Origin of the sequence: Citrobacter sp. Cpo065, from assembly GCF_030332805.1 — a bacterium.
In the GTDB taxonomy this organism is placed as follows: domain Bacteria; phylum Pseudomonadota; class Gammaproteobacteria; order Enterobacterales; family Enterobacteriaceae; genus Citrobacter; species Citrobacter portucalensis.
The window spans coordinates 300,375-531,060 of record NZ_JAOWHC010000031.1 but is presented as its reverse complement, the minus strand read 5'-3'; the positions used below and the strand labels follow the sequence as shown (position 1 = coordinate 531,060).

Annotated in this window: 221 protein-coding genes, 3 tRNA genes, 1 other RNA gene, 2 pseudogenes and 1 riboswitch (2 of these 228 only partly in view); of the genes and pseudogenes, 107 read left to right on the top strand and 120 right to left on the bottom strand. The window is 52.5% G+C overall.

What is annotated here, in order from left to right; genetic code table 11:
• Positions 1-168, bottom strand: the start of a protein-coding gene (locus OGY68_RS13680) for an oxamate carbamoyltransferase subunit AllH family protein (RefSeq protein ID WP_074439552.1). It extends 732 nt beyond the left edge of the window; 168 of the gene's 900 nt are visible here — the first part of the coding sequence; its start codon is at positions 166-168; its stop codon lies off the left edge, out of view.
• A gap of 15 nt (positions 169-183) precedes the next feature.
• Positions 184-789, bottom strand: coding sequence for an ankyrin repeat domain-containing protein (locus tag OGY68_RS13675; protein WP_008785731.1), 606 nt, complete (start codon positions 787-789; stop codon positions 184-186).
• A 390-nt stretch (positions 790-1,179) separates the two neighbouring features.
• Here OGY68_RS13675 and OGY68_RS13670 point away from each other — a divergent pair, with 390 nt between their 5' ends.
• The gene (locus OGY68_RS13670) at positions 1,180-2,109 is read left to right on the top strand and encodes a LysR substrate-binding domain-containing protein (protein WP_003825551.1); all 930 of its coding nucleotides are present in this window, start codon (positions 1,180-1,182) and stop codon (positions 2,107-2,109) included.
• A gap of 42 nt (positions 2,110-2,151) precedes the next feature.
• Here OGY68_RS13670 and OGY68_RS13665 read toward each other — a convergent pair whose 3' ends face one another.
• From OGY68_RS13665 to pgaA, 6 genes are all read right to left on the bottom strand, one after another.
• Positions 2,152-2,424: a GNAT family N-acetyltransferase gene (locus tag OGY68_RS13665; protein ID WP_003033869.1), complete on the bottom strand. Its 273-nt coding sequence runs from the start codon at positions 2,422-2,424 to the stop codon at positions 2,152-2,154.
• 11 nt (positions 2,425-2,435) lie between these two features.
• Positions 2,436-2,666: a 4Fe-4S mono-cluster protein YjdI gene (yjdI, locus tag OGY68_RS13660; RefSeq protein ID WP_003825544.1), complete on the bottom strand. Its 231-nt coding sequence runs from the start codon at positions 2,664-2,666 to the stop codon at positions 2,436-2,438.
• A gap of 82 nt (positions 2,667-2,748) precedes the next feature.
• A complete protein-coding gene (pgaD, locus tag OGY68_RS13655) occupies positions 2,749-3,255 on the bottom strand; it encodes a poly-beta-1,6-N-acetyl-D-glucosamine biosynthesis protein PgaD (RefSeq protein WP_003825542.1) in 507 nt (168 codons plus the stop codon).
• The gene (pgaC, locus tag OGY68_RS13650; protein WP_003033859.1) at positions 3,252-4,586 is read right to left on the bottom strand and encodes a poly-beta-1,6-N-acetyl-D-glucosamine synthase; all 1,335 of its coding nucleotides are present in this window, start codon (positions 4,584-4,586) and stop codon (positions 3,252-3,254) included. Before pgaC ends, pgaD begins: the two co-directional genes overlap by 4 nt.
• Positions 4,583-6,604, bottom strand: a complete 2,022-nt coding sequence (gene pgaB, locus OGY68_RS13645; RefSeq protein WP_048215612.1) for a poly-beta-1,6-N-acetyl-D-glucosamine N-deacetylase PgaB — start codon at positions 6,602-6,604, stop codon at positions 4,583-4,585. The genes pgaC and pgaB overlap by 4 nt, the downstream gene beginning before the upstream one ends.
• 9 nt (positions 6,605-6,613) lie before the next feature.
• Positions 6,614-9,076: a poly-beta-1,6 N-acetyl-D-glucosamine export porin PgaA gene (pgaA, locus tag OGY68_RS13640; protein WP_057067439.1), complete on the bottom strand. Its 2,463-nt coding sequence runs from the start codon at positions 9,074-9,076 to the stop codon at positions 6,614-6,616.
• A gap of 816 nt (positions 9,077-9,892) precedes the next feature.
• Here pgaA and OGY68_RS13635 point away from each other — a divergent pair.
• Positions 9,893-10,429 carry a GNAT family N-acetyltransferase gene (locus OGY68_RS13635; RefSeq protein WP_057067440.1) on the top strand — a complete coding sequence of 179 codons (537 nt, stop codon included), beginning with the start codon at positions 9,893-9,895 and terminating at the stop codon, positions 10,427-10,429.
• Positions 10,430-10,671: 242 nt separating this feature from the next.
• Here OGY68_RS13635 and OGY68_RS13630 read toward each other — a convergent pair whose 3' ends face one another.
• From OGY68_RS13630 to OGY68_RS13570, 13 genes and pseudogenes are all read right to left on the bottom strand, one after another.
• Complete coding sequence (locus tag OGY68_RS13630; RefSeq protein ID WP_057067441.1) at positions 10,672-10,995, bottom strand: TA system toxin CbtA family protein; 324 nt, start codon at positions 10,993-10,995, stop codon at positions 10,672-10,674.
• Between the two features lie 20 nt (positions 10,996-11,015).
• Positions 11,016-11,333: a type IV toxin-antitoxin system YeeU family antitoxin gene (locus tag OGY68_RS13625; protein WP_057067442.1), complete on the bottom strand. Its 318-nt coding sequence runs from the start codon at positions 11,331-11,333 to the stop codon at positions 11,016-11,018.
• Between the two features lie 18 nt (positions 11,334-11,351).
• Complete coding sequence (locus tag OGY68_RS13620) at positions 11,352-11,573, bottom strand: DUF987 domain-containing protein (RefSeq protein WP_071941310.1); 222 nt, start codon at positions 11,571-11,573, stop codon at positions 11,352-11,354.
• Between the two features lie 8 nt (positions 11,574-11,581).
• The gene (gene radC / locus OGY68_RS13615) at positions 11,582-12,058 is read right to left on the bottom strand and encodes a RadC family protein (RefSeq protein ID WP_057067443.1); all 477 of its coding nucleotides are present in this window, start codon (positions 12,056-12,058) and stop codon (positions 11,582-11,584) included.
• A 15-nt stretch (positions 12,059-12,073) separates the two neighbouring features.
• Positions 12,074-12,532, bottom strand: coding sequence for an antirestriction protein (locus OGY68_RS13610; RefSeq protein ID WP_057067444.1), 459 nt, complete (start codon positions 12,530-12,532; stop codon positions 12,074-12,076).
• An 85-nt stretch (positions 12,533-12,617) separates the two neighbouring features.
• Positions 12,618-12,854: pseudogene (locus OGY68_RS13605) on the bottom strand (DUF905 domain-containing protein).
• A gap of 78 nt (positions 12,855-12,932) precedes the next feature.
• Positions 12,933-13,343 (bottom strand): hypothetical protein, encoded by a 411-nt coding sequence (locus OGY68_RS13600; RefSeq protein ID WP_057067445.1) that lies wholly within the window; start codon positions 13,341-13,343, stop codon positions 12,933-12,935.
• A 66-nt stretch (positions 13,344-13,409) separates the two neighbouring features.
• On the bottom strand, positions 13,410-13,847 hold the full coding sequence (locus OGY68_RS13595) for a hypothetical protein (protein ID WP_047028252.1): 438 nt from the start codon (positions 13,845-13,847) through the stop codon (positions 13,410-13,412).
• A gap of 41 nt (positions 13,848-13,888) precedes the next feature.
• A complete protein-coding gene (locus OGY68_RS13590) occupies positions 13,889-14,425 on the bottom strand; it encodes a DUF4339 domain-containing protein (RefSeq protein ID WP_057067446.1) in 537 nt (178 codons plus the stop codon).
• Positions 14,426-14,450: 25 nt separating this feature from the next.
• Positions 14,451-15,158 (bottom strand): DeoR family transcriptional regulator, encoded by a 708-nt coding sequence (locus OGY68_RS13585; protein ID WP_057067447.1) that lies wholly within the window; start codon positions 15,156-15,158, stop codon positions 14,451-14,453.
• A gap of 208 nt (positions 15,159-15,366) precedes the next feature.
• Positions 15,367-16,191, bottom strand: a complete 825-nt coding sequence (locus OGY68_RS13580; protein WP_057067448.1) for a DUF932 domain-containing protein — start codon at positions 16,189-16,191, stop codon at positions 15,367-15,369.
• Between the two features lie 94 nt (positions 16,192-16,285).
• Positions 16,286-17,149, bottom strand: a complete 864-nt coding sequence (locus OGY68_RS13575; protein ID WP_057067449.1) for a GTPase family protein — start codon at positions 17,147-17,149, stop codon at positions 16,286-16,288.
• Between the two features lie 98 nt (positions 17,150-17,247).
• The gene (locus OGY68_RS13570; RefSeq protein ID WP_239693034.1) at positions 17,248-18,159 is read right to left on the bottom strand and encodes a hypothetical protein; all 912 of its coding nucleotides are present in this window, start codon (positions 18,157-18,159) and stop codon (positions 17,248-17,250) included.
• A gap of 436 nt (positions 18,160-18,595) precedes the next feature.
• Here OGY68_RS13570 and OGY68_RS13565 point away from each other — a divergent pair, with 436 nt between their 5' ends.
• The 8 genes from OGY68_RS13565 (at position 18,596) to arsA (OGY68_RS13530) (ending at position 24,143) form a co-directional block, all read left to right on the top strand.
• Positions 18,596-19,177 (top strand): YagK/YfjJ domain-containing protein, encoded by a 582-nt coding sequence (locus OGY68_RS13565; protein WP_057067451.1) that lies wholly within the window; start codon positions 18,596-18,598, stop codon positions 19,175-19,177.
• 87 nt (positions 19,178-19,264) lie between these two features.
• Entirely contained in the window at positions 19,265-19,471 is a 207-nt protein-coding gene (locus OGY68_RS13560) for a helix-turn-helix transcriptional regulator (RefSeq protein ID WP_057067452.1), read from the top strand.
• Positions 19,472-19,573: 102 nt separating this feature from the next.
• On the top strand, positions 19,574-20,149 hold the full coding sequence (locus OGY68_RS13555) for a hypothetical protein (RefSeq protein ID WP_057067453.1): 576 nt from the start codon (positions 19,574-19,576) through the stop codon (positions 20,147-20,149).
• Positions 20,150-20,334: 185 nt separating this feature from the next.
• A complete protein-coding gene (locus OGY68_RS13550; protein ID WP_000423544.1) occupies positions 20,335-20,658 on the top strand; it encodes an ArsR/SmtB family transcription factor in 324 nt (107 codons plus the stop codon).
• Between the two features lies 1 nt (position 20,659).
• On the top strand, positions 20,660-21,373 hold the full coding sequence (gene arsH / locus OGY68_RS13545) for an arsenical resistance protein ArsH (protein ID WP_000145398.1): 714 nt from the start codon (positions 20,660-20,662) through the stop codon (positions 21,371-21,373).
• Between the two features lie 8 nt (positions 21,374-21,381).
• The gene (locus OGY68_RS13540) at positions 21,382-21,927 is read left to right on the top strand and encodes a sigma-70 family RNA polymerase sigma factor (protein WP_057067454.1); all 546 of its coding nucleotides are present in this window, start codon (positions 21,382-21,384) and stop codon (positions 21,925-21,927) included.
• Positions 21,928-22,002: 75 nt separating this feature from the next.
• Positions 22,003-22,365: an arsenic metallochaperone ArsD family protein gene (locus tag OGY68_RS13535; protein WP_032620707.1), complete on the top strand. Its 363-nt coding sequence runs from the start codon at positions 22,003-22,005 to the stop codon at positions 22,363-22,365.
• 20 nt (positions 22,366-22,385) lie between these two features.
• Positions 22,386-24,143 (top strand): arsenical pump-driving ATPase, encoded by a 1,758-nt coding sequence (gene arsA / locus OGY68_RS13530; protein WP_001057013.1) that lies wholly within the window; start codon positions 22,386-22,388, stop codon positions 24,141-24,143.
• A gap of 30 nt (positions 24,144-24,173) precedes the next feature.
• Here arsA (OGY68_RS13530) and arsC read toward each other — a convergent pair whose 3' ends face one another.
• Genes arsC through arsR form a run of 5 tightly spaced genes read right to left on the bottom strand, consistent with a single transcriptional unit; the run spans position 24,174 to position 28,483 of the window.
• Entirely contained in the window at positions 24,174-24,599 is a 426-nt protein-coding gene (gene arsC / locus OGY68_RS13525) for a glutaredoxin-dependent arsenate reductase (RefSeq protein WP_000065761.1), read from the bottom strand.
• A gap of 12 nt (positions 24,600-24,611) precedes the next feature.
• Positions 24,612-25,901, bottom strand: a complete 1,290-nt coding sequence (arsB, locus tag OGY68_RS13520) for an arsenite efflux transporter membrane subunit ArsB (protein WP_057067455.1) — start codon at positions 25,899-25,901, stop codon at positions 24,612-24,614.
• A 47-nt stretch (positions 25,902-25,948) separates the two neighbouring features.
• Entirely contained in the window at positions 25,949-27,706 is a 1,758-nt protein-coding gene (arsA, locus tag OGY68_RS13515) for an arsenical pump-driving ATPase (protein WP_057067456.1), read from the bottom strand.
• A 16-nt stretch (positions 27,707-27,722) separates the two neighbouring features.
• Positions 27,723-28,085 carry an arsenite efflux transporter metallochaperone ArsD gene (gene arsD / locus OGY68_RS13510; protein WP_057067457.1) on the bottom strand — a complete coding sequence of 121 codons (363 nt, stop codon included), beginning with the start codon at positions 28,083-28,085 and terminating at the stop codon, positions 27,723-27,725.
• A 47-nt stretch (positions 28,086-28,132) separates the two neighbouring features.
• Positions 28,133-28,483: an As(III)-sensing metalloregulatory transcriptional repressor ArsR gene (arsR, locus tag OGY68_RS13505; RefSeq protein WP_039272869.1), complete on the bottom strand. Its 351-nt coding sequence runs from the start codon at positions 28,481-28,483 to the stop codon at positions 28,133-28,135.
• Between the two features lie 205 nt (positions 28,484-28,688).
• Here arsR and OGY68_RS13500 point away from each other — a divergent pair, with 205 nt between their 5' ends.
• The 3 genes from OGY68_RS13500 (at position 28,689) to OGY68_RS13490 (ending at position 32,015) form a co-directional block, all read left to right on the top strand.
• Entirely contained in the window at positions 28,689-30,389 is a 1,701-nt protein-coding gene (locus OGY68_RS13500) for an ATP-dependent nuclease (RefSeq protein WP_286617104.1), read from the top strand.
• A 1-nt stretch (position 30,390) separates the two neighbouring features.
• On the top strand, positions 30,391-30,654 hold the full coding sequence (locus OGY68_RS13495) for a UvrD-helicase domain-containing protein (protein WP_286617102.1): 264 nt from the start codon (positions 30,391-30,393) through the stop codon (positions 30,652-30,654).
• Between the two features lie 185 nt (positions 30,655-30,839).
• Positions 30,840-32,015 (top strand): UvrD-helicase domain-containing protein, encoded by a 1,176-nt coding sequence (locus OGY68_RS13490; RefSeq protein ID WP_286617100.1) that lies wholly within the window; start codon positions 30,840-30,842, stop codon positions 32,013-32,015.
• Between the two features lie 111 nt (positions 32,016-32,126).
• Here OGY68_RS13490 and OGY68_RS13485 read toward each other — a convergent pair whose 3' ends face one another.
• From OGY68_RS13485 to actS, 3 genes are all read right to left on the bottom strand, one after another.
• Positions 32,127-33,335 (bottom strand): tyrosine-type recombinase/integrase, encoded by a 1,209-nt coding sequence (locus tag OGY68_RS13485; protein WP_057068488.1) that lies wholly within the window; start codon positions 33,333-33,335, stop codon positions 32,127-32,129.
• Between the two features lie 164 nt (positions 33,336-33,499).
• A tRNA-Gly gene (locus tag OGY68_RS13480) sits at positions 33,500-33,573 on the bottom strand.
• A gap of 79 nt (positions 33,574-33,652) precedes the next feature.
• Positions 33,653-34,411, bottom strand: coding sequence for an amidase activator ActS (gene actS / locus OGY68_RS13475; protein ID WP_032945492.1), 759 nt, complete (start codon positions 34,409-34,411; stop codon positions 33,653-33,655).
• 166 nt (positions 34,412-34,577) lie between these two features.
• Here actS and idi point away from each other — a divergent pair, with 166 nt between their 5' ends.
• A complete protein-coding gene (idi, locus tag OGY68_RS13470) occupies positions 34,578-35,132 on the top strand; it encodes an isopentenyl-diphosphate Delta-isomerase (RefSeq protein WP_057068486.1) in 555 nt (184 codons plus the stop codon).
• Between the two features lie 77 nt (positions 35,133-35,209).
• Here the strand turns inward: idi and lysS are convergent, their stop codons facing one another.
• The 5 genes from lysS to xerD all read right to left on the bottom strand — a co-directional run bounded on the left by lysS (position 35,210) and on the right by xerD (position 41,299).
• Positions 35,210-36,727 (bottom strand): lysine--tRNA ligase, encoded by a 1,518-nt coding sequence (lysS, locus tag OGY68_RS13465; protein WP_003026911.1) that lies wholly within the window; start codon positions 36,725-36,727, stop codon positions 35,210-35,212.
• Between the two features lie 9 nt (positions 36,728-36,736).
• A protein-coding gene (gene prfB / locus OGY68_RS13460) for a peptide chain release factor 2 (RefSeq protein ID WP_100194817.1) occupies positions 36,737-37,835 on the bottom strand; the annotation gives its coding sequence in 2 pieces (ribosomal slippage) (positions 36,737-37,759 and positions 37,761-37,835; 1,098 coding nt in all).
• A 91-nt stretch (positions 37,836-37,926) separates the two neighbouring features.
• On the bottom strand, positions 37,927-39,660 hold the full coding sequence (gene recJ, locus OGY68_RS13455; protein WP_057068484.1) for a single-stranded-DNA-specific exonuclease RecJ: 1,734 nt from the start codon (positions 39,658-39,660) through the stop codon (positions 37,927-37,929).
• Positions 39,661-39,665: 5 nt separating this feature from the next.
• Positions 39,666-40,379: a bifunctional protein-disulfide isomerase/oxidoreductase DsbC gene (gene dsbC, locus OGY68_RS13450; protein WP_003825520.1), complete on the bottom strand. Its 714-nt coding sequence runs from the start codon at positions 40,377-40,379 to the stop codon at positions 39,666-39,668.
• Positions 40,380-40,402: 23 nt separating this feature from the next.
• Positions 40,403-41,299 carry a site-specific tyrosine recombinase XerD gene (xerD, locus tag OGY68_RS13445; RefSeq protein WP_003825519.1) on the bottom strand — a complete coding sequence of 299 codons (897 nt, stop codon included), beginning with the start codon at positions 41,297-41,299 and terminating at the stop codon, positions 40,403-40,405.
• Between the two features lie 113 nt (positions 41,300-41,412).
• Between xerD and fldB the strand changes: the two genes are divergently transcribed.
• Positions 41,413-41,934, top strand: coding sequence for a flavodoxin FldB (gene fldB / locus OGY68_RS13440; RefSeq protein WP_003026933.1), 522 nt, complete (start codon positions 41,413-41,415; stop codon positions 41,932-41,934).
• 101 nt (positions 41,935-42,035) lie between these two features.
• Here the strand turns inward: fldB and OGY68_RS13435 are convergent, their stop codons facing one another.
• On the bottom strand, positions 42,036-42,443 hold the full coding sequence (locus tag OGY68_RS13435; protein ID WP_003825515.1) for a protein YgfX: 408 nt from the start codon (positions 42,441-42,443) through the stop codon (positions 42,036-42,038).
• Positions 42,424-42,690: an FAD assembly factor SdhE gene (gene sdhE, locus OGY68_RS13430; protein WP_003825514.1), complete on the bottom strand. Its 267-nt coding sequence runs from the start codon at positions 42,688-42,690 to the stop codon at positions 42,424-42,426. Before sdhE ends, OGY68_RS13435 begins: the two co-directional genes overlap by 20 nt.
• Before the next feature lie 257 nt (positions 42,691-42,947).
• On the opposite strand from sdhE, the gene ygfZ reads away from it, so the two are divergent.
• A complete protein-coding gene (gene ygfZ / locus OGY68_RS13425) occupies positions 42,948-43,931 on the top strand; it encodes a tRNA-modifying protein YgfZ (protein ID WP_048236721.1) in 984 nt (327 codons plus the stop codon).
• 131 nt (positions 43,932-44,062) lie between these two features.
• Here ygfZ and trhA read toward each other — a convergent pair whose 3' ends face one another.
• A complete protein-coding gene (gene trhA / locus OGY68_RS13420) occupies positions 44,063-44,725 on the bottom strand; it encodes a PAQR family membrane homeostasis protein TrhA (protein WP_006686898.1) in 663 nt (220 codons plus the stop codon).
• Positions 44,726-44,888: 163 nt separating this feature from the next.
• Positions 44,889-45,200 (bottom strand): N(4)-acetylcytidine aminohydrolase, encoded by a 312-nt coding sequence (yqfB, locus tag OGY68_RS13415; protein ID WP_057067554.1) that lies wholly within the window; start codon positions 45,198-45,200, stop codon positions 44,889-44,891.
• Positions 45,201-45,252: 52 nt separating this feature from the next.
• Between yqfB and OGY68_RS13410 the strand changes: the two genes are divergently transcribed.
• Positions 45,253-45,981 (top strand): MurR/RpiR family transcriptional regulator, encoded by a 729-nt coding sequence (locus OGY68_RS13410; protein ID WP_057067569.1) that lies wholly within the window; start codon positions 45,253-45,255, stop codon positions 45,979-45,981.
• A gap of 120 nt (positions 45,982-46,101) precedes the next feature.
• Complete coding sequence (gene bglA / locus OGY68_RS13405) at positions 46,102-47,535, top strand: 6-phospho-beta-glucosidase BglA (protein ID WP_057067555.1); 1,434 nt, start codon at positions 46,102-46,104, stop codon at positions 47,533-47,535.
• Between the two features lie 93 nt (positions 47,536-47,628).
• On the opposite strand, the gene OGY68_RS13400 is transcribed toward bglA, so the two are convergent.
• The 8 genes from OGY68_RS13400 to OGY68_RS13365 form a co-directional block, all read right to left on the bottom strand.
• Complete coding sequence (locus tag OGY68_RS13400; protein ID WP_003825501.1) at positions 47,629-48,372, bottom strand: SDR family oxidoreductase; 744 nt, start codon at positions 48,370-48,372, stop codon at positions 47,629-47,631.
• Positions 48,373-48,449: 77 nt separating this feature from the next.
• Positions 48,450-51,323 carry an aminomethyl-transferring glycine dehydrogenase gene (gcvP, locus tag OGY68_RS13395; RefSeq protein ID WP_003825499.1) on the bottom strand — a complete coding sequence of 958 codons (2,874 nt, stop codon included), beginning with the start codon at positions 51,321-51,323 and terminating at the stop codon, positions 48,450-48,452.
• A 127-nt stretch (positions 51,324-51,450) separates the two neighbouring features.
• Positions 51,451-51,840 carry a glycine cleavage system protein GcvH gene (gene gcvH / locus OGY68_RS13390; protein ID WP_003026965.1) on the bottom strand — a complete coding sequence of 130 codons (390 nt, stop codon included), beginning with the start codon at positions 51,838-51,840 and terminating at the stop codon, positions 51,451-51,453.
• Positions 51,841-51,865: 25 nt separating this feature from the next.
• Entirely contained in the window at positions 51,866-52,960 is a 1,095-nt protein-coding gene (gene gcvT, locus OGY68_RS13385) for a glycine cleavage system aminomethyltransferase GcvT (RefSeq protein ID WP_057067556.1), read from the bottom strand.
• 452 nt (positions 52,961-53,412) lie between these two features.
• Positions 53,413-54,615, bottom strand: a complete 1,203-nt coding sequence (ubiI, locus tag OGY68_RS13380) for an FAD-dependent 2-octaprenylphenol hydroxylase (RefSeq protein WP_008785748.1) — start codon at positions 54,613-54,615, stop codon at positions 53,413-53,415.
• Between the two features lie 115 nt (positions 54,616-54,730).
• Positions 54,731-55,909: a 2-octaprenyl-6-methoxyphenyl hydroxylase gene (gene ubiH, locus OGY68_RS13375; RefSeq protein WP_032944902.1), complete on the bottom strand. Its 1,179-nt coding sequence runs from the start codon at positions 55,907-55,909 to the stop codon at positions 54,731-54,733.
• Positions 55,906-57,231, bottom strand: coding sequence for a Xaa-Pro aminopeptidase (gene pepP, locus OGY68_RS13370; protein WP_286617098.1), 1,326 nt, complete (start codon positions 57,229-57,231; stop codon positions 55,906-55,908). Before pepP ends, ubiH begins: the two co-directional genes overlap by 4 nt.
• A 24-nt stretch (positions 57,232-57,255) precedes the next feature.
• On the bottom strand, positions 57,256-57,834 hold the full coding sequence (locus tag OGY68_RS13365; RefSeq protein ID WP_003026978.1) for a YecA/YgfB family protein: 579 nt from the start codon (positions 57,832-57,834) through the stop codon (positions 57,256-57,258).
• Between the two features lie 167 nt (positions 57,835-58,001).
• Between OGY68_RS13365 and zapA the strand changes: the two genes are divergently transcribed.
• The 3 genes from zapA (at position 58,002) to OGY68_RS13350 (ending at position 59,172) form a co-directional block, all read left to right on the top strand.
• Positions 58,002-58,331: a cell division protein ZapA gene (gene zapA / locus OGY68_RS13360; protein ID WP_003026980.1), complete on the top strand. Its 330-nt coding sequence runs from the start codon at positions 58,002-58,004 to the stop codon at positions 58,329-58,331.
• Positions 58,332-58,372: 41 nt separating this feature from the next.
• Positions 58,373-58,556, top strand: a non-coding RNA gene (ssrS, locus tag OGY68_RS13355) — 6S RNA.
• A gap of 19 nt (positions 58,557-58,575) precedes the next feature.
• Complete coding sequence (locus tag OGY68_RS13350; RefSeq protein ID WP_008785752.1) at positions 58,576-59,172, top strand: 5-formyltetrahydrofolate cyclo-ligase; 597 nt, start codon at positions 58,576-58,578, stop codon at positions 59,170-59,172.
• 118 nt (positions 59,173-59,290) lie between these two features.
• Here the strand turns inward: OGY68_RS13350 and serA are convergent, their stop codons facing one another.
• Together serA and rpiA are read right to left on the bottom strand one after the other, a co-directional pair.
• Positions 59,291-60,523, bottom strand: a complete 1,233-nt coding sequence (serA, locus tag OGY68_RS13345) for a phosphoglycerate dehydrogenase (RefSeq protein ID WP_003825480.1) — start codon at positions 60,521-60,523, stop codon at positions 59,291-59,293.
• 271 nt (positions 60,524-60,794) lie between these two features.
• Positions 60,795-61,454, bottom strand: a complete 660-nt coding sequence (rpiA, locus tag OGY68_RS13340; protein ID WP_003825479.1) for a ribose-5-phosphate isomerase RpiA — start codon at positions 61,452-61,454, stop codon at positions 60,795-60,797.
• A gap of 170 nt (positions 61,455-61,624) precedes the next feature.
• Between rpiA and argP the strand changes: the two genes are divergently transcribed.
• The 5 genes from argP to scpC all read left to right on the top strand — a co-directional run bounded on the left by argP (position 61,625) and on the right by scpC (position 68,171).
• Positions 61,625-62,518 carry a DNA-binding transcriptional regulator ArgP gene (argP, locus tag OGY68_RS13335; protein WP_003825477.1) on the top strand — a complete coding sequence of 298 codons (894 nt, stop codon included), beginning with the start codon at positions 61,625-61,627 and terminating at the stop codon, positions 62,516-62,518.
• A gap of 233 nt (positions 62,519-62,751) precedes the next feature.
• Positions 62,752-64,896 carry a methylmalonyl-CoA mutase gene (gene scpA / locus OGY68_RS13330; RefSeq protein ID WP_057067557.1) on the top strand — a complete coding sequence of 715 codons (2,145 nt, stop codon included), beginning with the start codon at positions 62,752-62,754 and terminating at the stop codon, positions 64,894-64,896.
• A complete protein-coding gene (gene meaB, locus OGY68_RS13325) occupies positions 64,889-65,884 on the top strand; it encodes a methylmalonyl Co-A mutase-associated GTPase MeaB (protein ID WP_057067558.1) in 996 nt (331 codons plus the stop codon). The genes scpA and meaB overlap by 8 nt, the downstream gene beginning before the upstream one ends.
• A 10-nt stretch (positions 65,885-65,894) precedes the next feature.
• On the top strand, positions 65,895-66,680 hold the full coding sequence (scpB, locus tag OGY68_RS13320) for a methylmalonyl-CoA decarboxylase (protein WP_008785757.1): 786 nt from the start codon (positions 65,895-65,897) through the stop codon (positions 66,678-66,680).
• A 24-nt stretch (positions 66,681-66,704) separates the two neighbouring features.
• Complete coding sequence (scpC, locus tag OGY68_RS13315) at positions 66,705-68,171, top strand: succinyl-CoA:acetate CoA-transferase ScpC (protein WP_057067559.1); 1,467 nt, start codon at positions 66,705-66,707, stop codon at positions 68,169-68,171.
• On the opposite strand, the gene srsR is transcribed toward scpC, so the two are convergent.
• From srsR to tkt, 8 genes are all read right to left on the bottom strand, one after another.
• Positions 68,168-69,064, bottom strand: a complete 897-nt coding sequence (gene srsR / locus OGY68_RS13310; RefSeq protein ID WP_003026999.1) for a LysR family transcriptional regulator SrsR — start codon at positions 69,062-69,064, stop codon at positions 68,168-68,170. The genes scpC and srsR overlap by 4 nt on opposite strands.
• A gap of 123 nt (positions 69,065-69,187) precedes the next feature.
• Entirely contained in the window at positions 69,188-69,934 is a 747-nt protein-coding gene (locus OGY68_RS13305) for an oxidative stress defense protein (protein WP_003825465.1), read from the bottom strand.
• Positions 69,935-70,027: 93 nt separating this feature from the next.
• The gene (gene argO / locus OGY68_RS13300; protein WP_003027005.1) at positions 70,028-70,663 is read right to left on the bottom strand and encodes an arginine exporter ArgO; all 636 of its coding nucleotides are present in this window, start codon (positions 70,661-70,663) and stop codon (positions 70,028-70,030) included.
• A 192-nt stretch (positions 70,664-70,855) separates the two neighbouring features.
• Positions 70,856-71,716: a small-conductance mechanosensitive channel MscS gene (locus OGY68_RS13295; RefSeq protein ID WP_003825461.1), complete on the bottom strand. Its 861-nt coding sequence runs from the start codon at positions 71,714-71,716 to the stop codon at positions 70,856-70,858.
• Between the two features lie 191 nt (positions 71,717-71,907).
• Positions 71,908-72,987 (bottom strand): class II fructose-bisphosphate aldolase, encoded by a 1,080-nt coding sequence (gene fbaA, locus OGY68_RS13290; RefSeq protein ID WP_003027029.1) that lies wholly within the window; start codon positions 72,985-72,987, stop codon positions 71,908-71,910.
• A gap of 88 nt (positions 72,988-73,075) precedes the next feature.
• A complete protein-coding gene (gene pgk / locus OGY68_RS13285) occupies positions 73,076-74,239 on the bottom strand; it encodes a phosphoglycerate kinase (RefSeq protein ID WP_003027032.1) in 1,164 nt (387 codons plus the stop codon).
• A 39-nt stretch (positions 74,240-74,278) separates the two neighbouring features.
• Positions 74,279-75,307: an erythrose-4-phosphate dehydrogenase gene (gene epd / locus OGY68_RS13280; protein ID WP_057067560.1), complete on the bottom strand. Its 1,029-nt coding sequence runs from the start codon at positions 75,305-75,307 to the stop codon at positions 74,279-74,281.
• 491 nt (positions 75,308-75,798) lie between these two features.
• On the bottom strand, positions 75,799-77,790 hold the full coding sequence (gene tkt / locus OGY68_RS13275; protein WP_048215577.1) for a transketolase: 1,992 nt from the start codon (positions 77,788-77,790) through the stop codon (positions 75,799-75,801).
• 279 nt (positions 77,791-78,069) lie between these two features.
• On the opposite strand from tkt, the gene loiP reads away from it, so the two are divergent.
• On the top strand, positions 78,070-78,828 hold the full coding sequence (gene loiP, locus OGY68_RS13270) for a metalloprotease LoiP (protein ID WP_032944921.1): 759 nt from the start codon (positions 78,070-78,072) through the stop codon (positions 78,826-78,828).
• 101 nt (positions 78,829-78,929) lie between these two features.
• Here loiP and speB read toward each other — a convergent pair whose 3' ends face one another.
• From speB to yqgG, 4 genes and pseudogenes are all read right to left on the bottom strand, one after another.
• Positions 78,930-79,850, bottom strand: coding sequence for an agmatinase (gene speB, locus OGY68_RS13265; protein WP_005123314.1), 921 nt, complete (start codon positions 79,848-79,850; stop codon positions 78,930-78,932).
• Positions 79,851-80,057: 207 nt separating this feature from the next.
• A complete protein-coding gene (speA, locus tag OGY68_RS13260) occupies positions 80,058-82,034 on the bottom strand; it encodes a biosynthetic arginine decarboxylase (RefSeq protein ID WP_071692619.1) in 1,977 nt (658 codons plus the stop codon).
• A complete protein-coding gene (gene yqgB, locus OGY68_RS13255) occupies positions 82,027-82,173 on the bottom strand; it encodes an acid stress response protein YqgB (RefSeq protein WP_071692618.1) in 147 nt (48 codons plus the stop codon). The genes speA and yqgB overlap by 8 nt, the downstream gene beginning before the upstream one ends.
• A gap of 258 nt (positions 82,174-82,431) precedes the next feature.
• Positions 82,432-82,533: pseudogene (gene yqgG / locus OGY68_RS13250) on the bottom strand (small protein YqgG); the annotation flags it as partial.
• A gap of 540 nt (positions 82,534-83,073) precedes the next feature.
• Here yqgG and metK point away from each other — a divergent pair.
• The 8 genes from metK to ruvX all read left to right on the top strand — a co-directional run bounded on the left by metK (position 83,074) and on the right by ruvX (position 90,326).
• The gene (metK, locus tag OGY68_RS13245; protein ID WP_020996311.1) at positions 83,074-84,228 is read left to right on the top strand and encodes a methionine adenosyltransferase; all 1,155 of its coding nucleotides are present in this window, start codon (positions 83,074-83,076) and stop codon (positions 84,226-84,228) included.
• Positions 84,229-84,626: 398 nt separating this feature from the next.
• Positions 84,627-86,021, top strand: a complete 1,395-nt coding sequence (gene galP / locus OGY68_RS13240; RefSeq protein ID WP_008785766.1) for a galactose/proton symporter — start codon at positions 84,627-84,629, stop codon at positions 86,019-86,021.
• Between the two features lie 76 nt (positions 86,022-86,097).
• Positions 86,098-86,595 (top strand): SprT family zinc-dependent metalloprotease, encoded by a 498-nt coding sequence (locus OGY68_RS13235; protein WP_003825440.1) that lies wholly within the window; start codon positions 86,098-86,100, stop codon positions 86,593-86,595.
• Between the two features lie 94 nt (positions 86,596-86,689).
• Positions 86,690-87,397: a deoxyribonuclease I gene (gene endA, locus OGY68_RS13230; protein WP_008785767.1), complete on the top strand. Its 708-nt coding sequence runs from the start codon at positions 86,690-86,692 to the stop codon at positions 87,395-87,397.
• A gap of 74 nt (positions 87,398-87,471) precedes the next feature.
• Complete coding sequence (rsmE, locus tag OGY68_RS13225) at positions 87,472-88,203, top strand: 16S rRNA (uracil(1498)-N(3))-methyltransferase (RefSeq protein WP_008785768.1); 732 nt, start codon at positions 87,472-87,474, stop codon at positions 88,201-88,203.
• 19 nt (positions 88,204-88,222) lie between these two features.
• Positions 88,223-89,170, top strand: coding sequence for a glutathione synthase (gene gshB / locus OGY68_RS13220; protein WP_003027083.1), 948 nt, complete (start codon positions 88,223-88,225; stop codon positions 89,168-89,170).
• 176 nt (positions 89,171-89,346) lie between these two features.
• Positions 89,347-89,910, top strand: a complete 564-nt coding sequence (locus OGY68_RS13215; RefSeq protein WP_003027086.1) for a YqgE/AlgH family protein — start codon at positions 89,347-89,349, stop codon at positions 89,908-89,910.
• Entirely contained in the window at positions 89,910-90,326 is a 417-nt protein-coding gene (ruvX, locus tag OGY68_RS13210; protein ID WP_008785771.1) for a Holliday junction resolvase RuvX, read from the top strand. Before OGY68_RS13215 ends, ruvX begins: the two co-directional genes overlap by 1 nt.
• Here ruvX and OGY68_RS13205 read toward each other — a convergent pair.
• The gene (locus tag OGY68_RS13205; RefSeq protein WP_057067561.1) at positions 90,323-91,303 is read right to left on the bottom strand and encodes a type IV pilus twitching motility protein PilT; all 981 of its coding nucleotides are present in this window, start codon (positions 91,301-91,303) and stop codon (positions 90,323-90,325) included. The two genes, ruvX and OGY68_RS13205, sit on opposite strands and share 4 nt — an antisense overlap.
• A gap of 17 nt (positions 91,304-91,320) precedes the next feature.
• On the opposite strand from OGY68_RS13205, the gene OGY68_RS13200 reads away from it, so the two are divergent.
• The 5 genes from OGY68_RS13200 to hemW are packed head-to-tail and all read left to right on the top strand — an operon-like array spanning position 91,321 to position 94,627.
• The gene (locus OGY68_RS13200; RefSeq protein ID WP_057067562.1) at positions 91,321-92,025 is read left to right on the top strand and encodes a YggS family pyridoxal phosphate-dependent enzyme; all 705 of its coding nucleotides are present in this window, start codon (positions 91,321-91,323) and stop codon (positions 92,023-92,025) included.
• Between the two features lie 18 nt (positions 92,026-92,043).
• Positions 92,044-92,610 carry a YggT family protein gene (locus OGY68_RS13195; protein WP_286617096.1) on the top strand — a complete coding sequence of 189 codons (567 nt, stop codon included), beginning with the start codon at positions 92,044-92,046 and terminating at the stop codon, positions 92,608-92,610.
• Positions 92,607-92,897 (top strand): DUF167 family protein YggU, encoded by a 291-nt coding sequence (yggU, locus tag OGY68_RS13190; protein ID WP_003027101.1) that lies wholly within the window; start codon positions 92,607-92,609, stop codon positions 92,895-92,897. Before OGY68_RS13195 ends, yggU begins: the two co-directional genes overlap by 4 nt.
• A gap of 7 nt (positions 92,898-92,904) precedes the next feature.
• The gene (locus OGY68_RS13185; protein ID WP_057067563.1) at positions 92,905-93,498 is read left to right on the top strand and encodes an XTP/dITP diphosphatase; all 594 of its coding nucleotides are present in this window, start codon (positions 92,905-92,907) and stop codon (positions 93,496-93,498) included.
• A complete protein-coding gene (hemW, locus tag OGY68_RS13180) occupies positions 93,491-94,627 on the top strand; it encodes a radical SAM family heme chaperone HemW (RefSeq protein ID WP_003825412.1) in 1,137 nt (378 codons plus the stop codon). The genes OGY68_RS13185 and hemW overlap by 8 nt, the downstream gene beginning before the upstream one ends.
• Positions 94,628-94,741: 114 nt before the next feature.
• Here the strand turns inward: hemW and ansB are convergent, their stop codons facing one another.
• From ansB to trmB, 4 genes are all read right to left on the bottom strand, one after another.
• Positions 94,742-95,788, bottom strand: coding sequence for an L-asparaginase 2 (gene ansB / locus OGY68_RS13175; protein ID WP_003027108.1), 1,047 nt, complete (start codon positions 95,786-95,788; stop codon positions 94,742-94,744).
• A 188-nt stretch (positions 95,789-95,976) separates the two neighbouring features.
• Entirely contained in the window at positions 95,977-96,696 is a 720-nt protein-coding gene (locus OGY68_RS13170; protein WP_003825409.1) for a YggN family protein, read from the bottom strand.
• 49 nt (positions 96,697-96,745) lie between these two features.
• Positions 96,746-97,072 carry a YggL family protein gene (locus OGY68_RS13165; RefSeq protein WP_003027115.1) on the bottom strand — a complete coding sequence of 109 codons (327 nt, stop codon included), beginning with the start codon at positions 97,070-97,072 and terminating at the stop codon, positions 96,746-96,748.
• Complete coding sequence (gene trmB / locus OGY68_RS13160; RefSeq protein WP_003825406.1) at positions 97,072-97,791, bottom strand: tRNA (guanosine(46)-N7)-methyltransferase TrmB; 720 nt, start codon at positions 97,789-97,791, stop codon at positions 97,072-97,074. Before trmB ends, OGY68_RS13165 begins: the two co-directional genes overlap by 1 nt.
• A 160-nt stretch (positions 97,792-97,951) precedes the next feature.
• Between trmB and mutY the strand changes: the two genes are divergently transcribed.
• From mutY to OGY68_RS13140, 4 genes are all read left to right on the top strand, one after another.
• The gene (mutY, locus tag OGY68_RS13155) at positions 97,952-99,004 is read left to right on the top strand and encodes an A/G-specific adenine glycosylase (protein WP_032941749.1); all 1,053 of its coding nucleotides are present in this window, start codon (positions 97,952-97,954) and stop codon (positions 99,002-99,004) included.
• Positions 99,005-99,031: 27 nt separating this feature from the next.
• Entirely contained in the window at positions 99,032-99,301 is a 270-nt protein-coding gene (locus OGY68_RS13150; protein WP_003027126.1) for an oxidative damage protection protein, read from the top strand.
• 86 nt (positions 99,302-99,387) lie between these two features.
• Positions 99,388-100,473 (top strand): membrane-bound lytic murein transglycosylase MltC, encoded by a 1,086-nt coding sequence (gene mltC / locus OGY68_RS13145; RefSeq protein WP_008785777.1) that lies wholly within the window; start codon positions 99,388-99,390, stop codon positions 100,471-100,473.
• Between the two features lie 210 nt (positions 100,474-100,683).
• Positions 100,684-101,940: a nucleoside permease gene (locus tag OGY68_RS13140; RefSeq protein WP_008785778.1), complete on the top strand. Its 1,257-nt coding sequence runs from the start codon at positions 100,684-100,686 to the stop codon at positions 101,938-101,940.
• Positions 101,941-101,992: 52 nt separating this feature from the next.
• Here OGY68_RS13140 and OGY68_RS13135 read toward each other — a convergent pair whose 3' ends face one another.
• Positions 101,993-104,128, bottom strand: a complete 2,136-nt coding sequence (locus OGY68_RS13135) for an ornithine decarboxylase (RefSeq protein WP_057067564.1) — start codon at positions 104,126-104,128, stop codon at positions 101,993-101,995.
• A gap of 468 nt (positions 104,129-104,596) precedes the next feature.
• On the opposite strand from OGY68_RS13135, the gene OGY68_RS13130 reads away from it, so the two are divergent.
• Positions 104,597-105,304 (top strand): DUF554 domain-containing protein, encoded by a 708-nt coding sequence (locus tag OGY68_RS13130; RefSeq protein ID WP_153752282.1) that lies wholly within the window; start codon positions 104,597-104,599, stop codon positions 105,302-105,304.
• A gap of 105 nt (positions 105,305-105,409) precedes the next feature.
• Positions 105,410-105,485: transfer RNA gene (locus OGY68_RS13125), tRNA-Phe, on the top strand.
• Between the two features lie 282 nt (positions 105,486-105,767).
• On the opposite strand, the gene gss is transcribed toward OGY68_RS13125, so the two are convergent.
• Both gss and OGY68_RS13115 read right to left on the bottom strand, forming a co-directional pair.
• Entirely contained in the window at positions 105,768-107,627 is a 1,860-nt protein-coding gene (gss, locus tag OGY68_RS13120) for a bifunctional glutathionylspermidine amidase/synthase (RefSeq protein WP_057068496.1), read from the bottom strand.
• Between the two features lie 153 nt (positions 107,628-107,780).
• Positions 107,781-110,069: an FdhF/YdeP family oxidoreductase gene (locus OGY68_RS13115; RefSeq protein WP_057068494.1), complete on the bottom strand. Its 2,289-nt coding sequence runs from the start codon at positions 110,067-110,069 to the stop codon at positions 107,781-107,783.
• 218 nt (positions 110,070-110,287) lie between these two features.
• On the opposite strand from OGY68_RS13115, the gene yghU reads away from it, so the two are divergent.
• The gene (gene yghU, locus OGY68_RS13110; protein WP_008785803.1) at positions 110,288-111,154 is read left to right on the top strand and encodes a glutathione-dependent disulfide-bond oxidoreductase; all 867 of its coding nucleotides are present in this window, start codon (positions 110,288-110,290) and stop codon (positions 111,152-111,154) included.
• 94 nt (positions 111,155-111,248) lie between these two features.
• Here yghU and hybG read toward each other — a convergent pair whose 3' ends face one another.
• The 11 genes from hybG to yghX all read right to left on the bottom strand — a co-directional run bounded on the left by hybG (position 111,249) and on the right by yghX (position 121,116).
• The gene (hybG, locus tag OGY68_RS13105) at positions 111,249-111,497 is read right to left on the bottom strand and encodes a hydrogenase maturation factor HybG (RefSeq protein WP_003024459.1); all 249 of its coding nucleotides are present in this window, start codon (positions 111,495-111,497) and stop codon (positions 111,249-111,251) included.
• A gap of 30 nt (positions 111,498-111,527) precedes the next feature.
• Positions 111,528-111,869: a hydrogenase maturation nickel metallochaperone HypA gene (hypA, locus tag OGY68_RS13100; RefSeq protein ID WP_057068492.1), complete on the bottom strand. Its 342-nt coding sequence runs from the start codon at positions 111,867-111,869 to the stop codon at positions 111,528-111,530.
• Positions 111,862-112,350, bottom strand: coding sequence for a hydrogenase-2 assembly chaperone (hybE, locus tag OGY68_RS13095; RefSeq protein WP_008785804.1), 489 nt, complete (start codon positions 112,348-112,350; stop codon positions 111,862-111,864). The genes hypA and hybE overlap by 8 nt, the downstream gene beginning before the upstream one ends.
• A complete protein-coding gene (locus OGY68_RS13090) occupies positions 112,343-112,837 on the bottom strand; it encodes a HyaD/HybD family hydrogenase maturation endopeptidase (RefSeq protein WP_032944999.1) in 495 nt (164 codons plus the stop codon). The genes hybE and OGY68_RS13090 overlap by 8 nt, the downstream gene beginning before the upstream one ends.
• The gene (hybC, locus tag OGY68_RS13085; RefSeq protein ID WP_003828353.1) at positions 112,837-114,540 is read right to left on the bottom strand and encodes a hydrogenase 2 large subunit; all 1,704 of its coding nucleotides are present in this window, start codon (positions 114,538-114,540) and stop codon (positions 112,837-112,839) included. Before hybC ends, OGY68_RS13090 begins: the two co-directional genes overlap by 1 nt.
• Entirely contained in the window at positions 114,537-115,715 is a 1,179-nt protein-coding gene (gene hybB, locus OGY68_RS13080) for a Ni/Fe-hydrogenase cytochrome b subunit (RefSeq protein ID WP_003828354.1), read from the bottom strand. The genes hybC and hybB overlap by 4 nt, the downstream gene beginning before the upstream one ends.
• The gene (gene hybA, locus OGY68_RS13075; protein WP_003828357.1) at positions 115,705-116,691 is read right to left on the bottom strand and encodes a hydrogenase 2 operon protein HybA; all 987 of its coding nucleotides are present in this window, start codon (positions 116,689-116,691) and stop codon (positions 115,705-115,707) included. The genes hybB and hybA overlap by 11 nt, the downstream gene beginning before the upstream one ends.
• 2 nt (positions 116,692-116,693) lie before the next feature.
• Positions 116,694-117,812 (bottom strand): hydrogenase 2 small subunit, encoded by a 1,119-nt coding sequence (hybO, locus tag OGY68_RS13070; protein WP_057068275.1) that lies wholly within the window; start codon positions 117,810-117,812, stop codon positions 116,694-116,696.
• A gap of 188 nt (positions 117,813-118,000) precedes the next feature.
• On the bottom strand, positions 118,001-118,288 hold the full coding sequence (locus OGY68_RS13065; RefSeq protein WP_003024490.1) for a DUF2623 family protein: 288 nt from the start codon (positions 118,286-118,288) through the stop codon (positions 118,001-118,003).
• 84 nt (positions 118,289-118,372) lie between these two features.
• Positions 118,373-120,013 carry a methyl-accepting chemotaxis protein gene (locus OGY68_RS13060; RefSeq protein ID WP_057068274.1) on the bottom strand — a complete coding sequence of 547 codons (1,641 nt, stop codon included), beginning with the start codon at positions 120,011-120,013 and terminating at the stop codon, positions 118,373-118,375.
• A gap of 215 nt (positions 120,014-120,228) precedes the next feature.
• A complete protein-coding gene (gene yghX, locus OGY68_RS13055) occupies positions 120,229-121,116 on the bottom strand; it encodes a YghX family hydrolase (RefSeq protein WP_057068272.1) in 888 nt (295 codons plus the stop codon).
• Between the two features lie 155 nt (positions 121,117-121,271).
• On the opposite strand from yghX, the gene OGY68_RS13050 reads away from it, so the two are divergent.
• Positions 121,272-122,312 carry an aldo/keto reductase gene (locus OGY68_RS13050; RefSeq protein WP_057068270.1) on the top strand — a complete coding sequence of 347 codons (1,041 nt, stop codon included), beginning with the start codon at positions 121,272-121,274 and terminating at the stop codon, positions 122,310-122,312.
• Between the two features lie 68 nt (positions 122,313-122,380).
• On the opposite strand, the gene OGY68_RS13045 is transcribed toward OGY68_RS13050, so the two are convergent.
• Positions 122,381-122,884, bottom strand: coding sequence for an ESA_00282 family adhesion-associated protein (locus tag OGY68_RS13045; protein WP_008785809.1), 504 nt, complete (start codon positions 122,882-122,884; stop codon positions 122,381-122,383).
• 104 nt (positions 122,885-122,988) lie between these two features.
• Here OGY68_RS13045 and OGY68_RS13040 point away from each other — a divergent pair, with 104 nt between their 5' ends.
• The gene (locus tag OGY68_RS13040; protein ID WP_008785810.1) at positions 122,989-123,393 is read left to right on the top strand and encodes a hypothetical protein; all 405 of its coding nucleotides are present in this window, start codon (positions 122,989-122,991) and stop codon (positions 123,391-123,393) included.
• 1 nt (position 123,394) lies between these two features.
• The gene (locus OGY68_RS13035) at positions 123,395-123,802 is read left to right on the top strand and encodes a hypothetical protein (RefSeq protein WP_057068268.1); all 408 of its coding nucleotides are present in this window, start codon (positions 123,395-123,397) and stop codon (positions 123,800-123,802) included.
• A 77-nt stretch (positions 123,803-123,879) separates the two neighbouring features.
• On the opposite strand, the gene exbD is transcribed toward OGY68_RS13035, so the two are convergent.
• Together exbD and exbB are read right to left on the bottom strand one after the other, a co-directional pair.
• The gene (gene exbD, locus OGY68_RS13030) at positions 123,880-124,305 is read right to left on the bottom strand and encodes a TonB system transport protein ExbD (RefSeq protein WP_008785812.1); all 426 of its coding nucleotides are present in this window, start codon (positions 124,303-124,305) and stop codon (positions 123,880-123,882) included.
• A gap of 6 nt (positions 124,306-124,311) precedes the next feature.
• Complete coding sequence (gene exbB / locus OGY68_RS13025; RefSeq protein ID WP_032945006.1) at positions 124,312-125,046, bottom strand: tol-pal system-associated acyl-CoA thioesterase; 735 nt, start codon at positions 125,044-125,046, stop codon at positions 124,312-124,314.
• Between the two features lie 250 nt (positions 125,047-125,296).
• Between exbB and metC the strand changes: the two genes are divergently transcribed.
• Complete coding sequence (gene metC / locus OGY68_RS13020) at positions 125,297-126,484, top strand: cystathionine beta-lyase (protein WP_032945009.1); 1,188 nt, start codon at positions 125,297-125,299, stop codon at positions 126,482-126,484.
• A gap of 131 nt (positions 126,485-126,615) precedes the next feature.
• Positions 126,616-127,275 carry a DedA family general envelope maintenance protein YghB gene (gene yghB / locus OGY68_RS13015; protein WP_003024510.1) on the top strand — a complete coding sequence of 220 codons (660 nt, stop codon included), beginning with the start codon at positions 126,616-126,618 and terminating at the stop codon, positions 127,273-127,275.
• 70 nt (positions 127,276-127,345) lie between these two features.
• Here the strand turns inward: yghB and OGY68_RS13010 are convergent, their stop codons facing one another.
• Positions 127,346-128,245, bottom strand: coding sequence for an AraC family transcriptional regulator (locus OGY68_RS13010; RefSeq protein WP_032941737.1), 900 nt, complete (start codon positions 128,243-128,245; stop codon positions 127,346-127,348).
• Between the two features lie 194 nt (positions 128,246-128,439).
• On the opposite strand from OGY68_RS13010, the gene yqhD reads away from it, so the two are divergent.
• The 4 genes from yqhD to OGY68_RS12990 all read left to right on the top strand — a co-directional run bounded on the left by yqhD (position 128,440) and on the right by OGY68_RS12990 (position 132,798).
• Entirely contained in the window at positions 128,440-129,603 is a 1,164-nt protein-coding gene (gene yqhD, locus OGY68_RS13005; protein ID WP_286617112.1) for an alcohol dehydrogenase, read from the top strand.
• Positions 129,604-129,827: 224 nt separating this feature from the next.
• Positions 129,828-130,655, top strand: a complete 828-nt coding sequence (gene dkgA / locus OGY68_RS13000) for a 2,5-didehydrogluconate reductase DkgA (protein WP_008785816.1) — start codon at positions 129,828-129,830, stop codon at positions 130,653-130,655.
• A gap of 188 nt (positions 130,656-130,843) precedes the next feature.
• Positions 130,844-132,298 (top strand): DASS family sodium-coupled anion symporter, encoded by a 1,455-nt coding sequence (locus tag OGY68_RS12995; RefSeq protein WP_057068265.1) that lies wholly within the window; start codon positions 130,844-130,846, stop codon positions 132,296-132,298.
• Positions 132,299-132,342: 44 nt separating this feature from the next.
• Positions 132,343-132,798, top strand: coding sequence for an HIT family protein (locus tag OGY68_RS12990; protein WP_008785817.1), 456 nt, complete (start codon positions 132,343-132,345; stop codon positions 132,796-132,798).
• Between the two features lie 103 nt (positions 132,799-132,901).
• On the opposite strand, the gene OGY68_RS12985 is transcribed toward OGY68_RS12990, so the two are convergent.
• Entirely contained in the window at positions 132,902-135,073 is a 2,172-nt protein-coding gene (locus tag OGY68_RS12985; RefSeq protein WP_003024532.1) for a YgiQ family radical SAM protein, read from the bottom strand.
• A gap of 199 nt (positions 135,074-135,272) precedes the next feature.
• On the opposite strand from OGY68_RS12985, the gene OGY68_RS12980 reads away from it, so the two are divergent.
• Positions 135,273-136,748, top strand: a complete 1,476-nt coding sequence (locus tag OGY68_RS12980; RefSeq protein ID WP_048236773.1) for a TrkH family potassium uptake protein — start codon at positions 135,273-135,275, stop codon at positions 136,746-136,748.
• Positions 136,749-136,764: 16 nt separating this feature from the next.
• Here OGY68_RS12980 and ftsP read toward each other — a convergent pair whose 3' ends face one another.
• The 4 genes from ftsP to OGY68_RS12960 form a co-directional block, all read right to left on the bottom strand.
• A complete protein-coding gene (gene ftsP, locus OGY68_RS12975; RefSeq protein WP_008785819.1) occupies positions 136,765-138,177 on the bottom strand; it encodes a cell division protein FtsP in 1,413 nt (470 codons plus the stop codon).
• Positions 138,178-138,248: 71 nt separating this feature from the next.
• Positions 138,249-138,986: a 1-acylglycerol-3-phosphate O-acyltransferase gene (gene plsC / locus OGY68_RS12970; protein ID WP_003024540.1), complete on the bottom strand. Its 738-nt coding sequence runs from the start codon at positions 138,984-138,986 to the stop codon at positions 138,249-138,251.
• A 195-nt stretch (positions 138,987-139,181) separates the two neighbouring features.
• Positions 139,182-141,440, bottom strand: coding sequence for a DNA topoisomerase IV subunit A (gene parC / locus OGY68_RS12965; RefSeq protein WP_003828391.1), 2,259 nt, complete (start codon positions 141,438-141,440; stop codon positions 139,182-139,184).
• 118 nt (positions 141,441-141,558) lie between these two features.
• Complete coding sequence (locus OGY68_RS12960; protein WP_003024544.1) at positions 141,559-141,957, bottom strand: YgiW/YdeI family stress tolerance OB fold protein; 399 nt, start codon at positions 141,955-141,957, stop codon at positions 141,559-141,561.
• Positions 141,958-142,105: 148 nt separating this feature from the next.
• On the opposite strand from OGY68_RS12960, the gene qseB reads away from it, so the two are divergent.
• The 4 genes from qseB to OGY68_RS12940 all read left to right on the top strand — a co-directional run bounded on the left by qseB (position 142,106) and on the right by OGY68_RS12940 (position 145,147).
• On the top strand, positions 142,106-142,765 hold the full coding sequence (gene qseB, locus OGY68_RS12955; protein WP_057068259.1) for a quorum sensing response regulator transcription factor QseB: 660 nt from the start codon (positions 142,106-142,108) through the stop codon (positions 142,763-142,765).
• A complete protein-coding gene (gene qseC, locus OGY68_RS12950; RefSeq protein WP_032945028.1) occupies positions 142,762-144,111 on the top strand; it encodes a quorum sensing histidine kinase QseC in 1,350 nt (449 codons plus the stop codon). The genes qseB and qseC overlap by 4 nt, the downstream gene beginning before the upstream one ends.
• Before the next feature lie 109 nt (positions 144,112-144,220).
• A complete protein-coding gene (locus OGY68_RS12945; RefSeq protein ID WP_032945029.1) occupies positions 144,221-144,802 on the top strand; it encodes an NAD(P)H-dependent oxidoreductase in 582 nt (193 codons plus the stop codon).
• Positions 144,803-144,832: 30 nt separating this feature from the next.
• Positions 144,833-145,147, top strand: a complete 315-nt coding sequence (locus OGY68_RS12940) for a putative quinol monooxygenase (RefSeq protein ID WP_003024557.1) — start codon at positions 144,833-144,835, stop codon at positions 145,145-145,147.
• 106 nt (positions 145,148-145,253) lie between these two features.
• Here OGY68_RS12940 and parE read toward each other — a convergent pair whose 3' ends face one another.
• From parE to nudF, 5 genes are read right to left on the bottom strand one after another with little or no spacing between them, the layout of a single operon-like run.
• Positions 145,254-147,146, bottom strand: a complete 1,893-nt coding sequence (gene parE / locus OGY68_RS12935; protein ID WP_003024571.1) for a DNA topoisomerase IV subunit B — start codon at positions 147,144-147,146, stop codon at positions 145,254-145,256.
• Positions 147,147-147,174: 28 nt separating this feature from the next.
• Positions 147,175-147,756 (bottom strand): esterase YqiA, encoded by a 582-nt coding sequence (gene yqiA, locus OGY68_RS12930; RefSeq protein ID WP_003024575.1) that lies wholly within the window; start codon positions 147,754-147,756, stop codon positions 147,175-147,177.
• Positions 147,756-148,583 (bottom strand): 3',5'-cyclic-AMP phosphodiesterase, encoded by an 828-nt coding sequence (gene cpdA / locus OGY68_RS12925; RefSeq protein ID WP_008785825.1) that lies wholly within the window; start codon positions 148,581-148,583, stop codon positions 147,756-147,758. Before cpdA ends, yqiA begins: the two co-directional genes overlap by 1 nt.
• A 24-nt stretch (positions 148,584-148,607) precedes the next feature.
• Entirely contained in the window at positions 148,608-149,030 is a 423-nt protein-coding gene (locus tag OGY68_RS12920) for a DUF1249 family protein (protein WP_003024582.1), read from the bottom strand.
• On the bottom strand, positions 149,027-149,659 hold the full coding sequence (gene nudF / locus OGY68_RS12915; RefSeq protein ID WP_032945031.1) for an ADP-ribose diphosphatase: 633 nt from the start codon (positions 149,657-149,659) through the stop codon (positions 149,027-149,029). The genes OGY68_RS12920 and nudF overlap by 4 nt, the downstream gene beginning before the upstream one ends.
• Positions 149,660-149,858: 199 nt before the next feature.
• On the opposite strand from nudF, the gene tolC reads away from it, so the two are divergent.
• From tolC to OGY68_RS12900, 3 genes are all read left to right on the top strand, one after another.
• Positions 149,859-151,337 (top strand): outer membrane channel protein TolC, encoded by a 1,479-nt coding sequence (gene tolC / locus OGY68_RS12910; RefSeq protein WP_100247260.1) that lies wholly within the window; start codon positions 149,859-149,861, stop codon positions 151,335-151,337.
• Between the two features lie 147 nt (positions 151,338-151,484).
• The gene (locus OGY68_RS12905; protein ID WP_003024591.1) at positions 151,485-152,162 is read left to right on the top strand and encodes a DUF1190 family protein; all 678 of its coding nucleotides are present in this window, start codon (positions 151,485-151,487) and stop codon (positions 152,160-152,162) included.
• Positions 152,163-152,167: 5 nt separating this feature from the next.
• Positions 152,168-153,328, top strand: a complete 1,161-nt coding sequence (locus OGY68_RS12900; RefSeq protein ID WP_008785828.1) for a glutathionylspermidine synthase family protein — start codon at positions 152,168-152,170, stop codon at positions 153,326-153,328.
• A gap of 85 nt (positions 153,329-153,413) precedes the next feature.
• On the opposite strand, the gene ygiD is transcribed toward OGY68_RS12900, so the two are convergent.
• On the bottom strand, positions 153,414-154,202 hold the full coding sequence (gene ygiD, locus OGY68_RS12895; protein ID WP_032945034.1) for a 4,5-DOPA-extradiol-dioxygenase: 789 nt from the start codon (positions 154,200-154,202) through the stop codon (positions 153,414-153,416).
• A gap of 147 nt (positions 154,203-154,349) precedes the next feature.
• Between ygiD and zupT the strand changes: the two genes are divergently transcribed.
• On the top strand, positions 154,350-155,123 hold the full coding sequence (zupT, locus tag OGY68_RS12890) for a zinc transporter ZupT (RefSeq protein WP_003024600.1): 774 nt from the start codon (positions 154,350-154,352) through the stop codon (positions 155,121-155,123).
• Between the two features lie 65 nt (positions 155,124-155,188).
• On the opposite strand, the gene OGY68_RS12885 is transcribed toward zupT, so the two are convergent.
• Positions 155,189-155,365, bottom strand: a complete 177-nt coding sequence (locus tag OGY68_RS12885) for a hypothetical protein (protein ID WP_020996336.1) — start codon at positions 155,363-155,365, stop codon at positions 155,189-155,191.
• Between the two features lie 397 nt (positions 155,366-155,762).
• Here OGY68_RS12885 and assT point away from each other — a divergent pair, with 397 nt between their 5' ends.
• From assT to dsbI, 3 genes are read left to right on the top strand one after another with little or no spacing between them, the layout of a single operon-like run.
• On the top strand, positions 155,763-157,559 hold the full coding sequence (assT, locus tag OGY68_RS12880; protein WP_275382826.1) for an arylsulfate sulfotransferase AssT: 1,797 nt from the start codon (positions 155,763-155,765) through the stop codon (positions 157,557-157,559).
• 23 nt (positions 157,560-157,582) lie between these two features.
• Entirely contained in the window at positions 157,583-158,251 is a 669-nt protein-coding gene (locus OGY68_RS12875; RefSeq protein WP_286617093.1) for a thiol:disulfide interchange protein DsbA/DsbL, read from the top strand.
• A gap of 14 nt (positions 158,252-158,265) precedes the next feature.
• The gene (dsbI, locus tag OGY68_RS12870; RefSeq protein ID WP_057067205.1) at positions 158,266-158,943 is read left to right on the top strand and encodes a protein-disulfide oxidoreductase DsbI; all 678 of its coding nucleotides are present in this window, start codon (positions 158,266-158,268) and stop codon (positions 158,941-158,943) included.
• A gap of 84 nt (positions 158,944-159,027) precedes the next feature.
• Here the strand turns inward: dsbI and ribB are convergent, their stop codons facing one another.
• On the bottom strand, positions 159,028-159,681 hold the full coding sequence (gene ribB, locus OGY68_RS12865; RefSeq protein ID WP_003828424.1) for a 3,4-dihydroxy-2-butanone-4-phosphate synthase: 654 nt from the start codon (positions 159,679-159,681) through the stop codon (positions 159,028-159,030).
• A gap of 106 nt (positions 159,682-159,787) precedes the next feature.
• Positions 159,788-159,937: riboswitch (FMN riboswitch) on the bottom strand.
• A 132-nt stretch (positions 159,938-160,069) separates the two neighbouring features.
• Between ribB and ubiK the strand changes: the two genes are divergently transcribed.
• Positions 160,070-160,366: a ubiquinone biosynthesis accessory factor UbiK gene (ubiK, locus tag OGY68_RS12860; protein WP_020996337.1), complete on the top strand. Its 297-nt coding sequence runs from the start codon at positions 160,070-160,072 to the stop codon at positions 160,364-160,366.
• A gap of 33 nt (positions 160,367-160,399) precedes the next feature.
• Here ubiK and glgS read toward each other — a convergent pair whose 3' ends face one another.
• On the bottom strand, positions 160,400-160,606 hold the full coding sequence (gene glgS / locus OGY68_RS12855) for a cell surface composition regulator GlgS (RefSeq protein WP_008785836.1): 207 nt from the start codon (positions 160,604-160,606) through the stop codon (positions 160,400-160,402).
• A 261-nt stretch (positions 160,607-160,867) separates the two neighbouring features.
• On the opposite strand from glgS, the gene OGY68_RS12850 reads away from it, so the two are divergent.
• A complete protein-coding gene (locus OGY68_RS12850) occupies positions 160,868-161,497 on the top strand; it encodes an OB-fold-containig protein (protein WP_057067204.1) in 630 nt (209 codons plus the stop codon).
• A gap of 23 nt (positions 161,498-161,520) precedes the next feature.
• The gene (locus tag OGY68_RS12845; RefSeq protein ID WP_057067203.1) at positions 161,521-163,188 is read left to right on the top strand and encodes a flotillin family protein; all 1,668 of its coding nucleotides are present in this window, start codon (positions 161,521-161,523) and stop codon (positions 163,186-163,188) included.
• Between the two features lie 103 nt (positions 163,189-163,291).
• On the opposite strand, the gene hldE is transcribed toward OGY68_RS12845, so the two are convergent.
• The 3 genes from hldE to OGY68_RS12830 all read right to left on the bottom strand — a co-directional run bounded on the left by hldE (position 163,292) and on the right by OGY68_RS12830 (position 169,053).
• Positions 163,292-164,725, bottom strand: coding sequence for a bifunctional D-glycero-beta-D-manno-heptose-7-phosphate kinase/D-glycero-beta-D-manno-heptose 1-phosphate adenylyltransferase HldE (hldE, locus tag OGY68_RS12840; protein WP_003828429.1), 1,434 nt, complete (start codon positions 164,723-164,725; stop codon positions 163,292-163,294).
• 59 nt (positions 164,726-164,784) lie between these two features.
• Positions 164,785-167,625, bottom strand: a complete 2,841-nt coding sequence (gene glnE / locus OGY68_RS12835) for a bifunctional [glutamate--ammonia ligase]-adenylyl-L-tyrosine phosphorylase/[glutamate--ammonia-ligase] adenylyltransferase (RefSeq protein WP_057067202.1) — start codon at positions 167,623-167,625, stop codon at positions 164,785-164,787.
• A 126-nt stretch (positions 167,626-167,751) separates the two neighbouring features.
• Complete coding sequence (locus OGY68_RS12830; RefSeq protein WP_057067201.1) at positions 167,752-169,053, bottom strand: CYTH domain-containing protein; 1,302 nt, start codon at positions 169,051-169,053, stop codon at positions 167,752-167,754.
• Between the two features lie 241 nt (positions 169,054-169,294).
• Here OGY68_RS12830 and OGY68_RS12825 point away from each other — a divergent pair, with 241 nt between their 5' ends.
• Together OGY68_RS12825 and OGY68_RS12820 are read left to right on the top strand one after the other, a co-directional pair.
• Positions 169,295-169,915 carry a TIGR04211 family SH3 domain-containing protein gene (locus OGY68_RS12825; RefSeq protein WP_003828434.1) on the top strand — a complete coding sequence of 207 codons (621 nt, stop codon included), beginning with the start codon at positions 169,295-169,297 and terminating at the stop codon, positions 169,913-169,915.
• 62 nt (positions 169,916-169,977) lie between these two features.
• On the top strand, positions 169,978-171,213 hold the full coding sequence (locus OGY68_RS12820) for a multifunctional CCA addition/repair protein (RefSeq protein ID WP_048215522.1): 1,236 nt from the start codon (positions 169,978-169,980) through the stop codon (positions 171,211-171,213).
• 109 nt (positions 171,214-171,322) lie between these two features.
• Here OGY68_RS12820 and bacA read toward each other — a convergent pair whose 3' ends face one another.
• Together bacA and folB are read right to left on the bottom strand one after the other, a co-directional pair.
• A complete protein-coding gene (bacA, locus tag OGY68_RS12815) occupies positions 171,323-172,141 on the bottom strand; it encodes an undecaprenyl-diphosphate phosphatase (RefSeq protein WP_003828439.1) in 819 nt (272 codons plus the stop codon).
• Positions 172,142-172,227: 86 nt separating this feature from the next.
• A complete protein-coding gene (gene folB / locus OGY68_RS12810) occupies positions 172,228-172,596 on the bottom strand; it encodes a bifunctional dihydroneopterin aldolase/7,8-dihydroneopterin epimerase (protein ID WP_003024659.1) in 369 nt (122 codons plus the stop codon).
• A gap of 106 nt (positions 172,597-172,702) precedes the next feature.
• Here folB and plsY point away from each other — a divergent pair, with 106 nt between their 5' ends.
• On the top strand, positions 172,703-173,320 hold the full coding sequence (gene plsY / locus OGY68_RS12805) for a glycerol-3-phosphate 1-O-acyltransferase PlsY (protein WP_003828443.1): 618 nt from the start codon (positions 172,703-172,705) through the stop codon (positions 173,318-173,320).
• 31 nt (positions 173,321-173,351) lie between these two features.
• Here plsY and ttdR read toward each other — a convergent pair whose 3' ends face one another.
• On the bottom strand, positions 173,352-174,293 hold the full coding sequence (ttdR, locus tag OGY68_RS12800; protein WP_032945042.1) for an L-tartrate utilization transcriptional activator TtdR: 942 nt from the start codon (positions 174,291-174,293) through the stop codon (positions 173,352-173,354).
• Positions 174,294-174,506: 213 nt separating this feature from the next.
• Between ttdR and ttdA the strand changes: the two genes are divergently transcribed.
• The 10 genes from ttdA to ureG all read left to right on the top strand — a co-directional run bounded on the left by ttdA (position 174,507) and on the right by ureG (position 182,582).
• On the top strand, positions 174,507-175,415 hold the full coding sequence (gene ttdA / locus OGY68_RS12795) for a L(+)-tartrate dehydratase subunit alpha (RefSeq protein ID WP_003828445.1): 909 nt from the start codon (positions 174,507-174,509) through the stop codon (positions 175,413-175,415).
• On the top strand, positions 175,412-176,017 hold the full coding sequence (ttdB, locus tag OGY68_RS12790; protein WP_057067200.1) for a L(+)-tartrate dehydratase subunit beta: 606 nt from the start codon (positions 175,412-175,414) through the stop codon (positions 176,015-176,017). Before ttdA ends, ttdB begins: the two co-directional genes overlap by 4 nt.
• A 48-nt stretch (positions 176,018-176,065) precedes the next feature.
• Positions 176,066-177,529 (top strand): anion permease, encoded by a 1,464-nt coding sequence (locus OGY68_RS12785; protein WP_048225566.1) that lies wholly within the window; start codon positions 176,066-176,068, stop codon positions 177,527-177,529.
• A 123-nt stretch (positions 177,530-177,652) separates the two neighbouring features.
• Positions 177,653-178,477, top strand: coding sequence for an urease accessory protein UreD (locus OGY68_RS12780; protein ID WP_204378145.1), 825 nt, complete (start codon positions 177,653-177,655; stop codon positions 178,475-178,477).
• Between the two features lie 10 nt (positions 178,478-178,487).
• Positions 178,488-178,790, top strand: coding sequence for an urease subunit gamma (locus OGY68_RS12775; protein ID WP_057067198.1), 303 nt, complete (start codon positions 178,488-178,490; stop codon positions 178,788-178,790).
• A gap of 9 nt (positions 178,791-178,799) precedes the next feature.
• Positions 178,800-179,120, top strand: a complete 321-nt coding sequence (locus OGY68_RS12770; RefSeq protein WP_057067197.1) for an urease subunit beta — start codon at positions 178,800-178,802, stop codon at positions 179,118-179,120.
• Positions 179,113-180,816, top strand: a complete 1,704-nt coding sequence (gene ureC / locus OGY68_RS12765) for an urease subunit alpha (protein WP_057067196.1) — start codon at positions 179,113-179,115, stop codon at positions 180,814-180,816. Before OGY68_RS12770 ends, ureC begins: the two co-directional genes overlap by 8 nt.
• Positions 180,817-180,825: 9 nt before the next feature.
• Positions 180,826-181,284 carry an urease accessory protein UreE gene (gene ureE / locus OGY68_RS12760; RefSeq protein ID WP_057067195.1) on the top strand — a complete coding sequence of 153 codons (459 nt, stop codon included), beginning with the start codon at positions 180,826-180,828 and terminating at the stop codon, positions 181,282-181,284.
• Positions 181,284-181,955, top strand: coding sequence for an urease accessory protein UreF (locus OGY68_RS12755; protein ID WP_057067194.1), 672 nt, complete (start codon positions 181,284-181,286; stop codon positions 181,953-181,955). The genes ureE and OGY68_RS12755 overlap by 1 nt, the downstream gene beginning before the upstream one ends.
• 9 nt (positions 181,956-181,964) lie before the next feature.
• On the top strand, positions 181,965-182,582 hold the full coding sequence (gene ureG / locus OGY68_RS12750; RefSeq protein WP_003828463.1) for an urease accessory protein UreG: 618 nt from the start codon (positions 181,965-181,967) through the stop codon (positions 182,580-182,582).
• A gap of 86 nt (positions 182,583-182,668) precedes the next feature.
• On the opposite strand, the gene tsaD is transcribed toward ureG, so the two are convergent.
• Positions 182,669-183,682, bottom strand: coding sequence for a tRNA (adenosine(37)-N6)-threonylcarbamoyltransferase complex transferase subunit TsaD (gene tsaD / locus OGY68_RS12745; protein WP_003024694.1), 1,014 nt, complete (start codon positions 183,680-183,682; stop codon positions 182,669-182,671).
• A 236-nt stretch (positions 183,683-183,918) separates the two neighbouring features.
• On the opposite strand from tsaD, the gene rpsU reads away from it, so the two are divergent.
• From rpsU to rpoD, 3 genes are all read left to right on the top strand, one after another.
• The gene (gene rpsU, locus OGY68_RS12740; RefSeq protein WP_001144069.1) at positions 183,919-184,134 is read left to right on the top strand and encodes a 30S ribosomal protein S21; all 216 of its coding nucleotides are present in this window, start codon (positions 183,919-183,921) and stop codon (positions 184,132-184,134) included.
• Between the two features lie 237 nt (positions 184,135-184,371).
• A complete protein-coding gene (gene dnaG, locus OGY68_RS12735; protein ID WP_003828467.1) occupies positions 184,372-186,117 on the top strand; it encodes a DNA primase in 1,746 nt (581 codons plus the stop codon).
• A gap of 164 nt (positions 186,118-186,281) precedes the next feature.
• Positions 186,282-188,129 carry an RNA polymerase sigma factor RpoD gene (gene rpoD / locus OGY68_RS12730; protein WP_003024699.1) on the top strand — a complete coding sequence of 616 codons (1,848 nt, stop codon included), beginning with the start codon at positions 186,282-186,284 and terminating at the stop codon, positions 188,127-188,129.
• 45 nt (positions 188,130-188,174) lie between these two features.
• Here rpoD and mug read toward each other — a convergent pair whose 3' ends face one another.
• Positions 188,175-188,681 (bottom strand): G/U mismatch-specific DNA glycosylase, encoded by a 507-nt coding sequence (gene mug / locus OGY68_RS12725; protein WP_008785849.1) that lies wholly within the window; start codon positions 188,679-188,681, stop codon positions 188,175-188,177.
• 125 nt (positions 188,682-188,806) lie between these two features.
• On the opposite strand from mug, the gene OGY68_RS12720 reads away from it, so the two are divergent.
• Positions 188,807-188,882, top strand: a tRNA-Ile gene (locus OGY68_RS12720).
• A 268-nt stretch (positions 188,883-189,150) separates the two neighbouring features.
• Here the strand turns inward: OGY68_RS12720 and OGY68_RS12715 are convergent.
• The 5 genes from OGY68_RS12715 to OGY68_RS12695 all read right to left on the bottom strand — a co-directional run bounded on the left by OGY68_RS12715 (position 189,151) and on the right by OGY68_RS12695 (position 194,103).
• Positions 189,151-189,474, bottom strand: coding sequence for a DUF1889 family protein (locus OGY68_RS12715; RefSeq protein ID WP_001573898.1), 324 nt, complete (start codon positions 189,472-189,474; stop codon positions 189,151-189,153).
• A 109-nt stretch (positions 189,475-189,583) separates the two neighbouring features.
• Entirely contained in the window at positions 189,584-191,398 is a 1,815-nt protein-coding gene (locus tag OGY68_RS12710) for a diol dehydratase reactivase subunit alpha (RefSeq protein ID WP_057067398.1), read from the bottom strand.
• Between the two features lie 10 nt (positions 191,399-191,408).
• Positions 191,409-191,837 (bottom strand): diol dehydratase small subunit, encoded by a 429-nt coding sequence (locus OGY68_RS12705; protein WP_007372193.1) that lies wholly within the window; start codon positions 191,835-191,837, stop codon positions 191,409-191,411.
• 2 nt (positions 191,838-191,839) lie between these two features.
• A complete protein-coding gene (locus tag OGY68_RS12700; RefSeq protein ID WP_057067397.1) occupies positions 191,840-192,424 on the bottom strand; it encodes a propanediol/glycerol family dehydratase medium subunit in 585 nt (194 codons plus the stop codon).
• Between the two features lie 11 nt (positions 192,425-192,435).
• On the bottom strand, positions 192,436-194,103 hold the full coding sequence (locus OGY68_RS12695) for a propanediol/glycerol family dehydratase large subunit (protein WP_057067396.1): 1,668 nt from the start codon (positions 194,101-194,103) through the stop codon (positions 192,436-192,438).
• Between the two features lie 392 nt (positions 194,104-194,495).
• Here OGY68_RS12695 and OGY68_RS12690 point away from each other — a divergent pair, with 392 nt between their 5' ends.
• Genes OGY68_RS12690 through OGY68_RS12675 form a run of 4 tightly spaced genes read left to right on the top strand, consistent with a single transcriptional unit; the run spans position 194,496 to position 197,011 of the window.
• Positions 194,496-194,924 (top strand): GlcG/HbpS family heme-binding protein, encoded by a 429-nt coding sequence (locus tag OGY68_RS12690; protein ID WP_003828504.1) that lies wholly within the window; start codon positions 194,496-194,498, stop codon positions 194,922-194,924.
• Positions 194,925-194,946: 22 nt separating this feature from the next.
• Positions 194,947-196,110 (top strand): 1,3-propanediol dehydrogenase, encoded by a 1,164-nt coding sequence (gene dhaT / locus OGY68_RS12685; protein WP_057067395.1) that lies wholly within the window; start codon positions 194,947-194,949, stop codon positions 196,108-196,110.
• A 16-nt stretch (positions 196,111-196,126) separates the two neighbouring features.
• Positions 196,127-196,480, top strand: coding sequence for a glycerol dehydratase reactivase beta/small subunit family protein (locus OGY68_RS12680; protein ID WP_057067394.1), 354 nt, complete (start codon positions 196,127-196,129; stop codon positions 196,478-196,480).
• Entirely contained in the window at positions 196,481-197,011 is a 531-nt protein-coding gene (locus OGY68_RS12675; RefSeq protein ID WP_286617090.1) for a cob(I)yrinic acid a,c-diamide adenosyltransferase, read from the top strand.
• Here the strand turns inward: OGY68_RS12675 and dhaR are convergent.
• Together dhaR and OGY68_RS12665 are read right to left on the bottom strand one after the other, a co-directional pair.
• Positions 196,989-198,914: a dihydroxyacetone kinase operon transcriptional regulator DhaR gene (gene dhaR, locus OGY68_RS12670; protein ID WP_003828512.1), complete on the bottom strand. Its 1,926-nt coding sequence runs from the start codon at positions 198,912-198,914 to the stop codon at positions 196,989-196,991. The two genes, OGY68_RS12675 and dhaR, sit on opposite strands and share 23 nt — an antisense overlap.
• Positions 198,915-199,005: 91 nt before the next feature.
• On the bottom strand, positions 199,006-200,103 hold the full coding sequence (locus OGY68_RS12665) for a glycerol dehydrogenase (RefSeq protein ID WP_003024745.1): 1,098 nt from the start codon (positions 200,101-200,103) through the stop codon (positions 199,006-199,008).
• Between the two features lie 562 nt (positions 200,104-200,665).
• Between OGY68_RS12665 and OGY68_RS12660 the strand changes: the two genes are divergently transcribed.
• Positions 200,666-202,324: a glycerone kinase gene (locus OGY68_RS12660; RefSeq protein WP_057067393.1), complete on the top strand. Its 1,659-nt coding sequence runs from the start codon at positions 200,666-200,668 to the stop codon at positions 202,322-202,324.
• Positions 202,325-202,509: 185 nt separating this feature from the next.
• Here the strand turns inward: OGY68_RS12660 and cfa are convergent, their stop codons facing one another.
• Complete coding sequence (cfa, locus tag OGY68_RS12655) at positions 202,510-203,664, bottom strand: cyclopropane fatty acyl phospholipid synthase (RefSeq protein WP_048215499.1); 1,155 nt, start codon at positions 203,662-203,664, stop codon at positions 202,510-202,512.
• A 67-nt stretch (positions 203,665-203,731) separates the two neighbouring features.
• Here cfa and OGY68_RS12650 point away from each other — a divergent pair, with 67 nt between their 5' ends.
• Entirely contained in the window at positions 203,732-204,580 is an 849-nt protein-coding gene (locus OGY68_RS12650) for a helix-turn-helix domain-containing protein (protein ID WP_003828520.1), read from the top strand.
• On the opposite strand, the gene OGY68_RS12645 is transcribed toward OGY68_RS12650, so the two are convergent.
• Positions 204,581-205,354, bottom strand: a complete 774-nt coding sequence (locus OGY68_RS12645; protein ID WP_057067405.1) for a siderophore-interacting protein — start codon at positions 205,352-205,354, stop codon at positions 204,581-204,583. It abuts the gene before it with no gap.
• 235 nt (positions 205,355-205,589) lie between these two features.
• Here OGY68_RS12645 and OGY68_RS12640 point away from each other — a divergent pair, with 235 nt between their 5' ends.
• Entirely contained in the window at positions 205,590-206,273 is a 684-nt protein-coding gene (locus tag OGY68_RS12640; RefSeq protein ID WP_165755485.1) for a PadR family transcriptional regulator, read from the top strand.
• Positions 206,274-206,326: 53 nt separating this feature from the next.
• Here the strand turns inward: OGY68_RS12640 and OGY68_RS12635 are convergent, their stop codons facing one another.
• A complete protein-coding gene (locus tag OGY68_RS12635; RefSeq protein WP_100271883.1) occupies positions 206,327-207,847 on the bottom strand; it encodes a methyl-accepting chemotaxis protein in 1,521 nt (506 codons plus the stop codon).
• 430 nt (positions 207,848-208,277) lie between these two features.
• Here OGY68_RS12635 and ygjG point away from each other — a divergent pair, with 430 nt between their 5' ends.
• On the top strand, positions 208,278-209,657 hold the full coding sequence (ygjG, locus tag OGY68_RS12630; RefSeq protein ID WP_057067552.1) for a putrescine aminotransferase: 1,380 nt from the start codon (positions 208,278-208,280) through the stop codon (positions 209,655-209,657).
• Between the two features lie 77 nt (positions 209,658-209,734).
• On the opposite strand, the gene OGY68_RS12625 is transcribed toward ygjG, so the two are convergent.
• Positions 209,735-210,067, bottom strand: a complete 333-nt coding sequence (locus OGY68_RS12625) for a tRNA-binding protein (protein ID WP_016157522.1) — start codon at positions 210,065-210,067, stop codon at positions 209,735-209,737.
• Positions 210,068-210,276: 209 nt separating this feature from the next.
• On the opposite strand from OGY68_RS12625, the gene ebgR reads away from it, so the two are divergent.
• The 7 genes from ebgR to OGY68_RS12590 all read left to right on the top strand — a co-directional run bounded on the left by ebgR (position 210,277) and on the right by OGY68_RS12590 (position 222,265).
• Positions 210,277-211,260 carry a transcriptional regulator EbgR gene (gene ebgR, locus OGY68_RS12620; protein WP_032945068.1) on the top strand — a complete coding sequence of 328 codons (984 nt, stop codon included), beginning with the start codon at positions 210,277-210,279 and terminating at the stop codon, positions 211,258-211,260.
• 207 nt (positions 211,261-211,467) lie between these two features.
• Positions 211,468-214,560, top strand: a complete 3,093-nt coding sequence (ebgA, locus tag OGY68_RS12615) for a beta-galactosidase subunit alpha (RefSeq protein WP_286617086.1) — start codon at positions 211,468-211,470, stop codon at positions 214,558-214,560.
• On the top strand, positions 214,557-215,006 hold the full coding sequence (locus OGY68_RS12610; protein ID WP_057067541.1) for a beta-galactosidase subunit beta: 450 nt from the start codon (positions 214,557-214,559) through the stop codon (positions 215,004-215,006). Before ebgA ends, OGY68_RS12610 begins: the two co-directional genes overlap by 4 nt.
• Positions 215,007-215,071: 65 nt before the next feature.
• Positions 215,072-216,505 (top strand): amino acid permease, encoded by a 1,434-nt coding sequence (locus tag OGY68_RS12605; protein ID WP_057067542.1) that lies wholly within the window; start codon positions 215,072-215,074, stop codon positions 216,503-216,505.
• Positions 216,506-216,587: 82 nt separating this feature from the next.
• Positions 216,588-217,649 carry a protein YgjJ gene (gene ygjJ, locus OGY68_RS12600; RefSeq protein ID WP_057067543.1) on the top strand — a complete coding sequence of 354 codons (1,062 nt, stop codon included), beginning with the start codon at positions 216,588-216,590 and terminating at the stop codon, positions 217,647-217,649.
• Between the two features lie 16 nt (positions 217,650-217,665).
• Positions 217,666-220,017 (top strand): alpha-glucosidase, encoded by a 2,352-nt coding sequence (ygjK, locus tag OGY68_RS12595; RefSeq protein ID WP_286579568.1) that lies wholly within the window; start codon positions 217,666-217,668, stop codon positions 220,015-220,017.
• Between the two features lie 229 nt (positions 220,018-220,246).
• A complete protein-coding gene (locus tag OGY68_RS12590) occupies positions 220,247-222,265 on the top strand; it encodes an oxidoreductase (RefSeq protein ID WP_167820716.1) in 2,019 nt (672 codons plus the stop codon).
• Between the two features lie 53 nt (positions 222,266-222,318).
• On the opposite strand, the gene rlmG is transcribed toward OGY68_RS12590, so the two are convergent.
• Positions 222,319-223,455 carry a 23S rRNA (guanine(1835)-N(2))-methyltransferase RlmG gene (gene rlmG / locus OGY68_RS12585; RefSeq protein WP_008785866.1) on the bottom strand — a complete coding sequence of 379 codons (1,137 nt, stop codon included), beginning with the start codon at positions 223,453-223,455 and terminating at the stop codon, positions 222,319-222,321.
• A gap of 82 nt (positions 223,456-223,537) precedes the next feature.
• Between rlmG and OGY68_RS12580 the strand changes: the two genes are divergently transcribed.
• From OGY68_RS12580 to sstT, 4 genes are all read left to right on the top strand, one after another.
• The gene (locus OGY68_RS12580) at positions 223,538-224,038 is read left to right on the top strand and encodes a M48 metallopeptidase family protein (RefSeq protein WP_286617084.1); all 501 of its coding nucleotides are present in this window, start codon (positions 223,538-223,540) and stop codon (positions 224,036-224,038) included.
• Between the two features lie 72 nt (positions 224,039-224,110).
• A complete protein-coding gene (locus OGY68_RS12575) occupies positions 224,111-225,109 on the top strand; it encodes a Gfo/Idh/MocA family protein (RefSeq protein ID WP_057067546.1) in 999 nt (332 codons plus the stop codon).
• 271 nt (positions 225,110-225,380) lie between these two features.
• Entirely contained in the window at positions 225,381-226,349 is a 969-nt protein-coding gene (locus OGY68_RS12570; RefSeq protein WP_003828551.1) for a TerC family protein, read from the top strand.
• Between the two features lie 242 nt (positions 226,350-226,591).
• Entirely contained in the window at positions 226,592-227,836 is a 1,245-nt protein-coding gene (gene sstT, locus OGY68_RS12565) for a serine/threonine transporter SstT (protein ID WP_032945076.1), read from the top strand.
• Between the two features lie 16 nt (positions 227,837-227,852).
• Here sstT and OGY68_RS12560 read toward each other — a convergent pair whose 3' ends face one another.
• The 3 genes from OGY68_RS12560 to uxaC form a co-directional block, all read right to left on the bottom strand.
• On the bottom strand, positions 227,853-228,407 hold the full coding sequence (locus OGY68_RS12560) for a YgjV family protein (protein WP_057067553.1): 555 nt from the start codon (positions 228,405-228,407) through the stop codon (positions 227,853-227,855).
• 138 nt (positions 228,408-228,545) lie between these two features.
• Entirely contained in the window at positions 228,546-230,033 is a 1,488-nt protein-coding gene (locus OGY68_RS12555; RefSeq protein ID WP_032945078.1) for a UxaA family hydrolase, read from the bottom strand.
• Positions 230,034-230,048: 15 nt separating this feature from the next.
• On the bottom strand, positions 230,049-230,686 hold the final stretch of the coding sequence (gene uxaC, locus OGY68_RS12550) for a glucuronate isomerase (protein ID WP_003024811.1). 775 nt of this gene lie beyond the right edge of the window; 638 of the gene's 1,413 nt are visible here — the last part of the coding sequence; its start codon lies beyond the right edge, outside the window — the gene reads right to left on this strand; its stop codon occupies positions 230,049-230,051.

Below are 230,686 nucleotides of genomic sequence, written 5' to 3'. Positions count from 1 at the left end.
TGCGTTATCACAATCTTCACTCAGTAACGTCAGCAGCCGCTGCTGTTCGGGTATCAACAGGTTTACCGCGTGAGAAAAAACCTGTTCAACCCGTCCCGTTCCTCGGAAAGTGAGAAACGCGCTGTCTGCGGTTAGCGCCCGTACGCATCGCCGTGATGGCGTAGCGATAATGGCGCTCCTGTGTCAGGCTCCGGCCGCAATCAGCAGCTCGGCAATTTCGTGGTACCCTTTCTCTCGCGCCAGTTCCAGCGGGGTTTTACCGTATTTATCCGTCATGTGCGGGTTTGCGCCATGGTCGAGCAGCAGCTTAACGATCTCCTGCTGCTTCGCACCGCCGTCATTTAGCACGATGGCTTCCAGGAGCGGCGTCCAGCCAACAAAATTAGTATGGTTGACATTGATATCGGTACGCAGCAGTAGTTCGCGCACGATCTCGACATGACCTTTTTCGCTGGCAGGTGTAATACCAACGCCGCCAAAACGGCTCAGGCAATTGAGGTCGGGGTCAGCCGGTAATACCGTACGCAACAGCGTTAAATCATTAGTCAGGCAGCTAATCAGGAAGGGGTTAAAACAAGTTTGATCTTGTTTATTAATATCGGCACCCGCAGCAATCAATAAAGAAACACAGTCATAATGTTTATTCAGGCTGGCAATAATAATGGCAGTACGCCCCTGGCGGTTGGTGGCGTTAATATCCACATTTTTTGCCAGACAGGATTTTAATCCATCGGCATTGCCCTGCTCTGCCGCCAGCAGAAATTCAGTAATGAGTTCTTTCTCTGACATAATCGCTCTCCTGCAGTTTTTTAGACTTTTTAAATATCCGATAACCTGAGAATAGCAATAGAGTGCAGAGAATAACATCCGCTTAAATTTCATTCATCGTTAGCGCATCGATTATTGAATCAATTTTAACAATGAGAGCAAAACGTGCTGTAGTGCAATCTTTCCCTTATGGCTGGGGCCCTTATAGCCACTAATCAGTAGTCCGGAAAATCAGGCGGTATGCTGCACGGATAGCGGCCTGCAATTAAAATACAGAAGTGTGATTGCCTTCAAATCAAATGTAAAACTAGTGTTAAATTCTGTTCAAAACTGATTGCTCTGTATAAGGATTACAAATACATTCAACAATCATCGTGTTGCGGATGCGCATTGTCGCCGGAGGGGAGAAAGATGAATTCAATATTTACCGAGGAAAACCTACTGGCATTTACGATGGCTGCCCGCTATAGCAGTTTCAGCAAGGCAGCGGAGGAGCTTGGCTTAACCACATCGGCAATTAGTTACACCATTAAGCGCATGGAAATGGGTCTCGACGTGGTGCTGTTTACCCGCAGTACTCGCAGCATTGAGCTGACCGAGTCCGGGCGTTACCTGTTTCGCAAGGCGACCGACCTGCTCAACGATTTCCACGCCATCAAGCGCAGCATTGATACCATCGCTCAGGGAATTGAGGCTCGGGTGCGCATCTGCATTAACCAGCTGTTGTATACCCCTCAACATACGGCGAGGCTGCTGCAGGTACTCAAGAAACAGTTTCCAACCTGCCAGATAACCGTCACTACAGAGGTGTATAACGGCGTCTGGGATTCGATCATCAATAACCTGGCCAATATCGCCATTGGCGCGCCCGATACATTACTGGACGGCGGCGGAATTGATTACACCGAGATCGGCGCGATCCGTTGGTCGTTCGCTATTGCCCCGGATCATCCGCTGGCGTTTATGCCTGAACCCATTTCTGAGAGCCAACTGCGCCTGTACCCGAACATCATGGTGGAAGACACCGCACATACCATCAATAAGAAGGTCGGCTGGCTGTTACACGGACAGGAGTCGATTCTGGTTCCCGATTTTAATACCAAGTGCCAGTGCCAGATCCTGGGGGAGGGTATCGGTTTTCTGCCAGACTATATGGTGCGCGAGGCGATGGAAAAGTCATTGCTGGTGACACGGCAGATCCACAACCCACGTCAGGATTCACGAATGCTATTGGCAACCCAGCACTCGGCAACCGGTCGTGTCACTCAGTGGATTAAAAAAGAGTTTGGCCCACAAGGGATACTGACGGGGATTTATCAGGATTTACTGCATCGGGCGTGATGCACCGGATGGCTGTTATACCTTCCGGTGCATATAAGATAATCAGGCGCGGATATCGTCGTACTCGCGGGTTTTATCAAATTCATGTTTGGCAAACGGGCACAGCGGAATCACTTTGCGGTTTTCAGCGCGCATCTTCTCTACCACTTTCGCCACCAGCTGTTTGCCGACGCCCTGACCTTTCAGGCTGGGATCGACATCGGTATGTTCAATGATGCTCAGATGCTCGCCCGTCGGCACGAAAACAATCTCGGCAACCTGGTTGCCCTCAGCATCATTGACATAAAACTTGTTATGGCCTGCAAGAATTTCCATGCTTCCCTCACTCATTTTTGGCGATATTTCAGCGCACCGCTCGGACAGGTATCGATGACCTTGATGACCGTGGCAACGTCCACTTCATCCGGAATAATCCACGGTTTACGTTTCAGGTTAAACAGCTTCGCGCTTCCCCGCACGCAATTGCCCGAATGCTGACACATCGCCGTGTTGAAGTAGACGTCAATCTTCTCGCCGGTATAGGCCCGGTAACCTGCATCCAGTAGTTCCTTATCCACGACATTGCCTCGCATTTTTTTATTGTCTGGGTCTAATCATAGACCTATGCGAGGCTGAAGGAAGCGGCTGAAAGCAGAAATATCATTCAGGCTTTTTCTGTATCGACGGCTGCGGCTCTGGCGGCAAATACTCCAGCATCGCAGGCGTCGGCGGCGGGAGGCGGTTATCGGCAATATCCCTGTCCACATCGATATGACTGATTTCGCCATTCTCATGATGGTGGACCGTCAGCACCCTCGCCTTGTTCAGTTCCGTAACCAGCTCCCGGGTAATACGCAAACTTTCTGCCAGCTCATGGTCTTCAAGCCCGGGTCTGCGACTGCGGCGTTCGACCCGAAAACGAAACTGGTTGTACTTCGCCCAGCCAATCAGCACCAGGCCGTTGACCAGGGCGACAAGGATATAAAACGTGACCGTATCCAGCGTGGTGAAAAAGGGTCGCACACCCATATACGGTGAATGCGCCAGGGCTGTGATCAGCCCTTTATAGATCAAATAGATAAATCCAACCCATGCGATGGCCGTCAACAACACATCGATGATGCGCGGCAGCAAACGCCGCTCCGTGAAGATCAGTGGCTGGTTCATGATTCAATCCTCCCAATACCGCGGTCAGGACTCACCCAACGCGCTCTGCCACGTTTGCGTTTGAGCATCACTTTCGGGAACGCGACCAGCGTGGTGAACAGGCTTAGCATCCAGTACACCACCGGGAACCAGATAATCCAGAACAACGAGGCGCCAATGCCTTTTTCATAGCGTCGTTCAATCATCAGGCTCACCGCAAACTGCAACAAGCACACCACGCCGAGGATAAGCCCGGTAAAGGCTGGCGGGAACAGATGCTGTACATACAGCGAGTCCGGCATCGGGATCATCAGCCCTAACAGGAACAGCACGATACTGATCGCATAGGCAAACGACCAGGCGGTAGAAAAACAGAACTCAAGAAACAGCGGCCACATGCGACGGAACTCCCACGACCACAGACGACGCATGTTAACGATAAACACCTCTGCACCACCCTGCGCCCAGCGCAAACGCTGCTTCCATAGCCCTTTTAATGTTTCAGGCATCAGGATCCAGCACAGTGCGCGCGGCTCAAAGAATACCGACCAGTGGCGCAATTGCAGCTTCCAGCTGATATCGATATCTTCGGTGATCATGTCCGGGCTCCAGTAACCGACCTCGGCCAACGCGCGACGACGAAACGCCGCAACTACGCCGGAAACGGTAAAGATCTGCCCATAGACTCGCTGAGTACGCTTAATTAAGCCGATAATGGAAGAGAACTCACCGACCTGAACACGACCAATTAACGTAGAGCGGGTTCGAATACGCGGGTTCCCCGTCACTGCACCAACGCGCGGGAACTGGATCAGCGGAGCCACAATATAGGCAACGGCATCACGATCCAGTAACGCATCGCCATCAATGCACACCAGGTAATCACTGCGCGCAGCGGCTGCACCGGTCTTGAGCGCCAGCGCTTTACCCTGGTTTTCAGCAAGATGAATAACCCGCAGGCTGGGGTATTCCACTGCCAGTTGTTCCAGCACGTCGTGAGTGTCATCCGTCGAACCATCGTTGATGGCGATCACTTCGATATTCTTATATCGCTGTGCCAGTGCTGCCTCAATGGTTTCACGCGCATTGATCCCTTCGTTAAAACAGGGGATCAGAATGGACACCAGTGGATTCCCCGGCAGGGTCGGTGGTGGCGTGTCATCTCCCCATTTCCAGTGACGTTCACGGTAAAACCAGAAATAGACCCCGCCGCTTATCCACAAAGCAGACATGAACAAAGGCCAGAAGAAGACGAAGTTCAACATCACTTCACCTGTAAAGATGACAGCCACGCCAAACGGCAGGCTGAACATCAGGCAAAGTATCAGGAAAGCAATAATGCGATCGGTCATTTTTGCGGATACCAGTATGAGGAGAACGTCGAGCGAATCTCTGACATCTCAGGTTTGTCGCTGATGAAATCATCCGGGTAATAGCCGTAGTTACCTGCACCGCTTAATTTCAGCTGGCGCATCCATTCGGCTATTTGTTTTCCGCTGATTTCAGCCTGATCCCCGGATTTACGCCAGTCTCGTGCCTGCAGTTCAAACACGGTTTTATCCAGCGCCCCAGGGGTTTGTGCAACGGCATTCACCAGTCGGTCAAGCCATGCGTTGGCATCATTGGCCGGGATCTGTTCCATGAATGGCATCGCCATCGGCGCCGTCCAGTCATAGGTATTGAGGAAATCATTCAGGTTTTGTGCAAACCAGGCTTCACTTTCAGGCTCCAGTACCGGCATGGCGTAAATATTGCGCGCAGTTTGCACCTGTGGACCGCGAATATTACGCACCGTCCGGGTCAGCTGTTTGGTGAAGTCAATCAGCATCTTACTTTTCAGGCGAGTCCAGCGCTCGAACGCCTGAGGATTATTACGTATTTGCTCGATACTGCCCGGAAGCCCTGCGGCACGGTAGGCGGCTAACGCCTCCGGTGACGCATCTTCAAAATCCGTCAGGAAAGCATCGTCATGGAACAAAATACCTTTGAAGCTGGCGTGCTTCGCCAGGTCTTCATAGATTTCAGTGATGCGTTTGCGCGCTTCGCTGTCCCAGGGCGAGAGACGAACATAGTTCTCGTGATTGATAGCAGTGCGTCCCGTTTTCGGATCCCATGCGGTTACGCGTGGAATGGACGCGTCGAGATCGAAAGCCAGAACCGGCATCCAGGCATACACCGTCACCCCTGCCCGCGTTTGTAACTGCCAGGAGATATAGTTAAAGAGATCGGCACGCATCGGCAGCCAGCGGTTGGGGAAATAGAGTTCGCGAATATTCCCGTCGCCCTGCGGATCGGCGTACGCCTGCAGGAAGACATGAGAAATACGCATGTCATAAACGCGCTGGATCAGCTTATCGATATTTCGCTTCTGCTGAGCAGGGTCTTTGTCATACACGTAATCCAGATCGACATGCATCACGCGCATCGTCTGTGGTTCACGGACCTGAGCGACCTGACTGGCAAAGCGCTTAAGGGATGGGTTATCAGAAATCAGCACGCGCGGAATATCATCGAGAAACGCGGCATTTGCCAACCCTTCATTAAGCGTAAAGGCCATCTTATAGCCATGCTCTTTGGCCAGGTTTAACGTTGTACCGTTGGCTGCGCCGTAAGGCCATACCCACGCGCGCGGCGATTTGCCGGTCACCGCTTTGATCTTGTTAGTGATCAGAGAGATATCCGTGTTTATACGTCGCGTGTACTGTTCGTCCGTTTCGTAAGTGCCGGTTTTCTTATCATACAGGCGGTTCGCCACAGCGGGCTCTTTACTCCCCTGCGGGTTGGCCTCAGCGCCAAAGTGCGAGTTCCAGGTGTGCGCACCGACTTCTACCAACGGCGACTTGCCCATTTCTTCGACCATTTTCCAGGTGGCGAATTTGTCTCGCGCGGTCATTAAGCCGCCAAAATCGACTTTTTTGTTGGCTGGCGCATCAACCCAACTGCCTACTGGTGCCCAGAGTGCAGGCCAGTTGTAGGCTTTCAGCAATGGCCAGACGCGGGTATAAAAACTGCTATATCCGTCGTCAAAGGTGAGTAATACCGCTTTTTCCGGCAGTACAATTTTACCGTCATGGGCGTCCAGAATTTGCTGCACGCTGATCGGCTGATAGCCATTATCACGCAGCCAGGCCATTTGGTCGCTCAACGCGCTGGTACGCACAGAGAGGTAGCGCTGGTCGGCTGCACCATCCTCCACATCATGGTAGCCGAGCACCAGAAAGCTATTTTTCGGCCACGGATGATCCGCCGTCAGCGGTGTTCTCTCTGCGGGAGGAACATAGCGAGGCGTTGTATTGTGCGCGCTGCTGCACGCGGTAATCATCAACCAGCCAGCGATTAATGCGCTAAGCCACAGGCATCTTTTCAGCATGAACAATCCTTAAAACCTGACATTTAAATCGAAAGCGAGGGAGATATTCCGCTCACGTTTACCGTCATAGGGGCGTTTATCCCAAATCAGCATCACCCCGCCATCTACGACGTTGTTCCATTTAAGCCGTTGGCCGTATCCCACCTGGACGATAGCACCTGCATCTTCACCTTGCTGCCAGTAGCCACCTACGCCTGCCAGGCCTTGCTGCGTCCAGACGGTATCATAGTGGCGGTAAAGAACCTGCTCCGCGCTCAAGCCAGGGACAACGGAAAAATCACTCTTCGGGTTGTAATACGGCACATTCTCTTTGGTGTTGGTGCTCCCGCCGATACCCGGCGTAAAGTCCAGCGTGAAGCGCGGCGTGGTCCACATGCGCTCTTTTCCGCTGAGTCCATATTCGATGCGATCGTTACCGTCCGAGAAATGTGATGCGGCAAACGACAGTTGATATTCACGTCGTTCGTTTTGATACCAGCGAACAAACATATCGCCGCCGTTGGCATACACGCCACTACGCAGCGCGCGCAACGGGGTATTGCGAGAGAGGCGTTCGGCCGACCCACCAACGCGCCAGTTGTCATTAAAGTCATGCCAGCCGGATAGACGCCCGCCAATCTTCTGACCATCGCCATAATTTCGGCCTGACACTTCCATTTCCGCCCAGTAATCACGGGAAGTCCATTCTGCCCCCGCCGCCAGATCGCGGCTGATGCCCTTCCCTTCCTCAAATTCACCGGTAGCAAAGTTGAATCCGGTAAACAGTCGCCAGTTGTCATTAATCGGCGGACTGTAAATAGCCGTGTTGATGTTGAAGTCATTCTTACCGCTGACCGGGCTATCGGACGAGATCCCCTGCGTTCCGCTAATGCGCACTTCCGACATTTTGTGGACATCACGAATACGCGCGAGGCGTAGCGTCGCTTCATCATCCGGGCTACGGGCAATAACGTCATCCGTCAGTTCATCTGCCTGTTTCCACTCCTGAAGATCCAGTGCAACGTAAGCCTGCTGACGTTCCAGCTCTAGGTTGCTTGGTTCAATGACTTCCGCCAGCTTAAGCTCTTTCTCCGCCGCATGCGGCAATCCACGCGCTTCAAGCACAGAGGCATAGGAAATGCGCAATCCCTGGTTACCAGAGCCTGTTCGTGCCAGATGCTCTGCGAGCTTTTCTGCCTCTGGCAGTTCATTGGCAGCGATATGATATTGCGTCAGTAGAGACTGTCCGAGCAGCCAGTTATCGTTAGGCTGCGGCGTTGGCGAGCCATAGATACGCCGCAGATACGGACTCTCTTTGATCAAATCATCGACTTGTTTTTTGGCAGCATCGAAGTTTTCATTATCAATGTGCGCGTAGAACAGATCTTGTTGATCCTCAGGACTGAGCGGCGTCACCGGGATAGGTCCATTCGGGTAGTAGATGCTCGCCAGCATCGCTTCGGTTTTTTCCGGCTGACGTTCGCTTAACCATGCTGATGCCACCCAGCGTTTTGCATAGTTTGGTACTTCGCCGCTTGCAGAAAGGGACTCATACTCATCAATCACTTCGGCAGTACGCTTACGCACCAACAAGGCACCCATACGGTCAATTCTCGCCCGACGGACATCATTCTGCGCAGACGGCTCATCTTTCCAGGCCGCCAGCAACTGGTCATAACGGGCCAGCGCTTTATCGGCCACGATAAACCGTTCTTCTTCATTACGTGCGGACGTATAGGAGGAGCGTACCATTTCAGCCGCCGCATCAAGCTCAAGACGGCGCTTCACTGGATCAGCCGTGGGAACGACCTCAGCCATATTTAAAGCGGGTCCGGAAACGCGGTTCGCCGACAGCGCAGATAGCAGCGTGGATTTTGCATTTTTGTTGCCTGGATCAACATCATCCGCCTGGCTGGCAACCAACAGTGCATCCCAGTTTTTCCCCTGAGAATGATATACGTAGGCAAGCAGTGCGTCGGAGTCTGCGCCCGGATGCGCCTGCGCCCATTTATTCGCTTCAGTAAGGGCTTGTTGGTTGTAGCGCGCATCCGCCAACGTCATTATCCAGCCGGTGCGTACATCCACGTTATCAGGCTCTTCCTGTAAAACGCTTTCCCACACCGCCAATGAATCATTCCAGTTTTTCTGGTTACGGTACGCACGTGCAGCGGCGACTTTGCCGCGCGCAGGCACATCCATCTGCCCACGATACCGCTGCCAGATTTGAATGGTTGTTTTATCGTTGTTCTCAACCCAACCAGAAACTTGCAGCCAGTCGGCAACCTGATTTGGCGTTAGCGCACTTTTCTTTCCCTGATCCTCAAGGTAGCGCAATAGTGGCGCACTATTCCCCCCCCGCGCTTCAATAACCAAAGCATCATAATCTGATACCGCAGCAGAGATTTGCATAGGGAAAAGAATGCTTGCCGTAAATAAACAGCTTACAGACTTAAAACGTTTAATGAAGTTGGCATGTCGACGCATACTGAACATATCTGCCCTTATATCTTACATCAGAGTAAAAATAAGCGTTTTCAATAAGTTACGGTCAATCCATGACAGTTGCCGACCATGTAAGATGCACTGCCGCTTATTTCGTAATAGGGTTATGAAGCAATTAATTCTTTCGTCTTATTGACTACCCGCACCGCGTCCTCTAATCGTTGGACAGGAGGCATAAACTCGGGAATTTTATCACTCCATGTAGTTCGTGGCTACGCAATAAGAAAAGTCTTAGGCAAAAAAGTATTTTAGACTAAATAATCCTAATACTCTTGGGATTGAATTCTGGATTTAAACAAAGTATGCCCGGTGACATCATGTGACGATGCTTACTATTGCTGGTTAGCATAGCTACACCGCGCAACTGTTTGCATGGTAACTATTTTGAGAGGTGAATAGAGAAAAATCTGATAATAGGCTCTCTGCTAACAACAAAATATAACTTAATTTTTAGGGCTCAAACAGGACCAATGAAATGAAAATAAGGGTACAGGCGCAAGAAGAATTAGATACAGTAACAATGCGTTGAAATCAAACAACTTTATTTATCATTTTTCGAAACCTACCATAATTGGTATTTGGAAACTCAATCAAATACATGCGTGAATAATTGTGTATTACTCTACCTGTTAATATATTTACCAACCTTGCGTACTATTGACAATATCAACCACAATCAATTATTTCCCCTTACAATATGCAAGCCTATTTGCATTACAAGCAACTGATAGAAGCATAATTTTTTGCACTTACCTTCCCCTCAGTCTTTCAGGTAATCTGGGCAAAGACGCCAATGGGAGCCGGTCAATGAAAATCGTTAACGCAGAAGAAAAGCACATCCCCGCCATACGCGATATCTATGCACATCATGTTCTTCACGGTACCGGCAGCTTTGAAACCGACCCGCCGGATGCACACGAGATGCTTGCTCGTCTGGAAAAAATCCGCAGCCTCGGGCTGCCGTGGGTCGTCGCTCTGCAGGAAGATAAGGTCATCGGGTATTGCTACCTCACCCGCTACCGCGAGCGTTATGCCTACCGCTATACCCTTGAGGATTCGATTTATATTGCTCCAACGGCTCAGCGTCAGGGTGTAGGAAAAGCCTTACTGCGTCATGTGATTGGCTGGGCTGAAGCACAGGGTTATCGGCAACTGATTGCCATCGTCGGCGACAGCAATAATCAGGGATCGTTAAAAGTCCATCAGCAGGCCGGATTTACGCAAATCGGCACACTGAAAAACATTGGCTTCAAACATGGGCTATGGCTCGACACGGTATTGCTACAACGTAATCTGGGTGAAGGTAACAGCACGCTACCACCGGATTCCGGTGTCGCTATCTAACGTTTTTAAGGATTAACTACAGGGAGAGAATTTTGGAGCGGGGCGAAGGGATTAGAACAAACCAATCAATGACTTGAAAAATATAGAATTTCCAAGTTATATCTTAACTTATACCCCCAAAGATACCCCCAAAGCACAGAGGCTTTGAATTCAAGTAATTACCTTTGTCGATAAATCAGCAGGAAGCGAGATGATAGCAAATGGCAGGCATACTCGAAAGCAGCGACACCAGTAGCATCAGACTAATTACGATTTAATAAACCCAGATCGCGGCGGGCCCTCATGATATCAATATTCGTGAGATATGGCGTTTGTTCTTGCCAGCTAAACCCTCTGCGATCGATACGAACCAGTTCGTACTTTTCCACTAGAAAGTTAATGGCATTAGCGAGAGTGATACCGGCATCGATATGTTCCTTTATAACGGTTTCATCACTGAACGGCGTATCGTTCAGGGTCAGACCATAGTGTTTTTCCAGCAGGCGTGTCAGTAACATTTGCCAGACAGCCACTGGCGACAGACATAGCTTCGCCGCCTGCGGAGTTGTTGCAGGTAGAGTTTTCATATTTGCTCTCGTGAAATTAGTTAGCGGTGAGTGGGATAAACAGCGATGTATACGTAGCCGCAACTGCCAAGGGTGTCGGCTTTGCAGGTAAAACCGTTGTGGTAAAGGGTGACGCAGTGGGCATGGCGAGGATTCATTTCACCCGTGGTCAGCATGGATTCCATCCGGCTGATAAAATGCGGGAAAGTTTCATCCAGCTTCCGGCATTCGGCGTCACTGAATTTACCGGTGATGCTGGCCCGGTCAGCTAAATAATGCAGCCGGCTCCCCTCCTGCACCAAACGTGCTCCCAGGCGCGGCGTGATATCCCGCTGCAGGCCCCATGTAATGTTGCTCATTTATAACCTACTTTATTGTCAGCTCAGGGTAATACTCATCAGGCAGGCATAAGGCCCGTTGCGATCCTGGCAGCGTTCGGCGTACACAGCCAGGACTCCAGTGATATCCGGAACGTCCCTGCCAGTGTAATGACAAACGCTACCGTGCCACTGATATTTTCCGGTGCAGTAACGAAAGATTCGGGACTCAGGATGCTGACGGTATATCGTCATTGCCCGGCGTTTACTGATAATTTTCATGTAATACCTCACAGCAGACCGTGTTCTGCGAACGAGTAGACTTGCCTGCCACCAACAATCAGATGGTCAGGTACGCGGATATCCACCAATTGAAGTGTCTGTACCAGCCGCTGCGTGAGGGCTTTATCAGCATGGCTGGGCGTTGTCTCGCCGGAAGGATGGTTATGCGCCAGTATCACCGCCGCCGCATTGAAATACAGGGCACGTTTGACCACTTCCCGGGGATGGACCTCGGTGCGGTTAATCGTGCCGCTAAAGAGCGTCTCATGGGCAATAAGCTGATTCTGGTTGTCCAGATACAACACCCGGAACTCTTCCCGCTCAAGCGCGGCCATATGCAGTCGCAGCCATTCACGTACGGCGTGGGTGGAGGTGAAGGCTACCCCGGGCTCATGCAGATGCCGGTCCAGAATCCTGAGGGCGCGCTGGATGAGACGCCGGTCCTGTGGCGTTATCTCGCCGGGTAAAAAGGAAAGCTGTTTCATTCGTTGTACCTCCGGTCAGTCGATGATGCGCAGAATGGCGTAAGCTTCAGGATGCTGCAGGGCATAGTCCCGCAGGCGATAATAGTGTGCGTTCATTGCGTCACATTCTGTACGACAGGCGTGATGGCTGTATTCAATCAGGCAAACAGCGATACCTGCGGCTTCTGCGCTCATTTCCGCACCATTGCCGTTCATGCCGTTGAGCAGATGCCATTTATCGTCACTGTCAGCATCAGGAGCCATAAACGCGCCGCCATTACTGAGCGTGTAAAAGGACCAGATACCGCCGTTGTACTCATCACAGAAGCGGTCCATCCAGGCGAAAATACGGGGTTCCAGCGTTATCCACTGCGGGATAGCGCCAAAGTGCAGTGGCCAGAAATCGAGACGCTGTTCGTCAAGTACTGGTGTTGCAGTAAGGGCAAATTGAGGTTCATTAGCGGGTACCAATTCGCATTGAGTTTGTGTCGTCATGGATACTCTCCGTCAATAAAAACGCCAGCAACGATGGCTGGCGTATGGGAAATAAAGGACATACAGGGATGATGAATGGGTGTGGTCAGGAGGAGGATGCTCTGAGGATGCCTGACTTGCGGATATAACGGTTAAGCCCTTCACCGGCATCCGGTTCAAAGCATCACGCCCGCCAGATCATTCGACCTTCAGAGTCACGAACCACCAGGCGGAAGTGTGTGCCCTGGTCGTCTTCAATGCTGATGTTGCGATACCTGCGGGTAACCGCTTCGGCCTGCTGTCGGGTAAAAGGTCCCGGTGGCAGCATGTGAGATTCAGGCATTCGATGTACCTTAAAAGCAAAAACCCCTGACGCTGCCGCGTCAGGGGTTGTGGGTGTATGCAGGTGTGGGGGTGATAATCAGTAACCGGTTTGTACCTTATACAGCCGCAGGGTTTTGCTGCCCCGGACAATTTTCACATACAGGGCATTATCTTTCGTGCCGCGTAGAAAACTGGCCTGCACATCGCCCATACAGTCACCACCGTCGTAAGGAATGTTGACACCTGTCTGGCGCACCAGATCGATAACCCCGAAGCTTAGGTCCTCACAGGCCGGGCCCGGCAGGTCCTGAATCAGGGCAAATTTATGGTCGTCGCTGACACCGGTCAGTGAGCACATGGAGGTGTTAATATCGTTACCCTGGCACCAGTACTCCTGGCCGGGATTGTCTTTATCCATCAGACTTGCCGGAAGTTGAGCGGCACCGGCACTGAATGCAGCAAGTGACAGAATGAGGGCGGGTACAGCAGAGGTCATTATTTTCAGCATGGTTTTCTTCCTGAATTAATCCAGCCCGCTGTCGGGCAAAATGAAGGAGGTTGATATCGGGGGTTATCAGAAGCGCCGGTAGCGAAACAGCTCTTTGCCCTGGTAAAGTGCTACCAGGTCGTCATATTCAGGCTTCTTCTGGTTGGGCTTAAAGGTCACTACCGTACCCGGACGGCACAGGTCTTTTACGGTGAGACCGAATTTCTTGTCCGGAGTAATGGTGAATCCCTTCGACACATCGTTGTGCATGATAGTTATCCAGCCCCACAGGCCGCCTTCGCAGTCTTTAAAGGGTGCGGAACGCACCGTGACCATCCCGCCCAGGCGGTCAACAGACATGGCTTCGCATTTTCCAGTAACCTGACGATGCGCATCGCACCAGAAAATGTTCCCGTTGTTGTCATTAACTACAGCAGGTAGGGTCCGGTTATAAGGCTGAGCCTGAGCGCCCGCACAGAGCAGAAGGCTGCCGGTAATACCCAGTACTTTAATCAGTGTTTTCATTATGTTGGTCCTTAACAGAGAAAGAATCAGGTAGCGGTCATTCAGGCCCAGACGGTCAGGCCCAGCATCAAAAGCCATACCCAGAAGTAAGCCGGTTTCTGACCGAGAGTTTTCGCCCGCCGCCACAGATAGAACGGCACCAGCCAGGCCAGTTTGCCGAACGTGGTGGTGTCCACTCCGGCCTTACGCAGGCGTCGTTCATCGAGATACCCCAGAGCAATATTGAGCAGCAGCGTGATAAACCAGTACTGCCCACCCGAGACGGCATCATATGCCTCGTCAAATGACATCCCGTTCAGCCCTGCAGTCCACAACTCCAGCGCGTAGCCAATGAAGGGAGCAAATGCCAGCGTCCACACAACGCCACCCGGAATGCGGTTCCCCGGCAGCGCTGGTGGTATGGTGCTCCGGAGCAGCGCCGAAGCCAGCGGAGTAGCGGAGACCGGCTGCCACTCTGCCATTCCCTGTCGCCACACCAGAGTGGATGCAGTCAGCTCACCGCGCATAATCAGGCTGGTGATGTCGTCTTCGGTCACATTGTCGTGACGTATGCCATTTTTCTCGTAATGCCAGGTCATTGTTTTTCCTTCTTAACAGAGGTAATTAAATCAGTGTGTTGCCCGGCTCCTCATAGGGCCCAGGAGACAGGACTTCACGGATACAGCTGAAGTGCGGAAGGGCCCGGATAAAGCCCGCCTGTGTGGTTAACTGGCTGAGACGTTTTAGCGGGGTGAACGTTGTATTGAGGACTGTCACCGCATGGATGGTCGCCAGTGGATGCACGGTGATATACCCGTTAAGTTCACCAGTGAGGTACCAGCAGCCGTCGAGTGATATCAGGCGGTACGGGGCCAGCCCGTCACAGCGCTCTCCCTCGGCCAGCAGCAGTACCCGCTGGCAGGCGGTAATGGCACTGACAAGACGGTAGAAGACCAGTGAGCTGGCCGGTGACACAGACTGTGGCGGCTGCCATACCAGACACGGCATCCCTCCTGCAGTGAGCAGCATGCCCGCCAGACGCCGGTCCAACCCCGGAAAAATATCGGCCAGTCCGGCCCGGTGCGCGAATGTCAGCGCATCGAGCTCCCCCTGTACGCCCCCACCGGTGCTGCGCAGGCGGCATTGCCCCCGTCGATACTCGAGGTCAAGGTACATCAGCCGTTCACGAAAATCCCGTCGCAGAGTACGGACTGACACTCCAAACTCTGCAGCAAGCCGCGTCATGTTCAGCGTTTCACCGGCAACCAGGCGGCTGATTATCAGTGACAGCCTGACAGCCAGCCGGTCATGACGGCGCTCTGCCTGTGTCATCTTGAATCTCCGTAATAGTTAACTGACTGAATATGAAATGATTCTAAAGAAGGGGACGGACAGGGTATGGACATGGAATGAACTATTTTTTATCTGCCTCCGGAAGCAGGCCCGACGCGGCACACCGTGAAATGCGGTGATAAAACACTCAATCCAATGAGGGGGAAACGGACAGGGAGTGTCCTTTGTTAACATGGCGATAACACTCTCAGGACTGAAACCCACTCAGCATAGCTTCCGCCATCACCCAGAGAGCCCGGTTGAGCTTCACATCTCCGTCGATACCACGCACGGCGCGGGTATGTGTTCGCCCGCCTTTTGCACTCCGTCCACTGAGCCCGCCCTTAATCAGGTTCTCCTGAATACGCTGGTATGTGGTCCACAGATCATTGCTCTCATCCTGCCAACGGCGTGAGGAGAGTATCTGAGGTGCTGTCACCGGCTGGTGGTCCTCACCAAAACGGTACGTCAGTGCAGCCTGTGCCAGAGCCTGTTGTGCAGGTGGCGGTAGCATCAGCGACTGCATGGCATCCCGCTTCTCTTCCACACGGTCAAAAATACCCAGCACTTCATACGCCCCCTCAATCACCTGACTCACGACATCTCCTTTGTGCGGCACCCGCACCTCGCCAAACGACTCACCGCAGACGAGTCCGTTCTGGCACACCGCACGAAATAATCCCGGCAGCATCTGATACGAGCTGGTGCCATCATGGGAGTTGAGCAGAATAATTTCCGGGACCTGCTTGCCGGTAATTTGCCCCTCCCTACGCAGGCGCAGCATGTGCTTTGTATGCTCACGACGCCCAGGGTCACGAACACGGGTCTGGCAGGCAAAGAAAGGCTGAAAGCCTTCACGCTGTAGATTTTCAAGAACGGTAATGGTTGGTATCCAGGTATACCGTGCGCTGCGTGACGCATGCTTCTCCTCGCTGAAGACACTGGGCACCACACGAAACAGCTCTTCGTGGGTTAACGGACGGTCACGACGGATAAGATTTGCTGCGCCAAAGCGCGAAGCCAGACGGGTCATAAGCAGACTCCTCATGATGGAAAATTAAATACAAAAAGCCCCGCCGCAAAATCGCGGCAGGGCTCAGGAAACTACGGGTTAGAAGGGTTAATGTTCAGAAGAAGAAATTCCAGACTGCACGGGCGACTGATACGACGATGTCGCGCACAGACTGGATGACTGCCCGAACCTGGGCCGGTATCAGGGGCAGGGAACTTACTGTATCCAGTACCGAGCCGACCGTTTCACCAAAATCGTCACGGGCTTTTTTATTAACGGCATCGGTACGAAGTGGCGCACTGAGCTGTACCGCCACCGGACTACTGGCCTCCCGTGGCAGGCAACGGATCATCCGCTCAGCCATCATCCGCAGCCCCCACTGCAAACGTATCGACACCGCACAGACAGGGTTTACAGGTTGGAACAACTCATGCAGCAGACAGATTTTGCGGCTGATATTTCGTTTCTGCTCTGTAGACAGCTTTTCACCACCGCAGGCGGGTTCAACCTTGTCGGACTGGCTGATAACAAACAACACCTTATGCCGGTATGCTTCACCAATCACCTGCCGGTAAAAATGTTCATCTACGGCCAGCGCCCGATCATCACCCTTAATCAACCACAGAACCAGATCCAGTTGGGGGAGTTGTTTACGGTAAAGCGCGACATATTCAGCATCCCGCAGTTTGGACTCCCCAACACCAGGCAGGTCCATAATTGTCATAAAGCGTTTGCCTAACTGCAGGCGAAACCGCAATGGTTTTCGAGTACAGGAAGCTACATCACTGACCGGCGAAACCTCACCGGAAAATAGGGCATTGCACAGAGATGACTTACCTGCCCCTGTTTTGCCCATAATGCCTATCACAGGCTCATAGTGAGTAAGCTGGTTTATTTGTTGCAGAATACGCTCTGATGCCCACTGCGGCAGAACGGAAAGCGACTGCTGAAACGGCTGCAAACCTTCAGATTTGTTCATCACTAATCCTCTGAAATGAAAAACAAAAACGGCATAACCATGGGTTTCTGCCGTTAATGGGGTATGTTCAGAGTAATGATATATATCTGTGATCTTTTTTAATTTTCCCAACTTTTCAGTTTAGCTTTTGCGTATGCATCATTGATCAGCATCTCAATCAATTCATTGATTTTCATTTCATTTTTACTGGCCAAATAATCAAGCTGTCGCTTACTGCCTTTGCTAATATAGGTATTGAGAACCTTTTTGTTTGCAACACCATCTCTGAACTTTTTCTGACTCCATGCTTTTTTTATTTTTATAATAAACAACTCAACTTCAGGATCGGACTTATTTCCAACCCATTGATCAAAGATTGAATGAATTTTCAGATTCATATTCTTTTCAAACCAAAAATCCACGTTACCATTAATCATTTTATTCTTATCGAAGTAAGACATCACCCACTGGTAATCTGCCAGGCATTTAGCATCATGTCTAGTTGATGAGAACCAGAACGGATTGCTAAATTTTTCCTGGATACGGAGCCATGACCTTTTCAAACGTTCCAGGTTGGAACGGATATGGTTAAAGCTTGATACACGACATTGATAGTCGATCAAAAGAATTAACCCCTCATAATTTACGCCCCCCTTATCAGAACCAAGGCTCCATTCAGGCAAATCGATATCAAGAAGAGAGGGATTGTTATTGTTGGCATATAGTTTATATTCAGCATGAATATAATTAGCAACAAATGACAATGAACGTTCACAATCAATCCACTCAAGTTCACTAAAAGGTATTAACTTACCCTCAACCTCTCGCTTACTCTTTTCAAAGAAATCCTCCGCATCCCAATATTTAACCATTTCTTTTTTATTAATATAGTTAACGCAAGACTCTTTGAAAAGAGTGGCATTATCTACTCTTTCCACTAATTCACGAGACTCATCAACATGCATTAGTGCAGAGTGAAAAATATCCCGAAAAAGCCATAAATTTACTCTTTTTGTCCAGAGTCGGGTCACTAGTTTTTCTGTACTCATCAGAACCTCAAACGTAACAACAATCGTAAAAAAAGACGTAGCACTCTACGTAGTATACTACGTTCTTATTTTGATTGTCATAAGCCTCTCCACCTGCATTTCTTGCCTTGATTTCAAGGCATATCTGAGAAATTTTGACGTAAGTCATATAGAGCGTTTCACGGAAATACTGAAAATTGGCTCTGCTCTCACCTAAGACAGTCAAGGATAGCAGGCTATATGAATGTGAAAACTGTAGAAAAATGGAGGCGTCTATCAGGTTAAAACATAATTAAGGTTAATTGGTATTATAGAAAGCAGATCTCAATCTAACATCCCAACCTAGGGATGATAGATATCCGTCATAAGTGATTGAACCCTGCTTGACAGAAAAAACAGATGCACTAGTTCCTTTGAATGCATCCAAAGGAACAGAGCAATGCAAAGACATTACCCACATTTAAAGAAAATCATCCCTAACGACTTCCTGCTGAATTTGATTAATCACCATCTCAATCAGATCCTGGCATGTCACGCCAAGATACTGGCGTTTCGAATGGATTTTGATTATCAGCGGGGTAGTAATCGATTCATTCGTAACTCCTCGATAGAAATACAGGATGACCTCAGAGAGCTTACTCAGACAATGATTAGCCTTCCTGGCGTTATCGGTAGCTTCTGGGTACTGGAATGGACATTAGAAGGGGCAGTTCATGCCCATGCTATTTTTTATCTTAATGGCCGGGAACATCAGAAATCATTCCCATTCATTTTAAAGGCAGGGGAACTGTGGCATCAAATTACCTATGGCGAGGGAAAGTACCAGCGATGCAAACCAAAGGAATATCATCAGGACAACATTAACAATGTTGTTGAATATCACAATAACGAAGCCATAAACAGTCTCAGACGTATAGCCAGTTATCTAACAAAAGAAGACCAAAAATATGGTTATCTAATTTGGGGATGTAATGAGGTTCCTTCGCCTGCAAGGCAGGGTAGACCAAGAAAGTTTAGTTAGTTTTTAACAGCAGCACCGGTTGCTATGCCGGAGCGGGCAGCAGCAATCCCGACTCCGGTTTCCATTTAGCTACCGGAGAATTAAACCATGAACAGTAAACCATCCCTGTTTGAAGATCAGTTCGTTGATATGACTTTCATCACCCGCCTGCTGGGGGTCAGTGATAAGTGGATTTACCGACTCATCAAAGATGGCATATTTCCAAAACCCATCAAACTGGGGCGAAGTTCACGATGGCTACAGAGTGAAGTGGAAGCCTGGCTACAGGCGAGAATCCACGAATCACGCAGCTAAATACCTCTCCTTACATATCACTTTCCTGACAGGCAAACTCTTTATCCTCTCATAGCGGAGGTTTACGGCTGCCTGTCATTCAGTATTCAGGGATAATCCACCATGAAAGAGACAAAGACGCGATATAACAGTTTGCTAGTCAGCTATCAACGCTGGCTAAACGGGTTCACAAAACTGGCCATCATAAATGGCATGTGTCATCCCAATATTCAGGCCAGCCACCATCTGATGGTGGGCAGTCTGTACTTTCCCGGCGTAGGGCAGATGACTGCAGTGGTACCACAGTGCCTTTACCGACTGATTTACGGAAGTCAGCATCCAGAGCCAGTGTCGGTATTGACTGATATGCAAATCAGCCTTGAGACAAGGCAAAAAACTTTACTGCACCACCCAATGTTGGAAGGGATATTACTGAGTGAATGTATCCGCCTCAAACAACGCCCACTGGCAAATAGGCTGATTAGCCTGTTACACCAATTCAGTTCACCGGAGCATCGCCACAAACTGGTCTGGCTATGTTGGTACGATTTGATGATGGGTGCGACGCTGGAAGACTGGTTGGATAACCTGAAACGTAAGGCACCTGAAGATCTAGGCTTGTGGCTGGTTGGACGGCAGGAGGAAAACATATCCCTCACGCAAATGATGGATGAATATCTGCTATTTACCGGCCACTAATATCAGTTCCGATCTGTGCCTAACCGTTTTACACCTGGGAAAAAGAGCAGAGCTACTCCCCACTTTTTCTCAATGATGCTCCCCCTTTATCCAAAAGGTTCAGGGGCAAGGCCCATTCACTATTGGTATTTATTGGAAGATACGATATATTTCTATAATTCCGGAAATATAGAAATGAGATGCAAATGGAGCTTTCGAAAGCAGCAGAAACCCTGAAAGAGCTGGGTCATCCTACGCGCCTAAGCGTATACAGAGAGCTGGTTAAAGCCGGGCATGAAGGGCTACCGGTTGGCGAACTGCAGAAGCGGCTCGAAATCCCAGCGTCTACGTTGAGCCATCATCTTTCCTCGTTGATATCAGTTTCTTTGGTACGCCAGGAACGTCAGGGCAGAACGCTTTTTTGCCACGCTCGATATGAAAACCTTGAGGCTCTGATTGCCTTCCTGACAGAAGAATGCTGCTCAGGGACTAACGACTGCCTCCCCCTGCCCCAGAAGACGGAGAAGTAAAATGACAGGTGATCTTAAGAATGTTGATTCGGGTTTGTTCGACACCTCAATCACAGAGGCAAGATTCGGTGTTCCTGCCGTTCCCCATCCTCCACGTATCCTCATGTTGTACGGCTCTGTGCGCGAACGTTCCTACAGCCGACTGGCAACGGAAGAAGCGGCAAGGTTACTGACCGCCATGGGCGCAGAAGTGCGGATCTTCAATCCTTCTGGCTTGCCTCTTCCTGATGATGCGCCTGACTCGCATCCTAAAGTCATGGAACTGCGCGAGCTGGTTCGTTGGTCCGAAGGGATGGTGTGGTGTTCCCCTGAACGCCATGGTGCGATGACCGGCATCATGAAAGCCCAGATTGATTGGATACCGTTATCAGAAGGCGCTGTTCGCCCTTCGCAGGGTAAGACTCTGGCCGTTATGCAGGTCTGCGGTGGCTCTCAGTCTTTCAATGCCGTAAACCAGATGCGCATTCTTGGCCGCTGGATGCGGATGATCACCATCCCGAATCAGTCCTCTGTGGCAAAAGCCTGGCAGGAATTTGATGAAGATGGACGAATGAAACCGTCGTCTTATTACGACCGGATCGTGGATGTGATGGAAGAACTGGTGAAATTTACTCTGCTGACCCGAGGTAACTCAGCCTATCTCGTTGATCGCTACAGCGAACGAAAAGAGTCTGCAGAAGAACTTTCACGGCGGGTTAATCAGAGCAAAATTTGAGGGCTGGTATGAGTGATGTAACGGCATTCAACAACTGCATGAGCGTGTTCTGGCGGCAACATGAAGCCGAACTCTCTCGCTTTCTGACATCTAAGACAGGTGATAGCGAAAAAGCAGCAGACCTTCTGCAAGAGCTATTCCTGCGTGCCCGCGCTCATTCAGACAGTTTCTGCGAAATGGAGAATCCGCGAGCCTGGCTGTATCGGGCGGCGAGGAATCTGCTGATTGATGAGTACCGCACCACCAGGGAATTCGTTGAGCTGGAAGATGATGCCCCATTAACTGATGCATCCCCTGATGCAATCTCAACGCTGGATATTTGCCTGCCTGAAACATTGCAGGCATTACCTGAAGATGAGCGGTGGTTGATTGAAGAATCCGACCTTAACCGGCGTCCCCAGCAGTCCCTGGCCGATGAACTGGGAATCACGCTTACGGCGTTTAAATCCCGACTACTTCGGGCCAGAAAACACCTGAAAGAGACGATGACAGAACTTTGTCAGATTGAGGCGGATGACACGTCTTCCGTCTGCTGCCACAAAAAAATGAATTAATCGCGCATCTTTTCCCCACCACCTTCGTTTACCTCAGTGTAAAGCCAAATGACTAAACACTGAGGTAAACAGTCCATGTCAAAAATTGAGATCTTTGAAGCAGCAGGCTGCTGTGCAACCAGCAGCGTTGTAGTCAGTGACGAAGCCGTCAAATGGAACGCCAGCGCCGAATGGGCGAAAAAGAATGGCGTTGATATACAGCGCTACAGCCTTGCGAAGAACCCGCAGCAGTTCCTAAATTCGCCGGTCATTAAAGAGTTTCTGAACACATCAGGGATGGAGTCTCTCCCTGTCACCTTGCTCGACGGCAAACTCGTGATGGCAGGCAAACTCCCGACTCGTGAAGATATCGCCCGTTGGGCAGGTATTCCGCTTAGTCAGGACTGGAGTGAAGACAGCACGCAACCACGCTGCTGCAGCATTCCACGTATGCCTTAATTCCAGAGGAGCAATCACTGATGAATATGCCATTTTTAAAAGACATTCCCCCGTTCATCTTCTTCACTGGCAAAGGTGGCGTGGGTAAAACATCCCTGGCCTGTGCTACTGCGGTATGGCTGGCCGATCAGGGTAAGAGAACGCTTCTGGTGAGTACCGATCCGGCTTCCAATGTCGGCCAAGTCTTTAGCCAGACTATCGGCCACCGAATCACAGATATCAGTACCGTAGAAAATCTTGCCGCGATGGAAGTTGATCCGATGGCTGCAGCACAGGCATATCGTGACCGAGTACTCGACCCGGTTCGCGGGCTGATGCCAGCCGATGTGGTCAGCAGCATTGAAGAACAGCTCTCCGGTTCATGCACTACGGAAATCGCGGCATTTGATGAGTTTACTGGTCTTCTTACCAACCATGAGTTGCGGGAAAAGTATGACCATATCGTATTTGATACTGCGCCAACCGGTCATACCATCCGTATGCTTGAGTTGCCGGGGGCCTGGAGCGGTTATCTCGAAGCGAACCCTGATGCCGCCGCTAACCTCGGGCCGCTGGTGGGGCTGGAGAAACAACAGCACCAGTACTCAGACGCGGTTAAGGCGCTGTCTGATGCAGCTCTCACGCGCTTGGTTCTGGTTGCCCGAGCCCAAGCTTCAACATTGAAAGAAGTCTCTCATACGCACGATGAGCTTTCTGCTATCGGTTTGCAGCATCAACACCTTGCCATTAATGGCGTGCTGCCGCCGTTTGCGGGTGAAAATGATCCACTGGCGCAAAGTATTCTGGCTCGAGAAGAAAAAGCATTACAGGCAATGCCAGAGAACCTGGCGAACCTTCCCCGATCGCAGCTGTATCTGAAGCCATTTAATCTGGTCGGTCTGGAAGCGCTGCGTCAGTTATTTACGGAGAACAAAGCCTCGCTGCCGCTCCCTGCTACCACGCTGAATACTTTGGATTTACCGAAACTTGCCTCACTGGTAGATGAACTCAGCCTGACAGGTAAAGGTCTGGTAATGGCAATGGGTAAAGGTGGCGTGGGCAAAACGACTGTTGCAGCTTCGATCGCGGTATCGCTGGCAAAACGCGGTCATAAAGTCCATCTGACGACGTCCGATCCGGCAGCACATCTGTCTTATACGCTGGATGGCTCGCTGCCAAACCTTCAGGTCAGCCGTATCGATCCGAAGGTGGAGACAGAGCGCTATCGCCGCTTTGTGCTGGAAAATCAGGGCAAAGGATTAGACGCTGAGGGACTAGCAGTGCTGGAGGAAGATCTCCGCTCGCCATGTACTGAAGAGATCGCCGTCTTCCAGGCATTCTCGCGGATCATCAAAGAGGCAGACGATCATTTTGTTATTATGGACACCGCGCCAACAGGTCACACACTTCTGCTACTGGATGCAACAGGAGCCTATCACCGGGAAATGGTGCGTCAGATGGGGCAAACACATGACCATGTGATGACGCCAATGATGCAATTGCAGGACCCGGAGAAGACAAAGGTTATTATCGTGACGCTTGCCGAAACGACACCGGTACTGGAAGCGGCGAACCTACAGCAGGATTTACGTCGCGCTGGCATCGAGCCATGGGCATGGGTTGTGAATAACAGCCTGGCGGCAGCTGAACCGTCTTCACCTTTCCTGAAGACCAGGGCGAACCGCGAGTTGCCTCTCATCTCTGATGTGGAAGAGCAGTATGCAAAGCGTATTGCATTAACTGCGTTACAGAGCGAAGAGCCGGTAGGTATTGACCTACTGAAAGAAATGGCTAAGTAACCATGAAGGGGGCAAATGCCCCCTTCATTTTTATTTCAGTCTTTTACCTGCATCATTAACGACTTTTTCACCATCTTCTTTGGTGAAAGCCCCTTTCTGAGATTCTGGCAGGATATCCAGAACGACTTCAGAAGGACGGCAAAGTTTAGTTCCCAGTGGCGTCACTACAATCGGACGGTTAATCAGGATCGGATGTTGCAACATAAAATCGATTAGCTGGTCGTCAGTAAATTTATCATCTGCAAGACCCAGTTCCTCATACGGTTCGACGTTCTTACGCAGCAAAGCCCGGACGGAAATGCCCATATCTGCAATGAGTTTGACCAGCTCATCGCGTGAAGGTGGGGTCTCAAGGTAAAGAATAACAGTCGGCTCATTACCGCTGTTGCGGATCATCTCCAGCGTGTTACGCGACGTGCCGCAGGCCGGGTTGTGATAAATAGTGATGTTGCTCATGTCAGTATCTCATTACAAAGTGAAAGAGAGACGTAGCGCCAGCGCTGCCAGCGTTACAAACAGCACAGGCAGAGTCATGACGATCCCGGTGCGGAAATAGTATCCCCAGGTGATGGTCATATTCTTCTGTGAAAGGACATGCAGCCAGAGCAGCGTTGCCAGGCTACCAATAGGTGTAATTTTCGGCCCCAGATCGCAGCCAATCACGTTGGCATAAACCATTGCCTCTTTGATAACGCCTGTTGCGGTGCTGCCATCGATAGAGAGAGCGCCTACCAGCACGGTTGGCATGTTGTTCATGATGGAAGACAGGAAAGCCGTCAGGAAACCAGTACCAAACGTCGCGGCCCACAGACCTTTATCTGCGAGTAAGTTCAGCACCCCAGAGAGGTAGTCCGTTAGTCCGGCGTTGCGCAGTCCATAAACTACCAGATACATCCCCAGCGAGAAGATCACAATTTGCCAGGGTGCACCGCGCAGCACTTTGCCAGTGTTAATGGCATGGCCTCGTTTCGCCACCGCAAACAGGATCACAGCTCCAACTGCCGCAATCGCGCTGACCGGGATACCCAACGGCTCAAGGACGAAAAAGCCAACCAGAAGAAGGATCAACACTATCCATCCGGTTCTGAAGGTTGCCAGATCTTTAATCGCTTTTGCAGGTGCTTTCAGGAGAGCCAGGTCGTAAGTCGGCGGAATATCTTTGCGGAAGAACAGATGCAGCATCACCAGCGTGGCGATAATAGCGGCAATATCCACCGGCACCATTACCGACGCATACTCAGTGAAGCCCAGCCCAAAGAAGTCTGCAGAAACGATGTTAACCAGGTTGGACACGATAAGCGGCAGACTGGCCGTATCGGCAATAAACCCGGCGGCCATGACAAATGCCAGAGTAGTACCTTTACTGAAACCTAATGCAAGCAGCATGGCGATGACTATCGGCGTCAGAATAAGTGCCGCACCATCATTGGCAAACAGTGCCGCCACCGCTGCACCGAGCAGAACAATATAGGTAAACAGCAAACGCCCACGACCGTTACCCCAACGTGAAACGTGCAGCGCCGCCCATTCGAAAAAGCCAGATTCATCGAGCAACAGGCTGATAATAATCACGGCAATAAAGGTCGCTGTCGCATTCCAGACGATATTCCACACTACAGGGATATCACCAAAATGGACTACGCCAGAGATCAACGCCAGCACTGCGCCCAGCGTCGCACTCCAGCCGATCCCTAATCCCTTCGGCTGCCAGATAACCAAAACGATGGTCAGGACAAAAATAGCGCCTGCCAGTAACATAAATCCTCCAGACAGGACGGCTCTGCCGCCCTGTGTATGCCAAAAAATTAAACTGCCAGCTCTCTGAGTTTCTCGATGCCAGTAGGCTCAGAAGCCATTACCGGTACTAACGCTATGCGGCTTGCATGCTGGTTCTTCACCGCCTCGATCTGAGGAAGCTCTTGTCGGGCACGCTGGCAAAGCAGTGGTGAATGCGTCTGTGCAATAGAAAGGCTGTTATTGATAATCCAGCCCCAAGGATGAATTCCCGCACGCTCAAGATCGGACTGCAGGTTTGCCGCTTCCAGTACAGGTGTGGTTTCAGGCAGAGTGACCAGCAGGACTTTGGTACGTTCCGGGTCCTGAAGCTGCATCATCGGAGTGGTAAAATGACCTTTATCCCCCATCTTCCTGGCAATCTCACGGTGATAAGCCCCGGTAGCATCAAGCAGTAATAGCGTATGCCCGGTAGGTGCCGTATCCATGACCACAAACCGCTTACCCGCTTCACGAATCACCCGGGAAAAGGCCTGGAACACGGCAATTTCCTCAGTACAGGGAGAACGTAAATCCTCTTCCAGTAGCCGTTTCCCTGCTTCGTCCAGATCTCTCCCCTTCGTCTCAAGGACATGTTGGCGATAGCGTTCCGTTTCCTCGTGAGGGTCTATCCTGCTGACCTGCAGATTGTTAAGACTGCCGTTCAGGGTTGTGCTGAGGTGCGCTGCTGGATCTGAGGTTGTCAGATGGACATCAAATCCCATTTCGGCCAGTCTGACGGCTATGGCGGCTGCCATCGTGGTTTTTCCCACGCCACCTTTACCCATCAGCATGATCAGGCCGTGCTCACTGCGAGCGATATCATCGACCATGGCAGACAGCGACACATTCTCTGGCTTGATCTGCATGCTCTCGCTCTGTACAGGAAGCGATGCTGATTCAGCATATTCGTTTAGCAGGCCTTTCAGCGCGGAGACACCAACCATGTTCAGCGGCTGAAGGTATAAGCTGTCTGTCGGCAACTCAGATAACCCGGAAGGAAGATTTGCCAGCGCTTCTTGTTCCCGTTGCCATATCGCAGCGGCCAGGGCGTCATGTTCAGCTTCAGTTGTAGGCAGCACACCATTAATCACTAGGTACTGGTTTTTCAGCCCAATCGCAGCCAGTTCTTCATGGGTGCGGGCGACTTCCTGCAGCGTAGATTTTTGCAGTCGTGCAACCAGAACCAGTCGAGTACGATCAGGATCGGATAACGCCTCTACCGCATGAGCATACTGCTCACGCTGCTTTTCCAGCCCGGCCATTGGGCCAAGACAGGAAGCACCATCCGGGTTGCTTTCAATGAAGCTGCTCCAGGCTCCGGGAAGCTGGAGCAGACGAATAGTGTGTCCCGTCGGCGCTGTATCAAAAATGATGTGCTCAAAGCGGGTCAGCAGGGAAGTGTCTGTTAGCAAGCCAGTAAATTCATCGAACGCCGCAATCTCAGTCGTACAGGCTCCTGAAAGCTGTTCTCTGATACTGTTAACAACGTCATCAGGCAGAAGACCTTTGATAGGATCAACGATTCTGGAGCGGTATTGTTGGGCGGCTTCCTGCGGGTCAATCTCCAGAGCAGAAAGCCCAGGAACTGCCGTCACAGGGCGAATGGTGTTACCGATAGCCTGGTCGAATACCTGTCCGACATTCGAGGCAGGATCGGTACTGACCAGCAAAACCCGCTTACCCTGTTCGGCAAGGCGGATAGCCGTCGCGCAGGAAATGGAAGTTTTTCCTACGCCTCCCTTACCGGTAAAAAACAGATAAGGCGGGATGTTCTGTAAGAATTTCATATGTCCTCCTGACATATCAGCAACAGGAAGTATTACCACCACAGCAGCTGGTGGGAGCTAACCCTACCTTCTCCAGCGGAATACCGAACCAGCGAGCCAGCTCAGCACGTTTTGGGTATCGCCCTGCCATCACCGTTTCACCGTCTAACAGCAGTAGCGGAAGCCCTTCTGCCCCAGATGCTTCGAGGAATGTTTTCGCTTTCTCATTCTGAACAAAGCTCATGGGCTGCTGTGCCAGGTTGTAACGTTCAACCTGTACACCACGTCCTTTCAGCCACTGCACATCTGCAGAGAAATCAACCAGAACCTGATCGACATCTGAGCCACATACGCCGGTACTGCAGCACATTGCCGGGTCAAACACCGTTAACGTTTTCATTCCAAATACCTCACATTCGAAAAATCATATATGTTCAGGCAAATTTTTTAGATGCAAACAGCCTTACCGCTACCAGAGCAGTTTGCCGATGCCAGCTTACGGGCGATGGCCTGTACGTCGTCCTGTTGGCTTAACCAGGCCTGCTCAATCACCTGAGCGGCCCAGGAAGGAATATGCGGGGATAAGCGGTAGTGAACCCACTTGCCCTGTTTGCGATCCAGCAATAGACCACTTTCCCGGAGCATTGCCAGATGGCGGGAGATCTTAGGCTGTGACTGTTCTAGTGCAGTGCAAAGGTCGCACACGCACAACTCTCCCATCTCTCTAAGCAGCAACACGATGCCCAAACGGGTTTCATCGGAGAGGTTTTTGAAGAGTTGTAATGCTATGATTTTCATCAAATTTAACGAGACCTTGAAATTTTGTTGCTGAAAGAAAAGAATCAATGCATATGGTAAATCATATATTTACAATTATAGTAGACCCTTCGTTTCACCAAATCAACTAATAGATCTGCCGCAAAAAATGAGCAAAATTCGGTTGCATACTTTACGTGAAACCTCATTATGAAAAAGATTTTTTACTTTAAAGAGGGATTTTAAGTTGGAAATATCATCTCTGAAACTTAAAGGTTTTAGAAACTTTAAAGATGCACACATCAATTTTAATTCTAACACTCTGATTATCGGAGCAAATGATGTTGGTAAAAGTAATATGCTGCATTCGCTAAGAATGCTATTAGATAAAAGTGTATCAGATTCAGAAATTGAACCAAATGAGCTTGATTTTTATTTAGAAAATGGGAAATCATGTGAAGAATTTGAAATTATTATTCATTTTAAAGATATCAATGAAGATGCAGTACTTTCAATTTTGAAAGGGAATGTCAGTGACTTAGGTGAATCGTTTATTAAGTATATTGCACAAAAATCCGATCTCAGTTACAAACTTTTTATTGGCGATTCTTTAGAGTCTTTACAAGAAATTAACTCTCGCTATTATCTTAAATTCGTTAATTTAAAATATATTCAGTCACAACGAGATTTAGAGAGATTTATCCGCAAAGAAAAAAGACAACTCTTAAAAATTGCACAACAATCATTGAACTCTGATGAAAGAGAAGAAGATGACGATTTGTTAGGAGAGATAAGTTCAGATTTACAGTTAATTAATGATAAGATATCTCAACTTATATATATAGAAAGAGCTACAAAAGAAGTCAACGATGAGTTGAAAAAACTTGCACATCATTACTCAGAATATTCTGTGCAACTAGATACTGGGGCAATTGGAATAAATGACTTTATTGATAGCCTACAACTGGGAGCAAATACAAATGGTTCTAACGTAATGCTTGGAGGGGACGGACGGAACAATCAAATTTTATTAGCGTTATGGAAAGCAAAAAGTATTAAGGAACATGATATCGATAACGAAGTTATCTTCTATGTTATCGAAGAACCTGAAGCACACTTACACCCTCATCAACAAAGAAAATTAGCTGATTATTTGATAGATGAACTTCCAGGGCAAACGATCATTTCATCCCATTCCCCCCAAATAGCGGCAAACTTTGAGCCAGGCTCAATAATAAGATTGCTTGACCGGGGGGGACACACTGTAGCCGCAAGTGAAGGATGCTCGAAAGGTATTTCAGATGGATGGGAAGATATGAGCTATCGGATGAGTATATTACCAGCAGAATCATTTTTTTCAAATGGTGTTTTCTTAATCGAAGGGCCATCCGAAATTTTATTTTACCATTCCTTAGCTAAAAGTTTAAATATTGATCTAGATTATTTAAACATTTCATTAATTTCAGTGGATGGAATATCATTTAAAATATATGTAGCAATACTAGATGCTTTAGAAATCCCATGGGTAATGCGAACTGATAACGATATATCAAAGCTAAAAGATAAAGAAAAGTGGAACTATGCAGGTATAAACCGATGTTTAGATATAGCTGGCATAGAAAAATTTGAGCATAGCGACAAAAAAATAACTTCTCTAGATACTCTTACCAACGGTGATTGGCAAGCAGTTTCTGAGGAAATAAATGAATCAGGAATATATTTATCAAAGGTTGACTTAGAAACTGATCTTGTAGAGGAGTTAGGTGCTTCAATATTAGATGCATTGGATAAAAAAAATAACCAAAGCGCAATAGAATACTTACAAAAGAAAAAAGCAATAAGAATTCGCATTCTTCTAAAAAAAATAAAAAAAGACCTTCATAAACTTAATGCGGGTGATTTGGTTAAACCGTTAAAACACCTTGTAAAAATAGTTAAAGGTGAATGAAATGAATGCTTTTTCGCCAACCACTCAGCAAAAACTAGCCATTGATTACCCTAAAAGCATGGTAATAACAGCATGTCCTGGAAGCGGTAAAACTACAGTTATAAAAGAAAAAATTAGAAATATTACCGGCTGTCTCCCTGAGCATAAAGGAGTCATTGCTATTACATTCACAAGGAAAGCAAGTTCAGAACTGGAGCGTAGATGTAAGGCTGAAGGGCATAATACAAAAAATAGTTTTTTGGTACCATTGATAGTTTTTGCTTAAAGGAAATAATTATTCCATTTCTTCCAAGAATATGGGGAGGCAAACCAACAGAATGCAAGGTACTAAAAAAACTAGAGTCTCCTTATAAATATTACTTAGAGGAAGAATTTTTCGGCACACCATCAGTCGTTAATATAAATGAAGATTCCGGCTATAAGAGGCTGTACGATGAGGGAATTCTGTGGATGAGTTCATTTGCTGCCTTAGCATTAAAAATACTTAATGAATCTCCTGCAGCAAAGCGATATATCAAAGCGAGATATAGCCATATATTTATAGATGAATATCAAGACTCATCTTTATCTCAGCATCAATTGTTCCTAAAAATGAATGAGCTTGGTTTATGCTCTATTGCTGTTGGGGATGTTTGGCAATCAATTTATGAGTTTCGAGGTGGAAATGCTGAGTTGTTACTTGACTTAGTTAGAGATAAACATGCTTTTGCACACTTTGAGATAAATTTAAATCATAGATGTCATCCGTCAATAATTAATTATGCTTCTCGATTACTAGATTCAAATTTCTCATTATTGCCATGTAAAAGTATCAATGTTTACAGAAAAAGATTGTCAGGGAATCTAAAAGATGTTTCGATGACATTATCATCATGGATTTCAGAATGGTTAAATGAAGGTCAATGGAGTGTAGAACAAGCTAACCAAATAGCTATTTTCACAAGAAAAGAACAATCATTACTATTGCTATGCTCAGGATTGACATCAAATTTTAGAGCTTATATTGATACGCCATTAGATAAATTGGGCACAGAATGTTCAGATTTATATAAAGATCTTCTAGCGTATAGATATAAGTCTATAGATACTGCGCAAGAGTTAATTAATAAAGTATTTGATGGCTTAATCATAAATGACAATCATCATTTTTTATTAAGAAAAAAAATTAAAACCCTCAGAGGTAAACTAACTGATGAAGAATTAATTAATAAGCTCCACGAAATTGCTGAAATGCTAAATATTCAGTTTACTATACCTAATGATAATGCAGTTTTGGAGATTATATCAAACGATATTTTCTTAAAGCAGTTTATGCCATTAGATAAAAATGAAGTTCAAGTAATGACACTTCACAAGTCAAAAGGGCTTGAGTTTAAAATAGTATTACATTTGGATATGGATGAATGGTCTTTTCCATATAGATTAGTAAATGAAGTTGATAGAAATACAGCACTTTACCCCAGCCTTCTGCAAGAAACAAACCTTCATTATGTTGGTATTACAAGAGCAGAGGAATGCTGCGTCCTAATTAATGCAGAGCTTCGCCAAAACTCGAATGGGGCATTTAAGAGATCTGAAGCATCTTACTTTTTCAAGTTGCCGCAACTAGAGGGCCTTTATCGTTAGGAACGGTTGGTGCATATTAAAATATGCACCACAACTATTTTCAGCAGTTTTAACCATTATCAATGACTTGTGCATTAATGAAGATAATAAACCACATTATATATTGATATTTTATAGGTGTGGGAAGGGTATTAAACTATCTCTATTACCAATAAGGGTGTAAAGATAATTTCCATACCACTGCATCATCTCCCGCCGACCTTCCAAATATTGAGCATGGTTATACGTTCCACGAATTGAGTTCTTGTCGACATGAGCCAGCTGTAGCTCGATCCAGGCCGAATAAAATCCCTGCTCATGCAAAATGGTACTCATCGTGTGGCGGAATCCGTGCCCTGTAACGCGTCCTGCATAGCCGATACGCCTGACCAACACAGTCAATGCCATATCACTCATCGGTTTCTTAGGATTATTACGTCCTGGAAACAGCAACGCTCCTGCTCCCGTTATGGGTTTAAGCTGATTAAGTAGGTCAATTGCCTGGCTTGATAACGGAACCAGATGAGGGCGGCGCATTTTCATGCGTTCCGCTGGTACATTCCACACCTTTTTCTCAAAATCAAATTCCTGCCACTGCGCTTGCCTCAACTCCCCAGGTCTTACTCCTGTCAGAATAAGTAATTGCATCGCAATCTTAACAAGCACACTACCGGCATAGGTGTTCAGAGTCCGAAGAAACTCTGGCAATTCATCCTGAGTTAAAAAAGCATAGTGCTCTTTCTCATGAGGAATCACGGCGCTGGCTAGATCAGGTGCTGGATTGTACTCGGCCCTGCCAGTCACAACGGCATACTTCCAGACTTCTCCACAACGCTGGCGAACCTTACGGACCTTCTCAGTTGCTCCTCGTGCTTCTATTTTTGAAAGAACAGCAAGCAACTCCATAGGCTTGATATCTTTGATTGGCCGGTGGCCGATATAAGGAAATACATCCTTCTCAAAGGTTCTCATCATCTCTTCACGATAGGAGACAGACCAGCGATCATAGCGACGCTGATACCACTCCCGCGTGATAGCCTCAAACGAGTTTTCAGCGTCCTGCTTGCGACTGAGCTTCTCCATTTTTCTTTCGAGAGAAGGATCGTTACCAGCTGCTAATGTTCTTTTAGCATCCTCACGCTTGCTTCGTGCTTCAGCTAAAGAAACAGCAGGATAAACACCAAGCGCAAGTACATTTTCCCCTCCTGGCGTACGATACTTCAGACGCCAGTATTTCTTACCGTTGGGGTTAACCAATAAGTAAAGACTCCCACCATCAGCCAATTTGTAGGGCTTCTCTTTCGGCTTTGCAGTTTCAACCTGACGAGCAGTTAACTTCATTGGGGGTACCTCTCAGCATGGGGTACAATTATACCCCCATCCATACCCCCACATTGAGCTTGACCCTGGGGGAGTATTATTGAGTTCAATAGACTAATAGAATGCTATAACTGCTGATTTATCAAGGGAAAATTGAGTTGGGTAGACTTCAGGAGACTTGAGTTTGGAGCGGGCGAAGGGAATCGAACCCTCGTATAGAGCTTGGGAAGCTCTCGTTCTACCATTGAACTACGCCCGCATCGAAGTGCGTAAGGGATTATAAACCTTACGCTCTTCTTGGCAAGGGACTAACCGACTGACTGGCGATTAAATCACCGTCAGCATTTTGGTTTACTGCCCTGCGGCGGTAAATAACGCAGCGGATCGATAGCCGTCGCCCGGTAGCGGATTTGGAAATGCAGCCGCACCGTAGTCGCATCCGAGCTTCCCATCGTCGCGATTTTCTGCCCGGCCTTCACGTTTTGACCGTTGTTCACCAGCATGGTGTCATTATGCGCATACGCAGTGATGTAGTCCTCACTGTGCTTAATCATGATGAGATTACCATAGCCCCGCAGCTGATTACCGACGTAAACCACCTTCCCGGCGCCGGCGGCATAAATCGGTGTACCGCGCGCAGCCGAGATATCAATGCCCTTGTTGCCGCCGTCCGCGGTTGAATAAGGCAGGATCACCTTACCGCTGGCAGGCCACTGCCAGCAACGTTGCCCTACCGGAGGCCAGGAAGACTGCGGTACGGACGAAGACGGTCTGACCGCTGCCGTTTTGGTTGAGGATTTCTTGGTTGTTTTGCCAGAGTTAGAACTGGTTTTCGCGCCACCGCTGACCTTCAGTTTTTGCCCTACTTCAATGGTATAGGGCGGTGAAATATTATTCAGGCGGGCGATCTCTTTCACGCTGGTCCCGGTAGCGCGCGAAATACGGTATAGCGTATCCCCCCGCTTCACGGTATACACGGAGCCGGAATAACTTCCTGTATCAGACGACTTGCTCCCGGAACACCCTGCTAACAGCAGACCGACGCACAGCAACATCACGATACCCAGGCCATTTTTCTTCAGGCGTCCTGCACTCAAAACAATACCTCGCAACATTTTCAGACGCTTTATCATAGCAGCCAGACACCGGATGCCAAATCATATCGCGCAACGAACCGTCGGCTCTGGCATTTCACACCCTCTGTTAATCAATCTGACTTAATTAAGCATATAATATGGGTGCTTAAGATTGATGGTGGACGCTATGCGACAGGAACATGTCATTTTATTGAATGAGCAGGACCAACCCTGCGGAACGCTGGAAAAATATGCGGCGCATACCGCCACAACTCCCCTGCATTCCGCTTTCTCGTGCTGGATATTTAACGAGCAGGGCCAACTGCTGGTCACCCGCCGCTCGCTGCACAAAAAAGCCTGGCCAGGTGTCTGGACCAACTCTGTCTGCGGTCACCCGCAGCTGGGTGAAACCCACGAAGCCGCTATTGTTCGCCGGGCTCGCTTCGAACTGGGTGCAGACATCGACTTGCTCAGCCCCGTATACGCTGACTTTCGTTATCGCGCTACAGACCCGAGTGGAATAGTTGAAAACGAAGTGTGCCCGGTTTATGCCGCACATATCGTGAGTCCGCTACAGCTAAACCCAGATGAAGTGATGGATTGCCAGTGGAGCAGTCTTGAGGATGTCTTAAGTGGGATTGACGCGACGCCGTGGGCTTTTAGCCCGTGGATGGTAATGCAGGTTGCAGACAAAGAAGCGCGTGCGCTGTTGCGGAATTACTGCCAACAAATTATTGCCTGATGGCGCTACGCTTATCTGGCCTACATAACGAATCGTAGGCCGGATAAGGCGTCAGCCGCCATCCGGCATTTCACATCTTACTTAACCGGGCGCATCGCCGGGAACAGGATCACGTCGCGGATGGTGTGGCTGTTGGTGAACAGCATAACCATACGGTCGATACCAATGCCCAGACCCGCAGTCGGCGGCAGACCGTGTTCCAGAGCGGTAACGTAGTCTTCGTCATAGAACATTGCCTCGTCATCACCCGCATCTTTAGCGTTAACCTGATCCTGGAAACGCTGCGCCTGATCTTCTGCATCGTTCAGCTCGCTGAAACCGTTACCGATTTCACGTCCGCCGATGAAGAATTCGAAACGGTCAGTGATTTCCGGATTTTCGTCATTACGACGCGCCAGCGGAGAAACTTCTGCCGGGTACTCGGTAATGAAGGTCGGTTGAATCAGGTGCGCTTCCGCAACTTCTTCAAAGATCTCGGTCACGATACGGCCCAGACCCCAGCTCTTCTCAACTTTGATGCCGATAGATTCAGCAATCGCTTTTGCAGAGTCGAAGTTATCCAGATCGGCCATGTTGGTTTCCGGACGGTATTTCTGAATCGCTTCACGCATGGTCAGTTTTTCGAACGGCTTACCGAAGTCGAAGACTTCTTCACCGTAAGGCACTTCAGTCGTTCCCAGAACGTTCTGCGCCAGCGTACGGAACAGCGATTCGGTCAGTTCGATCAGATCTTTGTAGTCCGCATAAGCCATGTAGAGTTCCATCATGGTGAACTCTGGGTTATGGCGAACAGAGATGCCTTCGTTACGGAAGTTACGGTTAATTTCGAATACGCGTTCGAAGCCGCCAACCACCAGACGCTTGAGGTACAGTTCCGGCGCGATACGCAGGTACATGTCCAGATCCAGCGCGTTATGATGAGTGATAAACGGACGCGCTGCCGCACCGCCAGGGATCACCTGCATCATCGGGGTTTCTACTTCCATAAAGCCACGAGCAACCATGAACTGACGGATACCAGCCATAATTTGTGAACGCACTTTAAAGGTATTGCGGGATTCATCGTTAGAGATGAGATCCAGGTAACGTTGACGATAGCGCGCTTCCTGATCCTGCAGACCGTGGAATTTGTCCGGCAGCGGGCGCAGCGCTTTGGTCAGCAGACGCAGTTCGGTGCAGTGAATAGACAACTCACCGGTCTTGGTCTTGAACAACTTACCTTTCGCGCCGAGGATATCGCCCAGATCCCATTTTTTGAACTGCTCGTTGTAGACGCCTTCCGGCAGGTCATCGCGAGCAACGTACAGCTGAATACGGCCGCCAACGTCCTGCAGCGTAACGAATGATGCTTTACCCATAATACGACGGGTCATCATACGGCCAGCAACGGATACCTCAATGTTCAGCGCTTCCAGCTCTTCGTTTTCTTTCGCGTCGAAGTCAGCATGCAGTTGGTCTGAGGTATGATCGCGACGGAAATCGTTCGGGAACGGGATCCCCTGCTCACGCAGGCTCGCCAGCTTCTCACGGCGCGTTTTCAGTTCATTGTTAAGGTCGGCTACCGCGTCAGCGCCCTGTACGTGTTGTTCAGACATGTTGGTTCCTCATAACCCTGCTTTCAAACTTGCTTCGATAAATTGATCCAGGCTGCCATCCAGCACCGCCTGCGTGTTACGGGTTTCAACCCCGGTACGCAGATCTTTGATGCGGGAGTCATCAAGGACATAAGAACGAATCTGGCTACCCCAGCCGATATCTGACTTGTTGTCTTCCATCGCCTGTTTCTCGGCATTCTTCTTCTGCATTTCCAGTTCATAAAGCTTCGCTTTCATCTGCTTCATGGCCTGGTCTTTGTTCTTGTGCTGGGAACGGTCGTTCTGACACTGCGTCACAATCCCAGTCGGGATGTGGGTAATACGCACCGCAGATTCCGTACGGTTAACGTGCTGACCACCCGCACCGGAGGCACGGTAAACGTCAATACGCAGATCCGCCGGGTTGATATCGATATCAATATCATCATCAACTTCCGGATAAACAAACGCAGAACTGAACGACGTATGGCGACGTCCGCCGGAGTCGAACGGACTCTTACGAACCAGACGGTGTACGCCGGTTTCAGTACGCAGCCAACCGTACGCATATTCGCCAGCAATTCTGATGGTCACGGATTTAATACCCGCCACTTCACCTTCAGACTCTTCAATAATTTCAGTCTTGAAGCCGCGCGCTTCAGCCCAACGCAGATACATGCGCATCAGCATGCTTGCCCAGTCCTGCGCTTCCGTACCGCCAGAACCTGCCTGAATATCGAGATAGCAATCTGCGCTGTCATATTCACCGGAGAACATACGACGGAATTCCAGCTGGGCCAGCTTATCTTCCAGCGTGTCGAGTTCTGCTACGGCTTCGTTAAAGGTTTCTTCGTCGTCGGCTTCTACAGCCAGTTCCAGCAGGCCGGAGACATCTTCCAGGCCCTGGCTCATCTGATCGAGCGTATCAACGATGGCTTCAAGAGAAGAACGCTCTTTACCCAGCGCCTGCGCGCGTTCGGGTTCGTTCCATACGTCCGGCTGTTCCAGCTCGGCGTTTACTTCTTCCAGACGCTCTTTCTTGGCATCATAGTCAAAGATACCCCCTAAGAACGTCAGAGCGCTCCGTGAGGTCCTGAATGCGGTTATTTACCGGATTAATTTCAAACATTGTCTGATTTCTTTTATTGGACTAGTCAAAATGCGGTGATAAGAGCGGGATTGTAACTAATCCACGCCCTTTTTTATAGCGATTAGTGACGCTAAAGTGGCCAGATATTGTCGATTATAATCTGCAAACTACGGTTGCCGCGAAACTCATTAATATCCAGTTTGTAGGCAAGCTGAACTTCGCGCACGCCGTTGTCCGGCCAGCAGGTGGTATCGACGTTAAACGCAATGCCGTCCAGCAGCGGACCACCGCCTACGGGCTCCACCATTACCTTCAGATGACGCTCACCGACCAGACGCTGCTGGAGCAAACGGAAATGCCCGTCAAACAGCGGTTCCGGGAACATTTGTCCCCACGGTCCGGCATCACGCAGCATTTGTGCGACCTCCATGGTCATCTCCGACGCGTTCAGTGGGCCATCCGACACCACTTCACCTTGCAGTAAGGCGGGATCCAACCACTCGGTTACCAGTTCGCCAAAACGCTGCTGGAAACGCTCAAACTGCGCCTCTTCAAGCGATAAGCCCGCAGCCATGGCGTGACCGCCAAACTTGAGGATCATGCCCGGATAAAGGGTGTCCAGGCGTTCCAGCGCATCGCGCATGTGCAGCCCCTGAATCGAACGCCCGGAGCCTTTAAGAGTACCGTCACCTGCCGGGGCAAACGCTATCACCGGGCGATGGAATCGCTCTTTAATACGCGATGCCAGAATCCCCACAACGCCCTGATGCCACTCGGGATGATACATTGCCAGGCCGCCCGGAAGCGTATCGCTACTGCGTTCCAGCTTTTCACACAGGGTCAGCGCTTCGGCCTGCATACCCTGCTCAATTTCTTTGCGCGTCTGGTTGAGTGCGTCCAGCTCATTGGCCAGCACGCGCGCTTCACCAATGTTGTCGCACAGCAACAGCGCTACGCCAACGGACATATCGTCCAGACGCCCCGCCGCATTCAGCCGTGGCCCGAGGGCAAAACCTAAATCACTGGCTGCCAGCTTTAGGGGGTCGCGATTGGAAATCTCCAGCAGCGCTTTAATACCTGGGCGGCATTTTCCAGCACGGATACGGCTTAAGCCTTGCCACGTCAGAATGCGGTTATTGGCATCCAACGGGACCACGTCCGCCACCGTGCCAAGCGCAACCAGATCGAGCAAATCCGCCAGGTTCGGCGGTGCAATGCCTCGCTCATCAAACCAGCCTTTGTCACGCAGGAAAGTGCGCAGCGCCAGCATCAGATAGAAGGCTACACCAACGCCTGCCAGCGATTTCGACGGGAACTCACAGTCGTGCAGGTTAGGATTAATGATCGCCTCTGCGCCCGGCAGCGTATCCCCAGGCAGGTGGTGATCGGTCACAACGACCGGGATCCCCAACGTTCTGGCATGTTCGACACCCGCGTGAGACGAGATGCCGTTGTCTACGGTGACAATCAGCTGAGCACCACGGGCATGGGCCTGATCAACGACTTCCGGGCTTAAACCATAACCGTCCTCAAAACGATTTGGCACCAGGTAGTCAACGTTACTGCAGCCCAACGCGCGCATCGCCAGGATGCTTAGCGCCGTGCTGGTCGCGCCATCGGCATCGAAATCGCCAACAACGATGATGCGAGTTCCCGCACGAAAGGCGCTGTAGAGGATCTCAACCGCCTTTTCGACACCGTTTAAATGCTGCCACGGCAGCATTCCTTTGACGCTACGCTCAAGCTCCTGCGCGCTACGTACACCACGGCTGGCGTATAAACGGCGCAGCAGCGGCGGTAAGTCGGCAGGTAGCTCGGCTGTCTCGTCGGCTTCACGCCGACGAAGTTGTATCTGTTGTTTCACGCGAATTATTTACCGCTGGTCTGTTTTGCATGTGCGTCGAGGAATTCTTTCATCTCTTTCGGGCCCTGATAACCAGGTACGACATAGCCATTGCTCAGCACAATCGCCGGTGTACCGCTGACGCCAAACTGTACGCCCAGCGCATAGTGGTTAGCGATATCCACATCACAGGTCGCCGCTTTCACGCCCTTGCCAGTCATCGCGTCGTCAAAGGCTTTGTTTTTGTCCTTAGCACACCAGATAGACTTCATGTCTTGTTCAGCCTGGCTGTCCAGCCCCTGACGTGGGAAGGCCAGATAACGTACGGTGATCCCCAACGCATTGTAATCTTTCATCTCTTCATGCAGCTTGTGGCAGTAACCACAAGTGATGTCGGTGAAAACGGTAATGACGTGTTTTTCCTGCGGCGCTTTGTAGATGATCATCTCTTTTTCCAGCGCGTTCAGATGCTTCATCAGCAGTTGGTTGGTGACATTCACCGGACTTGCGCCGCTCACGTCGTACATCGGTCCCTGAATAATATGTTTACCGTCTTCAGTTACGTACAGCACGCCGCTATTGGTCAGTACGGTTTTCATGCCCGCAACCGGAGCAGGTTGAATCTCGGTGCTCTGCACACCCAGCTTTGCTAATGACTGACGAATTGCCGCGTCGTCTGCATGTACCATGCCGGAAAACGCCGTCGCCAGAAGGGTGAACATCATAAAACGTTTTTTCATAGCCTATCCTATCCTGTCAGCACTCACGCTCGCGGGTGATGCTGTTGATGTAGTTGCCGCAAGCGCTCCGTTGCGACATGAGTATAAATCTGCGTTGTCGAGAGATCGCTATGCCCCAGTAGCATCTGCACCACGCGCAGGTCTGCGCCATGGTTGAGCAGATGCGTGGCAAACGCGTGCCGCAGGACGTGCGGTGACAGCTTTTCGCTGTCGATTCCCGCCAACACAGCATAGTGTTTGATACGATGCCAGAAGGTCTGACGGGTCATCTGTTGCGCCCGCTGACTAGGAAACAGCACATCAATCGATACGCCGTTGAGCAACCATGGACGCCCATGCTCCAGGTAAGTTTCCAGCCAGTACACAGCCTCCTCACCCAACGGGACAAGGCGCTCTTTGTTACCTTTACCGATCACCCGTACCACACCCTGACGCAGGCTGACGTCACTCATCGTCAGTCCTACCAGTTCAGACACGCGCAGGCCTGTTGCATACAGCACTTCCAGCATGGCTTTGTCGCGTAGCTCCAGCGGTTGCTCAATAAGCGGCGCTTGTAGCAGCCGCTCAACCTGCGCTTCGCTGAGATCTTTAGGCAGGCGCTGCGGAAGTTTAGGTGATGCAAGCGAGGCGCTGGGGTCATCTTCGCGATATTTTTCGCGGTACAGATGCTGAAAAAAACGTCGCGTCGCACTGAGCAAACGTGCGGAACTGGTGGCTTTATACCCTCCATCCATCCGCTCAGCCAGCAAGGCTTGCAGATCATCACTTTGCGCGGTCGCAAGCGAAGCGCCGCGGTGATGTAACCATTCCACAAGCATGGTCAGATCGCGACGATACGCACTTAATGTGTTTTCCGCCAGATTTCGTTCCAGCCACAGGGCATCAAGAAACTGCTCGATGCGCGCCAGATCCTGTTCCACTCGCGCCCCTTATTCCACTCTCATTTTTGATGCATTATGCCTCATTGTGCCGAGAATGCGGCGATTCTGTTACACTACCCGCAACGCTACAGCAGAATTGAGATGTTTACGTCATGAACATGGGTCTTTTTTACGGTTCCAGCACCTGCTACACCGAAATGGCAGCAGAAAAAATCCGCGATATCCTGGGTCCCGAACTGGTGACACTGCACAACCTCAAAGACGATTCCCCGACCCTAATGGAGCAATATGACGTGCTCATTTTGGGCATCCCAACCTGGGATTTCGGTGAAATTCAGGAGGACTGGGAAGCGGTCTGGGAGCAACTGGACGACCTCAACCTGGAAGGCAAGATTGTCGCACTTTACGGTATGGGCGATCAGTTGGGATACGGCGAATGGTTCCTGGATGCGTTGGGTATGCTGCACGATAAACTGATCACCAAAGGTGTAAAGTTTGTCGGCTACTGGCCCACCGAAGGCTACGAATTCACCAGCGATAAACCCGTCATTGCTGATGGACAACTGTTTGTTGGCCTGGCGCTGGATGAGACAAACCAGTACGATCTCAGCGATGAACGCATTCAGGCCTGGTGCGAGCAAATTCTTGGGGAAATGGCCGAGCACTGGTCCTGATAACCGATTTGCCGGATGACGGCGTAAATGCCTTATCCGGCCTGCATGACGCACCTAACTGTAGGCATTCAAGCTGCGCGCCATCAGGCATGTGTCATGCGTTACCCTTGCTTCGCCTTTTGCAGCATCAACCGTCGTAAATCCCGCCACTCTGCATCATCCATACTGTCTGCTGCCAGCCACAAATGTTGACGTTTTCCGGCATCAGATCGCAAACGCAGCATCATGCCTGTTTTAACCATCCAGGGGGCGCTAACGATAGACCACTCTTGCCCTTGCCAGCGCAGACGGCCATCCATCAATAGCCGAATCTCACCCTGACAGGCGTTGATTCGACGCTGACTGCGAACGCTATCGAACACCACCAGAGAGAGTAAAACCAGCCATAATGGGGTGTAGCTCAACGGCCAGGGCATCAATAAAATAAACACCGCGACCAGCCCATGAATTAGCAGTGAAAGCCACTGCGCGCGCCATGATACGCGTAAATCAGATTGCCACTGGACCACGTTCCCGATTCCGTGTCTGGATAAGTCGCACCATCTGTTCCAGCTGCTCATCAGCTGGTTTCCCATGATTCATCAACCAGTTAAATAAATCTGGATCATCACATTCTAGCAGACGGATAAAGATACGTTTTTCTTCGTCACTTAAGCTGTCATATTCATGTTCGAAAAACGGCATGATCGAGATGTCCAGCTCGCGCATACCGCGGCGGCATGCCCAATGAATACGTGCTTTGTTGTTAATATCCATGTTCTTCTCCCTGTCTCGCGAAAACGAAGTATCCCGCTATTGTAACGTGTTTTTCCCGCTCTTTTTACGGGAATATCAGTAAACTGAAGCTCGCTCGCTAAATAAAACCTTATTAAGCCAAAGGATTCACCAATTTTGGATGTCTCCTCGCAAAGCACAATATATGGCACAAATAGCCTGTTTAAACCGCTTGCAATGGGCCATAGCTCTTTTACCATTAGTCATCATCACTGCGTTAAGCAAATCAGGACATTATTATGGCTTTTACATCTTTTCCTCCTCGCCAGCCTTTTGCGTCAACGCGTTTACCTCTGACGCTAATGACGCTCGATGACTGGGCGCTCGCCACCATCACCGGTGTCGACAGTGAGAAGTATATTCAGGGTCAGGTCACGGCGGATGTCAGCCAGATGACCGAGCATCAGCACCTGTTGGCTGCACATTGTGACGCCAAAGGTAAAATGTGGAGCAACCTGCGTCTGTTCCGCCGGGGTGACGGTTTTGCATGGCTTGAGCGCCGTAGCCTGCGTGATGCGCAGCTCACTGAGCTGAAAAAATACGCGGTCTTCTCGAAGGTGGCGATCGCCCCAGACGACGAGCGCGTCTTGCTGGGTGTAGCGGGATTCCAGGCTCGTGCAGCGCTGGCCAATCTCTTTAGCGAATTACCGAACAGTGATAAGCAGGTCATTACCGAAGGTGCCTCCACGGTATTGTGGTTCGAACACCCTGCCGAACGTTTTCTGCTGATCGTTGATGCCACCACAGCAGAAACCTTGGTTGAAAAGCTGCGTGGCGAAGCTGAGTTAAATAACAGCCAGCAGTGGCTGGCGCTGGATATCGAAGCGGGTATCCCCGTTATTGATACAGCCAACAGTGCACAGTTTATTCCACAGGCTACCAATCTGCAGGCTCTGGGCGGGATCAGCTTTAAAAAAGGCTGCTACACCGGTCAGGAAATGGTGGCTCGTGCAAAATTCCGCGGAGCCAACAAACGCGCCATGTGGACTTTGGCGGGTGCCGCCGGTCGAGTACCGGAAGCTGGCGAAGACCTTGAATTAAAAATGGGCGAGAACTGGCGTCGTACTGGTACCGTACTTGCTGCAGTACAACTGGCCGATGGTCAGGTACTGGTGCAGGTTGTGATGAATAACGACATGGAGGCCGACAGCGTGTTCCGCGTTCGTGACGACGCAAAAACGCTGCGTATCGTACCGCTGCCATATTCGTTAGACGAAGAGTAATTGGTAGGCCTGATAAGCGCAGCGCCATTAGGCAATTCGGCACAGGCCGCCGGATTGCGGCATTGCCTCGTCCGGCCAACAAAATACAGCCCGGGCGAGGCGTTTACGCCGCCCCCGGGGTTGCACTGAATCTATGCGTGTTGCCCCACGTACAGATAGATCGCCAGGAAGTGGCAAACGCTGCCGCCCAGCACAAAACCGTGCCAGATCGCATGGTTATAAGGAATACGCTTACAGACGTAGAAAATTACGCCCAGCGAATACACCACACCGCCAACAGCCAGCAACGTCACGCCTCCCGCCGCCAACTTCACCGCCAGTTGATACACCACAATCAGCGAAAGCCAGCCCATTGTCAGGTAAGTCACCAGCGACAGAATTTTAAACCGGTGTGCGATGGTCAGTTTGAATAAAATACCGAGCAGCGCCAGGCTCCAGATAACAATCATCAACCCACGAGCCAGCGGCGAATCAAGCCCCACCAGCAGAAATGGCGTATAGGTCCCGGCAATCAGCAGATAAATCGCACAGTGGTCGAATTTTTTCAGCCAGACTTTCGCTCTCTGATGGGGGATCGCGTGATACAAGGTTGAGGCGAGGAACAGCAGGATCATGCTGCCGCCGTACAGGCTATAGCTGGTAATCGCCATAGCGCTGGCATTGGTATCCACTGCCTGAACCAGCAACAACACCAGTCCGACAATCCCAAACACCAGCCCGATACCGTGACTGATGCTGTTGGCTATTTCCTCTGCCAGCGAATATCCCTGCGCGATTAATGGCTTCTGAACCATAACTTACTCCCGAGAAACGAACCCTATCGTGATTGCTCCTCTAGCGTAACTGAGAATGGTTCCAGTGAACACCTGTTAGCTAAAATAATTACCAGATAAATATTTACCATTAAAAATCATAGTTTTAGTTTTTAAATTTCAGCTAACATGCGTACTATTAAAATCAAAGGTATTTAAAATCAATCACATAAAATTGCGTCTGATCCGGGTAAATCTCGGCAATGACACGTTTAAGTTCTTCAAGCGTCATGTTTTCCTGCTGGGCATGTTTATCCGTCAGCGTATCCAGCGTGACGGTTGAGGTGCCAACAACCTCAATCGTGCAGAAGTAACCGTCATCTTCGAAGCGCCCAACCCGTAAAATGTCCCCGGCTTTGAAGTGTGATTCAGACTCGTCACGAATAGTGATGGTCTTGCGTCCGGCCAGAATGTCATCCTGGAAACGCTGAAAAAAAGTGATGTCATTTGGCTGCATGTTATTATTCCCTGTAGATGAAGTCTGATGAGTGAGTTTTGCCATTGTGAGTATGTTCTCCCACGCTGCCATCGCCAGTCTCAACAATCTTGAGATGCTGGTCTACAACTATGTCATCAAAAACCGTGACAAAGTCATGTACATGACCATTCGCGAACTGGCCGATGCCGTGGGTGTTTCCACTACCACCGTACTGCGCTTTTGCCGCAAGCTTAAGTGTGAAGGTTACTCAGAATTTCGCGTGCGCTTCAAATTATATTTAGAGCAGAATGAACCGCAACAGGCTAATTTCGGTGCCAGCGAAATTATCAGCTTCTTTAAAGGCGTTAATAATGATGAGTTCGATAACCTGCTCGATCAGGCTGTTGATATTATATTATCTTCCGAACGTATTATATTCGTCGGAGCGGGAACATCCGGAGCCTTAGCCAAATATGGCGCACGTTTTTTCTCAAACGTTGGAAAATTCAGTAATCACATTGATGATCCTTATTTCCCGGTAACGAATGACATGACCAGAAACGCGCTGGCGATCGTGCTTTCCGTTTCCGGTGAAACAGAAGAGATCCTGCGTTTTGCCAGCCAGTTCAGCCTGCATAACTGTAGGGTCCTGTCTGTCACCAGTCATGAACATTCGCGGCTGGCCAAATTGGCTGACTTTAATCTCTCCTGGCACGTTCCACAGACGCGCATTGCCGGGGTATACGATATAACTACGCAGATCCCTGTTATTTATATTCTGGAATCACTCGGCCGCAAGTTGGCGAAAAGAATAGCGTAAAAAAACAATCTGTTTTTTGGATGTAACAAATCACATTAGCGCTATTTTGTTATATCGTGACATTTATCTTTCCTTTGTTAGACTCAAAATCAGATGGTATTAATTTGAGACTGAGCGCAGATGAAAAAACTTACCTTACCAAAAGATTTTTTATGGGGTGGCGCGGTTGCGGCGCACCAGGTTGAAGGCGGCTGGAACAAAGGTGGCAAAGGCCCCAGCATTTGCGATGTACTGACCGGAGGGGCACACGGCGTTCCGCGAGAAATCACTCAGGAAGTTGAGCCCGGTAAGTACTACCCCAACCACGAAGCCGTCGATTTTTACGGTCATTACAAAGAAGACATCAAGCTGTTTGCCGAGATGGGCTTCAAATGCTTCCGTACCTCAATCGCCTGGACCCGTATCTTCCCCAAAGGGGACGAAAGCCAGCCGAATGAAGAAGGGCTAAAGTTCTACGACGACATGTTCGATGAACTGCTGAAGTACAACATCGAACCGGTCATCACCCTTTCCCACTTTGAAATGCCGCTGCACCTGGTTCAACAATACGGTAGCTGGACCAATCGTAAAGTCGTCGATTTCTTTGTCCGATTTGCTGAAGTCGTTTTTGAGCGCTACAAGCACAAGGTCAAATACTGGATGACCTTTAACGAGATCAACAACCAGCGCAACTGGCGCGCACCGCTGTTTGGTTATTGCTGCTCCGGCGTGGTGTATACCGAGCATGAAAACCCGGAAGAAACCATGTACCAGGTGCTGCATCACCAGTTCGTGGCCAGCGCTCTGGCAGTGAAAGCCGCACGTCGCATCAACCCGGAAATGAAAGTCGGCTGCATGCTGGCGATGGTGCCACTTTACCCATTCTCCTGTAAGCCTGAAGATGTGATGTTCGCGCAGGAATCGATGCGTGAGCGCTACGTTTTCACCGACGTTCAACTGCGCGGCTACTATCCATCATATGTACTGAACGAGTGGGAACGCCGCGAATTCAACATCCGAATGGAAGCCGGAGATGAGCAAATCCTGCGTGAAGGCACCTGTGACTATCTCGGATTCAGTTACTACATGACCAACGCGGTAAAAGCGGAAGGCGGCAGCGGCGATGCCATTTCTGGTTTTGAGGGCAGCGTACCGAACCCGCACGTAAAAGCGTCCGACTGGGGCTGGCAGATTGATCCGGTCGGTCTGCGTTACGCCTTATGCGAACTGTATGAGCGCTATCAGAAACCGCTATTTATCGTAGAAAACGGATTTGGTGCCTACGACAAAGTGGAAGAAGACGGCAGCATCAACGACGACTATCGCATCGACTATTTGCGCGCCCACGTTGAAGAGATGATGAAAGCGGTAACGTATGATGGCGTAGACCTGATGGGCTACACTCCGTGGGGCTGCATCGACTGTGTCTCGTTCACCACCGGTCAGTACAGCAAGCGCTACGGCTTTATCTACGTGAACAAACACGACGACGGCACCGGCGATATGTCGCGTTCACGCAAGAAAAGTTTTAACTGGTACAAAGCGGTGATTGCCAGCAACGGCGAGAAACTTTGATTTTTTGCCGGATGGCGGCGTAAACGCCTTATCCAGCCTACAGATTAAATTCCCGTAGGCCGGATAAGCGTAGCGCCAACCGGCGATTAAACCCTACTTCCCGCCAGCCAGTTCCAGAAAACTGCCCGTTACGTACGACGCCTTCTCGCTCAGCAGCCAGGTAATCGCCTGCGCGACCTCCTCCGGTTGTCCGCCGCGCTGCATAGGCAACATCGATTTCACGCGATCGACCCTTCCCGGCTCGCCGCCTGATGCGTGCATTTCAGTGTAGATAAGACCAGGTCGTACGCAGTTTACGCGGATCCCTTGCGCCGCAACCTCCAGAGCAAGGCCGGTGGTGAGTGTGTCCACAGCGCCTTTTGAGGCCGCGTAATCAACATATTCGAATGGCGCACCAAGCCGCGATGCCGCCGAAGAGACATTCACAATCGCCCCGCCTTGCCCTCCGTGTTTGAACGACATGCGCTTTACCGCTTCCCGACAACACAAAAAATAGCCGGTAACATTGGTCGCCAGCACGCGGTTAATTCTTTCGGCGGTTAGGCTTTCCACCGTGCTCTGTTCAAACAAAATCCCGGCATTATTAACTAACGCAGTCAGTGGTTCACCTTCGCGGTCAATAGATTCAAACATTGCCACAACCTGGCTTTCATCGCTGATATCAGCCCGTAGAGCAAACGCCTTTCCCCCGGCAGCGACAATAGTATTCACCACCTCCGTTGCTGCACGGATATTGTGATGAAAGTTAACCGCAACCGTGTAACCCTCTTGCGCTAACTGCAGCGCGGTTGCCCGCCCGATGCCGCGACTGCCGCCAGTAACCAATGCGATTCCCATGGATACCTCCAGATATGAAAAAGCCGGGAGGCGTCTTCGCCTTACCCGGCCTACAAAAGCTTTACTGCGCGGAAAAGTTACTGATATTCGCTCATCGGCACGCAGGAGCAGAACAGGTTACGGTCACCGTAAACATCATCAAGGCGTTTCACGGTCGGCCAGTATTTGTTCGCCACACCAGCCGGGAAGACGGCGATTTCTCGGCTATAACCGTGATTCCACTCCGCGACCAGCTCGTTTTGCGTGTGCGGTGAGTTAACCAGCGGGTTATCTTCCAGTGACCATTCACCGGCTTTCACGCGATCGATTTCAGCGCGGATTGCCAGCATCGCATTGATAAAGCGATCAAGTTCCACTTTGCTTTCAGATTCAGTCGGTTCAACCATCAGGGTACCCGCGACCGGGAATGACATAGTCGGCGCATGGAAACCGTAATCGATCAGGCGCTTGGCAATATCCAGTTCGCTGATGCCGGTCTCTTCTTTCAGTGGGCGAATGTCGAGAATGCATTCATGCGCCACGCGACCGTCGCGACCGGTATACAGCACCGGATAAGCATCTTTCAGACGGCTGGCAATGTAGTTAGCGTTAAGGATAGCCACCTGGCTTGCCTGCTTCAGACCTTCTGCACCCATCATACGGATATACATCCAACTGATTGGCAGAATGGATGCGCTACCGAACGGCGCCGCTGAAACTGCGCCCTGACGGGTGAGCATTCCTTCAATCTGCACTACGCTGTGACCCGGTACAAACGGTGCCAGATGTGATTTGACGCCAATCGGTCCCATACCTGGGCCGCCGCCGCCGTGCGGAATGCAGAATGTTTTATGCAGGTTGAGGTGCGAGACATCTGCGCCGATAAAGCCCGGCGTGGTGATCCCAACCTGAGCGTTCATGTTCGCACCATCAAGGTAAACCTGGCCGCCAAACTGGTGTACAACGTCGCACACTTCACGGATCGTTTCTTCATACACGCCGTGAGTAGACGGATAGGTCACCATGATGCAGGAGAGATTCGCAGCATGTTGTTCTGCTTTTGCTCGCAGATCGTCCAGGTCGATGTTGCCGTTCTTATCACACGCGACAACCACAACCTGCATCCCCGCCATCTGTGCAGATGCCGGATTGGTGCCGTGGGCAGAAGCCGGGATCAAACAGATATCGCGATGGCCTTCGTTACGGCTTTCGTGATAGTGACGAATCGCCAGCAGACCCGCATACTCGCCCTGCGCGCCGGAGTTCGGCTGCATGCAGACGGCGTCATAACCGGTCAGTTTTACCAGCCACTCGGAAAGCTGGCCGATCATCTGGTGATAACCTTCTGCCTGCTCTGGCGGGCAGAACGGGTGAAGTTCAGCGAATTCCGGCCAGGTGATAGGGATCATCTCGGCGGCAGCGTTCAGCTTCATGGTGCAAGAACCCAGCGGGATCATTGCCTGGTTCAGCGCCAGATCTTTGCGCTCCAGCGAGTGCATGTAGCGCATCATTTCGGTTTCGCTGTGATAGCGATTAAACACCGGATGGCTGAGGATCGCATCGTCACGCAGCATGCTGTCCTGAATGGAACGGCTGTCGAGCGCCACATCTTTATCCAGCGTATCGATATTCAAACCGTGGCTGTCGCCCAGCAGAACATTGAACAACTGCACCACGTTTTCACGGGTGGTGGTTTCATCGAGCGTAATACCTACCGCGTTATGGATATCGCTACGCAGGTTGATTTCTGCCGCTTCGGCACGCGCCAGAACAGCCGCTTTGTCGGCCACTTCAACACACAGAGTGTCGAAGTAGTGCGCATGGCGCAGCTTCAGCCCTTTCTGTTGCAGACCGGCCGCCAGAATATCAGTCAGGCGGTGGATGCGATTAGCGATACGTTTCAGGCCAACCGGACCATGATAAACGGCATACAGGCTGGCGATGTTGGCCAGCAGAACCTGCGAGGTACAAATGTTGGAGTTCGCTTTCTCACGGCGGATATGCTGCTCGCGAGTCTGCATCGCCATGCGCAGTGCGGTATTGCCCGCCGCATCTTTCGATACGCCGATAATACGGCCTGGCATGGAGCGTTTGAATTCGTCTTTAGCGGCGAAGAATGCCGCGTGTGGGCCGCCGTAACCCATCGGTACGCCGAAGCGTTGCGCAGAGCCGAAAACAATATCCGCGCCCTGTTTGCCCGGTGCAGTCAGCAGTACCAGCGCCATAAAGTCGGCAGCGACACTGACCACAACTTTACGGGATTTCAGCTCGGCAATCAGTTTGCTGTAGTCGTGCACTTCACCGGTAGTGCCAACCTGCTGCAACAGCACGCCAAACACATCCTGGTGATCCAGTGCTTTCGCCGCGTCATCAACAATGACGTCAAAGCCAAAGGTTTCTGCACGGGTGCGAACCACGTCCAGCGTTTGCGGGTGAACATCAGCCGCCACAAAGAAACGGTTGGCATTTTTCAGTTTGCTGACACGTTTGGCCATCGCCATGGCTTCAGCAGCCGCAGTGGCTTCATCCAGCAGAGAAGCGGAAGCCATATCCAGCCCCGTCAGGTCCAGTGTGACCTGTTGGAAGTTCAGAAGAGCTTCCAGTCGTCCCTGGGAGACTTCCGGCTGATACGGCGTATATGCGGTGTACCAGCCTGGGTTTTCCAGCATGTTACGCAGAATAACCGGTGGCAACTGCACGGCGGTGTAGCCCATGCCAATGTAGGACGTGAAGCGCTTGTTACGCCCGGCGATGGCTTTTAATTCAGCCAGCGCAGCGTATTCGGTCGCCGCCTCGCCAACCTGTGGCGGGGTTGCGAGCTGAATGTCTTTCGGCACAATCTGGCCGATCAGCGCGTTTAACGACTCGGCGCCAACCGCATTCAGCATCTCTTGCTGCTGCGCGGCGTCCGGTCCGATGTGGCGTTCAATGAAAGCGCCGCTGTTTTCAAGCTGGCTTAACGTCTGTGTCATGGGCGATGGTTCCTGAAACGTGCAGTGAATCGTGATTGTCTCTAACTCAATTGCCCGGTGGCGCTGACGCTTACCGGGCCTACATAAAACCGTAGGCCGGATAAACGCAGTGCCATCCGGCACAATCTTATTCGTCTTCCAGTAATGCCTCGTACGCAGTGGCATCCAACAGCGATTCAATTTCGCTTTCATCGCTGGCTTTGATTTTGAAAATCCAGCCGCCCGCATACGGTTCGCTGTTGACCAGTTCCGGGGAGTCGCTGAGCGCATCGTTAACCGCAACAATCTCACCGCCTACTGGCGCATAGATATCGGATGCCGCTTTTACGGACTCCGCAACGGCGCAATCATCGCCCGCGCTGACGGTGGCGCCAACTTCTGGCAGGTCAACGAAAACCATGTCACCTAACAGCTCCTGAGCGTGTTCGGTGATACCAACGGTGTAAGAGCCGTCAGCTTCTTTGCGCAGCCATTCGTGTTCTTTGCTGTATTTCAGTTCTGCAGGTACGTTGCTCATCAATCAATCTCCAAAAAAGGATGAATTACGCGACGGCTTTGCCGTTACGCACAAAAACAGGTTTAGTCACTTTTACCGGCATTTCACGGTTACGGATCTGTACGATCGCAGTCTCACCGATACCCGCAGGCACGCGCGCCAACGCGATGCTGTAACCCAGGGTTGGGGAGAATGTGCCACTGGTGATAATGCCTTCATGCTGGTTGCCAGAAGCATCGGTGAAACGCACTGGCAGTTCATTACGCAGCACGCCCTTCTCAGTCATCACCAGCCCGACCAGCTGTTCGTGGCCTTTTTCACGCTGCATTTCCAGCGCTTCACGACCAATAAAGTCGCGGTCAGCCGGTTCCCACGCGATGGTCCAGCCCATGTTGGCCGCCAGCGGAGAAATACCTTCGTCCATCTCCTGGCCATACAGGTTCATACCCGCTTCCAGACGCAGGGTGTCGCGCGCGCCGAGACCACAAGGTTTGACGCCTGCTTGTACCAGCGCACGCCAGAAATCAGCCGCTTTTTCATTCGGCATGGCGATTTCATAGCCTGCTTCGCCGGTATAACCGGTGGTTGCGATAAACAAATCACCTGCCTGAACGCCGAAAAACGGCTTCATGCCTTCAACCGCATGGCGCTGCTCGTCAGTAAACAACGTAGCTGCTTTTTCCTGCGCATTTGGCCCCTGCACCGCAATCAGCGACAGGTCGTCACGAACGGTGATGTCTATGGCGTAAGGTTCAGCGTGTTGGGTAATCCAGGAGAGGTCTTTTTCGCGGGTGGCGGAGTTTACAACGAGGCGGAAGAAATCTTCAGTGAAGTAGTAGACAATCAGGTCATCTATCACGCCGCCCGAAGCGTTGAGCATCCCGGAGTAGAGGGCTTTACCCGATTTCGTTAGCTTCGCGACGTCATTTGCCAGCAGATAACGCAAGAACTCCCGGGTGCGGCTACCGCGCAGGTCGACGATGGTCATATGCGACACATCAAACATTCCGGCGTCGGTGCGAACAGCATGGTGTTCATCGAGCTGAGAACCGTAATGCAGTGGCATCATCCAGCCATGGAAATCGACCATGCGCGCGCCACATAGCGTGTGTTGTTCGTACAAAGGAGTCTGTTGAGCCATCTTTTCCTCGTTGAATAAGCGGGGCTACCAACTCTTTCGCGGTGAAATTTTCGCCACGAAACCCAGCACCGCAGCCGCTCCAGGGGCTACGACGCAAACGTTCTCTTTGTCCTGAACTTACCACCGAAACAGACGCTAAACCATAAGTCAAAATTAACCATCACATTAGCTTATGGCGAAAAACAGCCAGATCACCAACAGAATAAAACTCCATACAAATAGCAATTAATCAGAACAACAAACAAAGGTAAGCGTAAAATCACAGCACCAACCCACATTAAATGTGGAAAAAATGTCAAAAATGGCGTTATGAAAAAAACGTAATATTAGAAAAACTAATGCGAAAAAAGGCGTGGAATTAGATTATTTCAAATGAGAGAAGCACCCCGGCGCGAAGGCCGGGAGAGGAAAGTGTGACGGGTCTCAAACTCTTAAGATTGTCCTTACGGACACTAACGTAACCACTCGGGAAGATCGTTCAGTCCCATCGCCTGACGGATGAGTTGTGGTTTTACACCCGGGAGGGTATCGGCCAGTTTCAGCCCAATATCGCGTAGCAGTTTTTTCGCCGGATTCTCGCCTGCAAACAGTTCACGGAAACCCTGCATCCCCGCCAGCATCAGCGCTGCGCTGTGCTTACGGCTGCGCTCGTAGCGGCGTAAATAGAGATACTGCCCAATATCTTTGCCCTGACGCTGTAGCCGCTTAAGCTCATCGATCAGTTCCGCCGCATCCATAAAGCCAAGGTTAACCCCCTGACCCGCCAGCGGGTGGATGGTATGCGCCGCATCCCCCACCAGCGCCAGACGATGGGCCGCGAACTGGCGAGCATAACGTCCCGTCAGCGGAAACGCCTGACGTTCGCTTTCAAGGCTGCACAGCCCCAGACGATTATCAAAGGCGATATTCAGCGCCTGATTAAACTCGTCAACGCTTGCCTGCTGCATACGTTCTGCTTCCTGCGGCGAGAGCGACCAGACAATAGAACACAGGTGTGGATCGCTGAGTGGCAGGAATGCCAGGATCCCCTCACCATGAAACGCCTGACGCGCAACCGCACCGTGAGCTTCCTGCGTGCGGATAGTCGCCACCAGCGCATGATGACGGTAGTCCCAGAAGGTGAGCGGAATGTCCGCTTTATTGCGCAGCCAGGAATTAGCACCATCGGCACCGACGACCAGACGCGCCGTCAGCATTGCACCATCTTTGAGGCTCAGAAATGCCTCGTTCTCGCCCCAGGCCACCTGCTGTATTTCAGCTGGCGCCATCAGCGTAATATCCGCTGAACGCTGAGCCTTTTGCCACAGCGCATAATGGATTTCTGAGTTTTCAACGATGTGACCCAAATGGCTGTAGCCCATGCTCTGGTCATCAAATTCAATACGTCCAAAGCTGTCTTTGTCCCAGACTTCCATGCCGTGGTAGCAGCAAGCGCGACGAGCAACAATGTCGGACCAGACGCCAAGACGGGTAAGCAGTTTTTCGCTGGCTGCATTAATGGCCGAAACGCGAAGCTGAGGAGGTGCATCCGCCGCCAACGGCTGCGGAACATGTTGTTCTAATACAGCAACGCGCAACCCACTGCCCTGCAGGCCGCAGGCAACCGCCAGTCCCACCATGCCGCCACCAACAATTGCTACATCAACACTTTGCACTGTTTATACCTCGAAACCTGTAATCCGTAGGCCTGATAAGCGCAGTGCCATCAGGCATTTTTGCGGGGACCCTTGCCGGATGTCGGCGTTGCCTTATCCGGCCTACAGGTCATATTTATCGTGCAACCCAACCCAGGGTCCGCTCCGCCAGCGCATCGCGCGCAGGGGTGAATAATTCCATCGCCATCAACCCGACATTGCGCCCAACAACCAGCGGGGCCCAGTGATTGGCAAACAAATACACTAAATTGTTGGTCACACCAATCGTCGTCTCGCGATCGCGCTCGCGGCGCTGCTGATAGCGTGCCAGCACCGCATAATCACCCACATCTTCCGCGCCGTTCTGCGCCTGCGTCAACGTCTCAGCAAGGCTCATTACATCGCGCAGGCCAAGGTTGAAACCTTGCCCGGCAATGGGATGCAGCGTCTGGGCGGCGTTCCCTACCAGCACGGTACGATGGGTAATCGCTTTCAGCGCCGTAGTTAACGAAAGCGGATAAGCGCTGCGTTTACCAGCCTGGGTAATACGTCCCAGTCGCCAGCCAAAAGCGGTTTGCAGTTCACGGCAAAACTGTTCGTCGGACCAGGCCATGATCTCATCACGCTGCTCCAGCGGATGGCACCACACCAGCGAGCAGCGACCGTCAGACATTGGCAGCATTGCCAGCGGACCATATTGCGTGAAGCGTTCAAACGCTCGCCCGTCGTGCGGTACAGAGGTCGTGACGTTGGCAATCACCGCCAGTTGCTCATAAGGCTGTTGCAGCCAGTCAACACCGCAGGCAGTCGCCAGTGCGGAACGCGTGCCGTCAGCAGCCACCAGCAGGCGACCGGTAATCATCTCGCCATTCTCCAGCGTCACTTCAACGCGCTCCTGCGTGCGCGACACGCTGGCTACGCGGTCGGGGCAGTGCAATGTGACGCCAGGTGCTTTGCGCAGCAGCGCAAACAGACGCAGCCCGACGTCGTGCAGTTCTACCACCTGACCCAGAGCCGGAATACGGTATTCCTGCGCATCCAGCGTCACAAATCCAGCATGGCCGCGATCGCTGACGTGAACCGTTTTAATGGCCGTTGCGCAATCGGCAATCGCCTGCCATACGCCAATTCGCGCCAGCTGTTGGCAGGTACCTGCCGCCAGCGCGATCGCCCGGGCGTCAAACCCAGGATGACGGTCAGTTTCAGGTTCGCTCGCTTCTATCAGATGAACTGGCAGCGTCCCATGACTGAGCTGGGAAATGGCCAGCGCCAGCGTCGCACCGACCATACCACCACCAACGATAATCACGCTCATTGCAGTCGCGCCGCAGCCATTAAAGCTTCAATGTCATCGGCTTTCTTCACTACGCTGACGGTCAGGTTTTCATTGCCGTCCTCGGTGATGAGGATGTCATCCTCAATACGAATACCGATACCACGATAGGCTGGTGGTACATCGGCATCCGGCGCGATATACAGTCCCGGTTCGACGGTGAGTACCATTCCCGGCTCAAGAATACGTGAGCGGTCCTGACCATAAACGCCGACGTCGTGCACATCCAGACCCAGCCAGTGACTTAGACCATGCATAAAGAATGGGCGGTGCGCATTTTCGGTAATCAACTGATCGACATCACCGTGCAGAATGCCAAGCTTCACCAGGCCCGTAATCATGATGCGCACCACTTCGCCAGTGACTTCCTGAATGGACGTTCCGGGACGATACAGACGCAGGCTGGTCTCTAAGGATTCCAGTACGATATCGTAGATTTCACGCTGTGCTGGGGTAAATTTACCGTTTACCGGGAAGGTCCGCGTAATGTCGCCCGCATAGCCTTTGTATTCACAGCCAGCGTCAATCAGCACCAGATCGCCATCGCGCATTTCACTTTCATTTTCGGTGTAATGCAGAATACAGCCGTTTTCACCGCTGCCGACAATCGTGTTATAGGACGGATAACGCGCGCCATGACGGGTAAATTCATGGTGAATCTCCCCTTCTAACTGGTATTCAAACATTCCCGGACGGCATTTTTCCATCGCGCGGGTATGCGCCAGTGCGGTGATTTCTCCGGCACGACGCATGACCGCAATTTCTTCCGGTGATTTGAACAGGCGCATTTCATGCACCATCGGACGCCAGTCGATAATCGCGGCAGGCGCGTGCAGATTTAGTCTGGAGCCTTTGCGCAGTTTATCCAGCGCCGTGCACACAATCTCGTCGGCCCAGGCATACTCGCCCTGAGCGTGGTATACCGCGTCCAGACCATTGAGCAGCAAATACAGCTGTTGATTGATTTCACTGAAGGCCAGCGCCCGGTCAACGCCAAGTTTTGCCGGGGCAGCATCCTGGCCCAGACGGCGGCCAAACCAGATCTCCGCCGTCAGATCGCGAACCCGATTGAACAAAACGCTGTGGTTATGAGTGTCATCACTTTTAATCAGCACCAGCACGGCTTCAGGTTCGTTAAAACCGGTGAAGTACCAGAAATCACTGCTTTGGCGGTAAGGGTATTCACTGTCCGCACTACGCGTCGCTTCCGGTGCGGCAAAAATCAGCGCGGCGCTGCCGGGCTGCATTTGTGCCAGTAAAGCCTGGCGACGACGCTGGAATTCTTGCTGAGATATCTCGCTCATCACACTCTCCTTTGCGTTTCGTTCTTAGTGCAGAGTCGGTTTACGGACTTCCGGCGCGGTCGGCTGCTGACGCGTAAACGTGTCATGGCACAGCAAGGCGGCTACGCGCACGTATTCGATGATCTCTTCGAGCGACATTTCCAGCTCTTCCTGATCTTCGTCTTCGTCATATCCCAACTGAGCGATATTGCGCAGGTCGTCAATCGCTTCCCCGGTTTCGCCGGTCACTTTGTCGAGCTTCGGCTGCGTGACGCCAAGGCCCAGTAAAAAGTGGTTTACCCATCCCGCCAGCGCATCGGCGCGATCGAACACGCTGACGTCATCCCCTTCAGGCAGATAAAGCTGAAAAAGGAAGCCGTCGTCTTCGAGGGCATCACTGGTGGCAGAGTGCATTTTCAGCAGCGCCTGAGCCAGCTCGTGACCAAAGGCCAGACCTTCGTTCGTCAGGTCGTGCAGCAGCGGCTGCCATGAGCTGTCGTTGTTTCCGCCGCAAATCATTCCGCTTATCAAGCCGTGCATTTCGGCCGGGGTTAATCCAGCCCCTTGTTGGTTCAAAAACTGGCTAACTTCGTTGTAACCAGGCATTTCGTTCTGTATAGACATAAGCATTCGTCATCAAAGGGAGGAATATTCATGGTATGCTACCACTTTGGACCCTGGTGGACCAGAAAAGGGCTTGTATCTTGATACCAGGGTAGCTATAGTGTCGCCCCTTCGCGGACCCACGGTCTGGAGACGAAGGCAGCGCAGTCAATCAGCAGGAAGGTGGCATGTCTGCACAACCCGTCGATATCCAAATATTTGGCCGTTCACTGCGAGTGAATTGCCCGCCTGAACAAAGGGATGCGTTGAATCAGGCTGCGGACGATCTCAATCAGCGATTGCAAGATCTGAAAGTTCGCACTAGAGTCACAAATACTGAGCAGTTGGTTTTCATCGCCGCGTTGAACATCAGCTATGAATTAACTCAGGAAAAAGCGAAGACGCGTGAGTACGCGGCGAGCATGGAACAACGTATTCGGATGCTACAACAGACCATCGAACAGGCGTTGCTTGATCAGGGTCGCATAACCGAAAAAACGGGCCAAAACTTTGAATAACACTTTTCGGTTTACTGTGGTAGAGTGACCGTGAAGACAAAATTTCTCTGAGATGTTTGCAAGCGGGCCAGTCCCCTGAGCCGATATTTCATACCACAAGAATGTGGCGCTCCACGGTTGGTGAGCATGCTCGGCCCGTCCGAGAAGCCTTAAAACTGTGACGACGCATTCACCTTGAACCAAGGGTTCAAGGGTTACAGCCTGCGGCGGCATCTCGGAGATTCCCTTCTACCTGGCAACAGCCATGACATTACTTTCTGAACTCCCTTTATCCCGGCAAGAAATCCGTCAACTGATTCGGCAGCGTCGTCGCGCGCTTACCTCCGAACAGCAACGACAATACGGTCAGCAAGCCGCAACCCGAATGCTCAGCTTTCCCCCTGTTGTACTCGCTCATACCGTGGCGGTATTCCTCTCGTTCGATGGCGAACTCGATACCCAGCCGCTAATAGATCAGCTGTGGCGAGCGGGCAAGCGCGTCTATCTTCCGGTTCTTCATCCCTTCAGCCCTGGCAACCTGCTGTTCCTGCATTATCATCCGCACAGCGACCTGGTAACCAATCGCTTAAAGATCCAGGAACCACGACTTGATGTACGTGACGTATTGCCGCTCTCACAGCTGGATGTACTGATTACGCCGTTAGTGGCGTTTGATGAGGTCGGGCAACGCCTGGGTATGGGCGGCGGATTTTACGATCGGACGCTTCAAAACTGGCAGCAGCATAAGATCCAGCCCGTAGGCTACGCGCACGATTGTCAGCGAGTGGAAAAGCTACCTGTCGAAGAATGGGATATCCCGCTGCCTGCGGTGGTGACGCCGTCCAAAATCTGGGAGTGGTAGCTTTTTTACCAATTGCGGCAAGGCTCGAAAACAGAATGTATGCGTGACAGGAAGAGATTTTGAGGCCGGGAAATCAGAGGAAAGATGGGCAGGTCATCGCCTGCCCATGTAGAGGAAATCAGTACAGCAGACGAGCGCGAATGGTTCCCGGAAGGGCTTTCATCGCCAGCAACGCTTTCTCTGCCACATCTTCATCCGCTTCAATATCAATAACCACGTAACCTACCTGTGCGGAAGTCTGCAGATACTGCGCGGCAATGTTGACGCCCTGCTCGGCAAAAATCTGGTTCAGCGCAGTCAGTACGCCCGGACGGTTTTCGTGAATGTGCATCAGACGACGACCGCCGTGCAGCGGCAGCGAAACTTCCGGGAAGTTAACAGCAGACAGCGTAGAGCCGTTGTCGGAATACTTGGTCAGTTTCCCAGCCACTTCCAGACCGATGTTTTCCTGTGCTTCCAGCGTTGAACCACCAATGTGCGGCGTCAGGATCACGTTGTCGAAATCACACAGCGGCGAAGTGAAAGGATCGCTGTTGGTTGCCGGCTCGGTTGGGAATACGTCGATTGCTGCCCCTGCCAGGTGCTTGGTCGCTAACGCGTCGCACAGCGCAGGAATATCAACAACTGTACCGCGTGCGGCGTTAATCAGCAGCGCGCCTGGTTTCATCAACGCAATCTCACGCGCGCCCATCAGATTTTTGGTGGAGGCATTTTCCGGTACGTGCAAACTGACCACGTCGCTCATATTGAGCAGGTCGGAAAGATGCTGCACCTGCGTGGCGTTGCCGAGCGGGAGTTTATTTTCAATATCATAGAAATAGACGTGCATCCCCAGCGATTCCGCCAGAATGCCTAGCTGAGTACCAATGTGACCATAGCCGATGATCCCCAGTTTTTTGCCACGCGCTTCAAACGAGCCGGTAGCCAGTTTATTCCACACGCCGCGGTGTGCTTTGGCGTTTGCTTCGGGTACGCCGCGTAGCAGCAGCAGCAGTTCGCCAATCACCAGTTCCGCAACGGAACGCGTGTTAGAGAATGGTGCGTTAAACACGGGGATACCGCGCTTTGCCGCAGCGCTGAGATCAACCTGGTTGGTGCCGATACAGAAGCAGCCAATCGCGACCAGTTTCTCTGCGGCGTCAATCACATCTTCAGTCAGATGGGTACGGGATCGCAGGCCAATGAAGTGGGCATCACGGATGGACTCTTTCAGTTGTTCAGTGTCCAGAGCGCCTTTATGAAACTCGATGTTGGTATAACCTGCTGCACGAAGGCTTTCGAGCGCTTTTTGATGCACGCCTTCAACCAGCAGAAATTTAATCTTATCTTTCTCCAGTGATACCTTTGCCATTTCCCCGACCCTGTCTTTTTTTGTTCAAACTGATGTGTTGTGTGTGGGATTTTCATCCGTCTCTTCAACATATCAAAAAATAATATTGCGGCAATATGAACGTTTGCGTCGCCGTGCTGAAGAAATGTCATTCAGAGAGAAATGTCAGAGGAAAATACTGGCGATAACTTTTTCTTTGGAGAGATCGGCAGGACAATATTATAAACGTGACACAAGTCACCAAATTTGCCCTGCCAAAATTTTTTTAACGGGAGAAGACACTCCCGTCAGATCATTTTACGATAGTTTTCACGCCGTCTGGTGTACCGATCAGCGCGACATCCGCACCACGGTTGGCAAACAGACCGACGGTTACCACGCCCGGAATCGCATTGATGGCGTTTTCCATCGCGATGGCATCGAGGATCTCCAGACCGTGTACATCAAGGATCACGTTACCATTGTCCGTCACTACGCCCTGACGGTATTCAGGACGACCGCCCAGCTTCACTAACTGGCGAGCCACAGCGCTGCGCGCCATTGGGATCACTTCAACCGGCAGCGGGAAGTTACCGAGAATATCGACTTCTTTGGACGCGTCGGCAATGCAGATAAATTTCTTCGCCACGGAAGCAATAATTTTTTCACGGGTCAACGCTGCGCCGCCGCCCTTGATCATCTGCATGTGGCCGTTGATTTCATCCGCGCCGTCAACGTATACGCCGAGGCTGTCCACTTCGTTAAGATCGAACACGTGGATACCGAGGCTTTTGAGTTTTTCGGTTGAAGCGTCCGAACTGGATACCGCACCTTCAATCTGACCTTTCATTGTGCCCAGCGCATCAATAAAGTGTGCGGCTGTTGAACCTGTACCTACGCCCACAATGGTACCGGGCTGTACATACTGAAGTGCCGCCCATCCTACTGCTTTTTTCAGTTCATCCTGCGTCATGATCGTTTCGCCTGTGGTGTGAATATGGTGGGAAAATTCACGCGCATTATAGAACATTGTGCAGAAAAATGTTCCCACACCCGCTCGCAAGCGGCGGATTTCGTCTTTACCCAACCTAAATTTGTGTCATAGTGCAGAACAAGCAAAATTTTCAGGAGTGCGTCAAAGCAATGAAACGTCCGGACTACAGAACACTACAAGCACTGGATGCGGTTATTCGTGAACGAGGATTTGAGCGCGCGGCGCAAAAGCTGTGCATCACGCAATCCGCGGTTTCACAGCGCATAAAACAGCTTGAGAATATGTTCGGACAACCGCTGCTGGTGCGTACCGTACCACCACGCCCAACCGAACAGGGGCAGAAACTACTGGCGCTTTTGCGTCAGGTTGAACTGCTGGAAGACGAGTGGCTGGGTGATGAACAAACCGGCTCGACGCCGCTGCTGCTCTCACTGGCGGTGAACGCCGACAGTCTGGCGACCTGGTTGCTTCCGGCGCTGGCTCCGGTACTGGCAAATTCGCCGATTCGGCTGAACCTGCAGGTTGAGGATGAAACCCGAACTCAGGAACGTCTGCGTCGTGGTGAAGTGGTCGGTGCGGTGAGTATTCAACATCAGGCGCTGCCAAGCTGTCTGGTGGATAAACTCGGCGCGCTGGACTACCTGTTTGTTGGCTCGAAACCTTTCGCCGAGCGTTATTTCCCTAACGGCGTCACCCGCTCTGCCCTGCTGAAAGCCCCGGCGGTAGCGTTTGACCATCTTGATGATATGCACCAGGCGTTCCTGCAACAAAACTTCGACCTGCCGCCAGGCAGCGTGCCGTGCCATATCGTTAACTCGTCTGAAGCCTTCGTTCAACTGGCGCGCCAGGGAACCACCTGCTGCATGATCCCCCACTTACAGATTGAGAAAGAACTGGAAAGCGGCGAGCTTATCGACTTAACACCGGGCCTGTTCCAGCGCCGGATGCTGTACTGGCACCGTTTTGCACCGGAAAGCCGCATGATGCGCAACGTCACCGATGCGCTGCTGGCCTATGGTCACAACGTACTGCGTCAGGATTAAACCGCTCATAACCTCTGAGTGCCGGATGGTGGCGTAACGCCCTATCCGGCCAACAAGCCTTTTACCCTCTTTTCATGCTATTCCCGCCACGTCTTTGAAATAAATCACAAAATCAAACACGCCACGCGGCAAAAAACGACGCCCTGTTGGCTATTTTTTGCTGGCGACAAGCCAAATGAAAAAGCTCACCGTATTCGCAAAGATTCAACTTATTGCGTAATACGGAGCAAAAAATGGCAAACGTGCAGGAGTGGCAAACACTCGCCAATAAAGAACTCAGTCGACGGGAAAAAACCGTCGAGTCGCTGGAAAGACAGACGGCGGAAGGGATTGCCATCAAGCCGCTGTACACCGAAGCGGACCTCGATAATCTGGAAGTCACGGGCACCCTTCCCGGCCTGCCGCCTTACGTGCGTGGCCCGCGCGCCACCATGTATACCGCGCAGCCGTGGACCATTCGTCAGTACGCCGGTTTCTCTACCGCCAAAGAGTCCAACGCCTTTTACCGCCGCAACCTCGCCGCCGGGCAAAAAGGGCTTTCCGTCGCCTTTGACCTTGCCACCCATCGTGGCTATGACTCTGACAACCCGCGCGTGGCGGGTGACGTCGGCAAAGCGGGCGTGGCGATCGATACCGTCGAAGATATGAAGATACTGTTCGACCAGATCCCGCTGGATAAGATGTCAGTATCGATGACCATGAACGGCGCGGTTCTGCCGGTGCTGGCGTTTTATATCGTCGCTGCAGAAGAACAAGGCGTAACGCCGGAACAACTCACCGGGACCATTCAGAACGATATTCTGAAAGAGTACCTGTGCCGCAACACCTACATTTATCCACCAAAACCGTCCATGCGCATTATCGCCGACATCATCGCCTGGTGCTCCGGCAACATGCCACGCTTTAACACCATCAGCATCAGCGGCTATCACATGGGTGAAGCCGGAGCGAACTGCGTGCAGCAGGTAGCGTTTACGCTGGCAGACGGTATTGAATACATCAAAGCTGCACTCTCCGCCGGACTGAAAATTGATGACTTCGCCCCGCGCCTGTCGTTCTTCTTCGGTATCGGCATGGATCTGTTTATGAACGTCGCCATGCTGCGCGCGGCGCGCTATTTGTGGAGTGAAGCGGTCAGCAGCTTTGGCGCGACCAACCCGAAATCTCTCGCTCTGCGTACCCACTGCCAGACGTCCGGCTGGAGCCTGACCGAGCAGGATCCATATAACAACGTGGTACGAACCACTATTGAAGCACTCGGCGCTACGCTTGGCGGCACCCAGTCGCTGCATACCAACGCCTTTGATGAAGCGCTCGGTCTGCCCACCGATTTCTCCGCCCGTATTGCGCGTAATACGCAAATCATCATTCAGGAAGAATCAGAGATCTGCCGCACCGTTGATCCGCTGGCCGGATCGTATTACGTCGAGTCACTCACCGATCAAATCGTGAAGCAGGCGCGCACGATCATCAAACAGATTGATGAGGCAGGCGGCATGGCGAAAGCAATCGAAGCCGGACTCCCTAAACGGATGATCGAAGAAGCTTCCGCGCGTGAACAATCGCTGATCGACCAGGGTAAGCGCGTTATCGTCGGCGTCAATAAGTACAAACTGGATAAAGAAGACGAGACGTCGGTACTGGAGATCGACAACGTGAAGGTGCGCAACGAGCAGATTGCTTCGCTGCAGCATATCCGCGCAACTCGCGACAATGATGCCGTCAAAGCCGCGCTCACAGCACTGACCCACGCCGCGCAGCATAATGAAAACCTGCTGGCTGCCGCCGTCAACGCCGCCCGCGTTCGCGCCACGCTGGGTGAAATCTCCGACGCGCTGGAAGTCGCTTTTGATCGGTATCTGGTTCCCAGCCACTGCGTCACCGGAGTGATTGCGCAAAGCTATCATCAGTCAGACAAATCCGCCGATGAGTTTGACGCTATCGTTGCGCAAACCGAGCAGTTCCTCGCGGAAAATGGCCGCCGCCCGCGTATTCTGATCGCCAAGATGGGTCAGGACGGCCACGATCGCGGCGCGAAGGTAATCGCCAGCGCCTATTCCGATCTCGGTTTCGATGTCGATCTCAGCCCGATGTTCTCCACTCCGGAAGAGATCGCCCGTCTGGCGGTAGAAAACGATGTGCATGTAATAGGCGCATCGTCACTGGCGGCGGGCCATAAAACGCTGATTCCTGAGTTGGTTACCGCACTCAAAAAATGGGGGCGTGAAGATATCTGCGTGGTAGCAGGAGGCGTTATTCCGCCACAGGATTACGCCTTCCTGCACGAACATGGCGTGGCAGCCATTTATGGCCCCGGCACGCCAATGCTCGACAGCGTCCGCGATGTGTTAACCCGTATCAGTCAGCATCATGATTAACGCCGCCACGCTTGAAGATACCGTCCGCCGTTTGCGACTCGGCGAACGGGCTACGCTCGCCCAGGCGATGACGCTGGTCGAAAGCAACCACCCGCGCCACCAGCCACTGAGTACGCAATTGCTGGACGCGATAATGCCGTTCACCGGTAACGCCCTGCGTTTGGGGATCACCGGTACGCCGGGCGCGGGCAAAAGCACTTTCCTAGAAGCATTCGGCATGCTGCTTATCCACCACGGATTACGGGTAGCGGTGATCGCCGTCGATCCCAGCAGCCCGGTCAGCGGCGGCAGCATTCTTGGCGATAAAACCCGCATGACGGAGCTGGCCCGCGCCGAATCTGCGTTTATTCGACCGGTCCCTTCCAGCGGTCATTTAGGCGGTGCCAGCCAGCGCGCCCGCGAATTAATGCTGCTGTGCGAAGCGGCTGGCTTTGACGTGGTGATTGTGGAAACCGTCGGCGTAGGACAGTCAGAAACCGAAGTCGCAGGCATGGTGGATTGCTTTATCTCACTGCAAATCGCTGGCGGTGGCGACGATTTACAGGGCATCAAAAAAGGACTGATGGAAATGGCGGATCTGGTCGTCATCAATAAGGACGACGGTGATAACCATACCAGCGTTGCCATTGCCCGCCATATGTACGAATCCGCCCTGCATATTCTGCGCCGCAAATATGACGAGTGGCAGCCGCGGGTTCTGACCTGTAGCGCCCTGGAAAAACGCGGTATCGAGGAGGTTTGGCAGGCGATTAGCGACTTTAAAACGTGCCTGACCGCCAGCGGCCGACTGGAAAAAGTTCGCCAGCAGCAGGCGGTGGACTGGTTACACCAGCAGGCTGAAGAAGAAGCCCTGCATCTGCTGTTTGCCCGCACCGATTTCGACCGCTATTTCCAGCAGACGCTACAGGCCGTCAAAAACAATGATCTTTCGCCGCGCACCGGTCTGCGGCGCATCAGCGAATTTATTCAGCATCATTACTTTCAATAAAGAGAACATTATGTCTTATCAATACGTCAACGTGGTCATCATCCAGAAAGTCGCGGTTATTGAGTTCAATTACGCCCGCAAGCTCAATGCCCTGAGTAAAGTGTTTATTGACGATCTGATGCAGGCGCTGAGCGATCTCAATCGTGCGGACATTCGCTGCATCATTCTGCGCGCTCCGAGTGGAGCCAAAGTGTTCTCTGCCGGGCATGATATTCATGAACTCCCGACCGGACGTCGCGATCCGCTCTCTTATGACGATCCGCTGCGTCAAATAACCCGTATGATCCAAAAATACCCGAAGCCGGTGATCTCCATGGTCGAAGGCAGCGTCTGGGGCGGCGCGTTTGAGATGATCATGAGTTCCGATCTGATCATTGCAGCCAGTACCTCCACTTTCTCGATGACCCCGGTCAACCTCGGTGTGCCGTATAACCTGGTGGGCATCCACAACCTGACCCGCGACGCTGGTTTTCACATAGTAAAAGAGCTGATTTTTACCGCTTCGCCCATCACCGCTCAACGCGCCATGGCGGTCGGGATCCTTAACCATGTCGTGCCCGTCGAGGAACTGGAAGATTTCACTCTGCAAATGGCGCACCACATCTCGGAAAAAGCGCCGCTGGCCATCGCCGTCATCAAAGAAGAACTGCGCGTGCTGGGTGAAGCGCACACCATGAATTCCGATGAGTTCGAGCGTATTCAGGGCATGCGCCGCGCGGTGTACGACAGCGAGGATTATCAGGAAGGGATGAACGCGTTTATGGAAAAACGTAAACCAAATTTTGTTGGCCATTAATCACGTCCGAGGAAGGAGACGGCCATGAAACGGATGAGCGCCGAACAGGCGGCAGAAATTATCCAGCACGATGATATGGTGGCGTTTAGCGGCTTTACCCCTGCGGGTTCACCCAAAGCGTTACCCAGCGCAATTGCCCAACGCGCCTGCGAACGGCATCAGAACGGGCAGCCTTTTCAGATCCGCCTGCTGACCGGAGCATCAATTGGCGCCGCCGCTGATGATGTTCTATCCGCGGCGGATGCCGTTTCCTGGCGGGCGCCTTATCAAACGTCATCGGGCCTGCGCGAGAAAATTAATCAGGGCCAGGTGAGGTTTGTCGATCTCCATTTGAGTGAAGTGGCGCAAATGGTTAATTACGGCTTTTTTGGCGAGATCGATGTTGCCGTCATTGAAGCCTCCGCCATTGCGCCAGATGGCCGGATTTGGCTTTCCAGCGGTATTGGTAATGCGCCGACCTGGCTGCTGCGGGCGAAACAAGTGATCATTGAATTGAATCATTACCATAATCCGCGCGTGGCGGAGTTTGCCGACATCGTGATACCCGGTGCGCCGCCGCGGCGTAACAGCGTACCCATTTTTCATACCATGGATCGCGTAGGCAGTCAGTGCGTACAGATAGACCCCAAAAAGGTGGTTGCGGTGGTGGATACCGAGCTGCCCGATGCTGGAAATGCGGCGGATAAAACCAATCCGGTCAGCCAGCAAATTGCCGATCACGTCGTCACTTTCCTGCTGGCAGAAATGGCGCACAAACGTATTCCAGCTGAGTTTCTGCCCTTACAAAGCGGCGTGGGCAATATCAACAACGCGGTAATGGCGCGACTGGGCGAGAACCCGGATATCCCGCCCTTTATGATGTATTCGGAGGTGTTGCAAGAGTCGGTGGTGCATCTGCTGGAAACGGGCAAGATAACAGGTGCCAGCGCCTCCAGCCTGACCATTTCAGCCCCGTCGCTACAGAAGATTTACGACAACATGGACTTCTTCGCCAGCCGGATTGTGCTGCGCCCGCAGGAGATCTCCAATAACCCGGAGATCATCCGTCGGCTGGGGGTTATTGCGCTCAACGTCGGTCTGGAGTTTGATATCTACGGCCATGCCAATTCCACGCACGTTGCGGGGGTGAACCTGATGAATGGCATCGGCGGCAGCGGGGATTTCGAGCGCAATGCCTACCTGTCTATCTTTATGGCGCCGTCGATTGCCAAAGGCGGGAAAATCTCCACCATCGTACCGATGTGCAGCCATGTCGACCACAGCGAACATAGCGTTAAAGTGATCGTGACCGAACAAGGGATTGCCGATCTGCGTGGGCTATCTCCGATGCAGCGGGCGCACACGATTATCGATAACTGTGCGCACCCTCTTTACCGGGATTATCTGCACCGCTATCTGGAGAAAGCACCCGGCGGACATATCCATCACGATCTCAGCCATGCGTTCGATCTGCATCGTAATCTTCTCGAAACAGGATCGATGCTCGGTTAACTTGCGCTACCGTCACGATCTTCAGCAATATGCTGGAGCATAGTGGCGGTATAGCGATGATTTTTCAGCGAATAGAGAAACTCCTGCATATACATGGGGCTGCCGGGCGCATCGAAATACTTTAGCGTCGACGGGTTCACCAGCCGCCAGGCGAAGTGAGGGATTACCGTCAAAAACTGCCCGCGCTCTACCGCGCTGATCTTGGCCATAAAGCTGTACGGACGGTAGATAATCGTCGGGTTGATCCCGCAGGGCCGCATGTATGCATCCAGCATCGCCTCAAAGTTGGCGCGATTCTGGAAGCGCATTTGCAGCCAGGGCAGCTCGCGCAGCAGATCCTGCGGCTGTTTTTCTTCGTAGCGCCGGGAAACGAGAAACCCCAGACGCAGCGGAGGCAGCTCGCTAATCGCCAGATTCTCCAGTTCCTGGACGCGGGGGGAAACGTGCTGCGGCGAGATAATAAAATCCAGTTTGCGATCGAACAGGTTATCAATCACCCCATTCTCGCTGAATTCAACGGCCTGAGCCGTCACGCCGTCATACTTGTCACCAAGGCTAATCAACTGGTCAAAAATAATCGTTGGGTAGGTATTGTCGATCCCGATGACGATTTCCCGCGAGCGGCGAGAGGCGTTATGGATTTCGTTATCAATGGCAGAAAGGCGCTGATAAACGGGAAACAGCTTCTGATACAGTTCCTGTCCGGCTTTATTCAGACTGATGTTGTTATCTTTGCGGGTAAACAGCGTATAGCCGATTTGATCCTCCAGTGCGGCAATGCTTTTACCGAAAGGCGATGCGGTCATATGTATTTTTTCTGCCGCTCTGGCAATGTTATTGGTTTGCGCCAGCAGAATGAAATTACGCATCTTTTTCGAGATAAAAATATCCATAGCGTCCCCTTAAAAATCGCTATGGCCTATCCTCATTACGGCGAAAAAAAAGACTGGATGTGGGGTCTCATTTTTACAGTTGCTCACAGAAAAAACCCGGCTGGAAAGCCGGGTCTGCAATGATTACTGGGTTTTGGCTGGCGTTGCTGCTGGCTGCCCCGCCGTCGGCTCAATCTGGAAGACCACATCAACCTGATCGTCAAACTGAATAACCGGCTGTTCGTAGGTTTCCTGAGCGGATGTCGCAGGTGCTGCATCTGCTTTCATCATCCGTACCATCGGGCTCGGTTGATAATTGGAAACGTGGTAACGCACACTGTAAACGGGCCCCAGTTTGCTGTTAAAGCCCGCAGCTAACTGCTCAGCCTGATGAATAGCATCATCAATTGCTGCTTTACGCGCTTTATCTTTGTAAGTATCCGGCTGGGCAACGCCAAGCGATACCGAACGGATCTCATTCAGACCGGCCTTCAGCGCACCATCAAGCAGCGCGTTGAGTTTGTCCAACTGACGCAGCGTGACCTCAACGGTACGTACCGCACGATAGCCTTTAAGGACGCTTTTACCATTCTGGTAGTCGTAGTCCGGCTGGGTGCGCAGGTTTGCCGCGCTAATATCTTTCTTCGCTATCTGGTTCTGTTCAAGGAAGGACAGATATTGCGCCACGCGCTCATCAGCCTGCTTCTTCGCTGAAGCCGCATCCTTTGCAGCTACGTTCACTTCAATCGCCAGAGTAGCGATGTCTGGTGTCGCATCCACGCTTGCCGTTCCGGAAGTCACGATGTGCGGTCCATTTGGCAACTCATTTGCCTGTACCGATAGTGCGCTGAATCCGACTAATGCCGCCAGGGCCATTATTTTGAACTTCACGGTCGTTCCTCCATGTTTCATTAATTACCCCGAAACTCAGGGCACATGCAGGCAAGCTTAGCCGATCTCGCTGCGTTGTCCATCAGACAACACTTAGTTGAACAACGCATGAACGTGCGCAACACCTTCTTTTGCCAACTGAAAAGCGATAAACCACATCACCAATCCTACCAGGGTATTGATGATCCGCTGTGCTTTAGCAGTGCGCAAACGCGGAGCGAGCCAGGCCGCCAGCAATGCCAGGCCGAAGAACCACAGGAACGAAGCGCTGACAGTACCCAGCGCAAACCAGCGCTTAGGCTCAACGTCCAGTTGGCCTCCCAGACTCCCAAGCACCACAAAGGTATCCAGGTAAACATGGGGATTGAGCCATGTCACCGCCAGCATAGTAGCGATAATTTTCCAGCGGCCCTGCTTCATCACCTCGGCGCTGGCCAGTTCCAGGTTACTGCTCATCGCCGTTTTTAACGCCCCGAAACCGTACCAGAGTAAAAATGCCACCCCACCCCAGGTGACAAGCGCCATCAGCCATGGTGACTGCATCAGCAAGGCGCTACCGCCAAAGATCCCCGCGCAAATCAGCACTAAGTCGCTGATAGCGCAGAGTAAAGCAATCATGATGTGATACTGGCGACGGATCCCCTGATTCATCACGAAGGCGTTTTGCGGACCGAGCGGAAGTATCATAGCCGCACCAAGTGCAAGCCCTTGAAAATAATACGATAACACGTTAATCATCCCGAACTGTTTCTCTTAGGAGCAGACTATAGCGCGGGGAAAACATTAGCGGAAATGGATAATTTTAATCAGGGATAAGAAGAATTAATACCAAGGGTGGGGAAATGCCGGATGACGGCTGACGCCTTATCCGGCCTACAAAACCTGTGGGCCCGGTAAGCGATAGCGCCACCGGGCACGCGATTACTCTGCCGCGCTCTCTTTCACACGCTTGAAGTTCACATCCATCTGCGGGTACGGGAAGCTGATACCGTTGGCGTCAAACTCGCGTTTAATACGCTCCAGTACGTCCCAGTAGACGCTTTGCAGATCGCTACTGTTGCTCCAGACGCGTACCACAAAATTAATCGAGGAAGCGCCCAGCTCATTCAGGCGCACCGTCATTTCACGATCTTTAAGGATACGCTCGTCAGACTGAATGATATCGGTGAGGATTTTTTTCACCTGATCGATATCGGAGTCGTAAGCCACGCCGATGATAAATTCGTTACGACGAACCGGCTCACGAGAGAAGTTAATGATGTTCCCGGCAATGATTTTACCGTTTGGGATCACAACAATCTTACCATCTACGGTACGCATAGTCGTGGAGAAAATCTGCACGTTGAGTACGGTTCCCGCTACGCCGCCGAGGTCTACATACTCACCTGCGCGGAACGGACGGAACATCACCAGCAGCACGCCAGCGGCGAGGTTGGACAGCGAACCTTGCAGCGCCAGACCAACGGCTAAACCTGCGGCACCGAGAACGGCAATCACAGAAGCGGTTTGTACCCCAACGCGACCCAAAGCGGCAATCAGCGTGAACGCGATAATACCGTAGCGCACCAGTGCGGAGAGGAAGTCAGCAACGGTTGCATCAATTTTACGTGCCACCATCAGGCGGTTAACGGTGTTTGATACGATGCGCGCCACAATCATACCGATAATGACAATGGCGATGGCCGCAACGATGTTGACGGCATAGCTTAACAGCAGCTCCTGATTGCGGACCAGCCAGGTGCCCGCACCATTTATGCTGTCGACAACATTCAAATCTTCCATTCAATATTCCTTTTTTGCTTACCCAAATGGGAAAAATAAAGCCGTCCCAACGGGACTGGCAATCTGACAAGGGTAAACAATAAACCTGGATTTTGCCAAACAGATCACAGAATTCTCTGCCAGCAGCATATTGAAATGGCAATAAAAAAGGCCCGCATTTGCGGGCCTCATGTCACGTAGAACGGCGTAAATTACAGAACGTCAACCGCGTTCAGTTCTTTGAAAGCCTGTTCCAGACGGGTGATCATGGTTGCCTGACCAGCACGCAGCCATACGCGCGGATCGTAGTATTTCTTGTTCGGCTGATCTTCGCCTTTCGGGTTGCCCAGCTGGCCCTGCAGGTAAGCTTCGTTCGCTTTGTAGTAGTTCAGAACACCTTCCCAGGTAGCCCATTGGGTATCGGTGTCGATGTTCATTTTCACTACGCCATAGCTTACAGAGTCTTTGATTTCCTGAGCAGTAGAACCGGAACCGCCGTGGAAGACGAAGTTCAGGCTGTTGTGCGGCAGGTTATGTTTCTTAGAAACATAGTCCTGAGAGTCGCGCAGGATGGTCGGGGTCAGAACAACGTTACCCGGCTTGTAAACGCCGTGTACGTTACCGAAGGAAGCTGCGATGGTGAAACGCGGGCTGATTTTGCTCAGCTCGGTGTATGCGTAATCAACGTCTTCCGGCTGGGTGTACAGTGCAGAAGCGTCCATGTGGCTGTTGTCCACGCCGTCTTCTTCGCCACCGGTGCAACCCAGTTCGATTTCCAGGGTCATGCCCATTTTGGACATGCGCGCCAGGTATTTGGAGCAGATTTCGATGTTCTCTTCCAGAGACTCTTCAGACAGGTCGATCATGTGAGAAGAGAACAGCGGTTTGCCGGTTGCTGCGAAGTGTTTTTCACCCGCGTCCAGCAGACCGTCGATCCACGGCAGCAGTTTCTTCGCGCAGTGGTCAGTGTGCAGGATAACCGGAACACCGTAGTGTTCAGCCATCTGGTGAACGTGATGCGCGCCAGAGATAGCACCCAGGATTGCAGCGCCCTGAGGAACGTCAGACTTCACGCCTTTACCCGCGATGAAAGAAGCACCACCGTTGGAGAACTGTACGATTACCGGCGCTTTAACTTTTGCAGCGGTTTCCAGAACGGCGTTGATGGAGTCGGTACCAACGCAGTTAACAGCTGGCAGGGCAAAGTTGTTTTCTTTTGCTACCTGGAAAACTTTCTGTACGTCATCACCAGTGATTACGCCTGGTTTTACGAAATCAAAAATTTTAGACATATTACGAATCCTGTATCTTCGGCCTTGGAAAGGGCGCGCGCTCTAAAGCGCGCTAATAATTGGGCAGGTTTCCCTGCCCATTAAATGCTTACTTTTTAGCGCGCTCTTCGAGCATCGCTACTGCTGGCAATACTTTACCTTCCACGAATTCGAGGAAAGCGCCGCCGCCAGTGGAGATGTAGGAGATTTTGTCAGCAATGCCGAACAGGTCGATTGCTGCCAGGGTGTCACCGCCGCCTGCGATAGAGAACGCTTCGCTGTCTGCGATAGCGTTAGCAACGATTTCAGTACCTTTGCGGAAGTTCGGGAATTCGAACACGCCAACCGGGCCATTCCACAGAATGGTTTTCGCATTTTTCAGGATGTCAGCCAGCTGCTGTGCAGAAGCGTCGCCGATGTCCAGGATCTGCTCGTCTTCTTTCACATCGCTAACGGACTTCAGAGTAGCCGGTGCAGTTTCAGAGAATTCAGTCGCTACGCGAACGTCAGTCGGGACCGGGATGTCGCAAGTGGTCAGCAGACGCTTAGCTTCGTCAACCAGGTCAGCTTCGTACAGGGATTTACCCACGTTGTGGCCTTGAGCGGCAACGAAGGTGTTCGCGATACCACCGCCAACGATCAGCTGGTCAGCGATTTTTGACAGAGAATCCAGAACGGTCAGTTTGGTGGAAACTTTAGAACCGCCAACGATAGCAACCATCGGACGAGCAGGTTCTTTCAGTGCTTTACCCAGCGCATCCAGCTCAGCAGCCAGCAGCGGACCTGCGCAAGCTACATCAGCGAATTTACCGATACCGTGAGTAGAAGCCTGTGCACGGTGAGCTGTACCGAAAGCGTCCATTACGAATACGTCGCACAGCGCAGCATATTTTTTGGACAGTGCTTCGTCGTCTTTCTTCTCGCCTTTGTTGAAGCGAACGTTTTCCAGAACCACCAGTTCACCGGCAGCGACTTCAACGCCGTCCAGGTAATCTTTTACCAGGCGAACCGGAGCAGACAGTTTGTCTTTCAGGTAGTTAACAACCGGCAGCAGAGAGAATTCTTCGTTGTACTCGCCTTCGGTAGGACGACCCAGGTGGGAAGTTACCATCACTTTCGCACCCTGTTTCAGGGCCAGTTCGATGGTCGGCAGAGAAGCACGGATACGCGCATCGCTGGTTACTTTCCCTTCTTTAACTGGTACGTTCAGGTCCGCACGGATAAAAACGCGTTTACCAGCCAGATCCAGATCGGTCATCTTAATTACAGACATGGTGAATCCTCTCGTTGATTCATAAAGTTTTGTCGACGCTCAAGCGTCGAGCCTGAAACCAATAGCAGCCATCGCTAACGTAGTGTCGAGCATACGGTTAGCAAAGCCCCATTCATTATCACACCAGACCAGCGTTTTGATCAGGTGAGCGCCACTCACACGCGTTTGCGTACCATCAACGATGGCGCTGTGCGGGTCGTGGTTAAAATCTACAGAGACCAACGGTAATTCCGTATAGTCAACTATACCATGAAATGCACCTTGTGCTGCTTTTTGCAGCAACTGGTTGACTTCAATGGCTTTTACTGGTTTTTTCACCGTCACGCTTAAGTCGATCGCCGTCACATTTATGGTCGGTACACGCACCGCTATCGCTTCAAAACGATCGTTAAACTGCGGGAAAATTCGCGTGATGCCCGCCGCCAGTTTGGTATCAACCGGAATAATCGACTGGCTGGCCGCTCGCGTGCGACGTAGGTCAGGATGATAAGCATCAATAACCTGCTGATCGTGCATCGCGGAGTGGATCGTGGTGACGGTACCAGACTCAATGCCGTAAGCATCATCCAGCAATTTAATGACGGGTATTATGCAATTCGTGGTGCAGGAAGCGTTGGAAACGATCCGGTGCTCAGCGCGCAGCTGATCCTGATTAACGCCATACACAACGGTTGCGTCGATGTCGTGACTACCAGGATGTGAAAAGAGCACTTTTTTTGCACCAGCGGCAATATGCGCCTTGCCGTGTTCGCGATTGCCGAAGACCCCCGTACAATCCAGCACGATGTCGACACCCAGTTCGCGCCATGGAAGTGCATCGAGGGTTCGCTCATGCAGAATGCGGATAGCGTCATCGCCAACGATGAGCTGGTCACGTTCCTGACGAACATCCCAGGCAAAACGTCCATGGCTGGTGTCATATTTCAACAAATGCGCCATGCCTGCAGCATCCGCAAGTTCGTTGATTGCCACCACGGTGATTTCCGCCCGACGCCCGGATTCATACAAAGCACGAACCACGTTGCGTCCGATGCGACCGAAACCATTAATCGCTACGCGTACGGTCATAGGTCTCCTGCAAGGATTTCTCAGAAACGATGTGGCAGACAGAGTAATGCAGCAAATCGCTCAGGGAAACCTTACCTGTCGCAAACTGCGACTAATTGGTTAATTGTCGAACATTTAATCGACTGAAACGCTTCAGCTAGAATAAGCGAAACGAGGAATAAAAGGAATGATTGTCCAGCAACAGAACACAGTTATCTGACTTGCGTCACATTTTAACGCCCTTCAACGCTAAATTTATTCCATATTCCAGAATGACGAATAACCGTAGCAAAATTATTTCATTGTCGTGTTACACACCCTGATTTAAATCAGAAAGCCCCCTAACCTGCATCTAATCACCAGCGCGAGGTCCGAGTCCCGGAGCCCTTCAATGATGCCGCAGACGGTCTGGATAGCAGACTGCGCCGTGCGATTGCGCAACGCGCGGCGCGTTGCGGAAAAGCAAAAAAAAACGGGCCGCCTGAGCGACCCGTTTTCATCTGTAATCGAAATTACAGCAGTTCTTTAGCTTTCGCGACAACGTTGTCTACGGTGAAGCCGAACTCTTCAAACAGCAGCTCTGCCGGAGCAGACTCACCAAAGGTGGTCATACCGACGATTGCGCCGTTCAGGCCCACATATTTGAACCAGTAGTCAGCGATACCTGCTTCCACTGCAACGCGAGCGGAAACCGCTTTCGGCAGCACAGACTCACGGTAAGCGGCATCCTGTTTGTCGAACGCGTCGGTAGACGGCATGGAAACCACGCGAGCCTTCACGCCTTCGGCAGTCAGTTTGTCCCACGCAGCCACAGCCAGCTCAACTTCAGAACCGGTAGCGATGAAGATCAGTTCCGGCTGACCGTCGCAGTCTTTCAGCACGTAACCGCCGCGAGCGATGTTTGCCAGCTGCTCTTCGGTACGCTCCTGCTGTGCCAGGTTCTGGCGGGAGAGGATCAGCGCGGTCGGGCCGTCCTGACGCTCAACACCGTATTTCCACGCAACGGCGGATTCAACCTGGTCACACGGACGCCATGTGCTCATGTTCGGGGTCACACGCAGAGAAGCAACCTGCTCTACCGGCTGGTGAGTCGGGCCGTCTTCGCCCAGACCGATGGAGTCGTGGGTGTAGACCATGACCTGACGCTGTTTCATCAGCGCAGCCATACGCACCGCGTTACGGGCATATTCCACAAACATCAGGAAGGTGGAGGTGTACGGCAGGAAACCACCGTGCAGGGAGATACCGTTCGCGATAGCGGTCATACCGAATTCACGCACACCGTAATGGATGTAGTTACCGGCAGTATCTTCGTTAATCGCTTTCGAACCAGACCACAGCGTCAGGTTAGACGGTGCCAGGTCAGCGGAGCCGCCGAGGAATTCAGGCAGCAGAGGACCGAAGGCTTCAATCGCGTTCTGAGAAGCTTTACGGCTGGCGATTTTCGCCGGATTAGCCTGCAGCTTAGCAATGAACTCGTTCGCTTTGGCGTCGAAGTCAGACGGCATTTCACCTTTCATACGACGGGTGAATTCAGCCGCTTCCTGCGGGAAGGCTTTCGCATAAGCAGCGAATTTCTCGTTCCATGCAGCTTCTTTTGCCTGACCGGCTTCTTTCGCATCCCACTGCGCGTAGATTTCAGACGGGATTTCGAACGGCGCGTATTTCCAGCCCAGCTGTTCACGGGTCAGTGCGATTTCTGCATCGCCCAGCGGTGCACCGTGAGAGTCGTGAGTACCCGCTTTGTTCGGAGAACCGAAACCGATGATGGTTTTGCACATCAGCAGGGACGGTTTGTCGGTCACTGCGCGTGCTTCTTCTACTGCGCGCTTAATCGCGTCAGCATCGTGGCCATCAACACCACGAACCACATGCCAGCCGTAAGCTTCAAAACGCTTCGCGGTGTCATCGGTGAACCAACCTTCAACGTGGCCATCGATAGAGATGCCGTTGTCATCGTAGAAAGCAACCAGTTTGCCCAGCTTCAGCGTACCAGCCAGGGAACATACCTCGTGAGAGATACCTTCCATCATGCAGCCGTCGCCCATGAAAGCATAGGTGAAGTGGTCAACGATGTCGTGACCTGGACGGTTAAACTGCGCCGCCAGCGTTTTTTCAGCGATAGCCATACCCACTGCATTCGCAATGCCCTGACCCAGAGGACCTGTAGTGGTTTCAACACCCGCGGTGTAACCCACTTCCGGGTGACCCGGAGTTTTGGAGTGCAGCTGACGGAAGTTCTGCAGCTCGGACATCGGCAGATCGTAGCCGGTGAGGTGCAGCAGGCTATAAATCAGCATGGAGCCGTGGCCGTTGGACAGCACGAAGCGGTCACGGTCAGCCCAGGACGGGTTAGTCGGGTTGTGGTTCAGGAAATCACGCCACAGGACTTCGGCAATGTCAGCCATACCCATCGGGGCACCCGGGTGACCGGATTTGGCTTTCTGTACTGCGTCCATGCTCAGCGCACGAATAGCATTGGCAAGCTCTTTACGTGAGGACATTTTGACTCCAGATCGGATAATGAAGGCTGAGCCCTTAACGACTTGACGACAGCGCGTTTTGGGCTACGCCGGAAAAAAGTGCCAACAATGTAACCCAAGCCGCGTGTCATGTACATGGAGCATCCTTTTGCCGCTTCAGAAATCTCTGGATCATGCGCGCAAGTTGCGCAATCTTCTCGCCCGCGTATTGTTCTTTTCTTTATACTTAGGCCGAGCGTCGGTTCACCTGCAAACGACGTAATTTTTAGAATAATCCTGACTTTGTGCGGAAGAGAAAAAATGAAAATTCGCGCTTTACTGCTTGCTACGAGCATGGCTGCGGCATTGACCGGCTGCCAGAACATGGACTCCAACGGACTGCTTTCTTCTGGCGCGGAGGCTTTTCAGGCCTACAGTCTGAGCGATGCTCAGGTAAAAGCGCTAAGCGATCAGGCCTGTAAAGATATGGACAGCAAGGCTACTATCGCCCCGGCCAGCAGCGAGTACGCAACGCGTCTTGGCAAAATATCCGCCGCGCTTGGCGATAACATTAACGGCCAGCCGGTGAACTACAAAGTCTATATGGCGAAAGATGTGAATGCCTTTGCCATGGCAAACGGCTGTATCCGCGTGTACAGCGGCCTGATGGATATGATGACCGACAACGAAGTCGAAGCGGTGATCGGCCATGAAATGGGCCACGTCGCGCTGGGTCACGTGAAAAAAGGTATGCAGGTTGCGCTGGGTACCAACGCCGTACGTGCAGCGGCGGCATCCGCTGGCGGCATTGTCGGCAGCCTGTCGCAGTCGCAACTGGGCGATCTTGGCGAGAAACTGGTGAACTCGCAGTTCTCCCAGCGTCAGGAATCCGAGGCGGATGATTACTCGTATGATTTGTTGCGCAAACGCGGGATCAATCCGGCAGGTTTAGCCACCAGCTTTGAGAAACTGGCCAAACTGGAAGCTGGACGTCAAAGCTCAATGTTTGACGATCACCCGGCATCGGCAGAACGTGCGCAACATATACGCGATCGCATGAGCGCAGACGGGATCAAATAACCCTTGAACACTGCCGGATGGCGGCGTGAACGCCTTATCCGGCCTACAAGCATCAACCAGCTGTAGGCCGGATTAGCGTTAGCGACATCCGGCAAAACAACTTATTCGCCTTTCTTCGCCGCCTGAATATACAGCATTTCCAGAGCCAGCGTAGCCGCCGCCAGCGCGGTGATCTCAGACTGATCGTAGGCCGGAGCCACTTCAACGACGTCCATCCCGACGATGTTCAGATCTTTCAGACCACGTACCAGCTTGATCGCGCGATCGGAAGTCAGACCGCCAATCACTGGCGTACCGGTACCCGGCGCAAACGCTGGATCCAGACAGTCGATATCAAAGGTCAGATACACCGGCATATCACCGACAATCTGCTTAACCTGGGCGATGATGTCATCTACGCCGCGATCGTTCACCTGGCAGGCATCCAGCACGGTAAAGCCGTTGTCTTTGTCGAATTCGGTACGAATACCAATCTGCACAGAGTGATTCGGATCGATCAGACCTTCGTTCGGCGCAGTGTAGAACATGGTGCCGTGGTCGAATTCGCAGCCGTTCGCGTAGGTATCGGTGTGGGCATCAAAATGCACCAGCGCCATTTTACCAAAATGCTTAGCGTGTGCGCGCAACAGCGGCAGCGTGACGAAGTGGTCGCCGCCGAAAGAGAGCATGCGCTTACCGGCAGAAAGCAGCTTCTCAGCATGAGCCTGCAGTTTTTCACTCATTTCACGCGCATCACCGAAGGCATAAACCAGATCGCCGCAGTCCACCACGTTCAGGCGCTCGCGCATATCGAAGTTCCACGGGAAGCGGTTATGCTCCCACGCCAGGTTAGTGGAAACCTGACGGATCGCCGCCGGACCATGACGCCCGCCCGCACGACCAGACGTTGCCATATCAAACGGTACGCCGGTGATCACCCAATCGGCGTCGCTGTCGTATGGCATGAAGTTCATCGGCAGACGTAAAAAACCAAAGGCGTTAGAAACCAGGGAGTTGTCGTATTGATGACCTAAGGTGCTCATGTACTGACCTCTTTAAAAATCGATGAAAAAAAATCCCCTCCGCGTCGTTAAGCCCGACGAGGAAGGGATTGATTTGGTAACTGCATATTTACGGCAAATTATCGCCGTTATTTTGTACGGATTCAAGTAAGTGCCACAAATGCGGCTTCGCTTTATCCGGCCTACTTTCGTAGGCCCGGTAAGCGTAGCGCCAGCAGGCATTTATCGTTACTCATCTTCCAGATAGGTGTATCCGTACAGACCGGCCTCAAACTCTTCGAGGAACTGTTGCTGCAGCTCGGTATCCAGATCGGTGTTTTTCACCTGGTCACGGAACTGCGTCAGCAAGGTGTTCGGATCCAACTGCACGTACTGCAACATATCCGCCACGGTATCCCCTTCGTCGGACAGCTCAACTTCTACGCTGCCGTCAGGGAAGACGAACACGTCAACCGCTTCGGTATCACCAAACAGGTTGTGCATGTTGCCGAGGATCTCCTGGTACGCCCCCACCATAAAGAAGCCCAGCATCGGCGGGTTCTCCGGGTCATATTCCGGCATCGGCATGGTGGTCGCAATGCCATCACCGTCAACGTAGTGGTCGATAGCGCCATCAGAGTCACAGGTGATATCCAACAGCACCGCGCGGCGCTCAGGTACCTGATTCAGTCCTTCCAGCGGCATTACCGGGAACAGCTGATCGATCCCCCACGCATCCGGCATCGACTGGAACAGCGAGAAGTTGACGTAAATCTTATCCGCCATACGCTCCTGCAGCTCGTCGATAATCGGGCGATGCGCGCGGTTGCTCGGGTCGAGTTGTTTCTGCACTTCATGGCACATGTTCAGATAAAGCTGCTCAGCCCACGCGCGCTCTTGCAGGCTAAAAGTACCTGAAGAGTAACCAACGTGAATATCGTGCAGATCCATCTGGCTGTCGTGCAGCCATTCACGCAGCGAACGGCGAGTTCCCGGTTCATGCATTTCTTGCCAGGTTTCCCACATGCTTTGCAGAGCACGCGGCGCATCGTCAGCCGGAGGCGTTGCTTCTGTGTGTTCACTACGCTCAACGCCGATAATGTTAGATACCAGCACGGTATGGTGCGCGGTAACCGCGCGGCCAGACTCGGTGATTACCGTCGGATGCGGCAGACCGTGTTCTTCACAGGCGTCGCCAATTGCCCAGATGATGTTGTTGGCGTATTCGTTCAGGCCGTAGTTTACGGAACAGTCAGACTGCGAACGGGTACCTTCGTAATCCACGCCCAGACCACCGCCCACGTCGAAGCACTGGATATTGACGCCAAGCTTGTGCAGCTCAACGTAGAAACGCGCCGATTCACGTACGCCGGTGGCAATATCACGAATGTTCGCCATCTGCGAGCCAAGGTGGAAGTGCAGCAACTGAATGCTGTCCAGACGACCGCGCTCGCGCAGAATTTCGACCAGCTGCAGCACCTGGTTTGCCGCCAGGCCGAATTTTGATTTTTCCCCGCCGGAGGACTGCCACTTGCCAGAGCCCTGCGACGCCAGACGCGCACGCACACCCAGACGCGGAACGACATTCAGGCGTTCAGCTTCATCCAGCACGATTGCAATTTCAGACATCTTCTCGATGACCAGATAGACCTTATGGCCCATCTTCTCGCCAATCAGCGCCAGACGGATATATTCGCGGTCTTTATAACCGTTACACACGATCACGCTACGGGTCATTCCGGCATGAGCCAGAACGGCCATCAGTTCAGCTTTGGAACCCGCTTCCAGCCCCAGCGGTTCGCCGGAGTGGATCAGCGATTCAATCACGCGGCGGTGCTGGTTGACCTTGATCGGGTAAACGAGGAAATAGTCACCGTTGTAACCGTAAGATTCACGGGCACGTTTAAACGCGGCGTTAATCGAACGCAGACGGTGTTGCAGGATCTGCGGGAAGCAGAACAATGCAGGCAAACGCTGGCCCTGCGCTTCACGGGCTTTCACCAACTCAGCAAGGTCAACGCGCGCTTCGGGTACGTCCGGATCCGGGCACACGCTGATGTGACCCAGTTCATTGACGTCGTAGTAGTTATTACCCCACCAGGCAATATTGTAAGTACGCAGCATCTTGCTGGCTTCCTGGGAACTCATTGCAACCTCCTGCATGGAGCGTAGTACACCGTGTTCGCCTGCTGACGAAGGCGAACCCAAAGAAATGTCGTCAGACATAGCGAACCTCAATTTTATTAACAAGTGTAAAACAGTTGACTACTATCGCAATCCGAAGACGCGATAACAACCCAAATACAGGCAGAATTTGCAGCAGATAGTGCTGACGCTCCGACTGTGCGACCGGTTTCTTTTTCATATCAATGTAAACACGTAACCGAACTTAATGCTGACGGTTCGGCGAAACCACGAGAAAACTCTTGTTTACCAAGAGCGCCCTTGTTCAGTTCTTAGTGACCGTTACCGGCTCTTGAGTCCTGAGATACGCCGAGATGGGTATACACTTCATCTTTCATGCAGCCTCTTTGTTGGCTACGCTCATTCGCCCCAGTCACGTACTACTCGTACGTTCAGGGGACTCATTCACTTGCCGCCTCGACGCAGCATAAATGATTTTGTGTATATAACATCGACAGGTATGCAAAGCAGAGATGCAGATTGCGGGGGACATATGTACACCAGAACGGTGCGACAGATTCTGCAGAATACAACGGTTCATTATCTCGTATCACCTCCACGGTTGCTCCTTACGGAACGAACCCACAAGCCAAAGCTAAAGTTTTAACCCGGCTGGAAGTGGCAACACGATGAAAACGTCGTGTGCTTTTGTCTATCCTAAATAATTCGAGTTGCGGGAAGGCGGCAACGCAGAGAGTCCCCGGGAGCTTACATGAGTAAGTGACTGGGGCGAGCGAGGAAGCCAACGCACATGCAACTTGAAGTATGACGGATATGAGCCGCGCGCCGCGTTTTATACCGATAAGAAAGTCAAAAAGCAAAAGATAAATATGAACATTGCCAGCACCGTCAGGAAAAATTTCCAGTTACATTTTCAGTACAATGCGACCTCAATCAAAAAAAGCTGGAAATCAGGCGAAGAACTGTCCTAAAATGGCCGTCCAGATGTTAATCCATCTATACCGATTAACACTCAGACTGCCAGTGTCCGTCATCTGCAGACTCATGGTAGAATCTTCTACACATGGCTATTCCACTCGACAGTTTGAGCTAACCAAATTCTCCTTAGGTGAAATTAAATATGGCAAAACACCTTTTTACGTCCGAGTCCGTATCAGAAGGGCATCCTGACAAAATCGCTGACCAAATCTCTGATGCTGTGCTGGATGCAATCCTGGAACAGGATCCAAAAGCACGCGTTGCCTGCGAAACCTACGTCAAAACCGGTATGGTTTTAGTTGGCGGTGAGATCACCACCAGCGCATGGGTTGATATCGAAGAGATCACCCGTAACACGGTTCGCGAAATTGGCTATGTGCATTCCGACATGGGCTTTGACGCCAACTCTTGCGCGGTACTGAGCGCGATTGGTAAACAGTCTCCGGACATCAACCAAGGTGTTGACCGTGCCGATCCGCTGGAACAGGGCGCAGGCGACCAGGGCCTGATGTTTGGTTATGCAACCAACGAAACCGACGTGCTGATGCCAGCACCTATTACCTATGCTCACCGTCTGGTGCAGCGTCAGGCTGAAGTGCGTAAAAACGGCACCTTATCCTGGCTGCGTCCGGATGCCAAAAGCCAGGTAACCTTCCAGTATGACGACGGCAAAATCGTCGGTATTGATGCGGTTGTTCTGTCTACTCAGCACTCTGAAGATATCGACCAGAAATCGCTGCAAGAAGCCGTTATGGAAGAGATCATCAAGCCGGTACTGCCGACTGAATGGCTGACCGCTTCGACCAAATTCTTCATCAACCCAACTGGTCGTTTCGTTATCGGCGGCCCGATGGGCGACTGCGGTCTGACCGGTCGTAAAATCATCGTTGATACCTACGGCGGCATGGCGCGTCACGGCGGCGGTGCATTCTCTGGTAAAGATCCGTCTAAAGTTGACCGTTCCGCAGCCTATGCAGCCCGTTACGTAGCGAAAAACATCGTTGCCGCAGGCCTGGCTGACCGTTGTGAGATTCAGGTTTCCTACGCAATCGGCGTGGCAGAACCGACATCTATCATGGTGGAAACGTTCGGTACTGAAAAAGTGCCTTCAGAGCAGTTGACCCTGCTGGTACGTGAGTTCTTCGACCTGCGCCCGTATGGCCTGATTCAGATGCTGGATCTGCTGCACCCGATTTACAAAGAAACCGCTGCTTACGGTCACTTTGGTCGCGAACATTTCCCATGGGAAAAAACCGACAAAGCACAGTTGCTGCGCGACGCTGCCGGTCTGAAGTAATTTAAACCAGACTTAACGCTTATGAAGACCAGCCTCGCGCTGGTCTTTTTTTATACCTATTTCCTCTCCCACATCCATCACCAAACCGCGCTGATTACTATTGCTTTAAATGAAAATGAAAGCGATTACATCACACCATATTTCCCTCTACCTTGAATTAACATCTCTTATCCAGCACACTTGCATCACTGTTACATTATATTTCATCATTGTCTTAAATTCAGACGACCAACATTATTTAATCCCAATAAATAATGTTAACTTTCAATGAATTAACCAATAATCCGCATGAATGACAGTGTAAGCGATTACACTAATGTGATGTGATTCGCATTTTTTTACCCCGTACTCACCTACCCTTAACATCAACAAAACTAGCTACCCAACCGGAGGGCATCATGCCTGACAATAAAAAAACGGGGCGTTCCAACAAAGCCATGACATTTTTTGTCTGCTTTCTGGCAGCCCTGGCTGGATTACTTTTTGGCCTGGATATCGGTGTTATTGCCGGTGCTTTACCGTTCATCACCGACGAGTTTCAAATTACCCCGCACACTCAGGAATGGGTGGTGAGTTCCATGATGTTTGGTGCGGCGGTAGGTGCTGTCGGCAGCGGTTGGCTCTCCTTCAAACTGGGACGCAAAAAAAGCCTGATGATCGGTGCGATCTTGTTTGTTGCGGGTTCACTGTTCTCCGCCGCTGCGCCAAACGTTGAAGTCCTGCTGGTTTCCCGCGTGCTGCTCGGCCTGGCTGTAGGCGTTGCGTCTTATACCGCGCCGCTGTACCTGTCTGAAATTGCCCCGGAAAAGATTCGTGGCAGCATGATCTCCATGTATCAGTTGATGATCACCATCGGTATTTTGGGCGCGTATCTTTCCGATACAGCCTTTAGCTACAGCGGCGCATGGCGCTGGATGCTGGGTGTAATCATCATCCCTGCCCTGCTGCTTCTGGTCGGCGTTATCTTCCTGCCGGACAGCCCACGTTGGTTTGCAGCTAAACGTCGTTTTGTTGATGCTGAACGCGTCCTGTTGCGTCTGCGTGACACCAGCGCAGAAGCCAAACGCGAGCTGGATGAAATCCGTGAAAGTCTGCAGGTGAAGCAGAGCGGCTGGGCGCTGTTTAAAGAAAACAGCAACTTCCGTCGCGCGGTATTCCTTGGCGTTCTGTTACAGGTGATGCAGCAGTTCACCGGGATGAATGTCATCATGTATTACGCACCGAAAATCTTTGAGCTGGCGGGCTACACCAACACCACCGAGCAGATGTGGGGGACTGTTATCGTCGGTCTGACCAACGTGCTGGCAACCTTTATCGCCATTGGCCTGGTTGACCGTTGGGGCCGCAAGCCTACGCTGATCCTTGGCTTTATCGTGATGGCTGTTGGTATGGGCGTGCTGGGTACAATGATGCACGTGGGTATTCACTCGGCATCCGCACAATACTTCGCAGTACTGATGCTGCTGATGTTTATCGTTGGCTTTGCCATGAGCGCCGGTCCGCTGATTTGGGTACTGTGCTCTGAAATCCAGCCGCTGAAAGGCCGCGATTTCGGCATCACCTGCTCTACTGCAACCAACTGGATTGCCAACATGATCGTCGGCGCAACCTTCCTGACGATGCTGAACTCGCTGGGCAGCGCCAACACCTTCTGGGTCTACGGCGGCCTGAACGTACTGTTCATCTTCCTGACTCTGTGGCTGATCCCTGAAACTAAAAACGTCTCTCTGGAACACATTGAGCGTAACCTGATGAAGGGTCGTAAACTGCGCGAAATTGGCGCACACGACTAATCACCAAAGGCTTCCTCCCCAGCGGAGGAAGCCTTCCTCTTGCAGTCCCTTCCCTGTCGCACTATCCTCTGGCGTTATGAAAACCTCCCGTCTCCCTATCGCCATCCAACAAGCCGTTATGCGTAGCCTGCGGGAAAAACTCGCCCAGGCCAATCTCAAGCTCGAACGCCAATATCCGGAGCCAAAGCTGGTTTACCAACAGCGCGGCACCGCCGCGGGTACCGCATGGCTACAAACCTATGAAATTCGCCTTAATCCCGTCCTGCTGATGGAAAACGTCGACGCATTCATTAACGAAGTTGTGCCCCATGAACTGGCGCATTTACTGGTGTGGAAACACTTTGGGCGCGTGCCGCCACACGGGAAAGAATGGAAATGGATGATGGAAAGCGTTCTGGGCGTACCGGCCCGGCGCACGCATCAGTTTGAACTGCAATCGGTGCAGCGCAAGACCTTTACTTACCGCTGTAAGTGTCAGGAGCACCAACTGACCGTCCGCCGCCATAACCGCGTTGTACGCGGTGAGGCCACCTACCGCTGTGTTCACTGCGGCGAACCGCTGGTTGCAGAATAATCTTCAGAATTATCAGGAACTTTTCTGACCTAACTGATTGCATACTGGAATAACTTTCGCTACGTTGCGGGCTCGTTTTGACACGGAGTTTGTGATGTACCGTCATTTTTCTTTTGCTGCGGCCCTGTTAGCCGCTGCGTTTTCAGGCCCGGTTTTAGCCGAAGGCATCAACAGTTTTTCTCAGGCAAAAGCAGCAGGCGTCAAGGTTAACGCCGATGCGCCGGGCGATTTCTACTGCGGTTGTAAAATTAACTGGCAAGGCAAAAAAGGGGTCGTTGACCTCGAATCCTGCGGCTATAAAGTGCGAAAAAATGAAAACCGCGCCAGTCGAATTGAATGGGAGCACGTTGTCCCCGCCTGGCAATTTGGTCATCAGCGTCAGTGCTGGCAGGACGGAGGGCGTAAAAACTGCGCCAAAGATCCGGTCTATCGCAAAATGGAAAGCGACATGCATAACCTGCAACCTGCGGTGGGTGAGGTAAATGGCGATCGCGCTAACTTCATGTACAGCCAGTGGAACGGTGGCGAGGGTCAGTATGGGCAATGCGCCATGAAGGTCGACTTCAAAGAGAAAGTTGCCGAGCCGCCAGCCCGCGCCCGCGGTGCCATTGCTCGTACCTATTTTTACATGCGCGACCAGTACGATCTAACGCTCTCCCGCCAGCAAACTCAGCTTTTTAACGCCTGGAATAAGCAATATCCGGTCACCGACTGGGAGTGTGAGCGCGACGAACGCATTGCAAAGGTACAGGGGAACCATAACCCATATGTGCAACGCGCTTGCCAGGCGCAAAAGAGCTAACCTACACTAGCGTCAATATTTTTAACCATGCCCTGGCCTTTCGTAGCCCAGGGCCATGACGCGGATGTTTAACTATGCGCATTCCTCGCATTTATCACCCTGAGCCAATCACTTCCGGCAGCCAAATTTCACTGTGTGAAGATGCAGCCAACCATATCGGCCGCGTGCTGCGTATGGGACCGGGCCAGGCGCTACAGCTGTTTGATGGCAGCAATCAGGTATTCGACGCTGAAATCACCCACGCCAGTAAAAAAAGCGTGGATGTGAAGGTACTTAACGCTGAACTCGACGATCGTGAGTCGCCGTTACACATCCACCTGGGTCAGGTGATGTCGCGTGGCGAAAAAATGGAATTTACTATCCAGAAATCGATCGAACTGGGTGTAAGCCTCATTACGCCACTTTTTTCTGAGCGCTGCGGCGTTAAACTGGACAGTGAACGCCTGAACAAGAAGCTCCAGCAGTGGCAGAAAATCGCCATTGCCGCCTGCGAACAGTGCGGTCGAAACCGGGTGCCCGAAATTCGCCCGGCAATGGATTTGGAAGCATGGTGCGCGGAACAGGACGAAGGTCTGAAACTGAACCTGCATCCGCGCGCCAGCGCCAGCATCAATACGCTGCCGCTGCCGGTGGAGCGCATCCGCTTGCTGATTGGCCCGGAAGGCGGGTTGTCGGCAGATGAAATTGCCATGACCGCACGTTATCAGTTTACTGATATTCTGTTAGGACCTCGCGTTCTGCGTACTGAGACAACCGCGCTCACCGCCATTACTGCGCTACAGGTGCGTTTTGGCGATCTGGGCTAAGGCATAAACGGAGAAGAAAATGATCAAGCTCGGCATCGTGATGGATCCCATCGCAAGCATCAACATCAAGAAAGATTCCAGCTTCGCTATGCTGCTGGAAGCGCAACGTCGCGGTTACGAAATTCATTATATGGAGATGGCCGATCTTTATCTGATCAACGGTGAAGCCCGCGCGCATACGCGTACCCTGAGCGTAGAGCAGAACTACGACAAATGGTATGAGTTCAAGAGCGAGCAGGATCTCCCGCTGGCAGACCTGGACGTTATTCTGATGCGTAAGGATCCGCCGTTTGATACCGAGTTCATCTACGCTACCTATATTCTGGAACGTGCAGAAGAAAAAGGGACGCTGATCGTCAACAAACCGCAGAGCCTGCGCGACTGCAACGAAAAGCTGTTCACCGCATGGTTTGCCGACCTGACGCCGGAAACGCTGGTCACGCGTAACAAAGCGCAGCTGAAAGCCTTCTGGCAAAAACACAGCGACATCATTCTCAAACCGCTGGATGGTATGGGCGGCGCATCTATTTTCCGTGTGAAGGAAGGCGACCCGAACCTTGGCGTCATTGCTGAAACGCTGACCGAGCACGGTACCCGCTACTGCATGGCGCAGAACTATCTGCCAGCAATTAAAGATGGCGATAAACGCGTCCTGGTGGTCGATGGCGAACCCGTTCCTTATTGCCTGGCGCGTATTCCGCAGGGCGGCGAAACCCGTGGCAACCTGGCCGCTGGCGGTCGTGGCGAGCCGCGTCCATTGACCGACAGCGACTGGGAAATTGCACGTCGCATTGGGCCAACGCTGAAAGCGAAAGGTTTGATTTTTGTCGGTCTGGATATCATTGGCGATCGCCTGACGGAAATTAACGTTACCAGCCCAACCTGTATTCGTGAAATTGAAGCGGAGTTCCCGGTTTCGATTACCGGTATGCTGATGGATGCCATTGAGGCGCGTTTGCAGAAATAAATACGTTGCCGGATAGCGACGCCATCGCGTCTTATCCGGCCTGGAATTGCACCCCGCAGGCCGGATTAGGCGAAGCCGTCATCCGGCAATGCTATCTTCAGAGGGTGACATCTTCGAGCTTTGCCCACATACTGGGCTCTGTTGCTTTTTTGAACCAGGAAACAGAACCTCTGACAATGAATTTACAGCATCACTTTCTTATTGCCATGCCTGCTCTCCAGGATCCGATTTTCCGCCGTTCCGTGGTGTACATCTGTGAACATAATGAGAACGGAGCAATGGGGATTATCGTTAATAAGCCTCTGGAAAACTTACAAATTGAAGGGATTCTGGAAAAGCTGAAGATTACCCCAGAAGAACGCGATCCGGCCATTCGTCTGGATAAACCAGTGATGCTCGGCGGCCCGCTGGCGGAAGACCGTGGATTTATTCTCCACACTCCACCGTCACGCTTTGCCTCCAGTATTCGCATCTCAGATAACACCATCATCACAACCTCCCGCGATGTACTAGAAACCCTGGGTACGCAGGAGCAACCGTCCGAAGTGCTGGTTGCGCTGGGTTATTCATCATGGGAAAAAGGTCAACTGGAACAAGAGCTACTGGATAACGCCTGGCTCACGGCGCCCGCAGACCTCAACATCTTATTCAAAACGCCGATTGCCGACCGCTGGCGCGATGCGGCGAAGCTTATCGGGATAGATATTCAGACCATGCCTGGCGTGGCGGGACATGCCTGATGAGCGGAACATTACTCTCTTTTGATTTTGGTACGAAAAGTATTGGTGTTGCTGTTGGTCAGCGCATTACCGGTACGGCCAGACCGTTGCCCGCCATTAAGGCGCAGGACGGTACGCCAGACTGGAGTTTGATTGAACGCCTGCTGAAAGAATGGCAGCCGGATGAAATCATTGTCGGCCTACCACTCAACATGGATGGCACAGAACAGCCCCTTACCGCGCGCGCGCGTAAGTTCGCTAACCGTATTCACGGTCGCTTTGGCGTAACCGTAACGCTGCATGATGAACGCTTGAGCACCGTCGAGGCCCGCTCCGGCCTGTTCGAACAAGGCGGATACCGGGCGTTGAATAAAGGCAAAGTAGATTCCGCTTCTGCCGTGGTCATCCTCGAAAGCTATTTCGAGCAGGGTTACTAAATCCGTCCTTGCGCCTGACGCTGCTGCTGACTTTGTGCAAATGTCTGCATACCTGTCTGCTGCCCGGTTTGAATTACGCCGGGTAGCTGATGCGTTTTCCCTTCACGAATCAAATTGCCCACGGCTGGCGTGTTGACGAGCAGCTCAAATAGCGCCACGCGTCCTCCCAGCTTATCTTCCTCCAGCTTTTGCGAAAGTACCGCCCGCAGGCTGTCTGCCAGCTGATTACGCACCGGATCTTTCTCCTGTGCGGGAAAGGTATCCACCAGCCGCGCGATGGCCTGCGCCGCCCCTCGCGTATGTAACGTTGCCAGCACCAGATGCCCGGTTTCCGCTGCGGTTAACGCCAGACGAATGGTTTCCACGTCGCGTAGCTCGCCCAGCAAAATGACGTCGGGATCTTCACGCAACGCGCCGCGTAAACCAGCGGCAAAAGAAGCGCAGTGCACGCCCACCTCCCGTTGTTGAATAAGACAACGCTGGCTGGTGTAGCGATATTCAATCGGGTCTTCCAGCGTCAGAATATGCCCCGCAACTTGCTGATTAAGGTACTCAACCATCGCCGCCAGGGTCGTTGATTTACCGCTACCGGTAGCGCCTGTCACCAGAATTAACCCATTTTCACTGCGCAGCAGTTCAGGTATGACGTCAGGGGTCTGGAGATCGTCTAAACGTGGGCAATCAAGCGGGAGCAATCTTAGCGCCAGCGAGGTTCCCTGTTGATGAGCAAAAGCACTGGCGCGCAGCCGCCGGGAACCTGCCAGCGCAATAGCAAAATCAATCTGCCCCTGTTCCTGCCACTGTACCTGTTGTTGCTCACTGAGCCAGCACATCAGCAGATTCTCCACGTCAGGCGTAGTAAAGGGTGCGATTTCGACTTTTCCACGTATGCGCCAGCGCGCAGGCCATGCATTGCACAGGTGTAGATCCGACACGTTATGCTTTACACTAAGGGCCACTATTTCTTCCATATTCATATGAACATCCTCGGAAAATGAACGATATCGCGCATAACCTGGCACATGTCCGGGACAAAATCTCAGCCGCCGCGACGCGTTGCGGGCGGTCTTCAGAAGAAGTTACGTTGCTTGCAGTCAGTAAAACCAAACCTGCAAGCGCCATCGAAGAAGCCATTACCGCAGGGCAGCGTGCCTTCGGTGAAAACTATGTGCAGGAAGGGGTGGATAAAATCCGCTACTTCCAGGAAAAAGGCGTCAACGATCTGCAGTGGCACTTTATCGGCCCGCTGCAGTCCAACAAAAGTCGTCTGGTCGCTGAGCACTTTGACTGGTGCCATACGATCGACCGTCTGCGTATCGCTGCCCGTCTGAGCGAACAGCGCCCGGCGGAACTGCCGCCGCTCAATGTACTGATTCAAATTAATATCAGCGATGAGAACAGTAAGTCAGGAATTCCGCTGGCAGAGCTTGATGCACTGGCCGCTGAAGTCGCTGCACTGCCGCGCATTACCCTGCGTGGTCTGATGGCGATTCCGGCTCCAGAGTCAGATTATGTAAGGCAGTTTGAAGTTGCACAGCAAATGGCGGTAGCATTTGCCGGGTTGAAAACACGCTACCCAGGCATCGACACTCTCTCACTGGGAATGTCTGATGATATGGATGCCGCCATCGCGGCGGGTAGCACGATGGTGCGCATTGGCACTGCCATTTTTGGTGCTCGTGATTACACTAAAAAATAAGGAAAACTAAGGAACACCATGAATACGTTGACCTTCCTGCTCTCAACGGTAATTGAGCTGTATACCATGGCGCTGCTGCTGCGCGTGTGGATGCAATGGTCTCGCTGCGATTTTTACAACCCGTTCTCGCAGTTTATAGTGAAAATCACTCAGCCCATCATTGGGCCGTTACGCCGCATTATTCCCCCGATGGGGCCGATCGACAGCGCATCGGCATTAGTTGCGCTCGTTCTCAGCTTTATCAAAGCAATCGTGCTGTTTAAGGTGGTCACGTTCCAGCCGATCATCTGGATCGCCGCCGTACTGATTGTCCTGAAGACTATCGGGCTGTTGATTTTCTGGGTGCTGCTGGTGATGGCAATTATGAGCTGGGTCAGCCAGGGCCACAGTCCTGTAGAGTACGTGCTGATTCAACTGGCAGATCCGCTGCTGCGTCCTATTCGTCGCATACTTCCAGGCATGGGCGGGATCGATTTCTCCCCAATGATTCTGGTTCTGCTGCTCTACGTTATTAACATGGGCATCGCGGAAGTGTTACAGGCGACAGGCAACATGCTGCTGCCGGGGCTGTGGATGGCGCTATGAGTGCCGTTACACCCTGCGACGACGGTCTGGTTTTACGGCTCTACATTCAGCCTAAAGCCAGCCGTGACAGTATTGTGGGTTTACATGGCGACGAAGTTAAAGTCGCCATTACCGCCCCACCGGTTGATGGCCAGGCCAATAGCCATCTGGTGAAGTTTCTCGGTAAACAGTTCCGTGTGGCAAAAAGCCAGGTCGTCATTGAGAAGGGCGAGCTTGGACGTCACAAACAGGTTAAAATCATTCATCCGCAACAGATCCCGCCCGAAATTGCGGCGTTAACTGATTAGGTATCCCATGCAAAAAGTTGTCCTCGCGACCGGCAATGCCGGTAAAGTGCGTGAACTCGCCTCTCTTCTGAGTGATTTCGGTCTTGATGTTGTTGCCCAAACGGAACTGGGTGTTGATTCTGCAGACGAGACCGGGCTGACGTTTATTGAGAACGCCATTCTGAAGGCGCGTCATGCCGCGCAAATTACCGGCTTACCGGCCATTGCTGATGACTCAGGTCTGGCAGTAAATGCCCTTGGCGGCGCGCCGGGTATCTATTCAGCCCGCTATTCCGGCGAAGATGCGACCGATCAGCAGAACCTGGAAAAACTGCTTCACACCCTGCAAGATATTCCTGATGACAAGCGCCAGGCGCAGTTCCACTGCGTGCTGGTGTATATGCGCCATGCAGACGATCCAACGCCTGTTGTTTGCCACGGAAGCTGGCCGGGCGTGATTACCCGTGAACCTGTCGGAAACGGTGGTTTTGGCTACGACCCGATCTTCTTTGTGCCGTCTGAAGGGAAAACCGCAGCCGAACTGACCCGTGAAGAAAAGAGTGCAATTTCTCACCGCGGACAGGCGCTAAAGCTGCTGCTGGATGCCCTGCGTAATGGTTAAGCTTCCGCCGCTAAGTCTTTATATTCACATCCCGTGGTGCGTGCAGAAATGCCCGTACTGCGACTTCAACTCGCATGCGCTAAAGGGCGAAGTCCCTCATGACGACTATGTGCAGCATCTGCTGAGCGATCTGGATACTGAGGTGGCCCATGCCCAGGGCCGTGAAGTAAAGACGATTTTTATCGGTGGTGGCACGCCGAGCCTGCTTTCTGGCCCGGCGATGCAAACGCTGCTCGACGGCGTGCGAGCACGGCTGAATCTGGCCGAAGATGCAGAAATCACGATGGAGGCGAATCCCGGGACGGTGGAAGCCGATCGCTTTGTGGATTATCAACGCGCTGGCGTCAACCGTATCTCGATTGGCGTACAGAGCTTTAGCTCCGCCAAACTCGAACGTCTGGGACGTATTCACGGGCCGGAAGAAGCCAAACGAGCAGCACACCTGGCGAGCGGTCTGGGGCTACGCAGCTTTAACCTCGACCTGATGCATGGTTTACCGGATCAGACGCTGGAAGAGGCGCTGGGCGATTTACAGCAGGCCATCGCGCTCAACCCGCCACATCTTTCCTGGTATCAGTTGACCATCGAACCCAACACGCTGTTCGGTTCCCGACCGCCGGTTTTACCGGACGATGACGCGCTGTGGGATATTTTTGAGCAAGGCCACCAGCTACTGACCGCCGCGGGATATCAGCAGTACGAAACCTCAGCCTACGCCAGACCGGGTTATCAGTGTCAGCACAACCTTAACTACTGGCGTTTTGGCGACTATCTTGGCATTGGCTGCGGCGCACACGGTAAGATCACATTCCCTGACGGACGCATCCTGCGCACCACCAAAACACGGCATCCGCGTGGGTATATGCAAGGGCGTTATCTCGAAAGCCAGCGCGATGTCGCCGAAGCCGATAAGCCGTTCGAGTTCTTCATGAATCGTTTCCGGCTGCTGGAAGCCGCGCCTCGCGCGGAGTTCACGCAATATACCGGTCTCACCGAAGACGTTATTCGTCGACAGATCGATGAGGCTATTTCCCAGGGCTACCTGAGTGAATGCGATGAGTACTGGCAGATTACCCAACACGGTAAGCTGTTCTTGAATTCGCTGCTGGAGCTGTTTCTGGCGGAGTGATGGCTGGTGAACGTAGACCTGATAAGCGTAGCGCCATCAGGAAAATTGCCGGATGGCGGCTGCGTCTTATCCGGCCTACAGGGTTAGGGCGGTAAGCGCAGCCACCTTCATCGATTAATACTGATTAAACATTTCCTGGATCTGCTTAGGATCCTTGGTTTGAGTCAGCGCAAGCTGCAGCAGAACACGTGCTTTTTGCGGGTTCAGGGAACCTGAAGCCACAAATCCGTATTTTGCATCATCAACTTCTGCATCCTGTGTAGTGGCGCCCGTTGGTACACGGGATGAACGCACTACAACGGTACCTTTATGCGCGGCGGTTGCCAGCGTATCGAAAATGGTTTTATACAGGTTACCGTTACCTACACCCGCACTGACGATCCCGGCGTAACCCGCATCCACCAGCGCTTTTGCCGGCAGATCGGAGGCGTTAGCGTAGTTATAAACAATTCCAACTTTCGGCAGCTCGGTCAGCTTAGACACATCGAACGGAGTAGACGTGGTGTGCTTACGCGCAGGCGTACGCTGGTAGTCGATTTTACCGTTATGGATGTAACCCAGCGGGCCGTAGTTAACGGATTTGAAGGTAGCGACGTCGGTAGTGTTGGTTTTAGTCACGTCACGACCATCCATAACGGTGTCGTTCATCACCACCAGCACTCCGCGGTTGGCAGAGGCTTTGTCTGCGGCAGTTACTACCGCGTTATACAAGTTGAACGGGCCATCAGCGCTCATCCCCGTAGACGGACGCATTGCACCGACCAGCACCACCGGCTTGTTGCACTTGACGGTCAGGTCGAGGAAATAGGCGGTTTCTTCCATGGTATCCGTACCATGTGTTACCACGAAGCCGTCGGTTTTATCACACTCGGTATTAATCTTTTTCGCCAGCGTTAACCAGACTTCGTCATTCATATCCTGGGAGCCGATATTCACCACCTGCTCGCCTTTAACGACAGCGATATCTTTCAATTGAGGTACGGCCTCAACCAGATTTTCTACGCCAACCTTGCCTGCCGTGTAGTTAGATTTTGTCGCGGAATCACCGCCGCCGGCAATCGTCCCACCGGTCGCTAAAATGGTGATGTTTGGCAGTGCAAGCGCCGCGCCGCTGAAACCCATAACCAGTGCGGCAAGTGCCGTTTTCTTGAAAAACTCCATGTTATTTCTCCAGTTACTTGAATTTGCAGCATTATGTCTATCCTACAGATGAATAATGTGACGAGTTCCAATTAACCAGATTTATATCTCCACCAAATTGCCGTTCTTAGAGATGGATATCAAAAAAACAGAAATATACAAAATAAAACGGCACAGAATGTTTCTGTGCCGTTAATAAGAGGTGAAGATTATTTCAGAGTGCTAACCAGCGTTTTACGATCGTTTTCCAGCGTCACAACGCGGGAACAAACATCTTTGCCAAACTGCTGGAAGTCTTGTTCCTGATTCTTCCATTCGTTCTGAATTGAGGTCTGCAAACCACCGAGGCTTCCGAGTACGCCCTGCAGTGGATTACCACCGCCTTTGAGCACGGCTTTCGCTCCCATCTCGTTGATGCTGTCCTGCAAAATGCCGCCCATCGCCTGATTAACCAGCTGTTGTCCGTCCGCGCGGACCTGATCAATCGCCTTATAATGGAAAGTCAGGCCATCAGTTCGATGCTCGATGATGCGGTTCATCTGCTCTTTCAATTGCGCATCCAGCTTGGTTAAGCGGCCACGCATGTTGCTGCTTTCACCGACCTCTTTGGCGATGATTTTGTCCAGCGCCACGCGACCTTTCTCTACGCGCGCTCTGGCACCTTCGTCGATCCACGGCAGGCTGCTACGCAACGCCGCCTGATAATCTTTGGCCTGCTCACGCTGTGCGGCGTTCAGGTTGTACTGTTTACCGTTGAAGGTGACATCACCAGCCTGGGTAATAACCAGGTCGCCATTCTCGCCCTTCACCTGCACCGTTTGTGGGCTCAAAATCACATCGTCACGCGGGGTGACGCTGCACTGGTAATCTGCATGTGCGGCCATCGCCGTGAACGTTAGGACTGCCGCCAGCAGCGTTTTGCGCATCATATCTTTCCCTCAATACAAATCGGGCCGGCATTTGCCGACCCTGTGCTACTTAGTCCCACCAAATATCGAAAAGTTCGCTGGTACGCACTTCTTCGAGTTTGTGCTCTTCCAGCCACTTACGCACGATTGCCTGGTGTTCTTCGGTGCATTTGCCGATTTCCTGCAGACAGATCAGACCTTCCCAGGCCAGATAGCCGCTGCCGTCAAAAGCCAGCTTGTTCGGTTCGATGACTTCATTGATAAAGTCATCAACGATTTGATCGACCTGCTCTCCAGATGTACCTTCCGGGAAACGCCATGCAACCGAAAATCCTACTTCCTGGAATTCTTCGATGTGCATCTTTTTACGCAGACGACGGCTACGGTTCTTTGCCATTATTTCACCCTCTCGAACATTAAGTCCCATACGCCGTGGCCAAGACGATGACCACGTTGTTCAAATTTGGTTACCGGGCGCGATTCCGGGCGCGGTACATAATCGTTACTCTCTGACTGGTTTTTATACCCGTCAATCGAGGACATCACTTCAAGCATGTGCTCCGCATACGCTTCCCAGTCGGTCGCCATATGGAACACGCCGCCCAGCTTCAGCTTACTTAAGATATGCTCAGCAAACGGTACCTGAACGATACGGCGTTTATTATGACGTGCTTTATGCCACGGGTCAGGGAAAAACAGCTGAACCATAGATAAAGAATTGTCAGGAATCATTTTATGCAGGACTTCAACGGCATCATGGCACATGACGCGCAGGTTCTCGACACCCTCTTCATGGGCTGAAGCCAGACACGCACCAACGCCAGGTGAGTGAACCTCAATGCCGAGGAAATTCTGTTCCGGACGCGCTTTCGCCATTGCAACCAGCGACGCTCCCATACCAAAACCGATTTCCAGCGTGACTGGCGCGTCACGGCCAAACAGTTCTGCGAAATCTACAGGCTCTTCGCTGAACTCAACGCCCATCACCGGCCAGTAGTTTTCCAGCGCGTGTTCCTGCCCTTTCGTCAGTCGCCCCTGGCGACGAACAAAACTACGAATCCGGCGCAGAGGGCGGCCGTTTTCATCAAATTCCGGTGAAATGACGTCGTTCTTCATAAAAGTTTAGTCTGCTGTGTTTGAGTTCTGAAAACGGGCATTATCCAAAGTTAGTTGCCGGATGCAAGTAAAGGAAGAAAGTGAGCAGCGGAAAGTTCCGGTTTACACCCCGTTGCCGCTGTGCTGCAATCTTGCCCCCGGCAATAATGAAACGGTAATCATGCAAGCGTCTCAATTTTCGGCTCAGGTTTTGAGCTGGTACGACAAATACGGGCGGAAAACGCTGCCCTGGCAAATTGACAAGACGCCTTACAAAGTATGGCTCTCTGAGGTAATGCTGCAACAAACTCAGGTTGCGACCGTTATCCCTTATTTTGAGCGCTTTATGGCGCGCTTCCCAACGGTAACGGATTTAGCCCATGCGCCGCTGGATGAAGTTCTGCATTTGTGGACCGGGCTGGGTTATTACGCCCGTGCGCGAAATCTACATAAAGCCGCGCAGCAGGTTGTGACGCTGCATAGCGGTATATTTCCGCAAACCTTTGATGAAGTAGCCGCCCTACCTGGCGTCGGACGTTCAACCGCAGGCGCGATCCTTTCTCTCTCTCTGGGTCAGCATTTTCCGATTCTCGACGGTAACGTCAAACGCGTGCTGGCTCGCTGTTATGCTGTAAGCGGCTGGCCGGGTAAAAAAGAGGTCGAAAAGAAGCTGTGGGAGCTGAGCGAGCAAGTTACGCCGGCCCAGGGTGTTGAGCGTTTTAATCAGGCGATGATGGATTTAGGCGCCATGGTCTGTACGCGCTCAAAACCTAAATGTTCCCTGTGTCCGTTGGAAAATGGCTGTGTGGCGAGCGCCAATGCAAGTTGGGCGCTGTATCCCGGTAAAAAGCCCAAACAGACGCTACCGGAACGAACGGGCTATTTTTTACTGATGCAGCATGATGACGAAGTGCTGCTCTCACAGCGACCGCCCAGCGGCTTGTGGGGTGGTTTATACTGTTTTCCGCAGTTTGACGACGAAGATGGACTGCGCAACTGGCTGGCGCAACGACAAATTAACGCAGATAATCTGACCCAACTTAATGCGTTTCGCCATACCTTTAGCCATTTCCACTTAGATATTGTGCCTATGTGGCTTCCCGTGTCTTCATTCACCTCATGCATGGATGAAGGCAACGCGCTCTGGTATAACTTAGCGCAACCGCCGTCGGTCGGACTGGCGGCCCCCGTGGAGCGTTTGTTACAGCAATTACGTGCCGGTACACACGTTTAACGTACCGGACGATAGAGAGGACTTTTTATGAGCAGAACGATTTTTTGCACTTTCCTGCAACGCGAAGCAGAAGGCCAGGATTTTCAGCTGTACCCGGGCGATCTGGGAAAACGCATTTATAACGAGATTTCTAAAGAAGCATGGGCGCAATGGCAGCATAAACAGACCATGCTGATTAACGAGAAAAAACTCAATATGATGAACGTCGAACACCGTAAGTTACTGGAACAGGAGATGATTAACTTCCTGTTTGAAGGTAAGGATGTGCATATTGAAGGCTATACGCCAGAGTCATAAGAACCGTTGCCGGATGGCGCTGCGCTTATCCGGCCTACGTTTTAATCTGGTCCTTGCAAACAACAAACACAACACGCACTCCCGGAATGATGAAAAAATTTCTCGCGCTTGCCGTTATTGCGCCGTTGCTCATCTCCTGTTCCAGTTCGACCAAAAAAGGCGATTCCTATAACGAAGCCTGGGTCAAGGATACCAACGGTTTTGATATTCTGATGGGGCAATTTGCCCATAATATTGAGAATTTGTGGGGATTTAAGGAAGTGCTGATTGCGGGTCCGAAGGACTACGTCAAGTATACCGATCAGTATCAAACCCGCAGCCACATCAACTTTGATGACGGTACGATAACCGTCGAGACCATTGCCGGGACAGATCCCGCCGGACACCTGCGTCGGGCGATTATTAAGACATTGCTGATGGGCGATGATCCGGGATCTATCGACCTCTATTCCGATGTCGACGACATTAAGATTTCCAAAGAGCCATTCCTGTACGGACAGGTGGTTGATAATACCGGCCAGCCCATTCGTTGGGAGGGGCGTGCCACCAACTTTGCCAACTACCTGCTGCAAACACGACTTAAAAGCCGCAGCAATGGCCTGCGTATCATCTATAGCGTGACGATCAATCTGGTGCCGAACCACCTTGATAAGCGCGCGCATAAATACGTTGGCATGGTGCGTCAGGCTTCACGTAAGTATGGCGTCGACGAGTCGCTGATTCTGGCTATCATGCAAACCGAATCCTCGTTTAACCCGTATGCGGTGAGCCATGCCGATGCGCTGGGACTGATGCAGGTGGTACAGCACAGCGCCGGGAAAGATGTGTTCCGCTCGCAAGGGCGCTCAGGCACACCAAGCCGTAGCTTCTTGTTTGACCCGGCCAGCAACATTGATACCGGTACGGCCTATCTGGCAATGCTCAACAATGTCTATTTGGGCGGTATCGATAATCCGACCTCACGTCGCTATGCGGTAATCACCGCGTATAACGGCGGCGCGGGCAGCGTGCTGCGCGTGTTCTCGAACGATAAAATTCAGGCCGCGAATATCATTAACAGCATGTCTCCAGGTGACGTTTATCAAACGCTGACCACCCGACATCCATCTGCTGAATCACGCCGATACCTTTATAAGGTCAATTCCGCACAAAAATCCTATCGACGCCGCTAATGTATTCCTCTTCAGCCCCCTAAAACGGGGGCCTGAAGCACCAAAAATGTTAACTCCATCACTCTTTTGCTTTGCAATCAGAAATTGTTTGCAAATATTTGTCACAGGTAACAAAAAAAGAGTGCATCTCATTGATAGAATCACATCATATAGCCACGGCAAATGTGCCTTTTAAAACATTCATCCGCATTACGGTGTGAGGAAATTAACATGAATCTTAAGCTGCAGCTGAAAGTTCTCTCGTTTCTGCAGTTCTGCTTATGGGGTAGTTGGCTCACTACCCTCGGCTCCTATATGTTTGTCACCCTTAAATTCGATGGTGCATCCATTGGCGCGGTGTATAGCTCGCTGGGGATCGCCGCCGTGTTTATGCCAACGCTGTTAGGGATCGTGGCCGATAAATGGATCAGTGCGAAGTGGGTTTACGCCCTTTGCCACCTGGTCGGCGCAGGAACGCTGTTTGCCGCAGCCGAAGTCACCACGCCAGGGGCCATGTTCTTTGTGATCTTGCTTAACTCCCTGGCCTATATGCCAACACTGGGGCTAATCAACACCATCTCCTACTATCGCCTGCAATCTGCCGGGATGGATATCGTTACCGACTTCCCGCCAATTCGTATCTGGGGCACCATCGGCTTTATTCTGGCGATGTGGGCAGTGAGCTTCTCCGGCTTTGAACTGAGCCATATGCAGCTGTACATCGGTGCGACATTGTCCCTGGTACTGGTACTGTTCACCCTGACGCTGCCGCATATTCCGGTTGCCAATCAGCAGAAAAACCAGAGCTGGACATCAATGCTCGGTCTGGATGCTTTCGCGCTGTTTAAAAACAAGCGTATGGCGATTTTCTTCATCTTCTCAATGATGCTGGGCGCAGAGCTGCAGATTACCAATATGTTTGGTAACACCTTCCTGCACAGCTTCGATAACAACCCGCTGTTCTCCGGTAGCTTTATCGTGGAACACGCATCGGTGATGATGTCGATTTCACAGATTTCCGAGACGCTGTTTATCCTGACCATCCCGTTCTTCTTAAGCCGTTACGGTATTAAGAACGTGATGCTTATCAGTATTGTGGCGTGGATGCTGCGCTTCGGCCTGTTTGCCTACGGCGATCCAACGCCGTTCGGTACCGTGCTGCTGGTTCTGTCGATGATTGTTTACGGCTGCGCCTTCGACTTCTTCAACATCTCTGGTTCTGTGTTCGTGGAGAAAGAAGTACGCCCTGAAATCCGCGCCAGCGCACAGGGTATGTTCCTGATGATGACCAACGGCTTCGGTTGTATTCTGGGCGGACTGGTGAGCGGTAAAGTCGTTGAACACTATACGCTGAACGGTATTACCGACTGGCAGACCGTGTGGTTGATCTTCGCAGGTTACTCGCTGGTTCTGGCTTTTGCCTTCGTTGCGCTGTTTAAATACAAACACGTACGCGTTCCAGCAGGCACCCAGACTATCGCGCACTAACGTTTACGCAGAGAAAAGCGGGTTGCCAAAAGGTAACCCGCTTTTTTTGCGCTTACTTCACAACATATCCATACAGACGCTTAATACCGTCTGCATCCGTTTCACTGTAAACACCTTGCAGCTCCGGCGAGAAGCCTGGCAGCAGGTTTACGCCCTCTTCCAGCGCCAGAAAATATTGCTGTACCGCCCCACCCCATACTTCGCCCGGTACCACGCACAGCACGCCCGGAGGATAAGGCAGCGCACCTTCCGCCGCAATGCGGCCAGCTGCTTCACTAATCCGCACCAGTTCAACATCACCACGGATAAAAGCGCTGTTCGCATCCTGTGGGTTCATCGCCACGGCAGGTAAACTTTCCTGACGGAACATCGCTTTTTGCAGATCTTTCACATCAAAGCTGACGTACAGTGAGTGCATCTCCTGGCACAGTTCACGCAGGGTGTAATCCCGATAGCGTACCGGATACTTATTGAAGATGGTGGGCAGCACATCTGCCAGCGGCGTATCGTCTTCAATATGCTGCTCAAACTGCGCCAGCATCGCCACCAGTTGCGCCAGTTTCTCTGCGCTTTCTGCCGGGGTCAGCAGGAACAGAATCGAGTTAAGGTCGCATTTCTCCGGCACGATGCCGTTTTCACGCAGGTAATGCGCCAGAATCGTCGCCGGAATACCAAACTCGGTATATTGCCCGGTTTGTGCGTCAATGCCCGGAGTGGTTAACAGCAGTTTGCAAGGATCGACGAAATACTGGTCGCGCGCGTAGCCGGAAAAACCATGCCATTTAGCACCTGGTTCGAAGCTAAAGAAGCGACGCTCGCTGGCAATCACCTGCGTCGGATAGCTTTCCCACGGTTTGCCATCAACTACCGGGGGAACAAATGGCTGAATCATCTTACAGCGGGTAATAATCGCTTTACGGGCCTCAATGCCCAGCGTCACACACTCCGCCCACAGCCGACGACCGCTCTCGCCTTCATGGATTTTGGCGTTAATGTCCAGCGCTGCAAACAGCGGGTAAAACGGACTGGTAGAAGCATGCAGCATAAATGCATTATTCAGACGCTTATGCGGGCAGAACCGCGCCTGACCGCGAATATGGTTATCCTTTTTGTGGATCTGCGAGGTTTGCGAGAATCCGGCCTGCTGTTTGTGTACCGACTGGGTGACAAAGATCCCCGGATCGTTAGCATCGAGATCCAACAGCAGCGGTGACCCATCGGCCATCATCGGAATAAATTGCTCGTAACCGACCCATGCAGAGTCAAACAGGATGTAATCACACAGATGACCGATCTTGTCGATCACCTGCCGGGCATTGTAGATCGTACCGTCATAGGTGCCGAGCTGAATGATCGCCAGACGGAACGGGCGCGGTTGATCGGCCTTTTGCGGCGCAACCTCGCGAAGTTGCTGGCGCAGATACTCCTCATCAAAACAGTGCTCGTCAATACCGCCAATAAAGCCAAACGGATTACGCGCCGCTTCCAGATACACCGGCGTCGCACCCGCCTGGATCAGCGCACCGTGGTGGTTCGACTTATGGTTATTACGGTCAAACAGCACCAGATCGCCGCGCGTCAGCAGCGCATTGGTTACTACTTTATTGGCCGCAGAGGTCCCGTTCAGCACAAAGTAGGTTTTATCCGCGTGGAAAACTTTCGCGGCAAATTTCTGCGCATGTTTCGCCGAGCCTTCATGAATCAGCAGATCGCCAAGCTTAACGTCGGCGTTGCACATATCCGCGCGAAACAGATTCTCGCCAAAGAACTCGTAGAAATGGCGCCCCGCGGGATGCTTTTTAAAGAACTCACCGTGTTGATGTCCTGGGCAGGCAAATGTGCTGTTCCCCATCTCGACATACTGAGTCAACGTGTCATAGAACGGCGGCAGCAAATCTTCTTCATACTGACAGGCAGCAGACTCCAGCTCCAGCCAGTCCTGCGCCTGACCGCGAATGACCGCATTCACGCCCGCCGGCAGATCAACATCCGACTCTGCGAACAGAAACACGGGTATATGAAAACCGGTGCGTTTCAGCAAAGCAAGGATCCCGCTGCGGCTATCCGCAACGGTAATGACGACTGCCGCAACGTCAGTAAAATCAGTACTGTCCAGCGACACCACCTGACGATGGCTGGACAGACGAGAAACCAGTTCTCCACTGGCGGCAATTTTCATTGATTTCATAAGCGCAATAACCCGTTTCGGGAAAATCAAAAGTCCCGGACAAAGCCATATTGCTTTGCCCACGAAATGACAGGTCAAACTGGTTACCAGCCCCGACCGCCAGACATCAGTAAAAGCAGATAGCCTCTGATTTTACTGTTATCCTGCAGTGAGCGTGCGCTGCCCTCACCGCATGGTGGGAGCGTAAAGATAAGTCGCAGGAAGGGGCAAACGTCGCGCAAAAAGGCGATGTTGAAGGCGATGTAGGGGGAGTAATATCATCCCAGGCAGCCCCATTCAGACAGGAGAAAATTCGCGCAATCATGGCACCTTTCACTTTCAGGCGCAAGATAAAATCCGGAGCCTGAACCTCACAGATAAACAAGCAATCCGCCTGTCAATCGCGGCATAATAATGCAATCTGAAAACATATTTTACCCAGAGAATTGCCTTTAACATCAAGACGATAATGGGTATGCAGGAGCAAACGTGGTAATTGGACCCTTTATTAATGCTGGCGCTATTTTATTTGGTGGTGTTCTCGGCGCACTACTCAGCCAGCATTTACCGGAACGCATTCGTGCCTCCATGACCTCCATATTCGGACTGTGCTCTTTGGGAATTGGTATTTTGCTGGTTATCAAATGCGCTAACCTACCGGTGATGGTCCTAGCTACGTTGGTCGGTGCATTAATTGGTGAGTTCTGTTATCTGGAAAAAGGGATCAATACCGCGGTTGCCAAAGCGCAGCAGCTTTTCACCCAGTCGGATGCCAACACCACGCACGAATCCTTCATCCAGAGCTATGTGGCCATCATCGTGCTATTTTGCGCCAGTGGTACCGGGATCTTCGGGGCTATACATGAAGGGATGACCGGCGACCCGAATATTTTAATCGCCAAGTCGTTTCTTGATTTCTTCACGGCCATCATTTTTGCCTGTTCATTAGGTATCGCGGTATCGGCAATTTGTGTACCAATGCTGGCAATCCAGCTAACGCTTGCCACCTGCGCAGCACTTATTTTGCCCCTGACGACGCCAGCCATGATGGCCGATTTCAGCGCCGTAGGTGGACTGCTGTTGTTGGCAACCGGTTTACGTATTTGTGGAATCAAAATGTTTGCGGTTGTGAATATGCTTCCTGCCCTTCTGCTGGCAATGCCGCTTTCCGCCGCGTGGACGGCATTTTTTGCCTGAGAATGCGTGCAATAGCAACAATGTGGTGATAGATTGTGCAGTCTGCGTTGATTTGAAGAAATTTCGTTGACGAAACGAAGCGAATCGGTTTTAATGCGCCTCGTTGCCCGGATAGCTCAGTCGGTAGAGCAGGGGATTGAAAATCCCCGTGTCCTTGGTTCGATTCCGAGTCCGGGCACCACTATTTAGAAGAACCCGCCTATGGCGGGTTTTTTGCTTTTGGCGAAGCGGACTCTCAATCGATCTCAGTTCGATTATTCGCCGCCAGCGGCTCTCCTCCAAATCATCATGCCTTCGCTCCCCCATACATAGAGATCTTCGATTCATCGGCATGGATAAAAATTAGCGAAGGTCATAAGATTCGAGCAGGTTTAAGAATCAGCCTAGAAAGCCTTTTAAAATAAGATTAGAAACCATCAAATAACCCCGTGATGGCAACATCACCATCACAGGGGTTGAGCGGTTATTCCTTCACCACAATCAGCGGTTCAATATCGCTCTCTTTTTTAATCACCAGCGACTCGTCACCACGCAGGCAGGTACCGCCGTAGTTCCCACCTACGGTAAAGGTACAAACCTGGATATATTTACCGGCAACTTTTGGCAGACACCAAAGCTGCTGATAAATGTTCTTCTGCTCGGCAAACTTACCGCTGGTTTTATCCAGTAGCTCTTCCTGATGACTCACCAGATCGATGTTGCTGCCACAACGTCCTGCAATAGGTTTCACCGCATAACCGGTTTGCGCCAGCTCTTCATTAACAGTGAAATCCGTATCTAGCAGATAACGGTGGTGCGGGAACAGTTGCCAGAGGATCGGCAGAATCGCTTTGTTGCCAGGGATAACCGTCCACAGAGGTTCGAAGACCAGCACTTCCGGGCGCAGCAGCACGTCGATTAAACGCACTTCCTGATTCGTATGCCCGGTACGAATTGGCACCGCGGCGTACTCCGTTTCGCTGACCTCGCGCACCTGCTCAATTGCGGTTTCCCACGCCCAGGTCTTCCAGACGCAGTTCACCAGACGGCCGTCACCGTCAGTCAATTGACCGGCGTCATCCCAGCGCAGTTCATCCAAACCTCGCAGAATTTTGCTGTCAAACCCGGCCTGACGCAGCGCCTGCTGCATAAACTGCGCGTGATAGTTTTCCTCGATATCCTTATCCTGCATGATGTGGACAAACGGACGTGCACGGCTGTGCTTCCAGGCACCCGCCAGTTCGTTGATCAACCCTTCAGCCGGGTTGTGTCCCTGCCCTGTGTAACCACGCTCGGCCCATCTTTCGAGAATCAAACCGGCTTCGGTATGGCACGATGCGGAATCGGCGTTGTACTCATACACCTTCAGTCCACGTTCATCCATACAGAAATCCATACGCCCCGTAATCATATGATGCCGACGACGCTGCCAGGAAAGGCGCAGGCGCGGCCAGAGGATTTTCGGGATATCAAACAGCGCCAGCAGGTTGTCGTCTTTCAGCACCTTGTCAGTCGCGTGCAGATACATCAGGTGCAGCTCGTTGGTGGCTTTAATCAGCTCCTGCTCGGCGCTCTCGGTAATGGTGAAGTACTGATGCGGGTCCTGATTAATCACATGGCCGTTCGCCAGCACGTAGGCTTTTTGCAGCGGATCCTGCTCATTCAGCCATTTACCGTCAAATTGCCCGTTATCTTCCAGTCGCGCGCCGCCAATTTTCAGCGAGTCATTGGCGATCTCCGGCTGCGGTAGGCTGAATCGGGTATCATCGGTCTGGATCATCCAACCAAGAATGGTCGTGTCGTCAAAGGTATCACGCAGGGTGTAACAACCGTTCTCAACCACCATCTCCAGTTCGCGGGTCCACTGCTGTCCGGGAGGCAGCGGCGTATGGAGCACGTTCTGTTCGGCAATACGGATTTTGTTTTCCAGCAACTGGGTGACGACCGCCACATGCCCGGTATCTTTAAATTCGCCGCCTTTTTGCCAGATAAGCAGAGCCCCTGCTACCGGCGCGCGGGGCGAACCATTCGGAAATGCCTGTAACGGTAGGATGTTGTCATTCACTACTTCGCGCAGAAAGCGTAAGGAGAAGATCTCCCAGGCCATACCCACATCGGTGAAGACCATGCCATAGTTAAGGAAGAGAAAGCGGCGTGCGAACTCTACGCACTGCCATTTGTGGCCCATGTATTCATCGTCGATATAGCTGCGAAATGCTGCATCATCGTCGTAGTCCCGTGGGTCGAGGGAGCTGTAATCTGAAGAGTAGATTGCTACGCCACCTGGGGCATAGCCCAATAATGTCCCGAATGGGGCATCCTGACTGGTCGTTCCTTTGCTCATGCACCTTACCTCAAAACAATACAGCCTGAGCAGGTTGGCGTGAATTTTTCGCTCTGATTGCCTGCTCTGCGACACTAACCGGACAGAGGTCGACATCATCATACACCTCAACGCAGCGGCTGGCGCTCAGAGGCGAAAAATTCACAGCAGGAACTACGCTTTGGTCAGGGTGACCGGTACGCTTTTATACGCCGGAGTCAAACTTTGTGTATCTACCGCATCCAGCGAAAGCAGGACATTCGCTTCAGGCAGATAAGCGCCAATTGAGCCAGCCGCCATGTTGTAAATCACCACCGTTAAGCCGTACATGATGCGATCCGCGCAGGGCTGACCGTTGTCGTCCAGCGCCTGAACGTTGACCACATCACCCTGGCTCAGACCGCGGCTCGTCGCTTCTTCGGCGCTTAAAAACACCACATCCCGACGGCCAGTAATGCCACGATAGCGATCGTTCATACCATAAATCGTGGTGTTGTACTGATCGTGGCTACGCAGCGTTGCCAGAACCAGTGCATCAGCAGGCTGATGTTCCCGCTCTACCGCCCGCTGATGGCTGACGATAAAATTGGCTTTGCCATTCTCCGTTCGCCATTCACGGCGCGAAGCAGGTGTATCCATACGAAATCCACCCGGCTCGGCAATACGTGCGTTGTAATCGTGGAACGCCGGGATCACGGCTTCAATGGCGTCACGGATCAACGTGTAGTCCCCGGTAAATGCTTCCCAGTTGATCGGAGAATGCGGCAGCGTGGCACGCGCCATGCCCGCCACAATCGCGGGCTCCGATTTTAGCCAGCGGGAAGCCGGCTTCAGCGCGCCACAGGAAGCGTGAACCATCGACATAGAATCTTCGACGGTGACTGACTGGATCCCCGTCGCCTGCATGTCGCGCTCCGTTCGGCCTAATGCAGGTAGCAGGTAGTTATGCTTTGCCAGCAGCAGATGCGATCTGTTCAGTTTGGTCGCCACATGGACCTGCAGATCCAGATTTTTCATCGCCGCAAAGGTACGCTGCGGCTGGGGCATCGCTACCGCCAGATTGCCGCCCATGCAGATGAGCGCTTTTGCGTCTCCCCGCTCGATGGCCCGAATGCTCTCCACGCTGGAGCGTCCATGCTTGCGCGGAACGCGGATAGAAAAATGCTTCTCAAGGCGTTGCAGGAAGTCTTCGGACGCCGCTTCGTTGATCCCCACAGAACGATCGCCCTGCACGTTAGAATGGCCGCGTAACGGGCAGATCCCCGCCCCCGGCTTACCCATATTGCCTTTCAGCAACAACAGATTTACCAGCTGCTGAACGTTCTCGGTGCCGTTTTTATGCTGAGTGATGCCCAGACCATAACAAACAATCGTGGCGCTGGATTTACTGTAGCTGTGCGCCAGATCTTCCATCTGACTACGCGTCAGGCCCGAGTCATGTTCCAGCTCAGCCCAGTTATGCTGACGTAAGTCGTCATACAGCGCTGCATATCCCGCGGTATGTTGGTCGATAAACGCATGATCGAGCGTCGGCTGCTGATCCAGTAGGATCCGCGCTTCGTCCATTTCGATCAGCGCCTTCATTATGCCTTTGAGCAACGAGGCGTCACCGCCCATTTTTACCTGGTAGTAGTCGTTGCTCAGCTCCGTCGCCTGACCGGTGAACATCTCTTTCGCACTTTGCGGGAAGCTAAAGCGCTCAAGCCCCCTTTCGTTCAGCGGGTTGATGGAGATAATTTTGGCTCCACGTTTGGCAACGTCGCGTAAGGTGGTCAGCATGCGTGGATGGTTAGTACCAGGGTTATGCCCGATACAAATCACCAGATCGCAGTGGTCAAAATCATCAAGTTCAACGGTCCCTTTCCCAAGGCCAATGGCCGGCGTTAGCCCTGCGCTGGTCGGTCCGTGGCACATGTTTGAGCAATCAGGAAAGTTGCTGCTACCATATTCGCGGGCAAACAGCTGATACAGGAACGCCGCCTCATTTGACGTTCTGCCGGAGGTATAAAACTCAACCTGTTGTGCTGAGTCATAGCTGCGCAGACGCTCGCCGATCTCCCGAAAGGCGATATCCCAATCCACCGCCTGCCAGGTGTCTGACACTGCATCGTATTTCATTGGATGCGTCAAACGACCAATGTTTTCCAGTTCATAATCGCTGTAGTGCCAGAGTGTGGAAACCGGGTGACGACTGAAAAATTCCGGTGACGCTTTCTTACTGGTTGTCTCCCAGGAAACCGCCTTAACGCCATTTTCGCACAGCTCCATTGGCGCACGATGCCCGGGGTCCGGCCACGCACAGCCCGGACAATCGAACCCTTTCACCTGGTTCATTTTGAACATCGCGATAATGTCGCGCGCGACAGCCTTTTGCGAAAACACCGAAGCAGTGACGGCTTTTACCGCACCCCACCCACCCGCAGGGCCCTGATAACCGCTTACTCCTGGAACACCATTTTTCATTATTACTGCTTATTCACCGCCAATTTTTGATGGTGAATACGGTAGCAATTTCCGTCCAACATTGATTTCCTCTTCATGGAGTACGGGCCAGGTACAATGAACGGGTTAGATTTATCTTCCCCTTTCAGCACAAAGCGACATAAAGTCCCAATCTGTTAAATTGAGTTCTACCTAACTGCTACACTGCATCAACACAACCACTCAGAAGGCAGGTCAATATGTCAGACAATACCTATCAGCCCGCGAAAGTCTGGACGTGGGAAAAGTCGAACGGCGGCGCATTCGCCAATATCAACCGCCCGATTTCCGGCGCCACCCACGAGAAGACGCTGCCGGTTGGCAAGCATCCGCTACAGCTCTATTCGTTGGGGACGCCAAACGGGCAGAAAGTGACGATTATGCTGGAGGAGTTACTGGCGCAGGGCGTGAAGGGCGCGGAATACGATGCCTGGATTATTCGCATTGGCGATGGCGATCAGTTTTCCAGCGGCTTTGTTGAGGTGAATCCGAACTCGAAGATCCCGGCGCTGCGCGACCACTCGCAAAACCCACCGGTTCGCGTATTCGAATCTGGCGCAATCCTGCTCTATCTGGCGGAAAAATACGGTTATTTCCTGCCGCAGGATTTGGCAAAACGTACTGAAACGCTGAACTGGTTGTTCTGGTTACAGGGTGCGGCGCCGTTCCTCGGCGGTGGTTTTGGTCACTTCTATAACTATGCGCCGGTAAAAATTGAGTACGCTATTAACCGCTTCACGATGGAAGCCAAACGCTTACTCGACGTACTGGATAAGCAGTTAGCACAAAATCAGTTTGTGGCAGGAGATGAATACACCATTGCCGATATGGCGGTTTGGCCGTGGTTTGGCAATGTGGTGCTGGGTAACGTGTACGACGCGGCAGAGTTCCTCGATGCAGGAAGTTACAAGCACGTGCAACGCTGGGCAAAAGAGGTTGCCGCGCGTCCGGCAGTTAAGCGAGGTCGTATTGTAAACCGCACTAACGGGCCGCTAAACGAGCAGCTTCATGAACGTCATGACGCCAGCGACTTCGACACCAATACCGAAGATAAGCGCCAGGGTTAACGCAAGATGCCGGATGGCGGCATAAATGCCTTATCCGGCCTACATAGAAGGCGTAGGCCTGATAAGCGTAACGCCATCAGGCACTAACCGATTGTCACGCGCTGGTGACGTCGTACTCCATGCGGCGAAGTGCGTCTAACGTGGCTTTAGCTTCATCTTCATCAATGATGCTCATGGCGAACCCTACGTGCACCAGCACCCATTGCCCGACCAGCTCAGCGGTATCACCTTCACAAATCAGGGCAATATTGACATCACGTTTGATGCCGCACACTTCAACCTGCGCAAGCTGGTGAATATCTTCACCAACGGCCAGAACCTGACCAGGGACTCCAATACACATATCTGACTCCGCCCCATAGCAACCTATGGGTTATTCGACTTCAATACTTTTCACTTTCAGTGAATCGCCTGCATCAACCCGCAGACGATCGCCCTGACATAGTGGACACTGCTCATCATGCTGGGTGATTTCCACAACCTGACTGCAATCCCAGCACCATGCCTGGGCTGGTTTGTAATCAATATGCAGCTCACACCCTTGCGCCAGCGTGCCCTGACAGACGATGTCGAAACTGAAACGGACGGCGCTCTCTTCAACGCACGAGAGCGCTCCGATTTCCAGCCAAACGCCGGTTACACGTTTGACACCGTGCTGCTCTGCCTGCTGTTGAACAATCTCAACCGCGCTCTGACAAAGGGACAGCTCATGCATTTTCGCAGTTCCGACGACCCAGCAGCAGCGCGCGGCGATTTAGCTGCGGCGCATTCGGATCGCTCACCGGCAGCGATAACAGCATGCGCGCGCAATCGTCAGTCAGACGCACACCTTCTTGCGCCGACATACTGTGCGAAAGCGGCGACATCAGTGAACAGGAAAGGTATTGCGATACGCCCTCCAGTTCACCAACGGTAAAGGTCATCTCGCCATACGGCAGACGCAGCCCGATTTTTTCGCTGACTTTACGCACCGGCCAGATCTGGTCCGGTCCGGGGAAAATCAGTGCGCTGAGCATCCAGGGTGTGATAACACACCCCGTCCACTGTCCTTCAAACAGCGTAAAATCAGAAACATATACCGGCATGTTCGGATGCAAGAAAGAGAGATCGTGCATCGAACGCCGGGCAACCTCTTCAAACGCTGCCTGAATCTGCGTCTTCGGGGCCGTCTGAAAACCGACAAACTCCTCAGACATGAGCCGCCTCCCGAGGGATCGCTTCAACGCCTGATTCGCGAAGCGCGGCAAGAACCTGCTCCAGCGCAGGTTCAATCATCGCTTCAACCGTTGGCGTTAGCCCGATATGCGGTTCCAACGATTCCGGAATAACGCCGACTAAGGTCAGCTTTTTCGGAAACTCGCCGGTAAAACGCAGGGCCGACAATACGTCGGCCAGGCCAAGCTGGTGCGGTGAGATTTTGTTGGTAAACAGCGCTGGGATCTCTTCATCCCGCAGGACCATCATCGTTCCTGGCGTGTTTTTCTTCGACACAATGGCGTCAGCAATGATCAGATGATCTCTGTTCGCCATATCGCCGAGAAGCTCCATCCCAGCCGTACCACCGTCCAGAACATCAACAAAGTCTGGCAGGATGTACCGTTGCTCTAATGCCTCAACGATACGTACCCCGATGGCTTCGTCGGTCAGCAAAATATTGCCGACCCCTAAGACTAATATCCGCATTACAGAACCTTAACTGAGACCACTTCGTTCCCGTCAACGTCCACCACATGCACCGCACATGACATACAAGGGTCGAAGGAGTGAATGGTACGAACCACTTCCAGCGGTTTGTTTGGATCGGCAATCGGCGTACCTACCAGCGAGCGCTCATACGGTCCCACTTCATCATTAAAGTTACGTGGGCCAGAGTTCCAGGTTGACGGTACAACCGCCTGGTAGTTGCTGATAATGCCGTCTTTAATCACCATCCAGTGAGACAGCATACCGCGTGGCGCTTCGAGGAAACCAACACCTTTGAATTCGCCTGTTGCCGGAATATCCGGTTTCACGAAGGTGGTGTGGTCGCCTTTACCGATGTTCACAATCAGCGCGTTGTACTGATCCTGCAGAACGTTCTGCAGTTCACAGCAGTGAACAGTACGGCCAATAATACGGCCCAGCGTAGAGTGCAACTGCGACACTTCGATAGTTTTACCGGTCAGCTTGGTGTAAATCGCGATGATTTCATTCAGCTTGGCATGGGTAGACTCGCGTTTGGCCGCCAGTTTACACAGCATGTTGGCCAGCGGACCCACTTCAACCGTTTTGCCGTAGAAGGTCGGCGCTTTAACCCAGGAGTATTTGCCGTCGTCTGACCAACCGGTGTAGTCAGGAACCGTTGTGCCTTCCCACGGAGCCTGCGGCGCTTCGTCTTTGTACCACGCGTGTTTCGCACTCTCCTGAATCCCTTTGATCAGGTACTCATCGGAGTGAGAGGTGATTGGACGATAGGTCGACAGATCGGCATCGGTGATGTAACCGCCCGGGAACAGGAAGCTGCCGTTTTTACCGTCTGTCGGGAATTCCGGCGCACTCAGGTAGTTAACCGCACCCTGACCACGTTCCAGCCACTCAGGATAGAACGCAGCAATAACCGCGGTATCAACCTTGTACACCTGCTCAACGAAGTCGCTCAGCTTATCGATGAAGGACTTGATGTACATCAGGCGTTCAAGGTTCAGCACACCGAGGCCGTCAAGGTTAATTGGGTTAGCAACCCCACCTACCGCCAGGTTCTGGATGTGCGGCGTTTTACCGCCCAACAGTGCCACAACGCGGTTGGCATCACGCTGGCATTCCAGCGCCTGCAGGTAGTGCGCGACCGCAATCAGGTTCACTTCCGGCGGCAACTGCATTGCCGGATGACCCCAGCAACCGTTAGCAAAAATGCCTAACTGACCGCTGGCAACAAGGTCTTTGATCTTGTTCTGAACCTTGGTGAACTCTTCTGCGCTGTTCAGGTGCCAGGAGGACACGCCGTTCAGCATGGCAGACGCTTTCGCTGGGTCAGCTTTCAGGGCAGAGGTGATATCCACCCAGTCCAGCGCAGACAGCTGATAGAAGTGAACAATGTGGTCATGCGTGGTGTGCGCGGCCAGAATGATGTTACGGATATACTGTGCGTTCACCGGAACATCAATATTCAGCGCACTTTCTGCTGCACGAACGGAAGAGATAGCGTGAGTGGTCGTACAAACACCACAGATACGCTGCACAATCATCCAGGCATCGCGCGGATCGCGGTTTTTCACGATCTCTTCCATGCCGCGCCACATGGTACCGGAAGCCCATGCTTTAGATACCACGCCATTTTCGATTTCGCAGTCGATGCGTAAATGACCCTCAATACGGGTTACCGGATCAATAGTAATTCTCTGGCTCATGCTTTGCTCGCCTCATGACGATTTTGATCGTTTTGTTTTAAAGGAGGAAGTATCGGCAGTAGACGAATGAGTACGATGTATGCACAAATCTCAATAGCCACAAAACCAATAGAAATCAACAGCTCTTCCCAGGTCGGGAAGTAGTGGTAGCCACCACCAGGATTGAACGCCACCAGCGAATAGGACAGACGCCATGTTGCACAACCCAGCAACGCGCTCAGCGCAGACAGATACAGCATGCGCGAGTCATTACGCAGCTTAGTGACGCGCAGCACCACCAGTGGGAAGACCATCAGCACGACTTCAAGCCAGAACATCAGGGAGTAAAGATCGCCTGAGAACGCATAGGACAGCTTGTCGCGATAGATCAGTTCGCCAAAGCGCAGGACGACGAAAATCGCCAGCAGCACGCTGATGGTATTCGTCAGCTTGATGAACAAACTTTTCTCGTCCGGACCGTTACCTTTCAGACCGGCTTGTACCAACGAGCCTTCAAAGATGACGATCGAGAAGCCCATAATAAAGGCGGTTAATACCGAGAAAAGCGGCAGCATTTCATAAGCTTGCCATAGCGGATGCACCTTATAACCCGCAGAAATCATCAATGAACCCATTGAAGACTGGTGCATGGTTGGCAGCAGCGCGCCGAGGGCAATAATAAAGAACATCACTTTATTCAAACGTTTGAGGGAAACTTTCCACCCCAAGCGTTCAAACAGAGCCGGAGCAAATTCCAGCGCCATGATGCCGATATAGATGGTCATACAGACCGCCGTTTCGAACAGTACCGAGTTCACGTTGAAGTGGCCCGGAATGTAGAAATACGGCAGGTTCCAGTAACGACCGACGTCAATGGTGATCGACAGACCACCCAACGAGTAGCCAAACAGACTCGCCAGCAGCGCCGGACGAACCAACGGATGGTATTGCCCTCTGTTGAAAACGTACACCGCCCACGCCAGCGCCCAACCACCGCACGCGAAGCCAGTACCAATCAACAGGTCAAACGCGATCCATACACCCCATGGGAAACCGCCGTTCAGATCGGAGACTGAGCCCAGTCCGAAGACCAGACGTTTCACGATCAGGAGCATACACAGGACGATAAGCGGCCCAAAAATAATGACCGGTTTGCTGATTATTTTTCCGCCCAGCGGTTTAGGATCATGACTCATGATCGTCTCCTCCATCGTGATGGTCGTTTTTCGTGTTACGACGAACCAGCACGGTTAAGCCCGCCAGCGCAGCCAGGGGTAATATCATGCCCTTGTACAGGGAATGTTGAACATGTTCGGAACGCGCACCAGTTGAAAGATCATCCAGCTTCGGCAGATCCAAATCCTCGTAAGGAACACCCGTCAGTACCATAACCTGCGTACCACCGCCTTCTTTCTCACCGTACAGGTGCGGGTAGTACTTCGGTACCGTATGCAGATAGGTATCGCCTGCTTTCACCGTCTGACGCGGATAGTGGTATTCGCTACCTGGCTTCAGCGCGAGACGTTTTTTCGCCTCAGCCATCAGCTCTTCACGCGTACCAAAAATCACCGCACCGGCTGGGCACACTTCAACACAACCCGGTAAACCACCTTTGTCCAGACGCTCAACGCCTTTCTGGTTACACAGTTCACATTTGTGAAGTGCACCAAACGGGTTGTTGTAGTCGTACTTAGGCACGTTGTACGGGCAGGCGACCATGCAGTAACGACAGCCCGTGCAGACATCTTTGTCATAATGGACGATGCCGGTTTTCGGATCTTTCTTCAGCGCGGAGACCGGGCAAACGGAAACGCAGTTCGGATCAACACAGTGCATGCACTGTTTCTTGATGTATGCGTAACCATTTTCTTCCTGGTCTTTGTTAACGCCTGTTCCGCTACGCCACACCTGAATGATGTTATTGGTATACGGCGACAGTTTGTCGTTGTTCGACCAGGTTTGCTCGCCTTCCGGGTTACGCGCCGGGAAGTTGATATCCTGACACTTGGTGACACAGGCCTGGCAGCCTACGCACAGCGTCGAGTCATAGAGCATCCCAAGAGAACCAGGGATCGGCGGACGGTTTTCTGCAGCCGCATGGCTGATGGACGGCGCTGCGCCCAACAGCAATGCCCCGCTGGAGGCTGCTTTAATAAAGTTACGTCTGTTCACGGTTATTCTCCCCGTGAGTCAGCGTTATCTTTCTTCTGCTGACGCCCCAGTTCACGAACCGCCATCACGCTGACACCGGCAACCAGTCCTACTACGCCACCCAGCAGTCCAATCGCTCCGGCAGAAACATTGCCGCCTTCTTTCATGTTGACGTCAGGTTTCTCGGAACGCGGCGTTTGGTTTTCCACATGAGCAAGCTGGTGAATACCTTTATGGAAGCCGACGCCTTCTTCGTTACAGCCGTAGCAAGGGTGACCGATAGCCACCGGCCACACGCCGCCCACATCGCAGAATTGCAGCGTTGAGCAGTTGCCGTAGGTTTCTGGTCCTTTACAGCCCAGATGGTAGAGGCACCAACCTTCACGGTGGCCTTCATCACCAAACTCTTTAGCAAAACGACCAGCATCGAAGTGCGGGCGACGTTCGCAGTGTTCGTGAATCAAACGGCCATAGGCGAATGTCGGACGGTTTTTGGTATCCAGCTTCGGCGGCTTACCATAAGTGATGATATGCGCGACCGTTGCGAGGAAGTTATGCGGGTTCGGCGGACAGCCGGGGATGTTGATGATGGCTTTGCCTGGCAGAACTTCTTGCAGGCCGACGGCACCCGTTGGGTTAACGCCAGCGGCAGCAACACCACCCCACGCGGCGCAAGAGCCGATGGCAATGATAGCGGCTGCGCCTTCTGCGGCCCGGCGGATGTGATCCACGATCGGCTCGCCGGCAACCATGCAGTAAATACCATTATCTTTCAGTGGGATAGAACCATCTACTACCAGAACATATTGCCCTTTGTACTTCTCCAGAGCGTTATGTTTGTTCTCTTCGACCTGATGGCCGAAGGCGGCAGAGAGCACCTCATGGTATTCCAGAGAGATTGTCTCCAGAACGAGGTTTTCCACTGTAGGGTGTGTCGCGCGAAGCAGCGATTCAGTACAACCCGTACACTCCTGAGCACCAATCCAGATAACCGGTGGGCGCTGAGGACGAGAAACTGATTCGGCCATTTCTGCGGCGGCTTTGCTACTGAGCCCCATGGTAGCGGCCAGTGCTGCACAAAGCTTCATGAAATCACGGCGATTAATGCCGCTCGAATTGATGAGAGAGTTATCTCCAGTCATTTTATAGTTATTCCGTTGCGAAGACCTGGCTTTTATTTTGCACCATTCGCATGTTGCATATTGCGATCGGCGCGCCATTACCACACTTTTTATATGGTTATGTGCATTATAATACTTCGGCGGAGCAACAAAACGAAGGCGTAGGTCAATAGTGTAATTAATTAAAGCAAGATAATACCCCTTTCGGATCAAGCTTCGAGTCGATAGCCGGCCATGAAAAACCGAATTGTTGTACTGGACTGGTTCTCTTTAAAGAAATCCATCACCATCTCTTTATCCAGCCCATAACGGCGCGTCAGGATCCCCGCTTCCCACGCGCTGAGCTGTCGATCACCCGTTTTTTCAAACATTCGATGTGAAAATCCCAGCACAAAACCACGCTTATAATCCGCACAAAAATTCGCCACTGAGCGTGCACTGTCCGCACTTGAGGCGTTTAATCCGGCCATCAGACCTTTACCAAAATGGTTGTCCATGCATAACCTCCAATCGCTATATAATAAATTATATAGCGATTTTTTAAGCAAAGACCAGAGGTATCACGAACTTTTTATAACGGCTTAAAAGGACACCCACTCATCCGTTTTAGCGGCCGCAGACGTTTTGCTGTCTGCTGAAGAGGAAGTGGTTTGGCTGGCTGCGTATTGCACATCATTAGCGGAAAGGCGGAACTGTTGCACCGAGCGTTGCAGCTCCTCTGTTTGTCGTTCCAACGCCACTGCCGCGGCGGAAACTTGCTCTACCAGCGCAGCATTCTGTTGCGTTACGCTGTCCATCTGCGTGATCGCCACGCTCACCTGCGAGATACCCTTATTCTGTTCTTCCGAGGCAGAGGCAATTTGCTTCATGATGACAGTCACTTCGGTGGCGCCGCGCAGAATCGCCTCCATGGTTAATCCTGTTTCTTTAACCAGACGAGCGCCCTGATCAACACGACGCGATGACTCGCCAATCAGCGTCTCAATCTCTTTCGCCGCCCCGGCGCTGCGACTGGCAAGGTTGCGTACTTCACCGGCGACGACGGCAAAACCGCGCCCCTGCTCGCCTGCCCTGGCTGCTTCAACCGCCGCGTTCAGCGCCAGAATGTTGGTCTGGAAAGCAATGCTATTAATAACTGACGTGATTTCCGCGATCTGTTTAGAGCTGGCGGCAATGCCGTCCATCGTCTCTACCACTTCTGAAACCAGCGTGCTCCCTTTGCCTGCCGTTTCTGTGGCCGTATCGGCAAGCAGGCTGGCTTCACGCGCATTTTCTGCGTTCAGTTTTACCGTTGCGGTCAGTTGCTCCATGCTGGCAGCGGTCTCTTCCAGTGCCGCAGCCTGCTCTTCAGTACGTGAGGAGAGATCGTTATTCCCGGTGGAAATTTCCGTCGCCCCTCGCCAGATGTTGTCACTACCTGAACGGATGGTACTGACGGCTTCACGCAGGCTATCCTGCATCGCGCACAATAACGGCACCAGTTGACCCACACAGTTACGACCAAAATCTTCGATGGGATGGCTAAGATCGCCCTGCGCAATCTGCTGGAACTGTTGGCGAATACGTCCCAGCGGTTTCACCATCATGGAAACAAGGTAGCGGTCGGTAAAGAAAAGGAGGGCAATCCCAAGGATCACGGCGGTGATAATTAGCGTCCGGATGATAGAGGTTTTGCCATCGACCATCACGCGGGTGGTATCGAGTCGCTCACCTGCCGTGGCGTTAAAACGCTCGGCACTGGCGCCAAATTCACGGCTCAACGCAGGTGTAATAGTGCTGGCATGCTCAGCAAAGGCCGTAAGCGTTCCCTGCTGCGCCAGCTGCATTTGCGGGATCACGCCGTTGTCCAGCAGCGCCTGCCACTTCGTCAGTACTGCGTTAGCGACGTCAGGGTCCATAGGGCCCGGAGATAATGTTTTCATCTCCTGGAGTTTTTTGCTCATATTCTCCAGGGACTGTTGCGCTGGCGCAAAATCAGGCGTTCCGCCACTCATTTTGACATCCATGGCGCGACTTAAGCGCGTTACGAAGCGAAAGTACTGATCGTTGCCCTGACTGAGAACCGTCATCTGATGGACAAGATGACGGTCAATATCATTGCCTTCAGATATTTTTGATAACGAATGAAGACTGAATAAACCCACGCCCGACCAGAGCAGGCAAAAAAGTCCCAGTATTGCCAACATGACAATACGAATAGTGAAGTTTTTCAGCAAACGCATAATAATTTCCTTGCCGTTGATGAGGAATTCGCCATCAGGCGATACTTATCCTTGTTATCGGCAGGCAGTAGAGAAGATATAATGCGTTCTTTATTTTTTTACTTTCTTAAGTACATCCACTCTCTCTCCACACTATATCAATATGAATGCTAATGAAATTAGGTAGCATTATTATTCAGGTAATTAGTTATAAGCATTAAATAATCTATTGTTTTCTATCGCAAATATTTGTTAAACCATGCAAGAGTACGTTCCCAGGCTAAATCAGCGGCAGCTTTATCATAACGGGGGGTCGAATCGTTGTGAAAGCCATGATTAACCCCGGGATAGATATAGGCTTCATAGACTTTCTTATTGGCCTTAAGCGCCGCTTCATAGGCAGGCCATCCCTCATTAATACGTGTGTCTAATTGCGCATAGTGCAGTAATAAAGGCGCGTTTATTTTAGGGACATCTGATGCAGTAACCTGCCGCCCATAAAAAGGCACCGCGCAGGCCAGTTCAGGGAAAGCCACAGCAGCGGCATTCGACACACCACCACCGTAGCAAAATCCGGTGATACCTACCTTTCCCGTCGTCCCTGAATAATGTTGCATAAATTCAATGGCGGCAAAAAAATCATTCATCAACTTTACGGGATCAACCTGCTGCTGCAATTCCCGACCTTTATCATCATTGCCAGGATATCCTCCTACCGAACTTAATCCATCCGGCGCAAGTGCCATAAAGCCCGCCTTCGCCACCCGTCTCGCCACATCTTCAATATACGGATTCAGCCCACGATTCTCATGCACTACCACCACCGCCGGAACTTTCCCTGTCACCTTCGCAGGTTTAACTAAATACCCCCGCACATCACCATGCCCTTCAGGCGAAGGATAGGTAATATATTCCGCCAAAATATCGGGATCGGTAAATTCTACCTGCGTTGCGAGGGCATAGTTGGGTTTCAATAAATTGAATAAAGCCAACGCCGTCATGCCACCCACTGCATATTTCGCTGCCAGATTGAGAAACTCGCGTTTCGTTATTTTGCCATGCGCGTAATAGTCATAGTAGTCGAGCAGTTCTTGCGGAAAATCTTTGGCAGTCAAACGCGGCATCGTCGCACTCCTGATTGATGTTTTTTTAAGCAAAGCACAGTGACCTGTTTTTGCCCAGTTTTTCATCTCAGTGTGACCTGGTGAACGGGATATTCACCGTGAACCCGCTAGAATAGAAACGTTGTTTCGAAATTCACCTGCACTAAGGAGATCTCATGACCTGGTTTGCCAATCCTGAACGTTACGAGCAGATGCTCTATCGTTACTGTGGGCGCAGCGGTTTGCGTTTACCCGCGCTATCGCTGGGTTTATGGCACAGTTTTGGGCACGTTCAGGCGCTGGATTCACAGCGCGCCCTGTTGCGTAAAGCATTTGATTTAGGCATCACGCATTTTGATTTAGCCAATAACTATGGGCCGCCACCAGGCAGCGCAGAAGAGAATTTTGGCCGATTACTGCGCGAGGATTTTGCACACTATCGCGATGAACTGATTATCTCCACCAAGGCAGGCTATGACATGTGGCCTGGGCCATACGGTTCTGGCGGTTCGCGCAAATACCTGCTCGCCAGCCTCGACCAGAGTCTGAAACGCATGGGTCTCGACTATGTCGATATCTTCTACTCTCACCGCGTTGACGAAAATACGCCAATGGAAGAGACCGCCTCGGCGCTGGCCCACGCCGTGCAAAGCGGTAAAGCGCTGTATGTCGGCATCTCATCCTATTCTCCGGAACGTACGCAGAAAATGGCCGAGTTGATGCGGGAATGGAAAATTCCATTGCTGATCCATCAGCCGTCTTACAACCTGCTTAACCGCTGGGTAGACAGCAGCGGCCTGCTGGATACTCTGGAATCCAACGGCATGGGCTGCATCGCATTTACGCCGCTGGCTCAGGGACTGCTGACGGGGAAATACCTCAACGGTATTCCGGAAGGTTCACGCATGCAGCGTGAAGGGAAAAAAGTTCGTGGGTTAACGGAAAACATGCTGACGGAAGAAAACCTTACCAGCCTGCGCTTGCTTAATGAGATGGCGCAACAGCGTGGACAGTCGATGGCACAAATGGCCTTAAGCTGGCTGCTAAAAGACAACAGGGTAACGTCGGTATTGATTGGCGCCAGTCGACCGGAGCAACTGGAAGAAAACGTTCAGGCGCTGGCGAATCTGACGTTCAGCGCCGAAGAACTGGCGCAGATCGATAAGCATGTCGCGGACGGTAAGCTGAACCTGTGGCAGGCCTCATCTGACAAATAACCGTAGGTAACACCGTGCCGGGTGGCGGCGTTAGCCTCCCCGGTACGTAATACGGGCCAGCCAGTCCCTCACACCTCTTCTGCTTTGATTTCTGGGCGCTGATATTCCGGCCACACCAGCGCGACAAGTGCAGGATAGGCTTCCAGGCTGAACTCCCTGAAGCACTGACGTAAGTTAAGCACGTCCAAATCGGCATGCGGGACTTTCTCGCCACTCAGACAGCGTTTTTTAATATTGTCGTAATATTTATACACCGCAGAGTTGAGATCGCTGCAACGCCGCTGTGCATCAAATAGCCCTGGCGTCTCATTCAGCTCCACCATTGTCATCCGTTTGATCGTCGAGTGGATAAAATCGATATATTCGTGATTGACACGCCAATACCAAACCGGAGTAATCGAATTCATCAGTACCGAGAAATGATCTTCACCCTCTTCTTTACTCAGTATTTCCGGCTGGTTTTCAGCGTATCCATTTTCTGCATTACGGTTTTTATTTGCACTGCGCATCAACAAAAGTACCCCGCAGGTCAGCAATAGCAGGGTAATAACAGAATAAAATATACTGTTCATATACTGGCTCCATTTTTTTTGATTTTAAAATTACGCCATGCTATTGTCAACGCGGCATGGTTTATTTAAAACAACATATCATTGGCATCAAAGGATATTTCAACATGCTTCCCGAGCATCTTGTTCCCTCGCGTTTTCACTTATCCAGCTCACCTGACAATACCACCTCCACAGATAATAGTGAAAATTTGACTCAGGGGAAGATAACATTAAGCGATTACGAATCCGATATTTTGATTAGCTCTGCTGCTACCGGCCAGTCACGAAATATGCTATTTGAAGAGTGCGACCGCCATTTAAAAGAGCGTCTATTTCGTGCAGCAAAAATTGAGTCATTCTCTCGCCTGCTCAATTCACTACAGGCAGAAGGCGACATTAATGCACAAGAATTAAGTAAAATTTTGACTCAAAAAACAGCCATCATAAATGAACAGGGCAACAAAATTTGGCTTAATTTAATTACCCGTGAGACCAGCGACCCTATTTTTTATTCTCTGGAAGAGAAATAAAATGAAAGATGTTGAGGATAATAATGTTTATTTGGCTTTAGATAACCATAAAAGCGATGAGTTTGTCTTAAAGCAAAATTTAGCCGTGTTGATTGCCAATAAAACCGCGACACTGGAAAGCGTTGCTCAGGAGATAGTCTCTATTCCCGCTGCACTGGTGCGGATGAAATGGCAAAATCGCCGTGAAATTTACTCGCTACAGGCTAAAGAAGAGATCTACGGTGCCGCGATCGAAGCCATTATGGAGCAGCAACCAGAACTGCGGGACAAAATCATGGCCCGACTGGAAAGCACCTACCAGCATATACTCGCGCGGGAAACGGCCACCTTACGCCTGACGCGAAAGCTGTCTGAAGGGAACTACGAACCCACCAGGATAACCACGGTCGCGTTAGATGAGAACAGATAAGAACAAGTGTGCGAGGGAGTTGAATCAGGAGAGACACGCCGGGTAAGGCGGCAACCATTACCCGGCAATGAGGAAGATTACTTCGCTTTCACAGTCTCTTCGCCAACCAGACCAATCTTCAGGAAGCCCGCCTGATGCAGCGTATCCATCACCTTCATCATGGTCTCATAATCAACGGTTTTATCTGCCCGGAAGAAAATCGTGGTGTCTTTCTTCCCGTCAGTTAACGCATTTAGCTCGTTAATCATGGTTTCATCCGTCACCTGATTGTTGCCAATAAACATACTCTTATCGGCTTTAACTGACAGGTAAACCGGTTTTTCCGGACGCGGCTGCGGCGTGCTGGTGGAGGCAGGGAGATTCACCTTCACATCTACGGTTGCCAACGGCGCGGCAACCATAAAGATGATCAATAAAACCAACATAACGTCGATAAACGGCGTCACGTTGATTTCATGCATTTCACCGTTATCGTCCAGGTTTTCATTAAAGCTCATAGCCATGGAACATTATCCTACACGTAATTTCTGCGCTGAACGTACCGGATGCGCGGACGCGCTTGCATTCAGGTCCAGATCGCGACTTTGCAGCAACAGCACCTGTGCCGCGACGTCGCCCAGCATCGCTTTATAGCTGCCAATCTGACGTGCGAAAATGTTGTAGATAACAACCGCTGGAATTGCTGCGACCAGACCGATTGCGGTCGCTAACAGCGCTTCTGCAATACCCGGCGCAACAACGGCGAGGTTGGTCGTTTGAGTTTGTGCAATCCCGATAAAGCTATTCATGATGCCCCATACGGTACCGAACAGACCGACGAATGGAGAGATAGCCCCGATGGTGGCCAGGTATCCGTTACCGCGGCCCATATGACGACCTACCGCCGCCACACGACGCTCCAGACGGAAGCCGGTACGCTCTTTAATGCCTTCGTTATCGTCGCTGCCTTCTGACAGTTCCAGCTCGTTCTGCGCTTCGTTAATCAACTGTGCGCCCAGGCTTTTGCCATCGAATCCTGCGGCAATTTCACTTGCCTGATCTAAAGAGCGGGCTTCCGCCAGCAGTTGCTGTTCACGCTTAAGGCGGCGTTTCTGAGTAAAGAACTCAAGGCTCTTACTAAAGAAGATAGCCCAGGTGACCACTGACGCCAAAATCAGCCCAATCATCACGCACTTAACCACGATATCGGCGTGCTGATACATACCCCAGACGGAAAGATCCGTCTGCATCAAATTATTACCCACTCTGTATCTCCAGGACGCAAATCACAAAATCTGAGCGTAATCATATCAAAACGACGTCGAATTGATAGTCGTTCTCATTACTATTTACATATTGCCGCACCTTTGGTTTCTTTTCCTTGCGCTTACGCAGTAAAAAAGTCACCAGAAGCATTTTGAGATTATTTTCTACTGTATGACCGTTCTGCAGGATGCGTCATCTTTGATTCATGGTAGTTTAGACATCCAGACGTATAAAAACAGGTAAGACAACATGGCAGATAAACAACTTGAAACCAAACTCGTTCACGCAGGACGCAGTAAAAAGTACACGCTGGGCTCGGTAAATAGCGTGATCCAGCGCGCTTCTTCGCTGGTATTTGACACCGTAGAGGCCAAAAAACAGGCCACGCACAACCGGGCGAACGGTGCGCTTTTCTATGGGCGTCGCGGAACCCTGACGCATTTCTCTCTGCAGGAAGCGATGTGCGAACTGGAAGGTGGTGCGGGTTGCGCGCTCTTCCCCTGCGGTGCGGCGGCCGTTGCCAACACCATCCTTGCCTTTGTGGAGCAAGGGGATCATGTGCTGATGACCAATACCGCCTATGAACCCAGTCAGGATTTCTGCACCAAAATTCTCGGCAAGCTCGGCGTGTCCACCGGCTGGTTCGATCCGCTGGTTGGCGCCGATATCGTTAAGCACATACAGCCGAACACGAAAGTCGTATTTCTGGAATCTCCCGGCTCTGTCACTATGGAAGTGCATGATGTTCCAGCTATTGTTGCCGCCGTCAGAAGCGTCGCGCCGGATGCAATCATCATGATTGATAACACCTGGGCTGCCGGGGTGCTGTTCAAAGCGTTGGATTTTGGCATTGATATCTCTATTCAGGCAGGCACCAAATATCTGATTGGTCATTCTGACGGCATGGTCGGCACGGCGGTATCTAATGCCCGCTGCTGGGATCAACTGCGCGAAAATGCCTATCTGATGGGGCAAATGCTGGACGCCGATACCGCCTATATGACCAGCCGTGGACTGCGTACGCTGAGCGTTCGCCTGCGTCAGCACCATGAAAGCAGCTTAAAGGTCGCCGAGTGGCTGGCCAGCCATCCGCAGGTCGCCCGCGTGAACCACCCGGCACTGCCCGGCAGTAAAGGGCATGAATTCTGGAAGCGTGATTTTACCGGCAGCAGCGGCCTGTTCTCCTTTGTATTGAATAAGAAGCTCAATAATGAGGAGCTTGCTGCGTATCTGGATCACTTCAGCCTGTTCAGTATGGCCTACTCCTGGGGCGGTTTTGAGTCGCTGATTCTCGCCAACCAGCCGGAACACATTGCGGCAATCCGTCCGCAAGGCGAGGTGGATTTCAGCGGAACGCTCATCCGTTTACATATCGGTTTAGAGAATGTTGACGATCTGATTGCCGATTTGGCCGCAGGATTTGCCCGAATCGAGTAAAATTGCCACAAATGGACATATATGCAGACACTTCTGGTGGAAAAGTCTGCAATTGTTGCGTCCGGGATCAAGGCATCCCGGGCAATTCAGGAGTACAATCCACACATAAACGCTGTTCCACAGGAAAGTCCATGGTAGTCATTCAAGATATTGTCTCCGCGCTCTGGCAACACGATTTTGCCGCACTGGCGGATCCGCACGTTGTGAGCGTGGTGTACTTCGTCATGTTCGCCACGCTGTTTTTAGAAAATGGCCTGCTGCCCGCCTCCTTTTTACCCGGAGACAGCCTGTTATTACTGGCAGGAGCGCTGATCGCTCAGGACGTGATGAGTTTTTTACCTACCATAGCTATTCTGACGGCCGCAGCCAGTCTGGGCTGCTGGCTGAGTTATATTCAGGGACGCTGGCTAGGCAACACGCGCACGGTGAAAGGCTGGTTGGCGCAATTACCGGAAAAATACCATCAGCGCGCGACCTGCATGTTTGACCAACACGGTCTGATGGCGCTGCTGGCAGGGCGTTTCCTGGCGTTTGTTCGCACCTTGCTGCCAACGATGGCGGGCATTTCAGGGCTTCCTAACCGTCGGTTCCAGTTTTTTAACTGGCTGAGTGGCCTGCTGTGGGTCACCGTCGTCACCAGTTTCGGCTATGCGCTGAGCATGATCCCGTTCGTTAAACGCCATGAAGATCAGGTGATGACCTTTCTAATGATCCTGCCGATTGCCCTGTTAACCGCAGGATTGTTGGGAACATTGTTCGTGGTGATTAAAAAAAAATACTGTAGCGCCTGAGTATTATCCTTAGCCGGGGTAATTCCCGGCATTTTGCCTGATGGCGCGCAGTTTTAAGGCCTACAAGAAATCAACTCCCCTGCATCATACGAATTCTTGCCGCATCTTCCCCCGGCGTTACGCCAAAGAAACGTTTGAACTCCCGACTGAATTGCGATGCGCTCTCATAGCCGACGCGCATGGCTGCCGCACTGGCCTTCATCCCATCGTGAACCATCATCATCCGTGCTTTATGCAGGCGATAGCTCTTAAGATATTGCAGCGGCGACGTGCTGGTCACCGCTTTAAAATTATGATGAAACGCCGACACGCTCATGTTCGCCTCTGCCGCCAGCTGTTCTACATTGAGGTTTTCGGTGTATTTGGTTTCAATCCGCTTCAGCACCCGGCTTATCAAACTGAAATGCGTCTGGCGACTGACCAGCGCAAGTAACGCGCCGCCGCGCGGTCCGGTCAGCACATGGTAGAGGATCTCGCGAATAATCTGTTTCCCCAGAATACGCGCATCCAGCGGTCGCTCCATCACATCCAGCAGGCGCTCAGCAGCGCAGAGAATTTCGTCAGAGAGCGTTGCAGAGTTAATCCCGCTGGCCGCCATGGCGGGCTGGAACAGCTCGTCTTCCCCAATGTCCATCAGCAGCTCCTGCAATTGCAGGATATCGACATTCAGATAAATACCGGCCAGAGGAACCTCCGGCGTCGCATAGGTTTCACATTCAAAGGGTAAAGGTACGGTTAGCAGCAGGTATTCGTTGGCGTCATAGCGAAAAATGCGCTCATTGATGTAACCAATTTTATGTCCCGAAAAGAGAAATATGATGCCTGGCTGATACATGACCGGTGTACGCGCCGCCGGCTCCGTACCGTGTAGCAGGCGGACATCTGGCAGCAGTTCGTTAAGTCTATTTTCATTGCTTTTCAGCTGCTTAATTTTATCTGTCAGCAGAAGACAGATCTCATCACGGTTCATGGGGCACCATTTCATCATCGGTTTTCGACCTTGACATAATGCGCAGATTTATCCGTTTTCTCCAGCAGTCTGTAGAAATGGGCAAGACATCGGCAGAAATGAGCATTGAGAGCAACGCGGCGGGCGACCACAATGTTCATCATCCGGCAGACACTCACCTGCCCTCTTTTATTACCCACCAAAGGGAACGAGCAATGAACAACTTTAATCTCCATACCCCAACACGTATTTTGTTTGGTAAAGGCGCGATTGCTGAGCTGCGCGATCAAATTCCTCAGGACGCTCGCGTACTGGTTACCTATGGCGGCGGCAGCGTGAAAAAAACTGGCGTCCTGGCACAGGTTCAGGACGCGCTGAAAGGCCTGGATGTGCTGGAGTTTGGCGGTATCGAGCCAAACCCGTCTTATGAAACGCTGATGAACGCAGTAAAAATCGTGCGTGATGAGAAAGTGACGTTTCTGCTGGCGGTAGGTGGCGGTTCAGTGCTGGACGGCACCAAATTCATCGCGGCAGCGGCACAGTACGCTGATGGCATCGATCCATGGCGCATTCTGGAAACCCACGGCAACGACGTAACAAGCGCCATCCCGATGGGCTCCGTATTAACCCTGCCTGCAACCGGCTCTGAATCTAACTCCGGCGCGGTAATTTCGCGTAAAACCACCGGCGATAAACTGGCCTTTATGACCCCGTTCGTGCAGCCAGTGTTTGCCGTACTGGATCCGGTTTACACCTACACCCTGCCGCCGCGTCAGGTTGCAAACGGCGTTGTGGATGCTTTTGTTCATACCGTGGAACAGTATGTGACTTATCCGGTAGACGGGAAAATTCAGGATCGCTTTGCCGAAGGCATTCTGCTCACGCTGGTAGAAGAAGGTCCGAAAGCCTTGCAGGAGCCGGAAAATTACAACGTGCGTGCGAACGTCATGTGGGCGGCAACCCAGGCGCTGAACGGCCTGATTGGCGCAGGCGTACCGCAGGACTGGGCAACGCATATGCTGGGCCATGAACTGACCGCAATGCACGGTCTGGATCATGCTCAAACGCTGGCCATCGTTCTGCCAGCGCTGTGGAATGAAAAACGTGATACCAAGCGTGCCAAACTGCTGCAATACGCAGAGCGTATCTGGAATATCACCGAAGGTTCCGACGACCAGCGCATCGACGCTGCCATTGCCGCTACCCGTGCTTTCTTCGAACAAATGGGCGTACCCAATCGCCTGTCTGACTATGGCCTGGACGGTAGCTCCATCCCGGCATTGCTGGAAAAACTGGAAGCACACGGGGGTACGCAACTAGGCGAACATCAGGACATTACGCTTGAAGTCAGCCGTCGGATTTACGAAGCTGCCCGCTAAGGTTTTTTAACCTCCGCCTTTCGTTTTTGGGTATTTATACCAGGCTTAAGTCACACCTAACTCACCGGGGGCTGCCCCGGTGAACTCAATTTACACCCAATCATTCATGGTGCATCGAGGCGGCAATTAAGTGAATCCCCGGGAGCGTACATAAGTACGTGACCGGGGTAAACGCAAGCAGCCAACAAAGAGGCAGCCTGAAGGATTAAGTGTGGGGGGAAATTATGACCGGTCCAACCATTATCAAGCTACAGGATGGTAACGTCATGCCACAACTGGGCCTGGGGGTCTGGAAGGCAAGCAACGAAGAAGTCATCACCGCCATTCATAAAGCGCTGGAAGTGGGGTATCGCTCAATTGATACCGCTGCGGCGTACAAAAACGAAGAAGGTGTCGGCAAAGCAATACGCGATGCTGGCGTACCACGGGACGAGTTATTCATCACCACCAAGCTGTGGAATGATGACCAAAAACGCCCCCGGGAAGCCTTGCTCGAAAGCATGGAAAAACTCCAGCTTGATTACCTCGATCTATACCTGATGCACTGGCCGGTTCCGGCGATCGACCACTACGTTGAAGCGTGGGAAAACATGATCGACCTGCAAAAAGAAGGGCTGATTAAGAGCATCGGCGTGTGCAACTTTCAGATCAATCATCTCCAGCGGTTGATGGATGAAACCGGCGTACCTCCGGTGATTAACCAGATCGAACTTCATCCGCTTATGCAACAGCGCCAACTGCATGCCTGGAACGCAACGCATAAAATCCAGACCGAATCCTGGAGCCCGCTGGCGCAGGGCGGCAAAGACGTCTTTGATCAAAAGATCATCCGTGACCTCGCTGAGAAATATGGCAAATCACCGGCGCAGATTGTCATCCGCTGGCACCTGGATAGCGGGCTGGTGGTGATTCCAAAATCGGTCACCCCTGCGCGTATCGCAGAAAACTTTAACGTCTGGGACTTCCGCCTGGATAAAGACGAATTAGGCGAAATCGCGAAACTCGATCAGGGCAAACGTCTGGGGCCAGACCCGGATCAGTTCGGCGGTTAACCCCTTCCCTCCAGCCCGACACTCTCGTCGGGCCTTTACTGATTTGAAATATCAGGAAACAATTCACACACATATATTGATGTATTTCTTGCAGTCGCTGGAGCAGCATTACGCAACATAACCTGTTAATTATTAAATAAATATATTTATTTGATGAATACATTCACCATATCCATAGGTGCGTAAACGTGACTGAGAAAAAAAGTAGCGGAGTCAAATGGCTCCCATTAATTCTTATAATATTCATTTCTGCCGGACTGTGGCAGCTTACTCCACCTTCCGGGCTAAGTGCACCAGCCTGGCATTCGGCAATTATTTTCGTCGCGACTATTGCCTCTATCGTGGCAAAAGTTTTACCCATCGGCGCGGTCGGCATTATTGGGATTACGGTTTTTGCACTCGCCTATGCTGCCGGGGATAAAACCGCCAGCGGCGCTATCACCACAGCACTGAGTGAGCTGAACAGTTCACTTATCTGGCTTATCGTCGTGGCTTTTATGATTGCCCGCGGGTTTATCAAAACCGGCCTCGGACGACGCATTGCGCTGCAGATGATCCGTCTGCTCGGCAAGCGCACGCTGGGACTCGCCTATGGTCTGGCCTTTGCCGATCTGATCCTCTCCCCGGCAATGCCGAGTAATACAGCACGCTGCGGCGGCGTCATCTATCCGATTGCTGACTCTCTGGCACGCAGTTTCCATTCGAACCCGGAAGATGAGTCCCGCAGTAAAATCGGTACCTTTCTTATCACCTGTATTGGCAACGTCAACGACGTCACCGCCGCGCTCTTTATGACCGGCTATACCGGCAACCTGTTGGCGGTGAAGCTGGCGGCCAATGCGGGCGTCACGCTGACCTGGGGCGGCTGGTTTATGGCGGCGCTGCTGCCATGCCTGGTGTCCTTACTGCTGGTTCCACTGCTGGTCTACTGGATCGTGCGCCCGGAAATTAAACACACGCCGGATGCCCCTAACCTGGCGCGCAAAGAGCTGGCGGAAATGGGCAGTATGTCTCGCGGCGAATGGCTGATGCTGGCTACCGTCGGCGTGCTGCTGGCGCTGTGGATTTTTGGCGATACGTTAGGCGTCGACGCCACCACTGCTTCGTTCGTGGGACTGTCCATTTTATTGCTAAGCGGCGTTCTGAGCTGGGAAGATGTGAAGAGCGAGAAAGGCGCATGGGACACACTGATTTGGTTTGCCGCGCTGTTGATGATGGCGAACCAGCTGAAAAAACTGGGCTTCACCACCTGGTTTGGCAATCTGATCGGCGATAGCCTGAGCAGTACTATGCACGGTACCAGTTGGGTGATCGTCCTGCTGCTGTTGAACGCCGCCTACTTCTATACCCACTACTTTTTTGCCAGCGGTAATGCACAGATTGCCGCGCTGTACGCCGTTTTCCTTGGTGTCGGTCTGCATCTGAATATTCCCGCAGCCCCCACGGCATTAATGCTGGCCTTCACCAGCAGTTTGTACTGCTCGCTCACCCAGTACACCCACGCTCGCGGTCCAATCCTGTTTGGTGCCGGGTACGTTCCAACGGGCGTCTGGTGGCGTACAGGATTTATCATCAGCTTGTTTAACCAGGCGGTGTTTATCACCGTGGGTCTGATGTGGTGGAAGGTGTTGGGTCTGTACTAAACTGACTGCGTCCTGACGAATCACCTTACCTGCGGAGAAAAGGAATGACCTGTATTTTCTGTCAAATAGTTGAAGGTAAAGCACCCTGCCATAAGGTCTGGGAAGACGAGCATCATCTGGCTTTTCTGTCGATTTTCCCGAACACCGACGGTTTTACCGTGGTGATCCCGAAAAAGCATTATCCCAGCTATGCCTTCGATATGCCGCCGCAGGCACTGGCTGATCTGATGCTGGCGACCCAAAAAGTGGCTAAGAAACTGGATAAAGCTTTCCCGGATGTCAGTCGTACGGGGATGTTCTTCGAAGGTTTCGGCGTAGACCATGTGCACAGCAAATTAAGCCCCATGCACGGTACTGGCGATCTAACCCACTGGAAACCGATTGAAGCGCGGCAGAACAAATTTTTCGAGCAGTATGAAGGATATCTTTCGTCACACGATCATGAACGAGCGGATGATGCAAAACTGGCCGCATTAGCGGCCAGAATTCGTGAAGCATAAATACTGAGTCTCTCTGCCGGATGGCGGTTCAAGCACCTTATCCGGCCTACAAAATCGTGCTATTTGTAGGCCTGATAAGCGTTTCACCACCGGGCAAGGCAGATTAGCGCCCTGCCACTTTCCCGCGTTTTTTGTTTGCGGCAGGCGTCTGGCGCTGATGCGCCACCGGTGTGTGCTTGGTCAATGCCGGGCGAGTATGACGGTTTTGGCGACGCGCTTCGCGCATCTCTTCCAGCGTAGGCGCCGGGACCAGACATTCGCGACGACCGCCGATCAGATGCTTTTTACCCATATCTTCCAGCGCCTGGCGGATTAACGGCCAGTTGGCTGGATCGTGGTAACGCAGCAGGGCTTTATGCAAACGACGCTGCTTATCACCTTTCGGCACCACCACGTCTTCACTCTTATAACCAATTTTACCCAGCGGGTTTTTCCCGGTGTAATACATGGTTGTGGAGTTCGCCAACGGCGATGGATAGAAGTTCTGCACCTGATCCAGACGGAAACGACGTTGCTTCAACCACAACGCCAGATTCACCATATCTTCGTCACGCGTACCCGGGTGCGCGGAAATAAAGTACGGGATCAGGTATTGCTCTTTACCCGCTTGCTTAGAGTAGGTATCGAACAATTCCTTAAAGCGATCGTAGCTGCCCATCCCCGGTTTCATCATCTTCGACAGCGGGCCTTCTTCGGTATGCTCTGGCGCAATCTTCAGGTAGCCGCCAACGTGGTGGGTCGCCAGCTCTTTGATATAACGCGGGTCTTCAACCGCGATGTCGTAACGCACGCCCGAAGCGATGAGGATCTTTTTAATGCCTTTCAAATCACGCGCACGACGATAAAGGTTAATCGTCGGTTCGTGGTTGGTGTCCATATGCGGACAGATATCCGGATAGACGCATGACAGACGACGGCAAGTTTGCTCCGCGCGCGGTGACTTACAGCGCAGCATATACATGTTCGCCGTTGGGCCGCCGAGGTCGGAAATCACGCCGGTAAAACCTGGAACGGTGTCGCGAATGGCTTCGATTTCATTGATGATCGAGTCTTCAGAGCGGCTCTGGATGATGCGACCTTCGTGCTCGGTAATCGAACAGAACGAACAGCCGCCAAAGCAGCCACGCATAATGTTGATCGAGAAACGGATCATCTCATAGGCCGGAATGCGGCTGTCGCCATACGCCGGATGCGGCACGCGTTTGTACGGCAGCGCAAAGACGCTATCCATCTCTTCGGTAGAGAGCGGAATGGCTGGCGGGTTGATCCAGATGTAGCGATCGCCGTGCTTTTGCATCAGCGCACGCGCACAGCCTGGGTTGGTTTCGTGGTGCAGGATACGCGACGCATGCGCATACAGCACTTTATCGCCCTTCACTTTTTCGAAGGACGGCAGCAGCACGTAGGTTTTTTCCCACGGTTTCGGGCGCGGCGGCTGTACAGTTACCGCTTTCGCTTCCTGCTTTTTCGGTGCGACCGGCTTGTTGTCAGCACACGGCAGATCTTCACCATACGGATGCGGGATCGGGTCAATCTTGCCCGGCGTGTCGAGGCGCGTGGAATCCACCCCACTCCAGCCCGGCAGCGCTTCTTTAACCATAATCGCAGTGTTACGCACGTCGCGGATCTGATCGATGGTTTCGCCCATCGCCAGACGATGCGCCACTTCCACCAGCGGACGTTCGCCGTTGCCGAACATCAGCATGTCGGCTTTGGAATCCACCAGAACAGAGCGACGAACGGTATCGGACCAGTAGTCATAGTGCGCGGTACGGCGCAGGCTGGCCTCAATACCGCCGAGAATAACCGGCACATCTTTCCATGCTTCTTTACAGCGCTGGGTATAGACCAGCGTGGCGCGGTCCGGACGTTTGCCCGCAACGTTGTCCGGTGTGTAGGCATCGTCATGGCGCAGTCGGCGATCGGCGGTGTAACGGTTGATCATCGAGTCCATGTTGCCTGCGGTCACACCAAAGAACAGGTTCGGTTTACCCAAACGCATAAAATCGTCTTTGTTGTTCCACTCCGGCTGGGCGATAATCCCTACGCGAAAGCCCTGCGCTTCCAGCATACGTCCGCAAATTGCCATGCCAAAGCTGGGATGATCGACGTATGCATCGCCGGTAACCAGAATGATGTCGCAGCTATCCCAGCCAAGTTGGTCCATTTCGTCGCGTGACATCGGCAAAAACGGTGCCGGGCCAAAACAGGCAGCCCAGTACTGCGGCCAGGAGAAAAGGTCTCTGTCCGGCTGGATCAGGGATATTGCGCTCATAATGCTTCCAAAAATGGTAAAAAAATAATCAAAGGCCGAGGATTATACGCTGTATGTCGGCAAGAAATGAAGTGGAGTCTGAACCAGACCAGTAGAAAGTTATATAAATTGTTAAATTTTACGACGATCATTTTTATCGATCATAATTAAGACCATGCCGGCCAGCTGAGATAACTCTTTTTCGGCGGGGGATTTTTCATTGCGACTCAACGATTCACTGCATATTTCCCAGTTACGGGTTGTTGTTCACCTGTGCGGATTTCTGGTTCTTCTCTACAGCTTTTCTATGCTGCCACCGATGCTCATCGCTTTGTTAAACAAAGAGCGGAGCTTGTTCGCTTTTTTCAGCACGTTTATGACTTTCTTCACCCTCGGCGGCGGGGCGTGGTTGGCAACCAAACATGCGGGGATTCAACTGCGCACCCGGGATGGTTTCGTCATTATCGTCCTGTTCTGGCTATTGTTTTCGTTTATCAGCGCGATGCCGATGTGGATGGACGATGGCTTAAACCTCTCTTTTGCGGATGCCCTGTTTGAAGGAGTTTCTGGGATTACCACTACAGGCGCAACGGTGATTGATGATGTCAGCGCCTTGCCGAAGTCGTATCTGTACTATCGGGCTCAGCTCAATTTTATTGGCGGTCTGGGTGTTATCGTCCTCGCCGTGGCGGTATTGCCTCTGCTGGGTATTGGTGGCATGAAGCTGTATCAGTCTGAAATGCCGGGCCCTTTTAAAGAAGAACGCCTCACGCCAAGACTTGCTGATACTGCACGCACGCTGTGGATGACCTATGTCATTCTGGGTCTTATTTGTACTCTGGCCTACTGGGCTGCCGGGATGTCGTTTTTCGACGCCTTATGCCACGGGCTGTCGACGGTCTCTCTCGGCGGATTTTCCACTCGCAGCGAGAGCATCGGCTTTTATAACAGCCATGCCATTGAGCTTGTCGCCGGGGTATTTTCACTGCTGTCTGCGTTTAACTTCACCCTCTGGTACGTTGCTATCGTGAAACGTACCTTCAAACCCTTTCGTCGTAATGCCGAACTGCGTTTCTTTTTGCTTATTGCGTTGGTGGTCACTCTGATCGCCACCTGGCAAGTTTGGCGGGCAGGCATGTACGGATTAACGGACAGCCTGGTGCATGCTTTTTTTCTGGCCAGTTCGATGCTGACAGATAATGGCCTGTCGACGGCGGATTACGCGCAGTGGCCTTCGCACACGATCTTCATGCTGCTCAGCGCCAGTTTCTTCGGCGGTTGTGTGGGATCGACCTGCGGGGGGATTAAGGTGCTACGCTTTTTGATTATGTTCAAGCAGTGCCGTCAGGAGTTACACCAGCTCGCGCACCCTCGAGCCCTGCTGAATATCAAAGTGGGCAATAGCGTGGTAAGCGACCGGGTGGTGCGTTCGGTATGGAGCTTTTTCTTTCTCTACGTTTTGTTCACCAGCTTTTTTATCTGGGCGCTCAATCTGATGGGCTACGATCTCTTCTCCTCTTTCGCCACCGTCGCCGCCTGCATCAACAATATGGGGCTGGGATTTGGCGTCACCGCCACGACATTTGGCACCTTAAACGAGGAAGCAAAGCTACTGATGTGCGCGGCCATGATCATGGGGCGTCTGGAGATTTACCCCATTCTGATCCTGTTCTCGCGCATGTTCTGGCGGGCGTAACGAATACCCCGGCGCATTACGGCGCCGGGTTCACCAACATCTGTCCGATTGAGCCACGATCCGCCATTTCCAGCGTCTGGCTATTAAAGTAGAACGGGAAATGGGCCCAGGAAGGCTGTCCGTAATAAACCAGTAATTCAACCTGGCCATCAACCCAGACAGTATCTTTCCAGCCTCTGTCTTCCGGGAACGGCATCGCGCCATTCACATTACGGATCAGGAACGAAACACCTTCAATATGGAAGGACTGGGGCATATCCGCCCGCACCGTCCAGCGCTCCCAGGAGCCCTGCTGGGCAGTAATATCCATACGATTGACGTCCCACAGCTGACCGTTGATGCCAGGATCGTCGTCCAGGCTGATATCACGGCTGCGAATCGGCGAACCGCTGAGGATTTCCGTTGGCAGCAGGCGCATTGGCAGGCTGTCAGTCACCAGCGGCAGGAGACCTGTCGGGCGCAACGTCAATACCAGCGTGGAGATGAGAATACTGGAAGGCTCAAAGAACCCGCGGATCCTGTCGACAATACTGGCCGCTTCACCACAGGTGATAGAGACCTCATTACCATTCGTCATATCCACCAGGATCTCACGACGCTCGCCCGGTGCCAGCGAGAGCTGCTTCACCGAAACAGGCGCAGGTAAAAAACCCTGATCGCCGGAAATCACATGCAGAGCACGGCCATCACTCATTTGCAGCTGGTAACGACGCGAGTTTGAAGCGTTCAACAAACGCAAGCGCACCCAGCCGCGGGAGACTTCGACATACGGGCTCTGCGCCCCATTGACCAGCAGCGTATCACCGACAAAGCCACCGCTGCCGGGCTCGCTGTATTCCGGCGTGCCAAAGTTGTCCAGCCGCTTGTCCTGGATTATGACCGGAAAATCATCCACGCCATAGTGGTTGGGAATAGACAGTGATTTACTCACTTCATCTTCAACCAGCCACATCCCGGCAAGACCGTTATAGACCTGCTGAGCAGTACGATTTGGCGTATTAGCGTGATACCACAACGTGGCGGCATTCTGGCGAATCGGTAGCACCGGCGCCCAGTCAGCATTCGGGGACATCATGCGCGCCGGGCCGCCCATCAGCGGGCCTGGTACCTGCAACCCGGCGACGGTCATCGAGACATTTTCAGTCAGACGGTTGCTGTAGATAAGCTTGACGTCATCCCCTTTCCAGACACGGATTGTCGGTCCCAGATAGCGGCCGTTAATTCCCCATACAGGTGCGCGCGTGCCTTGTGTAAAGGACCAGTGCGCACGTTGCAGCGTCATAAATAGCGGCTGCCCCCGGCGGGATTCCAGCAGCGGAGGCACGGGTAAGGGTTGTTGCTGACCGGCAGCATTAGCCTTCAGCGGAACAGCACCTGCACACAGTGCGATCCCCGATGCCTGAATGAACTGACGCCGACTGAATGACATATAAACTCCATAAAAAACTGGCTATTAACACGCAGGAAGTCATTTCCTGTAAAAAACCCGAATTGCGCGGATTAAACCTTTCCGGCGGCTTCCCGCTCAGCAACTTCTTTATCGAGTTCTGCGATTTTTTGTTCCATCAGCGTGCGGCAATGCGCTGCCAGTTCACGAACCTGATCTTTCCCAAAGTGGCTAATATCCACCGGTGGCAACATCTCGACAATTGCCAGACCATTATTGAGTCGATTGAGTTTTATCTTGTTCGAGGTTGTGGAAACGCACACCGGAATGACCGGGACACCAGCAGCAATCGCTGCATGGAACGCGCCGGTTTTAAACGGCAGCAGACCGCGACCGCGGCTACGCGTCCCTTCAGGGAACATCCAGATAGAAATGCGGCGTTTTTTGAAATGATTCACCACGGCAGCAATGGTGCTGTGCGCTTTAGCGCGGTTGTTTCTGTCAATCAACAGGTTACCGGTTAACCAGTACAGCTGCCCGAAGAAAGGGATCCACAGCAGGCTTTTTTTACCTACCGTCACCGTCGGCGGCTGAACGATATTCGCAGCGGTAACCATGTCATAGTTGTTCTGATGGTTACAAATATAGATAGCATTACCATAGTTCTGCGCGTCTGCCGGCATGCGGCACTCGACCTTCAGGCCATAAAGGGGAGCCAGGCGGCCAAACATATGGCCGAACGTTGCAACGTGTTTTGGATTTCGTGGGCTGAACAGACAGTATATGCAACCGAAAATACAGACCAGAACGCAGTAAATAACAGTAATAATTAAACGAAAAATATATAGCATAACAACCTCTAAGGCCTAAGAGCCTGGCATTTTACGTCACCTGATTCATCACGCGGTATCAGGTTAGGGCTTTGTTAAGGGCGGCTCTCTGGAAAAGCGTATTGTTAATCGCAACGCACGAATAAACAACGGTTTCACGGGAATTTTTAACGTTGGCTCTCCCTGGGCTTTAACAGGGAGAGCCGGACGGTAGCGTTATTCTTCGCTGTCGCCGTGACTGGCGCGTCGAGGCGAGTCAATCTCAATGCTGTCGATACGCTGCAGACCACGCATTAGCGTGCCGCGACGGCCGCGCTCTCCGGTCACTTTCTGCAACTCTTCAGGACGCAGTTTGATTTTGCGCTTACCGACGTGGATGGTCAGCGTGCTCTGCGGCGGCAGCACGTAAAGTTGCGCCAGGCCATCCTCGCCTTTCGCCGCTTCCGCTGAAGGGATATTAATGATCTTGTTCCCTTTGCCTTTCGACAACTGCGGTAAATCGCTCACCGGGAACATCAACATGCGGCCAGCCTGAGTAATAGCCAGTAGCATGTCGGTTTCATCTTCAATCACCACCGGCTGCATCACGCGCGCATTTTCTGGCAGCGTAATCAATGCCTTACCCGCACGGTTACGTGCGACCAGGTCATTGAAGGTACAGACAAAACCGTAGCCCGCATCGGAGGCCATCAGCAGTTTCTGATCGTCGCCTTCCATCAGCATGTGCTCAACCGTCGCGCCTGGCGGCAGCGTGAGCTTCCCGGTCAGCGGTTCACCCTGACCGCGCGCCGACGGCAGCGTAATCGGGTCGATGGCATAGCTGCGTCCGGTCGAGTCCACGAACACCACCGGCTGGTTGCTCTTACCCTTCACTGCCGACTTAAAGCTGTCGCCCGCTTTATAGCTTAATCCTGGCGCATCGATGTCGTGGCCTTTCGCGCTACGCACCCAGCCACTCTGGGACAACACAATGGTCACCGGCTCAGATGGCAGCATGTCGTGCTCGCTCATCGCCTTCGCTTCTTCGCGCTCCTGCAACGGAGAACGACGATCGTCGCCATAGGCGTCTGCATCGGCCTGCAGCTCTTTCTTCAGCAGGTTACTCATTTTACGTTCGGAAGCCAGAATGGCCTGCAACTGATCGCGCTCTTTCGCCAGCTCATCCTGCTCACCGCGGATTTTCATTTCTTCGAGTTTGGCAAGGTGGCGCAATTTCAGCTCAAGGATGGCTTCAGCCTGGGTTTCAGAAATGCCAAACCGCGACATCAGCTCAGGCTTAGGTTCATCTTCATGACGAATAATTTCGATGACTTCGTCAATATTGAGGAACGCCACCAGCAAACCTTCAAGGATGTGCAGGCGCTTGAGCACTTTTTCCAGACGATAATTCAGGCGGCGACGTACGGTATCGCGGCGGAACGCCAGCCATTCGGTGAGGATCTCCAGCAGGTTTTTCACCGCCGGACGACCATCAAGACCGATCATGTTCAGGTTGATACGGTAGCTCTTTTCCAGATCGGTAGTGGCAAACAGGTGGTTCATCACCTGCTCCATATCCACACGATTAGAGCGCGGGACAATCACCAGACGGGTCGGGTTTTCGTGATCCGATTCGTCGCGCAGGTCGTCTACCATCGGCAGCTTTTTATTGCGCATTTGAGCAGCGATCTGCTCCAGCACTTTTGCCCCGGAAACCTGATGCGGCAGCGCGGAAATCACCACCGCGCCGTCTTCTTTCGTCCATACCGCACGCATACGTACGGAGCCGCGTCCGTTCTCGTAAATCTTACGAATTTCCGCGCGCGAAGTAATAATCTCCGCTTCGGTCGGGTAATCCGGCCCTTGCACGATATCCAGCAACTGATCCAGCGTCGTTTTCGGCTGCTCAATCAGGGTAATCGCTGCTTTTGCCACTTCACGCAGGTTATGTGGCGGAATGTCCGTTGCCATACCAACGGCAATACCGGTCGTGCCGTTCAGCAGAATATTTGGCAGACGCGCAGGCAGCATCTTCGGCTCCTGCATGGTGCCGTCGAAGTTTGGCACCCAGTCCGACGTTCCCTGACCGAGTTCGCCCAGCAAGACTTCCGCATATTTAGACAGGCGTGATTCGGTATAACGCATCGCCGCGAAGGATTTCGGATCGTCCGGTGCCCCCCAGTTCCCCTGCCCGTCAACCAGCGGGTAACGGTAAGAGAACGGCTGCGCCATCAGCACCATCGCTTCATAGCAGGCGCTGTCGCCGTGCGGATGGTATTTACCCAGCACGTCACCGACGGTACGGGCGGATTTTTTAAATTTGGCGCTGGCATTCAGCCCCAGTTCGGACATCGCGTATACGATGCGACGCTGAACGGGTTTCAAACCATCGCCAATAAACGGCAACGCCCTGTCCATGATGACGTACATGGAATAGTTCAGATAGGCGTTTTCCGTGAATTCATGCAGCGCCAGGCGCTCTGCCATATCGCTCATTAATCGTGGTTCCTCAACTTTGTACCCCTCTATTGAAGGGCAATATTGCCGCAGATACTACCCTATCTGGCGTGTTGAGTCACAAAGAAAAGGGCCGCGAATGCGGCCCTGATGGGGATTACTTAGCAACTTTGGTAATCTGTTTTACGTCGATTTCAACGGAGTTCCAGTCTTTATCCACTTCACCCTGGATTTCAACCACATCCTGCGGTGTGACGGTTACGCCGTTCCAGCGCTTGTGGTCGATATCCACATTCACCGTGCCGGTCGCATCTTTAAACACGTACAGGTCGTCGGAAATACGCTCAACGATGTTCCCGCGCAGGGTAACCCAGGTGTCATCACGCAGTGATTTGGCGCTTTCTACCGTCGTGCTGCTACCGTTCGGGCCGACAAATCCGCCGTTTTGGCTCTGCGTGGTGGTTGTCGTTGGCCCAGAGAAGCCGCCCTGCTGAGCTGCCAGAACAGGTGCGGAACACAGTGCCATTACGGCAACCATTGCAGCTAATTTTTTCATCGTCATGTCTCCCTTTCATGTTGGTTTACGACTATTAAATAAGTTAATCCTTAACAAGTTCTTAAGGCAAAAAAAGATACTTTTTTTGCTGTACAGAGGCTGTAGCCACAGGTTTACTAACTGCAAATGAGTTCGCAGGGATGAACATATGCGTATTTTACTGATCGAAGATGACACGTTGATTGGCGATGGCCTGAAAACAGGTCTGAGTAAAATGGGTTTCAGCATCGACTGGTTTACCGAAGGTCGCCAAGGGAAAGAAGCACTCTACAGCGCACCTTATGATGCGGTAATCCTCGACCTGACGCTGCCAGGCATAGACGGACGGGACATTTTGCGCGAATGGCGAGCCAACGGAAAGCAGGAGCCTGTGCTGATTCTGACCGCTCGCGACGCGCTGGCAGAACGCGTTGAAGGCCTGCGCCTGGGCGCAGATGACTATCTGTGCAAACCCTTTGCGCTGATCGAAGTTGCCGCCAGGCTGGAGGCGCTGGTGCGTCGTGCCAGCGGCCAGGCCAGCAACACATTACGCCATGGCGAGGTGACGCTTGATCCCGGCGCGCTGGTCGCCACAGCGGCTGGCGAACCGTTGTCTCTTAAGCCCAAAGAGTTCGCGCTGCTGGAGCTGCTTATGCGTAACAAGGGCCGCGTCCTGCCCCGCAAACTGATTGAAGAAAAACTGTATACCTGGGACGAAAACGTCTCCAGCAATGCGGTTGAAGTACACGTCCATCACTTACGCCGTAAGCTCGGCAGCGACTTTATCCGTACCGTGCATGGCATTGGCTACACCCTGGGTGACGCATGAAACTCGCACAACGCCTCAGCCTGCGCATCAGGCTAACGCTTATCTTCATGATTTTGGTTTTAGTGACCTGGCTGATTTCCAGCTTTGTCGCCTGGAAGCAAACCACCGATAACGTGAATGAGATGTTCGACACGCAGCAAATGCTGTTCGCCAAGCGTCTGGTCACGCTGGATCTTGATGAACTCAAAGCCTCTGAACGCATCGCGCATACCCCGAAAAAATTCAAGCATGGTCATATTGACGACGATGTACTGACCTTCGCGGCCTACACGCCAGAAGGGAAAATGGTTCTTCACGATGGCGACAATGGCCAATACATTCCCTACAGCTACCGCCGGGAAGGTTTTGACGATGGCTATCTGAATGGCGACAACGATAAATGGCGTTTTGTCTGGCTGACTTCCGCAGATAAAAAGTATCGAATCGTTGTCGGCCAGGAATGGGAATATCGTGAAGATATGGCTTTAGCGATTGTGACAGCACAATTGGTGCCGTGGTTGGTCGCTCTGCCGCTGATGCTGTTAATCCTGATTGTGTTGTTAAGTCTTGAACTTAAGCCACTGAAGAAACTGGCGCAGGCGCTACGTTTACGCGACCCGGAATCAGAAGAACCGCTCAGTTTGAAAGGCATTCCTGGCGAGGTTCGCCCGCTGGTTGAATCACTCAACCAACTTTTCACCCGAATTCATACCACCATGGTGCGTGAACGGCGCTTTACTTCAGATGCCGCTCACGAGTTGCGTAGTCCATTGACGGCGCTGAAAGTGCAAACCGAAGTGGCGCAACTGTCTGACGATGACCCGCAGGCACGGCAAAAAGCCTTAATGCAGATGCAGGCCGGGATCGATCGCGCCACGCGTCTGGTCGATCAGTTACTGACGCTTTCGCGCCTTGACTCCCTCGACAATCTTCAGGATGTGGCAGAAATCTCGCTGGAGGAGTTGCTGCAATCTTCGGTGATGGATATCTACCATTCGGCCCAGCAGGCGCATATTGACGTACGTTTGCAGATTAACGCGCACGGCATCACATGTACCGGGCAACCGCTGTTACTCAGCCTGATGGTGCGAAATCTGCTGGATAATGCGATTCGCTATAGTCCCCGGGGAAGCATTGTGGAAGTGACGCTAAACGCCCGCAATTTTAGCGTCAAAGACAATGGTCCAGGTATTGCGCCGGAAGTTCTGATGCACATTGGAGAACGCTTTTATCGCCCACCGGGGCAAAGCGTGACCGGCAGCGGTCTCGGCCTGTCGATTGTCCGTCGTATCGCGATATTGCATGGGATGTCAGCCTCGTTCGGCAACGCTCCGGAAGGTGGCTTTGAAGCAAAAGTCAGTTGGTAATTGCGTTATTGTTGCTCATATAGCAAAAGACTTTGCACATTTTGCTAATTTCACCGCACCGCTGGTGGGAGTAAAATCGTCCTCAAACGTATTTCCTTGAGGACACAAAATGAGCAACATTCTGATTATCAACGGGGCGAAAAAATTCGGCCATTCGAATGGTCAACTGAATGACACCCTGACCGAGGTCGCGGACGGTATCCTGCGCGACCTCGGGCATGATGTTAAAGTCGTACGCGCAGACAGCGATTATGACGTAAAAGCAGAAGTGCAGAATTTCGTCTGGGCCGATGCGGTTATCTGGCAGATGCCTGGCTGGTGGATGGGCGCGCCGTGGACGGTGAAAAAATACATTGATGACGTGTTCACTGCCGGGCACGGTACGCTGTACGCCAGCGATGGTCGCACGCGTTCAGATGCGTCAAAAAAATACGGTTCCGGCGGACTGATTCAGGGCAAAAAATACATGCTGTCTCTGACCTGGAACGCACCGATGGAAGCCTTCACTGAAAAAGACCAGTTCTTCCATGGCGTTGGCGTTGATGGCGTCTATCTCCCGTTCCATAAAGCAAACCAGTTCCTGGGAATGGAAGCGCTGCCGACCTTTATCACCAATGACGTGATTAAAATGCCGGACGTCCCGCGTTATATCGCAGAATATCGCAAGCATCTGACCGAAATTTTTGGTTAACTGGTAACCTGGAATTAGAAGGAGTTAACCATGCTTACCGTTATTGCAGAAATCCGTACACGTCCAGGTCAACATCACCGCCAGGCGGTACTGGATCAGTTTGCCAAAATCGTTCCGACCGTACTGAAAGAAGAAGGCTGCCACGGCTATGCGCCGATGGTGGATCATGCCGCAGGTGTGAGTTTTCAGACTACAGCACCAGATTCAATCGTGATGGTTGAGCAGTGGGAAAGCATCGCGCATCTTGAAGCGCATTTGCAGACCCCGCATATGAAAGCCTACAGCGAAGCCGTGAAAGGTGACGTGCTGGACATGAATATTCGTATTCTGGAGTCGGGCATTTAAGATTGTCGATTTGCCGGGTGACGCTTAGCTATCCGGCATAAATCGCTTCGTCAGATGAGAGCCGGATAAGGCATTTTACGCCCGTCTCCGGCTTTTCTACATGCAATTACCCTTCGAGATCCGCCAGGTCGCCTTTCTCCTGCAACCAGTTACGACGATCTTCAGAACGCTTCTTGGCCAGCAGCATATCCATCATTGCGTTGGTACGCTGATCGTCTTCATCATCGATAATGAGCTGCACCAGGCGACGGGTGTTCGGATCCAGCGTAGTTTCACGAAGCTGCATCGGGTTCATTTCACCCAGACCTTTAAAGCGCTGCACGTTCGGCTTGCCTTTCTTGCGCTTTAACTGCTCCAGTACGCCCGCTTTCTCTTCTTCCGTCAGCGCGTAATAGACCTCTTTGCCGAGGTCGATACGGTATAACGGCGGCAGCGCCACGTAGACGTGACCGTGTTTCACCAGCGTGCGGAAGTGCTTCACAAACAGCGCGCACAGCAGCGTGGCGATGTGCAGGCCATCGGAGTCCGCATCCGCCAGGATACAGATCTTGCCATAGCGCAATTGGCTCAGATCGTCGCTGTCCGGATCGATACCGATCGCCACGGAAATATCGTGAACTTCCTGCGAAGCCAGTACTTCATCGGAAGAGACTTCCCAGGTATTGAGGATCTTACCTTTCAGCGGCATGATCGCCTGATATTCACGATCGCGCGCCTGCTTGGCCGATCCGCCCGCCGAGTCACCTTCGACAAGGAACAGTTCGGTGCGATTAAGATCCTGTGCGGTACAGTCCGCCAGTTTACCCGGCAGTGCCGGACCGCTGGTCAGCTTTTTACGCACTACTTTTTTCGCTGCACGCAGACGACGCTGCGCGCTGGAAATCGCCATCTCAGCCAGCAGTTCGGCTGACTGCACGTTCTGGTTCAGCCACAGGCTGAATGCATCTTTCACCACGCCAGAGACGAATGCCGCACACTGACGCGAAGAGAGGCGCTCTTTGGTTTGTCCGGCAAACTGCGGATCCTGCATTTTTACCGACAGCACGTAAGCACAGCGATCCCAGATATCTTCCGCCGACAGCTTCACGCCACGCGGCAGGATGTTACGGTATTCGCAGAACTCGCGCATCGCATCCAGCAGTCCCTGACGCAGACCGTTAACGTGCGTACCGCCCTGCATGGTTGGGATCAGGTTCACATAGCTTTCGGTCAGCAGCTCGCCGCCTTCCGGCAGCCAGAGCAGCGCCCAGTCCACCGTCTCCGTCTCACCGCTGAAATTACCGATAAACGGTTTTTCCGGCAGCGTCGGTAGGCCATTCACCGCTTCGCTCAGATAGTCATTTAAACCATCCTGGTAGCACCAGCGCTGCTCGCTGTTGTTGACCTCATCCTTAAAAGTGATCTCAACGCCTGGGCACAGTACCGCTTTGGCTTTCAGTACGTGCGTTAAGCGCGAAACAGAAAAACGCGGGCTGTCAAAGAAGCTTTCATCCGGCCAGAAGTGCACGCTGGTCCCGGTATTGCGTTTGCCGCAGGTACCGACAACCTGTAAATCCTGCACTTTATCGCCATTCTCAAACGCGATGTTGTATACCTGCCCGTCGCGGCGCACGTTCACTTCCACACGTTTGGACAGGGCGTTAACAACGGAGATACCCACACCGTGCAGACCACCGGAGAACTGGTAGTTCTTGTTAGAGAACTTGCCGCCCGCGTGCAGACGACAGAGGATCAGCTCAACCGCCGGAACGCCTTCTTCAGGGTGAATATCTACCGGCATGCCGCGTCCGTCATCAATGACTTCCAGAGACTGGTCGGCATGTAAGATCACGTCCACGCGTTTTGCGTGGCCCGCCAGTGCTTCATCCACACTGTTATCAATCACTTCCTGCCCAAGATGGTTCGGACGGGTCGTATCGGTGTACATCCCAGGGCGACGGCGTACCGGCTCAAGCCCAGTGAGTACCTCAATGGCATCAGCGTTATAAGTTTGCGTCATGGTTTAAATAAGCAATTCGAATTGATCGTCAGAAACTGTGCAGTCCAAGGAAATCGACAATCGGGTTGAAATAATCTTCGAAGCCCGTGAATGCGTGGTTTCCGCCCTCAATAACTGTCTGACGGCAGGAGGCGTAATACGCCACCGCCTGGCGGTAGTCCAACACTTCATCGCCCGTTTGTTGGAGCAGCCAGATCAAATCCGGCGCTTCCAGCGGGTCAATCTGCATGACTTTAAGATCGTAAATATGGCGTGACTCTAGCACATATTGCTGCCCCGTGTAGGGGTTCTCGTTTTGACCGAGATAGTCGACCAGCAGTTCATAAGGCCGTACGGCAGGGTTCACCACCACTGCCGGCAGCATAAAACATTGCGACAGCCAGGTGGCGTAATAGCCGCCTAAAGAGGAACCGACAATCCCCAGCGACTCTCCGCCGTGTTCAAGAATGATCGATTCCAGCATCTCTGCGGCTTGCGCAGGATACGGAGGTAGCTGCGGCACGATCATCTCAACGTGCGGGTGGTGTTCCGCCAGCCAGTTTTTCAGTAAACACGCCTTCGCCGAACGAGGAGAGCTATTAAATCCGTGAAGATAGAGAAGCGTAGACATCAGTAGCCTTCTGAAGCGGTATCAGGGTGGAACCGATTACCCTGCAGACGACGTACCTGAGTCTGCAACGTCCCGTCGGCAAAAAGCTCCAGCGTCCGCCAGCCTGGGCTGATGGTATCCAATGTGAAGTTGGAACAGTGCGGTTTAAATTGCACGCAGGTCGACGGCGTCGCCAGCAGACGGCGACCGTTCCAGTCCAGATCCAGTTCCTGATGAATATGCCCGCACAATAGATACCTGGCGCGAGGATAATTCACCAGCACGTTATCCAGCTCAGCGGCATTACGCAGACTGTGCTGATCGAGCCAGCTGCAGCCCGCAGGCAGAGGATGATGATGCAGAAGCAGCAAGGTATTACGCTCTGGCGCATCAGCAAGTTTACGCTCCAGCCATTCGAGCTGGAATTCACTTAACTCACCGTGGGGAACGCCGAACACCTGGCTGTCGAGCAGCAAGATTTGCCACTGTTCGCCAATGAAAACGCGTTTAGCCGGGGAAATGCCCGCATCCTGCAGCGCGCTGTACATTGCCGGCTGAAAATCGTGATTGCCCGGTAGCCAAACGCAGGGCGCACGAAAACTTGCGATGCCCTCAGCAAAATGCTGATAAGCCGCAGCGGATTGATCCTGCGCCAAATCACCCGTCGCGACGATCAGATCGTACTCAGGCGACTCTGCATGTATTGCATCCAGTACGGATTGATAGCTGTCCCAGGTGTTCACACCCAGCAGCGTTTCATGCTTTTCGGCAAACAGGTGAGTGTCTGTAATTTGTAAGATCCTGACTCTGGCCTCACCAGCCAAAGGAAGGGTTAACAGGCTTTCCAAATGGTGTCCTTAGGTTTCACGACGCTAATAAACCGGAATCGCCATCGCTCCATGTGCTAAACAGTACCGTAACCAGTCGGCCAGAAACTGATTAATTTGATGCTTTTCGTCGCGTTGATGCAACTTTTTATTTGGATAATCATACCGCGCTTTGAAGCGAAAGATCTGCTGACTTGAACACACTTCAGCCACCCTTGCGTCATGATACAGGCGCACGGTCAATGACGGCAGGCTCCAGTATGTGACGGCCGGTGCCGTTTGTTCGATCGCAACAAGCGTAGTGTATCGGGTCGATTCAACGATCGTTAACCGATATTGTGCGTTTGCTACCTGATAGCTCACTGTTTCACCGGCTGCATCATTACGTGGCAGCAGGCGGCGCAATTGCGAATAGTTGGTTTCGCACAGACGCATCATTTCAGGGAAGTCAGGTGTGTAACGCTTCATTTTTTCCACTCAGTTTTTAACTCTTGATAGTGCAGCTGTAACCATTGCAAGGCGATGACAGACGCTGCGTTGTCGATTTTCCCCTCTTCAACCCATTGATAAGCCTGTTCCCGGCTCACCACATGAACACGAATATCTTCGTTTTCATCAGCCAGACCATGGATCCCGCTCGCGGTCGTGGCGTCCACTTCGCCGACTAAAATAGACAGGCGCTCACTGGTGCCACCCGGGCTTGCCAGATAGCTCAGAACGGGCTTCGTCCGTTTAACTTCCAGCCCGGCCTCTTCCATTGCTTCACGACGGGCTACATCTTCAACGGTTTCGCCCTCTTCGATCATCCCGGCCACCATCTCCAGTAACCACGGGCTTTCGCTGGTATCAAATGCCGCGATACGGATCTGCTCGACCAGCACAACTTCATCTCGCTCAGGGTCAAAGGGTAGCAAGACTGCCGCGTGTCCGCGCTCAAAAATTTCGCGCGTTACCTCGCCGCTCATCCCCCCGTTAAACAGGCGATGGCGAAACCGATAAAGATCCAGTGAAAAAAAACCGCGGTATAGCTTTTCTCGTGCAATAATTTCTACATCATTTTTAGTGAAAGTCATTGGCAAGTTGTCTGGTTTACGCATTGTGCTGTCCTGAAACCAATAGTGATTAAAATGTGAATTTCAAGGTCGTTTGACTGATGTTTGAACGCCCTTGTGTTAAATTGATGCAAATTAACGCCGTATGGCACGTAACGCCAACTTTTTGAAGTGGCGGATTCTGCTAGAATCAGCAAATATTTTTACAATTTGATCAGCGCTAAATACTGCTTCACAACAAGGAATGCAAATGAAGAAATTGCTCCCCATCCTTATCGGCCTGAGCCTGTCGGGGTTCAGTACTTTGAGCCAGGCAGAAAACCTGATGCAGGTTTATCAGCAAGCACGCCTGAGCAACCCGGAATTGCGTAAATCCGCCGCCGATCGCGATGCTGCATTCGAAAAAATTAACGAAGCGCGTAGCCCATTACTGCCGCAACTGGGTTTAGGTGCCGATTACACCTACAGCAATGGCTACCGTGATGCAAATGGCGTCAACTCCAACGCCACCAGCGCATCTTTGCAGTTAACTCAGTCTATTTTTGACATGTCTAAATGGCGTGCCCTGACGCTGCAAGAAAAATCAGCGGGCATCCAGGACGTGACCTATCAGACCGATCAGCAAACGCTGATCCTGAATACCGCCACGGCCTATTTTAACGTACTGAACGCAATTGACGTGCTTTCTTACACTCAGGCACAGAAAGATGCGGTCTATCGTCAGTTAGATCAGACCACTCAGCGTTTTAACGTTGGCCTGGTTGCCATCACTGACGTACAAAACGCCCGTTCACAATACGATACTGTACTGGCGAATGAAGTTACCGCGCGTAACAATCTGGATAACGCGGTAGAACAGCTGCGCCAGGTAACCGGTAACTACTACCCGGAACTGGCTTCACTGAACGTTGATGGTTTTAAAACCAACAAACCGCAGGCGGTGAACGCGCTGCTGAAAGAAGCAGAAAACCGCAACCTGTCGTTATTGCAGGCCCGTTTGAGCCAGGATCTGGCTCGTGAGCAGATTCGTCTGGCGCAGGATGGTCATTTACCGACCCTGGATTTGACCGCCTCTACCGGGGTATCTGACACCTCGTACAGCGGGTCTAAAACCAACACCTCCCAGTATGACGACAGCAACATGGGCCAGAATAAAATCGGTCTGAGCTTCTCACTGCCGCTGTACCAGGGCGGAATGGTTAACTCGCAGGTGAAACAAGCGCAGTACAACTTTGTTGGCGCGAGTGAACAACTGGAAAGCGCACACCGCAGCGTGGTGCAGACCGTTCGTTCTTCGTTCAACAACATTAATGCGTCTATCAGTAGCATTAACGCGTACAAACAAGCGGTTGTCTCTGCACAAAGTTCTTTGGATGCGATGGAAGCTGGCTATTCCGTAGGTACACGTACCATTGTGGATGTGTTGGATGCCACCACCACGCTGTACAACGCCAAGCAGCAACTGGCGAATGCGCGTTATACCTATCTCATCAACCAGTTAAACGTCAAATCTGCGCTCGGTACGCTGAACGAGCAGGATCTGGTGGCACTGAACAATACGCTGGGTAAACCAGTATCCACGACTCCGGATACGATCGCGCCGGAAAACGCGCAGCAAGATGCCGCGGCGGACGGTTATACGTCCAACAGCGCGACGCCTGCGGCACAGCCGACAGCAGCACGTTCAACCAGCAGCACCGGCAACAACCCGTTCCGTAACTGATGCTGATGACGGGGCTTCGGCCCCGTCTGAACGTAAGACAACGTAAAGATCCGCCCCTTCTTCCGCATTCTCGCCTCTTACCGCTTCAATTTCGACCAGTCATCCTCTATTCTGAGCAGAGTTACCACTGGGTCCTGGAAGACATAAATGAAACGGACAAAATCTATACATCACGCCTCGTTCCGCAAAAGCTGGAGCGCGCGCCATCTGACTCCTGTCGCCCTTGCAGTTACCGCTGTGTTTATGCTCGCGGGCTGTGAAAAGAGCGACGAAACGGTTTCGCTTTATCAGAACGCTGACGACTGCTCTGCGGCGAATCCGGGTAAAAGCGCCGAATGTACTACCGCGTTTAACAATGCGCTGAAAGAAGCTGAACGTACCGCGCCAAAATACGCCACTCGTGAAGACTGTATCGCTGAATTCGGCGAAGGCCAGTGCCAGCAGGCTCCTGCGCAAGCGGGTATGGCACCGACCGGTGAAGGCCAGGCTCAGGCGCAGAATCAAAGCAGCGGCAGCTTCTGGATGCCGCTGATGGCGGGCTACATGATGGGTCGACTGATGGGCGGCGGAATGGGCGCTCAGCAACCGCTGTTCAGCTCGAAAAACCCAGCCAGCCCGGCTTACGGCAAATACACGGATGCCAGCGGTAAAAACTACGGCGCAGCAACGCCGGGTCGCACCATGACCGTACCGAAAACCGCTATGGCACCGAAACCTGCCACCACCTCTACCGTAACCCGCGGCGGATTTGGTGAGTCTGTGGCCAAACAGAGCACCATGCAGCGTAGCGCAAGCGGTACCACCACACGTTCAATGGGTGGCTGATCGTCATGGAAAGAGTCAGTATTGTTGAGCGCCCGGACTGGCGCGACAAAGCCACCGAATACGGTTTCAATTTTCACACTATGTACGGCGAGCCGTACTGGTGTGAAGACGCGTACTATAAGCTCACTCTTGCTCAGGTTGAAAAGCTGGAAGAGGTCACCGCAGAGCTGCATCAAATGTGCCTCAAGGTGGTGGAAAAGGTCATCGCCAGCGATGAGTTGATGACCAAATTTCGCATTCCGAAGCATACCTGGGGCTTTGTCCGCCAGTCCTGGCAGACACAGCAACCGTCGCTCTATTCACGTCTCGATCTGGCGTGGGACGGCACGGGTGAACCCAAGCTTTTAGAAAACAACGCCGATACGCCAACCTCGCTGTACGAAGCCGCGTTTTTCCAGTGGATCTGGCTGGAAGATCAGCTCAATGCGGGCAACCTGCCGGAAGGCAGCGATCAGTTCAACAGTCTGCAGGAAAAACTGATCGAGCGTTTCACCGAGCTGCGTGAGCAGTATGGTTTTCAACTGCTTCATCTGACCTGCTGTCGTGATACGGTAGAAGATCGCGGTACGATCCAGTATCTGCAGGATTGCGCTGCCGAAGCTGAGATCGCAACAGAATTCCTCTATGTAGAAGATATTGGTCTTGGTGAAAAAGGTCAGTTCACCGACATGCAGGATCAGGTAATTGCTAACCTGTTCAAGCTCTATCCGTGGGAATTCATGCTGCGTGAAATGTTCTCCACCAAGCTGGAAGACGCTGGCGTTCGCTGGCTGGAACCGGCCTGGAAGAGCATTATCTCCAACAAAGCACTGTTGCCGCTGTTATGGGAAATGTTCCCGGACCATCCGAACCTGCTGCCAGCGTACTTCGCCGAAGACGACCATCCGCAGATGGATAAATTCGTCGTAAAACCGATCTTCTCGCGCGAGGGGGCTAACGTCTCCATCGTTGAGAACGGTAAAACGATCGAATCCGTGGAAGGACCGTACGGTGAAGAAGGCATGATCGTGCAGCAGTTTCATCAGCTACCGAAGTTTGGCGACAGCTATATGCTGATTGGCAGCTGGCTGATCAACGATCAACCAGCCGGGATCGGCATTCGTGAAGACCGCGCATTAATCACGCAGGATCTGTCACGTTTCTATCCGCATATTTTTGTCGAATAATTGAGAGAGCCGGGTGGTGACTTCGCCTTACCCGGCCTACGACGCGAACTTAATGCCCGATAAGCGCAGTGCCATCGGGCATTCATCATCCAACCTGCACCGACAACATACTTAAACTTCCCATCTCAATACCATCTACCGGGATCGTGACAGACTCTTTACCGTCCCAAGCCCCGAGTACATACAGCAGCGGCAGATAGTGATCCGGCGTCGGGTTCGACAACGATCCACCTTCATGATCGAGATAGTTCACCAATGGGTGCTGCTCAACCGGTCCCTGCCATGTCAGGTTTGCCTTAACATAGTCATTGAATGAAGTCGCCCACGGATAAGGCGTGTTCTCACCGTGCCAACGCGCAGTGCGCAGGTTATGCACCACGTTACCACTGGCCACCAGCATAATGCCCTCATCACGCAGCGCCGCCAGCTTACGGCCCATCTCAAAATGCCATGACGCGGGTTTGGTGCTGTCGATACTCAACTGCACCATCGGAATGTCCGCATTCGGATACATCTTGATCAGAACGCCCCAGGAACCGTGGTCAAAACCCCAGGCTTCTTTGTCCAGGGTAACAGGCACAGGAGCAAGCAAGTCAACCAGATGCTGCGCCAGTTCAGGCGAGCCGGGAGCCGGATAATGAGTGTCATACAATGCTTGCGGAAAACCGCCAAAATCGTGGATCGTTTTGGGGGCTTCCATCGCTGTCACACCCGTTCCACGGGTGAACCAGTGCGCCGAGACAACCACAATGGCTTTCGGACGCGGCAACGTTTCCCCCAGTTGCTGCCAGGCACGGGTATAAACGTTATCTTCCAGAACATTCATCGGGCTACCGTGACCCAAAAACAATGCTGGCATACGAGTTGAAGACATGATGATATCCTTACTGAGGGAGTCATTTTGATACCACCACAATACGCTTATTCGGTTGATGAAGAACTCAGATAACGATGATGAAGATCATCAGTTATTTTGACGATCCAACCCGGATAGCAGATTGATAAGGAGTTTTATTTGTCGATGTCAGTACCTTTACTTCTGACTTTACTGGCAGGTGCCGCCACGTTTATCGGCGCATTTCTCGGCGTGTTAGGGCAAAAACCGTCTAACCGCGTTCTCGCCTTTTCTTTAGGCTTCGCCGCCGGGATTATGTTACTGATCTCCCTTATGGAGATGCTACCTGCTGCGCTGGCCGCTGAAGGTATGTCGCCGGTATTAGGCTACGGAATGTTCATCGTTGGCTTACTGGGCTACTTTGGCCTGGATCGTCTATTGCCGCACGCGCACCCTCAGGATCTGGTACAAAAAACAACGCAGCCTCTACCCGGCTCTATTAAACGCACCGCGATTTTATTAACGCTCGGCATCAGCCTGCACAACTTTCCTGAAGGGATTGCGACGTTTGTTACCGCCAGTAGCAACCTTGAGCTGGGCTTTGGTATTGCCCTCGCCGTTGCATTGCACAATATTCCTGAAGGATTAGCGGTGGCGGGTCCCGTCTATGCTGCCACAGGCTCCAAACGTACGGCGATATTCTGGGCAGGGATTTCAGGTATGGCAGAAATACTGGGCGGCGTACTGGCGTGGTTAATTCTCGGTAGCCTGATATCACCGGTGGTGATGGCGGCAATAATGGCGGCAGTCGCAGGTATTATGGTGGCGCTGTCCGTCGATGAATTGATGCCGTTGGCAAAAGAGATCGATCCCAATAATAATCCCAGCTATGGGGTGTTATGTGGAATGTCGGTGATGGGATTAAGCCTCGTCATCCTCCAGTCAATGGGAATCGGATAATCCAGAGGGCGGATGCCACCCTGCAAATTTACAGCATCCGCTCATCCATAGCAGAATATGAAGGACTAATCCTGTTCCTTAACCGCGCTGTTATCTTCACCAGAGCGGCGAAAGAGTTTGTTTCGCGCTTCAAGTAAGGCATCTCTGTCCTGGCGGAATGCCCGACAATAACGTTTCATATGGCAATAATACCCCAGCGCAACGAGTGCAATTAATACAATCCAATACCAGGCAATAAACATTCTTTTACCCTTAAAATTTAACATCATTAAACATTTAACGTTAAAATTTTACACAAACTTATTCTGACATACTCATATAGTGGCATATTTCAGAAACAAATATATGATTTCGATCATATAAATCAGCGGCTACGCTATTAGCCAAACTCGTTATAAACAATTAAAACAATGTCGACAAGATCACACTACGCAATAATAAATATTGTTCTTAAAATATCTCACTCATACTATCAAAAAAAATAATAAAAATTAGTTTCTGCAGAATAATACATTTCATCAATATTAATTAAGGCATTACAAAAATAGTATTAGCAATGCTGCTTTATTTTATCAAAACAGTAAAAACATAATATATTCAGCAAGATTATATTTATAGGTAATATAAGGAGATATATCCATGTTTACACAATACCGAAAAACACTTCTGGCAGGGACTCTGGCACTGACATTTGGATTAGCAGCAGGAAACTCTCTTGCCGCTGGTTTTCAACCGGCCCAACCTGCAGGAAAATTGGGCGCAATAGTAGTTGACCCTTATGGAAATGCCCCGCTTACTGCGCTGGTTGAATTAGATAGCCACGTTATTTCAGATGTTAAAGTTACCGTCCATGGTAAAGGTGAAAAAGGCGTTCCGGTGACTTATACCGTCGGCAAAGAGTCACTCGCCACGTACGATGGCATTACTATTTTTGGCCTTTATCAAAAGTTCGCAAATAAGGTAACCGTTGAATATAAAGAAAACGGTAAGGCCATGAAAGATGATTATGTGGTGCAAACTTCCGCCATCGTAAATCACTACATGGATAACCGCTCAATATCTGATTTACAGCAAACAAAAGTGATTAAAGTAGCACCGGGTTTTGAAGATCGTCTTTATCTGGTGAATACCCACACCTTTACCCCGCAGGGGGCGGAATTCCACTGGCATGGTGAAAAAGATAAAAATGCCGGCATCCTGGATGCGGGTCCAGCTGGCGGCGCACTCCCCTTTGATATCGCACCCTTTACCTTTGTCGTCGATACGGAAGGTGAATATCGGTGGTGGCTGGATCAGGACACCTTCTATGACGGCCATGACATGGATATCAACAAGCGCGGCTACCTGATGGGTATTCGTGAAACACCGCGAGGCACCTTCACCGCCGTCCAGGGCCAGCACTGGTATGAATTCGATATGCTGGGGCAAATTCTGGCCGACCATAAGCTGCCTCGCGGATTCCTGGATGCTTCACATGAGTCGGTCGAAACAGTGAACGGCACCGTACTGCTACGCGTAGGTAAACGCGATTATCGCAAAGAAGATGGCCTTCACGTACATACCATCCGCGACCAGATTATTGAAGTCGATAAATCTGGACGTGTTGTTGACGTATGGGATCTGACACAAATTCTCGACCCGATGCGTGACGCGCTGCTGGGTGCTCTGGACGCAGGCGCGGTATGCGTCAACGTGGATCTCGCTCATGCAGGCCAACAGGCAAAACTAGAGCCAGATACCCCCTATGGTGACGCCCTCGGCGTTGGTGCGGGCCGTAACTGGGCTCACGTAAACTCCATTGCCTATGACGCTAAAGATGACTCCATCATTCTTTCTTCCCGCCATCAGGGTGTCGTCAAAATCGGTCGTGATAAACAGGTTAAATGGATCCTGGCACCGTCTAAAGGCTGGAATAAGGCGCTGGCAAGCAAACTGTTAAAACCGGTTGATGATAAGGGCAACGCGCTGAAGTGTGATGAAAACGGTAAGTGCGAGAATACTGATTTCGATTTTACCTACACCCAACACACCGCCTGGCTCTCCAGCAAAGGAACACTAACCATCTTTGACAATGGCGATGGCCGTGGACTCGAACAACCGGCTCTACCTACAATGAAATACTCCCGATTCGTCGAATATAAAATTGACGAGAAAAAAGGAACCGTTCAGCAGGTTTGGGAATACGGGAAAGAGCGCGGTTATGATTTCTACAGTCCTATCACGTCGGTAATTGAATATCAAAAAGACCGCGACACGATGTTTGGATTTGGTGGTTCTATTAATTTATTTGACGTTGGACAGCCAACCATCGGCAAAATCAACGAAATTGACTACAAAACAAAAGAAGTCAAAGTCGAAATTGATGTCCTTTCCGATAAACCAAACCAAACTCACTACCGCGCATTACTGGTTCGCCCACAACAAATGTTTAAATAATTTCGTTAGATTAAGGATTAATTATGTCATCTAAATTGATTACTTCATTATTTAAAAGCGTGGTATTAACGGCGGCGCTGGTATCACCATTTGCAGCATCGGCTTTTACTGAAGGTACTGACTATATGGTACTGGAGAAACCGATTCCCAATGCTGATAAGACGTTGATAAAAGTATTCAGCTACGACTGCCCATTCTGCTACAAATATGATAAAGCCGTGACCGGCCCGGTGTCAGAAAAAGTTGCCGATCTCGTCGCCTTCACACCGTTTCATCTCGAAACCAAAGGAAAATATGGCAAACAGGCCAGTGAAGTATTTGCAGTAATGATTGCTAAGGATCAGGCCGCAGGAATTTCATTGTTTGATGCCAAATCACAGTTCAAAAAAGCTAAGTTTGCTTACTACACTGCCTACCACGATAAGAAAGAACGCTGGTCTGACGGTAAAGATCCCGCTTCATTCATCAAAACAGGGTTGGATGCTGCGGGTATGAGTCAAGCAGATTTCGAGGTCGCCTTAAAAGAACCCGTAGTCCAGGAGACACTGGAAAAATGGAAAGCGGCTTATGATGTTGCCAAAATCCAGGGGGTTCCGGCTTACGTCGTCGATGGTAAGTACCTGATCTACACCAAAAGTATCAAATCGATTGATTCCATGGCTGAGCTTGTCAGAGAGCTAGCGACAAAATAAACAGGGAACCGGCTATGGCTTTTATTAAAGGATTGTGGCGAGACTTATGTACCGCACCGGTTGATACCCTGGTGAGATGGCAGGAGCGACGCTTTTTGTGGTTGCTAATGGCTTGTGCCATGGGTGGGTTAATTATTCTGGCGCACTCGTTCTTCCAAATCTATCTCTACATGGCCCCCTGCGAGCAATGTGTATACATCCGCTTTGCCATGTTTGTGATGGTTTTGGGTGGGCTGATCGCGGCAATAAACCCTAAAAACCTTATTCTAAAACTGGTCGGCTGCATTGCGGCATTTTATGGCAGCATTATAGGTATTAAGTTCTCCATCAAACTTAATGGCATTCATTATGCGGTACATAACCCGGACCCGGATTCGCTCTTTGGCGTACAGGGATGTTCCACCGATCCGACATTCCCTTTCAATTTGCCGCTGGCAAACTGGGCTCCAGAATGGTTTAAGCCCACTGGAGATTGCGGCTATGACGCACCTATCGTTCCTGATGGCGTAGCGCTTAGCAGTGTGCAAAAGTGGTTTGTCGATCTGTACCAGCAGTCCGAAGGCTGGTATCTGCTCCCGCCATGGCATTTTATGAATATGGCGCAGGCCTGCCTGCTCGCTTTTGGTTTGTGTTTAGTGCTGTTGCTGGTAATGAGCGGAGCCTGGGCACTTAAACTGGCCAGAACTAAATAGCCAGGCTGCAATAACAAAAAACCGAAGCCAGAAAACTGACTTCGGTTTTTTTATCCCTACCACGGTTGTCGCGGTAGTCAGCAATTAGCTGGCTTTGCGCTCATGCGCCTGACGGTAGGCCACCAGGTCTTCGATAGTCACTACAGCCATATTATGCTTACCGGCAAATTCGATGCACTCTGGCGCACGGGCCATGGTGCCGTCATCATTGGTCAGTTCGCACAGCACACCGGCTGGTTTAAACCCTGCCAGCGTCATCAGGTCGATGGTTGCTTCAGTATGACCACCGCGGGTCAACACGCCGCCTGCCTGAGCACGCAGCGGGAAAACGTGCCCCGGACGGTTAAGATCGGAAGGTTTTGCGCCATCCTTAATTGCCGCACGCACCGTTGTAACACGGTCTGCTGCGGAAACGCCGGTGGTTACGCCTTCTGCGGCTTCAATGGTCACGGTAAAACCGGTACCGTAAGCGCTGGTGTTATTTTCCACCATCATTGGCAGATCGAGCTGTTTGCGTCGGTCTTCAGTGATGCACAGGCAAACAATACCGCTACCGTGACGGATGGTCAGCGCCATCTGTTCTACGGTCATGGTTTCTGCCGGGAAAATCATATCGCCTTCGTTTTCACGGTCTTCGTCGTCAAGCACCATTACACCGCGTCCTTCACGCAGCGCAGACAGCGCATGTTCAACACGTTCGAAAGGCGTACCAAAAGAGGAAAGTAGCGTCTGATTCATGGTAAAAAAACCTCACTAAAATTATGGTTACCAGAATCAGGGCAGTCTTAGGAGTACCGTCTAAGCGGCAAAAAAATAACGTGAGCGGGTCCATGCCCGACTGGATCGTTACTCTCTCCCATCCGGACTCTAACCGTCGGCCCCGGAATTACACCGGATCTGCTGACCTTTTTGCCGTAACAAAAAGCGCTCGCGGGCTTTCAACATCAGTTGATTTACCGCCGGTGGGGAATTTCGCCCCGCCCTGAGAATAAGCGGGTTAACTATAACGCTATTGATTACCTTCATCAACGCCTTTACTCGTCTTAGCTTCACACAATTCTGGTTTATGCCTGTGCCAGTTCGCACTACAATAGGCAGCAACACGTACCAGTTCAGGGAAACCACAATGATTGACCCGAAAAAAATTGAGCAGATTGCTCGTCAGGTTCACGAGTCGATGCCGAAAGGGATCCGCGAGTTTGGCGAAGACGTCGAGAAGAAAATTCGTCAAACGCTGCAGTCACAGCTGACCCGTCTGGATCTGGTAAGCCGCGAAGAATTCGATGTACAGACTCAGGTTTTATTGCGCACGCGTGAAAAGCTGGCGCTGCTTGAGCAACGTCTGACTGAGCTTGAATCACGTGATAAAACGGCAGACGTTAAGCCTGCCCCCGCGATCCCGTCAGTTGATCCGCAAGAGTAAAAACGACAACGGGCCGCAAGGCCCGTTTTTCTGTTAGTGTTCCAGTTCTAGCTTCCTGGCTTCCGTCGCTTGCTGGCAGTACAGCGCATAGCGTTTGCAAAACCAGCTACGATGTTCTTCATCCATATTCCCGGTTATCGCCTGGATATCAATGGGATGGCCCTCAGCCTGCATCCTGGCAAAACTACGGGCCAGGAAATCGAAATTGTTCAGTGAATACATATTGCTGTTCATGAGCATACCCTCCAGTTATTGAATATCTGCTAAGGCCATATGCTTTTTCTAATTTCAGTATTTCCCTGGATACGAAGTTATTCTGTACATATTGTGCGCAAAACAACTGCGCGGGTTCACAGTTTCCTATGAAATTTAAGAGGGGGATGAGCCCCTTTTCGGATTTAAGACCAAGGTAACGCATGTTATTGTAACGTCATGTAAAAGTAAGAGGTAAAACCATTACTTTTGACACGGACAGAGAACGCAGTAACAGGAGGAAAATACTTGGTTCTACTTGCGGATTATAACGCCCCCTACCTGTTTGCTATTTCATTTGTAATGCTGATTGGTCTACTGGAAATCATCTCTCTTATTTTCGGTCATTACCTTTCTGGTGCGCTTGATGCGCATCTCGAACATTACGATGCCCTGACCTCCGGCAATATCGGACAGGCATTGCACTATCTCAATATCGGACGGATTCCAGCGCTGATCGTGCTGTGCTTACTCGCTGGCTTCTTTGGACTCTTCGGTATCCTCCTTCAGCATGGCTGGGTCACGCTGTGGCAAGCACCGCTCAGCAATCTGCTGCTCGCGCCGGTGAGCTTTATTTTTGCGGTCTTCGCCGTGCATTACAGCGGGAAAATTATTGCTCCATGGCTACCACGAGATGAAACCACCGCCCTCGGCGAGGATGAGTTTATCGGCAGCATGGCAATTATTACCGGCCATTCTGCGAGTGCCGGAACCCCATGCGAAGGCAAATTTACCGACAAGTTTGGGCAGACCCACTATGTGCTGCTGGAGCCTGAAGCAGGCAAAGAATTCAAAAAAGGAGACAAGGTGCTGATTATTTGCCGACTCTCTGCAACGCGTTACCTGGCCGAGCTAAACCCCTGGCCGACTGTTTTATAATTTTACACAGAGGGACCTTATAGATGGATGATGTTTTTGGCATGTTACCTTCATGGATGTTTACCGCCATTGTCGCGGTGGTCGTCTTAGTCATTATCGGGATTATTTTTGCCCGCCTGTATCGTCGTGCATCTGCTGAACAGGCATTTGTGCGTACCGGCCTTGGTGGGCAAAAAGTGGTGATGAGCGGCGGCGCAATTGTCATGCCTATCTTCCACGAAATCATTCCTATCAACATGAACACCCTCAAACTTGAGGTGAGCCGTTCTACTGTCGACAGTCTTATCACCAAAGACCGTATGCGCGTAGATGTCGTCGTCGCCTTTTTTGTGCGTGTAAAACCGTCTGTTGAAGGGATTGCTACCGCCGCACAGACGCTGGGACAGCGGACGCTGTCACCAGAGGATTTGCGTGTGCTAATAGAAGATAAGTTTGTCGATGCCCTGCGTGCCACTGCGTCGCAGATGACCATGCACGAACTGCAGGATACGCGTGAAAACTTCGTTCAGGGCGTACAAAACACCGTCGCGGAAGACCTGTCCAAAAACGGTCTGGAGCTGGAGAGCGTTTCACTCACCAACTTCAACCAGACCGAAAAAGTCCATTTCAACCCTAACAACGCCTTTGATGCCGAGGGTCTGACCAAGCTGACCCAGGAAACGGAACGTCGTCGTCGCGAACGTAACGAAGTCGAGCAGGACGTAGAAGTTGCCGTCCGTGAGAAAAATCGTGATGCGCTGTCGCGTAAGCTGGAGATCGAGCAGCAGGAAGCCTTCATGAAGCTCGAGCAGGAGCAGCAGGTGAAAACCCGCACGGCCGAGCAAAACGCCAAAATTGCCGCCTTTGAAGCCGAGCGCCATCGTGAAGCTGAACAGACGCGTATCCTTGCCGAACGCCAAATTCAGGAAACAGAAATCGATCGCGAGCAGGCGGTTCGTTCAAGAAAAGTCGAGGCCGAGCGTGAAGTTCGCATCAAAGAGATCGAACAGCAGCAGGCAACAGAGATCGCCAACCAGACCAAGTCCATCGCCATTGCCGCCAAGTCCGAACAGCAGTCTCAGGCTGAAGCACGCGCTAACGATGCGCTGGCCGATGCGGTTCGTGCCCAGCAGAACGTAGAAACCACCCGCCAGACCGCAGAAGCGGATCGTGCCAAACAGGTGGCGTTGATTGCCGCAGCTCAGGATGCGGAAACCCAGGCCGTTGAGCTGACCGTGCGCGCGAAAGCGGAGAAAGAAGCGGCAGAATTGCAGGCGGCAGCGATTGTTGAACTAGCCGAGGCAACGCGGAAAAAAGGTCTGGCAGAAGCAGAAGCACAACGCGCACTTAACGATGCCATCAACGTGCTTTCCGATGAACAGACCAGCCTGAAATTTAAGCTGGCGCTGCTGCAGTCCCTGCCAGCGGTTATTGAGAAATCCGTCGAGCCAATGAAGTCTATCGATGGGATCAAGATTATTCAGGTTGATGGTCTCAATCGCGGCGGCGCAGTCGGTGAAGTAACCGCAGGTAACGTAAACGGTGGGAATCTCGCAGAGCAGGCATTATCCGCAGCCCTTTCCTATCGTACACAAGCGCCGCTGATCGACTCGCTGTTAAATGAAATTGGCTTGTCCGGCGGTTCGCTGTCGGCACTGGCCGAGCCGCTGAAAAACAGTCCACAGCCTGTTGAGAAAACGACTGAACAATAAGAAACAGAAATGCCGGATGGCAACGCTTACGCGTTTTATCCGGCCTACAATCTCGTAGGCCGGATAAGGTGTTTACACCGCCATCCGGCAAACTTTCCAGGTGTTACTTATCGCTGTCTTTCTGGATCTTCTTGATGATATTTGTCGTGGAGCAGCCATCTTCGAAGTTCAGCACCAGCACTTCACCGCCGTTCGCCCACACCTCTTCACTGCCCGCAATCTGCTCCGGCTTATAGTCGCCGCCTTTGACCAGTAGATCCGGCAGAATGCCAGCAATCAGACGCTGCGGCGTATCTTCTTCAAAAGAGACCACCCAGTCGACGGATTCCAGCGCGCCCAGTACGATCATACGCTGTTCCAGCGGGTTGACCGGACGAGTTTCACCTTTCAGACGTTTGGTCGAAGCATCGCTGTTGACCGCCACGATCAGGCGATCGCCCAGCTTGCGCGCATTCGCCAGATAGGAAACATGGCCCGCATGCAGGATGTCAAACACCCCGTTGGTCATTACCACTTTCTCGCCGCGCTTGCGGGCGCTGGCAACGGCCTGTTTCAGCTCAGATTCGCTCATCACGCCAAAACCAGTATCAGCCCGCCCGCGCACGGCGTTTTCCAGTTCAATCGGAGAAACAGTGGAGGTCCCCAGCTTACCAACGACAACACCGGCTGCGGCGTTAGCAAAATAGCACGCCTCTTCCAGTGAGTTACCCGCCGCCAGCGTCGCCGCCAGCACGCCGATAACCGTATCGCCTGCACCGGTCACGTCATACACTTCCTGCGCCTGCGTCGGCATATGCAGCGGCGATTTGCCCGGTTGCAGCAACGTCATCCCCTGCTCGGATCGCGTGATCAGCAGTGCGGAAAGGTCGAAATCAGCAATCACTTTCATGCCGCGTTCAACCAGTTCATCTTCGCTTTTGCACTTGCCCGCCACCGCTTCAAACTCAGACAGGTTCGGCGTCAGCAGCGTTGCGCCACGGTAGCGTTCAAAATCGGTTCCTTTCGGATCGATAAGCACCGGCACCCCAGCCTTACGCGCCAGAGCAATCATCTGCTGCACGCTTGCCAACGCGCCTTTGGCGTAGTCGGAGAGCACCAGAGCACCGATAGAACCCAGCGCCTGGTTAATACGCTCGTGCAGCGGCTGCGGATCCACACCTTCAAAACCTTCTTCGAAATCCAGGCGAATCAGCTGCTGATTGCGGGAAAGCACGCGCAGTTTGGTGATCGTCGGATGGGTCGGCACGGATACGAAATCGCATTTTACGTTTACATCCGTCAGCGTTTTGCTCAGCGCACGCGCCGCGTCGTCAATACCGGTCAGGCCCACCAGGCGCGAATTCGCTCCCAGAGAGGCAATGTTCATCGCCACGTTTGCTGCGCCACCGGGACGTTCTTCGATGGTATCCACTTTTACCACCGGAACAGGCGCTTCAGGTGAAATACGGCTGGTAGGACCGTACCAGTAGCGATCCAGCATCACATCACCGACAACCATGACTCCTGCACGTTCAAACTCTGGCAGAGTTACTTTCATTCCTGTCTCCTAAGAGATTCTCTGAGTGTCTTAAAATTTGCGCGCGATAATAGCACACTTCACTCGGCACCCAGCCACTTCTGCCAGCTGTCACGCACCAGCGTACGTTCAGCGTCGAAGTGCTCCGGCGCCACATGGCCCGGAAGTTCCTGCAATGCAAGATGGTGAAGTTCATCACGCAACGTCGTATAAGCTCGGGTAAGCGCCAACGCTTCCTGCTCGTCCATAATGTCGTTTTGCGCCAGTAATTCCAGAATGCGCACGTTATCCGACCAGCGCGTCAGCTTCGGTTTTTCATGCGCATAGCGCAGCACCAGATACTGCGTAATAAACTCAATGTCTGTGATGCCGCCTTCATCCGCTTTGATATCAAAACGATCGCGATGCTTATTGCCCAAATGGGCACGCATTTTCTCACGCATTTCGCGCACCTCGGTCTGCAAGGTTTTCCCATCGCGGACAAGGGTCATGATATCGCGACGAATCGCATCAAACTGAGAGGTTAACTGCGGGTCGCCGTACACTACACGAGCACGCACCAGCGCCTGATGCTCCCATGTCCAGGCTTCGTTACGCTGATAATCGGCGAAAGCATCAGCCGATGTCACCAGCATTCCCGCCGCCCCTGACGGACGCAAACGCGCATCCACTTCGTACAAAATACCGGACGAAGTACGGGTACTGAAGAGGTGCATAATGCGCTGCGCCAGACGCAGATAGAACTGTCGCCCGTCAATCTCACGCTCACCGTCCGTCATCACGTCCATCGGACAGTCATGCAGGAAGATCAAATCGAGATCCGAGCTGTAACCCAGTTCCCAGCCGCCCAGCTTGCCATAACCGACGACGGCAAAGCCACGCCCTTCGCGTTCGCCAAGATGAGTGGGTTGACCGTAGCGCGCGACCATCTGCGTCCACGCCTGCTGGACTACCGCATCAATAATAGCTTCCGCCAGCCAGGTTAAATGGTCGCTCACCTTCATCACCGGCAGCGTACCGGCGATATCAGCCGCAGCAATACGCAGTAGCTGCGTTTGCTTAAACTGGCGCAGAGCCTCAAGTTGCTGCTCTTCGTCATCTTCCGGCACGCGCAGCAAATACTGGCGCAGCTCATCACGGTAAGCATCCGTCGCGGTGGGTTGATACAGGGTGTTCGGATCCAGCAGTTCATCGAGCAACAGCGGATACCGCGCCAGCTGGCTGGCGACCATCGGCGAGGCCGCACAGAGCGAAATCAGATGCTTCAGCGCCCCGGGGAATTCGCTCAGCAGTTCCAGATAGGTCGTACGGGTAACAATCCCCACCAGCAGAGGGGTAATGCGCGATAGCGGGACTGAGGCGTCGTCACGCGTACAGACATCGCTCAGCAGATGCGGCATTAAATGATCCAGCACCTGGCGTCCGCGTGGACCAATGGTGCGTTTATCCAGCTCTTTGCGGAAATCAGCAATCAGAGACAGCACGCGCCGGCGATCGTCATCCGCCAGATGCGTCAGCACCGGCGTGGTGTCATCTTCCTGTAATGCATCCTGCCACAGTTCGCGCCACTGTTCTGAAAGCGACTCTTCCTGAGTTTCGGCCTCGTCATCGCCAATCAGCTCGTTAAATACCCGGCGCACGTTGTCCATATGATTGGCCAGCACATCAGTTAATTGCTGCCAGTCATCAACGTTCATCCCCCACGCCAGCCGCGCGCGATTCAGTTCATCGCCTGGCAGCGTTTGGGTCTGTTCATCATTGATGCTTTGCAGCAGGTTTTCCAGGCGGCGTAAATAGAGATAGGCTGCTCGCAGTTGTTCCGTATCGGTATCAGACAGCAGGTGCAGCGCATTGATGGCACTCAGCGTCGGTAACAGCGAGCGGGATTGCAGCGACGGTTCACGCCCGCCGCGAATCAGCTGGAATACCTGTACGATAAATTCGATTTCACGAATACCGCCCGCCCCCAGCTTGATGTTGTCTTTCAGGCCACGGCGGCGCACTTCTCGGGCAATCATCCCTTTCATGTTACGCAGCGACTGGATCACGCTGAAATCAATATAGCGACGGAAAACAAAAGGCCGCAGCATGGCACGAAGCTCGCTGACATAAGTGCCGTCGGCATCGCCCATAATGCGGGCTTTGACCATCGCATAGCGTTCCCAGTCGCGCCCTTGCTCCTGGTAATAATCCTCAAGCGCAGAGAAGCTCAGTACCAACGGACCGCTGTCGCCAAACGGGCGTAAACGCATATCCACCCGATAGACAAACCCATCCATTGTGGGCTGATCTAATACCTTGATGAGCCGCTGGCCCAAACGGGTAAAGAACTGGGCGTTATCCAGCTCGCGGCGCCCGCCCTGCGTACTGCCGTGCTCAGGCCAGGCAAAAATCAGGTCGATATCGGAGGAAAAATTCAGCTCGCCGCCGCCCAGTTTCCCCATGCCTAAAATCAGCAGCGGCTGCGCCACACCTTCAGGATTACAGGGCGTACCCCATTCGCGACAGCAGGTGGCGTATAACCAGTCACGCGCGGCGACGATCAACGTTTCAGCCAGATGGCTTAGCTGCTGCAAAATACTCTCTTCGGTCACCAGCGACAGCGTCTGTGCCCAGGCGATACGCACCATAATGCGACGGCGAAACAGGCGTAACTCACGCATCAGCGTGTTTTCATCACTAACGTCAGCCAATGTTTGCTGTAACCAGTCGGCATAGTGTTGCCATTCATCCGCCAGGGGTGGGGTGCTTTCCAGCTCAGCCAGCCATTCAGGATGGGCAATAATGCTGTCACGGACAAAATCACTGAATGTAAGTACTGACTTCGCCTGAACGCTAAGCGAGGACTCAGATATTGCTGCTGGCAGCCGCTCAACAACGGTCGGCCAGTACTGCTGTAACGGTGAAGAGAGCTGCTTCATTTACGGGTTATCCTTTGAATGGTGCCGGATGGCGGCGTTTAGCCTTATCAGGCCTACATGACAGTTACACACATCGCGTAGGCCTGATAAGCGCAGCGCCATCAGGCATCCCGGCCTCGGCCCTGATTATCGTTTTCCGCTGTGCAGCCAGAAAGGTTCCAGCGCAATCGCCTCATTGCGGAAGTGTTCAATTTCAATATATTGATTGGCCGCAATGGCGTGACGCAAACCCTGCCAGTTGGCGATCCATTCTGATGCGACATTTTCGTCGTAGTATCCCGCCAGCATCAGCATGCTATCAATGTTGCGCGTCAAACGAGGAAGCTGATCGGCGTACTGATCGCCCAGCGGCTGCGCAAAAGCGGTCTTCAGCTCAGCGGCATGGCGTGAAAGATGGGTATCAGAGAAACGCTTAAAGGAGTCGGCAATTTTTCCCTGCGCCTTCGCATCAAGGAACGGCTGCCATCCTTTGGTCACCAGCCATTCGGTCAGCGCCAGCTTGGCCATTGCCGTTTGCGTGCTGTAAACCGCCGATACAGCAGAAACGTCCGACAAAATGATCGCTTCCGACTGGGTCAACAAATCACGTAAGTGAGCGCTCGCTTTTCGCGGTACATTACCGCCAAACAGCATCAGAATGTGACGCACCAGGCCCATAGCCGCCAGCACCTCGGCTTTCGCCCCTTTAACGCCGCGCACCCACAGCTCTTCATGGTACTGCCACTGTGATAATACCAGCTCCAGCGCCGCTTCCAGCCCCTGCTCAATACTCGCTTTCGCCGGAACTTTCAAAATGCGTGTCGGTTTGAGTTCGCGCGGCGCATTCCCCTGAGCCAGGTGATAACCGCGCGCTGCTTTGCTCAAGCTACCCTGGCGTAAACCAGTTTGCGAAACCAGCTGGTTTGCCAGCTTCAGTACCGCACGGGTATCGCCGCTTAGCAGTTCAAGTTCAAGCTCACAGATAGGTTCTGCAAACTCGCCCGCTTTCACCTCCCCCAGATCGAGGGCCATTTCAATCCGGCTGCCATCAACATCAACCAACCATTTCTCACGGTAAAAATCGGTGCTGAACAACGGCTGCACTTGAGAAGCAAGTTCAGCGGGCAGCTCGCCATCAGGCCAGACTTCCGTTGGGAGCATGGTGAGGTCCAGCTCAGGCGCGTTTAGCGCAACGTTATATTCCGGCCGCTGGTGCAGTCCGCCCGTCACGCGTCCGGCAATTTTCATGGTCATTTCGTAATGACCATTTTCACCGCGAATACGCAGCCCCATATCGTGACCACGCAACCACGCATCCGGTGTTTCGTAGTAGATATTCAGCAACTGGCTGGGCGCATGGTGCTCTCCCCCCAGCGTATTCAGACGTTCACGTAGCGCATCTACAGCATCACTATTGACGATAAATTTTAATTCGATTTCCTGGGCCATGGTCTTGTACTTATGGGTTATGTCACAGTTGAGAAAACTGACTGCGAACTAAGTTCGTTCTTTATGGTCAGTAGATAGTATTTTGCGCCAAATTGCCATGCAACGAGCAATTTGACGGGCGTAAAAGTTTCGAGTGGTGGCAAAAAGGACACAGATGATTCCGATTGATGTCGAATGCTTTGCGTAGAGACACTGATGCCACTACTATCGTTCCACTTTCTATGACAATAACGACAGCCTGATGCCAAAATTACGCCTGATTGGATTAACTTTACTCGCACTTAGCGCCACTGCAGTCTCTCATGCCGAAGAAAAGCGCTATGTCTCTGACGAACTGAACACCTGGGTCCGCAGCGGTCCGGGAGATAATTATCGCCTCGTGGGTACGGTTAACGCCGGCGAGGAAGTCACGCTATTACAGACCGATGCCAACACTAACTACGGCCAGGTGAAAGACAGCACCGGACGTACCGCCTGGATCCCACTGAAAGAGCTGAACAGTACGCCGAGCCTGCGTACCCGCGTTCCCGACCTGGAAAACCAGGTTAAGACCTTGACCGATAAGCTCAATAATATCGATACCACGTGGAATCAGCGCACCGCTGATATGCAGCAAAAGGTAGCGCAAAGCGACAGCGTGATCGACGGGCTGAAACAAGAAAACCAGAAGCTGAAAAACGAGCTTATCGTGGCGCAAAAGAAGGTCAGCGCAGCCAACCTTCAGCTTGATGACAAACAGCGCACCATCATCATGCAGTGGTTTATGTACGGTGGCGGCGTGTTGGGTCTTGGTCTGCTGCTCGGCCTGGTTCTGCCACACATGATCCCAAGCCGTAAACGCAAAGATCGCTGGATGAACTGAATCGCCTTCTCCGCCACACTGACATATGATTAAGGGATCATAGTTTTCAAAAGGAAAGTGGCGTGAAGATTTATCTGGTCGGTGGTGCTGTTCGGGATGCGTTATTAGGGCTACCGATTAAAGATAAAGATTGGGTTGTTGTTGGCGCCACGCCGCAAGAGATGCTCGACGCGGGCTACCAGCAGGTAGGCCGCGATTTTCCCGTGTTTCTGCATCCGCAAACCCGTGAAGAGTATGCGCTGGCGCGTACCGAACGTAAGTCAGGCTCGGGGTATACCGGATTCACCTGCTATGCCGCCGCAGATGTGACGCTGGAGGCCGATCTTCAGCGTCGTGACCTGACCATCAACGCAATCGCCCGCGATGACGACGGGGAGATTATCGACCCGTACAACGGACGCGACGATCTGGAAAACCGTCTGCTGCGCCATGTTTCATCTGCCTTTAGCGAAGATCCGCTGCGCGTGCTGCGCGTGGCGCGCTTTGCTGCCCGCTATGCGCATCTCGGTTTTCGTATTGCTGACGAAACCATGACGCTGATGCGTGACATGACCACCGCTGGTGAACTGGAGCATCTGACACCAGAGCGGGTGTGGAAAGAAACCGAAGGCGCATTAACCACCCGTAACCCACAGGTATTTTTCCAGGTCCTGCGCGACTGCGACGCACTGCGCGTCCTGTTTCCGGAAGTGGATGCTTTGTTTGGCGTTCCTGCTCCCGCGCAGTGGCATCCGGAAATCGACACCGGCATTCACACGCTGATGACGCTGTCGATGGCAGCCATGTTAAGTCCGGAGGTCGACGTGCGTTTTGCTACGCTGTGCCACGATCTTGGCAAGGCATTGACGCCTAAAGCGCTGTGGCCGCGCCATCACGGCCACGGTCCGGCAGGTGTTAAGCTTGTCGAACAACTGTGCCAGCGCCTGCGCGTGCCGAATGACATCCGTGATTTAGCCAAACTGGTTTCCGAGTTCCACGACCTCATTCATACCTTCCCGATCCTGCAGCCGAAAACCATCGTTAAGCTGTTTGATTCCATCGATGCCTGGCGCAAACCGCAGCGCGTGGAGCAAATCGCCCTCACCAGCGAGGCCGATGTGCGTGGGCGAACCGGTTTTGAAGCGGCAGATTATCCGCAAGGCAGACTGTTGCGCGAAGCCTGGCAGGTTGCGCAGGCGGTGCCAACGAAAGACGTGGTTGAAGCTGGATTCAAAGGTCAGGCAATTCGTGAAGAACTGACCCGGCGTCGCATCGCGGCGGTAGCCAGTTGGAAGGAGCAGCGTTGCCCGAAAGCGTAGACACTGCGTTGCCGAATGCGCTGTGCTTATCCGGCCTACAGGTTCGAAACGGATATAACCCGTAGGCCGGATAAGGCAGAACGCCGCCATCCGGCACCACGGTAAGACATCAGAAGAACACGACGTAAACGGCAGCCGCCACAATAAAGCGGTAAATCGCAAACGGAATGAACGAGATGCGTTTAATCAGTTGCAGGAAGGTTTTGATCGCCACCAGCGCCACGATAAACGCCGTCACAAATCCGACTGCAAACATCGGGATATCTGATGCGCTGAGGAAAGACCAGCTCTTGTAGAGATCCAGCGCCGTCGCGCCCATCATCATCGGTACGGCCAGCAGGAAGGAGAATTCAGAGGCCGCGTAACGACTCACGCCCATCAGCATGCCGCCAGAAATCGTCGCCCCGGAGCGAGAAAAACCCGGCCACAGCGCCAGACACTGGAAACAGCCAATCATAAACGCCTGGCGATAGGTCATATCATCCAGACCCGGCGCACGCGGTTCTTTCGGCTTCAGGCATTCTGCGGCAATCAGCAGTACACCACCCACCACCAGCGCATACATCACGTTGATCGGGTTAAACAGCGATTTGATGGTGTCGTGGAAGATTAGCCCCAGTACCACGGCTGGAATCATCCCCAACAGGATATGTCCCAGCGTCAGTCGACCTTTGCCAGTGCCTTCATGCGGAGCCTTGCCGAAGTGAATACCGATCAGGCCAAACAGACGTCGCCAGAACATCACCACAACGGCCAGGATAGAACCTAACTGGATAACCACTTCAAATGTTTTTGCAGTGTCACCCTCAAAACCCAACAGGTGGCCAACAATAATCATATGGCCAGTACTGGAAACGGGTAAAAATTCCGTCAATCCTTCGACCACACCCAAAATTGCCGCCACCAGCAGCGAGTGCATATCACTCATTAATAAACCCCTAGATAGAGAAACCACGGCAAAAAAGAGCCGACGAAAGGACCCTTTTATACCCGTTTGTTTTAGAAATTATTAAATTAATTATTTTCTTTCAGATTATTGCCACGCTCAATGATAACCCCGACGTTCGCCGCACGGGCTACCGCGCCAGGTTTACTGAGTTTGATCCGTACCCAGGGAGAATTAAAGCGGCTAAGCAGGAGATCTGCCACCTCTTCCGCAACCCGTTCTACCAGCGCAAAGCGCCCACCTTCCACATGATTAACAACCGTTTGAGCAATATCAGCATAGCTCAGGCAATCAGCCACATCATCGCTTTTAGCTGATTTGCGGTTATCCCATGCCATTTCGATATCGAACACCAACCGTTGTTCGATCGTTTGTTCCCAGTCGTAAACACCAATAGTGGTGATTACAGAAAGTTGCTCTATAAATACAATATCCATCACGACCTGCCTGCTTTTTGGCTAACCCGGATACCACTTCCGGCGAAATATGCGTATTATCCACAGAAGTAGCGTTTTACACGACATTTTCAAAACGGAACAGCTTATGAGTGCAATCGCGCCTGGAATGATTATCTTCGCGTACCTCTGTGGCTCAATTTCCAGTGCTATTCTGGTATGCCGCCTTGCTGGATTGCCGGACCCGCGCGACAGCGGCTCTGGGAATCCGGGCGCGACAAACGTGCTGCGCATCGGTGGCAAGGGAGCCGCCGTCGCGGTACTGATTTTCGACGTCCTGAAAGGTATGTTACCCGTCTGGGGTGCCTATGCGCTAGGCGTCAGCCCCTTCTGGCTGGGATTGATCGCAATCGCCGCCTGTCTGGGCCACATTTGGCCGGTGTTCTTCGGCTTTAAAGGTGGGAAAGGCGTTGCCACAGCCTTTGGGGCGATTGCGCCGATTGGTTGGGACTTAACTGGCGTGATGGCAGGGACCTGGCTGCTGACCGTCCTGTTGAGCGGCTACTCGTCGTTAGGCGCTATCGTCAGCGCGCTGATCGCCCCTTTTTACGTCTGGTGGTTCAATCCCCAGTTCACTTTCCCGGTGTCCATGCTATCGTGCTTAATTCTGCTTCGTCACCATGACAACATTCAGCGTCTGTGGCGTCGTCAGGAGCCGAAGATCTGGACCAAGCTGAAGAAAAAACGCGAACGAGACCCCGAGTGATTTTATTGTCGGATAGCGACGCAACGGTGTCTTATCCGGCGTGGGGGATGTGATACCCCTCCACCGGTTTGCCTAATCGGTTCTGACACCACGTCGCCAGAAACTCCACGCACACGCGCAGCTTCACGCTGCGATACAGCGGCTCCTGATAAACCGCCCAGATATTAGCGCTCTGCGCATAGTCCGGCAGCACACGCACCAGTTCACCGCTGGCCAGAAACGGCTGCACATCCCATTCGGAACGCAACATAATCCCTTTTCCCTGTAGCGCCCACTGCAACACAATCTCACCGCTGTTAGAGGAAAGATGTCCCGCCACCTTGACCGACTTTTTCTCCTGACCATTGTCCAGTTCCCACACCCCGTGAGTCATATCGCGTTCTTTGGTGACCAGACAATCATGACGACTTAATTCCTGTAACGTCATCGGCTCACCGTATTTTTGTAAATACGGTGGGGCCGCACACAATATTCTTTTGTTTTTCGTTAACAAATGCGCAATATAATAATCCGGTATCTCGTCATTAATACGAATATCTAAATCGATATTATCCTGCGCCAAATCAATTTGCCGATCGTAAAGCTCAAAATGCACCTGTAATTCAGGGTAGCTATGCATCAATTCGGTAATTGCCGGTGCAATATAACTGCGCCCAAAGCCAAAACTACAGCCGATACGAATCATCCCTGCCGGGCGCGTTTTGAGTTGCGTGACGTCATCGACCAGATGCTGATAGCCCGCGAGGATCGCCTGCGCATGTTCATAGCAACGTTGACCACTCTCCGTGAGCGCTACACCACGCGCAGAGCGGCTTAGCAGCGTCGTCCCCAGCGTGGACTCTAGGATCTGAATGCGTTTTGTCACAAACGCCGGCGTTTGCCCCAGCGTCGCGGCGGCGGCGCTGAAGCTGCCGCTATGCACAATTTCAACCAACACCTGCAGGTCTTTCGCAAGGGGATACGTGTTCAGCATGATCGGTCTATCCGTAATGTTGTTCACCGCAGTGTAATTCTCTCATGCGTCTTAAACCCTGCCTTTGCGCAATTTTTATTGCCTTATCCGGACATCATTCACGAACTGTTAATTAGATATTCACAGTGGCAAATAATATTAATCCACATTTTTAGTGGTAGTTTGTGGCGGAGAATTTATTTCCAGATAAATAAAAGAACTGGAGTTAACAAGATGAGCAATCAAAATAACCAAAATGCGATAAATACGCTGACGAACATTGTCGCTGATTTTACCGCCATGATTTCTACCCGCATGCCCGATGACGTCGTGGATAAATTAAAACAGCTGCGTGAAGGCGAAACCTCGCCGATGGGTAAAATCATCTACCACACCATGTTTGACAACATGCAGAAAGCTATCGACCTGAACCGCCCAGCCTGTCAGGACACCGGCGAGATTATGTTTTTCGTGAAGGTCGGTTCCCGTTTTCCGCTCCTCGGCGAACTGCAAAGCATTCTGAAGCAGGCCGTTGAAGACGCCACGGTAAAAGCGCCGCTGCGCCATAACGCGGTCGAGATTTTTGACGAAGTGAATACCGGCAAAAATACAGGTACCGGTGTGCCGTGGGTCACCTGGGACATCATCCCTGATAACGATGACGCGGAAATCGAAGTCTACATGGCAGGCGGCGGCTGTACGCTGCCGGGACGCTCGAAAGTGTTAATGCCTTCTGAGGGCTACGAAGGTGTGGTGAAATTTGTTTTTGAAAATATCTCCACGCTGGCAGTCAACGCCTGTCCGCCAGTGCTGGTGGGCGTAGGTATTGCCACCTCCGTAGAAACCGCCGCCGTTCTTTCTCGTAAAGCGGTGCTGCGCCCTATCGGCTCACGTCATCCGAATCCGAAAGCGGCCGAACTGGAACTGCGTCTGGAAGAAGGACTTAACCGTCTGGGCATTGGTCCGCAAGGATTGACCGGTAATAGCTCAGTGATGGGCGTGCATATCGAATCCGCCGCGCGCCACCCGTCGACTATCGGCGTTGCCGTCTCTACTGGCTGCTGGGCCCACCGTCGCGGCACGCTGTTGGTTCATGCTGACCTCTCCTTCGAAAACCTGTCTCACACCCGGAGCGCGTTATGAAAAAGATCCTCACAACCCCGATCAAAGCAGAAGATCTGGCAGACATTCGCGTTGGCGATGTCATTTACCTGACCGGTACGCTGGTGACCTGCCGTGACGTTTGCCACCGCCGCCTGATCGAACTGAAGCGCCCGATTCCTTATGACCTGAACGGCAAAGCCATTTTCCACGCGGGCCCGATCGTACGTAAGAACGGTGATAAATGGGAAATGGTTTCCGTCGGCCCAACCACCAGCATGCGTATGGAAGCGTTTGAGAAAGACTTTATCGAACAGACTGGCGTCAAACTGGTGGTCGGCAAGGGCGGCATGGGACCGCTGACGGAAGAAGGCTGCAAGCAGTTTAAAGCGCTGCACGTCATCTTCCCGGCAGGCTGCGCGGTCGTGGCGGCAACCCAGGTTGAGGAGATCGAAGAGGTGCACTGGACGGAACTCGGCATGCCGGAGTCCCTGTGGGTGTGTCGGGTAAAAGAGTTCGGCCCGCTGATCGTTTCCATCGATACCCACGGCAATAACCTGATCGCTGAAAACAAAAAGCTGTTCGCTGAACGTCGCGACCCTATCGTCGATGAAATCTGCGAGCACGTGCATTACATCAAATAACCCTCCCGGAGAGGCGCTACGCCTCTCCCCTTTCGTAGGGATACAACAATGGCACCTTTAGCTGGTTGGTGGCGATACCTGGCTCCGCTGGTGGTCATCGCCATTATTGCTGTTCTACCCGTCCCCACCGGTCTTGAGAGCCACACCTGGCTCTATTTTGCCGTCTTTACCGGTGTGATTGTCGGGCTTATTCTGGAACCTGTACCGGGCGCGGTAGTGGCGATGATTGGCATTTCGATCATCGCCGTCCTTTCACCGTGGCTGCTGTTCAGCCCGGAGCAACTCGCGCAGGACGGTTTTAAATTTACCGCCAAATCGCTGTCGTGGGCGGTATCTGGCTTTTCAAACTCGGTCATCTGGCTGATCTTCGCGGCCTTTATGTTTGGTACTGGCTATGAGAAAACCGGACTCGGTCGGCGAATCGCGCTGATGCTGGTGAAAAAGATGGGGCATAGGACGCTGTTTCTCGGCTATGCGGTGATGTTCTCCGAACTTATCCTCGCTCCCGTCACACCTTCCAACTCCGCCCGTGGGGCCGGAATAATCTACCCGATTATCCGCAACCTGCCGCCGCTGTATAACTCACAACCCAATAGCGCCAGTTCACGCTCTATTGGCTCGTACATCATGTGGATGGGCATTGTCGCTGACTGCGTTACCAGCGCCATTTTCTTAACGGCAATGGCGCCGAACCTGCTGTTGATCGGTCTGATGAAAGGCGCGTCCCACACCGCGCTGAGCTGGGGTGACTGGTTCTTAGGCATGCTGCCGCTGAGCATTTTGCTGGTGCTGATTGTGCCGTGGCTGGCGTACGTGTTGTATCCACCGGTGCTGAAATCCGGTGATCAGGTTCCACGCTGGGCGGATACCGAACTAAAAGCGATGGGACCGCTCTGCGCTCGCGAGAAAAAGATGCTGGTGCTGATGGTCGGCGCGCTGGTGCTGTGGATATTCGGCGGTGATTATATTGACGCTGCGATGGTCGGATACAGCGTGGTGGCGTTGATGCTGGTGCTGCGCATCATTAGCTGGGATGACATCGTCAGCAATAAAGCCGCATGGAACGTCTTTTTCTGGCTGGCCTCGCTGATCACGCTGGCCACCGGGCTCAATAACACCGGTTTTATTACCTGGTTCGGCAAGCTGCTGGCAAACGGGCTGAGCGGTTATTCGCCGATGATGGTGATGGTGGCGCTGATCGTGGTGTTCTATCTGCTGCGTTACTTCTTTGCCAGCGCCACAGCCTATACCTCCGCCCTCGCACCGATGATGATTGCCGCCGCGCTGGCAATGCCGGAAATCCCGCTACCGGTCTTCTGCCTGATGGTTGGCGCCGCCATTGGTTTGGGCAGCATTCTGACCCCGTACGCCACCGGCCCTAGCCCTATCTACTACGGCAGCGGCTATTTACCAACAGTGGATTACTGGCGACTCGGTGCTATTTTTGGCCTGATTTTTCTCGTGCTGCTGGTGATTACCGGTCTGGTCTGGATGCCCCTCGTTTTACTGTAAAACCCTAGTGGGGCGACGTATTGTCGCCCCTTTATCCATAAGCTTCTCATATGATCGATTTCCCGATGCGCTGAGGCATACTTTTTTGTATGCAAACACCCTCATGCTGATAGGGGAAACGCTCTGGACACGGTTGCGCACGAGACACTCACACGGGGCTGGCAGGCCGAACTGGATCTGCATTTTACCTGCACCGGGCACAAAACGGTGCTCGCCTCGGCGCGTCATCATGGTCCATTGACGGTTCAACGCCCGTTTTACCCGGAAGAGGACGTTTGCCATCTCTATTTGCTTCATCCACCGGCGGGGATCGTCGGCGGGGATGAGCTCCATATCGCCGTAACGCTCGACGAAAACAGCCACGCGTTAATCACCCAGCCTGGCGCGGGAAAGTTTTACCGCAGCCGTGGACCGCAGGCATTGCTGCGCCAGCATTTTACCCTCGCACCCCACGCGACGCTGGAGTGGCTGCCGCAGGATACGATCCTCTTTCCCGGCGCCAACGCCGCTATTCAGACCGTCTTTCATCTGACATCCGCAAGCCGCCTGCTGGCCTGGGATCTGCTGTGTCTTGGCCGACCGGTTATGCAGGAGACCTTCAGTTACGGCACGCTGCAAAACCGCCTGGAAGTATGGCGAGATGGGCAGCCACTGCTGATAGAACGCTTGCAGTTGCAGGAGGGGAATCTGAGCGGCGTCGCACATCATCCCTGGGTCGGCACGTTGCTGTGTTATCCGGCAAATGAAGAGATGCTGGAAGGCGTGCGCGAACGGCTGACTCCGCTTGGCGATTACGCCGGAGCAACGCTTAACGACTCGCTGCTGACAATCCGTTTTCTTGCTAACGACAATCTGATCGTTGTGCGCGTTATGCGTGACATCTGGCAATTCCTGCGCCCGCTGCTGACGCACAAAGCACCCGTACTACCGCGAATCTGGCAAACCTAGGAGAACCCTAATGGAACTGACTCCCAGAGAAAAAGACAAGCTGTTGCTGTTTACCGCTGCGCTGGTGGCGGAACGTCGCCTGGCCCGCGGGCTGAAGCTGAACTACCCGGAATCGGTGGCGCTGATTAGCGCTTTCATCATGGAAGGGGCGCGTGACGGGCAAACCGTGGCCGCGCTGATGGAAGACGGGCGTCACGTCCTGCGCCGCGATCAGGTGATGGAAGGCGTATCGGAGATGATCCCGGATATTCAGGTTGAAGCCACATTTCCGGACGGTTCGAAGCTGGTCACTGTCCACAACCCGATCGTCTAAGGAGCGGCAATGATCCCAGGTGAATATCAGATCGCAAAAGGCAATATCGCGCTTAATCAGGGGCGGGAGACCTGCACGATCGTGGTGGAAAATCATGGCGACAGACCCATCCAGGTGGGCTCGCACTATCACTTTTACGAAGTAAACCCGGCGCTGCGCTTTGACAGGCTGGCCGCACGCGGCTTTCGTCTGAACATTGCTGCGGGCACAGCGGTGCGTTTTGAGCCAGGACAAAAACGCGAAGTCGAACTGGTGCGCGTTGCCGGTGCACAAAGGATCGTGGGTTTTCGCAGCGAAGTGATGGGCGCACTGGAGGCAGATAATGAGTGACATTTCCCGGCAGGCGTACGCCGACATGTTTGGCCCAACCACCGGCGATAAAGTGCGCCTGGCGGATACCGACCTGTGGATCGAGGTGGAACAAGACTTCACCACCTACGGCGAAGAGGTCAAATTCGGCGGCGGAAAAGTGATCCGCGACGGCATGGGCCAGGGACAAATGCGCGCCGATGCATGCGTGGATCTGGTTATAACCAACGCGCTGATCGTCGATCACTGGGGGATCGTGAAAGCGGATATCGGCATCAAAAACGGCAGGATCTTCGCTATCGGCAAAGCAGGTAATCCCGATATTCAACCCAACGTCACGATCCCGATAGGCGTGGGAACTGAAGTCATTGCCGGGGAAGGCAAGATCGTCACCGCGGGCGGCGTGGATACGCATATTCACTGGATTTGCCCACAGCAGGCGCAGGAGGCGCTGGTTTCTGGCGTGACGACGATGATCGGCGGAGGCACCGGTCCGGCAGCAGGAACCAACGCCACCACCTGCACACCGGGCCCCTGGTACATCGCGCGCATGCTGCAGGCGGCAGATGCGTTGCCGGTTAACATCGGTTTACTGGGCAAAGGTAATGGCTCAAACCCTGACGCCCTACGCGAGCAAATCAGCGCGGGTTCAATTGGCCTGAAAATCCATGAAGACTGGGGCGCCACGCCTGCCGCTATCGACTGCGCGCTGACTGTGGCCGACGAGATGGACATCCAGGTCGCGCTGCACAGCGATACGCTCAACGAGTCCGGATTCGTTGAAGATACGCTGGCGGCGATTGGCGATCGCACCATTCATACCTTTCACACTGAAGGCGCGGGCGGCGGCCATGCGCCGGATATCATCACCGCCTGCGCGCATCCGAATATTCTGCCCTCCTCCACGAATCCGACGCTGCCCTATACCGTCAACACCATCGACGAGCATCTCGACATGCTGATGGTTTGCCACCACCTCGATCCGGATATCGCCGAAGACGTGGCCTTTGCCGAATCCCGCATTCGCCGGGAAACAATCGCTGCCGAAGATGTGCTGCATGACATTGGCGCGTTTTCCCTGACCTCGTCCGACTCACAGGCGATGGGGCGCGTGGGCGAAGTGATCCTGCGTACCTGGCAGGTGGCGCACCGCATGAAGGTTCAGCGTGGCCCGTTGGCAGAAGAAACCGGTGACAACGACAACCTGCGCGTTAAACGCTACGTCGCCAAATACACCATCAACCCGGCATTAACCCACGGTATCGCCCATGAAGTCGGCTCCGTTGAGCCTGGCAAACTGGCCGATCTGGTGCTGTGGTCGCCCGCCTTTTTTGGCGTAAAACCGGCGACGATCGTCAAGGGCGGGATGATCGCCTGCGCGCCAATGGGCGATATCAACGCCTCGATCCCCACCCCGCAGCCGGTGCATTACCGCATGATGTTCGGCGCGCTTGGCGCGGCGCGGCACCACACCCGGCTGACCTTTATTTCGCAGGCCGCTGACGCGCAAAACATCCCGCAGCAGCTCAATCTGCAAAGCGCTATCGCCGTCGTCAAAGGCTGCCGGACGGTGAAAAAGGTCGACATGATCCACAACGGCCTGCAACCCAATATCACCGTCGATGCTCAGACTTACGAGGTGCGTATTGATGGCGAACTTATCACCAGCGAACCGGCAGATGTTTTGCCGATGGCGCAACGCTATTTTCTGTTTTGAGGAGTAACGATGATCTATCTGACCCAACGCCTTGACCACGCTCACCGCGTTACTGCAAGCGTCACGCTGCCCATTGATGTCCGGGTAAAAAGTCGTGCCAGGGTAGCACTGAACGACGGTCGCGAAGCCGGGCTAATGCTACCGCGTGGTTTGCTGCTGCGCGGTGGCGATCTGCTAAGTACCGAAGATGGCAGCGAAGTGATCGAAGTGATCGCCGCACCGGAGTCGGTTTCCGTGGTGCGCTGCACCGATCCTTTCCTGCTCGCCAAAGCCTGTTATCACCTCGGTAATCGCCACGTTCCGCTGCAAATCCTGCCTGATGAACTGCGTTACCATCACGATCATGTGCTGGACGACATGCTGCGCCAGTTCAACCTTGAGGTGACGTTCGCCCAGTTGCCGTTTGAACCTGAAGCAGGCGCTTATGCCAGTGAATCACACGGGCATCACCATGGTCATGCGCACTGATGCATAACAGCCAACAGCTACGTCTGATGCAGCTCGCCAGCAGCGCGCTCCCGGTAGGGTCATTTACCTGGTCCCAGGGTCTGGAGTGGGCGGTGGAAATCGGCTGGGTGAAAAGCGTCGATGACTTCTCTGCCTGGCAAATCCAGCAGATGGAGCAGAACTTTTTTACCGTTGACCTACCGCTGCTGGCGAGACTGTATCGCGCCTGCGAGCTGGACGATCTCGACGCAGCACGCCGCTGGAGCGCTTACCTGCTGGCCTGTCGCGAAACCCGCGAACTGCGGGATGAAGAACGCAGTCGGGGTGCGGCGTTTACGCGGCTGGTCACCGACTGGGAGTCGGATTGCTCGCGAGAATGGCGCACCCTCTTTGTCGACAGCCAACTCTGCGGCATAGCCTGGCTGGGCGTGCGCTGGAAAATTCCACTGACGGAGCTGGCGTTAAGCCTCGGCTACAGCTGGATTGAGAGCGCTGTCATGGCTGGCGTCAAGCTGGTTCCTTTTGGACAACAGGCAGCCCAGCGTTTGATTATTGCGCTCTGCGATCGCTATGCGCAGGGTTTGGCACAGGCGCTGACGTGTCCTGACACCAGCCTCGGCTCCGCAACGCCGTTGGCCGCTATCGCGTCTGCCCGGCATGAAACCCAATATTCCCGATTATTCCGCTCCTGAGGAGAAAAAATGAGTAACTACAAGCATCCCCTGCGTGTGGGCGTTGGCGGCCCGGTCGGCTCGGGCAAAACGGCGCTGCTGGAAGCGTTATGCAAAGCCATGCGCAGCAGCTATCAGTTGGCGGTGGTGACCAACGATATCTACACCAAAGAAGATCAGCGCATTCTCACCGAGGCGGGCGCACTGGAGCCAGAGAGGATCGTCGGCGTGGAAACCGGTGGCTGCCCGCATACCGCCATCCGCGAAGATGCGTCGATGAATCTGGCCGCCGTAGAAGCGCTGAGTGAGAAATTCGGCAATCTGGATCTGATTTTTGTGGAAAGCGGCGGCGATAACCTGAGCGCCACCTTCAGCCCGGAACTCGCGGATCTGACGATCTATGTGATCGATGTTGCTGAAGGCGAGAAGATCCCGCGTAAAGGTGGTCCGGGGATCACCAAATCCGATTTTCTGGTGATCAATAAAACCGATCTGGCCCCTTACGTCGGCGCATCACTGGAGGTGATGGAGCGCGATACCTTGCGCATGCGCGGCGAGCGTCCATGGACGTTTAGTAATTTAAAATCTGGAGAAGGCCTGGAAAAAATTATCGCGTTTCTGGAAGAGAAAGGAATGTTGCGGATGTAGTGAGAGCTATCGCCGGGCGGCGGATTCGCCTGACCCGGCCTACGGTTTTGTAAGCCCGGTAAACGCAGCGCCACCGGGCAAAAAACTCACGCCGCCGGTAATTCCGCCAGCGGCCAGCGTGGACGTACGGTCACACCAAGATCCGCCGTTGCGCCCGCTTTAAAACGCACCATGCCCGCGTAGGCGATCATCGCCCCGTTATCGGTACAAAATTCCGGACGCGCGTAAAACACTTCGCCACGACGTTTTTGCATCATCTCGGCCAGTTTTGCGCGCAGCGTACGGTTCGCACTCACGCCCCCCGCCATCACCAGACGTTTAAAACCGGTTTGGTCCAGCGCGCGTTTGCACTTGATCATCAGCGTATCAACTACCGCGTCTTCAAACGCACGGGCGATATCAGCGCGGGTCTGATCGTCATTTTCGTTATTACGAATGGTATTCGCAGCGAAGGTTTTCAGACCTGAGAAACTGAAATCCAGCCCCGGACGGTCAGTCATCGGACGCGGGAAGACAAAACGTTTTTCAACGCCTTGTGATGCCAGCTTTGACAGCATTGGGCCACCAGGATAATCCAGCCCCAGCAGCTTGGCGGTTTTGTCGAACGCTTCACCGGCAGCATCATCAATCGATTCGCCCAGCAATTCATACTGACCGATACCGGTGACGCTGATCAGCTGCGTGTGACCGCCGGAAACCAGCAGCGCGACGAACGGGAACGCAGGGGGATTATCTTCCAGCATTGGCGCCAGCAGATGCCCTTCCATGTGGTGCACAGGAATTGCCGGTACGCCCCAGGCGAACGCCAGCGAACGTCCTACGGTTGCACCAACCAGCAGCGCACCAACCAGACCAGGACCTGCGGTATACGCCACCGCATCGATCTCTTTTGCCGTCAGTCCCGCTTCTTTCAGCGCGGCCTGGATCAACGGTACGGTTTTACGTACGTGATCGCGCGAGGCCAGTTCAGGCACTACGCCGCCGTAGTCAGCATGTAATTTCACCTGACTATACAATTGGTTGGCTAAAAGACCTTTTTCATCGTCGTAAATGGCGATGCCGGTTTCATCGCAGGATGTTTCAATACCCAGTACACGCATGACTTGTTTTACCTCGCTCTATTACCGCGCAGTGTAGGACCAATGCGGGTTGATGTAAAACTTTGTTCGCCCCAGGAGTTCGGCTCGTGTATACTCCTTGTCCTTATAAAAGTCCCTTTCAAAATCGCGTCGGTGCTTTACAAAGCAGCAGCAATTGCAGTAAAATTCCGCACCATTTTGAAATAAGCTGGCGTTGATGCCAGCGGCAAACCGAATTTATTAAAGGTGAGAGTTACATGCCGGTAATTAAAGTACGTGAAAACGAGCCGTTCGACGTAGCACTGCGTCGCTTCAAGCGTTCATGCGAAAAAGCAGGTGTTCTGGCGGAAGTTCGTCGTCGTGAGTTCTATGAAAAACCGACTACCGAACGTAAGCGCGCTAAAGCTTCTGCTGTGAAACGTCACGCGAAGAAACTGGCTCGCGAAAACGCACGCCGTACTCGTCTGTACTAATCCATTGAGAGCCAAAGCTCTCAATTCAGACTGAGTTGTAGTTGTAAGGCCGTGCTTCCGGAAGGAATGCGCGGCTTATTTTCGTTTATACACGTCATCATTCAAGCTGCCTCAGTGTTGGCTGCAGTCGCTCACCCCAGTCACGTACTGCTGTACGCTCCTGAGGATTCGCTTCCTTGCCGCCTTGATGCATCCTGAATGATTTTGTGTATATGAGTCATCAAAAAACAGGGGCTTATGGCTGGACGAATTCCTCGCGTTTTTATCAATGACCTGCTGGCAAGAACCGACATCGTCGATCTCATCGACGCGCGGGTAAAGCTGAAAAAGCAGGGCAAAAATTATCACGCGTGCTGTCCGTTCCATAACGAAAAAACCCCCTCTTTCACCGTAAACGGTGAAAAACAGTTTTATCACTGCTTTGGGTGTGGCGCGCATGGCAACGCCGTCGACTTTCTCATGAACTACGACAAGCTCGAGTTTGTGGAAACCGTCGAAGAACTGGCCGCAATGCACAACCTCGAAGTGCCCTATGAAGCAGGCAGTGGCCCCAGTCAGATAGAGCGCCATCAACGGCAAAGCCTTTATCAATTGATGGACGGCCTGAACACTTTTTATCAACAGTCTTTGATGCAGCCCGCCGCTACCCCTGCGCGCCAGTACCTGGAAAAGCGAGGATTAAGTAGCGACGTTATCACCCGTTTTGCTATTGGTTTTGCGCCCCCCGGCTGGGACAACGTCCTGAAACGGTTTGGCGGCAATGCTGAGAATCGCAAATCGCTGGTCGATGCGGGGATGTTGGTCACCAACGATCAGGGACGCAGTTACGATCGCTTCCGCGAACGGGTGATGTTCCCCATTCGCGACAAACGTGGTCGAGTCATTGGTTTTGGTGGACGCGTGCTGGGCGATGCCCTGCCGAAATATCTGAACTCCCCGGAAACCGATATTTTCCATAAAGGCCGCCAGCTGTATGGCCTTTATGAAGCCCAGCAGGATAACGCCGATCCACAGCGCCTGTTAGTGGTAGAAGGCTATATGGATGTGGTGGCGCTGGCGCAATACGGCATTAACTACGCCGTGGCATCCCTAGGGACGTCAACTACTGCCGATCACATCCAACTGTTGTTCCGCGCGACGAACAACGTAATTTGCTGTTACGACGGCGACCGTGCCGGACGCGACGCAGCATGGCGCGCACTGGAAACCGCACTGCCCTATATGACAGACGGACGCCAGCTACGCTTCATGTTTTTACCTGACGGCGAAGACCCCGATACGCTGGTGCGTAAAGAAGGGAAAGAGGCCTTTGAAGCCCGGATGGAGCAGGCGCTGCCGCTCTCCGCGTTTTTATTTAACAGCCTGCTGCCGCAGGTGGATTTGAGTACCCCGGACGGACGCGCACAGCTCAGTACGCTGGCATTACCTCTGATTACTCAGGTACCAGGCGAAACGTTGCGCATTTACTTGCGACAGGAGTTGGGGAACAAGCTCGGCATTCTGGATGACAGCCAGCTTGAACGTTTAATGCCTAAACTGGCAGAAAATGGGGCTTCCCGCCCTGTTCCACAGCTAAAACGTACGACCATGCGTATACTTATAGGGTTGCTGGTACAGAACCCGGGCCTCGCCCCGCTGGTTCCACCGTTAGGCGCACTGGATAGTAATAAGCTGCCTGGACTTGGCTTATTCAGAGAACTGGTCAACACTTGTCTGGCTCAGCCAGGTCTGACCACCGGGCAACTTTTAGAACACTATCGTGGCACAAATGATGCTGCGACCCTTGAAAAACTGTCGATGTGGGACGATATAGCAGATAAAGATATCGCGGAAAAAACCTTCACCGACTCACTCAACCATATGTTTGATTCGATGCTTGAACTGCGCCAGGAAGAGTTGATAGCTCGTGAGCGCACACACGGTTTAAGCAGCGAAGAACGCCGGGAACTCTGGACACTGAACCAGGAACTGGCCAAGAAATAACAGAAAGACAAAAGTATTTAACGGCTTAACTGCCGAATATCGATCGGGAAGCCCCCGACAGCCGCACGGAGAGGCAGCGGCAAAATATAAGTATGCCCTCGTTTTGCCGTTGGCGGTTTTACCGCCCAACACCAATCAAACGAATTAAGTGTGGATACCGTCTTATGGAGCAAAACCCGCAGTCACAGCTGAAGCTTCTTGTCCAACGTGGTAAGGAGCAAGGCTATCTGACCTATGCCGAGGTCAATGACCATCTGCCGGAAGATATCGTCGATTCAGATCAAATCGAAGACATCATCCAAATGATCAATGACATGGGTATTCAGGTGATGGAAGAAGCACCTGATGCCGATGATCTGCTGCTTGCTGAAACCTCCAACAGCACCGATGAAGACGCGGAAGAAGCGGCTGCCCAGGTTCTGTCCAGCGTTGAGTCCGAAATCGGTCGTACGACTGACCCGGTCCGCATGTACATGCGTGAAATGGGTACCGTTGAACTGTTAACCCGTGAAGGCGAAATCGACATCGCTAAACGCATCGAAGACGGGATTAACCAGGTTCAATGCTCCGTTGCCGAATACCCGGAAGCTATCACCTACCTGCTTGAGCAGTACGATCGCGTAGAAGCTGAAGAAGCACGTCTTTCCGATCTGATCACTGGCTTTGTCGATCCAAATGCGGAAGAAGACATGGCGCCAACGGCGACCCACGTCGGTTCTGAACTCTCTCAGGAAGAGATGGATGACGATGAAGACGAAGATGAAGAAGATGGCGACGACGACAGCAGCGATGATGACAACAGCATCGACCCTGAGTTAGCGCGTGAAAAATTCGGTGAACTGCGTACTCAGTACGAAATCACTCGCGACACCATCAAAGCGAAAGGCCGCAGCCATGCTGCCGCGCAGGAAGAAATTCAGAAGCTGTCTGAAGTGTTCAAACAGTTCCGCCTGGTGCCGAAGCAGTTCGACTACCTGGTAAACAGCATGCGCGTCATGATGGACCGCGTGCGTACTCAGGAACGTCTGATCATGAAGCTCTGCGTCGAGCAGTGCAAAATGCCGAAGAAAAACTTCATCACCCTGTTTACTGGCAACGAAACCAGCGAAACCTGGTTCAACGCGGCAATCGCGATGAACAAACCGTGGTCTGAAAAACTGCACGACGTTGCAGATGACGTTCACCGCGGCCTGCAGAAACTGCAGCAGATTGAAGAAGAAACCGGCCTGACCATCGAGCAGGTTAAAGATATCAACCGTCGCATGTCCATCGGTGAAGCGAAAGCCCGCCGTGCGAAAAAAGAGATGGTTGAAGCGAACTTACGTCTGGTTATCTCTATCGCTAAAAAATACACCAACCGTGGCTTGCAGTTCCTGGATCTGATTCAGGAAGGTAACATCGGTCTGATGAAAGCGGTTGATAAGTTTGAATACCGTCGTGGTTACAAGTTCTCCACCTATGCAACCTGGTGGATCCGTCAGGCGATCACCCGTTCGATCGCGGATCAGGCGCGTACCATCCGTATCCCGGTACATATGATTGAGACTATCAACAAACTCAACCGTATCTCCCGTCAGATGCTGCAAGAGATGGGCCGCGAGCCGACGCCAGAAGAACTGGCTGAGCGCATGCTGATGCCGGAAGACAAGATCCGTAAAGTGCTGAAAATCGCTAAAGAACCTATCTCCATGGAAACGCCGATCGGCGACGATGAAGATTCGCATCTGGGTGATTTCATCGAGGATACCACCCTCGAGCTGCCGCTGGACTCTGCGACCACCGAGAGCCTGCGTGCCGCAACGCACGACGTTCTGGCTGGCCTGACCGCCCGTGAAGCGAAAGTTCTGCGTATGCGTTTCGGTATCGATATGAACACCGACCACACGCTGGAAGAAGTGGGTAAACAGTTCGACGTTACCCGCGAACGTATCCGTCAGATCGAAGCGAAGGCTCTGCGTAAACTGCGCCACCCGAGCCGCTCTGAAGTATTGCGTAGCTTCCTCGACGATTAATCTCGCCGTATAAGTTCAAACGCCACCACAAGGTGGCGTTTTTCTTTACATCCCGCGCATGACCAGCGCGTCATCCAACTCGCGATACGCCTCTACCAGTTTATCCAGCGTGATCCGGCTTAACCCGCTGGGATTCGGCAATACCCATATTTGCGTCGCGCCAATGGTCAGCGTTTGTTTTCCCCACTGCGCCCCACGCTGGCTAAGTCCCTGCTCAAATGCCTGCTTCCCAAGGATAGCGAGCGCGGCTGGCTGATACTCTTCTATTTTCTCAATAAGCAGACGACCGCCGCTACGCATCTCTTGTAGCTTCACTTCATTGGCTTGTACCGTTGGTCTGTCGACAAACTTAGTCACGCCGCAGCGGAAGTCCAGTAGGTGCTGTGCCTCTTCAGGTTTAAGCTGGCGATCGGTAAATCCCGCCTGATGGATAACCTTCCAGAAGCGATTAGCGGGGTGCGCAAAGGGGAATCCTGTACCTGCGGAAGACAGTCCCGGATTGATGCCGCAAAACACCACCCGCAGCTCCGGTGCCAGTATGTCCTTAACCATAATTACTCCGAACAATACATCAGAGGAACCAGTATAACGGACTGAAAATACATTGTTTATAAAAACAGCATCCGTACGCTTATGTCTGGATTGCAACGCGGAGTTACTTTATAATCCACCGCCACGGCCCCTTAGCTCAGTGGTTAGAGCAGGCGACTCATAATCGCTTGGTCGCTGGTTCAAGTCCAGCAGGGGCCACCAAATCTTAAGGACTTGCGAGAAATTGCAGGTCCTTTTTTTATGGGTATTCCGTAGAAATTGGCATGTAGCAAAAAAGAGTTTGTCCTGGAAAAATCAATACTTGCTTGCATCAATATGTTGAATGAGTACACGGAAGAACATGGCTGGCGGGGGCTAAAGCTATTTACGCGATACACCTGTTCAGAAAACAGCATGTTAATGGCAACCCCATCTGGACGCCGCCATCCTGGGATGGAAACGTCCGTTAGAGTTTAATTCGATAGTCAGCTCACACTAGCTCTTTGAGCTGCTCCTGCATATAGGTTGAAAAATACTCTGGGTTCTTGATAAGGATGCGGTTACCGGAGGCGACTTTTTCTGCCCATCCGGCCACTTTTTTCGTGAACTCGGGATTCCATCCCTCTTGCTCACCCCGTGCCATCACAACTTCCGGACTTGCTGGCACACCTAAGTCATGCAAATACTTTAAGATTCCCTTAGCGGTACTTTCATCCATTGAATGTGGTACTGACGCCGAAGTGTTCATACCACCAATAAAATCCAATGCTTTCTCAATTGCTGTTGGCATGCTCTTATCCTTAAAATTAACCACGTGAGAGACACATTTATACTATGTACCCAACTCCGCCGGGATATCAAAGAGAACATCGCCTTTATTTGACTTACCCCGCAGCTAAACGCTTGCGCGGCTGTTTTCTGCGCTATTTTTTTGCTTCTCCGGCTAAAACCAGTCCTGTTGCCACCGCATTACGCGGCCCTTCGGTACCTCGAATATTGCCCTGCCCGGCGACAACGCCGTAATGCGCCAGCGCATCGGTGATCATCTGCGGGATTTCAAAATCCAGCGAAGAACCGCCTACCAGCACCACGAACGTCATATCGCGAATAGAGCCACCGGGTGACACCTGGCGTAACGCGCGAAGGCAGTTGGTCACAAAAACCTTCTCTTTAGCCTGTCGGCGCACCAGACGGATTTTTTCCAGCGAAATCTGGTTATCTACCGGGATCAGCTCGCCCTCTTTCAAGTACACCACTTTGGCGAATACTGACGGACTGAGCGGTTCGCGGAAAAACTCCACCGCGCCGTTCTCATGGCGAATGCTGAACAGGCTCTCCACTTTTGCCAGCGGGTATTTTTTTATTTCCTCCGCCAGAAATGCATCACTTAAGCCCAGCTCAGTTTGAATCAACAGGCTGACCATATTCCCCGCGCCGGCCAGATGTACCGCTTTCACTACGCCGTCGCTATTGATGACGGCGGCATCGGTAGATCCTGCGCCTAAGTCGAGGATCGCCAGCGGTGCGGCGCATCCGGGCGTAGTTAACGCCCCCGCCACGGCCATGTTGGCCTCCACGCCGCCAACTTCAACCGGCGTGTTTAACCGGGCGCTCAGCTCACTGGCGATGGCCTGCATCTGTAAGCGATCGGCTTTCACCATCGCCGCAATGCCCACGGCGTTCTCCATTGAACACTCTCCGGCAATGCCGCCCTGCACCTTGCGCGGAATAAATGTATCGACCGCCAACAGATCCTGAATATGCACCGTGTTCATGTCATGATCGGTCAGCGAAGCCATCACCTTTCGCACCCGTTCCAGCATGCCGCCTGCGTGCGTGCCTGCTTCACCGCGAATATCGCACACGGGCGCACAGGCGCTCATCGCCTGCATAATGGCCTGCGCGCCTTGCGCTACGTCGGCTTCACTACTGCGCTTTTCGCCACGGATAACGATCTTGCCTGCCGGGATAATCCTTGAGCGCACATCACCCTGCGGGGTTTTCAGCACCACGGCGGAACGGTTGCCAATCAGCGCTCTGGCGATGGGGACGATAGTTTGCGTTTCCTCAGGGGTCAGGGCAAAGAAGGTCGCGATACCGTAAGGATTCGACAACACCCGCACCACCTGTCCCGGGGCCGCCACTTCCACCGCCGCCAGCACGCCTTCCGGCACCTTCTCCAGCAGAGTGACTTCATCAACCACCGGTATTGGCCGATGCAGGCGATTATTCACCAGCACGCCATCATCTTTTTTCAGGATGGCCGCCACCACGTTGACGCCGCGATCCAGCGCTTCATTGATAAACCAAACCGCCTCAAGGAAATCCATCTCCTCACCCACCAACGGTATCCAGTCCTGGGCAAATCGATCCTCGCTCAACGCCGCCAACTTCTCCACGGCGATGGTGGTTCCCATGCCCACGCCAACGCCGCCGGGCGTTTGCGGGTTATGACCAATCATCGTTGATTCGGTAATGATGGTTTCAGTGATGGTTTCCATCGCCACATCGCCAATCACCGGTGCGGCCTCGTTGATGCAGATTTTTGCCACGTCCTGCAGCGACCACGGCGTTTTATCCAGCGCCTGCTGCAGGGACGCGACCACCCCGGCGATATTCTCCCGCGTGCCTTTCATCCCGGTCGTGGCGACAATCCCGCTGCCGATAAACCGGCCATCCTGCGCCAACGCCACTTCAGTGGTGGCGTTGCCGATATCGATCCCTGCAATTAACGGCATGCTGCCTCCGTCACTGACTGCCTTTACGCAGCTTATTTCTCTGCTGGTATACCTCTGCCGATTCGCGGACAAACCCGGCGTTCACCGTGGCGTGCCAGGTGTGTTCCAGTTCATCGGCAATGGCCTGCAACTCGGCGAACGAAGAACGAAACGGCCTCAGTGCGTTGTAGATCTCCAGAATGCGGGCATCCGGGATCGCAATCAGTTCTGCCGCACGACGAAAATTGCGCGCCACGGCATGACGCTGCATCTGCTCAGCAATCTGCGCCTGGTACTCCAGCGTTTGCTGAGAAATACGCACATCCTGCGGCCCTACGCGGCCCGCCAGCACATTCTCAAGGGTAATGTCGGTTAGCGGCTTGCCGCCAGGCGTCCGGATTTTCTCCGGGCAGCGGGTGGCTAATGGGTAATCCTGCGCGGTCATGATGTTGTCGTTCATGGTCATTCCCTTACCAGTGCAATATGCAACGTGACAGGCACGGCATCCTGCACCACGTGTTTGGTTTCTTTGATATGAAACAGCGCGGCCTTGGCCATAAACTTAGGGCGCACCATCTGGTCATTGACCACTGGCACCGGCGAAGGCGACTCTTTGCGTGCATATCGCGCGGCGTTTTTACCAATCTGACGATAGGTTTCCAGCGTCAGCAGCGGAGCCTGAGAAAACAGTTCCAGGTTACTTAGCGGCAGCAGATCGCGCTGATGAATCACCGTGGTTCCTTTCGACTGGATACCAATCCCAATGCCTGAGCCGCTGAGATTTGCCGCATCCCATGCCATAAAAGAAACATCCGAGGTGCGCAGGATCCTCACTACTCGCGCATGCAGTCCCTCTTCTTCGATGCCAGCAACCAGCTCTTTCAAAATCGCGTTGTGCGGCATATCAATCAAGGTTTTATGCTGATGCTTATCAAAGGCCGGGCCGACGCCAATCACCACCTCATCCACGCGCTCATCCGCGTTAGCCGCCTCGCCTTCGCTCACCTGTAAGGTGAAAACCGGCTTACGTTCAGTTGTGCATTCCACGGTGTACCGCCTTATTCAATTGAGCCGGGCTGAACCACGCCCGCAATATTTTTAATTTCCGCCCAGCGTTCGGCACTGATGCGATAGCCGGTACCAGGTCCCTGATAATCATTGATGTCGTTGACGGCGCTGACGACGTCGAACTGGCGATCCAGAATGGCCGACGTTTGCAGGTAATCACCGGTAACACGCTGTCTCAGCATGTTGAGGATATTGCTGGCGATATCTTCGAAGCCGCTGCAACTCAACGCGCCGACGATATCCAGCCCGGTGATATTGCGCTTCATCATCTCTTCCACGGCAGCCAAATCCTCAACTACATTACGCGCAGGCATATCTTTGCTGCCGTGAGCATATGTAGCAGCTTCGACTTCTTCATCGCTAATCAGCGGCAGGCCAAGTTCGCGGAACACCGCCTGAATGGCGCGTGCGGCCTTATTGCGAATGGCGATGGTTTCCTCTTCCGTGACCGGACGCAGACCGCCGTCAACCATCAGATCGCGTTGCAGAATGTTGTAATCATCGAAATCTTCAGCGTCGAAGTTCGACCCGGCAAACATGTTGTCGTAGTTGGGTACCGCGCTGTAACCGGAGAAAATAAAGTCGGTACCCGGCAGCATCTGCATCAGGGTACGGGCAGTACGGCGAATATCGGAGTGGGAAAAGGTCTGGTCATTGGCGGAGGCCACTTCAAGGTCGAGCATTGAGGCAATCAGGTTTTCTGCCAGCACCGCGCGGATCCCTGACGGCACAGCGCCGGTCATGCCGATACAGCTGACCGCACCGTTTTGCAGCCCCTGTACGCCCGCGCCTTTAGTGATAAAAATGCAGCGTGACTCCAGATAAAGCATCGATTTACTTTCGGAATAGCCCATCAGCGCCTCCGAGCCGGTGCCGGAGGTGTAGCGCATCTTCAGGCCACGCGACGCATAGGCCGAGGCGAGAAACGCTTTGGACCACGGCGTATCATCGCCGTCGGTAAACACCGACTCTGTACCGTATACCGATACCGTTTCGGCGTAGCTGGTTAACCCGCGCATCCCCAGCTCCAGCTCCGTGGCCTCTTCAACGGAACATTGCGTCAGCACACCGGGGCGACCGCACTGGGAACCCACCAGCAGCGCCAGGGCGTTAAACGGCGCGTAGCGGGCGATCCCGACCGTCGTTTCCTGCTCGGAAAAGCCGCGGATCCCCGCTTCAGCAGCGTCGGCGGCAATCTGTACCGGGTTATCTTTCAGGTTAGTCACGTGGCACTGGTTGGAGGGAGTGCGTCTGGCGCGCATTTTTTGTAGCGCCATCATCATCTCCACCACGTTCATTTGCGCCATCACTTCCACCGCTTTCGCCGGGGTGATGGCGGTGGTAATGGCAATAATCTCTTCCCGACTGACGTGAATATCCACCAGCATTCTGGCGATCTCCAGCGCGTCGAGCTGCATGGCGCGCTCAGCTTCGGCCACGTTAATCGCATAGTCGGCAATGAAACGGTCGATCATGTCGAACTCGGCGCGGCTCTTACCGTCCAGCTCAACAATACGACCATTTTCGACCTTCACCGACGACGCCGGATCGTAGGGGCTTTCCATGGCGATCAGCCCCTCTTCAGGCCATTCGCCAATCAGCCCATCCTGATTTACAGGCCGCTTCGCAAGCACTTCGAATCGTTTTGATCTTCTCATGATTTATTGACTCAAAAGGTAAAAAATAGGGACGCCGGGCCGCATTACCGGGGACACCACACCCGGCATTCGCCTTTCATCAGCAATGGCCGAACTCTAAATGAGCCAAGCAATAAAAAAATAAAATTAATTTCGTTCCAATTTGGCACCTAATAAAAACGCATCGTTCCATATTGAAACGCAATTCAGGAATATCCATCGTGAATTGTGACGAGGTTAAATGATCATTATCAATAAACGCAAAATCAGGAAGATGAATTTAATCTTTATGAAAAATCCACCCTATTGACTTAATAACGTGCGGCGAGAAAATAAGGTAAAGCCAATGATAAAAATAGCTGTTGCGCGATATGTTTCGTGACCTCAGCCCTACAACATTTTCAGGAGAGACTGTGAATAAGAGCCAACAAATTGCCACCATTACGCTGGCGGCTGCAAAAAAAATGGCGCAGGCCGTTGAGGCTAAAGCGCTTGAGATCAATGTTCCGGTGGTCTTTTCCGTGGTGGATCACGGCGGGAATACGCTGCTAATGCAACGCATGGACGATGCGTTTGTCACCAGCTGTGATATCTCTCTTAATAAAGCGTATACCGCCTGCTGCCTGCGTCAGGGTACCCATGAAATTACCGACGCGGTACAACCTGGTGCTTCGCTATATGGTTTGCAGCTTACTAACCAACAGCGCATTGTTATTTTCGGCGGCGGCTTACCTGTCATATTAAACGGTAAATTAATTGGTGCCGTTGGTGTTAGCGGCGGCACCGTCGAACAAGACAGATTATTAGCAGAAACCGCACTGAATTGTTTCTCTGAATTATAATTTGAATCTAAGAAGGTATATTATGAGCTATCGTATGTTTGATTACCTGGTGCCAAATGTGAACTTCTTTGGCCCCAATGCTATTTCCGTTGTCGGCGAACGCTGCAAACTGTTAGGCGGTAAAAAAGCGCTGCTGGTTACTGATAAAGGTCTGCGGGCTATTAAAGACGGTGCGGTAGATAAAACCCTCGCCCATTTACGTGAAGCGGGCATTGACGTGGTGGTTTTTGACGGCGTTGAGCCAAATCCCAAAGACACCAACGTGCGCGATGGTCTGGAGGTCTTTCGCAAAGAGCATTGCGATATCATCGTTACCGTTGGCGGCGGTAGCCCGCATGACTGCGGTAAAGGCATCGGTATCGCGGCAACTCACGAAGGCGATCTCTACAGCTATGCTGGGATTGAAACCCTGACCAACCCGCTGCCGCCTATCGTTGCGGTGAATACCACTGCCGGTACCGCCAGCGAAGTCACCCGCCACTGCGTGCTGACCAATACCAAAACCAAAGTGAAGTTTGTGATTGTCAGCTGGCGCAACCTGCCGTCGGTCTCCATTAACGATCCGCTGCTGATGCTCGGCAAACCCGCTCCGCTGACCGCCGCGACTGGTATGGACGCCCTGACCCACGCCGTAGAAGCCTATATTTCCAAAGATGCCAACCCGGTCACCGACGCCGCCGCTATTCAGGCTATTCGCCTGATCGCACGCAACTTGCGTCAGGCCGTAGCGCTGGGCAGCAACCTGAAAGCTCGCGAGAACATGGCCTACGCCTCTCTGCTGGCGGGCATGGCCTTCAACAACGCCAACCTTGGTTACGTTCACGCAATGGCGCATCAGCTTGGCGGTCTGTACGACATGCCGCACGGCGTGGCGAATGCCGTTCTGCTCCCGCACGTGGCGCGCTATAACCTGATCGCTAACCCGGAGAAATTTGCCGATATCGCAGAATTTATGGGCGAAAACACTGACGGTCTGTCCACCATGGATGCCGCCGAACTGGCGATTCACGCCATCGCTCGCCTCTCTGCCGACATCGGTATCCCGCAGCATCTGCGCGAACTGGGCGTCAAAGAAGCCGATTTCCCGTATATGGCGGAAATGGCGCTGAAAGACGGCAATGCCTTCTCCAACCCGCGTAAAGGGAACGAGAAAGAAATTGCCGAGATCTTCCGTCAGGCATTCTGATAACGCAGGGGGCGCAATGTCACTTTCATCACCGGGCGTAAATCTCTTTTATCACTCACGCTGGCAGGATACTCGCGTGCTTGATGAGCTGTGCTGGGGACTGGAAGAGCAAGGCGTCCCTTGCCGGGCAATCTGTTGCGACGAGCATGACTGCGCGCTGGCATTGAGCAAACTTGCGGCCAAAAGCTCAACGCTACGTGTCGGTCTGGGTCTTAACGCCACGGGTGATATTGCTTTAACCCACGCCCAATTGCCCGAAGATCGGGCGCTGATCCGTGGGCATATCCGCGCCGGAATTGCGCAGATCCGAACGCTTGGCGCCAATGCCGGTCAACTGGTCAAAGTACTTCCCTTCAGCGAGATAAAATAAATGTACCGCATCTACACCCGAACCGGCGATAAAGGCACGACCGCGCTGTTTGGCGGCAGCCGTATCGACAAAGACGACATCCGCGTTGAGGCCTATGGCACGGTGGATGAACTGATTTCCCAGCTTGGCGTCTGCTATGCCAGCACGCACCAGGCTGAACTACGCCAGGATCTGCACGCCATGCAGAAGATGCTGTTTGTACTGGGTGCGGAACTCGCCAGCGATGAGAAAGGACTCGCTCGCTTACAACAGCGTATTGGCGATGAGGATATTCAGGCGCTGGAGCAGCTTATTGACCGCAATATGGCGCAAAGCGGCCCGCTCAAAGAGTTTGTTATTCCGGGGAAAAATCTGCCATCGGCACAGCTACACGTTACGCGAACTCTGACGCGCCGACTGGAGCGGATCCTTATCGCAATGAGCAGAACGCTGACGTTACGCGATGAACCCAGGCGTTACATCAACCGACTGTCGGACGCGCTGTTCTCGATGGCGAGAATTGAAGAAACTAGTCCAGATGCTTGCGCTTAAACTGGCTGGCATCAATGTCGTATTGCTTCATCTTGCGCCACAAGGTAGTGCGACCAATGTTCAGCAGTTGCGACATCTCCTGTACGCGTCCGCTGGTGACGCGAGCAGCATGGATAATCGCCTCTTTTTCGATAGCGGTAAAGGTCAGACTGGCTGGCAGCAGTGAAGACGCCGTCTCCAGACCAGGACGTTCGGCAAACAGATAATCCGGTAGATTGCTCAGCCGAATATGGCCGTTATCACTGCTGATGGCGATGTTTTCGATAATGCTGTTCAGCTCAAAGTCATTGCCCGGCCACGAATAGGCCACCAGCTGAGCCAGCGCGTCGTCGTCGATCTTCAAACTGGATGAAAAGCGTTTTTTCAGGCTATTCAGCCGCGTATAAATCAGCGAGGGAATACTGTTACGCCGCGCCCGCAGCGGGGGGATCACTATCTCAAAAGAGTGTAGCGCGTAATATAGCTGACGGCTAAAGCGGTTTTGCTCCACCAGATTGGCTAGATCAACCGTGGTGGTGGCGATCACTTTGACATCCACCGGAATCAACCGACGGGCATCCAGGCGGGTTAGTACCCCCTGCTTGATCACCTGTAACAGCGCGGATTGCAGCTCCGGCGCCAGATATTCAATTTTTTCCAGAAACAGCGTGCCGCCGTTCGCCAGTTCAAGACGGCTCAGCCGACCATTTTCATCGTCGGTGGGCGCACTGCCCATAAAATCCTGCCCCAGCACGCTATTGGCATACAGCTGACAGTTCACGGCAATATACGGTCCGCTGGCGCGCTCGCTTTCATTGTGAATCGCCTGACTCAGCAGCTCTTTACCGACGCCCTCTTCCCCGCACAGTAGGATCGGGAAACTTCCCCTTGCCGCCTGGCGTCCAAAATGGATCAAGCGGCGGGTTTCCGGATCGTCAGTCGACATCTGCTCAAAGGTGTGGCTCACCTTGCCGAGCTGGCTGGTCATCAGCTGGCGCATTTGCTCCACCGGATGCAGTAGCAGGATAAAGCTGTTGCCCTGCTCCTCAACAATCGGTTTCAGGGTGATGACGGCATCAACAAACTGATGCTGGCTTTCAAAGGTAACTTCGACGTGATTCAGACCGCGGGCATGTTTGATCGCCCGGCGCAGCAGCATGGGGAGATTGAGCAGATCGTGAATATTTTTTCCCTGGCTGGCCTGCGCATCGAGATGCAAAAGCAGCGCCGCACGCGCATTGAGGAACTGCAATACGCCCTGTTCGTTCCAGGCCATCACACCATCATCCATACTCTCCAGCAGCCCGTACATCTGGTTCAGATGGCGGTTGGATTCAGCCAGCAGGCTGTCGGTCAGCAAAGAGTTGCCGACTTCTCTGGCAATCGCCAGCGTCAGGGATAAATCAGAAACGCACTCATGCTCCACCAGACAACACAGCGAGATGGAGCCGAACAGTCGACCATGGTTATCGAAGACCGGCGTCGAGCAGAACGACCACGGATGCAGAGCCTGTTTAAAATGCTGATCGCCAGAGGTTTTTGTCGGCTGGCCCGGCATCGTCGCCAGCGACAGGGCACAACTGCCAATGATGCTTTCCGCACAGTAGCTGCCGTCGCGAAACCCAAGCTCCGCCAGCTGCTCCACCGTCTGCGGATCACCGCAACGGCTGAGAATACAGGCTGATTCATCCAGAATCAGCAGCGCGCACGGGCGGCCGTCCATAAACTCCCAGGCATCTTCCAGCGCAGCCTGAGCAATCGTCAGCAACGCCGTCTTGCGACGACAAATCGACTCAAAGGTCAGCCCTTGCGCCTGATGCGGCGCCTGCCAGGTTTCCCGCTGCATAAACTTGCTGCAACGATGCCATGACTGGGCAATGACTGAAGAGACTTCCTTCCCGATGCTATGCGTGTGCGCCGTCATATCCCTTTCCGCTGTTTAACCATAGACAACCCCTCCGGCAGAGACTGTCAGAGGGGGAGAAGATGCCGGATAAAAACCTACCGACGACTGATTAACGCGCCAGCCACTGCTGTCCCAGCAGGTCTGCCGTCAAAATAGCGGCATGTACGCTTTCAGGCGTTACCGGGAACGGCATATTGTGGATGGTTTCACCTTCTGCACAGGTCGCTTTTGCCACCGCCATGATCTTGCCGTCAACGTCTTCTTTCACGCCCATTTCCGCTAACGTTACCGGCAGGCCTACTTTCTGACAGAAATTCAGCACGGTTTCGATCTCTTCCATCGGGCTGTTTTGCAGCACCAGTTGCGCCAGCGTACCAAAGGCGACTTTTTCACCGTGGTACAAATGGTGGCACTCTTCCAGAATCGTAAAGCCGTTGTGGATCGCATGCGCCCCTGCCAGACCGCTGCTTTCAAAACCGATGCCGCTGAGGTAAGTGTTAGCTTCGACAATACGCTCCAGCGCATCGGTCACCACGCCGGCCTGCGCGGCAAAGCGTGCCTTCTCGCCTTCCGCCAGCAGGGTATCATAGCACAAGCGCGCCAGGCTCAGCGCCGCCACCGTGGACTGTCCGCCCGCCATGCTGGTCGCTCTGGCGTCATAACAGGCTTTCGCTTCAAACCAGGTCGAGAGCGCATCGCCCATCCCGGCCACCAGCAGACGTACCGGCGCTTTGGCAATGATTGCAGTGTCCATTACCACCATATCCGGGTTTTTCGGGTAGATCAGATACTCTTCAAACTCACCGGCTTCGGTATAGATAACAGACAGCGCGCTGGTTGGCGCATCGGTAGACGCGATAGTCGGGATCACCACCACCGGCAACTTCTGGTAGTAGCCAATCGCTTTGGCGGTATCCAGCGTTTTCCCACCGCCAATCCCAACCACACCGCGGCAACCGTGCTGTTTCAGAATGGCAATCAGGCGATTAATTTCAACATGGCTACATTCACCGTTAAAGCGTTCCGCATGGCAGCTAATGTCGTGGCTGTGCAGGCCGTTGAGTACTTTCTCTCCCGCCAGCTTCATCACGAAGTCATCCGCAATCACGAAAAAGCTGTCCGCCAGATTTTTAGCGTATTGACCAAACAAGGTGGAAGCGTCAGGACCCTGGAGATATTTGGCTGGAGATTGAATAACTTTTAGCATTCCTTTCATCCTCAAATAAGTACATGTTTTTACATGGTGAGCCCTGGCGTTAACCTGTTTGGCCTGATGCTGACGGCGAAAACGGGAGGTACCGGAGCGATGCAATAACTGTAGGGCGAGGCGTGCACAAAAAAATCTTTCGTCTTTTTGTTCTGATATGAAACAGATAAAAACAACACATGTTTCATATTGGAACGCTTAACCATAAAAAATATAAGGTTTGCGATCCCGATCCGTTCATTTGCCACCAAATCTCCGGCACAGACGAATCTCACTTTCTCTTTTACCCACTCACTTGCCAAAATACCGGTAAAAAAAAAGCTGACAGTACCGTGTGACCTGCATTCATCGCGAGAGGAAAAAGTCGAGCGAGCTCGCATTGTGGTCGTTCACCGTTCTTTTAGGTTTCATTTCGGAACAAAAAACAATAACAACGTTCCGTAATGAAACTCATTTTAACGTTGTTTTTTTCCACGCTGACTTCGCCAGAATCTCTCTATCGCCTCCGCACCATGACCATGCTTCCGGGGGTTTGTCTTACACTCAACCTCAAGGAGCCGTTATGTCTCAATTCTTTTTTAATCAACGCACCCATCTCGTGAGCGACGTCATCGACGGTACGATTATCGCCAGCCCGTGGAATAACCTGGCGCGTCTGGAAAGCGATCCGGCCATTCGCATCGTGGTCCGTCGTGACCTCAACAAAAATAACGTGGCGGTCATTTCCGGCGGCGGTTCAGGGCACGAACCCGCGCACGTTGGGTTTATCGGTAAAGGTATGCTAACCGCCGCGGTCTGTGGCGACGTGTTCGCTTCCCCGAGCGTAGATGCGGTACTGACCGCCATTCAGGCGGTAACCGGTGAGGCGGGCTGTTTGTTGATCGTGAAAAATTACACCGGTGACCGTCTTAATTTCGGTCTTGCCGCCGAGAAAGCCCGTCGCCTTGGTTACAACGTTGAAATGCTGATTGTCGGCGATGACATCTCCCTGCCGGATAACAAACACCCGCGCGGCATTGCGGGAACCATCCTGGTGCATAAAATCGCGGGCTATTTTGCCGAACGCGGCTACAACCTCGCCACCGTCCTGCGTGAAGCGCAATACGCGGCCAATAACACCTTCAGTCTGGGCGTTGCGCTTTCCAGCTGTCATCTGCCGCAAGAAACCGACGCCGCCCCGCGTCATCATCCGGGCCACGCGGAGCTGGGTATGGGCATTCACGGCGAACCAGGCGCCTCGGTCATCGACACCCAGAACAGTGCGCAGGTGGTGAACCTGATGGTGGATAAACTGCTGGCCGCCCTGCCTGAAACCGGCCGTCTGGCGGTGATGATTAACAATCTTGGCGGCGTTTCTGTTGCCGAAATGGCCATCATTACCCACGAGCTGGCCAGCAGCCCGCTGCATCCGCGTATCGACTGGCTGATTGGCCCGGCCTCGTTGGTTACCGCGCTGGATATGAAAGGCTTTTCACTGACGGCCATCGTGCTGGAAGAGAGCATCGAAAAAGCGCTGCTCACAGAGGTGGAAACCAGTAACTGGCCGACGCCGGTCCCACCGCGTGAAATCAGCTGTGTACCGTCATCTCAGCGTAGCGCACGCGTGGAATTCAAGCCTTCGGCAAATGCCCTGGTGGCCGGGATTGTGGAGCTTGTCACCACAACCCTTTCCGATCTGGAGACCCATCTTAATGCGCTTGATGCCAAAGTCGGCGATGGCGATACCGGTTCAACCTTTGCCGCAGGCGCGCGGGAAATTGCCAGCCTGCTGCATCGTCAGCAGTTGCCGCTGGATAACCTTGCCACGCTGTTTGCGCTGATTGGCGAACGTCTGACCGTGGTGATGGGCGGTTCCAGCGGTGTGCTGATGTCTATTTTCTTTACCGCTGCGGGGCAGAAACTGGAACAGGGAGCTAACGTTGCCGAAGCCCTGAATACGGGACTGGCGCAGATGAAGTTCTACGGCGGCGCAGACGAAGGCGATCGCACCATGATTGATGCACTGCAACCGGCTCTGACTTCGCTGCTCACGCAGCCGCAAAATCTGCAGGCCGCCTTCGACGCCGCGCAAGCGGGAGCCGAACGAACCTGTTTGTCGAGCAAAGCCAATGCGGGTCGCGCATCGTATCTGAGCAGCGAAAGCCTGCTCGGAAATATGGACCCCGGCGCGCACGCCGTCGCGATGGTACTTAAAGCGCTGGCAGAGAGTGAATTGGGCTAAGCCATAAGTGCCTGATAAGGCACTTGCGCCGCCATCTGGCGAAGATACGCCTGATGCGCTGCGCTTATCAGGCCTACGAGTACAAACCTATGTAGGCCGGATAAGGCTTTTCTACGCTTATCAAGCCTGCGAGTGCAAACCTTTGTAGGCCGGATAAGGCGCTTGCGCCGCCATCCGGCAGAACGTTAACGATAAACGCGGATCCCGCCCTCTACGCCACGGCTAAACAGCACCTGCCAAAGCTCAATATCTCTGGCGCGGAAAGCCCCTGCGCAGGCACATAAATAATAATTAAACATTCTTCTGAAGGTGGCGGAATAACGTGATGACAGCTCCGGCCAGGCCTGATTAAAGCGCTCATGCCAGGCCATCAGCGTTTTATCATAATCGCTGCCGAAGTTATGCCAGTCCTCCATCACAAACCGTGATTCGCTGGCCTCGGCAATGTGGGAAATTGCCGGTAAGCAACCGTTCGGGAAAATGTATTTATTGATCCACGGATCGACGCTCATCCCTTTTTTATTGCTACCAATAGTATGCAGCAGGAACAGTCCGTCCGGTTTTAAACAACGGTCAGCGATGCTGAAATAGGTGTCGTAGTTTTTCGGCCCGACATGTTCAAACATCCCCACGGACACAATGCGATCGTAGTGTTTATCAAGATCGCGATAATCCTGCAGCAGAATGTTAACGTCCAGCCCTTCACAGCGCTGCTGCGCCATTTTCTGCTGCTCTTTGGAAATGGTAACGCCTTCTACCGCCACGCCATAATGACGCGCCGCATATTCTGCCAACCCGCCCCAGCCACAACCGATATCGAGTAAACGCATACCCGGCTTAAGCTGCAGCTTCTCGCAGATCATTTTTAATTTGGCATTTTGCGCTTCGTCTAATGTGGTCGCGTCTTTCCAGTAACCGCAGGAATATTGCATATGCGGATCAAGCATCAGCGCAAAGAGATCGTTACCAATATCATAATGTTCTTTACCGACGATCCATGCCCGGCTCCGTGACTGCAAATTAAACAGGCGTGCGCTGGCAATGCGTAAAATATCTTTCAGATTACCTGGCATCTGCTGGTCGAGTTTTGCTTTCAGGATTTTGCAGAACAGAATATCGAGCCGTTCGCAGTCCCACCAGCCTTCCATATAGCTTTCGCCAAGCCCTAATGAGCCTTGTTGCAATACCCGTTTAAAGAAACCAGTATGATGAAGTTGAATGTCCCAGGCGCGCGAGCCATTAATTCTGATATCCGCTTGCGAAAGCAGCTCTTTTCCCATTCGGGTCCAGTTATCATTTGTTTCATTGACGATGACAGCATCTGAACAAAGCGAGTTCATGGTATTTACCAAAAGTGGGCTAAAAATTATTACGCAAGATTATTATGGAAAAAAGAGTGTATGTATTATGATCCGCGGACAAGATCTATCGAGCAGCGGACACACCATCGGGAGCATTGACGATTCATTTATGGAAACTCTCGCGCAAAAACAGTGGAACTCCTTCCCGGATAACTCCATGACCGAACTGCCGCAGGACGTATTCTTTCGCTCTTATGTCCTGGAAGCCAACCACCATGTACCGCAGCATTCACACTCTTTTATGCAGTTTCATTTCGCCCGCAAAGGCAGCATGCGCATTGATGTTGCCGGTAAGTGCTGGATAATCCCGGCGCATTATGGCATTTGGATCCCAAATAATACGGAGCATGCGGTTTGGGCATTAGATGATGTGTATTTAGAAAATCTGGATATTAAACCGGGTTTTCTTGAAGAGAGCATCAATGAATGCAAAGTAGTGGCTATCAGTGATTTCGCCAGAGAGTTTATTCATTACGCCACGAATTCAATTTCAGGCCATTATGATAGTCAGTCAAAAGAGGGCAAGCTGGTTAGTGTGCTGGTCGATATTATTCTGCAACTCCCGGAAGTCGCTTTTGTATTACCCTGGCCGCAGGATCGTGAATTAACCAAAGTCTGCCGAACAATACAAGAATCCCCCGCACTGGAGCATTCGGTTGAATACTGGGCGCAGCATTTGGGTATGTCTGCCCGTACCTTTTCACGCCATTTCAAAAAAGAAACCGGATTGCCTTTCAGCGTCTGGAAGCAAAAAATGCGAATACTTGAATCGGTATTAATGCTGAAGAAAAATAAAAGCGTAACCGCCGTGGCACTCGACGTTGGGTATTCAAGCACCGCGGCATTTAGCTACGCATTCCGCCAGGCGTTTGGCGTTCCGCCCTCTAATTACTGATTAACGGCGTTGATGCCAGTAAGCCGCTGCACGAACCCGTTGCTGATCGAACGCCTCGGTTTCAAAACGAGCACTCAGGTTTTTGACCACCTTGCCTTCACCGGTGATCCAGATGAAATAATCGTCTGCGGGCACGCTTAGCCGCGATAAGTGTTCATTCACCGCCTGCTCATCATGGCCGATAAACCACTGAAGAGTAAATCCGTCGAGATGGGCAAAATAGTCCTGGTAGGCTGCATCCTGCACGCTAACCAGCGCCGTGACGTGCGGACGTACCGCCAAACGGCTGAGCGACTCCAGGCGTCGGCGCAACGCGGGCATTCCCGACTCATCACACACGTAAACCTGATACGCATAGTCCTCTGGTACCACCAAAGAACCGCGCGGCCCGCCGATCGTCAGCTTGTCACCCCCACGGGCATTCATCGCCCACGTACTTGCCACGCCGCCGTCATGAATATAGAAATCCAGTGCCAGCTCATGGCGCGTTTCGTCATACAACGGCGTGTAGTCACGGGATAACGGACGTACACCGTCAGCCCAGACAATGCCTTCATCGGTGACGACAGGTGGTACAAAGTTGCTGCCCGGTTCAGGGAAAAAGACCTTGGTATGGTCGTCAAAGCCGTGTGAGCTAAAACCGTCCAGAGCGTCACCGCCCAGTACAATACGCTGAAAGCCCGCGCTAATACGCTCTACGCGCAGGACAGTAAGTTCTCGAAAACGCAGTTCATTGCGAACGCGCTGTGGGTAGCGTGAGATGTTTTTTGTCATTTTTTCGCCTTGTGAAGATAATACGATATATCTAAATTGATTTTTTAAATGATAATGATTGCTAATCAAAAATATTGCAAGCACTTTTTGATATAGTTAACTTATGATTACCCAGTTATCACAGACACATAAAAATAGATAATAATCATAATGTTATACAACATTTTATTTGTAGACTTGCAAACTGATAATTTTTAGATATAAATTAGATATATCTAAACAACATCAGGAGACGATGATGCAAAACCATCATGAAGGTTGCTGTAAGCACTCAGAGCACCAACACGAAGGCTGCTGCAAGGGTGAAGGACATCACCATGAAGGCCGCCACAACGAGCACCATGCAGGTTGCTGCAAAGGTGAAGAACATCGCCATGAAGGCTGTAACAAAGAACATCACCACGAGCAGGGTTGCGGACATCGCCACGGTCGTGGTGGCGGCGGAGGGGGTCGTCGTCAGCGGTTCTTCGGCCACGGCGAATTACGCCTGGTGATTCTGGATATCTTGACCCGCGACGCCAGCCACGGCTATGAGCTGATTAAAGCGATTGAAACCCTGACCCAGGGTAATTACACCCCAAGCCCGGGCGTTATCTATCCAACGCTGGATTTCTTGCAGGATCAGGCACTGATCACCGTCAGCGACGAGGAAGGTGGGCGTAAACAGATTGCGATCACGACTCAGGGCCAGCAGTGGCTGGATGAGAACCGTGAACATCTGGAACATATCCGCGAACGGATTAAAGCCCGCTGCGTGGGTTTTGAATTACGCAAAAATCCACAGATGAAACGCGCGCTGGAAAACTTCAAAGCCGTGCTGGATCTACGCGTCAATCATGGTGATACCAGCGATGCGCAGATCAAAAAAATCATCGGTATTATCGATCGCGCTGCGCTGGATATTACTCAGTTGGATTAATCTGCACAGCAGGCGGAACCCGTATGCCCAACGTTCCGCCTGTATTTTTAGTATTAATGCAGCACCGTAACCGCATCTTCCAGACGACCCGCGCGATGTTTCACCATCGCGGAAATCTGCGCACTCTCTTCAACCAGTTCGGCGTTTTTCTGTGTAATGTTGCTTAATTCATTCACCGCGCGGGTCAGGCTGGAAAGACCATCTGACTGTTCCAGCGTGGAGTGGCTGATTTGGGCAATCAGCTGAGTGACGTTTTGCACCTGCGCCACAATATCGTCCATCGTGCGCCCTGCGGCGTGAACCTGGTCAGATCCGGATTGCACCTTGTCAGCGCTGGCATCAATCAGCTTGCGGATATCATTGGCTGCACTGGCGCTACGGCTAGCAAGATGACGTACTTCTCCCGCCACCACGGCAAACCCTTTCCCCTGTTCACCCGCCCGCGCGGCTTCAACAGCGGCATTCAAAGCCAGAATGTTGGTCTGGAAGGCAATATCGTTAATCAGCGTCGTAATGGTGCCGATCCGCTGGGTGCTGTTGGCGATATCGTCCATGGTTTTGATGACGGTATCCATCGCCTCACCGCCGTGCGTTGCCGCGCTACTGGCGGCAATAGAGAGCTTATCGGCCGCGGCGGCGGTCTCTGAGTTTTGTTTCACCGATGCCGCCATCTGATTCATGGTGGTCACCGTTTCCTGCACGTTCTCGACAGTCTGCTGCGTATGCTTGTTTAAATCGTCGCTGCCTTTCGCCAGCGTTTCGCTGTCGCTGCGCACGCAACTCACCTGGCTGGAGACGTCGTGAATGAGCCAGCGACACATTAATCCAAGTTGGCCCACTGCTCGTAGCATCAGGCCCAGTTCATCACTACGGTTAAGATGCGACACGCTGTTCCGCTCACCGGTCGCCACTTTCAGCGCCTGACGGGTGACATTCTCAATAGGACGCACAATCTGCCATTCGAAAATAGCCGTTCCAAAAAGCATCACCAATGCACTCATCAGCTGTAACGGCCATTCGGCGCCCATTTGCTGCAATGCGACCGCTAGCAGGACAAACATGAATGCCATCACGCTGCGCACCCGCCAGCGAATCGGCATCGCCGGCAGTTTACCCAGCCAGCCTTTGCGTACCACCAGCCCTTTATGAATACGTCGGTTACAACGTCCTTCGTTCAGCGCTTTATATAAAGGCTCTACCGCCGCAATTTCCTCGTCAGTAGCCCGGGTACGAATCGACATATACCCGGTCACGCGTCCTTCCCGCACCATCGGCACCGCATTGGCCCTCACCCAGTAGTGATCGCCATTCTTACGCCGGTTTTTCACAATCCCGCTCCATGGCTCGCCCTGCTTCAGGGTGTACCACATATCCGCAAACGCCGCTTTTGGCATGTCCGGATGACGAACCTGATTGTGCGGCTTATCGAGCAATTCATTCAGCTGATAGCCACTGACCTGGACAAATGTATCGTTCGCATGGGTGATATAGCTTTGTAAATCGGTGGTAGACATGAGGGTGATATCATCATCCAGCGGTGTATTTTGCTGACTAACGTAGGGATGAGAAGACATGATTGCGTCCTGTGCAGGTTATCTGGTTGTTAACTCTTTCGGCTTATGTTATTTCGGCGATAATTTTTTTATCTTTAGTTGTTAAATTTGATTTAGATCGCAATTTGCGATTAAACCTCAAAATCTGTACGCATTCTAATCCATTGATTTAAAATACTTTCATCTAGTAACTATTCAACGTCACTTCTACCAGCGCACCGTCACAGTGCAAATATTGCCCATTTTTAGCGCAAATTTGCGTTTATTCGATCTGTTTTCAGGCTTCTGACCTGGGCAAAATGCCAGCAAATGTTAAAACATGGCATTAAATGTTGCGCAAATGAGATATTTCCTGGTGTTTATCCCGATTTTTGCTAAGCGCGCCGGAATGGCGCAATCCCTGCAATACTTAAATCAGTATCATGTGATACGCGAGCTCCGGGAGCATATTTTGAACAGGTTACCTTCCAGCGCATCGGCCCTGGCCTGCAGCGCACACGCACTGAATCTCATTGAAAAGCGCACGCTTGATCATGAGGAAATGAAATCATTGAACAAAGAGGTGATTGAGTACTTCAAGGAGCATGTCAATCCGGGGTTCTTAGAGTATCGAAAATCTGTAACTGCAGGCGGGGATTACGGAGCCGTAGAGTGGCAAGCGGGAAGCCTGAATACGCTTGTCGACACCCAGGGGCAGGAGTTCGTCGATTGCCTGGGCGGTTTTGGAATTTTCAACGTGGGGCACCGTAATCCAGTCGTGGTTTCCGCCGTACAGAATCAACTCGCGAAACAACCTCTGCACAGCCAGGAGTTACTTGACCCTCTGCGGGCCATGCTGGCAAAAACCCTCGCCGCACTGGCGCCCGGTAAACTGAAATACAGTTTTTTCTGTAACAGCGGGACCGAGTCGGTTGAAGCCGCCCTGAAGCTGGCGAAAGCATATCAATCGCCGCGCGGTAAATTTACGTTTATTGCCACCAGCGGCGCATTCCACGGTAAATCACTGGGCGCGCTGTCCGCTACGGCTAAATCCACCTTCCGTAAACCTTTTATGCCGCTGCTGCCGGGCTTCCGTCATGTGCCGTTTGGCGATATTAACGCAATGCGCACCATGCTCAGCGAGTGTAAAAAGACCGGTGACGATGTCGCAGCTGTGATCCTCGAGCCGATCCAGGGTGAAGGAGGGGTGATCCTGCCGCCGCAAGGTTATTTGACCGCCGTTCGTAAACTTTGCGATGAGTTTGGCGCGCTGATGATCCTTGACGAAGTGCAAACCGGCATGGGGCGTACCGGCAAGATGTTCGCCTGCGAACACGAAAACGTGCAACCCGACATTATGTGCCTGGCCAAAGCGTTGGGCGGCGGTGTGATGCCAATTGGCGCGACCATTGCCACCGAAGAGGTGTTCTCCGTCCTGTTCGACAATCCTTTCCTGCATACCACCACGTTTGGCGGCAACCCGCTCGCTTGTGCAGCTGCGCTGGCCACCATTAACGTCCTGCTGGAGCAAAATTTACCGGCTCAGGCGGAGCAGAAAGGCGATATGTTGCTGGATGGTTTCCGCCAGCTTGCGCGGGAATACCCGGACCTGGTGCATGATGTACGCGGTAAGGGAATGCTGATGGCGATTGAGTTTGTCGATAATGAAATCGGCTACAACTTTGCCAGTGAGATGTTCCGCCAGCGGGTGCTGGTTGCCGGCACGCTTAATAATGCAAAGACGATCCGCATCGAACCACCGTTGACGTTAACGATCGAGCAATGCGATCTGGTATTGCGATCGACGCGCAAAGCCCTGGCAGCATTACGGGTGAGCGTGGAGCAAATGTAACAACCTTACCCGGCCTATAGAAGACACTCTTTTGTAGGCCGGATAAGGCGTAGCCGCCATCCGGCAATTAGCCTAACTTAAACAATCCGCACACCCGCAGGCATAAGGCGTTCTGGCGTCAACAGCACGCTTTCGCTGCCATCATCGGTTTCAGCGCACAGCAGCATGCACTCTGATGTCTCACCGCGCATTTTGGCCTTCTGCAGGTTACACAGCACCACCACCGTTTTGCCCATCAACTCCTCTTCACTGTAGTAAGGCACCAGGCTGGTTACGGTTTGCAGCGTACGCTCTCCCACATCTACCTGTACGATATACAGCTTATCGGCATTGTCATGGCGCTTTACCTGTGCGATTTTTCCAACACGTATTTCCATTCGGGCAAAATCAGCAAATGCGACGGTATCCATTATTTTCTCCTTTGGTAAAATTTTACTAAATACTAGCAAAATATTTTCCGGGCATTGTTCTCAAAAGCGGGAAAATGACGTACTCATCACACTCTGAAAGCCCAGTTTTACCCCGAGCATGTCAATTAATCATGCTTTTTTTACTGAAAACAGATGAATAGATAAGCACTTCATTTACAATGCGCAGGTAACTCAGGGAAAAGGCAAACATGGCAACACTTAAAGACATCGCAATCGAAGCTGGCGTGTCCCTGGCGACAGTGTCCCGGGTTTTAAACGATGACCCCACGCTGAATGTAAAAGAAGAGACTAAGCATCGCATTCTGGAGATCGCGGAAAAGCTGGAGTACAAAACCAGCAGCGCCCGAAAGAACCAGACCAGCGCGCTCGGCCCCCAGCATATTCTGGCGCTCTACAGCTATCAGCAAGATTTGGAAATCAACGATCCTTACTACCTCGCGATCCGCCATGGGATTGAAACCCAGTGTGAGAAACTCGGGATCGAACTGACCAACTGCTATGAGCACAGTGGGCTGCCGGAGAGCAAACACATTACCGGCATTCTTATTGTCGGCAAGCCTTCTCCCGCTCTGCGCGAGGCGGCAACAGCGCTTACCGACAACATCTGCTTTATCGATTTCCATGAATCTGGCAGCGAATATGACGCCGTCGATATCGATCTGGCCCGCATCAGCAAAGAGAGCATCGACTTCTTCATTGCCCAGGGCGTCACCCGCATTGGTTTCATCGGCGGCGAAGACCAGCCAGGCAAGGCCGATATCCGCGAAGCCGCGTTTGTCGAATACGGTCGCCTGCAGCAGGTCGTTTCTGAACAGGACATCTATCGCGGCGGTTTTTCCAGTTCATCAGGCTATGAACTGGCTAAAGAAATGCTGGCGAAACCCGACTATCCCAGCGCCCTGTTTGTGGCTTCAGACTCGATTGCCATTGGCGTTCTGCGCGCCATCCACGAGCGTGGTCTGAATATTCCACAGGATATTTCGCTGATTAGCGTTAATGATATCCCAACGGCGCGTTTCACCTTTCCTCCGCTTTCCACCGTTCGCATTCATTCGGAAATGATGGGCAGTCAGGGCGTCAACCTGCTGTTCGAAAAAGCCCGTGACGGGCGTGCGCTTCCCCTGCTGGTTTTTGTTCCCAGCAAGCTGAAACTGCGCGGCACCACCCGCTAAAATCCCCCGCTAACCCGCCCGGTTTCTTCTGATGCCGGGCGCGCATTGTCATGCATTCCTTTCCGCGTCCGAATTATTTTCGTGATCCAGTTAAAGTAAATCACTTCACTCGCTATATTTTAGTAAAACTTTTACTAAAATCACCATCAATCACACTTACTCACCATTAAAATGAATGGTTCCGATTTTTCTCCACCGGGAGGCCTTATGAATCGCTGGGAAAACATTCAGCTCACCCACGAAAATCGACTGGCGCCACGCGCATATTTTTTCTCTTATGACTCCGTTGCGCAGGCTCGCTCGTTTGCCCGCGAAACCAGCAGCCTCTTTCAGCTGCTAAGCGGTCAGTGGAATTTTCAGTTCTTTGAGCATCCGCTGCAGGTGCCGGAAGCCTTTACGTCGCAGTTTATGAGTGACTGGGGCAGCATCACCGTCCCCGGCATGTGGCAGATGGAAGGACACGGCAAGCTGCAGTATACCGACGAAGGTTTTCCTTTCCCGATTGATGTCCCCTACGTTCCGACCAATAACCCCACCGGGGCCTATCAGCGTATTTTCACCCTCAGCGAAGGCTGGCAGGGCAAACAGACGCTGATTAAGTTTGATGGCGTAGAAACCTACTTCGAAGTTTACGTGAATGGTCAGTACGTTGGCTTCAGCAAAGGCAGTCGCCTGACGGCCGAATTTGATATCAGCGCGGTGGTGAAGACCGGTGATAACCTGCTGTGCGTTCGCGTAATGCAATGGGCTGATTCCACCTACGTTGAAGACCAGGATATGTGGTGGTCGGCGGGAATTTTCCGCGACGTCTATCTGGTCGGCAAACAGGCGACCCACATTCAGGATTTTACCGTTCGCACCGAGTTCGATGATGACTATCGCGACGCCACCCTCTCCTGCGACATTGCGCTGGAAAACCTGGCCCCCACGCCAGCGATAGCGTCGCTGGAATACACCTTGTTTGACGGTGAGAAGGCACTGCATAGCGGTGTGATTAACGCCCTAAAAGTGGATAAACAAACGCAGACCGCTTTTCATTTCAGGGTTAGCGCGCCGCAGCAGTGGTCTGCGGAATCGCCGTATCTCTACCATCTGGTGATGACGCTGAAAGATGCCAGCGGCAACATCCTTGAGGTCGTGCCACAGCGCGTTGGATTCCGCGATATTAAAGTTCGCGACGGTCTGTTTTACATCAATAACCGCTACGTGATGCTGCATGGCGTTAACCGCCACGATAACGATCATCTTAAGGGCCGCGCGGTCGGTATGGATCGCGTTGAAAAAGATCTGCTGTTAATGAAGCAGCACAACATTAACTCCGTACGCACCGCCCATTACCCGAACGATCCGCGTTTCTATGAATTGTGCGATATCTACGGCCTGTTCGTGATGGCCGAAACAGACGTTGAATCTCACGGCTTCGCCAATATCGGCGATATCAGTCGGATCACCGACGATCCACTGTGGGAAAATGTCTACGTTGAGCGCATCGTGCGCCACGTCCATGCGCAGAAAAATCACCCTTCGATCATCATCTGGTCGCTCGGTAACGAATCCGGATACGGCTGTAACATCCGCGCCATGTATCACGCTGCGAAAGCGCTGGATGACACGCGTCTGATCCATTACGAAGAAGATCGTGACGCTGAAGTGGTGGATATCATCTCCACCATGTACACCCGCGTGCCGCTGATGAATGAGTTTGGTGAATATCCGCATCCTAAACCGCGCATCATCTGTGAATATGCTCACGCCATGGGCAACGGTCCCGGCGGGCTAACGGAATATCAGAACGTCTTCTATCAGCATGATTGCATTCAGGGGCACTATGTCTGGGAGTGGTGCGATCACGGGATTCAGGCTAAAGATGACGACGGCAACGTCTGGTACAACTATGGCGGCGACTACGGCGACTATCCGAACAACTACAACTTCTGCCTTGATGGCCTGATTTATTCCGATCAAACCCCAGGACCGGGACTGAAAGAGTACAAGCAGGTAATTGCGCCGGTGAAAGTACGCGCACAGGATCTGGCCCGCGGCGAGCTACGGGTAGAAAACAAACTCTGGTTCACCACGCTTGACGACTACACCTTGCATATTGAGGTTCGCGCCGAAGGAGATACGCTCTCTGTTCAGCAGATAAAACTGCGCGACGTTCCTCCCAACAGCGACGCGCTGCTGCAATGCGCACTGCCGGAGCTGGATGCGCGCGAAGCGTTCCTTAACGTCACCGTGACGAAAGATTCCCGCACGTCATACAGCGAAGCCGGGCATCACATCGCGACTTATCAGTTCCCGCTGAAGGCCAGAACGGCGGCTGCCGTACCGTTTAGCCTGCAAAACGCCACCCCTCTGACGCTGGAAGACAGCCGCCAGAGCTGCACCGTTCGCGGTTATAACTTCCATCTGACCTTCTCAAAGCTGACCGGTAAACCGATCGTCTGGAACGTCAATGGAGAAGAGCTGATTACCCGCGAGCCGAAGATTAATTTCTTCAAACCGACCATTGATAACCACAAGCAAGAGTTCGAAGGCCTCTGGCAGCCGAATCATTTACAGATTATGCAGGAGCATCTGCGCGAGTTTACCCTTGAGCAAACCGATGATGCGCTGCTGATAACCAGCCAGACCATTATCGCCCCGCCGGTATTCGATTTCGGTATGCGCTGCACCTATCGCTGGCGCATTGCCGCGGATGGTCAGCTGAATGTGGAACTTTCTGGCCAGCCTTACGGCGAGTACCGGGACATTATTCCGTGCATCGGTTTCACGATGGGCATCAACGGTGATTTGGGCCAGGTGGCGTATTACGGACGTGGTCCCGGTGAAAACTATGCCGATAGCCAGCAGGCCAACATCATCGACATCTGGCGCAGCAGCGTGGATGAGATGTTCGAAAATTATCCTTTCCCGCAAAACAACGGCAATCGTCAGGACGTGCGCTGGGCAACACTAACCAACCGCCACGGCAACGGTCTGCTGGTGGTTCCGCAGCGCACTGTCAACCTGAGCGCCTGGCGCTATACGCCAGAAAATATCTTTGCCGCACAACACTGCAACGCGCTACAGCGTAGCGATGACATCACCCTGAATCTGGACCACCAGTTGCTGGGCTTAGGTTCCAACTCGTGGGGAAGTGAAGTACTCGATTCCTGGCGCGTCTGGTTTACGTCATTCAGCTACGGCTTCACGTTGTTGCCGGTTTCCGGCAGCGAATCTGGCGCTCAAACTACCGCCAAGCGCGCCTTTGGCACCGGGTTCTTTTCCACGAATATGCACAGCGAGAATACAAAATGAGGATCATCGACAACTTAGAGCAGTTCCAGCAACGCTATGCTTCAGGTCGGAAATGGCAACGTTGCGTCGAGGCTATTGAAAATATTGACAATATTCAGCCAGACGTCGCTCACTCTATCGGTGATTCCCTGAGCTACCGCGTGGAGACAGACTCCGCGACCGATGCGCTGTTTACCGGTCATCGTCGTTATTTTGAGATCCATTACTACCTTCAAGGGCAGCAAAAAATAGAGTATGCCGCCAAAGAGGATCTCCAGGTGGTTGAATATTATCGCGATGAAACCGATCGCGAATATCTGAAAGGTTGTGGAAAAACCGTCGAAGTGCACGAAGGACAAATGGTTATTTGTGACAACCATGAAGCCTATCGTTTTATTTGTAATAACGCAGTGAAAAAAGTCGTACTCAAAGTCACCATCGAAGATGGTTATTTTCATAATAAATAAAAACACAGGCGGCGCCGACGTTGCGCCGCCAGTACCCTATAATAATCAGGAATCGGAGATGTGCTATGTCTGATACCAAACGTAATACCATCGGCAAGTTCGGCTTACTTTCACTCACCTTTGCCGCGGTTTATAGTTTTAATAACGTAATCAACAATAATATTGAGCTTGGTCTGGCATCCGCACCGATGTTTTTCCTCGCGACGATTTTCTACTTTATTCCGTTCTGCTTAATCATCGCCGAATTTGTTTCGCTGAATAAAAACTCCGAAGCCGGTGTCTACGCATGGGTAAAAAGTTCGCTGGGTGGACGTTGGGCATTTATTACTGCCTACACCTACTGGTTCGTTAACCTGTTCTTTTTTACCTCGCTTTTGCCCCGCGTTATTGCCTACGCCTCATATGCTTTTTTAGGCTACGAATACATTCTGACGCCGTTCGCAACCACCGTGTTAAGTATGGTGCTGTTTGCCTTCTCCACCTGGGTTTCGACCAATGGTGCAAAAATGTTAGGGCCGATTACCTCGGTCACCTCCACGTTGATGCTGCTGCTGACGCTGTCCTATATTTTACTGGCAGGTACGGCGCTGGTTGGTGGCGTACAGCCTGCTGACCCTATCACCGTAGACGCAATGATCCCGAATTTTAACTGGGCCTTCCTCGGTATCACCACCTGGATTTTTATGGCGGCAGGCGGCGCGGAGTCGGTGGCGGTTTACGTCAACGACGTCAAGGGCGGCTCCAAATCATTCGTGAAGGTCATTATCATTGCCGGAATTTTTATCGGCGTGCTCTATTCCATCTCCTCGGTGCTGATTAACGTCTTCGTCAGCAGCAAAGAGCTGAAGTTTACCGGTGGATCGGTGCAGGTATTCCACGGCCTGGCGGCATATTTCGGCCTGCCGGAGCTGGTCGTGAACCGCTTTGTCGGCCTGGTCTCCTTTACCGCGATGTTCGGCTCCCTGCTGATGTGGACCGCAACGCCGGTGAAGATCTTCTTCTCTGAAATTCCGGCGGGTATTTTCGGTAAAAAAACCGTCGAACTGAATGAAAATGGCGTTCCGGCCCGCGCAGCGTGGATCCAGTTCCTGATCGTTATCCCGCTGATGATTATCCCGACGCTCGGCTCCAATACCGTGCAGGATTTAATGAACACTATCATCAACATGACCGCCGCCGCCTCGATGCTGCCGCCGCTGTTTATTATGCTGGCTTACCTGAATCTGCGTGCAAAACTGGACCACTTACCGCGCGACTTCCGTATGGGTTCGCAAAAAACCGGCATTGTTGTGGTGTCGATGCTGATCGTTCTTTTCACCATCGGATTTATTGCCTCTACCTTCCCAACCGGCGGCAATATCATAACCATTATTTTCTATAACGTCGGTGGGATTGTTATTTTCCTCGGTTTTGCCTGGTGGAAATACAGTAAATATATCAAAGGGCTAACCAAAGAAGAAAAAGCTGTTGAGGCAGCCCCTGCTTCAGATATCAATTAATGACTAAAACCTAATAACAATAAATAATACTCGCCAAGGCTATAACAATAAAAATTAAATTTTATTTGCTTAGGATCGAAGCATGAAAAACATTAGCCATTGTTGCAGGGCAATTATTGCCCTGCCCTTTTTCTGCGTCTCCTCTCTGGGTGCAGAAGAAGTTCGCCCTGCAGAACACGACGACACGAAAACGCCAGAAATATCTTCCCCCTCATTTCGCTTTTATGGCGAATTGGGCGTGGGAGGATATATGGATTTAGAAGGACAAGACAAACATAAATACAGTGATGGTACCTATATAGAAGGTGGCCTGGAGATAAAACACGGCTCTTGGTTTGGTCTGATCTACGGCGAGGGCTGGACCGTGCAGGCCGACCATCAGGGCAATGCCTGGGTTCCTGACCATAGCTGGGGCGGATTCGAGGGCGGGATCAACCGCTTTTACGGCGGTTATCGTACCAATGACGGAACGGAGCTTATGCTCAGCCTGCGCCAGGACTCTTCGCTGGATGACCTGCAATGGTGGGGGGATTTCACTCCAGACCTGGGCTACGTTATTCCCAACACCCGTGACATCATGACTGCCATTAAGGTGCAAAACCTGACCGGTCCTTTGCGCTACAGCGTGACAGCAACGCCCGCCGGACACCACGACGAGAGCAAAGCCTGGCTGCACTTTGGTAAATACGATCGCTACGACGATAAATATACCTATCCGGCCATGATGAACGGCTATATCCAGTACGACCTGACTGAAGGCGTAACCTGGATGAACGGCCTGGAGATAACAGATGGTACCGGACAGCTGTTCCTGACCGGCATCCTTTCGCCCAACTTCGCCGCCCGCGCCTGGCACCACACGGGCCGCGCCGACGGGCTGGATGTGTCCGGCACCGAAACCGGCTACATGGTCAGCGCGATGTATGAAGCGCTAAAAGGCGTTTACCTCTCCACTGCTTATAGCTACGCCAAACACCGACCGGATCGCGCCGAGGACGAAACCACTTCCTTTATGCAGTTCGGTATCTGGTATGAATACGGCGGCGGCCGTTTCGCTACCGCCTTCGACAGTCGGTTCTATATGCAGAATGCATCCGGCGACCCGAGCGACCAAATCTTCCTGATGCAATATTTCTATTGGTAACAAGGACCGGAATACCATGAACATGAAACCTATTCTTACGCCGCTGGCCTGTATCCTGCTGATGAACTTCTCCGCACATGCCACCAGTGCTAACGACTTTAAAAACATCATTAATCGCACCGGTGCGCCGGGCTACATGCATGACTACGATCACGACGACCACCAGCGCTTTAATCCATTTTTCGATCTCGGCGCCTGGCACGGTCATTTGCTCCCGGACGGTCCTGCAACGATGGGCGGCTTTCCAGGCGTGGCGTTGCTGACTGAAGAATACATCAATTTTATGGCCAACAATTTTGACCGTCTGACGGTGTACCAGCACGGTAAAAAGGTCGATTTCGCGCTTGAGGCCTACAACATTCCCGGCGCGCTGGTGCAAAAGCTGTCATCTAAGCATGTGCAAATAGAGATGACGCTGCGTTTTGCCAGCCCGCGCACCTCGCTGCTGGAAACCAAAATCACCAGCAACACGCCGCTGGATCTGGTGTGGGACGGCGAGCTGCTGGAGAAACTGGAAGCCAAAGAGGGAAAAGCGCTGTCGGATAAAACCATTGATAGCGAATTCCCTGGCTATCAGCGCAAAATCACCGCCACGCACGACGGTCTGAAAGTCACCTTCGGCAAAGTGCGCTCAACCTGGGATCTGCTCACCTCCGGTGAGTCGGAGTATCAGGTGCATAAATCTGTCGCTATGAAAACCACGGTTAACGGTCATCGCTTTACGGGGAAGGCCCATATCAGTGGTTCGACAACCATTTACACCACCTGGTCTCATCTGCTTACCGCCGAGGATGTGGCGAAAGAGCAGCCGCAGATCCGCGATATTCTGGCGCGCCCGGCCTGGTATCTTGCTGCATCACAAAAGCGCTGGGCAGATTATCTGCAAAAAGGCTTAACCAACCCGGATGCCACAACGGAACAAACCCGGGTCGCGGTAAAAGCTATTGAAACGCTAAACGGCAACTGGCGCTCGCCAGGCGGTGCGGTAAAACACAATACCGTGACGCCATCGGTCACCGGCCGCTGGTTCTCCGGCAACCAAACCTGGCCGTGGGACACCTGGAAACAAGCCTTCGCCATGGCGCACTTTAACCCGGAGATCGCCAAAGAGAATATTCGCGCCGTCTTTTCATGGCAGGTTAAACCCGGTGATCCGGTTCGCCCGCAGGATGCCGGATTCATTCCCGACCTGATTGCCTGGAATCTCAGCCCGGAACGCGGCGGCGACGGCGGTAACTGGAACGAGCGCAACACCAAGCCCAGCCTGGCGGCCTGGTCGGTGATGGAGGTCTACAACGTCACCAAAGACAAGGCCTGGCTCGAAGAGATGTATCCAAAGCTGGTTGCGTATCACGACTGGTGGCTGCGTAACCGCGATCATAACGGCAACGGCGTGCCGGAATACGGCGCTACCCGCGATAAAGCCCACAATACTGACCGCGGCGAAATGTTGTTTACGGTGAAAAAAGGCGACAAGGAAGAAACGCTCTCCGGGCTTAACAACTACGCCACCGTGATCGATAAGGGTCAGTATGACAGCCTGGAGATCCCAGCGCAGGTTGCCGCCTCGTGGGAGTCCGGTCGTGACGATGCGGCTGTATTCGGTTTTATCGATAAAGATCAACTGGATAAATACGTCGCGGGTGGTGGAAAACGCAGCGACTGGGTGGTGAAATTTGCCGAAAATCGCAGTAAAGACGGTAATTTGCTGGGTTACTCGCTGTTGCAGGAGTCAGTCGATCAGGCCAGCTACATGTACAGCGACAACCATTATCTGGCGCAGATGGCGACCCTGCTCGGCAAACACGAAGAGGCGCAACGCTATCGCCAGTTGGCGCAAAAACTCGCAGATTACATCAACACCTGCATGTTCGACCCGACAACAAAATTCTATTATGACGTTCGCATTGAGGACCAACCGCTGGCAAACGGCTGTGCGGGTAAACCGATCGTCGAACGTGGCAAAGGGCCGGAAGGCTGGTCACCGCTGTTTAACGGCGCAGCAACGCAGCCCCATGCGGACGCGGTGGTTAAGGTGATGCTCGACCCCAAAGAGTTCAACACCTTTGTCCCGCTTGGCACGGCGGCGCTGACCAACCCGGCTTTCGGCGCGGATATCTACTGGCGCGGGCGCGTCTGGGTGGATCAGTTCTGGTTCGGGCTAAAAGGGATGGAGCGTTACGGCTATCGCGATGACGCGTTAAAACTGGCGGATACCTTCTTCAGCCACGCCAAAGGCCTCACCGCTGACGGTCCGATTCAGGAAAACTATAACCCGCTGACCGGCGCACAGCAGGGCGCACCGAATTTCTCCTGGAGCGCGGCGCATCTCTATATGCTGTATAACGATTTTCTTAAAAAACAGTAATCTGTGACATAACGCCGGATGGCGCTTCGCTTATCCGGCCTACAAAGACACATTTTCACAGGCCGGATTAGGTGCTTGCACCGATATCCGGCATATTCGTCCTCTGGCTCCACTCCTTTTTTGAATCCCATCACAATCACGGCATTCCCCTTTTCCCTTTTACGCGGCGACGGCTAAATTATTAACTCATCCGACCACATAACAATAATTTTACATACTGGACACCTTTATGAGCTATCCGTCGCTGTTCGCTCCGCTCGATTTAGGCTTCACCACGCTTAAAAACCGCGTGCTGATGGGTTCAATGCATACCGGGCTGGAAGAGTATCCCGATGGTGCAGAACGGCTGGCCGCGTTCTACGCCGAGCGCGCTCGTCACGGCGTAGCGTTAATTGTGAGCGGAGGTATTGCGCCTGCGCTTTCCGGCGTGGGGATGGAAGGCGGTGCGATGCTGAACGACACCAGCCAGCTTGCTCACCATCGCGTCATTACCGATGCTGTGCATGATGAAGGCGGCAAAATCGCCCTGCAAATCCTGCATACCGGACGTTACAGCTACCAGCCGCATCTGGTGGCGCCTTCTGCTATTCAGGCCCCCATTAACCGCTTTACGCCACATGAATTAACGCACGATGAAGTGCTGCAGTTGATTGAAGATTTTGCCCACTGCGCACAGCTGGCGCGGGAAGCGGGCTACGATGGCGTGGAAGTGATGGGGTCGGAAGGGTATCTCATCAACGAATTCCTGACACTGCGTACCAACCAGCGCGATGACCAATGGGGCGGTGAGTATGCCAACCGCATGCGGTTTGCCGTTGAGGTGGTGCGAGCGGTACGTCAGCGTGCCGGGAATGACTTTATTATTATCTTCCGCCTGTCGATGCTCGATCTGGTGGAAAACGGCGGAACCTTCGACGAAACCGTTCAGCTGGCGCAGGCTATAGAAGCCGCGGGGGCCACCATTATTAACACCGGTATTGGCTGGCATGAGGCACGTATTCCCACTATCGCTACCCCGGTACCGCGCGGTGCGTTTAGTTGGGTGACGCGTAAGCTGAAAGGGCATGTAACAATCCCACTGGTCACCACCAACCGCATTAACGATCCCCAGGTCGCCGATGACATTCTGGCCCGTGGCGATGCCGATATGGTGTCGATGGCCCGTCCGTTCCTCGCCGATGCCGAACTGCTGTCAAAAGCGCAAACCGGACGAGCGGATGAGATCAACACCTGTATCGGCTGTAACCAGGCCTGTCTGGATCAGATCTTCGTCGGCAAAGTCACCTCTTGCCTGGTCAATCCGCGCGCCTGCCATGAAACCAAAATGCCGATCGTTGCGGCAGCTGTGCCAAAGAACCTGGCGGTTGTCGGTGCGGGTCCTGCGGGCCTCGCCTTCGCCATTAATGCCGCAGCGCGCGGGCATCACGTGACGCTATTTGACGCACATGGCGAGATTGGCGGGCAGTTTAATATCGCCAAACAGATCCCTGGCAAAGAAGAATTCTATGAAACCCTGCGCTACTACCGTCGGATGATCGACGTGACTGGCGTGACCCTGAAGCTGAATCACTTTGTCAGCGCACACGATCTGCACACCTTCGACGAAGTGATCCTTGCCAGTGGGATCGAGCCACGCATGCCGCCGATCGAGGGGATCGATCATCCTAAGGTACTGAGCTATCTCGACGTTCTGCGCGATAAAACGCCAGTGGGTAAACGCGTGGCGATCGTGGGCTGCGGCGGGATCGGTTTTGATACTGCAATGTATCTGAGTCAGCCCGGTGAACCCACCAGCCAGAACATTGCGGAGTTCTGCGTGGAATGGGGGATCGACACCAGTCTGCAACAGCCTGGCGGCTTACGCCCGGAAGGCCCGCACTTATCCCGCAGCCCGCGCCAGATAGTGATGTTACAGCGCAAAGCCAGCAAACCGGGACAAGGTTTAGGTAAAACGACGGGCTGGATCCATCGCGCCACCCTGCTCTCACGCGGCGTGAAAATGATCCCGGCAGTCAGCTATCAGAAGATTGATGATGATGGGTTACACGTTGTGTTGAACGGTGAACAGGTGATCTTTAACGTGGATAACGTGGTGATTTGTGCCGGACAAGAGCCGCGCCGTGAGCTGGTCGATCCGCTGCACGCGGCTGGTAAAACGGTGCATCTGATCGGCGGCTGCGATGTGGCGATGGAACTGGATGCCCGACGCGCTATTGCGCAAGGCACCCGACTGGCACTGGAAATTTAACATTATATCTTTCGTAGGCCGGATAAGGCGTTAGCCGCATCCGGCACCCGCTATTACCGACGACGACCGGTTTTGACCGCTTTCAGCACCACGAATTTATTATTGGTGGCGATGGTCACGCAGTTGCCGAATATCTTCTTCAGCTTGTGGAAGTAGTCGAGGTGACGGTTAGCCACAATATACAGCTCACCGTTGATTTTCAGGCAGCGACGGGCGTGGTGGAACATTTCCCAGGCAATGTTATCCGTCAGCGCGTGCTTCTGGTGGAACGGTGGGTTGCACAGCACAGCGTTAAAGCGGAACGGTTCAACACCAGACAGCGCGTTGTTAATCATAAACTCGCAGCGATCCAGCGCTTCAGGCATGTTACTTTCCACGTTCAGGCGGCTTGAAGCCACCGCCATTGGCGATTCATCAACAAATACCACACTGGCTTCTGGATTTTTCGCCAGCAGCGTCATACCGATGACGCCGTTGCCGCAACCGAGATCAACAATCTCCCCTTCAAGGTTTTCCGGCAGATGCTCGATAAAAAAGCGCGCGCCGATATCCAGCCCGGTACGGGAGAAGACGTTGGCGTGGTTATGGATAGTCCAGTCGGTGCCTTCCAGCTTCCAGCTTAGCGTTTGCGAGGCAGCGGCCAGCTCCGGTTTGCTGAACGTACAGTTGATCAATCGGGCTTTTTTCCACGCCAGCGTAGTGGTGGTTGGACCCAGCACTTTTTCAAACAGTTCCAGCGTCGAGGTATGTACATCACGCGCTTTTGCCCCGGCGATGATGCGCGTTTCTGGCGTTACCACTTCGCGCAGCGCACGCAGTTGCTGCTCCAGCAGCGCCATGGTTTTTGGCAGCTTAATCAGCACCACGCCCGGCGCCTGCGGATAGTCAGCGGTACTGTCGAGGAACTTGACGCTCGACTCGGCAATATCGTTGTGACGCAGGTTCTCGCGCGTGGCAAGCTCGCTGAGATAGGAATCGCCGATGCTGTACGGCGTATGTTCCGCCAGCGCACAGCCCAGCGCGCCGAAGGTATCATTCAGGATCAGCACCGGGCCGCTAATCTCGGTATCGTCCAGCTGTTGCAGCAGATATTCATCTGCAGCTTCCCACGCCAGCAGCGGGTTAACGTCATCCGTTTCCGGGAAACGTTTAAGTGACAGCGAACGGAAACCGTTGTCTATGTGGCTCATCGGCCCTCCTGAATGGTAAAATTTCGGCGTATCCCTGAAAAGGGTGCGTGAGTATACACTTTTATGATTTGCGTGGACATGAATGAACCAACTAACTTACCTCCAGGGCTACCCGGAACATTTGCTTTCTCAAGTGAGAACGCTGATTGCTGAGCAACGCCTGGGCGCAGTGCTGGAGAAGCGCTATCCGGGTACGCATGACTTCGCGACCGACAAAGCGCTCTGGCAATATACTCAGGATCTGAAAAATCAGTTTCTGCGTAACGCCCCGCCGCTGAATAAAGTCATGTATGACAGCAAGATCCACGTTCTGAAGAATGCGTTGGGGCTGCATACCGCCGTCTCTCGCGTGCAGGGCGGTAAGCTCAAAGCCAAAGCGGAGATCCGCGTCGCCACCGTGTTTCGCTGCGCCCCAGAACCCTTTTTACGCATGATCGTCGTTCATGAACTGGCGCATCTGAAAGAAAAAGAACATGACAAAGCGTTTTACCAGCTTTGCTGTCATATGGAGCCTCAGTATCATCAACTGGAGTTCGATACCCGCCTGTGGTTAACGCAACAATCGTTAAAGCAAACTGCGTAGTCGCGCACTGGCTTTGTCTTCAGGGCATGCTAAATTGACGAAAGAATCCCTTTTCGCAGCCTGAAGGCCTTTATGATACGTTTCGCAGTAATTGGCACAAACTGGATCACCCGCCAGTTTGTCGATGCCGCCCATGAAACCGGCAAATATAAGTTAACCGCAGTCTATTCTCGTAGCCTTGAGCAGGCGCAGACCTTCGCCAACGATTACCCTGTCGAACATCTGTTTACCTCGCTGGAAGCGATGGCGCAAAGCGAGGCAATCGACGCCGTCTACATAGCCAGTCCAAACTCTTTGCATTTCCCTCAGACCGAGCTGTTTTTGCGGCACAAAAAGCATGTTATTTGCGAAAAGCCGCTGGCCTCCAATCTGGCGCAAGCCGAAGCCGCTATCGCCTGCGCGCGTGAGAATCGGGTCGTGCTGTTTGAAGCGTTTAAAACCGCCTACCTGCCTAATTTCCTGCTGTTACAGCAATCACTACCCAGAGTAGGAAAAATCAGGAAAGCGTTTATCAATTACTGCCAGTACTCCTCGCGTTACCAGCGCTATCTGGACGGTGAAAATCCGAACACGTTTAATCCGGCGTTCTCCAATGGCTCGATTATGGATATCGGTTTTTACTGCCTGGCCTCGGCGGTTGCGCTGTGGGGCGAACCGCAGAGCGTTCAGGCCAGCGCCAGCCTGCTGGAAAGTGGCGTGGATGCCCACGGCGTGGTAGTGCTGAATTACGGTAATTTCAGCGTTACGCTCCAGCACTCAAAAGTAAGCGACTCGGTATTAGCCAGTGAAATTCAGGGCGAGTCGGGATCGCTGGTCATCGAGCATATCTCCGAATGCCAAAAGGTGTGCTTCGTGCCACGTGGGGGGAAAACGCAGGATCTGACGACGCCTCAGCACATCAATACTATGCTGTATGAGGCAGAGGCTTTTGCCCATTTGGTTGAATCCGGCGAAGTGGATCACCCGGCACTGGCCGTCAGCCGTATTACCGCCAAACTGCAAACGGAGATTCGCCGCCAGACCGGCGTGGTTTTCCCGGCAGACGAAGCGGAAACATCGCTGACTGCGTAAAGGTGTGTAAAACGAATGTTGCAGGCCATTGACTGAAAGCATGGCCTGTAATATTTTGTAACCCGCAAAGGGGAGTAACTTCGTTGTCGGTTGATCGTCATTACGATGTGTGAAAAACCACATCCGGTCACCGGGCGATAACAAAGGAATACGCCACCGTATTCCTTTGTTGTTGTAAGTGAGACCTTGCCGAATGGCAAGGTCTATGCATAAAAAGCAGCGGCTAACGTCATTCGGCGTTGGCCGTTTTTTTTATGCATGGGGAAATACAATGAATACTGTCGGCACACCGTTGTTATGGGGTGGCTTCGCTGTCGTAGTGGTAATTATGCTGGCCATCGACCTGCTGTTGCAGGGGCGTCGTGGCGCGCATACGATGTCAATGAAGCAGGCTGCAGCCTGGTCTATCGTCTGGGTAACGCTGTCGTTACTGTTTAACGCCGCCTTCTGGTGGTACCTGGCGGAAACCCAGGGGCGCGCCGTTGCCGACCCACAGGCGCTGGCGTTCCTGACCGGCTATTTGATCGAAAAATCGCTGGCGGTAGATAACGTCTTTGTCTGGTTGATGCTGTTCAGCTACTTCTCCGTACCGCCTGCGTTGCAGCGTCGGGTACTGGTGTATGGCGTGCTGGGTGCGATTGTGCTGCGTACGATCATGATCTTCGCGGGCAGCTGGCTTATCACCCAGTTTGAGTGGCTGTTGTACGTGTTCGGCGCGTTCCTGTTGTTTACCGGCGTGAAGATGGCGCTGGCGAAAGAAGATGCCTCCGGTATTGGCGACAGACCGTTAGTACGCTGGCTACGCGGTCATTTGCGCATGACCGATACCATCGAAGATGAAAAATTCTTCGTGCGTAAAAACGGCCTGCTGTTTGTTACGCCGCTGATGCTGGTGTTGATTCTGGTTGAGCTGAGCGATGTGATTTTTGCCGTCGACAGTATTCCGGCTATCTTTGCCGTGACCACCGACCCGTTCATCGTGCTGACCTCGAACCTGTTTGCTATTTTGGGTCTGCGTGCGATGTACTTCCTGCTGGCGGGCGTGGCGGAGCGTTTCTCCATGCTGAAGTACGGCTTGTCAGTCATTCTGGTGTTTATCGGTATTAAGATGCTGATCGTCGATTTCTACCATATCCCGATCGCTATCTCGTTAGGCGTGGTATTTGGCATTCTGTTTGTGACGCTGATTGTGAACGCTTGGGTCAACCACCAGCACGATAAAAAGCAGCAAATACAGTAAGTTTCATCTGCTAGCTGAAAAGCCCGACAGCACACTGCGTGCGTCGGGCTTTTTGTTTATCATGTCAAAATAATGTTAAGTCAAAGTTATAAAATATGATCTCAACGCGGAATCCAGGATATTTCGCTTCCCGAACCGCGTTCTTTCCTTATACTCAGCCATGCAAACATTTGCCCGATCCTGAAAGATGCGTCAACAGAACGCACAAAGGTAAGGCAACAACACAATGAAAGGATTACTACATGACTACGCAACGTTCATCGGGGCTACTCTCGCGTTTGGCGCAAGGGAGCCTGGTTAAACAAATTTTGATCGGTTTGGTACTGGGGATTTTACTGGCACTGGTGTCAAAACCTGCGGCTGAAGCCGTTGGTTTGCTGGGTACGCTGTTCGTCGGCGCATTAAAAGCCGTCGCGCCAATTCTGGTTCTGATGCTGGTGATGGCTTCTATCGCCAACCACCAGCACGGGCAAAAAACCAATATCCGCCCCATTCTGTTCCTCTACCTGCTCGGAACATTTTCAGCGGCATTAACCGCCGTTGTCTTCAGCTTTGCTTTCCCATCAACACTGCATCTTTCCAGCAGCGCGGGGGATATCGTACCGCCGTCCGGGATTGTTGAAGTGATGCGCAGCCTGCTGATGAGCATGGTTTCTAACCCAGTTGATGCCCTGCTTAACGCTAACTATATCGGTATTCTGGTATGGGCCGTTGGTCTGGGCTTTGCACTGCGCCACGGTAATGAAACGACCAAAAATCTGGTCAATGATATGTCCAACGCCGTCACCTTTATGGTGAAACTGGTGATTCGTTTCGCGCCAATCGGTATCTTTGGTCTGGTCTCCTCTACGCTGGCAACCACCGGTTTCGCAACGCTTTGGGGCTACGCCCAACTGCTGACCGTACTGGTAGGCTGTATGCTGCTGGTGGCGTTTGTGGTCAACCCACTGCTGGTCTTCTGGAAAATTCGCCGTAACCCGTATCCGCTGGTGCTGGCTTGTCTGCGTGAAAGCGGCGTGTATGCCTTCTTTACCCGCAGTTCGGCGGCAAATATTCCGGTGAACATGGCGCTGTGTGAGAAGCTGAATCTGGATCGTGATACCTATTCGGTGTCTATTCCGCTGGGAGCCACCATCAATATGGCAGGCGCGGCGATCACCATTACCGTACTGACGCTGGCGGCGGTGAATACGCTGGGTGTTCCGGTTGATTTACCGACGGCGCTGTTACTGAGCGTGGTGGCTTCGCTGTGTGCCTGTGGTGCATCGGGCGTGGCGGGCGGTTCTCTGCTGCTGATCCCGCTGGCGTGCAACATGTTCGGTATCCCGAATGACATCGCCATGCAGGTTGTTGCCGTTGGCTTTATCATCGGCGTATTGCAGGATTCCTGTGAAACGGCGCTGAACTCTTCTACAGACGTCCTGTTTACCGCTGCAGCCTGCCAGGCAGAAGACGAGCGTCTGGCAAATAACGCCCTGCGCGGCTAATCCCTACGCCCCTCCGTCATCGGGCGGAGGGGTTCTCTTCTTGTACGCTTTTTTCAAGTTTGAACGGATCAATTCCGCGTTTTTGCATTCGCCGGAAGCGAATAATGTTCAGGCCGTTCATCACCAGAAAACTCCCTTCGATCATCGTCCCACCAATCGATCCCAGCCAGAAATTATGGATAACCCAACAGGCAGTTGCGCACCACATGACGCAGCGCACGGTTAACCCCTTGCAGCGGAACAGCGCCCAGGTGCTGGCCAGCGTGCCAATTATCGGCAACAGCTCCATCGCATGCTGTAATTTCGCCAGCCCGAGAACCAGGGTGAGGACAATAAAAACGGTCATTACCCACAGTTTGCGGGTATGCATTGAGACAAGTGTGCGGATGGTGTTGAGTTCTGCGCTCATTCCCGCAGGCCAGGCACCCATCAGGAAAAAATGCACGCCGATGGTGGCGCTATAGACAGCGAGTTGCAGCCGGAACCGGCGCTCATCGCGATTGAAAAAGGTGGTAATACCGATCAGAAAGGCGATGACGCCTACGCCCTGGGCCAGCCAATACGCGGTCATGCAAGCAACCCCAATTCTATCTCGTAGGCCGGATAAGGCGAGTTCGCCGCCATCCGGCAACGGTTTGTGCCTGATGGCGCTGCGCTTATCAGGCCTACGGTTTGCGCAGACCTGCATGCAGGTACCATCAGGTATTTACTACAACGTTACGCCGCTTTTAAATATCGCTAACTCTCTAAAATCATTCCGCTCGTTGCAGGTTTGCTTGCCGTTGGCGAACTCGACGATGGTATCGACAAATTCTTCCAGTAACTGCGGCATCGCTTTGCCGTGGATCAACTGTCCAGCGTCAAAGTCGATCCAGTGCTTTTTCTTCGCCGCCAGCTCGCTGTTGGTAGCAATTTTCACCGTCGGCACAAAACCACCGTACGGCGTACCGCGACCGGTACTGAACAGCACCATATGACAGCCCGCGCCCGCAAGGGCACTGGTCGCCACCGCATCGTTACCCGGTGCGCTCAGCAGGTTCAGACCATGCGTCTTCAGACGTTCGCCGTAGCGCAGTACGTCCACCACCTGGCTGGAGCCTGCTTTTTGCGTGCAGCCGAGAGATTTATCTTCCAGCGTGGTGATACCGCCCGCTTTGTTGCCCGGCGATGGGTTCTCGTAGATCGGCTGGTCGTGAGCAATGAAGTACTGCTTGAAGTCATTGACCATGGTGACCAGCTTGCCAAAGGTTTCTTCATCGCGGCAGTGGTCCATCAGCAGTTGCTCGGCGCCGAACATTTCCGGTACTTCGGTCAGTACGGTGGTACCGCCGTTGGCAATCACGTAGTCAGAAAAACGACCAAGCATCGGGTTGGCGGTAATACCAGACAGGCCGTCAGAGCCGCCGCATTCCAGACCAAACTTCAGCTCGCCCAGCTTACCCGGCTCACGCTTATCGTTACGCATCACGTTGTACAACTGGTGAAGATGTTCAATCCCCGCTTCCACTTCGTCTTCCTGATGTTGGCAGACCATGAAGTGAACGCGCTCAGGATCGTACTCGCCTAGGGTTTCGCGGAAGGCATCAACCTGGTTGTTTTCACAACCAAGGCCAACCACAAGCACCGCACCCGCATTCGGGTGACGCACCATGTTTTGCAGCATGGTGCGGGTGTTAATGTGGTCATCGCCGAGCTGTGAACAGCCGTAGGTGTGGCTGAAGAGATGTACGCCGTCGATTCCTTCGGCGTCGTTAGTCTCTTTCAGAAAACGGTTCTGCATCTGGCGCGCCATGGCGTTAACGCAGCCTACCGTCGGTAGGATCCACAGTTCGTTGCGCACGCCAACATCCCCGTTGGCACGACGGTAGATCTGCACATCACGATCCGCCGGTTGTGCAACTTCCGCCTGAAAATCAGGGTGGTAGCTATACGTGTCCAGGTCGCTCAGATTGGTGCGCGTGTTGTGAGCATGAATATGCTCACCCGCCGCAACGTCCACCAGCGTATGGCCAATTGGCAAACCGTATTTAATGACGTTTTCGCCTTTCGCAATATCGCGTAAAGCGAATTTATGGCCACGAGAGACCGCCTGACGCAGGGTTACCGCCTGCCCATCAACGGTGACTTCGGTTCCTTCAGCCAAATCAGCGAGCGCTACCGCGACGTTATCCAGCGCATGGATCTTGATGTATTGCATACCTTCACCCGGGCCTTAGTTCAGTTCAATGGCGAAGTAATCACGCGCATTGTTAAAGCAAATATTTCTGACCATTTCACCCAGCAACTGGATATCTGCCGGTGCTTCACCTGCAGCAACCCAACGGCCAATCATCTGGCACAGAATGCGACGGAAGTATTCATGGCGCGTGTATGACAGGAAGCTACGGCTATCGGTCAGCATGCCGACGAAACGGCTCAGCAGGCCGAGCTGGGCCAGCTGCGTCATCTGACGTTCCATCCCGTCTTTCTGATCGTTGAACCACCAACCGGAACCGAACTGCATCTTGCCCGGCATACCTTCGCCCTGGAAGTTACCGATCATGGTGCCCAGCACTTCGTTATCGCGCGGGTTCAGGCAGTAGAGAATGGTTTTCGGCAGCAGGTTCTGTTCGTTCTGCTTGCTCAGCAGTTTGGACAGTTCTTCAGCCATCGGACGGTCATTGATGGAGTCGAAGCCAACATCCGCGCCCAACAGTTTGAACTGGCGCAGGTTGTTATTACGCAGCGCGCCGATGTGGTACTGCTGTACCCATTCGCGACGAGCATATTCCGCACCAAGGAACACCAGCACGGCAGTTTTAAACTGGGCAACTTCATGCTCACTCAGGGTTTCACCCGCCAGGCGACGCG

Excerpts from the sequence above, each read along its gene's own strand:
- OGY68_RS13675 (WP_008785731.1), bottom strand. The coding sequence starts at position 789 with ATGTCAGAGAAAGAACTCATTACTGAATTTCTGCTGGCGGCAGAGCAG.
- OGY68_RS13670 (WP_003825551.1), top strand. The coding sequence starts at position 1,180 with ATGAATTCAATATTTACCGAGGAAAACCTACTGGCATTTACGATGGCT.
- OGY68_RS13665 (WP_003033869.1), bottom strand. The coding sequence starts at position 2,424 with ATGGAAATTCTTGCAGGCCATAACAAGTTTTATGTCAATGATGCTGAG.
- pgaD (WP_003825542.1), bottom strand. The coding sequence starts at position 3,255 with ATGAACCAGCCACTGATCTTCACGGAGCGGCGTTTGCTGCCGCGCATC.
- pgaC (WP_003033859.1), bottom strand. The coding sequence starts at position 4,586 with ATGACCGATCGCATTATTGCTTTCCTGATACTTTGCCTGATGTTCAGC.
- pgaB (WP_048215612.1), bottom strand. The coding sequence starts at position 6,604 with ATGCTGAAAAGATGCCTGTGGCTTAGCGCATTAATCGCTGGCTGGTTG.
- pgaA (WP_057067439.1), bottom strand. The coding sequence starts at position 9,076 with ATGTTCAGTATGCGTCGACATGCCAACTTCATTAAACGTTTTAAGTCT.
- OGY68_RS13635 (WP_057067440.1), top strand. The coding sequence starts at position 9,893 with ATGAAAATCGTTAACGCAGAAGAAAAGCACATCCCCGCCATACGCGAT.
- OGY68_RS13630 (WP_057067441.1), bottom strand. The coding sequence starts at position 10,995 with ATGAAAACTCTACCTGCAACAACTCCGCAGGCGGCGAAGCTATGTCTG.
- OGY68_RS13625 (WP_057067442.1), bottom strand. The coding sequence starts at position 11,333 with ATGAGCAACATTACATGGGGCCTGCAGCGGGATATCACGCCGCGCCTG.
- OGY68_RS13620 (WP_071941310.1), bottom strand. The coding sequence starts at position 11,573 with ATGAAAATTATCAGTAAACGCCGGGCAATGACGATATACCGTCAGCAT.
- radC (WP_057067443.1), bottom strand. The coding sequence starts at position 12,058 with ATGAAACAGCTTTCCTTTTTACCCGGCGAGATAACGCCACAGGACCGG.
- OGY68_RS13610 (WP_057067444.1), bottom strand. The coding sequence starts at position 12,532 with ATGACGACACAAACTCAATGCGAATTGGTACCCGCTAATGAACCTCAA.
- OGY68_RS13600 (WP_057067445.1), bottom strand. The coding sequence starts at position 13,343 with ATGCTGAAAATAATGACCTCTGCTGTACCCGCCCTCATTCTGTCACTT.
- OGY68_RS13595 (WP_047028252.1), bottom strand. The coding sequence starts at position 13,847 with ATGAAAACACTGATTAAAGTACTGGGTATTACCGGCAGCCTTCTGCTC.
- OGY68_RS13590 (WP_057067446.1), bottom strand. The coding sequence starts at position 14,425 with ATGACCTGGCATTACGAGAAAAATGGCATACGTCACGACAATGTGACC.
- OGY68_RS13585 (WP_057067447.1), bottom strand. The coding sequence starts at position 15,158 with ATGACACAGGCAGAGCGCCGTCATGACCGGCTGGCTGTCAGGCTGTCA.
- OGY68_RS13580 (WP_057067448.1), bottom strand. The coding sequence starts at position 16,191 with ATGACCCGTCTGGCTTCGCGCTTTGGCGCAGCAAATCTTATCCGTCGT.
- OGY68_RS13575 (WP_057067449.1), bottom strand. The coding sequence starts at position 17,149 with ATGAACAAATCTGAAGGTTTGCAGCCGTTTCAGCAGTCGCTTTCCGTT.
- OGY68_RS13565 (WP_057067451.1), top strand. The coding sequence starts at position 18,596 with ATGCAAAGACATTACCCACATTTAAAGAAAATCATCCCTAACGACTTC.
- OGY68_RS13560 (WP_057067452.1), top strand. The coding sequence starts at position 19,265 with ATGAACAGTAAACCATCCCTGTTTGAAGATCAGTTCGTTGATATGACT.
- OGY68_RS13555 (WP_057067453.1), top strand. The coding sequence starts at position 19,574 with ATGAAAGAGACAAAGACGCGATATAACAGTTTGCTAGTCAGCTATCAA.
- OGY68_RS13550 (WP_000423544.1), top strand. The coding sequence starts at position 20,335 with ATGGAGCTTTCGAAAGCAGCAGAAACCCTGAAAGAGCTGGGTCATCCT.
- arsH (WP_000145398.1), top strand. The coding sequence starts at position 20,660 with ATGACAGGTGATCTTAAGAATGTTGATTCGGGTTTGTTCGACACCTCA.
- OGY68_RS13540 (WP_057067454.1), top strand. The coding sequence starts at position 21,382 with ATGAGTGATGTAACGGCATTCAACAACTGCATGAGCGTGTTCTGGCGG.
- OGY68_RS13535 (WP_032620707.1), top strand. The coding sequence starts at position 22,003 with ATGTCAAAAATTGAGATCTTTGAAGCAGCAGGCTGCTGTGCAACCAGC.
- arsA (WP_001057013.1), top strand. The coding sequence starts at position 22,386 with ATGAATATGCCATTTTTAAAAGACATTCCCCCGTTCATCTTCTTCACT.
- arsC (WP_000065761.1), bottom strand. The coding sequence starts at position 24,599 with ATGAGCAACATCACTATTTATCACAACCCGGCCTGCGGCACGTCGCGT.
- arsB (WP_057067455.1), bottom strand. The coding sequence starts at position 25,901 with ATGTTACTGGCAGGCGCTATTTTTGTCCTGACCATCGTTTTGGTTATC.
- arsA (WP_057067456.1), bottom strand. The coding sequence starts at position 27,706 with ATGAAATTCTTACAGAACATCCCGCCTTATCTGTTTTTTACCGGTAAG.
- arsD (WP_057067457.1), bottom strand. The coding sequence starts at position 28,085 with ATGAAAACGTTAACGGTGTTTGACCCGGCAATGTGCTGCAGTACCGGC.
- arsR (WP_039272869.1), bottom strand. The coding sequence starts at position 28,483 with ATGAAAATCATAGCATTACAACTCTTCAAAAACCTCTCCGATGAAACC.
- OGY68_RS13495 (WP_286617102.1), top strand. The coding sequence starts at position 30,391 with ATGAATGCTTTTTCGCCAACCACTCAGCAAAAACTAGCCATTGATTAC.
- OGY68_RS13490 (WP_286617100.1), top strand. The coding sequence starts at position 30,840 with ATGAGTTCATTTGCTGCCTTAGCATTAAAAATACTTAATGAATCTCCT.
- OGY68_RS13485 (WP_057068488.1), bottom strand. The coding sequence starts at position 33,335 with ATGAAGTTAACTGCTCGTCAGGTTGAAACTGCAAAGCCGAAAGAGAAG.
- idi (WP_057068486.1), top strand. The coding sequence starts at position 34,578 with ATGCGACAGGAACATGTCATTTTATTGAATGAGCAGGACCAACCCTGC.
- lysS (WP_003026911.1), bottom strand. The coding sequence starts at position 36,727 with ATGTCTGAACAACACGTACAGGGCGCTGACGCGGTAGCCGACCTTAAC.
- dsbC (WP_003825520.1), bottom strand. The coding sequence starts at position 40,379 with ATGAAAAAACGTTTTATGATGTTCACCCTTCTGGCGACGGCGTTTTCC.
- fldB (WP_003026933.1), top strand. The coding sequence starts at position 41,413 with ATGAACATGGGTCTTTTTTACGGTTCCAGCACCTGCTACACCGAAATG.
- sdhE (WP_003825514.1), bottom strand. The coding sequence starts at position 42,690 with ATGGATATTAACAACAAAGCACGTATTCATTGGGCATGCCGCCGCGGT.
- ygfZ (WP_048236721.1), top strand. The coding sequence starts at position 42,948 with ATGGCTTTTACATCTTTTCCTCCTCGCCAGCCTTTTGCGTCAACGCGT.
- trhA (WP_006686898.1), bottom strand. The coding sequence starts at position 44,725 with ATGGTTCAGAAGCCATTAATCGCGCAGGGATATTCGCTGGCAGAGGAA.
- yqfB (WP_057067554.1), bottom strand. The coding sequence starts at position 45,200 with ATGCAGCCAAATGACATCACTTTTTTTCAGCGTTTCCAGGATGACATT.
- OGY68_RS13410 (WP_057067569.1), top strand. The coding sequence starts at position 45,253 with ATGTTCTCCCACGCTGCCATCGCCAGTCTCAACAATCTTGAGATGCTG.
- bglA (WP_057067555.1), top strand. The coding sequence starts at position 46,102 with ATGAAAAAACTTACCTTACCAAAAGATTTTTTATGGGGTGGCGCGGTT.
- OGY68_RS13400 (WP_003825501.1), bottom strand. The coding sequence starts at position 48,372 with ATGGGAATCGCATTGGTTACTGGCGGCAGTCGCGGCATCGGGCGGGCA.
- gcvP (WP_003825499.1), bottom strand. The coding sequence starts at position 51,323 with ATGACACAGACGTTAAGCCAGCTTGAAAACAGCGGCGCTTTCATTGAA.
- gcvH (WP_003026965.1), bottom strand. The coding sequence starts at position 51,840 with ATGAGCAACGTACCTGCAGAACTGAAATACAGCAAAGAACACGAATGG.
- gcvT (WP_057067556.1), bottom strand. The coding sequence starts at position 52,960 with ATGGCTCAACAGACTCCTTTGTACGAACAACACACGCTATGTGGCGCG.
- ubiH (WP_032944902.1), bottom strand. The coding sequence starts at position 55,909 with ATGAGCGTGATTATCGTTGGTGGTGGTATGGTCGGTGCGACGCTGGCG.
- pepP (WP_286617098.1), bottom strand. The coding sequence starts at position 57,231 with ATGAGCGAGATATCTCAGCAAGAATTCCAGCGTCGTCGCCAGGCTTTA.
- OGY68_RS13365 (WP_003026978.1), bottom strand. The coding sequence starts at position 57,834 with ATGTCTATACAGAACGAAATGCCTGGTTACAACGAAGTTAGCCAGTTT.
- zapA (WP_003026980.1), top strand. The coding sequence starts at position 58,002 with ATGTCTGCACAACCCGTCGATATCCAAATATTTGGCCGTTCACTGCGA.
- OGY68_RS13350 (WP_008785752.1), top strand. The coding sequence starts at position 58,576 with ATGACATTACTTTCTGAACTCCCTTTATCCCGGCAAGAAATCCGTCAA.
- serA (WP_003825480.1), bottom strand. The coding sequence starts at position 60,523 with ATGGCAAAGGTATCACTGGAGAAAGATAAGATTAAATTTCTGCTGGTT.
- rpiA (WP_003825479.1), bottom strand. The coding sequence starts at position 61,454 with ATGACGCAGGATGAACTGAAAAAAGCAGTAGGATGGGCGGCACTTCAG.
- argP (WP_003825477.1), top strand. The coding sequence starts at position 61,625 with ATGAAACGTCCGGACTACAGAACACTACAAGCACTGGATGCGGTTATT.
- scpA (WP_057067557.1), top strand. The coding sequence starts at position 62,752 with ATGGCAAACGTGCAGGAGTGGCAAACACTCGCCAATAAAGAACTCAGT.
- meaB (WP_057067558.1), top strand. The coding sequence starts at position 64,889 with ATGATTAACGCCGCCACGCTTGAAGATACCGTCCGCCGTTTGCGACTC.
- scpB (WP_008785757.1), top strand. The coding sequence starts at position 65,895 with ATGTCTTATCAATACGTCAACGTGGTCATCATCCAGAAAGTCGCGGTT.
- scpC (WP_057067559.1), top strand. The coding sequence starts at position 66,705 with ATGAAACGGATGAGCGCCGAACAGGCGGCAGAAATTATCCAGCACGAT.
- srsR (WP_003026999.1), bottom strand. The coding sequence starts at position 69,064 with ATGGATATTTTTATCTCGAAAAAGATGCGTAATTTCATTCTGCTGGCG.
- OGY68_RS13295 (WP_003825461.1), bottom strand. The coding sequence starts at position 71,716 with ATGGAAGATTTGAATGTTGTCGACAGCATAAATGGTGCGGGCACCTGG.
- fbaA (WP_003027029.1), bottom strand. The coding sequence starts at position 72,987 with ATGTCTAAAATTTTTGATTTCGTAAAACCAGGCGTAATCACTGGTGAT.
- pgk (WP_003027032.1), bottom strand. The coding sequence starts at position 74,239 with ATGTCTGTAATTAAGATGACCGATCTGGATCTGGCTGGTAAACGCGTT.
- epd (WP_057067560.1), bottom strand. The coding sequence starts at position 75,307 with ATGACCGTACGCGTAGCGATTAATGGTTTCGGTCGCATCGGACGCAAC.
- tkt (WP_048215577.1), bottom strand. The coding sequence starts at position 77,790 with ATGTCCTCACGTAAAGAGCTTGCCAATGCTATTCGTGCGCTGAGCATG.
- loiP (WP_032944921.1), top strand. The coding sequence starts at position 78,070 with ATGAAAATTCGCGCTTTACTGCTTGCTACGAGCATGGCTGCGGCATTG.
- speB (WP_005123314.1), bottom strand. The coding sequence starts at position 79,850 with ATGAGCACCTTAGGTCATCAATACGACAACTCCCTGGTTTCTAACGCC.
- speA (WP_071692619.1), bottom strand. The coding sequence starts at position 82,034 with ATGTCTGACGACATTTCTTTGGGTTCGCCTTCGTCAGCAGGCGAACAC.
- yqgB (WP_071692618.1), bottom strand. The coding sequence starts at position 82,173 with ATGAAAAAGAAACCGGTCGCACAGTCGGAGCGTCAGCACTATCTGCTG.
- metK (WP_020996311.1), top strand. The coding sequence starts at position 83,074 with ATGGCAAAACACCTTTTTACGTCCGAGTCCGTATCAGAAGGGCATCCT.
- galP (WP_008785766.1), top strand. The coding sequence starts at position 84,627 with ATGCCTGACAATAAAAAAACGGGGCGTTCCAACAAAGCCATGACATTT.
- OGY68_RS13235 (WP_003825440.1), top strand. The coding sequence starts at position 86,098 with ATGAAAACCTCCCGTCTCCCTATCGCCATCCAACAAGCCGTTATGCGT.
- endA (WP_008785767.1), top strand. The coding sequence starts at position 86,690 with ATGTACCGTCATTTTTCTTTTGCTGCGGCCCTGTTAGCCGCTGCGTTT.
- rsmE (WP_008785768.1), top strand. The coding sequence starts at position 87,472 with ATGCGCATTCCTCGCATTTATCACCCTGAGCCAATCACTTCCGGCAGC.
- gshB (WP_003027083.1), top strand. The coding sequence starts at position 88,223 with ATGATCAAGCTCGGCATCGTGATGGATCCCATCGCAAGCATCAACATC.
- OGY68_RS13215 (WP_003027086.1), top strand. The coding sequence starts at position 89,347 with ATGAATTTACAGCATCACTTTCTTATTGCCATGCCTGCTCTCCAGGAT.
- ruvX (WP_008785771.1), top strand. The coding sequence starts at position 89,910 with ATGAGCGGAACATTACTCTCTTTTGATTTTGGTACGAAAAGTATTGGT.
- OGY68_RS13205 (WP_057067561.1), bottom strand. The coding sequence starts at position 91,303 with ATGAATATGGAAGAAATAGTGGCCCTTAGTGTAAAGCATAACGTGTCG.
- OGY68_RS13200 (WP_057067562.1), top strand. The coding sequence starts at position 91,321 with ATGAACGATATCGCGCATAACCTGGCACATGTCCGGGACAAAATCTCA.
- OGY68_RS13195 (WP_286617096.1), top strand. The coding sequence starts at position 92,044 with ATGAATACGTTGACCTTCCTGCTCTCAACGGTAATTGAGCTGTATACC.
- yggU (WP_003027101.1), top strand. The coding sequence starts at position 92,607 with ATGAGTGCCGTTACACCCTGCGACGACGGTCTGGTTTTACGGCTCTAC.
- OGY68_RS13185 (WP_057067563.1), top strand. The coding sequence starts at position 92,905 with ATGCAAAAAGTTGTCCTCGCGACCGGCAATGCCGGTAAAGTGCGTGAA.
- hemW (WP_003825412.1), top strand. The coding sequence starts at position 93,491 with ATGGTTAAGCTTCCGCCGCTAAGTCTTTATATTCACATCCCGTGGTGC.
- ansB (WP_003027108.1), bottom strand. The coding sequence starts at position 95,788 with ATGGAGTTTTTCAAGAAAACGGCACTTGCCGCACTGGTTATGGGTTTC.
- OGY68_RS13170 (WP_003825409.1), bottom strand. The coding sequence starts at position 96,696 with ATGATGCGCAAAACGCTGCTGGCGGCAGTCCTAACGTTCACGGCGATG.
- OGY68_RS13165 (WP_003027115.1), bottom strand. The coding sequence starts at position 97,072 with ATGGCAAAGAACCGTAGCCGTCGTCTGCGTAAAAAGATGCACATCGAA.
- trmB (WP_003825406.1), bottom strand. The coding sequence starts at position 97,791 with ATGAAGAACGACGTCATTTCACCGGAATTTGATGAAAACGGCCGCCCT.
- mutY (WP_032941749.1), top strand. The coding sequence starts at position 97,952 with ATGCAAGCGTCTCAATTTTCGGCTCAGGTTTTGAGCTGGTACGACAAA.
- OGY68_RS13150 (WP_003027126.1), top strand. The coding sequence starts at position 99,032 with ATGAGCAGAACGATTTTTTGCACTTTCCTGCAACGCGAAGCAGAAGGC.
- mltC (WP_008785777.1), top strand. The coding sequence starts at position 99,388 with ATGATGAAAAAATTTCTCGCGCTTGCCGTTATTGCGCCGTTGCTCATC.
- OGY68_RS13140 (WP_008785778.1), top strand. The coding sequence starts at position 100,684 with ATGAATCTTAAGCTGCAGCTGAAAGTTCTCTCGTTTCTGCAGTTCTGC.
- OGY68_RS13135 (WP_057067564.1), bottom strand. The coding sequence starts at position 104,128 with ATGAAATCAATGAAAATTGCCGCCAGTGGAGAACTGGTTTCTCGTCTG.
- gss (WP_057068496.1), bottom strand. The coding sequence starts at position 107,627 with ATGAGCAAAGGAACGACCAGTCAGGATGCCCCATTCGGGACATTATTG.
- OGY68_RS13115 (WP_057068494.1), bottom strand. The coding sequence starts at position 110,069 with ATGAAAAATGGTGTTCCAGGAGTAAGCGGTTATCAGGGCCCTGCGGGT.
- yghU (WP_008785803.1), top strand. The coding sequence starts at position 110,288 with ATGTCAGACAATACCTATCAGCCCGCGAAAGTCTGGACGTGGGAAAAG.
- hybG (WP_003024459.1), bottom strand. The coding sequence starts at position 111,497 with ATGTGTATTGGAGTCCCTGGTCAGGTTCTGGCCGTTGGTGAAGATATT.
- hypA (WP_057068492.1), bottom strand. The coding sequence starts at position 111,869 with ATGCATGAGCTGTCCCTTTGTCAGAGCGCGGTTGAGATTGTTCAACAG.
- hybE (WP_008785804.1), bottom strand. The coding sequence starts at position 112,350 with ATGTCTGAGGAGTTTGTCGGTTTTCAGACGGCCCCGAAGACGCAGATT.
- OGY68_RS13090 (WP_032944999.1), bottom strand. The coding sequence starts at position 112,837 with ATGCGGATATTAGTCTTAGGGGTCGGCAATATTTTGCTGACCGACGAA.
- hybC (WP_003828353.1), bottom strand. The coding sequence starts at position 114,540 with ATGAGCCAGAGAATTACTATTGATCCGGTAACCCGTATTGAGGGTCAT.
- hybB (WP_003828354.1), bottom strand. The coding sequence starts at position 115,715 with ATGAGTCATGATCCTAAACCGCTGGGCGGAAAAATAATCAGCAAACCG.
- hybO (WP_057068275.1), bottom strand. The coding sequence starts at position 117,812 with ATGACTGGAGATAACTCTCTCATCAATTCGAGCGGCATTAATCGCCGT.
- OGY68_RS13065 (WP_003024490.1), bottom strand. The coding sequence starts at position 118,288 with ATGGACAACCATTTTGGTAAAGGTCTGATGGCCGGATTAAACGCCTCA.
- OGY68_RS13060 (WP_057068274.1), bottom strand. The coding sequence starts at position 120,013 with ATGCGTTTGCTGAAAAACTTCACTATTCGTATTGTCATGTTGGCAATA.
- yghX (WP_057068272.1), bottom strand. The coding sequence starts at position 121,116 with ATGCCGCGTTTGACTGCCAAAGATTTTCCGCAAGAACTGCTCGACTAC.
- OGY68_RS13050 (WP_057068270.1), top strand. The coding sequence starts at position 121,272 with ATGACCTGGTTTGCCAATCCTGAACGTTACGAGCAGATGCTCTATCGT.
- OGY68_RS13045 (WP_008785809.1), bottom strand. The coding sequence starts at position 122,884 with ATGAACAGTATATTTTATTCTGTTATTACCCTGCTATTGCTGACCTGC.
- OGY68_RS13040 (WP_008785810.1), top strand. The coding sequence starts at position 122,989 with ATGCTTCCCGAGCATCTTGTTCCCTCGCGTTTTCACTTATCCAGCTCA.
- OGY68_RS13035 (WP_057068268.1), top strand. The coding sequence starts at position 123,395 with ATGAAAGATGTTGAGGATAATAATGTTTATTTGGCTTTAGATAACCAT.
- exbD (WP_008785812.1), bottom strand. The coding sequence starts at position 124,305 with ATGGCTATGAGCTTTAATGAAAACCTGGACGATAACGGTGAAATGCAT.
- metC (WP_032945009.1), top strand. The coding sequence starts at position 125,297 with ATGGCAGATAAACAACTTGAAACCAAACTCGTTCACGCAGGACGCAGT.
- yghB (WP_003024510.1), top strand. The coding sequence starts at position 126,616 with ATGGTAGTCATTCAAGATATTGTCTCCGCGCTCTGGCAACACGATTTT.
- OGY68_RS13010 (WP_032941737.1), bottom strand. The coding sequence starts at position 128,245 with ATGAACCGTGATGAGATCTGTCTTCTGCTGACAGATAAAATTAAGCAG.
- yqhD (WP_286617112.1), top strand. The coding sequence starts at position 128,440 with ATGAACAACTTTAATCTCCATACCCCAACACGTATTTTGTTTGGTAAA.
- dkgA (WP_008785816.1), top strand. The coding sequence starts at position 129,828 with ATGACCGGTCCAACCATTATCAAGCTACAGGATGGTAACGTCATGCCA.
- OGY68_RS12990 (WP_008785817.1), top strand. The coding sequence starts at position 132,343 with ATGACCTGTATTTTCTGTCAAATAGTTGAAGGTAAAGCACCCTGCCAT.
- OGY68_RS12985 (WP_003024532.1), bottom strand. The coding sequence starts at position 135,073 with ATGAGCGCAATATCCCTGATCCAGCCGGACAGAGACCTTTTCTCCTGG.
- ftsP (WP_008785819.1), bottom strand. The coding sequence starts at position 138,177 with ATGTCATTCAGTCGGCGTCAGTTCATTCAGGCATCGGGGATCGCACTG.
- plsC (WP_003024540.1), bottom strand. The coding sequence starts at position 138,986 with ATGCTATATATTTTTCGTTTAATTATTACTGTTATTTACTGCGTTCTG.
- parC (WP_003828391.1), bottom strand. The coding sequence starts at position 141,440 with ATGAGCGATATGGCAGAGCGCCTGGCGCTGCATGAATTCACGGAAAAC.
- OGY68_RS12960 (WP_003024544.1), bottom strand. The coding sequence starts at position 141,957 with ATGAAAAAATTAGCTGCAATGGTTGCCGTAATGGCACTGTGTTCCGCA.
- qseB (WP_057068259.1), top strand. The coding sequence starts at position 142,106 with ATGCGTATTTTACTGATCGAAGATGACACGTTGATTGGCGATGGCCTG.
- qseC (WP_032945028.1), top strand. The coding sequence starts at position 142,762 with ATGAAACTCGCACAACGCCTCAGCCTGCGCATCAGGCTAACGCTTATC.
- OGY68_RS12945 (WP_032945029.1), top strand. The coding sequence starts at position 144,221 with ATGAGCAACATTCTGATTATCAACGGGGCGAAAAAATTCGGCCATTCG.
- OGY68_RS12940 (WP_003024557.1), top strand. The coding sequence starts at position 144,833 with ATGCTTACCGTTATTGCAGAAATCCGTACACGTCCAGGTCAACATCAC.
- parE (WP_003024571.1), bottom strand. The coding sequence starts at position 147,146 with ATGACGCAAACTTATAACGCTGATGCCATTGAGGTACTCACTGGGCTT.
- yqiA (WP_003024575.1), bottom strand. The coding sequence starts at position 147,756 with ATGTCTACGCTTCTCTATCTTCACGGATTTAATAGCTCTCCTCGTTCG.
- OGY68_RS12920 (WP_003024582.1), bottom strand. The coding sequence starts at position 149,030 with ATGAAGCGTTACACACCTGACTTCCCTGAAATGATGCGTCTGTGCGAA.
- nudF (WP_032945031.1), bottom strand. The coding sequence starts at position 149,659 with ATGCGTAAACCAGACAACTTGCCAATGACTTTCACTAAAAATGATGTA.
- tolC (WP_100247260.1), top strand. The coding sequence starts at position 149,859 with ATGCAAATGAAGAAATTGCTCCCCATCCTTATCGGCCTGAGCCTGTCG.
- OGY68_RS12905 (WP_003024591.1), top strand. The coding sequence starts at position 151,485 with ATGAAACGGACAAAATCTATACATCACGCCTCGTTCCGCAAAAGCTGG.
- OGY68_RS12900 (WP_008785828.1), top strand. The coding sequence starts at position 152,168 with ATGGAAAGAGTCAGTATTGTTGAGCGCCCGGACTGGCGCGACAAAGCC.
- ygiD (WP_032945034.1), bottom strand. The coding sequence starts at position 154,202 with ATGTCTTCAACTCGTATGCCAGCATTGTTTTTGGGTCACGGTAGCCCG.
- zupT (WP_003024600.1), top strand. The coding sequence starts at position 154,350 with ATGTCAGTACCTTTACTTCTGACTTTACTGGCAGGTGCCGCCACGTTT.
- OGY68_RS12885 (WP_020996336.1), bottom strand. The coding sequence starts at position 155,365 with ATGTTTATTGCCTGGTATTGGATTGTATTAATTGCACTCGTTGCGCTG.
- assT (WP_275382826.1), top strand. The coding sequence starts at position 155,763 with ATGTTTACACAATACCGAAAAACACTTCTGGCAGGGACTCTGGCACTG.
- OGY68_RS12875 (WP_286617093.1), top strand. The coding sequence starts at position 157,583 with ATGTCATCTAAATTGATTACTTCATTATTTAAAAGCGTGGTATTAACG.
- dsbI (WP_057067205.1), top strand. The coding sequence starts at position 158,266 with ATGGCTTTTATTAAAGGATTGTGGCGAGACTTATGTACCGCACCGGTT.
- ribB (WP_003828424.1), bottom strand. The coding sequence starts at position 159,681 with ATGAATCAGACGCTACTTTCCTCTTTTGGTACGCCTTTCGAACGTGTT.
- ubiK (WP_020996337.1), top strand. The coding sequence starts at position 160,070 with ATGATTGACCCGAAAAAAATTGAGCAGATTGCTCGTCAGGTTCACGAG.
- glgS (WP_008785836.1), bottom strand. The coding sequence starts at position 160,606 with ATGCTCATGAACAGCAATATGTATTCACTGAACAATTTCGATTTCCTG.
- OGY68_RS12845 (WP_057067203.1), top strand. The coding sequence starts at position 161,521 with ATGGATGATGTTTTTGGCATGTTACCTTCATGGATGTTTACCGCCATT.
- hldE (WP_003828429.1), bottom strand. The coding sequence starts at position 164,725 with ATGAAAGTAACTCTGCCAGAGTTTGAACGTGCAGGAGTCATGGTTGTC.
- glnE (WP_057067202.1), bottom strand. The coding sequence starts at position 167,625 with ATGAAGCAGCTCTCTTCACCGTTACAGCAGTACTGGCCGACCGTTGTT.
- OGY68_RS12830 (WP_057067201.1), bottom strand. The coding sequence starts at position 169,053 with ATGGCCCAGGAAATCGAATTAAAATTTATCGTCAATAGTGATGCTGTA.
- OGY68_RS12825 (WP_003828434.1), top strand. The coding sequence starts at position 169,295 with ATGCCAAAATTACGCCTGATTGGATTAACTTTACTCGCACTTAGCGCC.
- bacA (WP_003828439.1), bottom strand. The coding sequence starts at position 172,141 with ATGAGTGATATGCACTCGCTGCTGGTGGCGGCAATTTTGGGTGTGGTC.
- folB (WP_003024659.1), bottom strand. The coding sequence starts at position 172,596 with ATGGATATTGTATTTATAGAGCAACTTTCTGTAATCACCACTATTGGT.
- plsY (WP_003828443.1), top strand. The coding sequence starts at position 172,703 with ATGAGTGCAATCGCGCCTGGAATGATTATCTTCGCGTACCTCTGTGGC.
- ttdR (WP_032945042.1), bottom strand. The coding sequence starts at position 174,293 with ATGCTGAACACGTATCCCCTTGCGAAAGACCTGCAGGTGTTGGTTGAA.
- ttdA (WP_003828445.1), top strand. The coding sequence starts at position 174,507 with ATGAGCAATCAAAATAACCAAAATGCGATAAATACGCTGACGAACATT.
- ttdB (WP_057067200.1), top strand. The coding sequence starts at position 175,412 with ATGAAAAAGATCCTCACAACCCCGATCAAAGCAGAAGATCTGGCAGAC.
- OGY68_RS12785 (WP_048225566.1), top strand. The coding sequence starts at position 176,066 with ATGGCACCTTTAGCTGGTTGGTGGCGATACCTGGCTCCGCTGGTGGTC.
- OGY68_RS12775 (WP_057067198.1), top strand. The coding sequence starts at position 178,488 with ATGGAACTGACTCCCAGAGAAAAAGACAAGCTGTTGCTGTTTACCGCT.
- OGY68_RS12770 (WP_057067197.1), top strand. The coding sequence starts at position 178,800 with ATGATCCCAGGTGAATATCAGATCGCAAAAGGCAATATCGCGCTTAAT.
- ureC (WP_057067196.1), top strand. The coding sequence starts at position 179,113 with ATGAGTGACATTTCCCGGCAGGCGTACGCCGACATGTTTGGCCCAACC.
- ureE (WP_057067195.1), top strand. The coding sequence starts at position 180,826 with ATGATCTATCTGACCCAACGCCTTGACCACGCTCACCGCGTTACTGCA.
- OGY68_RS12755 (WP_057067194.1), top strand. The coding sequence starts at position 181,284 with ATGCATAACAGCCAACAGCTACGTCTGATGCAGCTCGCCAGCAGCGCG.
- ureG (WP_003828463.1), top strand. The coding sequence starts at position 181,965 with ATGAGTAACTACAAGCATCCCCTGCGTGTGGGCGTTGGCGGCCCGGTC.
- tsaD (WP_003024694.1), bottom strand. The coding sequence starts at position 183,682 with ATGCGTGTACTGGGTATTGAAACATCCTGCGATGAAACCGGCATCGCC.
- rpsU (WP_001144069.1), top strand. The coding sequence starts at position 183,919 with ATGCCGGTAATTAAAGTACGTGAAAACGAGCCGTTCGACGTAGCACTG.
- dnaG (WP_003828467.1), top strand. The coding sequence starts at position 184,372 with ATGGCTGGACGAATTCCTCGCGTTTTTATCAATGACCTGCTGGCAAGA.
- rpoD (WP_003024699.1), top strand. The coding sequence starts at position 186,282 with ATGGAGCAAAACCCGCAGTCACAGCTGAAGCTTCTTGTCCAACGTGGT.
- mug (WP_008785849.1), bottom strand. The coding sequence starts at position 188,681 with ATGGTTAAGGACATACTGGCACCGGAGCTGCGGGTGGTGTTTTGCGGC.
- OGY68_RS12710 (WP_057067398.1), bottom strand. The coding sequence starts at position 191,398 with ATGCCGTTAATTGCAGGGATCGATATCGGCAACGCCACCACTGAAGTG.
- OGY68_RS12705 (WP_007372193.1), bottom strand. The coding sequence starts at position 191,837 with ATGAACGACAACATCATGACCGCGCAGGATTACCCATTAGCCACCCGC.
- OGY68_RS12695 (WP_057067396.1), bottom strand. The coding sequence starts at position 194,103 with ATGAGAAGATCAAAACGATTCGAAGTGCTTGCGAAGCGGCCTGTAAAT.
- dhaT (WP_057067395.1), top strand. The coding sequence starts at position 194,947 with ATGAGCTATCGTATGTTTGATTACCTGGTGCCAAATGTGAACTTCTTT.
- OGY68_RS12680 (WP_057067394.1), top strand. The coding sequence starts at position 196,127 with ATGTCACTTTCATCACCGGGCGTAAATCTCTTTTATCACTCACGCTGG.
- OGY68_RS12675 (WP_286617090.1), top strand. The coding sequence starts at position 196,481 with ATGTACCGCATCTACACCCGAACCGGCGATAAAGGCACGACCGCGCTG.
- dhaR (WP_003828512.1), bottom strand. The coding sequence starts at position 198,914 with ATGACGGCGCACACGCATAGCATCGGGAAGGAAGTCTCTTCAGTCATT.
- OGY68_RS12665 (WP_003024745.1), bottom strand. The coding sequence starts at position 200,103 with ATGCTAAAAGTTATTCAATCTCCAGCCAAATATCTCCAGGGTCCTGAC.
- OGY68_RS12660 (WP_057067393.1), top strand. The coding sequence starts at position 200,666 with ATGTCTCAATTCTTTTTTAATCAACGCACCCATCTCGTGAGCGACGTC.
- cfa (WP_048215499.1), bottom strand. The coding sequence starts at position 203,664 with ATGAACTCGCTTTGTTCAGATGCTGTCATCGTCAATGAAACAAATGAT.
- OGY68_RS12650 (WP_003828520.1), top strand. The coding sequence starts at position 203,732 with ATGATCCGCGGACAAGATCTATCGAGCAGCGGACACACCATCGGGAGC.
- OGY68_RS12645 (WP_057067405.1), bottom strand. The coding sequence starts at position 205,354 with ATGACAAAAAACATCTCACGCTACCCACAGCGCGTTCGCAATGAACTG.
- OGY68_RS12640 (WP_165755485.1), top strand. The coding sequence starts at position 205,590 with ATGATGCAAAACCATCATGAAGGTTGCTGTAAGCACTCAGAGCACCAA.
- OGY68_RS12635 (WP_100271883.1), bottom strand. The coding sequence starts at position 207,847 with ATGTCTTCTCATCCCTACGTTAGTCAGCAAAATACACCGCTGGATGAT.
- OGY68_RS12625 (WP_016157522.1), bottom strand. The coding sequence starts at position 210,067 with ATGGATACCGTCGCATTTGCTGATTTTGCCCGAATGGAAATACGTGTT.
- ebgR (WP_032945068.1), top strand. The coding sequence starts at position 210,277 with ATGGCAACACTTAAAGACATCGCAATCGAAGCTGGCGTGTCCCTGGCG.
- ebgA (WP_286617086.1), top strand. The coding sequence starts at position 211,468 with ATGAATCGCTGGGAAAACATTCAGCTCACCCACGAAAATCGACTGGCG.
- OGY68_RS12610 (WP_057067541.1), top strand. The coding sequence starts at position 214,557 with ATGAGGATCATCGACAACTTAGAGCAGTTCCAGCAACGCTATGCTTCA.
- OGY68_RS12605 (WP_057067542.1), top strand. The coding sequence starts at position 215,072 with ATGTCTGATACCAAACGTAATACCATCGGCAAGTTCGGCTTACTTTCA.
- ygjJ (WP_057067543.1), top strand. The coding sequence starts at position 216,588 with ATGAAAAACATTAGCCATTGTTGCAGGGCAATTATTGCCCTGCCCTTT.
- ygjK (WP_286579568.1), top strand. The coding sequence starts at position 217,666 with ATGAACATGAAACCTATTCTTACGCCGCTGGCCTGTATCCTGCTGATG.
- OGY68_RS12590 (WP_167820716.1), top strand. The coding sequence starts at position 220,247 with ATGAGCTATCCGTCGCTGTTCGCTCCGCTCGATTTAGGCTTCACCACG.
- rlmG (WP_008785866.1), bottom strand. The coding sequence starts at position 223,455 with ATGAGCCACATAGACAACGGTTTCCGTTCGCTGTCACTTAAACGTTTC.
- OGY68_RS12580 (WP_286617084.1), top strand. The coding sequence starts at position 223,538 with ATGAACCAACTAACTTACCTCCAGGGCTACCCGGAACATTTGCTTTCT.
- OGY68_RS12575 (WP_057067546.1), top strand. The coding sequence starts at position 224,111 with ATGATACGTTTCGCAGTAATTGGCACAAACTGGATCACCCGCCAGTTT.
- OGY68_RS12570 (WP_003828551.1), top strand. The coding sequence starts at position 225,381 with ATGAATACTGTCGGCACACCGTTGTTATGGGGTGGCTTCGCTGTCGTA.
- sstT (WP_032945076.1), top strand. The coding sequence starts at position 226,592 with ATGACTACGCAACGTTCATCGGGGCTACTCTCGCGTTTGGCGCAAGGG.
- OGY68_RS12560 (WP_057067553.1), bottom strand. The coding sequence starts at position 228,407 with ATGACCGCGTATTGGCTGGCCCAGGGCGTAGGCGTCATCGCCTTTCTG.
- OGY68_RS12555 (WP_032945078.1), bottom strand. The coding sequence starts at position 230,033 with ATGCAATACATCAAGATCCATGCGCTGGATAACGTCGCGGTAGCGCTC.